At 29.1% G+C, this 230,686-nt stretch carries 210 protein-coding genes, 2 other RNA genes, 3 riboswitches and 1 other annotated feature (2 of these 216 cut by a window edge); of the genes, 105 read left to right on the plus strand and 107 right to left on the minus strand.

Annotated features, from left to right (window positions below; genetic code table 4):
- The 30 genes from T347_RS0100515 to alaS all read right to left on the minus strand — a co-directional run.
- Nucleotides 1-607 carry the 5' portion of a DNA-directed RNA polymerase subunit alpha gene (locus T347_RS0100515; RefSeq protein ID WP_031542166.1) on the minus strand. 356 nt of this gene lie to the left of the window's left edge, so 607 of the gene's 963 nt are visible here — the first part of the coding sequence; it begins with the start codon at nucleotides 605-607; its stop codon lies beyond the left edge, outside the window.
- Nucleotides 608-610: 3 nt separating this feature from the next.
- Nucleotides 611-994, minus strand: a complete 384-nt coding sequence (gene rpsK, locus T347_RS0100520) for a 30S ribosomal protein S11 (protein WP_031542168.1) — start codon at nucleotides 992-994, stop codon at nucleotides 611-613.
- A gap of 20 nt (nucleotides 995-1,014) precedes the next feature.
- Nucleotides 1,015-1,380, minus strand: coding sequence for a 30S ribosomal protein S13 (rpsM, locus tag T347_RS0100525; RefSeq protein ID WP_031542171.1), 366 nt, complete (start codon nucleotides 1,378-1,380; stop codon nucleotides 1,015-1,017).
- Nucleotides 1,381-1,451: 71 nt separating this feature from the next.
- Nucleotides 1,452-1,565, minus strand: a complete 114-nt coding sequence (gene rpmJ / locus T347_RS0100530) for a 50S ribosomal protein L36 (protein ID WP_031542174.1) — start codon at nucleotides 1,563-1,565, stop codon at nucleotides 1,452-1,454.
- Between the two features lie 67 nt (nucleotides 1,566-1,632).
- Nucleotides 1,633-1,860 carry a translation initiation factor IF-1 gene (infA, locus tag T347_RS0100535; protein WP_031542176.1) on the minus strand — a complete coding sequence of 76 codons (228 nt, stop codon included), beginning with the start codon at nucleotides 1,858-1,860 and terminating at the stop codon, nucleotides 1,633-1,635.
- A 15-nt stretch (nucleotides 1,861-1,875) separates the two neighbouring features.
- Nucleotides 1,876-2,637, minus strand: coding sequence for a type I methionyl aminopeptidase (gene map / locus T347_RS0100540; protein WP_031542178.1), 762 nt, complete (start codon nucleotides 2,635-2,637; stop codon nucleotides 1,876-1,878).
- Complete coding sequence (locus tag T347_RS0100545) at nucleotides 2,637-3,278, minus strand: adenylate kinase (RefSeq protein ID WP_031542180.1); 642 nt, start codon at nucleotides 3,276-3,278, stop codon at nucleotides 2,637-2,639. The genes map and T347_RS0100545 overlap by 1 nt, the downstream gene beginning before the upstream one ends.
- Nucleotides 3,279-3,370: 92 nt before the next feature.
- Complete coding sequence (gene secY / locus T347_RS0100550) at nucleotides 3,371-4,810, minus strand: preprotein translocase subunit SecY (RefSeq protein WP_036228364.1); 1,440 nt, start codon at nucleotides 4,808-4,810, stop codon at nucleotides 3,371-3,373.
- Nucleotides 4,811-4,812: 2 nt separating this feature from the next.
- Nucleotides 4,813-5,250 (minus strand): 50S ribosomal protein L15, encoded by a 438-nt coding sequence (gene rplO, locus T347_RS0100555; protein ID WP_031542185.1) that lies wholly within the window; start codon nucleotides 5,248-5,250, stop codon nucleotides 4,813-4,815.
- A 19-nt stretch (nucleotides 5,251-5,269) separates the two neighbouring features.
- Nucleotides 5,270-5,905: a 30S ribosomal protein S5 gene (gene rpsE / locus T347_RS0100560; protein ID WP_031542187.1), complete on the minus strand. Its 636-nt coding sequence runs from the start codon at nucleotides 5,903-5,905 to the stop codon at nucleotides 5,270-5,272.
- A 19-nt stretch (nucleotides 5,906-5,924) separates the two neighbouring features.
- Complete coding sequence (rplR, locus tag T347_RS0100565; protein ID WP_031542189.1) at nucleotides 5,925-6,272, minus strand: 50S ribosomal protein L18; 348 nt, start codon at nucleotides 6,270-6,272, stop codon at nucleotides 5,925-5,927.
- A gap of 27 nt (nucleotides 6,273-6,299) precedes the next feature.
- Nucleotides 6,300-6,842, minus strand: a complete 543-nt coding sequence (rplF, locus tag T347_RS0100570) for a 50S ribosomal protein L6 (RefSeq protein ID WP_031542191.1) — start codon at nucleotides 6,840-6,842, stop codon at nucleotides 6,300-6,302.
- 19 nt (nucleotides 6,843-6,861) lie between these two features.
- Nucleotides 6,862-7,251: a 30S ribosomal protein S8 gene (rpsH, locus tag T347_RS0100575; RefSeq protein ID WP_031542193.1), complete on the minus strand. Its 390-nt coding sequence runs from the start codon at nucleotides 7,249-7,251 to the stop codon at nucleotides 6,862-6,864.
- Between the two features lie 24 nt (nucleotides 7,252-7,275).
- On the minus strand, nucleotides 7,276-7,461 hold the full coding sequence (locus T347_RS0100580; protein ID WP_031542194.1) for a type Z 30S ribosomal protein S14: 186 nt from the start codon (nucleotides 7,459-7,461) through the stop codon (nucleotides 7,276-7,278).
- Nucleotides 7,462-7,483: 22 nt separating this feature from the next.
- Nucleotides 7,484-8,026, minus strand: coding sequence for a 50S ribosomal protein L5 (gene rplE / locus T347_RS0100585; protein ID WP_031542197.1), 543 nt, complete (start codon nucleotides 8,024-8,026; stop codon nucleotides 7,484-7,486).
- Nucleotides 8,027-8,043: 17 nt separating this feature from the next.
- Nucleotides 8,044-8,367: a 50S ribosomal protein L24 gene (gene rplX, locus T347_RS0100590; protein ID WP_031542199.1), complete on the minus strand. Its 324-nt coding sequence runs from the start codon at nucleotides 8,365-8,367 to the stop codon at nucleotides 8,044-8,046.
- A gap of 12 nt (nucleotides 8,368-8,379) precedes the next feature.
- Nucleotides 8,380-8,748 carry a 50S ribosomal protein L14 gene (gene rplN / locus T347_RS0100595; RefSeq protein WP_031542202.1) on the minus strand — a complete coding sequence of 123 codons (369 nt, stop codon included), beginning with the start codon at nucleotides 8,746-8,748 and terminating at the stop codon, nucleotides 8,380-8,382.
- A 25-nt stretch (nucleotides 8,749-8,773) separates the two neighbouring features.
- Nucleotides 8,774-9,034 (minus strand): 30S ribosomal protein S17, encoded by a 261-nt coding sequence (rpsQ, locus tag T347_RS0100600; RefSeq protein WP_031542204.1) that lies wholly within the window; start codon nucleotides 9,032-9,034, stop codon nucleotides 8,774-8,776.
- Nucleotides 9,031-9,435 (minus strand): 50S ribosomal protein L29, encoded by a 405-nt coding sequence (rpmC, locus tag T347_RS0100605; RefSeq protein ID WP_031542205.1) that lies wholly within the window; start codon nucleotides 9,433-9,435, stop codon nucleotides 9,031-9,033. The genes rpsQ and rpmC overlap by 4 nt, the downstream gene beginning before the upstream one ends.
- A 2-nt stretch (nucleotides 9,436-9,437) precedes the next feature.
- Nucleotides 9,438-9,851 carry a 50S ribosomal protein L16 gene (gene rplP / locus T347_RS0100610; protein ID WP_031542208.1) on the minus strand — a complete coding sequence of 138 codons (414 nt, stop codon included), beginning with the start codon at nucleotides 9,849-9,851 and terminating at the stop codon, nucleotides 9,438-9,440.
- A 2-nt stretch (nucleotides 9,852-9,853) separates the two neighbouring features.
- A complete protein-coding gene (gene rpsC / locus T347_RS0100615; protein ID WP_031542209.1) occupies nucleotides 9,854-10,558 on the minus strand; it encodes a 30S ribosomal protein S3 in 705 nt (234 codons plus the stop codon).
- A gap of 14 nt (nucleotides 10,559-10,572) precedes the next feature.
- Nucleotides 10,573-10,908, minus strand: coding sequence for a 50S ribosomal protein L22 (gene rplV / locus T347_RS0100620; RefSeq protein WP_031542212.1), 336 nt, complete (start codon nucleotides 10,906-10,908; stop codon nucleotides 10,573-10,575).
- 20 nt (nucleotides 10,909-10,928) lie between these two features.
- Nucleotides 10,929-11,189, minus strand: a complete 261-nt coding sequence (gene rpsS / locus T347_RS0100625) for a 30S ribosomal protein S19 (RefSeq protein ID WP_031542214.1) — start codon at nucleotides 11,187-11,189, stop codon at nucleotides 10,929-10,931.
- A gap of 19 nt (nucleotides 11,190-11,208) precedes the next feature.
- A complete protein-coding gene (gene rplB, locus T347_RS0100630; protein ID WP_031542215.1) occupies nucleotides 11,209-12,048 on the minus strand; it encodes a 50S ribosomal protein L2 in 840 nt (279 codons plus the stop codon).
- Between the two features lie 66 nt (nucleotides 12,049-12,114).
- Nucleotides 12,115-12,399 carry a 50S ribosomal protein L23 gene (rplW, locus tag T347_RS0100635; protein WP_031542217.1) on the minus strand — a complete coding sequence of 95 codons (285 nt, stop codon included), beginning with the start codon at nucleotides 12,397-12,399 and terminating at the stop codon, nucleotides 12,115-12,117.
- Nucleotides 12,399-13,025 carry a 50S ribosomal protein L4 gene (rplD, locus tag T347_RS0100640; protein ID WP_031542219.1) on the minus strand — a complete coding sequence of 209 codons (627 nt, stop codon included), beginning with the start codon at nucleotides 13,023-13,025 and terminating at the stop codon, nucleotides 12,399-12,401. Before rplD ends, rplW begins: the two co-directional genes overlap by 1 nt.
- 10 nt (nucleotides 13,026-13,035) lie before the next feature.
- Entirely contained in the window at nucleotides 13,036-13,740 is a 705-nt protein-coding gene (gene rplC, locus T347_RS0100645; RefSeq protein ID WP_031542221.1) for a 50S ribosomal protein L3, read from the minus strand.
- Nucleotides 13,741-13,813: 73 nt separating this feature from the next.
- A complete protein-coding gene (rpsJ, locus tag T347_RS0100650) occupies nucleotides 13,814-14,119 on the minus strand; it encodes a 30S ribosomal protein S10 (protein ID WP_031542223.1) in 306 nt (101 codons plus the stop codon).
- Between the two features lie 152 nt (nucleotides 14,120-14,271).
- On the minus strand, nucleotides 14,272-15,297 hold the full coding sequence (locus T347_RS0100655; protein ID WP_031542224.1) for a hypothetical protein: 1,026 nt from the start codon (nucleotides 15,295-15,297) through the stop codon (nucleotides 14,272-14,274).
- A 53-nt stretch (nucleotides 15,298-15,350) separates the two neighbouring features.
- Nucleotides 15,351-18,035 (minus strand): alanine--tRNA ligase, encoded by a 2,685-nt coding sequence (alaS, locus tag T347_RS0100660; protein WP_031542226.1) that lies wholly within the window; start codon nucleotides 18,033-18,035, stop codon nucleotides 15,351-15,353.
- A 145-nt stretch (nucleotides 18,036-18,180) separates the two neighbouring features.
- Here alaS and T347_RS0100665 point away from each other — a divergent pair, with 145 nt between their 5' ends.
- Entirely contained in the window at nucleotides 18,181-19,059 is an 879-nt protein-coding gene (locus T347_RS0100665; RefSeq protein WP_031542228.1) for a Cof-type HAD-IIB family hydrolase, read from the plus strand.
- A 24-nt stretch (nucleotides 19,060-19,083) separates the two neighbouring features.
- Here the strand turns inward: T347_RS0100665 and T347_RS0100670 are convergent, their stop codons facing one another.
- The 27 genes from T347_RS0100670 to T347_RS0100800 form a co-directional block, all read right to left on the minus strand.
- The gene (locus tag T347_RS0100670) at nucleotides 19,084-19,602 is read right to left on the minus strand and encodes a DUF4256 domain-containing protein (RefSeq protein WP_031542230.1); all 519 of its coding nucleotides are present in this window, start codon (nucleotides 19,600-19,602) and stop codon (nucleotides 19,084-19,086) included.
- A gap of 9 nt (nucleotides 19,603-19,611) precedes the next feature.
- Nucleotides 19,612-21,408 (minus strand): oligoendopeptidase F, encoded by a 1,797-nt coding sequence (gene pepF / locus T347_RS0100675; protein ID WP_031542232.1) that lies wholly within the window; start codon nucleotides 21,406-21,408, stop codon nucleotides 19,612-19,614.
- Nucleotides 21,409-21,443: 35 nt separating this feature from the next.
- Nucleotides 21,444-22,121, minus strand: a complete 678-nt coding sequence (locus T347_RS0100680) for a hypothetical protein (RefSeq protein WP_031542235.1) — start codon at nucleotides 22,119-22,121, stop codon at nucleotides 21,444-21,446.
- A 60-nt stretch (nucleotides 22,122-22,181) separates the two neighbouring features.
- Complete coding sequence (locus T347_RS0100685; RefSeq protein WP_031542237.1) at nucleotides 22,182-23,537, minus strand: M17 family metallopeptidase; 1,356 nt, start codon at nucleotides 23,535-23,537, stop codon at nucleotides 22,182-22,184.
- 45 nt (nucleotides 23,538-23,582) lie between these two features.
- Nucleotides 23,583-26,837 (minus strand): ABC transporter permease, encoded by a 3,255-nt coding sequence (locus T347_RS0100690; protein WP_031542239.1) that lies wholly within the window; start codon nucleotides 26,835-26,837, stop codon nucleotides 23,583-23,585.
- A gap of 82 nt (nucleotides 26,838-26,919) precedes the next feature.
- Nucleotides 26,920-28,107, minus strand: a complete 1,188-nt coding sequence (gene tuf / locus T347_RS0100695; RefSeq protein WP_031542241.1) for an elongation factor Tu — start codon at nucleotides 28,105-28,107, stop codon at nucleotides 26,920-26,922.
- Between the two features lie 130 nt (nucleotides 28,108-28,237).
- Complete coding sequence (fusA, locus tag T347_RS0100700; RefSeq protein WP_031542243.1) at nucleotides 28,238-30,307, minus strand: elongation factor G; 2,070 nt, start codon at nucleotides 30,305-30,307, stop codon at nucleotides 28,238-28,240.
- Nucleotides 30,308-30,339: 32 nt separating this feature from the next.
- A complete protein-coding gene (gene rpsG / locus T347_RS0100705; protein ID WP_031542246.1) occupies nucleotides 30,340-30,807 on the minus strand; it encodes a 30S ribosomal protein S7 in 468 nt (155 codons plus the stop codon).
- A gap of 99 nt (nucleotides 30,808-30,906) precedes the next feature.
- Complete coding sequence (gene rpsL / locus T347_RS0100710) at nucleotides 30,907-31,320, minus strand: 30S ribosomal protein S12 (RefSeq protein ID WP_031542248.1); 414 nt, start codon at nucleotides 31,318-31,320, stop codon at nucleotides 30,907-30,909.
- A 122-nt stretch (nucleotides 31,321-31,442) separates the two neighbouring features.
- Nucleotides 31,443-32,009, minus strand: coding sequence for a hypothetical protein (locus T347_RS0100715; protein ID WP_031542250.1), 567 nt, complete (start codon nucleotides 32,007-32,009; stop codon nucleotides 31,443-31,445).
- Nucleotides 32,010-32,017: 8 nt separating this feature from the next.
- Nucleotides 32,018-33,556, minus strand: coding sequence for a cardiolipin synthase (cls, locus tag T347_RS0100720; RefSeq protein WP_031542253.1), 1,539 nt, complete (start codon nucleotides 33,554-33,556; stop codon nucleotides 32,018-32,020).
- Nucleotides 33,557-33,559: 3 nt separating this feature from the next.
- Entirely contained in the window at nucleotides 33,560-34,231 is a 672-nt protein-coding gene (locus T347_RS0100725) for a hypothetical protein (protein ID WP_031542255.1), read from the minus strand.
- A 50-nt stretch (nucleotides 34,232-34,281) separates the two neighbouring features.
- Nucleotides 34,282-35,187, minus strand: coding sequence for a hypothetical protein (locus T347_RS0100730; RefSeq protein ID WP_031542257.1), 906 nt, complete (start codon nucleotides 35,185-35,187; stop codon nucleotides 34,282-34,284).
- A gap of 81 nt (nucleotides 35,188-35,268) precedes the next feature.
- Complete coding sequence (locus T347_RS0100735; RefSeq protein WP_031542260.1) at nucleotides 35,269-35,955, minus strand: hypothetical protein; 687 nt, start codon at nucleotides 35,953-35,955, stop codon at nucleotides 35,269-35,271.
- The gene (locus T347_RS0100740) at nucleotides 35,955-36,455 is read right to left on the minus strand and encodes an L-threonylcarbamoyladenylate synthase (protein ID WP_031542262.1); all 501 of its coding nucleotides are present in this window, start codon (nucleotides 36,453-36,455) and stop codon (nucleotides 35,955-35,957) included. The genes T347_RS0100735 and T347_RS0100740 overlap by 1 nt, the downstream gene beginning before the upstream one ends.
- Nucleotides 36,445-38,016: a hypothetical protein gene (locus T347_RS0100745; protein ID WP_031542264.1), complete on the minus strand. Its 1,572-nt coding sequence runs from the start codon at nucleotides 38,014-38,016 to the stop codon at nucleotides 36,445-36,447. Before T347_RS0100745 ends, T347_RS0100740 begins: the two co-directional genes overlap by 11 nt.
- A gap of 10 nt (nucleotides 38,017-38,026) precedes the next feature.
- Nucleotides 38,027-38,872 (minus strand): peptide chain release factor N(5)-glutamine methyltransferase, encoded by an 846-nt coding sequence (prmC, locus tag T347_RS0100750; protein WP_051635999.1) that lies wholly within the window; start codon nucleotides 38,870-38,872, stop codon nucleotides 38,027-38,029.
- Nucleotides 38,865-39,959, minus strand: a complete 1,095-nt coding sequence (gene prfA, locus T347_RS0100755; protein WP_031542267.1) for a peptide chain release factor 1 — start codon at nucleotides 39,957-39,959, stop codon at nucleotides 38,865-38,867. The genes prmC and prfA overlap by 8 nt, the downstream gene beginning before the upstream one ends.
- 12 nt (nucleotides 39,960-39,971) lie before the next feature.
- Complete coding sequence (locus T347_RS0100760) at nucleotides 39,972-40,589, minus strand: thymidine kinase (protein ID WP_031542269.1); 618 nt, start codon at nucleotides 40,587-40,589, stop codon at nucleotides 39,972-39,974.
- Between the two features lie 2 nt (nucleotides 40,590-40,591).
- Nucleotides 40,592-41,551, minus strand: coding sequence for a DHH family phosphoesterase (locus T347_RS0100765; RefSeq protein WP_031542270.1), 960 nt, complete (start codon nucleotides 41,549-41,551; stop codon nucleotides 40,592-40,594).
- A gap of 18 nt (nucleotides 41,552-41,569) precedes the next feature.
- A complete protein-coding gene (locus T347_RS0100770; protein WP_031542272.1) occupies nucleotides 41,570-43,447 on the minus strand; it encodes a hypothetical protein in 1,878 nt (625 codons plus the stop codon).
- Nucleotides 43,448-43,532: 85 nt separating this feature from the next.
- Complete coding sequence (gene rpmE, locus T347_RS0100775; protein ID WP_031542274.1) at nucleotides 43,533-43,814, minus strand: 50S ribosomal protein L31; 282 nt, start codon at nucleotides 43,812-43,814, stop codon at nucleotides 43,533-43,535.
- Between the two features lie 128 nt (nucleotides 43,815-43,942).
- Nucleotides 43,943-44,848: a class II fructose-1,6-bisphosphate aldolase gene (fba, locus tag T347_RS0100780; RefSeq protein ID WP_031542276.1), complete on the minus strand. Its 906-nt coding sequence runs from the start codon at nucleotides 44,846-44,848 to the stop codon at nucleotides 43,943-43,945.
- A gap of 84 nt (nucleotides 44,849-44,932) precedes the next feature.
- Entirely contained in the window at nucleotides 44,933-46,525 is a 1,593-nt protein-coding gene (locus tag T347_RS0100785; RefSeq protein ID WP_031542278.1) for a CTP synthase, read from the minus strand.
- Nucleotides 46,526-46,705: 180 nt separating this feature from the next.
- Nucleotides 46,706-47,917: an HD domain-containing protein gene (locus T347_RS0100790; RefSeq protein WP_031542281.1), complete on the minus strand. Its 1,212-nt coding sequence runs from the start codon at nucleotides 47,915-47,917 to the stop codon at nucleotides 46,706-46,708.
- A gap of 64 nt (nucleotides 47,918-47,981) precedes the next feature.
- On the minus strand, nucleotides 47,982-49,436 hold the full coding sequence (gltX, locus tag T347_RS0100795) for a glutamate--tRNA ligase (RefSeq protein WP_031542283.1): 1,455 nt from the start codon (nucleotides 49,434-49,436) through the stop codon (nucleotides 47,982-47,984).
- Nucleotides 49,437-49,512: 76 nt separating this feature from the next.
- Nucleotides 49,513-51,276, minus strand: coding sequence for a YfcC family protein (locus tag T347_RS0100800; RefSeq protein WP_051636000.1), 1,764 nt, complete (start codon nucleotides 51,274-51,276; stop codon nucleotides 49,513-49,515).
- Nucleotides 51,277-51,436: 160 nt separating this feature from the next.
- Between T347_RS0100800 and topA the strand changes: the two genes are divergently transcribed.
- Nucleotides 51,437-53,404, plus strand: coding sequence for a type I DNA topoisomerase (topA, locus tag T347_RS0100805; protein ID WP_031542288.1), 1,968 nt, complete (start codon nucleotides 51,437-51,439; stop codon nucleotides 53,402-53,404).
- 13 nt (nucleotides 53,405-53,417) lie between these two features.
- Here topA and T347_RS0100810 read toward each other — a convergent pair whose 3' ends face one another.
- The 9 genes from T347_RS0100810 to mnmG form a co-directional block, all read right to left on the minus strand.
- On the minus strand, nucleotides 53,418-54,104 hold the full coding sequence (locus tag T347_RS0100810; RefSeq protein WP_031542290.1) for a YgjP family zinc-dependent metalloprotease: 687 nt from the start codon (nucleotides 54,102-54,104) through the stop codon (nucleotides 53,418-53,420).
- Between the two features lie 38 nt (nucleotides 54,105-54,142).
- Entirely contained in the window at nucleotides 54,143-55,237 is a 1,095-nt protein-coding gene (gene ychF / locus T347_RS0100815; protein ID WP_031542292.1) for a redox-regulated ATPase YchF, read from the minus strand.
- Between the two features lies 1 nt (nucleotide 55,238).
- Nucleotides 55,239-55,430 (minus strand): DUF951 family protein, encoded by a 192-nt coding sequence (locus T347_RS0100820; protein WP_031542294.1) that lies wholly within the window; start codon nucleotides 55,428-55,430, stop codon nucleotides 55,239-55,241.
- Nucleotide 55,431: 1 nt separating this feature from the next.
- Nucleotides 55,432-56,130, minus strand: coding sequence for a 16S rRNA (guanine(527)-N(7))-methyltransferase RsmG (gene rsmG / locus T347_RS0100825; RefSeq protein ID WP_031542296.1), 699 nt, complete (start codon nucleotides 56,128-56,130; stop codon nucleotides 55,432-55,434).
- Nucleotides 56,131-56,138: 8 nt separating this feature from the next.
- Complete coding sequence (gene pgsA, locus T347_RS0100830; RefSeq protein WP_031542298.1) at nucleotides 56,139-56,762, minus strand: CDP-diacylglycerol--glycerol-3-phosphate 3-phosphatidyltransferase; 624 nt, start codon at nucleotides 56,760-56,762, stop codon at nucleotides 56,139-56,141.
- Between the two features lie 57 nt (nucleotides 56,763-56,819).
- The gene (locus T347_RS0100835; protein WP_051636001.1) at nucleotides 56,820-58,412 is read right to left on the minus strand and encodes an APC family permease; all 1,593 of its coding nucleotides are present in this window, start codon (nucleotides 58,410-58,412) and stop codon (nucleotides 56,820-56,822) included.
- A 76-nt stretch (nucleotides 58,413-58,488) separates the two neighbouring features.
- On the minus strand, nucleotides 58,489-61,170 hold the full coding sequence (locus T347_RS0100840) for an HAD-IC family P-type ATPase (RefSeq protein WP_031542302.1): 2,682 nt from the start codon (nucleotides 61,168-61,170) through the stop codon (nucleotides 58,489-58,491).
- Nucleotides 61,171-61,246: 76 nt separating this feature from the next.
- Nucleotides 61,247-62,290, minus strand: a complete 1,044-nt coding sequence (locus tag T347_RS03780) for an HU family DNA-binding protein (RefSeq protein ID WP_051636002.1) — start codon at nucleotides 62,288-62,290, stop codon at nucleotides 61,247-61,249.
- Nucleotides 62,291-62,476: 186 nt separating this feature from the next.
- Nucleotides 62,477-64,354: a tRNA uridine-5-carboxymethylaminomethyl(34) synthesis enzyme MnmG gene (mnmG, locus tag T347_RS0100850; RefSeq protein ID WP_031542305.1), complete on the minus strand. Its 1,878-nt coding sequence runs from the start codon at nucleotides 64,352-64,354 to the stop codon at nucleotides 62,477-62,479.
- A gap of 124 nt (nucleotides 64,355-64,478) precedes the next feature.
- Here mnmG and T347_RS0100855 point away from each other — a divergent pair, with 124 nt between their 5' ends.
- Nucleotides 64,479-64,976, plus strand: a complete 498-nt coding sequence (locus T347_RS0100855) for an isochorismatase family protein (RefSeq protein WP_031542308.1) — start codon at nucleotides 64,479-64,481, stop codon at nucleotides 64,974-64,976.
- Between the two features lie 7 nt (nucleotides 64,977-64,983).
- Here T347_RS0100855 and T347_RS03785 read toward each other — a convergent pair whose 3' ends face one another.
- The 5 genes from T347_RS03785 to T347_RS0100880 form a co-directional block, all read right to left on the minus strand.
- Nucleotides 64,984-65,832 carry a GIY-YIG nuclease family protein gene (locus T347_RS03785; protein WP_031542309.1) on the minus strand — a complete coding sequence of 283 codons (849 nt, stop codon included), beginning with the start codon at nucleotides 65,830-65,832 and terminating at the stop codon, nucleotides 64,984-64,986.
- Between the two features lie 13 nt (nucleotides 65,833-65,845).
- Nucleotides 65,846-67,372: a methionine--tRNA ligase gene (metG, locus tag T347_RS0100865; protein ID WP_031542310.1), complete on the minus strand. Its 1,527-nt coding sequence runs from the start codon at nucleotides 67,370-67,372 to the stop codon at nucleotides 65,846-65,848.
- 62 nt (nucleotides 67,373-67,434) lie between these two features.
- Complete coding sequence (gene pth, locus T347_RS0100870; RefSeq protein WP_031542311.1) at nucleotides 67,435-68,010, minus strand: aminoacyl-tRNA hydrolase; 576 nt, start codon at nucleotides 68,008-68,010, stop codon at nucleotides 67,435-67,437.
- A 1-nt stretch (nucleotide 68,011) separates the two neighbouring features.
- Nucleotides 68,012-69,046 carry a ribose-phosphate diphosphokinase gene (locus tag T347_RS0100875; protein ID WP_036228371.1) on the minus strand — a complete coding sequence of 345 codons (1,035 nt, stop codon included), beginning with the start codon at nucleotides 69,044-69,046 and terminating at the stop codon, nucleotides 68,012-68,014.
- 77 nt (nucleotides 69,047-69,123) lie between these two features.
- Nucleotides 69,124-71,034 carry an MATE family efflux transporter gene (locus T347_RS0100880; protein ID WP_031542313.1) on the minus strand — a complete coding sequence of 637 codons (1,911 nt, stop codon included), beginning with the start codon at nucleotides 71,032-71,034 and terminating at the stop codon, nucleotides 69,124-69,126.
- Nucleotides 71,035-71,152: 118 nt separating this feature from the next.
- Here T347_RS0100880 and T347_RS0100885 point away from each other — a divergent pair, with 118 nt between their 5' ends.
- Nucleotides 71,153-72,688, plus strand: coding sequence for an ABC-F family ATP-binding cassette domain-containing protein (locus T347_RS0100885; RefSeq protein ID WP_031542315.1), 1,536 nt, complete (start codon nucleotides 71,153-71,155; stop codon nucleotides 72,686-72,688).
- A 34-nt stretch (nucleotides 72,689-72,722) separates the two neighbouring features.
- On the opposite strand, the gene T347_RS0100890 is transcribed toward T347_RS0100885, so the two are convergent.
- Nucleotides 72,723-73,325 carry an FMN-dependent NADH-azoreductase gene (locus T347_RS0100890; RefSeq protein WP_031542316.1) on the minus strand — a complete coding sequence of 201 codons (603 nt, stop codon included), beginning with the start codon at nucleotides 73,323-73,325 and terminating at the stop codon, nucleotides 72,723-72,725.
- Nucleotides 73,326-73,460: 135 nt separating this feature from the next.
- On the opposite strand from T347_RS0100890, the gene T347_RS0100895 reads away from it, so the two are divergent.
- Complete coding sequence (locus tag T347_RS0100895; RefSeq protein WP_031542317.1) at nucleotides 73,461-73,763, plus strand: winged helix-turn-helix transcriptional regulator; 303 nt, start codon at nucleotides 73,461-73,463, stop codon at nucleotides 73,761-73,763.
- A gap of 42 nt (nucleotides 73,764-73,805) precedes the next feature.
- Here the strand turns inward: T347_RS0100895 and T347_RS0100900 are convergent, their stop codons facing one another.
- The 12 genes from T347_RS0100900 to T347_RS0100955 form a co-directional block, all read right to left on the minus strand.
- On the minus strand, nucleotides 73,806-74,234 hold the full coding sequence (locus T347_RS0100900; protein WP_031542322.1) for a hypothetical protein: 429 nt from the start codon (nucleotides 74,232-74,234) through the stop codon (nucleotides 73,806-73,808).
- A gap of 5 nt (nucleotides 74,235-74,239) precedes the next feature.
- Nucleotides 74,240-74,548 carry a PadR family transcriptional regulator gene (locus T347_RS0100905; protein ID WP_031542323.1) on the minus strand — a complete coding sequence of 103 codons (309 nt, stop codon included), beginning with the start codon at nucleotides 74,546-74,548 and terminating at the stop codon, nucleotides 74,240-74,242.
- Between the two features lie 22 nt (nucleotides 74,549-74,570).
- Entirely contained in the window at nucleotides 74,571-75,686 is a 1,116-nt protein-coding gene (locus T347_RS0100910) for a DUF1700 domain-containing protein (protein WP_031542325.1), read from the minus strand.
- Nucleotides 75,687-75,804: 118 nt separating this feature from the next.
- Nucleotides 75,805-76,722 carry a ribonucleoside hydrolase RihC gene (gene rihC, locus T347_RS0100915; protein ID WP_031542327.1) on the minus strand — a complete coding sequence of 306 codons (918 nt, stop codon included), beginning with the start codon at nucleotides 76,720-76,722 and terminating at the stop codon, nucleotides 75,805-75,807.
- Nucleotides 76,723-76,972: 250 nt separating this feature from the next.
- On the minus strand, nucleotides 76,973-78,373 hold the full coding sequence (locus tag T347_RS0100920) for a glycoside hydrolase family 1 protein (RefSeq protein ID WP_031542330.1): 1,401 nt from the start codon (nucleotides 78,371-78,373) through the stop codon (nucleotides 76,973-76,975).
- Between the two features lie 9 nt (nucleotides 78,374-78,382).
- Complete coding sequence (locus T347_RS0100925) at nucleotides 78,383-80,578, minus strand: PTS transporter subunit EIIC (RefSeq protein WP_031542333.1); 2,196 nt, start codon at nucleotides 80,576-80,578, stop codon at nucleotides 78,383-78,385.
- 83 nt (nucleotides 80,579-80,661) lie between these two features.
- A complete protein-coding gene (locus T347_RS0100930; protein ID WP_031542336.1) occupies nucleotides 80,662-81,435 on the minus strand; it encodes a MurR/RpiR family transcriptional regulator in 774 nt (257 codons plus the stop codon).
- Nucleotides 81,436-81,615: 180 nt separating this feature from the next.
- Nucleotides 81,616-82,908 carry an adenylosuccinate lyase gene (purB, locus tag T347_RS0100935; protein ID WP_031542338.1) on the minus strand — a complete coding sequence of 431 codons (1,293 nt, stop codon included), beginning with the start codon at nucleotides 82,906-82,908 and terminating at the stop codon, nucleotides 81,616-81,618.
- On the minus strand, nucleotides 82,908-84,203 hold the full coding sequence (locus T347_RS0100940; protein ID WP_031542345.1) for an adenylosuccinate synthase: 1,296 nt from the start codon (nucleotides 84,201-84,203) through the stop codon (nucleotides 82,908-82,910). Before T347_RS0100940 ends, purB begins: the two co-directional genes overlap by 1 nt.
- A 53-nt stretch (nucleotides 84,204-84,256) precedes the next feature.
- A riboswitch (purine riboswitch) is annotated at nucleotides 84,257-84,351 on the minus strand.
- A 92-nt stretch (nucleotides 84,352-84,443) separates the two neighbouring features.
- A complete protein-coding gene (gene rbsK, locus T347_RS0100945; RefSeq protein ID WP_031542351.1) occupies nucleotides 84,444-85,364 on the minus strand; it encodes a ribokinase in 921 nt (306 codons plus the stop codon).
- Nucleotides 85,365-85,435: 71 nt separating this feature from the next.
- Nucleotides 85,436-86,227: a TatD family hydrolase gene (locus tag T347_RS0100950; protein WP_031542353.1), complete on the minus strand. Its 792-nt coding sequence runs from the start codon at nucleotides 86,225-86,227 to the stop codon at nucleotides 85,436-85,438.
- A 60-nt stretch (nucleotides 86,228-86,287) separates the two neighbouring features.
- Nucleotides 86,288-87,094: a TatD family hydrolase gene (locus T347_RS0100955; RefSeq protein WP_031542355.1), complete on the minus strand. Its 807-nt coding sequence runs from the start codon at nucleotides 87,092-87,094 to the stop codon at nucleotides 86,288-86,290.
- A 66-nt stretch (nucleotides 87,095-87,160) separates the two neighbouring features.
- On the opposite strand from T347_RS0100955, the gene T347_RS0100960 reads away from it, so the two are divergent.
- The gene (locus tag T347_RS0100960) at nucleotides 87,161-87,760 is read left to right on the plus strand and encodes an FMN-dependent NADH-azoreductase (protein WP_031542357.1); all 600 of its coding nucleotides are present in this window, start codon (nucleotides 87,161-87,163) and stop codon (nucleotides 87,758-87,760) included.
- Nucleotides 87,761-87,789: 29 nt separating this feature from the next.
- On the opposite strand, the gene T347_RS0100965 is transcribed toward T347_RS0100960, so the two are convergent.
- The 12 genes from T347_RS0100965 to rnmV form a co-directional block, all read right to left on the minus strand.
- Complete coding sequence (locus T347_RS0100965) at nucleotides 87,790-88,023, minus strand: hypothetical protein (protein WP_031542358.1); 234 nt, start codon at nucleotides 88,021-88,023, stop codon at nucleotides 87,790-87,792.
- A gap of 52 nt (nucleotides 88,024-88,075) precedes the next feature.
- On the minus strand, nucleotides 88,076-89,431 hold the full coding sequence (gene mnmE / locus T347_RS0100970) for a tRNA uridine-5-carboxymethylaminomethyl(34) synthesis GTPase MnmE (protein ID WP_031542360.1): 1,356 nt from the start codon (nucleotides 89,429-89,431) through the stop codon (nucleotides 88,076-88,078).
- A 34-nt stretch (nucleotides 89,432-89,465) separates the two neighbouring features.
- Nucleotides 89,466-90,731 (minus strand): serine--tRNA ligase, encoded by a 1,266-nt coding sequence (gene serS / locus T347_RS0100975; RefSeq protein WP_031542362.1) that lies wholly within the window; start codon nucleotides 90,729-90,731, stop codon nucleotides 89,466-89,468.
- A gap of 94 nt (nucleotides 90,732-90,825) precedes the next feature.
- Nucleotides 90,826-92,658, minus strand: a complete 1,833-nt coding sequence (locus tag T347_RS0100980; protein WP_051636003.1) for an ABC transporter ATP-binding protein — start codon at nucleotides 92,656-92,658, stop codon at nucleotides 90,826-90,828.
- A gap of 148 nt (nucleotides 92,659-92,806) precedes the next feature.
- Nucleotides 92,807-94,861, minus strand: coding sequence for an ABC transporter ATP-binding protein (locus tag T347_RS0100985; RefSeq protein ID WP_084323922.1), 2,055 nt, complete (start codon nucleotides 94,859-94,861; stop codon nucleotides 92,807-92,809).
- Nucleotides 94,862-94,960: 99 nt separating this feature from the next.
- Nucleotides 94,961-95,896 carry a hypothetical protein gene (locus T347_RS0100990; RefSeq protein WP_031542368.1) on the minus strand — a complete coding sequence of 312 codons (936 nt, stop codon included), beginning with the start codon at nucleotides 95,894-95,896 and terminating at the stop codon, nucleotides 94,961-94,963.
- A gap of 69 nt (nucleotides 95,897-95,965) precedes the next feature.
- Nucleotides 95,966-98,443 (minus strand): DNA gyrase subunit A, encoded by a 2,478-nt coding sequence (gene gyrA / locus T347_RS0100995; protein WP_031542370.1) that lies wholly within the window; start codon nucleotides 98,441-98,443, stop codon nucleotides 95,966-95,968.
- A 37-nt stretch (nucleotides 98,444-98,480) separates the two neighbouring features.
- Nucleotides 98,481-99,056 (minus strand): nucleoside 2-deoxyribosyltransferase, encoded by a 576-nt coding sequence (locus T347_RS0101000; protein ID WP_031542372.1) that lies wholly within the window; start codon nucleotides 99,054-99,056, stop codon nucleotides 98,481-98,483.
- A gap of 23 nt (nucleotides 99,057-99,079) precedes the next feature.
- Complete coding sequence (gene gyrB / locus T347_RS0101005; RefSeq protein ID WP_031542374.1) at nucleotides 99,080-100,999, minus strand: DNA topoisomerase (ATP-hydrolyzing) subunit B; 1,920 nt, start codon at nucleotides 100,997-100,999, stop codon at nucleotides 99,080-99,082.
- A 171-nt stretch (nucleotides 101,000-101,170) separates the two neighbouring features.
- Nucleotides 101,171-102,601: an MATE family efflux transporter gene (locus tag T347_RS0101010; RefSeq protein WP_031542376.1), complete on the minus strand. Its 1,431-nt coding sequence runs from the start codon at nucleotides 102,599-102,601 to the stop codon at nucleotides 101,171-101,173.
- Nucleotides 102,602-102,660: 59 nt separating this feature from the next.
- The gene (gene rsmA / locus T347_RS0101015) at nucleotides 102,661-103,473 is read right to left on the minus strand and encodes a 16S rRNA (adenine(1518)-N(6)/adenine(1519)-N(6))-dimethyltransferase RsmA (RefSeq protein ID WP_031542378.1); all 813 of its coding nucleotides are present in this window, start codon (nucleotides 103,471-103,473) and stop codon (nucleotides 102,661-102,663) included.
- Entirely contained in the window at nucleotides 103,473-104,015 is a 543-nt protein-coding gene (rnmV, locus tag T347_RS0101020) for a ribonuclease M5 (protein WP_031542381.1), read from the minus strand. Before rnmV ends, rsmA begins: the two co-directional genes overlap by 1 nt.
- 77 nt (nucleotides 104,016-104,092) lie before the next feature.
- On the opposite strand from rnmV, the gene T347_RS0101025 reads away from it, so the two are divergent.
- The 3 genes from T347_RS0101025 to nagB all read left to right on the plus strand — a co-directional run bounded on the left by T347_RS0101025 (nucleotide 104,093) and on the right by nagB (nucleotide 106,121).
- Nucleotides 104,093-105,055 carry a rod shape-determining protein gene (locus T347_RS0101025; protein ID WP_031542383.1) on the plus strand — a complete coding sequence of 321 codons (963 nt, stop codon included), beginning with the start codon at nucleotides 104,093-104,095 and terminating at the stop codon, nucleotides 105,053-105,055.
- 1 nt (nucleotide 105,056) lies between these two features.
- A complete protein-coding gene (locus T347_RS0101030; RefSeq protein WP_169734474.1) occupies nucleotides 105,057-105,326 on the plus strand; it encodes a hypothetical protein in 270 nt (89 codons plus the stop codon).
- A 72-nt stretch (nucleotides 105,327-105,398) separates the two neighbouring features.
- Nucleotides 105,399-106,121 carry a glucosamine-6-phosphate deaminase gene (gene nagB / locus T347_RS0101035; RefSeq protein ID WP_031542388.1) on the plus strand — a complete coding sequence of 241 codons (723 nt, stop codon included), beginning with the start codon at nucleotides 105,399-105,401 and terminating at the stop codon, nucleotides 106,119-106,121.
- Nucleotides 106,122-106,145: 24 nt separating this feature from the next.
- On the opposite strand, the gene pnuC is transcribed toward nagB, so the two are convergent.
- The 4 genes from pnuC to dnaA all read right to left on the minus strand — a co-directional run bounded on the left by pnuC (nucleotide 106,146) and on the right by dnaA (nucleotide 110,907).
- Nucleotides 106,146-107,039 carry a nicotinamide riboside transporter PnuC gene (gene pnuC / locus T347_RS0101040; RefSeq protein WP_031542390.1) on the minus strand — a complete coding sequence of 298 codons (894 nt, stop codon included), beginning with the start codon at nucleotides 107,037-107,039 and terminating at the stop codon, nucleotides 106,146-106,148.
- A 38-nt stretch (nucleotides 107,040-107,077) separates the two neighbouring features.
- Complete coding sequence (gene nagA, locus T347_RS0101045) at nucleotides 107,078-108,220, minus strand: N-acetylglucosamine-6-phosphate deacetylase (protein WP_031542392.1); 1,143 nt, start codon at nucleotides 108,218-108,220, stop codon at nucleotides 107,078-107,080.
- Nucleotides 108,221-108,238: 18 nt separating this feature from the next.
- Entirely contained in the window at nucleotides 108,239-109,366 is a 1,128-nt protein-coding gene (dnaN, locus tag T347_RS0101050; protein WP_031542394.1) for a DNA polymerase III subunit beta, read from the minus strand.
- 218 nt (nucleotides 109,367-109,584) lie between these two features.
- Nucleotides 109,585-110,907, minus strand: a complete 1,323-nt coding sequence (dnaA, locus tag T347_RS0101055; protein ID WP_031542396.1) for a chromosomal replication initiator protein DnaA — start codon at nucleotides 110,905-110,907, stop codon at nucleotides 109,585-109,587.
- A gap of 324 nt (nucleotides 110,908-111,231) precedes the next feature.
- Here dnaA and rpmH point away from each other — a divergent pair, with 324 nt between their 5' ends.
- The 20 genes from rpmH to T347_RS0101150 all read left to right on the plus strand — a co-directional run bounded on the left by rpmH (nucleotide 111,232) and on the right by T347_RS0101150 (nucleotide 133,756).
- Complete coding sequence (gene rpmH / locus T347_RS0101060; RefSeq protein ID WP_031542399.1) at nucleotides 111,232-111,366, plus strand: 50S ribosomal protein L34; 135 nt, start codon at nucleotides 111,232-111,234, stop codon at nucleotides 111,364-111,366.
- An 18-nt stretch (nucleotides 111,367-111,384) separates the two neighbouring features.
- Entirely contained in the window at nucleotides 111,385-111,714 is a 330-nt protein-coding gene (gene rnpA / locus T347_RS0101065; RefSeq protein ID WP_031542401.1) for a ribonuclease P protein component, read from the plus strand.
- 19 nt (nucleotides 111,715-111,733) lie between these two features.
- Entirely contained in the window at nucleotides 111,734-112,921 is a 1,188-nt protein-coding gene (gene yidC / locus T347_RS0101070) for a membrane protein insertase YidC (RefSeq protein WP_036228379.1), read from the plus strand.
- A 58-nt stretch (nucleotides 112,922-112,979) separates the two neighbouring features.
- Nucleotides 112,980-113,777, plus strand: a complete 798-nt coding sequence (locus T347_RS0101075; protein WP_031542405.1) for a Cof-type HAD-IIB family hydrolase — start codon at nucleotides 112,980-112,982, stop codon at nucleotides 113,775-113,777.
- The gene (locus T347_RS0101080; protein WP_031542407.1) at nucleotides 113,777-114,565 is read left to right on the plus strand and encodes an HAD-IIB family hydrolase; all 789 of its coding nucleotides are present in this window, start codon (nucleotides 113,777-113,779) and stop codon (nucleotides 114,563-114,565) included. The genes T347_RS0101075 and T347_RS0101080 overlap by 1 nt, the downstream gene beginning before the upstream one ends.
- A gap of 5 nt (nucleotides 114,566-114,570) precedes the next feature.
- Nucleotides 114,571-114,654, plus strand: an RNA gene (ffs, locus tag T347_RS03840) — signal recognition particle sRNA small type.
- Between the two features lie 12 nt (nucleotides 114,655-114,666).
- Entirely contained in the window at nucleotides 114,667-115,107 is a 441-nt protein-coding gene (locus T347_RS0101085; RefSeq protein WP_031542408.1) for a nucleoside deaminase, read from the plus strand.
- A gap of 68 nt (nucleotides 115,108-115,175) precedes the next feature.
- Nucleotides 115,176-117,197 (plus strand): DNA polymerase III subunit gamma/tau, encoded by a 2,022-nt coding sequence (gene dnaX, locus T347_RS0101090; RefSeq protein WP_031542409.1) that lies wholly within the window; start codon nucleotides 115,176-115,178, stop codon nucleotides 117,195-117,197.
- A 1-nt stretch (nucleotide 117,198) separates the two neighbouring features.
- Nucleotides 117,199-117,789, plus strand: a complete 591-nt coding sequence (gene recR, locus T347_RS0101095) for a recombination mediator RecR (protein WP_031542410.1) — start codon at nucleotides 117,199-117,201, stop codon at nucleotides 117,787-117,789.
- A 1-nt stretch (nucleotide 117,790) separates the two neighbouring features.
- Nucleotides 117,791-118,432, plus strand: a complete 642-nt coding sequence (gene tmk, locus T347_RS0101100) for a dTMP kinase (RefSeq protein WP_031542411.1) — start codon at nucleotides 117,791-117,793, stop codon at nucleotides 118,430-118,432.
- Nucleotides 118,407-119,150, plus strand: a complete 744-nt coding sequence (locus tag T347_RS0101105) for a DNA polymerase III subunit delta' (protein WP_031542412.1) — start codon at nucleotides 118,407-118,409, stop codon at nucleotides 119,148-119,150. The genes tmk and T347_RS0101105 overlap by 26 nt, the downstream gene beginning before the upstream one ends.
- The gene (locus T347_RS0101110; protein ID WP_031542415.1) at nucleotides 119,150-119,872 is read left to right on the plus strand and encodes a tRNA1(Val) (adenine(37)-N6)-methyltransferase; all 723 of its coding nucleotides are present in this window, start codon (nucleotides 119,150-119,152) and stop codon (nucleotides 119,870-119,872) included. The genes T347_RS0101105 and T347_RS0101110 overlap by 1 nt, the downstream gene beginning before the upstream one ends.
- Nucleotides 119,873-119,880: 8 nt before the next feature.
- Entirely contained in the window at nucleotides 119,881-121,080 is a 1,200-nt protein-coding gene (gene tilS / locus T347_RS0101115) for a tRNA lysidine(34) synthetase TilS (protein ID WP_031542417.1), read from the plus strand.
- A 65-nt stretch (nucleotides 121,081-121,145) separates the two neighbouring features.
- On the plus strand, nucleotides 121,146-123,053 hold the full coding sequence (ftsH, locus tag T347_RS0101120; protein ID WP_031542418.1) for an ATP-dependent zinc metalloprotease FtsH: 1,908 nt from the start codon (nucleotides 121,146-121,148) through the stop codon (nucleotides 123,051-123,053).
- A 63-nt stretch (nucleotides 123,054-123,116) separates the two neighbouring features.
- A complete protein-coding gene (locus T347_RS0101125) occupies nucleotides 123,117-123,962 on the plus strand; it encodes an Hsp33 family molecular chaperone HslO (RefSeq protein ID WP_211246835.1) in 846 nt (281 codons plus the stop codon).
- 333 nt (nucleotides 123,963-124,295) lie between these two features.
- The gene (locus tag T347_RS0101130; protein WP_051636018.1) at nucleotides 124,296-125,237 is read left to right on the plus strand and encodes an ABC transporter ATP-binding protein; all 942 of its coding nucleotides are present in this window, start codon (nucleotides 124,296-124,298) and stop codon (nucleotides 125,235-125,237) included.
- 90 nt (nucleotides 125,238-125,327) lie between these two features.
- The gene (locus T347_RS0101135; protein ID WP_031542426.1) at nucleotides 125,328-125,642 is read left to right on the plus strand and encodes a DUF1904 family protein; all 315 of its coding nucleotides are present in this window, start codon (nucleotides 125,328-125,330) and stop codon (nucleotides 125,640-125,642) included.
- Complete coding sequence (gene dusB / locus T347_RS0101140) at nucleotides 125,642-126,631, plus strand: tRNA dihydrouridine synthase DusB (protein WP_031542427.1); 990 nt, start codon at nucleotides 125,642-125,644, stop codon at nucleotides 126,629-126,631. The genes T347_RS0101135 and dusB overlap by 1 nt, the downstream gene beginning before the upstream one ends.
- A 40-nt stretch (nucleotides 126,632-126,671) precedes the next feature.
- Nucleotides 126,672-128,177 carry a lysine--tRNA ligase gene (gene lysS / locus T347_RS0101145; protein ID WP_031542430.1) on the plus strand — a complete coding sequence of 502 codons (1,506 nt, stop codon included), beginning with the start codon at nucleotides 126,672-126,674 and terminating at the stop codon, nucleotides 128,175-128,177.
- Between the two features lie 179 nt (nucleotides 128,178-128,356).
- Nucleotides 128,357-133,756, plus strand: coding sequence for an ABC transporter permease (locus tag T347_RS0101150; RefSeq protein ID WP_031542433.1), 5,400 nt, complete (start codon nucleotides 128,357-128,359; stop codon nucleotides 133,754-133,756).
- Between the two features lie 45 nt (nucleotides 133,757-133,801).
- On the opposite strand, the gene T347_RS0101155 is transcribed toward T347_RS0101150, so the two are convergent.
- Entirely contained in the window at nucleotides 133,802-136,225 is a 2,424-nt protein-coding gene (locus tag T347_RS0101155; protein WP_156952762.1) for an MOLPALP family lipoprotein, read from the minus strand.
- 98 nt (nucleotides 136,226-136,323) lie between these two features.
- Here T347_RS0101155 and T347_RS0101160 point away from each other — a divergent pair, with 98 nt between their 5' ends.
- The 22 genes from T347_RS0101160 to T347_RS0101265 all read left to right on the plus strand — a co-directional run bounded on the left by T347_RS0101160 (nucleotide 136,324) and on the right by T347_RS0101265 (nucleotide 164,287).
- Nucleotides 136,324-141,741: an ABC transporter permease gene (locus tag T347_RS0101160; RefSeq protein WP_031542436.1), complete on the plus strand. Its 5,418-nt coding sequence runs from the start codon at nucleotides 136,324-136,326 to the stop codon at nucleotides 141,739-141,741.
- A gap of 138 nt (nucleotides 141,742-141,879) precedes the next feature.
- Nucleotides 141,880-142,326: a 30S ribosomal protein S6 gene (gene rpsF, locus T347_RS0101165; RefSeq protein WP_084323924.1), complete on the plus strand. Its 447-nt coding sequence runs from the start codon at nucleotides 141,880-141,882 to the stop codon at nucleotides 142,324-142,326.
- Nucleotides 142,327-142,357: 31 nt separating this feature from the next.
- Nucleotides 142,358-142,822 (plus strand): single-stranded DNA-binding protein, encoded by a 465-nt coding sequence (locus T347_RS0101170; protein WP_031542441.1) that lies wholly within the window; start codon nucleotides 142,358-142,360, stop codon nucleotides 142,820-142,822.
- Nucleotides 142,823-142,840: 18 nt separating this feature from the next.
- On the plus strand, nucleotides 142,841-143,068 hold the full coding sequence (gene rpsR / locus T347_RS0101175; protein WP_031542443.1) for a 30S ribosomal protein S18: 228 nt from the start codon (nucleotides 142,841-142,843) through the stop codon (nucleotides 143,066-143,068).
- Between the two features lie 74 nt (nucleotides 143,069-143,142).
- Nucleotides 143,143-143,586, plus strand: a complete 444-nt coding sequence (rplI, locus tag T347_RS0101180; protein WP_031542445.1) for a 50S ribosomal protein L9 — start codon at nucleotides 143,143-143,145, stop codon at nucleotides 143,584-143,586.
- A 1-nt stretch (nucleotide 143,587) separates the two neighbouring features.
- Nucleotides 143,588-144,925: a replicative DNA helicase gene (dnaB, locus tag T347_RS0101185; RefSeq protein ID WP_031542446.1), complete on the plus strand. Its 1,338-nt coding sequence runs from the start codon at nucleotides 143,588-143,590 to the stop codon at nucleotides 144,923-144,925.
- Between the two features lie 67 nt (nucleotides 144,926-144,992).
- Nucleotides 144,993-146,414, plus strand: coding sequence for a lipoprotein (locus T347_RS0101190; RefSeq protein WP_031542448.1), 1,422 nt, complete (start codon nucleotides 144,993-144,995; stop codon nucleotides 146,412-146,414).
- Nucleotides 146,415-146,535: 121 nt separating this feature from the next.
- Nucleotides 146,536-147,438, plus strand: coding sequence for an ECF transporter S component (locus T347_RS0101195; protein WP_031542449.1), 903 nt, complete (start codon nucleotides 146,536-146,538; stop codon nucleotides 147,436-147,438).
- Between the two features lie 9 nt (nucleotides 147,439-147,447).
- Nucleotides 147,448-148,755, plus strand: a complete 1,308-nt coding sequence (gene cysS, locus T347_RS0101200; RefSeq protein WP_031542450.1) for a cysteine--tRNA ligase — start codon at nucleotides 147,448-147,450, stop codon at nucleotides 148,753-148,755.
- A gap of 1 nt (nucleotide 148,756) precedes the next feature.
- Nucleotides 148,757-149,497, plus strand: coding sequence for a 23S rRNA (guanosine(2251)-2'-O)-methyltransferase RlmB (rlmB, locus tag T347_RS0101205; protein WP_031542452.1), 741 nt, complete (start codon nucleotides 148,757-148,759; stop codon nucleotides 149,495-149,497).
- 61 nt (nucleotides 149,498-149,558) lie between these two features.
- The gene (gene rpmG, locus T347_RS0101210) at nucleotides 149,559-149,717 is read left to right on the plus strand and encodes a 50S ribosomal protein L33 (protein WP_031542453.1); all 159 of its coding nucleotides are present in this window, start codon (nucleotides 149,559-149,561) and stop codon (nucleotides 149,715-149,717) included.
- Nucleotides 149,717-150,076, plus strand: a complete 360-nt coding sequence (gene secE, locus T347_RS0101215; RefSeq protein ID WP_051636004.1) for a preprotein translocase subunit SecE — start codon at nucleotides 149,717-149,719, stop codon at nucleotides 150,074-150,076. The genes rpmG and secE overlap by 1 nt, the downstream gene beginning before the upstream one ends.
- A gap of 10 nt (nucleotides 150,077-150,086) precedes the next feature.
- Nucleotides 150,087-150,746 (plus strand): transcription termination/antitermination protein NusG, encoded by a 660-nt coding sequence (gene nusG, locus T347_RS0101220; RefSeq protein ID WP_031542455.1) that lies wholly within the window; start codon nucleotides 150,087-150,089, stop codon nucleotides 150,744-150,746.
- Between the two features lie 147 nt (nucleotides 150,747-150,893).
- On the plus strand, nucleotides 150,894-151,322 hold the full coding sequence (gene rplK, locus T347_RS0101225) for a 50S ribosomal protein L11 (protein ID WP_031542456.1): 429 nt from the start codon (nucleotides 150,894-150,896) through the stop codon (nucleotides 151,320-151,322).
- Complete coding sequence (gene rplA, locus T347_RS0101230; protein ID WP_031542457.1) at nucleotides 151,322-152,005, plus strand: 50S ribosomal protein L1; 684 nt, start codon at nucleotides 151,322-151,324, stop codon at nucleotides 152,003-152,005. Before rplK ends, rplA begins: the two co-directional genes overlap by 1 nt.
- A 72-nt stretch (nucleotides 152,006-152,077) precedes the next feature.
- Nucleotides 152,078-152,209: a sequence feature (ribosomal protein L10 leader region), on the plus strand.
- 23 nt (nucleotides 152,210-152,232) lie between these two features.
- Nucleotides 152,233-152,733 carry a 50S ribosomal protein L10 gene (rplJ, locus tag T347_RS0101235; RefSeq protein WP_031542458.1) on the plus strand — a complete coding sequence of 167 codons (501 nt, stop codon included), beginning with the start codon at nucleotides 152,233-152,235 and terminating at the stop codon, nucleotides 152,731-152,733.
- Nucleotides 152,734-152,807: 74 nt separating this feature from the next.
- Nucleotides 152,808-153,176, plus strand: a complete 369-nt coding sequence (gene rplL / locus T347_RS0101240; protein WP_031542459.1) for a 50S ribosomal protein L7/L12 — start codon at nucleotides 152,808-152,810, stop codon at nucleotides 153,174-153,176.
- 233 nt (nucleotides 153,177-153,409) lie between these two features.
- Nucleotides 153,410-154,567, plus strand: coding sequence for a hypothetical protein (locus tag T347_RS0101245; RefSeq protein ID WP_031542460.1), 1,158 nt, complete (start codon nucleotides 153,410-153,412; stop codon nucleotides 154,565-154,567).
- Between the two features lie 13 nt (nucleotides 154,568-154,580).
- Nucleotides 154,581-158,498, plus strand: a complete 3,918-nt coding sequence (gene rpoB / locus T347_RS0101250; RefSeq protein ID WP_031542461.1) for a DNA-directed RNA polymerase subunit beta — start codon at nucleotides 154,581-154,583, stop codon at nucleotides 158,496-158,498.
- Nucleotides 158,499-158,516: 18 nt separating this feature from the next.
- Nucleotides 158,517-162,401: a DNA-directed RNA polymerase subunit beta' gene (rpoC, locus tag T347_RS0101255; RefSeq protein ID WP_036228380.1), complete on the plus strand. Its 3,885-nt coding sequence runs from the start codon at nucleotides 158,517-158,519 to the stop codon at nucleotides 162,399-162,401.
- 195 nt (nucleotides 162,402-162,596) lie between these two features.
- Nucleotides 162,597-163,352 carry an aquaporin gene (locus tag T347_RS0101260; RefSeq protein WP_031542463.1) on the plus strand — a complete coding sequence of 252 codons (756 nt, stop codon included), beginning with the start codon at nucleotides 162,597-162,599 and terminating at the stop codon, nucleotides 163,350-163,352.
- 68 nt (nucleotides 163,353-163,420) lie between these two features.
- Nucleotides 163,421-164,287: an HAD hydrolase family protein gene (locus tag T347_RS0101265; protein WP_031542464.1), complete on the plus strand. Its 867-nt coding sequence runs from the start codon at nucleotides 163,421-163,423 to the stop codon at nucleotides 164,285-164,287.
- A gap of 48 nt (nucleotides 164,288-164,335) precedes the next feature.
- Here T347_RS0101265 and T347_RS0101270 read toward each other — a convergent pair whose 3' ends face one another.
- On the minus strand, nucleotides 164,336-164,623 hold the full coding sequence (locus T347_RS0101270; RefSeq protein WP_031542465.1) for a rhodanese-like domain-containing protein: 288 nt from the start codon (nucleotides 164,621-164,623) through the stop codon (nucleotides 164,336-164,338).
- A 109-nt stretch (nucleotides 164,624-164,732) separates the two neighbouring features.
- Here T347_RS0101270 and rpiB point away from each other — a divergent pair, with 109 nt between their 5' ends.
- The 25 genes from rpiB (at nucleotide 164,733) to T347_RS0101400 (ending at nucleotide 189,761) form a co-directional block, all read left to right on the plus strand.
- The gene (gene rpiB / locus T347_RS0101275) at nucleotides 164,733-165,170 is read left to right on the plus strand and encodes a ribose 5-phosphate isomerase B (protein WP_031542467.1); all 438 of its coding nucleotides are present in this window, start codon (nucleotides 164,733-164,735) and stop codon (nucleotides 165,168-165,170) included.
- On the plus strand, nucleotides 165,163-166,392 hold the full coding sequence (locus T347_RS0101280; protein ID WP_031542469.1) for a serine hydroxymethyltransferase: 1,230 nt from the start codon (nucleotides 165,163-165,165) through the stop codon (nucleotides 166,390-166,392). Before rpiB ends, T347_RS0101280 begins: the two co-directional genes overlap by 8 nt.
- A 74-nt stretch (nucleotides 166,393-166,466) precedes the next feature.
- The gene (locus tag T347_RS0101285; RefSeq protein ID WP_031542471.1) at nucleotides 166,467-167,264 is read left to right on the plus strand and encodes a MurR/RpiR family transcriptional regulator; all 798 of its coding nucleotides are present in this window, start codon (nucleotides 166,467-166,469) and stop codon (nucleotides 167,262-167,264) included.
- A gap of 104 nt (nucleotides 167,265-167,368) precedes the next feature.
- The gene (locus tag T347_RS0101290) at nucleotides 167,369-168,526 is read left to right on the plus strand and encodes an SIS domain-containing protein (protein ID WP_031542474.1); all 1,158 of its coding nucleotides are present in this window, start codon (nucleotides 167,369-167,371) and stop codon (nucleotides 168,524-168,526) included.
- A 16-nt stretch (nucleotides 168,527-168,542) separates the two neighbouring features.
- Nucleotides 168,543-168,797, plus strand: a complete 255-nt coding sequence (locus tag T347_RS0101295) for a hypothetical protein (protein WP_031542477.1) — start codon at nucleotides 168,543-168,545, stop codon at nucleotides 168,795-168,797.
- An 18-nt stretch (nucleotides 168,798-168,815) separates the two neighbouring features.
- The gene (locus T347_RS03790; RefSeq protein ID WP_051636005.1) at nucleotides 168,816-170,918 is read left to right on the plus strand and encodes a PTS transporter subunit EIIC; all 2,103 of its coding nucleotides are present in this window, start codon (nucleotides 168,816-168,818) and stop codon (nucleotides 170,916-170,918) included.
- Between the two features lie 94 nt (nucleotides 170,919-171,012).
- On the plus strand, nucleotides 171,013-171,852 hold the full coding sequence (locus T347_RS0101310) for a class II fructose-bisphosphate aldolase (RefSeq protein ID WP_031542479.1): 840 nt from the start codon (nucleotides 171,013-171,015) through the stop codon (nucleotides 171,850-171,852).
- Nucleotides 171,853-172,010: 158 nt separating this feature from the next.
- Nucleotides 172,011-173,369, plus strand: a complete 1,359-nt coding sequence (locus T347_RS0101315; protein ID WP_031542483.1) for an FAD-dependent oxidoreductase — start codon at nucleotides 172,011-172,013, stop codon at nucleotides 173,367-173,369.
- On the plus strand, nucleotides 173,369-174,370 hold the full coding sequence (gene lplA / locus T347_RS0101320) for a lipoate--protein ligase (RefSeq protein ID WP_031542485.1): 1,002 nt from the start codon (nucleotides 173,369-173,371) through the stop codon (nucleotides 174,368-174,370). The genes T347_RS0101315 and lplA overlap by 1 nt, the downstream gene beginning before the upstream one ends.
- Before the next feature lie 8 nt (nucleotides 174,371-174,378).
- Nucleotides 174,379-175,488 carry a pyruvate dehydrogenase (acetyl-transferring) E1 component subunit alpha gene (gene pdhA, locus T347_RS0101325; RefSeq protein WP_031542487.1) on the plus strand — a complete coding sequence of 370 codons (1,110 nt, stop codon included), beginning with the start codon at nucleotides 174,379-174,381 and terminating at the stop codon, nucleotides 175,486-175,488.
- Complete coding sequence (locus T347_RS0101330; protein ID WP_031542489.1) at nucleotides 175,488-176,477, plus strand: alpha-ketoacid dehydrogenase subunit beta; 990 nt, start codon at nucleotides 175,488-175,490, stop codon at nucleotides 176,475-176,477. Before pdhA ends, T347_RS0101330 begins: the two co-directional genes overlap by 1 nt.
- Before the next feature lie 15 nt (nucleotides 176,478-176,492).
- Complete coding sequence (locus tag T347_RS0101335; protein ID WP_031542492.1) at nucleotides 176,493-177,770, plus strand: dihydrolipoamide acetyltransferase family protein; 1,278 nt, start codon at nucleotides 176,493-176,495, stop codon at nucleotides 177,768-177,770.
- A 15-nt stretch (nucleotides 177,771-177,785) separates the two neighbouring features.
- The gene (gene lpdA, locus T347_RS0101340) at nucleotides 177,786-179,594 is read left to right on the plus strand and encodes a dihydrolipoyl dehydrogenase (RefSeq protein WP_031542494.1); all 1,809 of its coding nucleotides are present in this window, start codon (nucleotides 177,786-177,788) and stop codon (nucleotides 179,592-179,594) included.
- Nucleotides 179,595-179,606: 12 nt separating this feature from the next.
- Entirely contained in the window at nucleotides 179,607-180,578 is a 972-nt protein-coding gene (gene pta / locus T347_RS0101345; RefSeq protein WP_031542497.1) for a phosphate acetyltransferase, read from the plus strand.
- Entirely contained in the window at nucleotides 180,578-181,771 is a 1,194-nt protein-coding gene (locus tag T347_RS0101350) for an acetate kinase (RefSeq protein WP_031542499.1), read from the plus strand. Before pta ends, T347_RS0101350 begins: the two co-directional genes overlap by 1 nt.
- Nucleotides 181,772-181,862: 91 nt before the next feature.
- Nucleotides 181,863-182,486 (plus strand): uracil phosphoribosyltransferase, encoded by a 624-nt coding sequence (gene upp / locus T347_RS0101355; protein WP_031542501.1) that lies wholly within the window; start codon nucleotides 181,863-181,865, stop codon nucleotides 182,484-182,486.
- A 306-nt stretch (nucleotides 182,487-182,792) separates the two neighbouring features.
- Entirely contained in the window at nucleotides 182,793-183,215 is a 423-nt protein-coding gene (locus T347_RS0101360; protein WP_031542503.1) for an MG406 family protein, read from the plus strand.
- Nucleotides 183,215-184,105 carry a F0F1 ATP synthase subunit A gene (locus T347_RS03710; RefSeq protein WP_245594779.1) on the plus strand — a complete coding sequence of 297 codons (891 nt, stop codon included), beginning with the start codon at nucleotides 183,215-183,217 and terminating at the stop codon, nucleotides 184,103-184,105. Before T347_RS0101360 ends, T347_RS03710 begins: the two co-directional genes overlap by 1 nt.
- Before the next feature lie 21 nt (nucleotides 184,106-184,126).
- Nucleotides 184,127-184,468, plus strand: coding sequence for an ATP synthase F0 subunit C (gene atpE, locus T347_RS0101370; RefSeq protein ID WP_031542506.1), 342 nt, complete (start codon nucleotides 184,127-184,129; stop codon nucleotides 184,466-184,468).
- A 38-nt stretch (nucleotides 184,469-184,506) separates the two neighbouring features.
- Nucleotides 184,507-185,052 (plus strand): F0F1 ATP synthase subunit B, encoded by a 546-nt coding sequence (gene atpF, locus T347_RS0101375; RefSeq protein ID WP_245594780.1) that lies wholly within the window; start codon nucleotides 184,507-184,509, stop codon nucleotides 185,050-185,052.
- A gap of 1 nt (nucleotide 185,053) precedes the next feature.
- Nucleotides 185,054-185,605: a F0F1 ATP synthase subunit delta gene (locus tag T347_RS0101380; protein ID WP_031542510.1), complete on the plus strand. Its 552-nt coding sequence runs from the start codon at nucleotides 185,054-185,056 to the stop codon at nucleotides 185,603-185,605.
- Nucleotides 185,606-185,620: 15 nt separating this feature from the next.
- Nucleotides 185,621-187,198, plus strand: coding sequence for a F0F1 ATP synthase subunit alpha (gene atpA, locus T347_RS0101385; RefSeq protein ID WP_031542512.1), 1,578 nt, complete (start codon nucleotides 185,621-185,623; stop codon nucleotides 187,196-187,198).
- The gene (atpG, locus tag T347_RS0101390) at nucleotides 187,198-188,043 is read left to right on the plus strand and encodes an ATP synthase F1 subunit gamma (protein WP_031542514.1); all 846 of its coding nucleotides are present in this window, start codon (nucleotides 187,198-187,200) and stop codon (nucleotides 188,041-188,043) included. Before atpA ends, atpG begins: the two co-directional genes overlap by 1 nt.
- A 14-nt stretch (nucleotides 188,044-188,057) precedes the next feature.
- On the plus strand, nucleotides 188,058-189,473 hold the full coding sequence (gene atpD, locus T347_RS0101395) for a F0F1 ATP synthase subunit beta (protein ID WP_031542516.1): 1,416 nt from the start codon (nucleotides 188,058-188,060) through the stop codon (nucleotides 189,471-189,473).
- A 15-nt stretch (nucleotides 189,474-189,488) separates the two neighbouring features.
- Complete coding sequence (locus T347_RS0101400; protein WP_031542519.1) at nucleotides 189,489-189,761, plus strand: F0F1 ATP synthase subunit delta/epsilon; 273 nt, start codon at nucleotides 189,489-189,491, stop codon at nucleotides 189,759-189,761.
- Nucleotides 189,762-189,783: 22 nt separating this feature from the next.
- Here T347_RS0101400 and T347_RS0101405 read toward each other — a convergent pair whose 3' ends face one another.
- The gene (locus T347_RS0101405; protein WP_031542522.1) at nucleotides 189,784-190,104 is read right to left on the minus strand and encodes a hypothetical protein; all 321 of its coding nucleotides are present in this window, start codon (nucleotides 190,102-190,104) and stop codon (nucleotides 189,784-189,786) included.
- A 133-nt stretch (nucleotides 190,105-190,237) separates the two neighbouring features.
- Between T347_RS0101405 and T347_RS0101410 the strand changes: the two genes are divergently transcribed.
- From T347_RS0101410 to T347_RS03795, 4 genes are all read left to right on the plus strand, one after another.
- Nucleotides 190,238-191,569 (plus strand): FAD-dependent oxidoreductase, encoded by a 1,332-nt coding sequence (locus tag T347_RS0101410; RefSeq protein WP_031542523.1) that lies wholly within the window; start codon nucleotides 190,238-190,240, stop codon nucleotides 191,567-191,569.
- Between the two features lie 8 nt (nucleotides 191,570-191,577).
- On the plus strand, nucleotides 191,578-193,347 hold the full coding sequence (locus T347_RS0101415) for a dicarboxylate/amino acid:cation symporter (protein ID WP_031542525.1): 1,770 nt from the start codon (nucleotides 191,578-191,580) through the stop codon (nucleotides 193,345-193,347).
- Between the two features lies 1 nt (nucleotide 193,348).
- Nucleotides 193,349-193,687 carry a hypothetical protein gene (locus T347_RS0101420; RefSeq protein ID WP_031542527.1) on the plus strand — a complete coding sequence of 113 codons (339 nt, stop codon included), beginning with the start codon at nucleotides 193,349-193,351 and terminating at the stop codon, nucleotides 193,685-193,687.
- Between the two features lie 80 nt (nucleotides 193,688-193,767).
- Entirely contained in the window at nucleotides 193,768-194,571 is an 804-nt protein-coding gene (locus T347_RS03795) for an SPE_1075/MLC_0560 family membrane protein (protein WP_031542529.1), read from the plus strand.
- Here T347_RS03795 and T347_RS0101430 read toward each other — a convergent pair.
- Nucleotides 194,558-195,541 (minus strand): 5'-3' exonuclease, encoded by a 984-nt coding sequence (locus T347_RS0101430; protein ID WP_031542532.1) that lies wholly within the window; start codon nucleotides 195,539-195,541, stop codon nucleotides 194,558-194,560. The two genes, T347_RS03795 and T347_RS0101430, sit on opposite strands and share 14 nt — an antisense overlap.
- Nucleotides 195,542-195,593: 52 nt before the next feature.
- The gene (locus T347_RS0101435) at nucleotides 195,594-196,184 is read right to left on the minus strand and encodes an IMPACT family protein (RefSeq protein WP_031542534.1); all 591 of its coding nucleotides are present in this window, start codon (nucleotides 196,182-196,184) and stop codon (nucleotides 195,594-195,596) included.
- Between the two features lie 74 nt (nucleotides 196,185-196,258).
- Between T347_RS0101435 and secA the strand changes: the two genes are divergently transcribed.
- From secA to T347_RS0101460, 5 genes are all read left to right on the plus strand, one after another.
- Entirely contained in the window at nucleotides 196,259-199,048 is a 2,790-nt protein-coding gene (gene secA / locus T347_RS0101440) for a preprotein translocase subunit SecA (protein ID WP_051636006.1), read from the plus strand.
- An 80-nt stretch (nucleotides 199,049-199,128) separates the two neighbouring features.
- Nucleotides 199,129-201,129: an excinuclease ABC subunit UvrB gene (uvrB, locus tag T347_RS0101445; RefSeq protein ID WP_031542538.1), complete on the plus strand. Its 2,001-nt coding sequence runs from the start codon at nucleotides 199,129-199,131 to the stop codon at nucleotides 201,127-201,129.
- A 4-nt stretch (nucleotides 201,130-201,133) separates the two neighbouring features.
- Complete coding sequence (gene uvrA / locus T347_RS0101450) at nucleotides 201,134-203,968, plus strand: excinuclease ABC subunit UvrA (RefSeq protein ID WP_031542540.1); 2,835 nt, start codon at nucleotides 201,134-201,136, stop codon at nucleotides 203,966-203,968.
- Nucleotides 203,968-205,062 (plus strand): bifunctional folylpolyglutamate synthase/dihydrofolate synthase, encoded by a 1,095-nt coding sequence (locus tag T347_RS0101455; RefSeq protein ID WP_031542542.1) that lies wholly within the window; start codon nucleotides 203,968-203,970, stop codon nucleotides 205,060-205,062. Before uvrA ends, T347_RS0101455 begins: the two co-directional genes overlap by 1 nt.
- A gap of 9 nt (nucleotides 205,063-205,071) precedes the next feature.
- The gene (locus T347_RS0101460) at nucleotides 205,072-205,833 is read left to right on the plus strand and encodes a folate family ECF transporter S component (protein WP_051636007.1); all 762 of its coding nucleotides are present in this window, start codon (nucleotides 205,072-205,074) and stop codon (nucleotides 205,831-205,833) included.
- 105 nt (nucleotides 205,834-205,938) lie between these two features.
- Here the strand turns inward: T347_RS0101460 and T347_RS0101465 are convergent, their stop codons facing one another.
- The gene (locus T347_RS0101465; protein WP_031542546.1) at nucleotides 205,939-206,175 is read right to left on the minus strand and encodes a S1 RNA-binding domain-containing protein; all 237 of its coding nucleotides are present in this window, start codon (nucleotides 206,173-206,175) and stop codon (nucleotides 205,939-205,941) included.
- A 98-nt stretch (nucleotides 206,176-206,273) separates the two neighbouring features.
- Between T347_RS0101465 and hprK the strand changes: the two genes are divergently transcribed.
- From hprK to T347_RS0101525, 12 genes are all read left to right on the plus strand, one after another.
- Nucleotides 206,274-207,209 carry an HPr(Ser) kinase/phosphatase gene (hprK, locus tag T347_RS0101470; RefSeq protein ID WP_031542548.1) on the plus strand — a complete coding sequence of 312 codons (936 nt, stop codon included), beginning with the start codon at nucleotides 206,274-206,276 and terminating at the stop codon, nucleotides 207,207-207,209.
- On the plus strand, nucleotides 207,209-208,813 hold the full coding sequence (locus T347_RS0101475; protein WP_211246836.1) for a prolipoprotein diacylglyceryl transferase: 1,605 nt from the start codon (nucleotides 207,209-207,211) through the stop codon (nucleotides 208,811-208,813). The genes hprK and T347_RS0101475 overlap by 1 nt, the downstream gene beginning before the upstream one ends.
- Nucleotides 208,797-209,735, plus strand: a complete 939-nt coding sequence (gene trxB, locus T347_RS0101480) for a thioredoxin-disulfide reductase (protein WP_031542552.1) — start codon at nucleotides 208,797-208,799, stop codon at nucleotides 209,733-209,735. Before T347_RS0101475 ends, trxB begins: the two co-directional genes overlap by 17 nt.
- A 16-nt stretch (nucleotides 209,736-209,751) precedes the next feature.
- Entirely contained in the window at nucleotides 209,752-211,275 is a 1,524-nt protein-coding gene (locus tag T347_RS0101485) for a prolipoprotein diacylglyceryl transferase family protein (RefSeq protein WP_051636008.1), read from the plus strand.
- Between the two features lie 15 nt (nucleotides 211,276-211,290).
- On the plus strand, nucleotides 211,291-212,220 hold the full coding sequence (whiA, locus tag T347_RS0101490; RefSeq protein ID WP_031542557.1) for a DNA-binding protein WhiA: 930 nt from the start codon (nucleotides 211,291-211,293) through the stop codon (nucleotides 212,218-212,220).
- A complete protein-coding gene (locus tag T347_RS0101495) occupies nucleotides 212,220-212,435 on the plus strand; it encodes a helix-turn-helix domain-containing protein (RefSeq protein ID WP_031542559.1) in 216 nt (71 codons plus the stop codon). Before whiA ends, T347_RS0101495 begins: the two co-directional genes overlap by 1 nt.
- 61 nt (nucleotides 212,436-212,496) lie before the next feature.
- The gene (gene secG / locus T347_RS0101500) at nucleotides 212,497-212,775 is read left to right on the plus strand and encodes a preprotein translocase subunit SecG (RefSeq protein WP_031542562.1); all 279 of its coding nucleotides are present in this window, start codon (nucleotides 212,497-212,499) and stop codon (nucleotides 212,773-212,775) included.
- A 42-nt stretch (nucleotides 212,776-212,817) separates the two neighbouring features.
- On the plus strand, nucleotides 212,818-214,935 hold the full coding sequence (rnr, locus tag T347_RS0101505) for a ribonuclease R (protein WP_031542564.1): 2,118 nt from the start codon (nucleotides 212,818-212,820) through the stop codon (nucleotides 214,933-214,935).
- 15 nt (nucleotides 214,936-214,950) lie between these two features.
- Nucleotides 214,951-215,403: an SsrA-binding protein SmpB gene (gene smpB, locus T347_RS0101510; protein ID WP_031542565.1), complete on the plus strand. Its 453-nt coding sequence runs from the start codon at nucleotides 214,951-214,953 to the stop codon at nucleotides 215,401-215,403.
- A gap of 5 nt (nucleotides 215,404-215,408) precedes the next feature.
- The gene (locus tag T347_RS0101515) at nucleotides 215,409-215,954 is read left to right on the plus strand and encodes a hypothetical protein (RefSeq protein ID WP_031542567.1); all 546 of its coding nucleotides are present in this window, start codon (nucleotides 215,409-215,411) and stop codon (nucleotides 215,952-215,954) included.
- A 61-nt stretch (nucleotides 215,955-216,015) separates the two neighbouring features.
- A complete protein-coding gene (locus T347_RS0101520; RefSeq protein ID WP_169734475.1) occupies nucleotides 216,016-216,288 on the plus strand; it encodes a hypothetical protein in 273 nt (90 codons plus the stop codon).
- 41 nt (nucleotides 216,289-216,329) lie between these two features.
- A complete protein-coding gene (locus T347_RS0101525; protein WP_211246838.1) occupies nucleotides 216,330-218,774 on the plus strand; it encodes a PTS transporter subunit EIIC in 2,445 nt (814 codons plus the stop codon).
- 89 nt (nucleotides 218,775-218,863) lie between these two features.
- Here the strand turns inward: T347_RS0101525 and ssrA are convergent.
- Nucleotides 218,864-219,289: a transfer-messenger RNA gene (ssrA, locus tag T347_RS03845) on the minus strand.
- A 79-nt stretch (nucleotides 219,290-219,368) separates the two neighbouring features.
- On the opposite strand from ssrA, the gene T347_RS0101530 reads away from it, so the two are divergent.
- From T347_RS0101530 to T347_RS0101570, 8 genes are all read left to right on the plus strand, one after another.
- A complete protein-coding gene (locus T347_RS0101530) occupies nucleotides 219,369-219,935 on the plus strand; it encodes a hypothetical protein (protein WP_051636009.1) in 567 nt (188 codons plus the stop codon).
- 56 nt (nucleotides 219,936-219,991) lie between these two features.
- Nucleotides 219,992-221,404, plus strand: a complete 1,413-nt coding sequence (gene mgtE / locus T347_RS0101535; RefSeq protein ID WP_031542575.1) for a magnesium transporter — start codon at nucleotides 219,992-219,994, stop codon at nucleotides 221,402-221,404.
- A 9-nt stretch (nucleotides 221,405-221,413) separates the two neighbouring features.
- A complete protein-coding gene (gene trmB, locus T347_RS0101540; RefSeq protein ID WP_031542577.1) occupies nucleotides 221,414-222,082 on the plus strand; it encodes a tRNA (guanosine(46)-N7)-methyltransferase TrmB in 669 nt (222 codons plus the stop codon).
- Nucleotides 222,083-222,193: 111 nt separating this feature from the next.
- Nucleotides 222,194-222,255: riboswitch (nucleoside riboswitch) on the plus strand.
- Between the two features lie 103 nt (nucleotides 222,256-222,358).
- Nucleotides 222,359-223,915, plus strand: a complete 1,557-nt coding sequence (locus T347_RS0101550; protein WP_031542579.1) for a hypothetical protein — start codon at nucleotides 222,359-222,361, stop codon at nucleotides 223,913-223,915.
- Entirely contained in the window at nucleotides 223,915-225,453 is a 1,539-nt protein-coding gene (locus T347_RS0101555) for an ABC transporter ATP-binding protein (protein WP_031542581.1), read from the plus strand. Before T347_RS0101550 ends, T347_RS0101555 begins: the two co-directional genes overlap by 1 nt.
- A gap of 1 nt (nucleotide 225,454) precedes the next feature.
- The gene (locus T347_RS0101560; RefSeq protein WP_031542584.1) at nucleotides 225,455-228,028 is read left to right on the plus strand and encodes an ABC transporter permease subunit; all 2,574 of its coding nucleotides are present in this window, start codon (nucleotides 225,455-225,457) and stop codon (nucleotides 228,026-228,028) included.
- Nucleotides 228,028-228,954, plus strand: coding sequence for an ABC transporter permease (locus tag T347_RS0101565; RefSeq protein ID WP_031542589.1), 927 nt, complete (start codon nucleotides 228,028-228,030; stop codon nucleotides 228,952-228,954). Before T347_RS0101560 ends, T347_RS0101565 begins: the two co-directional genes overlap by 1 nt.
- A 112-nt stretch (nucleotides 228,955-229,066) precedes the next feature.
- Nucleotides 229,067-229,161: riboswitch (purine riboswitch) on the plus strand.
- 92 nt (nucleotides 229,162-229,253) lie between these two features.
- Nucleotides 229,254-230,686, plus strand: the 5' portion of a protein-coding gene (locus tag T347_RS0101570; RefSeq protein WP_031542591.1) for a hypothetical protein. 82 nt of this gene lie beyond the right edge of the window; only the first 1,433 of its 1,515 coding nucleotides appear in the window; the start codon lies at nucleotides 229,254-229,256; its stop codon lies beyond the right edge, outside the window.

Raw genomic sequence — 230,686 nt, forward strand, 5'->3', positions numbered from 1 at the left:
GTTTTTCTAAATCAATAGTTTTACCATTATTAATTGGTAAAACATTATAAGAAGCTTTAACTATCGGTGAATAATTTGAGTCAATTGTAATTGCTCCAACTTCAAGATTCTTTTCATTTTTGTTATCTTTAAATGATTTGTATCCTCTTGAGTTTTTAGCAAATAAAACTAAATCTAATACTCCACCTTCACTAATTGTAAGAATGTGTAATTCAGGATTTAGAACTTCTACTCCAGCAGGTAAAATTAAATCACCGGCTGTAATTGTTCCTACTGTTGTTGAATTAATTTTTAACTCAACAACTTCTTCATCTTTGTAAATATTAGCATCAACTTTTAATACTAATTGTTTGATATTTAAAATAATACGTGAAACGTTTTCAACAATACCATTGATTGATGTAAATTCGTGTGCTGCACCTGCAATTTTAATTGCAAAAACTGCCGCTCCAGGAGTTGCTGCTAAAAGTGTTCTTCTAATTGCATTTCCTAAAGTAATTCCGAACCCTCTTTCAAGTGGTTGAATTTCGAACATGCTGTATGTTCCGTTTGTATTGTTATCACCTTTATTTAATAAAGTGAATTCTGGTCTCATAAATTGTTTCATATACTAACCTCTTGGGCGTTTTCTTGGACGCACTCCGTTATGTGGTATTGGTGTTGTATCTTTAATAGATGTAATTTCCAATCCTGCCATTTGTAATGCTCTAACAGCAGCATCACGTCCTGGACCTGGACCCTTAACATCTACAGAAACAGTTTTAACCCCATTATCAATAGCACCTTTTACTGCTGCTTCTGAAATTAATTGAGCAGCATAAGGTGTTGATTTTTTAGAACCTTTAAATCCTAATGCACCAGCACTTGATCATGATAGTACATTTCCTTTTTCATCACTAATTGTAACAATTGTATTGTTAAAAGTAGCATGAATGTGGGCGATACCCTTAGGAATATTTTTTTTGATTCTTTTTTTGCTTGTTGGTTTTGCCATAATCTATATTCTCCTTTTAACTATTTTTTCTTGTTTGCTACAGTTTTTCTTGGACCTTTAATTGTTCTTGCATTTGTTTTTGAAGATTGTCCTCTTACTGGAAGACCTTTACGGTGTCTTAAACCTCTGTAACTTCCAATTTCCATTAAACGTTTAATGTTTAATGATACTTCTCTACGTAATTCACCTTCAGTTTTTACTGAAGCTAATTCTGTAGAGATAGCTTTAATTTGTTCTTCTGTTAAATCTTTAACACGAACATCTTCACTAATATTTAATTTAGCTAAGATTGTTTTAGATGTTGTTAAACCTACACCATATATGTAAGTTAAAGAAATAACAACTCTTTTATTGTTTGGTATTTCTACTCCGCTAATACGAGCCATATTACGTATCCCTTCTATTAAAATATTGAATATTTTAATCTATAAATTTATATGATTTTTAATTAAACTAATTAACCTTGTCTTTGTTTATGCTTTGGTTGAGCACAAATAATCATTACGCGGCCTTTACGTCTAATAACGCGACAGTTGTCACAAATCTTTTTGACTGATGATCTAACTTTCATCATGAACCTCCGTATTTCTTTTGCTTTTTAAGCAATATGTAGGTTTATCCTACTTTAATTACTTAAACTATTTTTTATTAATAGTTCTATAAGTAATTCTTCCACGTGTCATATCGTATGGTGATATCACAACTGTTACCTTATCTCCAGGTAAGATGCGAATGTAATGCATTCGGATTTTACCTGACACGTGTGCATCGATAACTATGTCGTTTTCTAGTCGAACTTTAAATTGCGCATTTGGCAATACTTCTTCAACTATACCTTCAAATTCCATTTCTGCTTCTTTAGCCATATTTTCTTTCCTCCCTTAACCTTTATAACGAGTTAAAACTTCGCTGCCAGTCTCAGTAACCAAGATAGTATGTTCAAAGTGAGCAGCCATACTGTTGTCAGCTGAAAGAACTGTTCATTTGTCTTTATCAAGTTTGGTTTTGTGAGTTCCGATTTGAACCATTGGTTCAATCGCAATCACCATTCCTGCTTGTAGACGCATTCCAGTATCAGGTTTTCCATAATTTGGAATATATGGTTCTTCATGCATTTCTGCACCAATACCATGACCTGTATAATCTCTGGGCACACCAAATCCATGAGATTCAGCATGTTGTTGAATTGCAGCACCAATAGTACCAATTCTAACCCCCGGCTTCACTAAATTAATAGCAATTTCTAGAGACTCTTCAACGACTTCTAATAGTATATCATATTTTTTATCTTTTGTGTTACCACAAATCTTAGTAAATGCTGAATCTGCATGTCATCCTTCGTATGAACATCCTGTGTCGATTGAGACAATATCACCATCTTGAATAATTCTATTTTGAGGAATTCCATGAACTAATTGATCATTAATTGAAATACAAATATGTTTTGGAAATGGTGGATTTCCATAATCTTTAAAATTTGATTTACAATTTTTAGATTCAATGAATTCAATAAAGGCTTTATCAAGATCTAGACAATTAACACCAACTTGTGCCATTTCCTTTAACATATGAATTGCTTCAGATAAAACTCTTCCAGCAACGCGCATTTTTTCAATTTGTTCTGGAGTTTTTATTGTAACCATTATTTATTTAATCCTTTTTTAATTACTGCAAAAATTGAATCAACATCCATGTCCGTTGCTTTAATATGGATAAACCCTGGTCTTGAAGAATAAAAATCAATTAATGGTTTTGTATCAGCTTCATATGTTTCTAATCTAACCAAAACTTTAGCTGGTTCATCATCTGGACGTCTTTCTAATTTAGTTCCATCAAAATCACAGATTCCATCAACTTTTGGTTTTCTATTTGTTAAATGGAAAGAAGCTTTACATTTAGGACAAATCATTCTTCCAGCAATTCGATCTAAAAGAATTTCTTTATCAACGTCAATAAATAAAATGTAATCAATTTTAGAGTTTAAATTAGTTAGCATTTCTTCTAAAGCTATTGCCTGATTTAAAGTTCTTGGGTATCCATCAAAAATTAATTGATCACTTTGAGTTTTTAAACCTTCATTAACAATACCGTTTGTTAAATCATCGGGAACTAAATTTCCTTCATTCATGTATGAAGCTGCTAATACTCCCAATTTTGTTTGATTAGAAATTTCTTTTCTAAATAAATCTCCAGTTGAAAATTGGATAAAATCTAATTCTTTTACTAATTTTTCAGCTTGAGTACCTTTTCCTGAGCCTGGTGCTCCCAATAACATAATGTTCATAATAATATTTCCTCTCATAAAATATATATACTTATATTTTAACATTTTTTAATTTTGATTAAAGTCAATAAAAAAAGAACCCCAAGGTTCTTTTATCAAATATGTGATGGCTTTTTGTTATTTTTTTCTTCAGTGAATTTTTCTTTTTTAACATCAATAAATTTTTGTTGAATAACTCGACCTTTTAATTGTTGAACTGTTTGAATAGCTACAGAAATACAGATAATTAAACCTGTTCCACCAATCGCTAAGTTTGATGGTAAATCTGTTAATTTGGAAATCACATATGGTAATACTGCGATTCCTGCTAAAAATACCGAACCTAAAATCGAAAGTCGATTAATTGTTCCTACTAAGAATTTAGTTGTGTCTTTTCCAGGTTTAATTCCTGGTACGAAAGTTCCAGATTTTTGGAAGTTTTCTGAGATTTTTTCAGGGTTGATTTGAACTTGAGCATATAAGAATGTAAATAGTATAATTACTACCCCATAGATTCCAATTCCTCATCACGTATCAAATGATAGGAACGTGTCTGTGAATCAGACAAATCCTGAACCTGGATTTGTAACGGCAACAATTTGAGAAATTGTTACTGGAGTCGAAATAATTGCTGAAGCAAAGATTACTGGAATAACCCCGGCATTATTGATTTTCAGCGGTAGATATGGGGTGTGATCTTTTGAATCGACCAGACCTGATCCAGTTTGCTGAATTGGAATTTTACGTTCTGCTTCGTTCATAACAACAACACAGAAAATAACAAAGAAGAATACTAAAATATAGATACCAAATTTCAGTAATCCGTCAAATAAAATATTTGCTTCTTCTCCATTTGAAATTCATCATTGACCTGTTGCTTTGAAGTTTGCTGGCATTGTTGTAATAATACCAATAAAGATAATAATTGAAACACCATTTCCAATTCCTCTAGTTGTAATTTGGTCAGCAATTCATAACATTAAGAATGAACCAGCTAACATAATCAACGGAACTAAGATGTAGTAAAATGCAGGACCAGATAAAGCATCTGAATCTCCTCATTTTGGTTCAATTAAACCTTGTGATTGCAATGTAAAGATTGTTGCCTCTCCTTGCATTACTGCAAATGGTATTAATAAAACTTTTGTTAACTTATCAAGTTTTTTTCTTCCACGTTCACCAGATTTTGATCATCTAGATAATACAGGAATAACATCTGTTGACAATAATTGAACAATAATTGAGGCTGTAATATACGGAGATACTCCTAAAGCTAATATAGAAAACTTACCGATGCTACCTCCCCCTAATGTTGAAAGTAGTTGGAAGAATTGAATATCACCAACTTCACTTGTAAAATCTTCACTTATTATAACCCCAGGTACTGTTAAATAAGTACCTAGTCTGATAACCACTAACACACATAAAGTAAAAACGATTCGAAGAATTAAGTCCTTATTTTTAATAAAGAAATTTACCCTTTCAAAATCGTTTTTAGTATTGGGTTTTTTAGTGATAACAGACTTACTTTTTTTAGTAAGTTGTTTTTTCATCACTATAATTCCTCTGCTGTTCCCCCAACCTTTTCAATAGCTGCTTTAGCTGATTGAGAGATTTTATTAACTTTAACGTTAACTTTTTTTGTTAATGTTCCATTTGCTAAAACTTTAACTAGTTGTTTTTCTGATTTAATTACTTTTGCTTCGATTAAAGTTTTGTGATCAACTGTTGCTAATCCCATTTTTTCTAAATCGTTTAAGTTAATTAAAACAAATTCTTTTTGGTTTCTAGAAGTAAAACCAATTTTTGGTAATCTTCTGTATAAAGGAGTTTGACCCCCTTCAAAACCTGGACGTACTCCTCCACCTGAACGTGAGTTTTGTCCTTTGTGACCTCTAGTAGAAGTTTTACCTTTTCCAGAAGCCATTCCTCTACCTACACGTGTAGCATCTTTTTTACTACCTTCAGTATATTGTAATTCATGTAATTTCATTAAATGTATGACTCCTTTCTTAAGCTACTTTAGCTTCTTCTACTTTTTTTGGTGCAACTTTTTTAGCTGGTTTTGAAAATCTTAATTGTTGAATTTTCGCAGCTGATGACATATTTTCAAATCCGTCAAACATCGCTCTAATCATATTGATTGGGTTGTTGCTTCCTAAAGATTTAACATAAATATCACCAATACCTGCTAATTTAGTTACAACACGAGCAGGTCCTCCAGCAATAACTCCTGTTCCTTCTTTAGCAGGCTTAATTAAAACCTTACCTGCACCGAATGAACCGATAATTTCGTGGGGAACTGTTGTTCCTCTCATTGGAACTGAAATTAAGTTTTTACGAGCTTCTTTAACAGCTTTCTTAATTGCTTCAGGAACTTCGTTTGCTTTTCCTGTTCCCATTCCAACTTGTCCAGCACCATTTCCCACAACAACTACTGCTGCGAAACGGAAGTGACGTCCACCTTTTGTTACTTTTGTAACACGACGAATAGCAATAACAGTTTCTTCGAAATCATCTTTAACTCTTTCGAATTTTTTTCCGTTATTTCTTGGTTTAGCATTTTTTCTGTCAAATTGTTTTTTTTCTGTTGGTTGAGCAGCTGTTTCTACTGTAGCTTCAACTGTTGTTTTGTTTTCTGTAGTCATATTTTTTCCGCCCCTCCTCTTAGAATTTCAATCCTGCTTCTCTTGCTTTGTCAGCGAAAGCTTTTACTTTACCATGGTATAAGTATCCACCACGATCGAAGACAACTTCTGAGATATTTTTTGATAATGCTAATTTTGCAATTTCTTCAGCTACTTTTTCAGCAGCTTCAATATTACCTTTGTTTCCTGATAATTTTAATGTTGATGCTGAAACTAATGTAGTTCCAGTTGTATCATCAATAATTTGAGCATAAAAGTTTGTATTAGATTTGAACACGTTTAATCTTGGTCTAGAAGTAGTTCCAGAAATTTTATTTCTTACTCTATAGTGTCTTCTCTTACGTGATTCTGCTTTAGTAAATTTCATAATTATTTCCTATATAAAGCGGTTGGCTTATTTACCAGCTGCTTTCCCTTCTTTTCTAATAATGTGTTCATCTTTATAACGTACACCTTTACCTTTGTATGGTTCTGGTTTTCTGTATGCTCTAATGTTTGCTGCAACTTCTCCAACCAATTGTTTATCAATACCTGTGATAATCAATTCTGTTGGTTTTGGTGCTTCTACTGTAATTCCTTCAGGAATTTCGTAGTTTACTGGGTGTGAGAAACCTAATGAAAGGTTAATAACGCTTCCATTGATTGCGGCTTTGTACCCAACCCCGATGATTGATAATTCTTTTTTGAAACCTTCACTTACACCTGTTAACATTCCTTGTAATAAAGAGTTTGTTGTTCCGTGTAATTGTTTTGTATGTTTAACTTCGTTTGCTCTTACTGTAGTTAAATTTCCTTCTTCTTGAGAAATTTTAATTACATCTGCGAATTTCTTTGTTAAAGTTCCTTTTGGTCCTTTAACTGTTACTGTGTTATCTGCTGCGATTGTGATCTCAACACCTGCAGGGATTGCTAAAATTCTGTTTCCTATACGTGACATATTTTCTTCCTCCCCTATCCTATCAGATGAATGCTAACACTTCTCCACCCGCTTGGGCTTTACGTGCTTGCTTATCTGTCATGATTCCTTTTGATGTTGATACGATTGCGATTCCTAATCCATTTAATACTTGTGGGATTTCATTTGCCGGTGCATAAACTCTTAAACCTGGTTTTGAGATTTTTTTAAGTCCTTGAATTACTCTTGTTTTACCTTGATATTTTAATTCGATAGTGATAGTTTTTTTAACATCTCCATCAATTGAGAATTCTGAAATGAATCCTTCTTCTTTTAAGATACGTGCTATCTCGATTTTCATTTTGCTTGACGGCATTGATACTGTTTTTAAATATCTTTGGTTAGCATTACGAATACGAGTAAGCATATCTGCGATTACGTCTGTTGTCATATTTTCTATTTCCTTTTCTATAAATTATCAAGATGCTTTTCTAATTCCAGGGATTTGACCTTCGTATGCAAATTTTCTAAAGCATAAACGACAAATTCCAAATTTTTTAAGCACGGCATGTGGTCTTCCACAGTGATTACAACGTGTGTAATTTCTAACACCAAATTTTTGGTGTTTAGCTTGTTTTACTTTTAATGATTTTTTAGCCATTGTATTTTCCTATCCCCCTGTATTATTTTTGGAAAGGCATTCCCATTTTATTTAATAATGCGAATGCTTCATCGTTTGTTTTTGCAGTAGTAACAATTGTGATATCCATACCACGAAGTTTTTGAACTTTATCATAATCGATTTCAGGGAAAATGATTTGTTCTTTGATTCCTAATGTGTAGTTACCAAATCCATCAAATGATGTTGTTGATACTCCACGGAAGTCACGCACACGTGGTAAAGCTACGTTTGTTAAACGGTCTAAGAAATCATACATTCTTTTCCCTCTTAAAGTAACTTTAGCCCCAATTGGCATTCCTTCTCTTAATTTAAATACAGCTAAAGATTTTTTAGCTTTTGTAATTAAAGGCTTTTGTCCAGCGATTAATTCCATTTCAGCAACAGCCATATCTAATTTCTTAGTGTCTGTTGTTGCGTCTCCAACTCCCATATTAATTACAATTTTTGTAATTTTTGGAACTTGCATTACTGATTTATATTGTTGCTCTTTAAATAAAGCAGGAACAACTTCAGTAGTATATTTATTTTCTAATCTTGATTTCATATTCTCATCGTTCCCTTCTATTTACCTTTAATAGCTGTGTTAGATTTTTTAGCAATTCTAACTTTTTTACCATCAGTAATTGTGTATGCAATTCTTGTTGTTGATTCTTTTTCTTTTGGATCTTGAATCGCAACGTTTGATGCATCGATTTTTGCTGGAATTTCTTTAATTCCACCTTCTGTTTCAGTTTGTGAAGGTTTAACGTGTTTTAAAACATTAACTCCTTGAACTGAAACAGTTTTTTTATCTTTTGATATTCAAATAATTGGTCCTATGTTTCCTTTGTGAGAACCAGCGATAACTTTAACCACGTCACCTTTTAAGATTTTTGATTTTTTCATTCTAGTTCCCTCCTATAGTACTTCTGGAGCAAGAGATGCAATTTTTGCAAATCCAGCTTCTTTAATTTCACGTGCAATTGGACCAAAAATTCTTGTTCCACGTGGGTTTTTGTCATCTTTAATGATAACTACTGCGTTTTCTGAAAATTTGATGTAAGTTCCATCTTCTCTTCTTTGTTCGCGTTTTGTTCTAACAATAACAGCTTTAACGATTTGACCTTTTTTAACAGTTCCACCTGGAGCTGCTGCAATAACTGAGGCAACAACGATGTCACCAATACCTGTGAATTTTCTTACTGAACCACCTAAGTTACGGATTACACGAATTTCCTTAGCTCCTGAATTATCTGCTACTTTTAATTTCGAAAGTGTTTGAATCATATATTTATTCCTCTTCGCCTTCTAATTAAAGAACTGATTCTTCTAAAACTTTAACTAATCTAAAGTTTTTTGTTTTAGCTAATGGACGTGTTTCCATAATTTCAACTTTGTCACCCATTTTGGCAACTCCGTTTTCATCGTGTGCTTTATATTTTTTAGAATATTTAACACGTTTTTTATAAACAGGGTGGTTTTTGTATGTTTCAACTAACACAGTAATAGTTTTATCCATTTTGTCAGATACAACTTTACCAGTTAGAATTTTACGACTATTTCTTTCCATTATTCAGCGTCTCCTTCTTGTTCAGTTACAGCGTTTGCCATAGCAGCGGCAATTGCATCTTCATCAACTGAAGTTCCAAATTGTTCTGCTTGCATTTTTTCGATCATTTTACGTTGTTTAGCTCTTACTTCTTTACCAGCTGATTCAGCTTCAGCAACTGCTTTACTGTAATCACCTTTGATTGTTTGGTTAGTGTTTTCACCTGCAAGGCGTTTTTCACTTAATACTAATTCAATTCTTGCAATTTGTTTTTTAATTTCTTTAATTTTATGAGTTTGTTCTAAGCTTCCTACAGATGCTTGGAATTTTAAAGCGAATAATTCGGCTCTTTTTGATTCACCAGTTTTAATTAATTCTTCAACTGAAAGAGTTTTTAATTCTGCGATTGGATTTGTTTTAGCCATAATTATTGATCACCTTTCATAACAAATTTACATTTAATTGGTAGTTTATGCATTGCTAGTCTTAATGCTTCACGAGCAGTTTTTTCACTAACACCTGCGATTTCGAACATTACTGTTCCTTCTTTAACAACAGCTACTCATTTTTCAGGGTTACCTTTTCCAGATCCCATTCTAACTTCAGCTGGTTTTTTTGTCATTGACATGTGAGGGAAAATTCTAATTCAAGTTTGCCCTTCACGTTTCATATAACGAGTCATCGCAATACGAGCAGCTTCGATTTGGTGGTTGTCAATTCAAGCACCTTCCATAGCCATTAATCCAAATTGACCAAAGTCAATTTGTTTTGCTCCTTTTGCTTTTCCTTCATAAGAAACTCTATGAGGTTTACGATATTTAGTTCTTTTTGGCATTAACATAATTATCTACGACCTCCTTTTTGAAATTTTGGTTTAGGTTTTTCTAACATTGATGTATCAACGGCATTTTTTCCTAAAACTTCTCCATGGTTAATTCAAACTTTAACTCCGATTTGACCATATGTAGTTGGTGCTTCATATAGTGCGAAGTCAATGTTTGCTCTAAGTGTTGATAAAGGTACAGCACCTTCTAAGTAACCTTCAGTACGAGCCATTTCAACTCCCCCTAAACGTCCACTTACAGATGTTTTAATTCCTTTAACACCAGCACGTAATGCATTTCTAATAGCTACTTTTTGAACTGTTCTGAATGAAGCACGGTTTGTGATTTGTTCTCCAATTCATCTAGCTACTAATGTTGCATCAGCATCTGGATTTTTAACTTCAATTACTTGAACTTGAACATCTAATTTTCTATCTTTAGCAGCTTTTTGAACTGTTAATTTAATGTTTTCGATGTTTTTTCCTTCTTGTCCTAAAACAATAGCAGGACGAGCAGTTTTAATGATTAAAGTAATATCTTTTGTTGTTCTTTTGATGATTACTTTAGATACAGCTGCATCGTTTAATAATTTTAATACTGCTTCACGGATTTTAATATCTTGATCTAATCAAGTTACATATTGACCTTTTTCAGCGTATCATTTGTTTTCTCAATCTCTAACGATTCCTAAACGTAAAACTTTTGGTGATACTTTTTGTCCCATATTTCTGCTCCTTCCTATCTAGCGTCACTTACAATAATTGTAATGTGACTTGTTCTTTTTAAAATTTCATATGCTCTACCATGTGCACGTGGACGGAAACGTTTTAAAGTTGGTCCTTCGTTTACATAAACAGTTTTTACATATAATTTATCAGCGTCCATACCGTTGTTATTAACTGCGTTAGCGATTGCTGAGTTTAATAACTTCATTACTGGTTCTGATGCGTTTTTATCTTGGTTTAATAAGATTGCAATAGCTTTCGCTACTGGTTTGTTTCTAATTGTATCTACAACTAATCTAGCTTTTCTAGGTGAGATACGAATTAAATTTAAATGTGCTTTTGCGTCCATGTTATTTTCCTATCTCTTTCCTATTTTTTCTTGTCATCTCCGTGACCACCGAATTTACGTGTTGGAGAAAATTCACCTAATTTGTGTCCAACCATATCTTCTGTCACGAATACAGGAATAAATTCTTTCCCGTTATATACACCGAATGTTCTACCAATAAATTCTGGGAAAATAGTCGATCTTCTTGATCAAGTTTTAATTACTTCGTTTGGTCCCATTGTTTCAACTTTTTTGAATAAGTGTTCATCAACAAATGGTCCTTTTTTTAATGATCTTGCCATATCTTTCTATTCTCCTTTTCTATTTAGTACGTCTTCTTACGATTAATTTTTGTGAAGATTTTTTCTTATTACGTGTTTGTACACCCAATGCATTTTTACCTCATGGAGTTACAGGGTTCTTACGTCCAATTGGAGTACGTCCTTCTCCCCCTCCGTGAGGGTGGTCATTAGGGTTCATAACTGATCCACGAACTGTTGGACGGATACCTTTTCAACGATTACGTCCAGCTTTTCCTCAGTTAACTAAGTTATATTCTTCATTTCCAACTTCACCGATAGTTGCGTAACATTCTGCTAATACTTTTCTTACTTCTCCTGAAGCTAAACGTAAAGTAACATATTTACCACTTTCGTCTTTACCTAGTATTTGAACTTTTGAACCAGCTGATCTGGCCATTTGTCCACCTTTTCCAGGTTTTAATTCAACGTTGTGAACTAAAGTCCCTTCAGGAATGTTTTTTAATGGTGCAGCATTACCGATTTTAATATCAGCGTTTTCTGATGCAACAATTTGCATTCCAACTTTCATTCCTTTAGCAAATAAGATGTATCTTTTTTCTCCATCTACGTAATTTACTAAACAAATGAATGCATTTCTATTTGGATCATATTCAATAGTTGAAATTGTTCCAACGATGTCTCTTTTATTTCTTTTGAAATCAATAATACGGTATTTACGTTTGTGTCCGCCACCTTTATGACGTGTTGTAATAACCCCGCGGTTATTTCTTCCGGCTTTTTTATTTAATGCAACAGTTAATGATTTTTCAGGTGTACCTGTTGTTAAGATAGCTGAATAGTCAATTGTTGTCATATTTCTACGACCGTTAGTCGTAGGTTTATATTTTTTAATTGCCATAATATCCCTTTCTATAGCTTATGTTTGTTTGTGCTTATAATAGTGTTTCCTTTGGGAAAGGTTTTTCTATAAGTCACTTAAGATGTCTAATGTTTCACCATCTTTTAATGTAATAATCGCTTTTTTGTAAGCGTTTGTTTTTCCAACAAATCTACCCATTCTTTTTTCTTTTCCTGAGTAGTTCATTGTTCTAACTGATTCAACTTTAACTTCGAATAATTCTTCAAAAGTTTTTTTGATTTGAACTTTATTAGCTTTTTTATCAACCAAGAATGTATACACACCGTTAGCGTGACCCATAAATGATTTCTCAGTTAACACAGGTTTTTTAAGTACTTCTGTTAAATGCATTATGCGTATACTCCTTCTACTGCTAAAGCAGCTTCTTCTGTCATAACTAATTTTGTTGCGTTTAATAAGTCAAACATGTTTAAGTGGTTAGCTGGTATTGTTTTAACTTTAGCAACGTTGTTTGAAGATTTAATTAATAATTCTTCTTTATTTAATGTAACAATTAATGTTTTTTGACCATCAATTTTTAGGTTTTTCAAAATTTCTACCATTTCTTTTGTAGATGGTTTTGAAAAGTCAAATTTGTCAACGATAATTAGGTTAGTTTCTTGAGCTTTAATTGATAAAGCTGATTTGAAAGCTAATGCTCTAACTTTTTTATTTACAGATTTTTTGTAGTTAACGTCTGGAGATGGTCCAAATGCAACTCCCCCACCTCTTCATTGAGGTGCTCTAATTGATCCTTGACGAGCACGTCCAGTACCTTTTTGTTTTCAAGGTTTACGTCCCCCTCCTGATACTTCAGCACGAGTTTTAACTTTTTTTGTTCCTTGTCTTAATGCAGCTTGTTGAGATACAACAGTGTCGTAAATAGCTTGTTGGTGAGGTTCAATTCCTCAAACAGAATCGATTAATGTAATTTCTTTAACATTTTGACCTGATTGGTTTAATACTTGTAATTTCATGTTCCCTCTCCTATGCTTCTTCAGCTACAACTTCAGTTTCAACAACTGAAGCTTCTGTAGCTACTCTTGATAATAATGCTGCTGCTGTTAAAGATTTTTTTCCTTTAACATTTTGTTTAATTTGAACAAATTGGTTTTTTGGTCCTGGGATTGATCCTTTAATTAACATAATGTTGTTTGTTGCATCAATTGCAACAACTTCTAAGTTTTGGATTGTCACTTTTTCGTGTCCCATGTGTCCAGCCATTTTTTTAGATTTGAAAATACGGTTGATAATTGCTCCCATTGATCCAATACCACGGTGGTATCCTGATCCATGCGCCATTGGCCCACGTGAGTAATTATGTCTTTTGATTGCTCCCGCAAATCCTTTTCCTTTTGATATTCCTGTAACGTCAACGTATTCACCAGATGTGAAGATGTCTTCGGCTTTAATTTCTGTACCGAATGCAAAACCTTCCATGTTTCTGATTTCTTTTACGTAGCGCTTAGGTGCTGAACCAGCTTTTTTAAAGTGTCCTGTTTCAGGTTTATTTACTAAATTAACTCTTTTATCTTGAACTCCTAATTGAGTTGCAACGTATCCGTCTGATTCTAAAGATTTAACTTGTAAAACTGTATTTGGTAAAACTTCAACCACTGTTACGGGAATTAATTTTCCTGATTCAGTGAAAACTTGAGTCATTTCTACCTTACGTCCTAAGATTCCTTTCATCTTACTTTCCTCCTAATTTGATAATCATGTATATCTTGTTATTTTGTGTTTTTTGTATTTCTGAAAATTTAGATTATAGTTTGATTTCTAAATCAACATCTGCCCCTAAGTCTAAACGTTTTAAAACGTCTAATGTTGTTGCTGATGGGTTTAAGATTTCTAATAATCTTTTGTGTGTTCTCATCTCGAATTGTTCACGTGAGTCTTTGTACTTATGAACAGCTCTCAAGATTGTGATAATTTGTTTATCTGTTGGTAAAGGAATTGGGCCTTTTACTTTAGCTCCAGTTCCTTCAGCAGCAGTGATAATTTTTAAAATTGATTGATCAAGAATTTCATGATCGTAACTTTTAAGTTTGATTCTTAATTTATCTGCCATGCTAACCTCCTAAATTTGATAGTTTTTTAGACAACCCTTATCTGTGTGTTGTCTTTATGTACACAAAATATACATGCAATAGTAATTATACCTACTTTTTGCCCTAATTTAAAGTAATTTTATTCAAAAAAATAAAATATAAAAAAATGGCTCTAATCCATTAGTTGGCCATATCTTATTTTTATATTTTTGAACATTTCTATATCAGTTTCAGTTTTTGCAAAACTCATTAAATAATTGGATAGTTCCGAATTTTCTAAAATTATTTTTAAATAGTTTAATTTTAAATTTTTGAACATTTCAAGCATCAAATTAAAAGAATCTATAAAATCATCTTTTGAAAAAATAGTTTCAATTTCTTCAATTATATATTTTGTGTTTTCAGTTAAATTATATAAATGTCAGTTTAATTCACTTTTGGGTGAATTAAACTTTATTTCTTCAATAATTGCTTCAGTAATTTGAGTGGCTAATTTTTTATACTCAAAAAATAATTCTGCTTTAATTTCGTGTTTTCAGTTAAATACATTATCGATATAAAATATTCCTTTTTTTAAATCAATTAACTTAACTTTCTTTATGATTGGATATTTTGATTTTAAATTAGATAATTTTACATAGTATACTCTTTGATTTTTATCAGTGATTTCAATTTTAAAATCATTAGATATTACAAATAAATCTTTATATTTAATATTTCTAGAATCGATCTTTTTGCTGCTTAAGAATCGATCAATCTTTTGTAAGTTTTTCTTTTCACTTAAAACTGAAATATTATATTCATCAATTTCATTAAAACCAATATTATGATCATCTTCGAATTTAAGATTTCTATTTTTGAATTTAAAAATATTGTGCATAAAGCTTTCGTGAAATAAACTTTGGTTAATTATCTTTTGGAAAAAGAAATTTTTAGTGATTAAAGAAATATCTTTTTTGATGAAGTCTAAGAAAATATCAAAGTTAATCATATAGTAACCTGTTTTGATAATTTCTAAATTTGTTTCAATCGTAAAATATTTTAAGGCACGATTTCAGTTTGCTCCAATTTCAGAAATTTCTAATATAGATTGAGGTATTGATGCATATATTTGATCACCAATTAAATACTTATGTTTGTTTTTTTCAACGATTGTTTTAATTTCAATTAAAACCGATTGATTGTTTAAATAGTACATCATGTCTCCTTCCATAAAAAATAACTTGTCTAGCAAGTTATTTTAATTTTACATTATTTAGAGTATTTACCTTGTGCTAAATTTGCGTTTCCGCCACCTTTAGCATTTAATGGTAAGTTTTTAAAAATATCAATTGCTTTGTGTTCGTTTTGAATAGATTCACTAACTGCAACAACTAAGAATGACTCATCTTCACCCTCTGAAGCTAAAATTACAATTAAATTTTCGAATTTATTTCTTAAATCATCAGCAAGATTTTTCAAATCTTTAATATTTAAACCTGTTGTTGTCAATTTAATTTCATTAATGCCATCTTTATTTAAAGTTGGCTTTAAATCTTTAAATTTAGCTAATTTAGCAGCTGTGATTAAATCACTTGCTTTTTTATCAAATTCTTTATAAGCAAGTTTTAAGTCTTCAACCAAATTTTTTATAATTTCTAAATTTTGTTTTGAAATTTCAAGTTCTTTAATATTTTGGTAAATAGTATCAATGTTTTGATCAACCATAATTGATTTAGCATCATTATATTTAGTCATCACTTTATCAGCTTCTTCAATAAATTTATTAAATTGTTCTCTTAAATATTCTCCAACTGTTTCATTTGAAGTTAAACATTTAACTCTATATAAACCAGAACCTTTTGACTCAACTCCTGTAATAATAAAGTCTTCAATATCTTTAGTATTATCGACGTGAGTTCCACCACATAATTCTGATGAAAAATCACCAAATTTAACAACTCTTACAATATCATCATATTTTTCTGTAAAGAAAGCTAAAGCATGATATTTGTTAACTGCATCATCCATTGAACAGAAATAAACTTCTCGATCGTGTGCTTCATTAATACGCTTGATTACTTCATCTTGAGTTTTTTGTAATTCCTCTTCAGTTAATTGTCTGTTAAATGTAAAGTCCATTCTTAAACCGTTTTCATCATTATATGAACCAGCTTGCATAACACTATCGCCAAGAACATCTCTTAGTGCATAGTGAACCATATGAGTTCCGGAGTGGTTCTTCATTGTTAATGTTCTTTTATCTTCATCAACTTTTGCTTCAACCACGTCACCATTATTTACAGTTCCAGTTAGTTTAACTCTATGAATGTGTTGTTTATTTGGTCCTTGTTGAACATCTAAAACATTTGCTTTAAAGTTTTGACCAATAATAATTCCTGTATCAGCTGCTTGACCACCTTTTTCGGCATAGAATGGTGTTTTATCTAAAATGATAAATCCTTCTGTATCTGTTAAAGATGCCAATTCCTTATCATCAGTGAAAAGGAAAACTACTTTTGCATTTTCTCTACTTGTTTCTTCTCAACCAGTAAATTCTGATTCAACATGTAATTTAGTAAATAGTTCATTTTGTTTGTCTCAAGCTTTTAAATCTTTTCTAGCGTTACGAGTAGCTTCTTTTGTTTCTTCTAGTAATGCTTCAAATCCAGCAAGATCAACATTAACTCCACGTTCTGCTGAAATTTCTAATGTTTGTTCGATTGGAAAACCAAATGATTCAAATAAAAGTAAGGCATTTTTAGCAGAAACTTCTTTTTCATCATTAATTATTTTTTCTAAAAGATCATAACCCTTAGAAAGAGTTTTTAAGAATTTTTCTTCTTCGTTTTTGATTGTATCTACAATAATTGTTTTTTTATCAGAAAGATATGGGTAAAATTCTCTCATCGCTTTAATTACTTCATCAACTAATTTATATAAGAATGAAGTTGTGATACCTATTTCTCTACCATAAATAGAAGATCTTCTGATTAAACGGCGAATAATATATCCGCGATCTTTATTACCAGGAAATACTCCATCAGCAATAGCAAAAGAAGTTGCTCTTACGTGATCGGCAATAACTTTAAAAGCCGTATTAATTCTTGTTTGCTCTTTTGTTGGATTTGAATAATTTTCGATTGAGTATTTAAATTTAGGATTACAGATTGTTTCAACTTTTTTAATTGTTGGGAAAAATATATCTGTTTCAAAATTAGTTGGTGTATCTTGGAATATTGAGGCAATACGTTCTAAACCAGCACCAGTATCTATGTTTTTTCTAGGTAACTCAGTGTAGTTATTGTGACCATCATTATTAAATTGAGAAAAAACAACGTTTCATACTTCAATATATCGGTCATTTTCGATATCATCAGCAATTAATCTAGGACCAATATTTTCGGGATCTCATTTTTCTCCACGATCATAAAACATTTCTGTATTTGGACCACAAGGACCTTGACCAACATCTCAGAAATTAGTATCTCTTCCTAATGAAAAAATATGATCTTTAGCAATTCCGATTTCTTCAGTTCAGATTTTGTAAGCTTCATCATCTTCATTAGAAACTGTTATATATAATTTTTCAGCAGGAATATCAAATCATTTTGAAGAAGTTAATAACTCTCAAGCAAAATGAATTGCTTCAGTTTTAAAGTATTCACCAATTGAAAAATTACCCAACATTTCAAACATAGTTTGGTGACGAGCAGTTACTCCAACATTTTCAATGTCATTTGTTCTAATTGCTTTTTGTGAGTTTGTTAATCTAGGTGCTGGTGGTGTTTTTCTACCATCAAAGTATGGTTTTAATGTTGCAACTCCTGAATTAATTCACAATAAAGATGCATCATCAACAGGTATTAAAGAAACTGGGGCTAAAAAGTGGTGGTGTTTTTCTTTAAAGAAATCTAGTCACATTTGTCTAATTTCATTAGTTGATAATTTTTTCATATTTCCTCTTTCTATTTTATTTTTACGCTTTAATAATTATAAACTTTTTAAATCGAGTTTTAAATACAGTTTTCAAGTTTAAAGATATTAATCTTTGTTTGCAAAATTATTGTTTGTTATGAGAAAATTACTACGAGGTATATATATGAAATTAAGAAATTTAGATAAACAAAGATTGATACTTGTAGACCTAGATGGTACTACTTTGAGAGATAAAGATGATGAAATTCACGAACATACAAAAAAATCTTTAATCAAGGCAAAAAACGATGGTCATAAGATTTGTATTGTTACAGGTAGACCATGGAGAGCAATTCAACATATTTATGAAGAATTGGAACTAGATACAATTGTTACGAACTTTGATGGAGCACATATTCATGATCCAAAAAAACAAGAGTTTAAACGTATTGTTTTTTCAATCAACAACGAAATTATTCAAGCAATAATTTCAGAACCCGAAATTGAAGAATCAGTTGAAAATATCTTAATTGAATACTACGATAAAACTCTTATTTGAAATTCGGATGATAAAGATTTGTTTAACTTTTTCCATTTAAATGATATTGGTGATAAAGAAAAATTTATTGAAGGTGATCCTAAAGTTATGTGAACAGGACCTTCAACAAATATTGTTTTGAAATTAAAAAACAACAAGAGAAAAAATATGGTCTTAAGAAAATTGGCTAAATATCAAAATGCAGTAAAAATCCAAAGCGATATTTTATATGGAGTTAAATCAACAAGTGAAAAACCAGTTATTACTCTAACTAATAAAAACGCCACTAAGGGTGAGGCTGCAAATATATTGGCTCAATATTACAATAAAGATATTAGAGATGTTATAGCTTTTGGTGATCAATTAAATGATTTTGAAATGTTACAAAAAGTAGGACATGGTATTGCAATGAAAAATGGAAGTGATTCTTTAAAATTTGTGGCAAAAGGTATTACATATAAAACCAATGATGAAGGTGGTTTAGGTTTATACTTAGATATAATGCTTGATGGAAGAGAATTATAAAAGCACTCTAAAATGAGTGCTTTTTTAAATTTCAAAATATGTTCTAAATGACCTTGTAGAATAATAAGAATCTGATCCGTTAGCACCAATAAATGTTCTACCAAATCTTTTTTCACCCGTTAAAGCCCCACCTAAATTTAATATTTGATCAGGTGTTTTTAATCAAGAACTGGTTTTAGTATCAATATTTTCAATAGATTGCATTTGAGTATATAATTGTTCATCAATGATATCTAAATTATTTTTTTGACAAAGTTCTAAAGCAGAAGATTCAGGAGGAAATTTTTTTCTTCCCATTCTTGATTTTTGATCATAACAGACACTTCTTCTGTTCGGAGATTCTTTTGCAAAATCAACAAAAAATATTTTATTATTGAAACAAAAAATATCTGGTTCTCCACCCGTTTCTTCCATTCAAGAAAGTTTTTTAATATGTTCACTAGTTATTTTGACTTCTATTGTTTCTCAATTTACTTCTTTATGTCTATTTAAATTATTTTCAAATCTTGTTTTTAAAATTTCTTTCATATTTTCCTTAATCATTACAATAAATTATTTGATTAAATCTTTCAATTGTTGAACTAATCGATCAATTCCATCAATAAGTGGCATATATGTTTCTTCTTTAGTGAAATCAATTCCAGCATCCACCATAATTTTCATTGGTTCTTTATGACCACCAGCTTTTAAAAAGTTTAGTGTAGTATCGATGTTTCCGTTTTTAATGTCATTATACAATTTAAAACTAGCTGTTACATCAATAGCATACTTGTATACATAAAACGGAGAGTGGAAGAAGTGAGAAATTCTTGGTCAACCAAAACTTCCCTTTTCTTTTTCTTCAGTTTTAACTTTATCAAAAATTTCATAACCATATTGTTTTTGAATTTCTGTAAATAAGTCATTTAAACTTTGAGCGGTTAACGGTGTTCCCGCTTCAACTAATTTGCTTGCTTGATATTCAAAATCAGCAAATTGAATTTGTCTATAGAAAGTACCAATTAAATCTCCAATTCTTTGTTGTAGTAAATAAATTTTCTCTTCTTTTGTTTCTGATTTATTAAACATATAATCAAATAAAATATGTTCATTGATAGTTGATGCTACCTCAGCTAAAATGATTGGATAATCATTTAAAGGATACGGTTGATTTTGATCAGCAAATAAAGTATGAACAGAATGACCAGATTCATGAGCAAGAGTAGCTACAGAACTAAACTTATCATCTCAGTTCATTAAAATGATAGGATCAACACCACTTCCTCCAGTAGAATAAGCGCCATCTCTTTTATTTGTATCTTCATAAAAATCAATTTTATTGTCACTTCACGCTATATCTAAATTGTTTAAATATTCTTTTCCTAAAATTGATAATGCATCTTTTATTAACTCTTTTGCTTCTTCAACTGTAAATTCTTTATTGTATTCTTGAACTAATTTTAATGATGAATCAGTTGGATAAAATTTATCGAGTGCAAACTTTTCTTTAATAAGTAAATTGAAATCTTGGAAAGGTTTTATATATTTTTTTCCAACTTCTAATAATTTTAAATAAATATCTGGTGATACAGAATCACTTGATAAACTAGATTGCAAATGAGATTCATAATCTCTTAATTTAACTGATTCATATCTTGATTGAAGAATTCCTTCGTATATTCTTGCAAATGAATGCTTTTTATCTTTAAAATTTTTAACAAATAATTTTGAAGCTTCAACTCTAAATTCCTGATCTTTAATCGGATCTGAATCTTCCATTATTTTTGAATATAAAGTTCCTGTAAGTATTTGAGTTTCTCCATTATAAATAATTTGTTCTTCTTGTCTATCAGCATATGCAAGAGAATCATACATATCATTAATAGCTCCACGACTTCTTGAAACTTTTGTCAATAATTCTTCCTGGTCGTCACTTAAAATATGTTTTTCTTGTTCGAAAAACTTTTTAAATCCATATTCATGATTTTTAAATTCCGGTTTTTCATTTAATCATTTTTGAATTTTATCAAAACCAATTTCTTTAATTTCTGGCGAAACAAAAGAAATCTTTTCTGATACTTTTTGATACTCATTTGATAATGTTCCTTCAAGAATTTGATAAGATTCATCAGTTTGATCAGTATCGCCCATTCTTAAATAAGTAACTAATTTAGCAGCCATTTTATCTATCTTTGTATCTAATTCTAAATATTTATAAAACGAATCTTGATCACTTAGTTTACCCTTAAAATTAGCAAGTTCTGATGCTGTTTCAATTAATAACTTCATATCTTTTTTTCATTCATCATGATTTTTATATAAATCAGAAAAATCTCATTTATATTTTGATTCTGCTTCACTTCTCTTCATATATTTCTCCTTTAAAATAAAAACACCCTTGGTGCTTATTTATTCTTTTTTAATTCTTTTAATTCTTTTTCTTGTTTAACAATTAACTCGTCCATTTTTCGAACGGTTTGATCAAAGAATAAAATTAAATTAGATTGTAAAGTACTCAAATTTAATGTTTTTTGAATTCTTTCATCAGCTGATATTGATGGATTGCTTAATTCGTTTGTTTTACCATAATATTCATTCATTCCAGCAGTCAATGTATTTAATAGTTGCGCAATTGACATTGATTTAATATCCATTTTTGTAAAAATGTCTTCTGAACTTCTCAATTTTTCTTCTGTTGAATAGTCTTCAGTATCAAATTCAATTGATTCAGATTTAATGAAAATATTATACATTTCAATTATTTTTTTAATATTATCATCTCTTAATGGTTTTTCTGAAAAATTATTTGTTGAAATAACTGCATCACTTACTGAATCAATTTCAACAAAACCTATCTTTTCACCCATCATTTTAAAAATAGCATCATGAGTTAATTCTTTATTTTGAAGATCTGCCATTATTTGAGCAGCTCCCTCTAAAGATATTCCAAAAGTTAATAACCTATTTGGTTTTTGAATATCCGGTCTTAAGTTTAATAAAATAAACTCTCCTTCAATTGTATTTTTTCCTTCAATATCAATTAAGTTTGTTGCTTTATAAAAATGTCATGTCTTTAATTTCATATTTTTTCCATCCTTGTATATATCTTATCAAATAAAAAAGCACCACAAAGTGCTTTAAAATTATTTATTTAATAATTCAAATAATGTTTTAACCATTATTCCTGTTCCACGTCCATTTACACTGTCCATTCCAGCGATATCTAAATGAACGTATGGTTTTTCTTCAGCGAATGCATTTAAGAATGCAGCAGCTGTTGAAGATCCGGCCTTACGTCCTGGTTCTGAGTTTGTCATATCAGCTAATTTAGATGCGTTTTGCATTGCTTCTAAATGTTCTGGTCAAACTGGCATTCTTCATAATTTTTCACCTGTGAATTCAGAAGCTTTTTCAACTTCTGATCATAGTTTATCATTTGTTGTAAATGCTCCAGCTGCTCAGTCACCTAAAGCAACAACGATTGCTCCTGTTAAAGTTGAAGTTTCAATAATTCGATCAACTTTTTTCTCACGTAATGCATATGTCATACCATCAGCTAATACTAAACGACCTTCAGCATCTGTATTGTTAATTTCAACTGTTAATCCGTTCATAGATGTAATTACTGATTCTGGTAAAGTTGCATCTCTTCCAATACGGTTATCTGTAAACATTGATACTGAAACAACGTTTGCTTTTGCACCACTTTTAGCTAATGCCATAACTGTTGCTGCCATAATAGCACCACCACTCATGTCGTATTTCATACCCTCCATGAATTGTGATGGTTTTAAGTTGTATCCTCCAGAATCGAAAGTAATTCCTTTTCCAACTAAACCTGTTTTTGGTAACATTTCGTCACTTGTATATTCAATAATAACAGCTTGTGGTTCATAAGGTGATCCAGCATTAACTGATAAGAATAATCCCATCCCTAATTTTTCACATTCTTTTTTACCAAGAACTGTAACTTTTAATCCTTTAATACCTTTAGCATCTTTTACTAATTTATCAGCGATATACTCACTTGTTGCGATGTTTGGTGGAGTATCTTGTAAATCAGCTGCATAAACTACAGCTTCGTTTTTAATCATTGCAGTTTCAAATAATTGTTTAAAGTCTTCTTCAGAAACTAAATTATAAATTGTTTCATTAGCTGTTGCATTTTGTTTGTATGAAACTTTTGTATGTGTATCGAAGAAAATTGTTTCGAAAATAGCGTTAAAAATTTGTTCTTTTGTAAATTCTTTACCAACAATTTTAAAGAAAGAATCTAAATCAATATTTACATCTAATTTGTTTGTTGCAACAAATTTTGAAATTGCTTTTTTAATTTCGTTTCTTTTATTAACTTTATCTTTTTTAATTACCATATAGATTGTTTTATCATCTACAAGTAATGTTGTAGTTCCATTATCTGTATTAACAAATTTTGGAGCTTTTTCACCAGTTATTGCAACTAGTGTTAATATTTGTTTTTTACCTTTTAAAGTTATCATAAATAATTCCTCTTTTTCTATTTATTAAATGTATTATACCACCATTTATAAAACTGAGAATGCTTCTCTTGGTTTTTGTCGTTTTGAATATAGTCTTACAGAAGTTAGCACTGCGGTAATGAATATTCCTAACGTTATTAAAATCATATTTAGGTATGATCAACTTCATGAGAATGTAAGTGATACCCCTATAATACTTGATGTCATAGGAGAAGCAACTTTATAAATTAATAATTGAGATATTAAAATAGCAAATGCCATAGCTAAAATTGCTGATAAAACATATCCGGTTGATAGTTTTTTATTAACCTTATTATTTGAGTAACCTAGTGCTTTAAATAATAAAATATTTCTCTTATTTTCTAGAAGAATTAACATAATTAATATTAATGAAATCGATAGAGTTATTAAACAAGTGATAACTGTTATTCTTTGCATTAATACAATGTAAAATTCAGAACCATTAACGAGTCCTTTGGTGATTTCTGAAAAAATGAAAACACCATTTGCTATGTTATTTATTAAATATTCATTTTCATTCTTATCAATATAATCTAATAGTTGACTACCTGCTTGATCTTTATTATTACTTTCATTTTTAACTATTGGTAAGGTAAAGTTTTTTAAATCATCAGGTATTTTTGTGTATGAATAATTTGAATTATTATATATTTTACCAGATTCATCAGATTGTAGTTTTGTATAAGCTTCTAAATACGTTTCATTATTTTCATATAACAATTTAAAGAATGCTTCTTTTGCGAAAGACAATTCTTTTGTGAAGTTATTTTTTTGATCAATTGAATTTATATAAAACGGAATCAACATTTGTTCTCCATCATTTTTGTATCCATTTAAATTAATTCAATTTAATGTTCCTGATTTAAATCCTAAATCTTTCATTAATTTATGAGATGCATTTGCTTTAATAGCTTTTACATATTCATATTCATTTTTATTTTTGTTAAATGATCTAACCATTTCAAATTCTTCATCAATAGATTTGGGTTTTTCTTCCCCAACCATTTTTTCATAAAAATCATCACTTTGTTTTATTGAAACTGCTTTGAAATTTAAACTTTCATTTTGAATGGTTTTTCCTCAACCACCTAAAAAACTGTTATCAGTAGTTAATTTTGATCCGAAAAGAATATTAACTTTAAGTTCTTCTTCGGTTATATTTTCAATATCACTAAATGAATTTTTAATATTTTGAAAAACACCGAATAACATTTCAACAAATTGTTCTTTTAATTCAACTTCGTTTTCTTCAAATACTTCTTCTGCAATTGCTTTAATCGTTTCTAGCATAACCAAATTATTTTGATTCAATATTATTTCGGTTAATGAACTATCAATATAATAATCTCTGATATCTATTTCAGGATTTTTTAATTTTTCAATCAAATCATTTTCATCATAAATTCCGGTCAACTCATCCATAGAGTTAATATTTTTAAATCTATCAAATTGTTGGTCCTCATCATAAGAATAAATTTGTAAATTGGTTTCTAATTTTAAAGATTCAAAAGGCTTATTATGTTGTTCAAAAACTCTAGTCGCATAATTTAAAGAACTCGAAAATTGAAGTGAAAATAATGTTAAAGAAAATGCTAATAATAAAACTATAAATGTTGTGATGTTTTTATAAATATTATCAATAGTAAAGGAAATATTTAATCTTGTATTAACACTCAAAAATGATATTCTTAGCATTATTTTTTGGAAAAATTTAGCAGGAGCTTTGCTTGCACCAATTCTTGATAGTGTTAAAGATTTTCCTTTAATAATTATCAAATTCATAATCACAAATATAATGAAAAGCGAAGCCACAATTAATATCATAATTCCTGCAGACTTTAAATCAAAAAATCATTGTGGAAATAATATACTGTAATCTGTTTTTACAACACTGAAAAATATTCCAGACACATACATTGATATTGGTATTGCAACTAGCATACCAACTATCATAGGAATAAGTAGTGAACATGTTGTTAAAATACTCAATACGACATTACCTTGACCAATATTTTTCAAGAAATATAATGTATTTTTTTGAAGTTTGATAAATTGAGCTGTCATGAAATAAAATACAAATAATAATAATACTAAAAGACCTATAGAAATAACAATGAAAACTGTGGTTATTATACTTGCTGTTCTATTGTGTAGAACCTCCAATAAATTAGATGATCAATTGTCTAAGCTTAAATATTTAACACCGCTATCATTTTTACTGACAAAATAATTACTTAAAATTTTTTCATTAAGAGATCGTTGTCCTTTTTCGATATCTGAATCATAACCAGTATCTATATAAAAATTTTCAATCGCAAAAGAATCATTTAAAGCTTTTTCACCATCATAGTTTGGTGAGTTTAATTCTTCAAAATTACTTATACCAAGTATTTTTTTAATACCAATTGAAATATGTGGTTGAGTTTTTTTTCCATAAATAGTTTGTCTATTATAGTATGTTCCTCCAAGATACAATTCTTCTTCTTTACCATTAATTAAAAATTTATATTTAGAACCAACTTTATAATTATTTTCTTTTGCAAAGGTTGGACTGACAAAAACATAGTTTTGACTGTCAAAATCTTCTTTATGATTTTGTTCTAGTCACTTAAAATCCATCAATTCTACATAGACATTCTTGCGCAAATCATTAGCTTTAAAAATCTCAGGAAGTAGATCTCATTCTTCATTTGAATACATAAATTTTTCTGCAAATGCTAAACTAGAACCAACACTTATTTCATCAAATTTAAAATTCGCAACATTAGTAATTAAAAATATGTTTTCTTGCTTATATTCTTTGATTGAATCTTGTAAAGTGAAATAAGAAAAATAATTTTTTGTATATGGATACATTTTTTCATTTGCTTCTTTAGCTAGCTCTTGTAATTCTTTAGAACTATCAGCGAAACTTTCACTATAAACATTACCATAATTTTGACCAGTGATAGTAATAAATTCATTTCAAACTTCATCAGAATATTCTTTATTTGAAAGTGTTTTAATTTTATTTAAAAATTCATCAGAAACATTTCAATCAAATTCTTTTTCTAATTCTTGATCATCAACATTGTTATTAAATTTTATTGCGTTTGAAAATGCATTAACTGTTCTACCATTAAAAGCAGCATCAACTTTTAAATTATATGTTGTTAAGAAACTTAATAGACCAACCATCATACCAAGAGATAAAGCTAAAAATACTGTAAAAACTGCATACAGCGATTTTTTATTTGAAAATTCTTTATAAGATTGTTTGATTATAAATTTTAAATTCATTTTTTCCTTAATATATATATTTTAGCAAATTTGAAAATAAAAAAGACCCCTAGGTCTTCTTTAATGTTTCTATTAATTATAATTATGCTTCAATAGCAATAACTGTTCCGGCACCAATAGTTCTTCCACCTTCACGGATTGAGAATTTTGTTCCTTCTTCAATAGCAACTGGTTTAATTAATTTGATTGAAATTTCAACGTTATCTCCAGGCATAACCATGTCGATTCCCGCTGTTAATGTAACTTCTCCAGTAACGTCAGTTGTACGGAAGTAGAATTGAGGACGGTAGTTGTTGAAGAATGGTTTATGACGACCACCTTCTTCTTGAGTTAACGCATAAACTGATGCTCTTAATTGAGTATGAGGTTTAATTGTTCCTGGTTTAGCAATAACTTGACCACGTTCAATTGAGTTACGGTCAACACCACGTAATAATGCTCCAACATTATCCCCTGCTTCAGCAAAGTCTAATAATTTTCTGAACATTTCTAATCCAGTAACAACTGTTTTAGTAGCAGCTTCATGTAAACCAACGATTTCAACTTCTTCGTTAACTTTAACGATTCCACGTTCAATACGTCCAGTAGCAACTGTTCCACGTCCTGTAATTGTGAATACGTCTTCAACAGGCATTAATAAAGTTTTATCAACGTCTCTTGTTGGGTTTGGAATGTATGAATCTACTGCTTCCATTAATTCTTCGATAGCTGCCACTCATTTAGCATCACCATCTAAAGCACCTTTAGCTGATCCACGGATAACTGGTGCTCCGTCTCCATCAAAGTCGTAAGCTGATAATAAGTCACGAACTTCCATTTCAACTAAGTCGATCATTTCTTCGTCTTCAACGATATCACATTTGTTTAAGAATACTACCATTTTTGGTACTCCAACTTGACGTGATAATAAGATGTGTTCTCTTGTTTGAGGCATTGGTCCATCTGTTGCAGCTACTACTAAGATAGCTCCATCCATTTGAGCAGCCCCTGTAATCATGTTTTTAACATAATCGGCGTGTCCAGGACAATCTACGTGTGCGTAGTGTCTGTTTGCTGTTTTATATTCAACGTGTGAAGTATTAATTGTAATTCCACGTTCTCTTTCTTCTGGTGCATTATCAATGTTTGCGTAATCTTTGAATTCTGCTCCACCTTTTGTAGCTAATACTTTAGTAATAGCTGCTGTTAAAGTAGTTTTCCCATGGTCAACGTGTCCAATTGTTCCAATGTTAACGTGGGGTAAACTACGGTCAAAAGCTTCTTTTGCCATATTTATAGTCTCCTTATTTATTTAATAATAGCGGTATTAGATTTACTTTCTAGTACCATTACCGCCCCCGTAGGGGCGCATGTATTTATAATATTTTAATATATTTATAAATGAATTGGTAATAATTTAATTATTTACCAGCTTTTTTAATAATTTGCTCAGCAACTGATCTAGGTGCTTCAGCATAGTGACTGAAAATCATTGTGTAATTTCCACGTCCTTGAGTAAATGAACGTAATTCTGTAGCATATCCAAACATTTCTGTTAACGGAACTTTAGATTTAACTGTTTGAGCATTTCCTCTTTGTTCTGAACCTTCGATTAATCCACGTTTAGATGAAATGTTTCCCATTACATCTCCGTAGTATTCATCAGGAATTGTTACTTCAACATTCATGATTGGTTCTAATAATACTGGGTTCATTTTTTTACATGCTTCTTTTAAAGCCATTGAAGCAGCAATTTTATATGCCATTTCATTTGAATCGACATCATGCATTGTACCATCGATGATTGTTGCTTTAACATCAATCATTGGGAATCCGGCAACAATACCATTTTGTAATGCGTTTTCTAAACCAACACGTGCAGCGTTGATGTATTCTTTAGAAACACGCCCACCTGTAATTTTATCAACTCACTCAAATCCTTTATCAGGGTTTGGTTCGAATTCGATAACAACGTGACCATATGATCCACGTCCTCCAGATTGTTTAATGTATTTACCTTCTGCTTTAGCAGCTTGTTTAACTGTTTCACGGTAAGAAACTTGAGGTGCTCCAACGTTTGTTTCAACGTTAAATTCACGTTTCATACGGTCAACAATAATATCTAAGTGTAATTCACCCATACCAGCGATAATAGTTTGACCTGTTTCTTCGTCTGTATATGTTCTAAATGTTGGATCTTCTTCAGATAATTTATTTAAAGCAATTCCCATTTTTTCTTGATCAGCTTTAGTTTTTGGTTCTAATGCTAATTGAATAACTGGTTCTGGGAATACCATTGATTCTAAGATAATTTCAGCTTTTTCATCTGATAAAGTATCTCCAGTTGTTGTATTTTTAAGACCTACAGCTGCAGCAATATCTCCAGCATATACTTCTTCAATTTCAGTACGGTTGTTTGCGTGCATTTGTAAAATACGACCAACACGTTCTTTTTGTCCTTTTGTTGAGTTTAATACGTAGCTACCTTTAGATAAGATACCTGAATAAACTCTAAAGAACGTTAATTTACCAACAAATGGGTCAGTCATAACTTTGAAAGCTAAAGCTGAGAATGGTTGGTTATCATCAGAAATTCTTGTTGCTTCTTCACCGTTTGGTAAAATACCTTTAATTGCAGGTACATCAATTGGTGATGGTAAGAAATCAATAATAGCATCTAATAATAATTTAACACCTTTGTTTTTGAAAGCTGATCCAGCTAAAACTGGGAAGAATTCAGCTCCAATTACCCCTTTACGAATTGCTGATTTTAATTCAGGGATTGTGATTTCTTCACCATCTAAGAATTTCATCATTAATTCTTCATCATATTCAACTGCTGCTTCAATTAATTCTTGTCTTAATTGTTTAGCTTGGTCTAATAAATCTGCAGGGATTTCAATTTCTTTAACGTCTTCGTTTTCTTTTCCATCGTATTCATACGCTTTCATTTCAACTAAGTCGATAATTCCTTTGAAGTTTTCTTCAGCTCCAATTGGTAATTGAATTGGTGCAGCTTTTGCTCCCAATCTATCTCCAATTGATTTAACTGAATAAATAAAATCTGCTCCTGTTTTATCCATTTTGTTAACGAATACAATACGAGGAACTCTATAAGTAGTTGCTTGTCTTCAAACAGTTTCTGTTTGAGGTTCAACCCCAGATTGTCCATCAAGAACAGCTACTGCTCCATCAAGAACACGTAATGAACGTTCTACTTCAACAGTAAAGTCCACGTGTCCAGGAGTATCAATAATGTTATAACGGTGGTCTTTTCAAGTAGCTGTTGTAGCAGCTGAAGTGATTGTAATACCACGTTCTTGTTCTTGAGCCATTCAGTCCATTTGTGATCCACCATCATGAGTTTCCCCAATTTTGTGGATTTTACCTGTATGGTATAAGATACGTTCAGTAGTAGTAGTTTTTCCCGCATCAATGTGGGCCATAATACCGAAGTTACGAGTATCTTTTAAACTAAATTGTCTTGCCATAGTTTTCTCCTATATTTAATATTTTGTTGAGATTATCAACGGTAGTGTGCAAATGCTTTGTTAGCTTCTGCCATTTTGTGAGTATCTTCACGTTTTTTAACTGATCCACCCATGTTGTTTGATGCATCAATGATTTCGTTAGCTAATTTAACTGTCATAACTTTTTCGTTACGTAGTCTTGAGTAGTTGATTAATCAACGTAATGCTAAAGTAACTTTTCTTTCTTCTGATACTTCAACAGGAACTTGATAGTTTGCTCCCCCAATACGACGAACTTTTAATTCTAAATGAGGTTCAATGTTTGCGATTGCTTTGTTGAATACTTCAATTGGATTTTCACCAGTTTTTTCTTTAATGATTTCAAAAGCATCATAAATGATTCCTTGTGCTGTTCCTCTTTTACCATCTAACATAATTTTGTTAATAGCACGAGTAACTAATTTTGAGTTGTACACTGGATCTGGTAAAACGTCTCTCTTTTCAGCTCTATTTTTACGCATATTTGTGTTCTCCTTTCATTCTTTATTTATGGTTATCTAATTTGTGGTTCGTTTTTTTCCACGACATAGTATATTTTGTTTTCTTAATTAAATTAAGATTTATTTTTTAGGTCTTTTTGCTCCGTATAATGAACGTGATTGTTTACGTTTATCAACAGCTTGAGTATCTAATGTTCCACGAATAATGTGGTAACGTACCCCAGGTAAGTCTTTAACTCTTCCCCCACGGATTAAAACAACACTGTGTTCTTGTAAGTTGTGTCCTTCTCCTGGGATGTAAGCGTTAACTTCCATTCCGTTTGTTAATCTAACACGAGCGTATTTACGTAACGCAGAGTTGGGTTTTTTAGGTGTCATTGTAGCAACACGAGTACATACCCCTCTTTTTTGTGGAGCTGAAACTTTAGTAACTTTTTTCTTTAGAGAGTTAACTCCTCTGTTTAAAGCAGGTGCTTTAGTTTTTCAAGTTTTAGCTTTACGGTTAGTTTTTACTAATTGATTGATTGTAGGCATAATGAATTCCTCCTTTCACATTGCCGTGTGTATCGAACTCACACAATATATATTATATATAAAAAAATGTATTTTAAAATAGGTTTTTGAAAAATAAAACAAGCATATCGCTTGTTTTGATTTTATGAATTTGATAGTTCGTAAAGAATCTTTGTTTTATAGAAATATTCACTCAAAATAATTGCATATTCTTGTTCAATTTTAGTATTTAAATCTTTAAATTTATTAACTTTATCTAATTCAATATTCAACTTAAGCAATTTATTAGTTAATTCTGATTTTAAGTCATCAGTATTTAATTCAAAAATATCGGTAATGACCTTATTTAAATTTTCAAAACAAGATAATTTTAAATAATCATTTCTAAAATTAATATAAATCTCAGCATTTAATTGCACCAATGTTTCACAAACATTAAATTGATTATTTAAATTAACTAAATTTATTAAGAATGTAATCCTATTTAAATCTATTAAAATTTCAGCATAAATTGGCAGATCCAATAATCTATTTTTTTCGCCTTCTTCATATATTTTAGATAGTGTATTTTTAAGCTCAATAAGTTCTGATAAATTTGTAATTGAGAAAACTTTTTGATTAAATTCTTTTCACGAATATAAGTAAGAAAATATTTTAAGATTTTTTAATTTGTGACATATAAGATTTGCATTTATATAAATAATATCCATAAAATCTCCTATAATAACGGAATCATTAAATTGCTACATGCAATTGCTGATTTATAAAATAAATTTAATTCATCATTAGGTCTTAAATGGTATTTAAAACTTTTATCTCCGTCATGAATTATTTTTAACGCTAATTCTTTTGTTAAAGTTTTTGATTTAACCAACAACATTGTTTGTTGATCTGAAAATAATGATCTAAAGTCTAAGTTTGTTGAACCAACAAACGAAATATCATCATCAAAGAGAAAAGCCTTAGTATGATTGAAAGTATTATAAATCGAATATATTTCTACTCCTGCATCATATAATTCTCTTGTTCATCTTTTTGATACCTCTAGTACGAGGGTTTTATCTGTTTTACCTGGAAGTAATATCTTAACATCAATTCCAGAAATCGCTGCTGATTTTAAAGCGTTTATGATTTCCATTGGTGGAACAAAATAAGGGGTTACGATTCAAATTCTTTTTTTAGCGTTTGTGATTAAGTTCATCAAAGCATCTAAGTGAATGCTTGTTTGATGATTTGGTCCTGTAGTCATAACTTGAACAAAATCGTCATTAACACTTACTGTTTTATTTTTCTGACATACAGACGGTTCGAGATCTGTTATTTTCTGTTTATTTTTCATACAGAAATATCAATCACTTGCAAATGTTTTTTCAATTCCTCTAACAGCATCGCCTGTTAACTTAATTTGCATATCGTTTCAAAATCCAAATTTTTTTGAAATATTAATATATTCATCGCCGATGTTTATTCCACCAATATAACCAACTCTCCCATCAATTGAAACGTCTTTTCTATGGTCACGATAATTTGCAGTTCAATTTATAAATGGTAAATGTATCTTAGAAAAAGGAATGACTTTCATACCACTTTCTTTCATTCTTTTAATTGTTTTGTTAGAAAAAATAGTATAGCAACCTAAAAAGTCATAAATTACATAAACATTGACTCCTCTTTTTGAAGCGATTTCTAATTCATTTATTAGATTTTGAAGCAGTTCACCATCTCTAATAATATAAAAATTCATTAAAATGTATTTTTCTGATTTTCTGATTTCTTTAATCAAATCAGTGAAAAAATTTGCTCCGTTATCTAAAATTTGCGTTTGTGTGTTTTTAAAAATAACATCATTTTGCAAAGCATTTGCATTTAAGAAAGCTTTCGCAAAATGTGGTGAACTCATTTCTAAATTTTCGGTTATGTCTTTTGATGTTAATTCGGTTTTTTTGTTTGTAAAATCTTCAATATTTTTATATTTATAATGAGCAGTTTTTTTGTACTTGTATGCTTGTCCAAAAAATCAGTATGATACTATTCCAAATATAGGTACTAAACAAATAAAGGCAAATCATCTTGTTCTAGTTTCAAATCTTCTATTCTTTCTACATAAAATGAAAGTAGCAAAAACAGCTGAAGAACCATGTATAGCAAATAAAATAGTCATAAAATAAGGCGAAATAACTATCGTTAATACCAATATAGTTACGATTACACCAAATAAAAAAATCAGCGATAGTAAAACTCTAATTTGTTTTCTCATATATTATCCTTTCTTAATTTTTTTGATTCCCTTAGCTAACTTTTTATTATTTTTTATTATTATTAAGTTAAAGTATTCTGGTGTTATGGTTGATAAATGGTTAATAAGCTCTTCATATATTTTAATTTTAAGAATAAATAAATCTGAATTTGTAACATCAACATAAAAATTTATGTAGTGAGTCAAATTTATGTACATTGACAATAAGTAACCAAATTTATAGTAAAGAGGTTTTTTATCAATATTTAATTTTGAAAAAATATTACCGACACACATATACACTTCATTAAAATTTAAAATTTTTAATTCAGATTCTGAAAATTTTAAATTTAATTTATTAATATTTTCATTTTCTATATTTAAATTTATAATTTCTGAACCTAAACTCTTATTATAATTAGAAATTAAATTGAAAAAATCATCATGATTTTCTCCTTTAAATTTTGAATATAGAAAATGGGTTGTTGTTCTTAAAATATTTTTTTCATCAGAAAAATTTTCTTTATCTTGACCAGAAATTTGTAATAAATAGATAAAGTTTCTAATTGTTAAATCTTGTTTTTCAAGTTTTGTTAATTTAGGAAAATCCTTTCCGTCAATTTGATTATATTTTAAGAAGTTCTTGTACTCTTTTTTCTTATATCGAATTTTTTTGATCTTTTGTTGTTTGTTCATATTTTCCTCTTACAATAATTATACTTTTAAAATAAAAAATAGGTGAAAACCTATTTTTGTCTAGCAATAATTGGGAATGAAATTTTTATATCAGTTAATTTAGTTGTAATTTCATTGATCAATAAATAATTTTTTTGTGTGATCGATGGAGTAACATAATTTTCCATTTTTTTAATATATAAAGAAGGCAGATTTGGTATAAAACCAAATTCAATATATTTCATTTCTTTTGGAACAATTGTTTTTAATAAAGTCATCAAATCAACATCCTTTTTAGTGAACATAGCAACCAATCTAAAAACATTACCCGAAATAGTAAAAACAACCGTTGTTGAAAGACTTGGAATATAATATACATTTCTTCTATAGTGTCTTAAAACATTGTATAGTTTAATTTCTGAATCACCGTTTGATGATAGTAATCTTGCATGTCTTGTAGAATATTTAATTTCTGTTTTCAAAAATTCAATATCTTTAAAATTATCAAAATCTAATTTTTTAACTGCTGATCCAACTTGAGAATCTTCACCATTTCAAGGTATAAAATAAATAAATTCTTCAAATTCTTTAAATCCGTTTTCCAATAAAACTGATCTGTCTTCTAAAGAGTGAGTAAATATAATATCTGCAATATTAGAATATTTATCAATAACTTTTTTAAATAATATTTCTTTAAGACTTTCATTTGGCACACCATCTCTATATAAGATTTCTCCAAATTGATAGGCTTTAACTTGTTTTTCTTTTATATATAAGTTTGTTTTTATAATTCCCATTGTAATGACGATTTCATTATCATCATTAACTAAAGACGCAGGAATATAATTATCAATTCATTGGTTTTTTACCATTCATTCTTCGAAGCAACCTTTTGCTTGTCTTTTAACTAGTGACATCAATTCACTGTTATAGTGTTTGTTATCATGATAGTCGCTAATTAACTCGTAATTATCCATAGGACCTCCAATATTTTGTTTATTTCACTAAAATTATATTCTAAAAGTTTATAAAATCAAAATACCAATTAAAAAACACCATTAGGTGTTTTTTAATTTAAAAATTTCATAATTAGATAATTTATCCGCTTCTAAAATAACTCTCTCATTTCTCGGGTTTAAAATGTACATTTCCGATATTTTAAACTTGTTATTTGACTCAAATAATTCCTTTTGCATAAATAATTCTGCTGAGTATTTTTGATTGTAACTAGTTTTAGATGTTTTAAACGATAGTAAAAATCATTCTTTTCCATTAGACATAATAGCATCAATTGTGCCAATATAAACATTTTCAAAATCGTTATTTATAAAAGTTTTATTTGGATAAATATATTTTATATCCTTTTTGTATAAAAATTTATTGATATCATGCATTACTGATTTAGCTATCTCTATAATAAATTTGTCTTTTTCATCCATAGGATCAAACTTTAAATCTAAGCCATTTCATTTTTCCAAATAATTAAAGATAATTTTTTTGATTCTTAAATTTCTATTTATTAAGCTTTTAACAACATCTTGATTAACTTTTTCAATGAAAGGAAAAACATCATTAACAATTTCTGGAATAGATTTTATTTTTATATTGTCATTCTCAAGTTTGTTTTTAACTAAATTTTGTATATGCAAATCAAGTGAAGTAATCGGCTTTATTAAAGAATATTCATATTTTTGATGATTATAAATTACAGAATTAGAAATATCATTAATTTTAGCAACCGACATTATCTAACTCACTCTCCAGTTATGCTATTGTAGATTCTTGAGGATTGTCCATTTAAAATATCATCATAATATACTTTTATATCCGGATGGAAATTGCTTAATTCTTTAAATGTTCTCAGGGGTTTTGATCCAGTAATATTTACACTTGTTGAAAATATAGGACCAACCTGATTAATTATTTCTTTGATATCAATTCTATTAACCATTCTAATAGCTATGGTTTCATTTTTTAACGGGAAAATGACTGTGGTTGGTTGATCACTCATCAAAATTTTTTTGATGTCTTCTGATAAAGATATTTTATTCTCTAGTTGATCTAGTGAAGATATTAAAACAATTAATGGTTTATCCAGATCAGCATTTTTATATGCATTAATTTTTGTCATCAAGTCTTTTTTTAGGATAGAAGAAAGTCCATATATAGTATCTGTTGGCAAAATTACGATTTTATTAATTTTAAGCTCTTCAACAGCTGATTTTATTTGTAAGCTAGTCAGCATTCTTTCTGTTCTCTCTTCTCTTCTTAAGAATATTTCTTTTTAAAATTATTTTTTTAATTTCATCATTCAATTTTTTCTTAGCAACGTTAGTTTTTAAAATGCCTCTACCTAAAATTAAAAAGGCTGTTATAACTAACGAAAAACTAATAATTGATTCAGAAATAATACCTGCTTTATTTAATCATTCAAATCCTTTACCTTGGTCGATTCCTAATAATGGAAAAAGTGGATCAATTATTATTTGATTTTCAGAAACGATACCTCTTTCAGTTAATAATTTGAAATCCTCTGGTATTTTAGAAGAAATATATTCAAGATATTTTTGTCCATTTGAACTTACATCATCAAAAGAATCATTTCAAGTTTGAGAAAGATTTTCTAATTGTATTTTAGAATAAGTACACACAGCCACCAATAATATAATCTCAACGAATAAAACAATATATTGAATTAAGAATACATTAGACGATACGTTTTCTCCCCTCACTATAACTGAAATAAATGAAAATGTTGATGCAAATGTAAGTCCCATAATAATTGTTGGCAATGATGTTATTAAGAAAGGATCTGGAGTAACGTTTTGGAATGAGTCTAATATTTTAAGACTTTCTTCATTATTAAAAACTTCATAATCTTTTAATAAGTTTGGTAGCTTATATGTTCAATCAATAAGGGCACTTGATGCTGAATTACCATCAGAAATTATGATTACATAAATCAAGTGTGGTGTAATACATAATAGCGTTGTTATAACAGTTCAAGTTGCTAAATTTTTTTCACTAAAATTAAATGTTTTTACTAAAAGTCTTTTAAAAGGTGATTCTGAAACACTTTTTTCATTTGAAATAATTTTTATATATTTTTCGATTCCTTCTGATTGTTTTTTTCCAAAGATAGAATTTTGTAGAGAAACTGAAACAGCAAAAATCATTGTAATTTGTATAAACATTGTTCATCAAACTAAATTCATATCTTGTCATTTATATGCATCTTTACCAGATTTATAACTTTCAGAAAAATAACGAGATATTTCTTGAAAAACAGGTATTTTAGAGGCTCTATCTATAAGTAAATTTGTCTCATCAATTTGTGTGATTGATTCATATAAATAAAAGCTTTCAAATTTAGAATATTGAAATTGAGATAGAGTTGCAAGTAAGAACGCAATTAAAGCCATAAGCACCAAAAGTCAAATATATGACATCTTAAGCGTCTTATTAACACCATTTCCACTAACTATAGGTTTAAACATTATAAACATAATTGTTGTAATAACCATAAAGGCGAATCCAGATCAAAGTGGTCCTTCTATTTCAAATTTACTTGGTAAAACCATATATTCTTTTATTTCATTAAACTTTTCATAATAAAAATCTAAATTAGAATTATTTTCTATGATGTAAACGTATACATAAAAAGGTATTAATGCTGTTAAAAAAATAAATAAACCTAGAATAGCCATTTTATACATATTTAAATTTTTTCTTTTGATTTTAGGATCACTATCATTAAAACCAAAATTTAATTTAAAGTCGAAATTAAAATCTATTTTTTTATCCATATTAACCTCCTTATTTTTCTTTTTTTAAAATTACATATCTTCAGTTTCCGAAATGATCTTTTTTATGTTCTTGTAGATAATTTGATTTTGAAAAAATGCTCTCTATTTCTTCTTTTTGCTTTCAACCATATTCTAAAATGATCATCCAATCTTTTTCAAAGTTCATTATTGTATCAATACTATTTAAAATTCTTTTGTAAAATTCTAAACCGCCATCTTCTGCAAATAAAGCTAAATGTGGTTCATATTTATAAACAGATTCATCAACATCGCAATCATTAATTTGAATATATGGAGGATTTGAAACTAAAACATCTAATTTAATTTTTTCTTTTATAAATGGTTCTACAAAATCACCAAGTTTAATCTCAACATTTTCAACATAATTGTGATTAATATTTTTTTCAGCAACTTTCAATGCTGGCTCAGAAATATCAGAAATATAAATTTTGCTTTTAGGAAAAATTTTAGCAAGTGATATTCCAATTGCTCCACTACCAGTGCAGATATCACCAATGATTAAACTTTCATTTGAATCATATGATGATTTTATTTCGTCAATCAATAATTCGGTGTCATTTCTTGGAATCAGTACATCTGAATTTACGATAAATTCATTTCCGCAAAAATATGTTTTACCAATCAAATATGCTAAAGGCATTTTTTCATTTAAAAGGGTTAAATACTTTTCAAACTTATTATAATCGAAATTAAAAATTTCGTCATTTAATGTTATTGGGATTTGATCATATTTATCATTTAATAGAAACGCCATAAATTGATAAATATCAGATTGCGATAATCTGATATTTACTCTTTGTTTTATTTCTTTAAAAAGATCAGATTTTTTAATCATTATTTTCTTCTAATTGAGCAGCAACTTTTTGTCTTTGTTCTTCATTAATCAAAGCAGTCACCAACTCATCAATTTTACCTTCCATAACATAATCAAGTTTATTTAAAGTTAAACCAACTCTGTGATCAGTTACACGGTTTTGAGGGTAATTATATGTTCTGATTTTTTCAGATCTAGCACCTGTTCCAACTGCTAACTTTCTATTAGAATCAGCTTCAGCTTGTTGTTTTTGTACTTCTGCTTCATAAACTTTAGCTCTAAGCATTGTCATAGCAATATCTTTATTATCGAATTGAGAACGACCATCTTGTGATGCTGCAACAACTCCAGTTGGTATATGGGTAATACGAACAGCTGAGTCTGTAGTATTAATGTGTTGACCACCCGCTCCCGATGCTCGATAAGTATCAATTCTTAAGTCAGCTGCTTTTATTTCAATTTCAACTTCTGTCATTTCTGGTAAAACCGCAACAGTTGCAGTTGATGTTTGAATTCTACCTTTTGTATCAGTTTTAGGTACTCTTTGAACACGATGCGCTCCTGATTCAAATTTTAGTTTTGAATAAACATTGTCACCTTTCACCATAAATGATATTTGTGAGAAACCTCCAGCTTCTGAAAAAGAAGATTCCATAACCGAAAATTTTCAACCTTGTTCTTCACAATATAATTTATACATTCTGAAAAGATCACCAGCAAAAATATTTGCTTCATCACCACCAGCAGCACCACGAATTTCAATAATAACGTTTTTATCGTCATTTGGATCTTTTGGTAAAAGTAAATTTTCAATCACTTTAGAAAGTATTTCAGCTTGTTTAGAATTTTCATCTAATTCCATTTTTGCTAATTCTAGCATTTCATTTTCTTTTTCATTAGCCAATATTTCTTTTGCATCAGCTATAGCTTGTGTACATTGAGCATATTCTTTATATTTTTCTACAACTTCTTCTAAATTGGCACGCTCTTTGTTTAAACTAGTGAATTTTTTTATATCTTTTAAAATATCTTCACTTTGTAAATCATTATTGATTTGGTCTAATCTTTTAGACATCGTCTCCAAAGCTTCTATTGTTTTAGGATTCATATTTCCAACTTTCTATTTTTTAGGAAGTTTGTAGCAATTTCTACATCTTGCTTCATAACTATCTGTTTCACCAACCAACACAATTGGTGAGTCTCAATTAGCGGGTTCTCCATTGATTATTCTTTGTGTTCTATTTGCAAAATTACCACATTTATGACAAATTGCAGTTAGTTTATCAACAAATTCAGCCAACACTAATAATTTATCTACGTTTTGGAAGGGTTCACTTCTAAAATCTTTATCTAATCCAGTAACAATTACTATTACACCATTATTTGCTAACAACTCAATAAACGGAACAATTTTTTTGTCCATAAATTGAACTTCATCAATTCCGATTATATCAATCGGTGAAATCGCATTTTCTTTTTTATATATTTCAATCAATTGTTCAACAGAACTTACTGGATATGATTTTAAAACGGCACCAGAATGTGAAGCGATTAAATCTTCAGAATATCTATTATCAATAGATGGTTTAAAGGCAACCACTCTTTTTTTTGCATAATCATTTCTTCTTAATCTTCTGATAAACTCTTCAGTTTTACCAGCAAACATACAACCTGTAATCAATTCAATGCGACCTAATTTATTAACTGAATTTGAATTAACTTCTTGTTCTCTAATCATATTTATTTACCTTCCTTACCGTTTTTAACTAACTTGTCTAAATCTTTTGTTAAACTAGAAATTTCATCAAAAGAATTTAATGATGCACCAGATGCTACTCGGTGACCACCGCCATTATATTTTGTAGCAACACTATTAACATCATAATCACGACTTCTTAAAGAAACTTTTATTTGACCATTTTCCATTTCGATAACAGTAAATCAAATTACAATTTCATGCATACCTGACATGGTTGCTAATGCGCCTTTAACTTCATTGTAGTCTAAATCTCAACCAGCATAATCCTCTTTTTTAATAACAATTGAAGCAACTCCATGTTTTGATAAAGTCATTTTACTGAAAGCAAAGTTTGATCATTTTCTATTTTTTAAATCATTTACAAAAATGTAATCATGTGCTTTTTTTAGATCTGCACCTTGTTCTAATAATCTAGCAGCTACTCTAAAAGTTACTGGATTTGTTTTTGGAAATAAAAATCTACCTGAATCAGTTAATAAACCTAAGTATAAATTGTGGGCACCCGCTGCTGGAATTTCTAATTTCATCATTTCTGCTCATAATGTAACAACTTCTGTACATGCAATTGCAGATTCCATAACAATCTGGTTATTTGCATACTTATCAACATCAATATGATGATCAATTTTAAAAGTATCTCCAGCTAAATCATATTTATCGAAATCAAGTCTAGCTTTATTTCCTGTATCAACCGTAATAACCAATGCCGATTTAATAAAATCGTTTGTTAATTTTTTCTTTGGTAAAAAATCTTTATCATCATTTAATCTATCACCTACTACAAAAATATTTTTATTTTCAAAATTTTCTTTAATAATGTGAGCAAGACCCATCGCACTTCCTTGCGCATCTCAATCAGGCAATTGATGTTTCACGATAATAATGTTTTCATGACCTTTAATTTTTTTTACTAATGTTTTTGCGTCTTTTTTATTAATCATTGGATTCTCTTTTCTTTTCTATATTATTTTACTAATTGTTTTAGTATTTACATAGATAAAAATTCTTTTATTTTCTGTTAAATTTCTATCTAATGAGTAAAAGTAAATTTCTTCACCTTTTTCAGTAATGATTCTTCTCATTCTTTTATCAGCATAAGCGTTAGAATTTTTAATAAAACCAATAATTGGTAATTCATCTTTCTTAACATTGTCTGATGTTGTTTCTATTTCAAAAGGATTTAATAAAAATTTACCTTCTGTTTTTTGAGGTTCAATATTTGCATTTCAAAACCTGTTATTAACCTCCAAACGGTCATTAACTATCTTAAAATTTATTGTATTTGAGGTTAAATTAAATAAACTTTGGATATTTATATGTGGTTGTTCAATTAAGGTTTTTGGTGCAATTGATCTTAAAACATTTTTAGCATCAATTGCATAAACTTCTTTGTTAATTTTACTAATAGTTTTAAAGTTATCATGTAACATCATGAAAGAAATATTTGGGTATACTGTATTTATTTTTTTGATCGCATTATTTAAGTGCTCTAAATCTTTTGAAGTTAAAAGATTCAACATATTCCAAAAAACAATGTTTGTTTTATTCATATTAATAGCTTTTAAAATTTTGATATAAATCATATTTAATGACGAAATCTTAAATCCATTTTTTAAAAATCAATCGAATTTCATATCTAATTGTTCTAAGTTTTTTCCAGTTCATTCAATAGCTTGAGTAAAAGTAGAATGAATATCTTTTTTATACTGTTTTTTGATTTTATCATATTCTTCTATGTCGCTATAATTAACATTACCTGTTAATAATTTTTTATGATATTCGTGAATTAAAAAAGATATTTTACTTGCAACTTCTTCACCACGTTCATTAATTATTTTAAATAATTCTTTTTGCTCTTTAGTAAAGTCGTTTCTTTTATCTCTTGTAAATCTTTGTGCATTTAAATACTCTTTTTCAATATTAGATTGTAATTCCTTAGTGATATCATATTTAGAATAAAAAGTCTTAAATTCTTTTTTCAGTTGTTTATCAACTTGTTTAAATTTTCACTTCGCTTTTAAAATTTTAAATCTCAATTCATTTATATAAAAAGAAATAAATTTTAATCTTTTTTCTACCATGTACTTAGTTTGAATATATGAAAATTTCTTAGAGAATTTTCTTAAATATTTGTTACTTGATTTTGCAGCATTATATTCACACGTACAAGTATTTCTTAAATCGTTAAATAACGATACATTATCTCAAAGTAATTGATTAAAAATTAAAGCAGTTTCATTAATTTTAATTTCCTCATAAAGTCTTGATTTTTCTCTTGTTAAAACTTGAATTTGAGGTGACAAGTCTTTAAAAATTTGAGGTATTTTTCGATCCCAATAAGTATTTAATTCAAGTTTAAGTTGTTTCAAAATTTTCTTTTCAGGATTTGTTGTTTCATCAATAAAATTATTTATTGATGAATCTATTTTTACTCTCAATTTTTGATCAGTTAAATCATTTTTTGAATCAAGTATTGAAAGATAATCATATTTTTTGTCGATCGTTCTCAATCTAGCTTTTCGCAAAAATTTAGCATCAAATAAAAGTGAAGCCACTAAAATTATTTTCGATGGTATTAAACGTTCAAAAAAAGTGTCTGTTCCAATAAATTCAACACTTCTTTTAGCATATCTTTTGTTGACAACATCTAAATTATTTATTTGATATCTACCAGAATCAAATTTTTCTTTACCCTTTAAGACTTTCTTAAAAAATTTCATCTTTTCTTTAGAGTCAATAACAACATTTGCTGTTTTTCCATCAATAGTTTCTATATTTATTCCTAAGATAGGAGAATCTTCACTTTTAAATACTATTTTATCAATTTTGTAAGTCATAATTCCTCCTACTTATAATATATTTTATCATTCATATCTTTAAACAAAATAAAAAGGCATACGCCTTTTAATTATTAGTTTAAAACTATTTTTGTTTTTTAGCGTTTTCAGCTTTTTGCGCTGCTGAATCTGATTCAGCTGATGCTTTAATAGCATCTTTTCTTGCAAATTTTGTTTTAAATTGTTCAACACGTCCAGCATTGTTTAAGAATTGTTGGTTTCCTGTGTAGAATGAGTGACAGTTTGAACAAACGTCAATACGCACTTCTTCTCCCTTAGCAGTTCCACAAATAAATTCGTTTTCACAAGTTGTACATACAAATTTAGCTTCTTCGAAGTAATTTGGTTGAATATCTTTTTTTGGCATAGTCCCATTTTCCTTTACTATGTTCTCATATAGATACCTATATCAGTACTAAAAAAATTATACATTATTTTTAAAAAAATTGTACATGCAAATAAAAAAGGCATAAGCCTTTGTATTATTATTTATAACTATTTTTTGATTTCGTTAGCTTTTCCTTTTGATCCAAATCATGTAACTAAGTTTTCGATTTCAGCTTCAATAGCGTCTGTTCCTGGTTTTAATAATTTACGAGGGTCAAATCCTTTTTTAACCATGTCTTGATCAGCACCTTTTTCAATGTATGCTCTTGTAGCTTTTTGGAATGCTAATTGTAATTCTGTATTAACGTTAATTTTTGAGATACCTAATGAGATAGCTTTTTTAACTTGCTCTTGAGGAACACCTGAACCACCATGCATAACCATTGGGAAGTTAATTTCTTTTTCAATTAAATCTAATTGTTCAAATGCTAATCCTTCTCAACCAGCTGGGTAAGGACCATGAATGTTTCCAATTCCTGCTGCTAAAAAGTCAACTTTTAAATCAACGATTTTACGAGCTTCTGCTGGATCTCCTAATTCACCTTTACCGATAACACCATCTTCTTCTCCACCAATAGTTCCGATTTCAGCTTCAACTGAAACTTCATATTGAGCTGCGAATTCAACAACTTCTTTAGTCATTTTGAAGTTATCTTCAAATGAATAATGTGACCCATCAAACATAACTGATGAGTAACCAGCTAAAATACATTCTTTTGCTGATTCAACTGTTTGACCGTGGTCTAAGTGTAATGCAACAGGTACTGTAATGTCCATTTGTTCCATTAATGCATTAACCATAGCAACAACTGTTTTAGCTCCACCCATGTATTTCATTGCACCTTCTGAAGTTGCGATAATAACTGGAGTGTTAGTTTTTTGAGCTGCTCCCAAGATTGCTTTTGTTCATTCTAAGTTATTTGTGTTAAAATGCCCAATTGCGTATTTACCTGCATAAGCAGCATGTACCATATTGTGAGCATTAACTAATCTATCACTGTAAATTTTTGCCATATAAATATGTCTCTCTTTCTTTATTCTTATTAATTATAGTAATGTTTGAAGATTTAATCAATCAATATTTAGATATTGAGATAATTACCCTTTAATTATCGCTTCAACGAATCCTTTAAACAACGGATTTGGTTTATTTGGTCTTGAAGTAAATTCGGGGTGATATTGAGAAGCTACAAAGAATTTATTTGAAGGAATTTCAATAACCTCAACTAAGTTTTTTTCTTCATAAATACCTGAAAATACAAATCCTTTTTCTTCAAATAATTCTTTAAATTTATTATTAAATTCGTAACGATGTCTATGTCTTTCTAATGCAATTTCTGAATTATATAAAGCTTGTACTTTTGTTCCTTTGATCAATTTGGCAGGCATTTTTCCAAGACGTAAAGTTCCACCTAAATTATGTTGATCAATTCCTGAAATATAATCAAAAATCGGTGATGAAGTTAAATCATCAAACTCTGTAGAATTGGCATCTTTCATTCCCAGAATATCTCTTGCAAATGAAATTGTAGCAATTTGCATTCCTAAACAAATTCCTAAGTAAGGTACGTCATTTTCACGAGCAAATCTTGATGCTAACATCATCCCTTCAACTCCACGATTACCAAATCCACCAGGTACTAAAATTCCTTTTGAATTTTTCAAAATTTCTTTATAGTTTTCTTCAGTAATTTCATCAGCTTGAATTCAATTTATTTTTAAATTTTTATTGAACTCTCAACCAGCAATTTTCAATGATTCAATTACAGATAAGTAAGCATCACTTAACTCGATATATTTACCAACGAATGAAACTTCAAATTCTTCAGTTGATGATTCAATTTTTTTAGTGAAATTTTCTCATCCAGAAATATCTGTTGCATTTGTTTTTAAATTTAAATGATCAATGGCAATTTTGTGTAAATTTTGTTTCATCATCGCTTCAGGAATTTTATAAATTGAATCCATATCAATAGCTTCAATAACATTTTCAACTGGAACGTTACAGAAAAGAGATATTTTATCTCTTAATTCTAATGGGGCTGATTTATCTGATCGAGCAACAATCACATCTGGTTGAATTCCTAAACTTAGTAATTCTTTTACAGACATTTGAATTGGTTTTGTCTTATATTCTTTTGAAGCTGATAAAAATGGTAATAAAGCCACATGAATGAACATTACATTATCTTTACCTTGCTCCATTCTCACTTGACGTAAGGCTTCAAAGAAAGGTTGTGATTCAATATCACCAACTGTGCCACCAATTTCTGAAATAATAATATCAGCTTTACTATTTTCTGCGGCTCCATAAATTTTTGATTTAATTGCATCTGTAATATGAGGCACAACTTGAACTGTTTTTCCACCTCAATCACCACGACGTTCAGCATTTAAAACATCCATGTAGATTTTTCCTGATGAAGTTGATGAAAATCTAGAAAGATTTTCATCGATAAATCTTTCATAATGACCCAAATCTAAATCGGTTTCGGCACCGTCATCGGTTACAAAAACCTCACCATGTTGATAAGGACTCATTGTTCCTGGATCAACATTTAAGTATGGATCAAATTTTTGCATGAAAACGCTTAAACCACTATTTTTAAGTAATGTTCCTAATGAACTAGCTGTAATTCCTTTACCAAGTCCAGAAACAACCCCTCCTGTTACAAATATATATTTTGACATAAATCCTCCTTTTTTATAAATAAAAATAGTTGTTAAAACACTGTTTTTACAACTATTTTTGGGTCTTAAAAATTAACACATCTTTTGTTTTAACATTAGATGTAATTACAATATCTAAATCGATTTCAATCACGGATGTGATTTTTGTAATATTTGTTAATCTATTCATAATATTTAATTCTATACTATTTCTTTAGGAAATAAATATTTTTTAATAATTTTGCTGCCATTAATATCATCAATTGAATTCTTAAGTAATGTAAGTTCTGAAAGCGGTTTTATGCTACCATCTTTATCTTCGATATAGATTGTTTCGTCTTTTCCAGACTTGGCACTATCTTTATAGATGTTTAATTTTTTAGGAGTTGAATCAATAAAATAATATTTAAGAACAAATCCTGCATTTGTAATTTTTGACTTCAATTTAGATGCTGTGATTTCATCAGCTTCTCTTAAAACAAATAAGTCTCTATTCAAAATTCTTCTTGATAAATCACTTAAGATTGAATCGCTATCTAATGTGCAAATTTTAAAAATATCATACATAGTATAATCATCAAACTTTAGATAATCACTTACTGAAAGCTTTTCACCATTTAATATTGGACCGAATAATTTTAAAACTCTAATGTCAAAAAAATCATGATTCAAATTATATAAATCTTTGACTCTTTCAAATCAAGTAAAAAACATAGCATCAAAAGTGATTGAAAGTTTATGGTTATAAACTTGACGATACATGTGATATCTACCTAGCAAATATGATTCAATTGCAAAAATTGATTTTTTGTTAAAAACAATTTTGTCATCAACAATTTTTGAATTTCTAACAATTCAGTTAATGTCTAAATTTGCATAACTTACCCCACAGCTGTAAGAGTCTCTCATTAAATAGTCTAGTCGATCAGCATCTAGTTGGGAACTAACTAATAAATTAATTACTTTATTTGGATGTTTACCATTTATAACACTAACAATTTCTTTTGGATCAATTTCATGTTTTTCTAATATTTTAAAAATGTTTCCCTCTTTATTTAAAATAATTTCTGCTGTATATTGTTCGTGATTTACACCAGTAACTTTTTCAAAAGTATGTGAAAAAGCACCATGTCCCAAGTCATGCATCAATCCTGCTAATTTAACTATCAACTTATCATGATCAGATATTTCTTTCATTCCTTGAGATTCTAAAAATAATGAAACAACATGATAAACTCCCACTGAATGTGAAAATCTATTGTGTGTTGCACTTGGATAGGCAAATTGAGCACCACCAAGTTGCAAAATTCTTCTTAATCTTTGAATTTCAGGAGTGTCGATGATTTCTCATACTACTTCATCATTTACTCTTATGTCACCATGAACACTATCTCTAATTACTTTTTCAAACATTTTAGTCCTCCATATTATATTTTAAGTATATATTATTTGTTTAACAAAAAGAAAAAGAGTATTTCTACCCCTTTACTGTTTGAATGTTTTTTAACACTTGGTTTTTACCTAATAATCAAATCACATCAGCTAATGACGGTCCATGTTCTGATTTAGAAGCATATATTCTGATTGGCATAAATAAATTTTTACCTTTTACATCTGCTTCAATACCAGAAGTTTTGATAACTTCTTTAATTTGATCAACATTTCAATCTGACAAACCATTAATTTTAGATTCAAAAATATTAATCAAATCGATATGACCTTCAAGTTCTTTTAATTGTTGTTGTGATTCTTCAGTTAAAGTAATATCATTGAAAAATAAATCAAGATGATCATTGATTTGGTTACCAAATTCAATTTCTTTTTTAAACAACATCAACATTGTGTTTAATCAGTTAGTTTCTTTATTAGAAATATCATATTTAGTTTGATCAATAAATTGTTTAATAAACACAAGATAATCTTCATCACTCATTTTTTTCATATATTGAGAATTTATTCACTTCATTTTAACCATATCAAAAGTTGATGGTGATTTTGAAAAACGATTTTCATCAAACATATCAATTAGTTCTTCTTTTGATAAAATTTCTTTTTCGCCTTTTGGTGATCATCCTAATAAAGCAATGTAATTAAACATAGCTTCTGGTAAATAACCTTGTTTTCTATATTGTTCGATAAAGAACAAAGAGTTACCACTTCTTTTTGATAATTTTTTACCTGTATCATCAACGATTAAAGTTAGGTGACAAAATATTGGATATTCTCATCCTAAAGCATCAAAAATCATCATTTGTCTTGGAGTGTTAGAAATATGTTCTTCACCACGAACAACGTGAGTGATTTCCATATCATAATCGTCAATTACAACTGCGAAATTATATGTAGCAATTCCATTTGTTTTTAAAATTACAAAATCACCCAAATCTTTTGCATCAAAAACAACTTCACCACGAACAATATCGTTAATTGTTCATGATTCATTTTCAGGAACTCTAAATCTGATTAAGAATTCTTTTCCTTCAGAAATTAATTGGTCAACTTCTTGATCAGATAAATTTGAACATTTTCCATTATATTTAGTAGCAACAATACCTTTTGCAGTTTGTTCTTCGTAATCTTTTTCTAAATCTTCAGAAGTACAAAAACATTTATAAGCTTTTTTTTCATTAACTAGTTTGTTTGCATATTTAGCATATACATCAAATTTTTGAGATTGCATATATTTACCATATTTTTCATTACCTGGATTGTAAATAGATTCGTCTGGGATAATTCCAATTCAATTTAAATTATCAAATTGTGATTCAATAGCTCCTTCAACATTTCTCGCCATGTCAGTATCTTCAATTCTAACAATAAAATCACCGTTATAATGTTTTGCAAACATATAACTCATTAATGCTGTTCTTGTATTACCAATATGTAAAAATCCTGTTGGTGATGGTGCATATCGTAATCTGTATTTGTTCATAAAATCTCCTATTTGTTTTAAATATTATAATACTTTCTTTTCAAATAAAAAAATGGAATAATCCATTTTTCATTTATTAAGCAACGAAACTTGGTGCGCCCAGTTCTTTTGCTAATGCAACGTTTAACATTAATGACCCAATTATCATTAGGAAAACTACTATTAAAGGTTTTCACATTGTTTTTAAGTAAGTTAAGTAATCTATTTTCGCAACTTGTAATCCTCCGACCAACGGAGTTGACATTGGACTGAATAAGTTTACAAAACCATTTGCTAACACGAATGCTAAGATAGCACCAGTTGCTAATCCAGGAATTGCTACTAAAACTGTTTCTCCAGCAGCATTTACTGATTCAGTAGAAACGATTGGCACAATTAATGGGAAAACTAGTGTTGCAAATCCCGATGTTGATGGAATTAAGAATGAAATTCCAACAAAGAAGAAGAATAAGATTAAGATTTTTACATAATCATTATCAAATGATGATATAGAATTTTCTAATCCTGCAGTAATTAAGTATTTTAAGTTAGAAGCATCTAATCCCGCTGCAACTCCTGCTGCAACAGAAATAACTAACACAACTCCTACGAAGTCAGCTGCTCCATTCATGAATTCTTTCATGAATCCTTTTTCACCCATACCATTAATAACTCCTAATACAATCGCAGCAATTAAGAAGAATGAGGCTACTTCTGGTAAATAACCTTCATTAATTCCAAATCCAGGAATAATTCCTGAAATGAATCATAAGTGTTCATCTGCTCAAGCTGCAGCGTTTTGGAATTGTTCTTCCATACCCAATAATGAACCTCAGTTAATCAAGTAAACAACCATCAATATAAATGATAGGAAGAAAACAATTAATGTTAATTTTCTTTTTCATGTCATTTGAATTGTTTCGTTTGTTTGAGATAAGAAAAATGCATTATCTTTTTCTCTTGTTTGAAAAACAACAGATAATTGTGGGTTTCTTTTTACTTTTCTAGCATACATCATAGTAAACGCAATACCCGCTGCTGTAAATAATGTTCATACAAGTACTCTCATGATTAAACCATCACCGATTGATAATCCTGTAATACCATTTTCTAATAAGTTTTGAATAGCAATTGATACTGAGAATGGACATAAAGTAGCTGCCATAGCTCCAAGTCCAACTCCTCCAAAAATAACTAATAGAGAAGTGAATGTATCAAATCCAGCCATTAATAATAACGGGATACAAACTGCGTAAAATGCGATTGACTCTTCAGCCATACCTTCAACTGATCCCATGAATGAGAAAAATGTAAATAATGGAATAATCGCGTAAATTTCTTTACCTTTTAATTTCATTGTAATACGTTGTGCCATACCTTCAAGTGCTTTTGTAGATATAACAACAGTAATGAAAGCACCAATCATTAATATGAAAATAATGATTTGTACTTGATTCATGAATCCTTTTATTGGAAGCATAAATATATCTGCTAAACCTAGTGCTTCAACACTACCAATAGTTGTTGGGCCACCATCTGTGCCAGGTATTTCAACTTCGATACCAAGGTTCCCTAGTATCATAGTAATAAATACTACTATTGCAACAATCACCATCAAAATAGTAATTGATGATCACATTTTCTTTTTACGTTTTTTACGAGCTTTGTTTGTAAGTTTGTTTTCTTCAACAGCTCCCGTTTCAGCAATCCTTTGTCGGACTTCAGCTGCGGCCATATTTAGTTTTTCAATGTTCTTGGCCTTCATTGGATTTTCTAATGCATCCGATTTTTCTTCTTCAGCAATTTTATAATAAATGTCTTGCAACATTTCGGTCAGTCTTTCAACTTTGCTATTGTCCATAAGGATTCCTTTCAATTTTTGTATAATATTTCAATTATACCTATTATTTATAATAATAGTTTTTAAACACTGGTTTTTTTAATATTTTTTTATTTATTTTGGTTGAAAAAAATTAAAAATAGTTGTTATTATATAGAATGTAGAAAAGTAGGAGGACTATATGAAAATTTTAGTTTTACTTGAGTCACCATCAAAAGTTGAAAAAATAAAACATTTTCTAGAAGAAGGATTTCCAGAAAACGAATTTGAAGTAATGGCGAGTGGTGGTCACATTAATAAATTACCTGATCGAGGTACATGAGGATTAGGTATCGATATTGAAACAATGACACCAGAATTTGTAATCGAACGTGGTAAATCAAAAAATATCACTGCAATTAAAGCAGCTGGTAAAAAAGCTGATTTAATTGTTCTTGCTTCTGATCCAGACCGTGAAGGGGAAGCTATTGCATGACATTTATCTAATTTATTTGACGGAATGAACAAAGAAATTAAAAGAGCTTCATTCAATGAAATTACAAAAGATGCTGTTATTGAATCTTTTAAAGATTTAAGAGAAATTGATATGCATTTAGTTAAAGCTCAGTTATCAAGACAAATGTTAGATAAAATTATTGGATATTTAGTTTCAAGCTCACTACAAAAATCTACTGGTTTAATGAGTGCTGGGCGTGTACAAACTCCAGCTTTACACATTATCACTGAAAGAGATCGATTAATTAAAGCTTTCAAAGAAACAATTTATAGAAAAATATTTGTTGTTGATGAAAACAGAAATATCAATTTATCTCTAAATAAAGATTCAAATAAAAAATTAGTTAATACTGAAAAAACTTATTATATATCAACAGAAAAAGCTGAAGAAATTATTAATACACTTTCTACAGAATATAAATGTAGTGAGTATATTGCTAAAGAATTTGAAACAAGAAGTTTTAAACCATATTCGACAGCGGGATTATTACAAGATGGATTTAGTAAATTAAGATTAAGTTCTAGTCAAATTACCATGGCTGCTCAAAAATTATATGAAGCTGGACTTGTTACTTATATTCGTACAGATTCAACTCGTTATTCAAATTCATTTATAGTTGAAGCAAAAGAATATATTAATACTAACTTTGAAGGTAACTTATACAAAGACCCTTTAGTTGGTAAGAAGGATTCCTCAGCTCAAGAAGCGCATGAGAGTATTCGCCCAACAGATATCTCTATGACACCAGAAAAAGCTAAGTCAAAAATTAATGATGAATTATTTGAAAAAGTATACAACTTAATATGATGAAATACAGTTAAGTCATTAATGCGTGGTCCAAGTGGTTTAAATCACAGATGAACATTCATGAATGAAGGTTATGAATTCAAACAATCATGACAAGAAATTACTGATTATGGATATCAAAATATTATTAGATCATCTAGTGATGAAAATATCGAATTAGATGAAGACGAAAATGAAGTATTACAAAAAGCAGTAAATCCAAAACCAAGTCTTCCAACCGAAGTTGATGCAGTTGTTTCAATTGAAAAAAGTAAAATAAAAAATGATGAAGCAAAAACAATGCCACCAAATATGTTTAACCAAGCTAGTCTTATTAAAGAGCTTAAAAACTTAGGTATTGGTAGACCATCAACATATAACCCTATTCTTTCTAAATTGAAGGAACGTGAATATGCAATATATCACAAAGGTAAACCAATTGAAATGACAGATAAAGGTTATACAGCAAATGATTTCTTATACGAAAGTTTTGATGATTTCTTTAACTTAGGCTACACAGCCAATATGGAAGATACTCTGGATAAAATTGCGGCTGGAGATTTTGACTATCAAACATGATTAAAAGACATTTTCACTAAATTGGATGTTAGGGTTCGTGAAGAAAAAGAAAAAGCTAAAACAAATGGAGATCCATGTCCAAGATGTGGGGAAGGAACTCTTGTATTTATCAAATCTAAATTCAATCGTGGCCGTGGTTGTTCGAATTTCACTACAACAAAATGTGGTTATAGAGAATATGAGCAATCAGATGGAACATGATTAGAATATGTTCCACCAACTAAAGAACAAAAGGCTGAATGAGCAGCTGCTAAAAAAGAAAAAGATAAAGAAAAAACTAAGAAATAATTCTTAGTTTTTTTTATAGTCCGGCCGAATTTAATTCCTTTTGTAGTTCTCTATAATTTGGTAAATATTTTTCTACAGTTCATCAAAAATCTTTTGAGTGGTTTGCAAATTTTAAATGTGCAAGTTCATGAACTATTACATAATCTATAATTTCAATTCTAAAGTGCAATAGTTTTGTGTTAAATATGATTTTTTCTTGACTTGGATAACATACACCTCATTTTAAATTCATCTCCTTAACTGTAAGATTTTTAAAATTAACACCCATTATTGATGCTCATTGATTTGATCTATAAATGAATCAATTCTTATATTCTTTTGCTAAAAAGTTATACATTTTATCCAATTGTATATTTAGATCTTTATAGTTTTTCATGTGAATACCATCTATATCTTTTTTAGAATGAATATTTTCATCGTGAATAAAAATATTGACATCGTTGTCAAAAATTTTAACTCATGGGTTCATACCGAATAAATCATATTTTTGTCTTACTTCATAATTATTTTGAACAGAGGTAATTTTAGAGATGTTTTTATAAATTAATTGTTCAATTTCTCAATCATTTACATTGATTGGTGCAGAAACTAATATTTTTCCTTCTCTAACTCTTAATATGATATTTTTTTGATTACCATATTTAACATAGTAATTTATCATTTCGCCTTTTAGACTCAATTGTTTTTTAATATCCGCCATAAATACCTCCTTCCAAAAAAATAAACCTTAGGTTTATTTTAATTATTAAATTTAAAGAAGCAAACGTCCCCATCTTGCATAATGTATCCTTTTCCTTCAAGTCTCATTCTACCGTTTTCTTTAACAGCTTTTTCTGATTTAAATTCTTCTAAATCGCTAATGTGATATATATCAGCTTTGATAAATCCTTTTTCAAAATCTGTATGAATAATACCAGCACATTGTGGTGCTGTTGCTCCTTTAGGGAATTGTCAAGATCTAGCCTCTTGTGGTCCAGCTGTGAAGTAAGTTTGTAAACCAAGTGTTTGGTATGCTGCTTGAATTAAAGAATCTAGCCCTGATTGTTCGGCACCTAAATCACTTAAAAATTCATTTCTTTCTTCTTCAGAAGCTTCGGATAAGTCCTCTTCAATTTTTGCACAAATCTTAACAACAAGTGAATTGGAATTTTTAGCAAATTCTTTAACTAATTTTACATATTCATTGTCTTCTATTAACTCATCATCATTAACATTACATACATAAATGAATGGTTTAGCAGTTAATAATTGAAAGCCGCTTAAAATTTTAGTTTCATCATCGCTTAAATCAAGAGTGTTTAATAAATTTCCATCATACAAACATTTTTCCAATTTAACTAAAACATCATGTTCTGCTTTAAAGTTTTTGTCTCCACCCCTAACTTTTGGTAGAATTCTTTCAATTCTTTTTTTAATTGTAGCTTCATCAGATAACATTAATTCTAAGTTAATTATTTCAATATCTCTAATAGGATCAACAGAACCCTCAACGTGAGTGATATCTTTATTTTCAAAACATCTTACAACTTCACAAATTGCATCAGTTTCTCTAATGTTTGCTAAAAAAGCATTCCCCAATCCTTCACCTTTACTTGCACCTGCAATTAGACCTGCAATATCAACAAATTCTATTGTTGTCGCTATTTTTTTCTTTGATTGAAAAACTTCTGCTAATAGATCAATTCTAGAGTCTGGAACTTCAACCACACCAACATTTGGTTCGATTGTTGCAAATGGATAATTTGCTGCTTCTACTTTAGAATTTGTTATCGCGTTAAATAATGTCGACTTACCAACGTTTGGTAAACCAACTATTCCTACTTTTAATGCCATATTATATCTCCTTAATTTCTTTTATTTGTTTATTCATCACTTCTCTTGATAACTCTATAAATAGATCGTTTTTGATAGAAGATTGAAACTTAAATTTTGCACCTTTTCTAATTAATGTTCATCAAATAGTTTTGCTTGGGTGACTTTTTTTAAGTGATATTTGATCACCTATTTTTAAATTTTCATATTTCATACTATTTACTTTCTTTTTTTATTTGAGAGTATTTTCTTGGATACATATCACTTGTAGATTTCGTTTTAAGATAGAACAAATTAACTCTAACTCCAAAACCAGTATCTGCTAAAACTTGCTTGTTTTCTAAACTTAATGCTAGTCTTTTGTCTTTACCTTTTAAATCAAGAATTTCTTCCTCAGCTCTTGGCCCTTTTAATGCAATGAAATGTCCACCAACTTTAATTAGTTGAACTCCAATTTCTAATAAAATATCTAAGTAAGCAACAGCTCTTGATATTACAATATCAAATTTTTCTTTTTGAATTACTGATATTTCTTCAGCTCTTTGATTAGAAACTTCAATATCTTTTAAATTTAATTTTTGAATTAACAAATTTAAAAAATTAACTTTTTTACCATTAGATTCAATCAGGGTTATTTTTGTATTTGGAAAAAATATTTTCAAAACAACACCAGGAAAACCGGGACCAGTTCCGATGTCTGCAATTTTTTGATCTTTAATTTTAAAATTATTTGTAAAAAGTAAAGAATCTAAAAAATGTTTTTCGAATACTTCATCCATTTCTGATATTCTTGTTAGATTATATTTACTGTTTTCTTCAATTAAAATTTCATAATATCTATTTAGTTTACTTTTAATATCGTCTGTTAGTTCGATGTTTTCTAATTCATCAAAAATTGTTCAATTTGTAAACATCTTTCCCCCTAAAATAAACTTGGTCTTGCTTTGATAAAGTAAACTGCACCACTATAAATACTAAAGAAAGTTGCAATATACATTGGAATCATTAATAATTGATTTTCTCAACCATATTCTTTTCAACCATCAACGAATTTGAAATTTACAAAGAATAAAATTGATAAACCAATCATTTGGAATGTCGTTTTTAATTTACCACCCATTCCAGCAGCAAGGGTAACACCTTTTTTTGAAAGAATCATTCTGATGAAATCTACCAAAATATCTCTTAAAATTAAAACTAAAGTCATTCACACCGGCAACATTCCAGTAGTTGCAAATAAAATTAATACAGAATTAACTAAAAGCTTATCTGCAATTGGATCAAAGAATTTTCCAAAGTCAGTTACTTGATTATTTTTTCTTGCTAAATAACCATCAAGAAAGTCTGTAAATGATGCTAAAACAAATACCAAACCAGCTACTAGTCATAATATTGGTAATTTGAATTGTCCTTCTCCTAAAACTCATTTAAAAGTAGGCATTTCTGCATAATGACTAACCAATATCAGTACTATTACAACAGGAACTAATGCAAGTCTAACAAGAGTTAAAATATTCGGTAAATTCATTTTTTGTTTTTGTTTCATAGCAACCTCATTCTGTATTAATTTTATCACAAAATAAAAAAGCCTACTAATGTAGACTTAATCTATTTGCCCTTCAAATCCATCGGTAAATGGATCCTTTTTAAATTTATATTCTTGAATGAAGTGAGCAATTGTTGTTGCTGCAATTCCTAACACAAATAACAATAAGAATATTGGTCCATCTGATTTAATTCAAGATACCGTAGGGTCTCCACCCATTTCATACATCACGTTCATTGGAACTAAAAATCCGAAGATACCTAATCCAACAAATGCAGCGATGAATATTGAACAAATAATTGCAATCGGTACGAAACCTTTGATTTTATCAACTTTAACTTTACCAGTTTTTCTGTTTCTTAATCCAGCAATCATTAATAATGTGAACATCATGAATGATAAACATGGGGCTGTTGAAGACATTATTCCAATAAACTTAGTCATGTTTCCTGCAACAGAGCCTATGTAACCTGAAAGATCTTCTGAACTTGCAGGAATTTCTGTTGCAACCCCTTTTCAACTATCATTAGTTGCTAATAATCCAACCGTTAAGAATAGAACAAATACAACAACTGAAAATATCATTTGAGTGTATCCCGCTCTTGCATAATTCATATTACGGTTTTTTGAGTAAATTAATTTTGCTTTAGCATCTGAATCATAACCCACAACACCAATTCTTGAGAAAATATTAATTCCTAGAACACAGATAATCATTAAAATGATGTTTGATAATATCGTTGCAACTTTTGCTGCTGTTGAAGATGCATCTTCTGGCATTACACCACCATTAAATAATTTAGCTAACATATTTTGGATTGATCCATCTTCTGAACCCATGAATAATGAAATAGCCATTAATATATATAGAACTGCTACGAAAATCATACCAATCAATAGCGCTTTAGGAACTACTTCTTTATGTTTGGCTGTTTTTTGGTAGTTTGCTATATAAATAAATCCATCAAATGAGAAAAGTATTCCACCAAATCCTCTTAAGAACAATCCTCCATCAAAGTCTGAAGTTGATCATGGGTGATCACCTTCTCCAGTAGCGCCGCCTACATTACCATTACCGAAAACTCCATCTTCAATATTCATTGCACCAATTACAAATCCTGCAACAAGTGCTATTAATAAAGGTATGAATTTAAATACAGTACCGAAAACTTGGATTCTGTTTGATCAATTCATCGCATACATGTTAACGAATAAACCAATAACTATAATTGATATACCAACACATGTATAAATAATAAACATTTCAGTAACTGACAACGGAACGTTCATAGCTTGAAATAAATAAGTTATAAATCCTGCTGTAAAAACCGCTTGACATGATGGTATATAAACAATTAGGTAAATTAATGAGAAAAACGATGCTGTTTTCCTACCAATAAACAACTTAGTTCAATTGGCAACGGTTCCGTTCCCAAAATGTTTAGTTGCTGATGAAATCTCCATAAACACATACACCATCGCTACAGCTACCATACCAACAATTGCTCATAATATAATAGCAATAATAGGGTTAGCTGTCGATGTTAATAATTCGTTGTTTTTCATGTATATACCTGAACCAACAACTGTTCCAACAACCATTACAAATAGCGTTAGAAATTCAAAGAACTTTGCTTTGCTTTTTATCATAAATACTCCTTCTCAAATTGATAACTTAAATAAATGATACTATAAAAAGCAAATACAATACAATTTATTTTTTTTATTACAATCAGGAATGAAATAGTTTTTGATAAGAGGTTTTAAATATTTCTGAAACAACTCACGAAATTGGTATTAAAAACAATAATCACAACCATCAAAATGCATATTTTTGATTGATCATTGCATTAAATCCTAAATTATTTTGTGGCATTACAAGACCATCAATAAAAACAAATAATAATGCTATTGAAATAAATCCCAACATACTTAAAAATAGCATTTTTGAGGGTCTTGATTCAATAAACGATAACTTGTGTGTTCTATAAACAAAAATTATCATTACGTGTGTTATCAATGATTCAACAAAAAATCCAGTTTGAAACATTTGTAAATTTTGATTATATTCTTGTGATCCAATAATTCCTGTGATTTGTGATCCATTACTTAATAGACCAAAGACAAAACCCATAACAACGAAGTTTAAAATTGTAATAATAGTTTCTGCTAAACCTGTAAACAAACCAAAGGGAATGATTGACTTAGCATTTCAAGTTTTAGGTTTTAAAATGGTATCTTCATCAACTGTGTCAAATACAAAGATTAAATTAGCAAAATCAAAAATTAAATTTTGTATTAAAAGTTGAATTGGAGACATCGCAGAAAATTCAAATCACAAAGCACTTATGAATAATGAAAGCATCAAACCAAAGTTTGCTGCAACAGTAATCTTGATGTATTTGATTGCATTTGAAAATATTTTTCTACCTTTAACAAAAGAGTTTTCTAAAACTCTTAAGTCTTTTTCCAAAAGAATAACATCTGCAGCCGACTTAGCTAATGGTGTTGCATTATTAACTGATATTCCTACATCAGCTTTTTTAAGTGCTGCTGCATCATTAACTCCATCACCCAAATAAGCAACCACATGATTTTCTTTAAAAGAGTTAATTAGTCTGGCTTTGTCTATTGGTGATAGTCTTGTGAATAATTTAGAAAATTCGATTACTTCTTCTAATTTTTGGTCATTTAGTTTTTCAATTTTTGAACCTTCTAAAACTTCTGAAGCAGAAATATTTAAATCTCGGGCAACTTTTTTAGATACTTGAGTGGCATCACCTGTTAGTATCTTTAAATCGATATTATATTTTTTGATAAATTCAACAGCTTCAATAACACCTGGTTTTAATACTTCAGCAAATGCTGCCATTCCTTCATATATCATTTCTGATTGAGTAATTTCATTAGTAGTTTTAGACGCAATTAAAATTGTTCTAAAACCATTATTCATCATTTCATTGTTTTGCTTGTTTATTTCCTTGATATGAACTGGTGTTATATCAACAATTTTGTTGTTGATTCTGACTTTAGATATCATGGTCATCATTTCAGAAATGGAACCTTTTGTTATTTGTAGTGTTTCTTGGTTATCTCTTACTAAAACTGTTGTGATTCTTGTAAGATGATCAAATGGTACTGATTCTATAAGTTCTAAATTATCAAAAGATATATTAATATTTTTCAAAATTGCTTGATCCATTTTGTTTATTAAGTTTTCTTGATAGAAAGAATTGATTTGAATTAATTTTTTAAGCAATTTCGATTCCACACCATCAAAATTTTGCAAATAGTCTAAAGATATATCATCTAATGTTAAAGTTCCTGTTTTATCAGTTGCTAGAATGTTTACACTTCCCATATTTTGGACCACAGACAAGTTTTTAATAACAACTTTCTCTTTTGCTAATTGCTTGCTTCCTAATTTTAAATTTGAAGAAATAATTGCCGGAAGTGCTTCGGGTGTTAAAGCAACAGCAATTGATAGAGCAAAAACAAGTGGTTGAATTCAATCTGATCAACCATTTTTTCCAAAAGCAGCAATAAATATTACCGGTACCATTACTAAAATTGAAAAAACTAATATTTTTGTAATTTTAGCAAGACCTACCTCGTAATCAGATTCAGTTTCTTGATCAGACATTTCTATTATTGAATTTGCATAATTATCTGAACCTAAGTTAATAATAATTGCCAGACACGTCCCTGTCAAAATAGTTGTTTGAGAAAAAATTATATTTTCTAATTCAATTAATCTTTCTTTAGTATTATTAATTTTTTTAAAAATTTCGTTGCTTTCTCCCGTGAGAGAAGATTCATCTACAGAAAAATCCTTCGTTCAAATCACTCTCGCATCTGCAGGAACTATATCCCCTTGGTGTAGAACAATGATATCTCCATAAGTTAAACTTGATTGCTCAATTTGAATTAAATCATCTTTAATTGTTAAGAAATTTAATTTATCAATGTTAGTAACTTTTTTGTTCAAAACAAAAAAGTTATTTTCTATCATTTTATTTAATTCAATATTCATTTTATGAGCTTTAACCTCTTGTAAAAAATCCACAGTACCAGCTATAAAAATCATGAAGATAACAATCAGGGCAGAAATTAAATTTATAATATCTAAATCGATAAAGAAGTAAATTAGCATTTCTGATAATCCTATAGCTAAAAGTAACAAGTTAAATGGTTCAGTGATTACTCCAAAAAGTTTTTTGAAATATGGAAACTTTTTAACTTGAACTTCATTTTTGCCAAATTTTTCTTGAATTTTCTTTCTACTATCATAATCAATTCCAATTTGAGAATCAAAACTCTCTAGTAAATCATCTTTATTCATATTCGAAATTTTAATAACTTTAGACTCATTAGAATATTTCATTTCAGTGTTTTTTTTATTCTTCATGTGGTCTCCTATAAAATAATTTTAGCACTTGGTTTGTTTGGTTTTAAAATAAAAAAAGAACTTGCGTTCTTTTAAATTAATTCATTGCTTCTTTTAAAGCTTTTGCTGGTTTGAATTTGGCTGTTGTGTGTTCAGGAACTTCAAGTACTTCACCAGTTAATGGATTTAAACCTGTTCTTGCTTCTTTAATTTTTGGTGCAAGTTTACCAAAACCTGGAATAACTACTTCATTGCCTTGCACTAATTCTTTTTCAATAATTTCAAATGTTTTATTTACTAAATTATGTAAAGCTTTTTTAGTCATTTCTGGATTTTCATCATACATCATAGCTAAAATTTCAGATTTTGAAGTTTGAGGATATTTCTTTTTAGCTTTTTTAATAGAATTTACAGAATCATTATTTTCAGTAGTTGGAATAATGATTGGTTTGATTGTTTCTGATTTAACAACCGGTTTTGAAACTTCCTTTTCAACCTCTGGAGAAGTTGTTGTTGTTTTTGTCGATTGTTTAGCAACCGGTGTTTCTTCTTCATCGATCAAAGTAATTTCTTCTGTAATTTCTTCAATGATCACTGGTTGACCACTTTGCAATCTTGCAATAATTTCATCTAAAGTTGGGTTTTTAACATCTTTATGTTCAACTGGTTGTTCAACATTTTCGATAACTGGTGTTTCTTCATTTTCACATTCACAAGCACCATGACAACCACAACCACAATCGTAGTTGATGTAAGCGTCTTCTTCATTTTCTTCAGAAATAACAATTTTTTCACCTCTTGAGTAAACTGAAATAATTGATAATACTGCTCAAATAAAGAATGAAGCAGGAACAACAGCCAATAAGTAGATATTTGCTGCGTAGTCTAATTTAAATGCTATTTCTGGAATAGTGGTTGAGGCTGAAATTGCTTCATTCACTTTATCAATTGATAAAGTAATAATACCCATTGGTCCCATCATAAAATCTGATGTTAAACCACCTTCGTTGTAAACAGCTTGATTGATCACTTTTAATAATAGTGTAATAACAACCGATGTTAAAAACACTGTTAAGAAAAATATTAAAGCATATTTTAATACTTTTTTACTATTTGAATTTTCTAATACTTTGATTTCCATAAAATCCTCCACATATTCAATATATTTAAATGATAGCATTTACAATAAATCATTTGTAAATAAAAATCTATAAAAAAGTAAAAGAATCATTAAAAATTGCATTTTGAGGTATTTTTGATATGAAAAAGTAGTCAAAAGTAAATTTGTTACATTTAAAAAAGAAAATCTGCATATGCAGATTTAATTTTACTGATTAGCGTATTCGTTTTTTAAATAGAATAGCAACATTTGAATATCAGCCGGATTAACACCCGTTATTCTTGATGCTTGACCAATATTTAGCGGCTTAACTTTGATCAGTTTTTGACGAGCTTCGCTAGCTAAATTAGCAACTTTATTATAATCAATATCAAATGGTATTTTTTTCTTTTCAAGTTTAGTTAATTTAGCAACTAATTCCCTCTCTTTTTTAACATAACCCTCGAAACGTATTTCAATTGCAATTGATTGTAATTGGTTAATTCTTAAGTTTTGTAACCCTGGAACAAAAGGTATTAATTCATTAATATCCACTGTTGGAATTTTAATAATTTCATAACCACTATAACCATGAGTTAATGTTGCTTGACCTTTTTGATCAAGAATTTGTGCTAATTCTGATTTTGGTGTGAAGCGAACTTCTTTTAATTCACTAATTGCATTTCCAATTTGATCATTATATTCTTGATATTCTAGTCACTCAGCTTCTGATATTAAACCGATTTTGTAACCATATTCTTTTAAACGTATTTCGGCATTATCGTTTCTTAACAACAATCTGTGTTCTGCTCTTGATGTTAAAAGTCTATATGGTTCTCAAACACCCTTGTTAATTAAGTCATCAACAAGAACTCCAAGATAAGCTTCATCTCTTCTTAAAATTAATGGTTCTTTATTATCAATTTTTCTAACTGCATTGATCCCTGCTAATAAACCTTGACCAGCAGCTTCTTCATAACCACTAGTTCCATTAATTTGACCAGCAGTAAACAAGTTTGCGACTGAATCTAATTCTAAATTTGGCATTAACTGCATTGGATCTATACAATCGTATTCAATTGCATAAGCTCAATTTTTCACTCGCATATTTTCAAATCCAGGAAGTGATTTTAGCATTAGTTCTTGCACTTCGATTGGCATAGATGTTGAGAAACCTTGAATATATCAAGCATCATCACTAAGTGATTCTGGTTCGATAAAAATTTGATGAGTTTCTTTATGTGGAAATCTTACAATTTTATCTTCAAAACTTGGACAATATCTTGGTCCAATAGATTCTACATTACCTGAATACATCGCTGATTTATGCAAGTTTTCTTCAATGATTTTTTTTGTTTCTTCTGTTGTATGTATTAAGTAACATAATTCTTGTTTTTCAATTGGTGTGTACTCTTTAGTTGAAAAACTAAATGCTAATGGAGCATCAGTCCCGGGTTCTTTGATTGCTTTTGATAGATCAACAGAATCAATATAAACTCTCGCTGGCGTTCCTGTTTTAAACCTTAACAATGATATTCCTAATTCTTTTAATGATTCAGAAATACCATTAGTTGTTTTTTCATCATTTGGACCAGATTCATATCTTTCAACACCCTTTAGTATTTCAGACTTTAAATAAGTTCCGGTTGTTAGAACTACTGCTTTTGCATGAATTTCTGTTCCATCAGCTAATAATACACCATAAGCTACTCTATTTTTTATTAATAAACTAGTTACAGTGTTTGCAATCAAATCTAAGTTTTTTTGATTTTTAACAGCTCTTTGCATGTATTTTGAATATTCAATTTTATCTGATTGAACTCTAAGTGCTCAAACACCGGGTCCACGAGATGAATTTAATAATTTTGTTTGTAATGCAGTTGCGTCAGCAGCTTTTGCCATTTCTCCACCAAGAGCATCAATTTCACGAACAACAATTCCTTTAGCAGGTCCTCCAACACTTGGATTACATGGCATAGCAGCAATTTTATCTTCATATAAATTAATTAACGCGGTTTTTTTACCAAGTCTTGCAGAAGCTAACGCAGCTTCTACTCCAGCATGTCCTCCACCAACAACTACAACTTCATAGTTTTGTATTTTCATAAATATAATTCCTCTGTAATTTATATCTTTGACATATAAACAATAATGTATATAGTTATTAATCCTTTGACAATTATAACTAGACTTATTATAAAATAATAATAATAATTTTAAAAGGAGTTTTATGAAACACGCATTATTAATAGTTGATTATCAATATGACTTTGTAAGTCCAAGGGGGAATCTATATGTTCCTGGAGCAGAAAAATTAAGTGACTACATCGGTGAACTAATTTCTAAGTTTAAATCTAATAATAAATTAGTTATAGCAACAAAAGATTGACATCCTGCTAATCATTATTCATTTAAACAATGGGGTAATCATTGTGAGCAAAACAAAATTGGTTCTACATTGTTTTTTGATGAAAAATTAGCCGATCACATTGTATTAAAAGGAATTGATCCAATGATTGAAAGTTATAGTGGTTTTTATGATGAAAAAGGTGGTTCAAATGGGCTACACGAAAAACTTCAGTCACTTGACATCAATGAATTAACAATCGTTGGTGTTGCAACAGATATTTGTGTTGCCAACACTGTTTCACATGCAGTAAAATTAGGATATAAAGTTCATTTAGATCTAAATGGTTGTGCTGGATTTGAGCAAATCATAACATTATAAAAGACCGTTAGGTCTTTTTAATTTTATTTAAGAAAAGTTCAAAAAATGATATTAAAGACTCTTTATCTTTTCCCGAATAATAATATTTTGTAAAAAATAGTGAAAAATCTAATAAATTTATAAAATTACTTATTCCATACCCATTAAATATTCATTCTGCAATATTTTCTGAAATAAATTCTTTAATCTTTAAAAGATCGTTAGACATTTGCTTTATCAAATCTAAAATTTGATTATCTTGTAATTTTATTTTATCAATACTAAGAATATTTGATTTTTGTTTAATCATGCTTTGAAGCTTGTGAAAATCTACTATGAATTCAAATTGATTTAAGCCAAATCTTATAGAATTTATACTTTTAATATATTTTTGTTCAATTTTTAATAACTTAGATTCTTCAATTGATTCACAAAATTCTATTACTCTAAATTTAACATTATCAACTGAAAGATTGTTTTTTATAAGTATTTTTCCAATTTTTGAATATAAATGTTTACCATCCCATCTTCCTGAAAGAAGAGTTTTTTCAATTCCGTGCTCGTCTGCATCACTTATAAATTTCCTGATTTCAGTTCTATGAGAAGTTCATCTAGAAGACATACCTTTTTTATTTCTTGATTTACCAATATAAACAGGGATTATTTTATTATTATAAAAATCATAATTAATTACTTCATCTATATAAATCATATATATTCCTGATTTATTTTTTCTTTCTTTTATAGGTTCAAATTCTTCACTAGTCAAATAGTGAATATATTTAATATATGATTCTCAATAATCAGTTTCATTATCAAAGTTTATAGAGCTGTTTATTTCTTTAACTCTTTGAATATTTTTGGCTGTTTCGTTCATTTTTAAAACTCCTTTATTTTATTCTTTGGAAAATAACGGCTTTTTCACCTAATTTATTAAACTTAATATTTTCAAATGTTTTTATATTATCAAAATTTAGTGAGTCCGTTTTTAAACCACATTGTTCCAACATAATTTCTGAGTTTTTAACCAAAATCGGACTTAATAGGAATGAAATTATTGAAATCATACGTTGCAATGTAATCATTACAACTTTTAATTCTTCTAATTTTCCCTCTTTTTCTAAGTTTCAAGGAGCTTTATCTTCAATATATTTATTCGTCGTTTGACCAAGATCTAAAACAACACGAATAGCTTCAGAAATTTTATATTGATCCATTAGTAATTCAAATTTTTCAATTGATTTATTTGCTTCGTCCAGCATAATTTTGTCAACCAAATTTAAATCATCACCTAAATGACCATCGAAATATTTAGTGATCATATTATTTGTTCTTGAAATTAAGTTACCAATGTTATTAGCTAAATGCGCATTGAATGATTCAGTAAATAAATCCATTGTGAAATTACCATCTTTATCTGTTGGCAAGTCGTTTGCAATATAAAAACGTAGTGCATCAGCACCGAATTCATCAATTAAAGCAATTGGATCAATTACATTACCTAAAGATTTAGACATTTTAGTATCTTTAGATAAAATTCATCCATGACCAAGTAAATGGTTTGGTTGTCTTAAACCTAAACCTTCTAACATTATTGGTCAATAAATAGCGTGAAAACGAATAATTTCTTTACCAGCTAATTGTAGAATTTCAGTTTCAGGATCTTGTCAGAATTTTTTAAATAAAGAATCGTCGTTTTGATCATATCCTAATGCAGTAATATAGTTTGATAGGGCATCGATTCATACATAAACCACGTGTGAAGGATCTTGATCAATTGGTATACCTCATTTAAAAGTAGTTCTTGTAACTGACAAATCCTTAATTCCTGGTTCGACAAAGTTTTTCAACATTTCATTTCTTCTGTATTCTGGTAGTAGGAAATCACTTGTTAAAACTTTGGTTGCAAAATCTTGAAATGCACTAGTTTTTAAAAAGTAAGTATCCTCTTTTACTAACTGTGGCTTTCCACCAGATATTTTACAATTTCCATCTTCTGTTATTTGATCGGCATTTAAAAATTCTTCACAAGAAACACAATAAAGACCCTCGTAATCGCCTTTAAAAATTAAACCTTTTTCTAATAGGGTTGTGAATATTTTTTTTACAGTTTGTTCATGGTAATCATCAGTCGTTCTGATAAATTTAGAATATTTAATATCTAGTTTTTCTCAAAGAGTTTTGAAATTAGCAATTTTATCTTCTAAATAAACCATTGGTTCTTGATTTGCTTCTTTAGCTTTTTCTTCTATTTTTTGACCATGTTCATCACTACCTGTTAAAAAGAATGTTTCATATCCTTTTGTTTGTTTATATCTATTTAAAATATCAGCTAATGTTGTTGTATAGGCATGTCCTATGTGTAAATTACCACTTGGATAATAAATTGGGGTTGTTACATAAAATTTTTTTGGCATATATGATACCTCTTTCTATAATTAAATTTATTTTATCATTTTAGCAAAATAAAAAACAAACTTTAGTTTGTTTTGGGGGCATTATATTTGCTCATTATTTTATTAAAGGGTTCTTCATTGGTTCAATCATTTAAAAATTCAATATTCTCAACAATTGATTTTTTCATTTCAAATAATTCATCTTCTTTTATTTTTGATAAAACTCAATCAACAATTTGTCAACCTTGCTCTGGTTGACCAATACCTATTCTATAGCGTTTAAAATCTTCACCATTTAAATATTGTATGACTGATTTTATACCATTGTGACCAGCAGCAGAACCTTGAAATTTTAATTGATTTTTTCCTATTGGAAAATCTTTTTCATCATGCAAAATAATCACATCTTCTTTGGAAATTTTATAGTAATCCATAATAGCTCTAACAGCTATTCCTGATTTATTCATAAAAGTTTGAGGTTTAACAAACAATACTTTTTCACCATTAATTACTGAAAAATAAATTATGGAATTATGTTCTGATTTTTCATTATTAAATCCATATTTTTCTAAAAGAATATCAACAGCAATTCAACCAGCGTTATGTCTAGTTATTGCATATTCTTTTCCCGGATTTCCTAAACCAACTATTAATTTCATATTAGCAAGATTTAACAAATTTTAGAGTTTTGTTAATAATGGCTTCTTTTTTATTTTGATAAACTTCAGTTAATGATTCGTGATTTAATGATGCTTTTATCATGTCGGCTATTAATTCAACAACTGTAATAATTCTTAATCCTTCAAATCTTTTTTCCATAGGAATATCAATTGTGTCAGTAACAACAACCTCTTTTACTCAACCTTCTTTAATTGCTTCTTCAAATCTTGATTTAGCAGGACCATTGAATAATCCGTGTCCAGCAAAGATATAAACATCTTTAGCCCCTTCAGCTTTTAGAGCTTTTGCTGCATTTATAATTGTTCCACCTGTATCAATCATGTCATCTACAACAAAACAAGTTTTATCTTTGATATCACCTAAAATGAATTCAACTTCAGCTTTATTTGGTTCAGGACGACGTTTTGCAATTGTAGCAATACCGTTTGTCATAACTCCTGTATATCCATCAACTTTATGAACTCTATTTAATCCTCCATGATCTGGTGAAACTAAAATACAATTTTTGTGATCTAATTTATTTGAAATAATTGTATTTACAATTTCTTCAGCCATTGTTTGTGAAGTTTGGAAATTATCCATAGGAATATCAAAGAATCCCATTGTTTGTTGAGAGTGAATATCAACTGTAATAACTCTATCTGCTCCAGCTCTTTCAATAATATTGGCAACTAATTTAGCTGTAATTGGTTGTCTACCTTTAGCTTTTCTGTCTTGGCGTGCATATCCAAAGTAAGGAATTACCACATTAATTTTATCTGCGCTTCCTCTTTTAAAAGCATCAATAGCAATTAATAACTCCATTAAATTATCATTCACTGGCGAGCAAGTTGATTGAATTACATAAATTTCTTTTCCACGAACTGATGCTAGCGATTCAACCAACATTTCACCATCAGCAAATTTAATTGTGTTAACTTCTTTCTGTTCAACTCCTAAGTAATCGCAAATATCATTTGTTAATTTTTGACTTGCGCTTAGACCAAAAATTAAAATATCATCTTTTTTAACCATCATTTTCCCCTATATGCTTTAATCATATCAAAACAAAGATATTTTAAAAACCTATAAATTAAATAAAAAAGGCATATTTATGCCTTTTTTAGATTGTTTTTCGTTTCTAATTCTATTAAATACTTTTCATGGGCAATTTTTACTGATTCAGGTTCTTCTTTTATTGTTATTCTATTTTTAGCTTTTGATCTCTTATAGAAAAGAATAATTAGCGGAAGAATAATTAGCGCAGAAATTAAATCATTTAATCCAACAAATAGGAAGTAGAAGAATGGGTTTCCTGTTGCAATTGAAACTGCAAAACCGATTCCAACAAGTGGTAAAAACACCAATATAGTTCTTAATGATGATATGAAAATAGCTATTTTAGTTTTTTTAGTACCTTGGAAAATTGGTAATGATATATATGTAAATGCTACTAAAATATATCACATAAAGAAGAATATTAAGTATCAATATAGTGTTGATCCGTATGATATATCATTTGGATCAAATGAAAACATTACTAGCATTCCTGGTCCAGCTGAAGCAATTAATATTACAACACCAACCATTCAAATTGTCATTAATAGGAAAGCTCTTTTAGAAATTTCAATAATACGCACTTTATTACCAGCACCATAGTTGAAGGCGATGATATTTCTTGCTCCTTGATTTAAACCAATACATGCTGATGTAAATAGTGCTGATCAAGGTGTTAATGATGACATAAAGTTTTGGAGTAAGGACACACCATCTTTATCAGTGAATCCTTGTGGTAGTGGTAATTCTGTTAACACTGCCGTTGAAACGAATATGTTTATAAATATCGCAAAATACATAATAAAGTTTGGTAATCCAGCTTTTACTGAATAAATTCCATTTTTAAAATTTAATTTATATAAATTTTCTAATTTAAATTTTGAATATGATCTTTTTCCATAAAACATAAGGATCAAACAATATAATAGTTGATACAAGAATGAAATTACACTTCCTAACATCGCTCCAGCTAGTTCCATTCCACCGAATTTCATCGCCATAATAGATACAGCAACTTTAACAAATATAGATGTAATTGACATAGTTAAGACGTGGTACATTTTACCTTCACTTCTTAAAACGTTCATTGTTACATTCGCCATAAACATAATTGGTAATCCAAAAATTAAAGGTTCAACATCTTTTCAAGCTAATTCTTCAATTACTAAATTTACTTTGTCACCCATTTGAGAAGAAATTAATACTTGACCTCATGGTCTATACGAAATTGAAAATAACAAGAATGCTACGAATAAAGAAACCATTAAAGAAAACATGATACCGTTTCCAGAAATTTCTTTTAGTTTTTCACGGTTACCTTTTCCAAATTCAACAGCGAAATGCATTCCAGCACCAATTCCCATTACTTGTGAAAAAGCAAATACTAAGTTATATGACTGAGTAGTATACTGAGTTGCTAAATTGATGTAAGTTTTCATCGCTTTTTCAGAAATCGTGATTTGATTATTGTCAAATAAGTTTTGTACAGCCGTTTTAGTTGCTTCTAAACTTGTGTTTCCCTTCGCTCAATCTAATAAGATTTGTTTAAGGGCTGGGTTTGTACTTTGATCAAATAGTCTTGCGAATCAATCTGCTTCACCATTGTAAGCAACACCATTGATAGCATCATTATGAATTCCTTCTAAAACAAGCGAATGAGTTCCATCTCCTGAACCAAATATTAATGAATAAATATGTTGTCAATTTGTAACGGCATGTTCTGTTGCGAATATTAATGATAAGTTCTTATCCAAAATATTAAACAACCCTTGAACAACCATCATAATTACTGTTGGTAAGCAGAAAAACAAAATTGCTTTTCAAGGAGTAGAATAACGTAACATCGCCTCTCTATGTGTCATGGGAGAAATTTTACTATAATCTATTTTTTCTTGAACGTCTTTTGATTCAATTTTTTGGTCTTTTTCATCAAACATTCAATCTAAAAATTTATTATCTTTTTTCATGTTTTCTCCCTTCTAAAAATTAACTTTAAATTTAGTATACTCCACTTATTTTAAAAATGAATTTATTTATATATAATATAATTTAGTGAAATTATTTCAAATGAATAAGGAGGTTATTATGAGTATTGTTCTATTGGAAAATATTACTCACCAAAACGGTGGTAAAAAATTATATGTCGATTCTTCAATGAGAATAAATAATGGAGAACATGTAGCCTTGGTTGGTCCAAATGGTGCTGGTAAAACAACTTTATTAAATATTATCGCAGGAAAAATTGTTCCTGATCATGGAAATGTTGAATGACATCCAAAATCAAAAATGGGATATTTAGATCAACACCAAGAAGTTGATATGACAATTTTAGCAGGAGATTATTTAAAAGATGCTTTTGCACATTTATATGATATTGAAGCTCAAATTCATCAAATTTATGCTGATATGGCAATCGAATATAAAGAAGAAGATTTAATAAAAGCTTTAGCTATGCAAGACGAGTTAAATGTTAAAGGTTTTGATCAAGTTGAAAAAATAATCGGTAACTTAGTTTCTGGTTTAGGAATTAATGTAGAAAACTTAAGCAAGCAACTAGGTCAGTTATCTGGTGGTCAACGTGGAAAAGTTTTATTAGCAAAACTTTTATTAAAAAATGATGATTTCATTTTACTTGATGAACCAACAAACTTTTTAGATGTTGAACAAGTTGAATGATTAGCAGGATTTTTAAATACATATGAAAATGCATTTTTACTTGTTTCTCACGATGAGGAATTCATAAACAAAACAGTTGGTATTATTTATGCAATTGAAAATTTAGAAATTAATCGTTATGTTGGTAACTTTGAAAAATATTTAGAATTATCTGAATTAAGAGCCAATCAATATGATCGTGATCGAGAATCACAACAACAACAAATTGGTAAACTAAAAGAATATATTGCTAAAAATGGGGCTCGTGCCTCAACAGCACGTAGTGCTGAATCGCGTAAAAAACAATTAGAAAAAATTGATGTTATGGATGAGCGAAAAGTTCAAGCGAAACCAAAAATGAACTTTAAATACCGTCGACCAGCTTCAGCAGTTATTGTTAAAGCTGAAAATTTGGAAATTGGTTATGATTTTGCATTAACCGATCCATTAACTTTCGAATTACGCGAAGGAGAAAAATGTATTGTTAGAGGTTACAACGGAATTGGTAAAACAACATTCTTATCAACTGTTAGCGGTGATTTAAAACCGATTAGTGGAAAAATAATGGTGGGTAATGGAGTTGAAACTTCATTCTTCCACCAAATCGAAGATTATGGAGATATGACGCCAATTGCTTATTTAATGTCAAATCACCCAAAAATGTTGGAAGGTGAAGTCAGAGCAACAATTGGTAGATTTGGTGTTAAATCAGAATTGATGATGAACCCCATGAAATTACTTTCAGGAGGAGAACAAACTAAAGTTCGTTTAGCTTCTTTAAGTTTAGAGCCTGCGAGTTTATTAATTTTCGATGAACCAACAAACCACATCGATATCTTAGCAAAAGAAGCTTTATTAGAAGCAATTCAAGCTTTTGAAGGGACTGTTTTATTAACAACTCACGACATCAACTTTGAAACAAACTGAGCTGATAAAGTATTAAATTTTGAAGACTTAGTTGAATAAAAAATCACCATTTTAAAATGGTGATTTTTTAGTTTTAAAATGCTTTTGCAGCTTTTAAGATTTTGTCTTCAAATTGAGAAACAATTTCTTTTGGTGTTTTACCTTGATTTTCAGGCATATCAGTACCGTCAACTAAAACTGAAGGAACAACGTTTGCTCCAACAAATTTTCAACTATTTTCTAAGTATTTTGCCATATCCGCTCATGGATAAACACTAAATAGTGAACCTTGAGTTAATAGATTAATCACTTTTAAATTTGATAATAATCCCTTAGCTTCTCCTTTTTGTGAGAATTTATATGTGAATGCTACATTTGGTAACATAATGTGGTCTAAATAGTTTGATAACATTGTTGTTATTTTATTATTGTGCATTGGTGATACTACAATAACTTTATCAACTGATTTTAATTGGTCAATATAAGCAATTGTGTTTTCAGGTGCTCAAAATTCACCTGTCCCATTGTGTCTATTTAATGTAATATTAGCCATTGCTACATCATTTAAATCTAATGTAGTGATTTCATCTTTTGGATTGTTTTTTGTATATTCAGTCATGAATACATTTAATAATTCTTCTGAACGAGAATTTTCTAAAGAACTCATTGTTCCTTTTATAATTAGTACTTTACTCATAGTAATGTCTTCCTTTTCTTATTTATGTAGATTTGATTTCGGATTTCCTCTACTCTATTATCTTATTTATGAAATACATAATATTCAAGAAGGCACTTTTAAGTTGTATAATTACATTAAAGAAACCGAGGTCACATGTCTAAAGAATTACCGATTTGTCCCGCTGAAAAAGCATTATCAATAATTTCATCAAAGTGAAGTTTATATATTATTAAAGAATTAGTTGATAAAAATATGCGTTTTAATGAATTGATCAAAACACTTGGGGTTTCGCAAAAAGTACTAACTGAAAATTTGAAAAAATTAGAAGAAAATAATGTGATCGATCGAAAAGTATTTCCCGTGATTCCACCAAAAGTTGAATATTCTTTAACAGAATTTGGTAAAACATTAATACCCGTTCTTGATACGCTACACGAATGAGGAGAAACTCTATAATACAAAAGCGCCTAATTTGTGATTAGGCGCTTTTGTATTATTTTATGATTGGTGTGAATTGTTTTCGAATTTCTTTTCTGAGATATTTTTTTCTTTAAAAAACTCACGACTTTTAGAATCTAAGTGAATTCTAATCACTTTTTTTATAAATAAATAAGTTGATGCAATGAACAATGCAATTCCACCTCCAATAATAGAACTTCCTACTATACTATCATTTAAAAATTCTCAATTAGTGAATGAATCTGGATATTGATTGTGAATGTATACAAAGCCTAATGTTATCAGACCTATTGATAAAAAGATAATAATTAATCATACAATACCTTTTCAATATTCTTTTCGATATCCGTTATAACAAGTTTGGTGCATATATTTTTTTCCCTTTAAAATTGATCCGTGGTGTTTATAGCCATGACGAAAAACATGAAAGCTTTTAATTTCAAGTTTACAAATTGTACATTTATTCATATTAATTACTTAAGTAAGTCATTAATGTTCTTCTGGAAATCTTCCCAGATTTTAATATTTCTAATTAATTCTTCTTTACCTTCATTAGTAATCTTGTAATATTTACGAGAAGGATAGTTTCCGTCTGATTCTGACATATAGAAATCACAAAACTTTTTATTAATCATTTTTTTTAAAATTGCATATGAAGTAGATTCATTAATTTCAATTATTTGATTAATAATTTTATTCAATTCATAAGCATAACAATCTTTATCATTTAGGTGCTTAAGAATGATTAATTCTAATATACCTTTTTTTAATTGTGTATCCATTCAAAACACCTTTCTGTATTTTTTAATCTTCTAAAGTTATAGTAACGTCTATAGGACCAAAAGATAAAGCATATGCAGTTCAACTAAAGTAGTCGAAACCAAATACTAATGTATCACTACCATTATTTTGATTTTTAATAGTTTCTAAAGTTATACCTTCAAATATTCCATCTTTAAAATAATGGTGGAATTCTACAGTCATTTTTTTGACAGGTTTAACTTCATTTTCTTTTTCAAATTTTCTATAATCAATTACTTTTGATCCTGAACCAACATAACCAAAGGGAGTATTATCAAATCTGAAATTAGAATATCTAACATCTCCTGTCATTTGTCTTAAATTAACATCGCCAAGTTCTTCACCTTCAAATGTTTTCGCAATATGATTGTCAAATTCTCTATTAATAAGATTTTGAACAATCGAATCTTTTGGTGCGATTGTAACTAATGTTCCACCAGTTGCTGATGCAATTGATAGACCAGCTAAACAAATCAAAATTCATTTTCCGACTTTATTTTTTTTCGGTCTTTCATTAGGCAATCTGCCTAAGAAACGTTTATCACTTCCAAAAGTCATAAACATTCCATTAATACTTGCTCCACCAATAGCTACTGATCCTTTGAATAGGAATCAACAAATTATTGCAACCAACGGAATTAATCCCAAGAAGGCGAATGCTAATGGTAACGCATCAGAAATCTCAAAGTTTATGAAAGATAATACTATGGCTGGAATTAATACAATACATAGCCCAATCACAATTAAGAAAAACATAGCGGCTAGCAACATTGGTAATACGACACCAATTGGTACTAAGAATATATTTATAAATCCTGCTCAAAAGCTTCGATTTATTCCTAAACCATCTCTAACAATGGTTGTTTTCCCTTTTTTATTTTCTTTTACTATTTTAGTTTTTCTATCAATACCGAATTCTTCATAGATATTTTTACTAATTAGTTCGTGTGATTCTAAGCGAGCTAATATTGATTCAATATCTTGTCCTTCCGCTAATTCAATATCAATTCTTTCTGAATAAGCATCGATAATATCTTTTTTATCATTTGTAGATAATAACTTAAGTGATCTTGATAGACCAGCTAATCATTGTTTCTTTCTTTTTTTAATTTTTCTCATGGTTTTTGTTCCCCTTCAACTACTATACTATATCAACTACTTTACAATAACAAGTAGTTTTTGCAAAAAAAATAATTTTTTTCACAAAATAAAAAACAACACCCTAAAGGGTGTTGAATTAACCACATTTTTTAATAGATTCTACAAATCATTTATGGAATAGGTCATGTTTAACTTCTTTAAGCACTAAAACATTTGGTTCTTTACCTAAAAATCCCCTAAAGTCACAATATGTAGCTCCTGCTGAAATTGATGATTGAGTATCAACTTCAACATAAGTTTTTTCTCCAATAAACATATCCGGGTTTGTAATATATCCAATTGCACAACCATCATACATGTTTGAACTAGTTTTACCTTTTACACTTCCGTATCCAGCAAACATTTTTACTAACATGTCTCCGATTTTACCTGATTCGATTTCTTCTTTCATTTCAGGAGTAACTTTAGCTTGCATTCCGACTTCCATCGGTGCCATAACTATGTCTAAACCTGATTCAAAAACGATTTTTGCAGCTTCAGGATCAATATTAATATTGAATTCTGAGTATACTCCCATGTTTCCACGGCCAATAGCACCACCCATTAAAACGATTTTTTCAATTTTTGGTAATACTTCTGGATACATTCTAATTAGTAATCCAATATTTGTTAATGGACCAATTGGCATGATAGTAATTTTTTCTTTACTATTCATAAGTTCATTTTTCATAGCAACAACTGCGTGTTCTTCCATAACTTTAGTCATGTCTGGTTCTGGGAAAGTGTAACCATCCATTCCACTAGCTCCATGTACGTTTGCTGCATCTCTTAAAGGTCTGATTAAAGGCAATTGAGCTCCAGCAGCCACAGGTACATTTTTACCTGTAATTTCTAATAATTTAATTACATTAGCTGTAGTTTTATCAATTCCTACATTTCCAGCAACAGTTGTAATAAGTCTTACATCAACGTTTTCATTAAATAGTGCAATACAAATTGCTGCTGCATCATCAATTCCTGGGTCAGTATCAATAATAATTGGTGTTTTGTTCATAAATAAACTCCTTTGTTTAAATAATTATACTATTTAATCTATATATAAAAAAGAAAAAATCCCGTAGGATTTTAATTAAATATTCTTTTAAAAATTTCGTTAAATAAAGCATTGGTTTATCTGATAATATAAAAATTAATTTTATTTTTATAGTCAAATAAAAATTCTCTTTGTATTTTTAATGAAAGATTTATTTCCATCATTTTATATACTTAGAGAATTATACTAGTAAAATCAATTTTATATTAAATTATATTAAGTCTTCCCCATTAGAAGAAATTACTTTTTTGTATCAGAAAAAGCTATCTTTTCTTAAACGTTTATAATCACCTTCTCCATCATCGTTTATATTTACATAAATAAATCCATAACGTTTTTTAATGCCTTCGTGTGTTGATACCAAATCAATCGCACTTCATGGATGATAACCAATAATATCGATTCCCTCATTTATAGCAATTTTAAGTTGTTCAATATGAGCTCTCAGATAGTTTATTCTATATTGGTCATGGATTTTACCATCTTCTTCAACAACATCATATGCTCCAAGTCCGTTTTCAGTAATCATTAAAGGTAGTTTATATCTATCTCACATTGCTCTCATAGTATGTAAGAAACCTTTGGGATCAATTGATCAGCCAAACTCAGTTTTTGGTAAATTTTTGTTATCTTTAATGTCAAATAAGCCAGGCACATCATAAGATGTTTGTTGATCAGAATCACTAAATTTAATTGGGCCTGTTTTAGATGATGCTTTTACATTACCTGTATTGTAATAATTGAATGCTATGAAATCAGATTTTCCGTTTTCAAGAATTTCTAAATCGCCTGGTAAAAGTTCTGGTTCATAACCATTTTTTAACATTCAATTTCATGCAATTTCATTATATTTTCCATGACAAGCAGCATCTAGGTATAATCAATTTCTTCAAGCATTTGCTTTATAACTTGCATCAAAATCATCGGGGTCACAGCTATCAGCATAAACATAACTAATGTTAGGCGCAGGACCAATTTTACCACCTAATTTCATATCGTGATATTTTTTAGTAACCAAAGCTTGAGCAATTAACATATTATGATTTATTTGATATAACTTTTTAAATAAATTATCTTGTTTGGGATTAATGACACCTATTACATGACCTACTTGAATAATCATATTTTGTTCATTGATTGTTTGTCAATATTTTACTCTGTCACCAAACAATTCAAATAATTTTGTTGAATAATTTACAAATGCATCAACCATTAAATTTCTATTTAGCCAACCACCTTGGCTTTCTAATTCTAATGGGGGATCAAAATGATAGACTGTCACAATTGGTTCGATTTTATATTTTAATAATTCATCAATTAAATTATTATAAAATTCAACACCTTTTTGATTAATTTCTCCAATTCCTTTTGGAAATATTCTACTTCAAGAAATTGAAAATCTATAAGACTTAAATCCCATTTCAGCCATTAAAGCAACATCTTCTTTATAATGAAAATAATGATTTGAAGTGTTTTTAAAATCTATAACCCCTTCTTTAGACTTTGTTAAATCTTGGACACTTTTACCTTTTCCATCAATATCAGTTGCTCCTTCACATTGGTAGGCACTTGTTGAGGCTCCTCATAAAAATTCTTTGTTTATTTTTTTCATATTTATTTCCTATTTTCTATTTTTTAAACTTGTTTTTTTGGCATTCTCTAAATCAAAACTAATTTCAACAGAATATAATCCATTTCAAATAATATTATCTAAAATTTCTTTTTGTTCATTAGTTATGGGCTGTTTATCAATTTTTTCATTAGCTTTTTGGTACAAATCTATTCGTTTATTTTCAAAATTTTCTAATATAAATTTATTTTCATTTTCTAAATCTTTTTTCTTTTTATCCAAAGAATTTCTCTCGTCATATAAAGAAAATTTTTCATATAAATTATTAAGATCATTAAACTTATTAAATAATTCACTGTCTTCTTTTTTTGTTAATTTTCTTTTTAAACTAACTAATTTTTTATACATTTCGTTTCTTTTTGTATTTTCTTTTTCTTCCAACATAAGTTCTTTATTTTGGATTTTTGACATATCACCATAATATTTATAAACATTTTTATAATCTTTTTTCATACTTCCAATCTCTGATAATTCAGAATTAAAAATATTTATAATAAATTCTTTTTCCAAATGTGCTCATTTAGTTAGTAACTTGATTGATTTTTTAAACTCTCTTGCTTCATTTTTTCTTTCTTTATATGCTAGGAAAGTTATTCCAAATCCAACAGAAAATGTTACAAATCAAACCATAAATAATAATCCAACTTCAGTTGCAGAACTATAGGTAATGGCGTGTTGGAAATTTGGATCAATAGATTGAGCATAATCATTAAATCTTAATGCACTTAAAATACCAAATGTGCCCATTATATCCATATCAATATCTAGTATACCGATTAGAAAACCTCCAACAAGCGCTCCTAAACAACCATAAATAAAAGGTTTTGTTCTCGGAAGATTTATTCCATAAATAATAGGTTCAGTTATTCCGAATACCCCCGCAGGAATTGTTGCAAATGCCATTTTTTTAAGAGACATATTTTTAGTTGTTATTGCAACAGCTAACACAGCACCAAGTTGTCCTCAATAAGCTGAAACGTTCGCAGTACCTAATAATTGAGGTGTTCCTGAACTAATGTTAGTGTCAATCATAACTCCCAATGGGGTGTGTGTTCCAATTATTACCAATGGTTGTCACAGAGCTGTGAATATAGCTGTTCCAAAACCATATGGAATTGTTCCTATTCATGTCATTGCTTTAAATATTCCAAATTCTAATAAGCTCGAGATCGGAGCTAATATAAACCACAACAATAACATGGTTGATAAAATAACTAGCAGTCCTCTGAAAGTAATATCAAGAGCTGCTGGCATTCATTTTTTAATTCATTTATCTATAAATACTACTAATAAACCTCCAACAATGTAAGGTATTATAGAACCTTGATATCCCATAATAACAATAGGGAAATCTCCAATAGCAAACAAGAAGAAACCATTTTTTTCTGATTGTGAATCAGAAATTCATTCTCCAAAATTAACGTTAGAAATATTTTCGGGTATTGTATATTTATCTTTTAATACTAATGGGAAAAATCCTTGCGATAACAAAAATAATCCAACAGCAATAGCAAATCATGGATTAGCGTCAAAATATCTCGCTGTGTTATATATGAAAAAAATCCCAATAGCAGGCATTATAGTATTTGCCAGTATAAAGAAAAGAGAATCTCACACACCAAATAAATATAATGTTTGCATACTAATTGATATAACTTCTTTTTCGCCAAAATTATTTATAATTTCAATTGAATTGTTTAGTGGCCCTCCTTCTAAAGTTAATAGCGCGTAAATAGCTACCAGCATACCTCCAGCAATTATTAGACCAATGGCTGGTTGAATAATTCCAACAACCCCGGCCATAAATCTTTTACCAATGCTGGGTTTTTTATTTATAATTTCACTTTTGTTTTTGATAGTATCTGTTTTATCTATTTTTTCGTAAATAATAAATTCGTCTAAAACTTTTGGGACTTCTCCACCAATAATAATTTGTAACTCTGGTCCATTTCAATTAATACCTTTAACCAAAGGTATTTGTTTTATTTTTTCAATATTTACAATATTTTTATTTTTAATATTTGTTCTAAATCTAGTCATACAATTATAAGGCTTTGAGTAATTATCCTTACCTAAATACTCATAAATTGCTTCCGCAGTAGAACGATACTTGCTTTTAAAATCTTTAATATCTAAATCATATATTTTTTCTGAATGATTTGATTTTGTTTTTTTAAATAAATTCATTTTGTATTCCTTTCACATGGTCATTTTATTACTTAGGCAACAAAAAAAGCCTTTCGGCTTGTGTTCTTTAATTACTTTAATATTTATAAAGTAATTAATTCTTTATTTAACTTATTAATAATTTCCAAAAACAATATATCAAATAATAGATTTCTATATATTGTATCTGAATATTTAACATCTAAATTTAAGTTTATATTATTACCTTCTATAACTTTAATTTGTTTACCCTCGGTTATTAAAGTAAATATTTTACTGTGATCCACATTTTCTAAGCATTCATTATAAAATCTTTTCTCTAGTGGACTCAAAACTCCTGTAAAAGTAAAAAAATACTTATTAAATTTAAAAAGAGAATCTACATATCGAGAACTTCTACCAAGAGATTGAGAATTAAAAAATACAACATTTGTAAATCCTTTAATATTAATACTATTAATAAAAAATTGCATTGAATAATTTGACTGACCAGATGAAATAAAAGCTATTTTTTCATTATTTAAAATAGAGTTTATTAATTCATTTAATATTTTTATATTATTATTTATAAATTCATGTAGAGTTATAAGATCACTCAAGGTTTCATTTAAATTATTTAAGTTCATTTTATTTAAATAAATTATATTTTCATATTCAATTTTAAGTCTTATTATTAATTCGCGATAGCCAGAAAAATTGATCGATTTGCAAAATTGAGTGATAAGTGGTTGGGAAACGAAACATTCATTAGCTAGTTCACTTTGAGATAAAAACTCTCCTTCATTATAATGCTCTAATATTTTTTTAGAAATAATATAAAAAGTTTCTTTCTCATCATTTTCTAAAAACTTACATAGTATTTTTACAATAGAAACCATATTATTTTCCTCCATTTGCTTTAATTATATCTTTCTGAAAATAAAAAACTAATTTCAATAGAATAATGAAACATTAAATATAAAAGTGTCTATAAATTTATAAAAAATAAATATAAAAAAGCCAATTTTGATGACCTTTTTATATTTAAATTAATAACAATTTTCAAATACGATAGAAATTTAATTAAATATTCTTTTAAAAATTTTATCTGTTTGGCGATTAAAGAACTTAATATCAAACAATGATTCAAGTTCTTTTTTATCGATAAGCTTTGTGATTTTAGAATTAAGTATTACTTCTTTGAAATCTAAACCTTTTGATAAACATTCTAAAGTTTTAGCTTGAACCAAATCATAAACTTCTTCACGTGTAACTTCTTTATTATTCATAACAATATAAGTCATAACTCTTTGTGAAAAGAATATATTTTTTGATTCTAATATATGTTTTTCAATTTGATCATAGTTAATAACAAGATCTTTAACCGTTGCATTCATTCGATTTAAAATATAATTAATTACATTAAACATATCCGGAAACATAATTCTCTCATTTGATGAATGAGAAATGTCTCTTTCATGTCATAAATTGTTATTTTCTAATGCAATTGCTACTTGAGACTTAATATAACGTGATAAACCAGCAATATTTTCAGAAGAAATTGGATTTTTCTTATGTGGCATTGATGAAGAACCTTTTTGACCTTCACCAAAACCTTCGACTCATTCATTTACATCACTTCTTTGGAATAAACGAATTTCAGTAGACATTTTTTCTAGAGTTGTAGCAATATTTGCAATCACTTCTACTAAAAATAGGTGACGATCACGTTGTGTAACTTGAGTTGAAATCGTATCAATTCCAAGGTCCATTTTTTTAGCAACATATTCTTCAATTTCTAATTCTAAATTTGCATAGTTACCCATTGAACCAGAAATTTTAGCAACTTCTATTTGTTTTCTAGCCATCTCTAATCTTTCAATATGTCTAGAAAATTCTTCGTATCATAGAGCGAATTTTAATCCAAGTGAAGTTGGTTCACCATACATTCCGTGTGTTCTTCCCATAATTAAAGTATCTTTATTTAATAAAGCTATTTTTTTAAGGATTTTTTGCATGTTTTTAAGGTTTTCCAACAAAACTTGATTAGATTCCTTAATCATGTAGTTTTGAGCTGTATCAACAATATCAGTTGAAGTAATTCCTAAGTGAATTCACTTACTTTCTTTACCAATTTGTTCTGAAAGCATTCTTGTAAAAGCAACAACATCGTGTTTTGTTTCTTCTTCAAGTTTTAACATTCTTGGTAAATTCACTTTTAATTTTTGTAATTCTGCAATTGCGTGAAAATCAATGATACCTAAATCAGATCAAGCTTCGCAAACAAGTTGTTCAACCTTTAATCAAATTGCATATTTATTTTTATCTGATCAAATTTTTTCAATTTGTTTGTCGCTATATCTATTTATCATTATTCAAATTCACCCTTCAGCATAATTGTTTGTTTACGGTCTGGACCAACTGAGAATCCTAAAAATTCTGCACCAACTATTTCTTTAATTCTGTTCATATAATTTTGAGCATTAATTGGTAGCTCTGCAAATGAAGTTACTTTTGTAATGTCTTGTTCTCAACCTGGTAAAGTTTCATAAACAGGTTTACATCTTTTAAGATCGTTATCATTAGCTGGCATTGTTTTAATACATTTTCCATCTAATTCATAAGCTGTACAAATTTTAATTTCTTTTTCTGTATCTAATACGTCTAAAAGTGTTAGGAATAATTCATCAATACCGCCAACTCTAATTGCATATTTCATAGCAACAGCATCAAAATATCCAATTCTTCTTGGTTTACCTGAGTTTGATCCATATTCTCTACCACGTTCACGAATTCTGTGAGCAGTTTCATCAATAATTTCTGTAGGCATTCCACCAAAACCAACTCTTGTTTGGTAAGCTTTAGCAATACCAACAACTTTTTGGATATGTTTAGCATGAATTCCAGCCCCTGTTGAAGCATTATTAGCTGAACATGTTGATGAAGTTACATAAGGATAAGTTCCGTGATCAATATCTAATAAAACTCCTTGAGCACCTTCGAATAAAACAAATTGATTTTCTTCAATTGCCTCAGCAACCATTTCACCAGAATCGACAATGTTGTTTTTGATTACATTATAGTTATCCATCAATTTAGCATAAACTTCTTCAAACACATAAGGTGTACCATTATATAATTGAGTGATGATTTGGTTGTGGTAATCAACGTTTTCTTTTAAAATATCTTTAAATTCTGGTTGTTCAATATCACAAATTCTAATTCCGTATCTTGACGCTTTATCAGCATATGTTGGACCAATTCCACGTTTTGTAGTTCCAATAATTCTTTCTTTACGTGATTCCTCTTGTAAAGCATCGATTTGACAATGTCAGTCAAAAATTATGTGTGCTCTATCAGAAACAAATAAATTCGAAGTGTCTACTCCAGCTTCATTGATTTTTTTCATTTCAGCCACCAAATTAGTTAAGTTAACAACAGTTCCGTTTCCAATAACATTTTTAACGTGTCGGTTGAAAATTCCTGATGGAACAATAGTTACTTTGTGTCTTGCTCCACCAAACTCGATCATGTGACCAGCGTTATCTCCACCAGCAAATCTAACTACCATTTCAGCTTTTTGTGCAAAGTAGTCAGTAATTTTCCCTTTACCTTCGTCCCCTCATTGTGATCCTACGACCACAAGTGATTTAAAGTTGTTTTTCATGTTTCTCCTTCTGAGCTTAGCCATAAAAAAATAGCTAAGCATGACGAAAACTCATAGCATAGCTATTAACTCATAATAGTACATAGGTGCACTGTAGAGACTCCTGCCCATTATGCAGGATTATATAAGTTTTCTTTTTTTATTTAATTACATAAGTATTATACTTTAGATTTCATCTTTTATATACATAAAAAATTAATTAGACTGCATTCATATAAAACAAAAATAAGACGAAAGGTCTTATTTTTGTTTTATAAATTTTTCAACTTCACTTAAGGTTGGTATTGATGGTTGGGCACCTTTTTTTGTTACAGCAAGAGCTGAAGCTGCGGTTGCAAATTCTATAGATTCCTTAACACTTTTATTACAAGATATTGAATAAATTAAAGCACCAATAAATGTGTCTCCAGCAGCAGTAGGATCAACAGCATCAACTTTTAAAGAATTAAATTTAGTTGGTGTTCCATCTTTTGAAATATATAAAGAACCGTTTTCACCAAGTGTAACAATAACTTCTTTTTTTGATATATATTGCAATTTTAAAGCATATTCTAAAATTGTTTCATAATTATTTGAGTGTTTCTCACCAAGAATAATAGCTAATTCAGTTTCATTAGGAATTATGAAATCACACAATTGAATTTGTTCATTAGTTAATTTAATAGCTGGCCCAGGATTTAAAACAGTCATTTTATTTTGGTTTTTGGCTTCTTTAAAAAATTCAAAAACAAAATCTAATGGTGTTTCTAATTGAGAAAGTATAATATCTGATTCACGAATCTCTTTTAAATATTTTTGAACATCAGCTATTTTAAAATCACCATTAGCCCCAGAATCTATAACAATAACATTGTCTGCATTTTGATCAACAAAAATTGAAGCTGCACCAGTTGGTTTGCTACTTTTTTCAATTAATTTTGTATCAACATTATTTAAATTTAAATTTTCAATTGCTGAAATCCCTTGAACATCGTCTCCAACCTTAGCTATCATAATAGGTTGGTTGCCCATTCTACCAATAGCAACCGCTTGATTAGCTCCCTTTCCACCAAAAAAAGTAGAAAAACTTTTTGATGTAATTGTTTGTCCTTTTAAAGGTAAATTTTCAACTTCAAAAACAAAATCTGTATTTATAGATCCAAATGTTAATATTTTTTTCATATTTAATCCTCTTTATATTTATTATACTTACTTTGTACTTTTATTAAGAAAAAAATAAACCAACAAGTGGCTTATTTTTTAACAAAGAATACATCCAGAGCATTTTGTCTTGTTGCATCAATGACAGATTCAACGCCTGTGTTTTTTAATTCAGCAATCTTTTTAATAGTGATTGGTAAATATTTAGGATGATTAATCTTATTTTCAAATGGTTTAGGTGTTCCGTATGGAGCTGATGATTCAACCATCATTTTGTTTAAAGAAATATCTTCAATTACTCTTTGAGCTTCATCATCTCAAGTAACTCTTCCATCCATTGAAATGTAACAACCAATTTTGATAAATTTTTTAGCAAGTTCAAGGTTACCTTCATAACCATGAATTACTTTAACTAATTTAGGATATTTTTGCAGAATTGAATAAACATCATTGTAAGCTTCTTCAGATCCTAAAACATCTTTAATATGTATTAAAATTGGTAAATGTAGTTTTTCTGCAATTTTAATTTGACGTTTAAAAGATTCAATTTGTTGCTCTTTATATTTATTTGTTCTTGAGTAATCTAACCCAATTTCACCAATTCCAACCACTTTATTACTATAAGCCATATCTTCTAATTGAATATATGCTTCTTCAGCAAAATAATGAGCTTCATTGGGATGAATTCCAATTATTGCAAATACATTTTTATTTTTTTCTGCTTGAATTAATGCTGTTTTTGATGATTTAATATCAAAACCAACGTTATTAATCATTTCAACACCCGCAAATTTTGCCTCATTAACTATTTCACTAGAAGTTATATCAACTCCTGCGTATTTTGCGTCATTTAAGTGTGCATGTATGTCATATATTCCTGCCATGAAATACCTCTTATTCTATTCATATTTATTATAAAACTTGTTTTATAATAAATGGAAATTTTAGTCCTTTATTTTTAAAGCTTTGATCGCATTTTCAGTAGTTGCTAAAATAATTTCTTCTTTAGAAATATTTTTTAATTCTGCAATTTTTTCAGCAGTTTGATTAATCATTTCTGGAAGATTAACTTTACCTCTATGTGGATGTGGCGCTAATCAAGGTGCATCAGTTTCTAATAATAAATTATCAAGCGGTATTCAACTCGCAGCTTCTTGTAAGTCTATTGCATTTTTAAATGTTACAGCTCCACCAATATTGATATATGCTCCTAATTCTACAAACTTTTTAGCATACTCTAAATTAGCTGAAAAACAATGAATAATTATTGTTTTAGGTTTTGTATCTTTTAATATTTCAATTGCATCATCATATGCTTCATATACATCTTTAGCATCTCTAATATGTAATTGAACTGCAATGTCATTTTCTTCAGCAATTGATATGTGTTCTCTTAAGAATTCTTTTTGAAGATTGATAAATTTTTTTGAGTAAAAATAATCTAATCCAGTTTCACCAATTGCTAAAACTTTAGGATGAGGAGCCATTTTTCTTAATTCAAGTAATTCTTCTTTTGAAGAATTTTGCACATCATTTGGATGTATAGCAATCGCTGCATAAATATCATCATATTTTTCAGCAAGTTCAATAGCAATTTTTGAAGATTTAAGATGATAAGAAGCACAAAGTCATCCACCAACACCATTATTTCTGCCGTTTTCAATTATTTCACTTATATCCATGGTTGCATACATATCTTCTTGATCATTTAAGTGAATATGAGCATCAAAAATTTTATTTTTATCTATCATAGAAACTCCATTCATTGCTAATTAATATATTAGTATTATAATATTAAACAAGGAGAAAACAAAACAATGAGTAAAGTATTAATAATTAACGGGAGCGTGTCTCCAATCGCAAGTTCATTTTCAGCAGAATTATCAAAAAAATTCTTAGAAGAATATACTGTTTTAAATCCAAATGATGAAATCATTCATTTAGATTTAAATGAAACTGAAATGGCTAAAATAGTTTTAACACGTGATAACTTTTCAAATTTCTTTAATGAGAAAGATGCCTTAAATTACATCAAACAATTAAAAGAGGTTGATAAAGTTATTATGGTAGCACCAATGTACAATTTCAATGTAAGTTCCTTAATAAAAAATTACTTGGATCACATCTTAGTAGCTAACGAAACATTTAGTTATAAGTATTCTAAAAAAGGTGATGCAATTGGTTTATTGACAAACTTAAAAGTTCAAATTTTAACAACTCAAGGAGCACCATATGGTTGATATATGTGAGGAAATCACACAGAGTACTTAAGAGGTACTTGAGAATTTGCAGGAGCAACAGTTGTAGAACCAATTTTATTGGCAGGAACAAAAACTGCACCATTTAATCAAATGACACCAGTTGATGTTGTTGCAACAATATCTGATCAAATTAAGAAAGCTGCTAAAGCATTTTAAACAAACAAAAATGAGCAAAGCTCATTTTTTTATCTTCAAATTTTTAAAATAACATTAGCGGGTTCACCACAACCGCAAACACCTAAGTTTTCACCGCGCTCAATAACTTCTGCATTCGCATTTAAGTATCCCGAAAATTTATTTTTAATTGTTTTTTCAACTTCTGGTCCTGCAAAAGCTGCTAACTCAACAATTTCACCTTTATCTAAAAGTTTAAATGCTAATTCCATATTACCATCAGTAATTCTAGTGATTTCTTTCATATGATTTCTCTATTCTAGTATATTTCTATACAACTATATTATAGTTGTATTTTTATTTTCCTAAGCAATATTTTTTAAAGATATTATCAATAATTTCTTCATCATATTGTTCGCCAATTAACTCGTTTAAGAAATCTCAAGCAGCATATAAATCAACATTAACAATATCAATTGGCATTGATGATTTAATTGCATTTAATGATTGGTCAATCTTTTCCTTAACTTGTTCAATTAAAGCTATTTGACTTAAGTTAATTAATACTAATTCGTCTGATTTTAAAATTTCTTCATTCGAATACATTTCCTGAATTTTTTCAATTAATTGATCGATATCATTATTAATAGCACTTGTAAAAACAACATTTTTATATTCATTAATTAATTTATTTTTATCTTCTTTTAATAGATCGGATTTATTAAAAATAGTAATATATGTTTTTCCATTTAATTCATTAAGTATTTCTAAGTTATCATGATCATCAACTCTATCTGAGTTAACAACAAACAAAACTAAATCAGCTTGTTTTATTAAATCTTTTGATTTTTTAATACCTAAGTTTTCAACAATATCTTTAGTTTCTCTAATTCCTGCTGTATCAATTAAATTTAATGTGACGGTTTCAAGCGAAATTTGTCCCTCAACGATATCTCTTGTAGTTCCCGGAATATCTGTAACAATAGCTTTGTCTTCGTCCAATAAAGCATTTAAAATCGATGATTTGCCGACATTTGTTTGACCAATAATTGCAGTTTTTATCCCTGTGACAGATTTGTTTGCTAATTTAGATCTCACTATCAACTTAGTTACTTGATCATTTAACTTTTCTAAAAGTTTAGTTAAATCTTCAATAGAAGAACCTTCAACATCATCATAGTCTGGATAGTCTATTGAAACTTGAATTCTAGATATTACATCCATCAAGTTTTCTTTCAAACTAAAAATTGCTTTGTTGTTTGTTCCACTCATATTATCAATACCTATTTTTAAGGCCAAATCATTTGTGGCATGAATTAAATCATTAATACCTTCTGCTTGAATCAAATCAATTTTTCCATTTAAAAATGCGCGTTGAGAAAATTCTCCTTTTTGAGCCATTCTTGCTCCAGCGCTTATAATTAGTTTGATAATGCGATTTGTGTTTAAAATACCACCATGACAAGCAATTTCGATAGTGTTTTCACCAGTGAAAGACGATGGGTTTACAAACGCATTAATAACAACTTCATCAACCAATTTATCTTTATCAAATATTTGTCTAAAATAAATTCCTTTTGTTTGTGGAACTTCTTTTTTTAACAACTTATTAATAATTGAAAATGCGTCATCACCACTGATTCTAATCAAAGCAATTGCTTGAGTTGTTATTGTAGTTGATGGTGCTACGATTGTATCTACTATTTTCGCCATTTTTTCCTTTCTAAATAAAAATAAGACCAGAGTCTTATTTTATAAACTCTTGATTATTAAAGTATGGTTGTAAAACTTTTGGTAAGTTTAATTTTTCACCATCTCAGTAATTTTCTAAAATTGCAGCCACTAATCTGTCGATAGCTACTCCAGAACCATTTAAAGTATGAACTAATTTAGTTTTACCATCAGCATCTTTAAAACGTGTCATCATATTTTTTGCTTGGAAATCTCCACAATTAGAAACTGATGAAATTTCACGATATTTATTTTGTTCTGGGAATCAAACTTCTAAATCATAAGTTTTTAATGATGCAAAACCAACATCACCAGAACATAATTCAACAACTCTATATGGTAATTCAAACATTTGTAAAATATCTTCAGCATCTTTAGTCATTAATTCTAACTCTTCCATAGAATTTTCTGGATGTGATATTTTAACCATTTCGACTTTATTAAATTGATGTAATCTAATTAAGCCTTTTGTATCACGACCAGCACTTCCTGCTTCTTGTCTAAAACATTGTGTAAATGAAGTGTACTTAATTGGTAAAGAATCTAAAGATAAAATTTCATTTGCATGTAAATTAGTCAATGGAACTTCTGAAGTTGGTATTAAATATTGATCTCCAACTTTGTAAGCGTCTTCTGCAAATTTAGGAAGTTGTCCAGTACCGTACATAGCTTCAGCATTAATAATAACAGGCACCATCACCTCTTTGTATCCATGATTAGTGTGTCTTGATAAAAGTATGTCGGCAATAGCTCTAATCATTTTTGATCCAAGTCCTGTATAAACAACAAATCTTGATCCACTTAATTTTGGTCCTGCTTCGAAATCAACAAGATTTAATTTAGTGGCTATATCTCAGTGTGCTGTTTCGTGTTTTATTAATTTGTCATCGCCAAATCTTCTTACTTCAACATTATCATTATCATCTTTTCCAATAGGAATATTTTTATTTGGCACATTTGGGATTTCTTGTAAAGCTTGAGTTAATTCTGAGTTTACATCTTTAAGTTCAAGATCAAATTTTTCAATATCAGAATTCATATCAGAAACTTGTAATTTTAATTTATTAGCTCCATCAACATCTTTAACTTTCATTTTTTCACCAACTTCTTTTGAAAGTTGGTTTTTATCAGCTTTTATTTGTTCAACTAAGGCCAATAATTCTTTACGTCTTTGATTCTTAGATACTACAAACAAAAGGTCCTTTGTATAATCTTGACCTCTTTTATTTAATTGTTGAGTTACGTACTCTAAATTTTGTTCAATATAATTTGCATCTAGCATATTTTTACCTCTTTTAGTTATAAATAATTATATAACTTTATGATTGATATTAGAACACATTAATTATAATGCAAAGAAAAAATCACCTAAGTGATTAATCCATTAAACCAGCTTCATAAAGTTTTTTGAAGTGACCTGGTGCTGATTTTAATTCATCGAATGTTCCTATTTGAACAATTCCTGAACCATTCGCTCCTAAAACAATTATTTTATCAGCATTTTTAATTGTTGAAAGTCTATGAGCAATAGAAACAGAGGTTCTGCCCTTCATTAAATCTTCCAATTTAACTTGAATTTCTTTTTCAACAATATTGTCAAGTGCTGATGTTGCTTCATCAAGAATTAATAATTTAGGGTTTTTCAAGAACATTCTAGCGATTACTAAACGTTGTTTTTGACCACCAGATAACATGAAACCACGTTCACCAAGAATTGTAGTATATCCTTCTGGTCAAGCTTGAACTAATTTATGTAATTCTGCTTTTTTACATGCTTCAATTACTTCTTCATCGGTTGCATCAAATCTTCCATAACGAACATTTTCAAAAACATCACCATAAAGAATTTGTGGTTCTTGTTCTACATAACCCACATGTTCTAAATAACTTGATAAATTTAAGTCTTTAAGATTGTGATTTTTATTTACAATAATACTTCCTTCAGTTGGATCATAGAATCTCAACAAAAGTTTAGCAATTGTAGATTTTCCTGAACCAGTTTCACCAACAAAGGCATATGATTTACCTTCTTCAAAAGTGAAATCAAATTTTGGTAATACTGTTTTCTCTGGTTTTTCAGGATATCGGAACATAACACCTTTGAATTCAATTGAACCATTAATGCCTTCAATTTTATCACCATCTCAATAGTGTGGATCCATAATAGATTTAACTTTTAAAGTATCATGAATTCTTTCGGCAGAAACTGATGCCATTGCCAATCCAAATAACGCATTCATAAAACTAAACAGTGGTCCAATCATCATTCCTTGAGCTACTAAAAATGATGCAAAAGTTTCATTGAAGAATCTAGCAACTTCTTCGGAGTTCGTATTTGGTCCACCATTTATTATTGCAGCAGCAATAATAGTTGAAAATTGTAGTAGAGCAACTCCACCAAATAAAATTGTCATCATTAAAGCATGCATTTGACCAACTTTACGAGATCTTATATAGTATTCTTCATGAACACTTTTAAATCTTTTTGTTTCGTAATTTTCTGTTCCAGTAGATTTAATCAATCTAACTGTTGCGATTCTATCTGTTACATCACCATTAATATCGGTAATAACTTCACGAACTTTATGATATCTTTTTGTAGTGATTTTAAACATAACTACCATAATTGCTATAATAACTATGAATATTAATGTGACAATACCACCTAAAAGTAAATTTAAAACTAACATCATTATGATAGATGCTAATATTTGAAACACCGCTAGAATAATTAACATTGGTATAGTTATAGCTTGATCACCAACAATTTGTGTATCAGAAACTACTTTAGTTAATATCTCACCAATTTTTTTATCTGAATAATATGAAATATCCTGTCTAACAAGGGATTCTAGAGATTTATTACGTAAATTTATTTCTATTTTTTTACCCATTAAATATCCAATATAATTGAACATAAAAGATGCCACGGTTTGAATTACAACTGCAGCAATACCGATGTAAACATCTTCTTGTCAAGTTAATCCTCATCACATTGATGAAACATTACCACCTTCTATTATGTCATTTTGAATTGATAAAGTTATTTGTTGAGTAACTAACGGAAGCATTATTCCACAAATTACTATGAAAAACATACAAAACCCTAATAGTAAGGTGAACTTTCATTCCTTTGCATAATATTTAACTATCATTTTAAAAAATACTGAATTATCAACATTTTTATGAACTACTTTTCTTTCTTTCATTATTTCTCCTTTCGATGAATAAATTAGTTATTAATCTGGATGAAAAATCTAAACTTCATTATATAAATTATAATTGATTTAAACTTTAAAAATATCCAAATTGAAAAACTTAATATATTCTATTTACACAAAGAAAAAGGCGTGTGCCTTAATCCATTAAACCAGCTTCATATAAACGTTTGAAGTGTCCTGGTTTTGTTTTTAATTCATTGAAACTTCCGGTTTGAACAATTCCACCACCGTTACCTCCAAGAACAATAATTTGATCAACATTTTTAATTGTTGATAATCTATGAGCGATTGAGATAGTTGTTCTACCTTCCATCAATTCATCTAATTTAGCTTGAATTTCACCTTCAACAATATTGTCAAGTGCTGATGTAGCTTCATCAAGAATTAATAATTGAGGATCTTTTAAGAACATTCTAGCAATGATTAGTCTTTGTTTTTGACCACCAGATAACATAAATCCACGTTCTCCAAGAATTGTGTCATAACCATCTGGTCAAGTCATGATCAAGTCATGTAATTCTGCTTTTTTACATGCTTCAATAACTTTTCTTTTTGAAGATTCAAATCTTCCATAACTAACATTATCGTATACATTTCCATAAAGAATTTGTGGTTCTTGTTCTACATAACCAACGTTATATAGATAACTTGATAAATTAATATCTCTTAAATCTTCATTACCATTAATGATAATTCTACCTTCAGTTGGATCATAGAATCTTAGTAACAATCTAGCGATTGTTGATTTTCCTGAACCAGTTTCACCAACAAAGGCGTATGATTTACCCTCTTCAAAAGTGAAATCAAAAGTTGGTAAAATTGTTTTATTTGGTTTTTCAGGGTAAGCAAACCTTACTCCTTCAAATCTAATATCACCTTTAATAGTTTTGATTTTTTTATCACCAAAATAGTGAGGATCGATAATTGATTCTTCTGTAACTACTTTTTCTACTCTGACAGCAGCAACTGATGCTTGAGCGATTCCCATAGTTAACATAATCATTTGGAATAATGAACCAGTCATTGTTCCTTGCGCCATTTGGAATGATGCGAAAGTTGTTGAGAAGAATGATGATGATTCTTCACCACCATTATATAAAACCATTGACATAGCAACAGTAATCATTTGCATTAAAGAAATACCACCAAATAGAACTACAACCATTATTGATTGAACTTTAGCCATTTTTTTAACTTCTTTATAATAATCCTTGTGAACTTCTCTAAATCGTTCTGTTTCGTAATTTTCTGTTCCTGTAGATTTGATTAATCTAACATTGTTTACTCTATCAATTACATTACCATTGATATCTGTGATAACTTCACGCATTTTTGTAATACGTTTTTTAGTAAATCCAAATGCAATAGCCATAATTAATAAGATTGTCACAAATGTTGCCATAATAACAGATGCTATAATCGCTTCGAAAACAAACATCATTGTTAATGAAGCAGAAATTGTTAAGAACGCACTAATAACAGTTGAAGGAACTGTTGCAGCTTGATCTCCAACAATTTGAGTATCAGAAACAACTTTTGTAATAATTTCACCAATTTTTTTATCAGAATAATATGAAATATCTTGTCTAATTAACGCTTCTAATGATTTATTACGTAAATCAATTTCAATACGTTTACCCATAACAACACCTACATATTGTGTACAAAACATAATTCCCATATTACCAAAAATAACGGCAACAGCAATTATTAGTGATTCTCATCAAGCTAATCACCAAAATCCATCAACCATATTTTCTAAACTTATTATTTGCCCTTGAAACATTTGAGCAAGTTCTGGGTGGTTGATAATATTTTGTTCTAACACCGCAATCATAGCATTTAATGATTCTTTGGATAAATCCCCATTAAGCATATTTCCGATCATGATTGATTTTGTCATTTGTTGAGTCAATAACGGAAGCATGATTGAAATCACTGCACTTAAAGCTGTTAAACCAACCAATAGTAAACCTAAATGTCATTCTTTTCTATAATATCTAGCGATAGTTACGAAGAAAGCACCCTTGTTTTTATTCAGTTCAATTTGTTGATCAATTAAATCTTTGTATTTTTCATCAAATTGTTCTTGAGTAATAGATTGCTTTTCAAGAGATGATTCAAGTTTAGTTGATTCACGTTGTAAATGTAAATCGCGAAGCTTAACTTGTTTTTCTTTTTTTAACTTCATATAAATTTCCTCTCATTCTTATTTATTATATACTTATTTCAAAATTTATGATTAGTTAAATAATTTATAAAATAACAATAAATAAACCAAATTTAAAATCTAAATATTTTTGTATTTTGGTTTTTTAGCTGCGATAGTTTTTAAAACACTCAATAAAATTAACATGGTCGGTGCAACAACCAAAATTAATATATTGGCAGTGAAATCATAAATATATTCATGCGCTTCACCAAATTTTGAAATATCAAATGATAAACTTGGAGTAGTAGATACCCCTCAGAAATAACTAATATCTAAGTCTTTACCAACTAAACTTGTAAAGTAAGGATTTAATATTTTTATTAAAATTCCAAAAATGATTGAAGCAATTAAAATTCCGAAAACAATTTTTGTTAATACAGAACATCTAATATTTTTTATTTCAGATTTTTTAGCAATTTTTTTCAATATAAATAGTTCATATTCTTCTTCTGATCTATATTCAGGTTTTTTAAAATGAATAAAAATTAAAATAAGTAGAACTACCAATGCAATTGGTGCAATTATTAAAAGAATAATATTTGCACTGAAATCAAATCCAAACGACATGTGATCAGATAAATGATTTCCGTAAAAACCAAGTTTTTCACCAAGTGGTCCTAAGAAGAAATTGAAATTTAAACCATCAATAAAAATAATTGAACCATCATCCAAAATTTTTCCATTATTAAAAACAGGGTTTAGTATTTTTATTAACATTCCTGAAATAATAGAAAATAATAATATTGCAAATATTAAATTTATTGTGAAATTTAATTTAATATTTTCTCCAAATTTAGGAGTAAGTGCCTCGTCAATTTTAGCTTGTCATTTTAGTTCTCTTTTGATTTCTTTTTCAGTCATCACTTTTGATGTATTTTTTTCTTTGTTCTCATCATTTTTTAAATTAAGATTAGAGTTATCATCTTTAAATTCACCAACAGGTGTAATTTTAATCGTTTTGATGACAACTTTTTTGACACTTTTTTCAGCGTCATTCATGTTTGTATTTTCCAAAATAATACCTCTTCTATATGATTAATATTATTATAAAGTACAAAAAGATCATTTAAGATCTATTTGCATTTATTCTTCTTCAAATTCTTGGTTTTCTTCACCATTTTTACGGTATTCTAATGTAACGGTTTGAATTTGGTTATCACCACTTAAACGAATTCCACGAACACCAGCTGCAGATCTACTTAATAAAGGAATATCTGAAACTCTTGTTTTAATTAAGTTTCCATCACTAGAAATAATCATAATTAAATCAGTTTCACGCGCTGCAATGATTGAATTAAAATCTCCCGTTTTTTCATTTAGGTTCATCACTTTAATTCCTTTACCATTACGACCAGAAATTCTATATTCAGAAATTGCTGTTTTCTTGAAGTTACCTTTTGATGAAATTGTTGTAATATTTTCAATTCCAAATGAAGTAACTGCTCCAACAACAACATCGTCACCTTCAACTTTAATTCCTTTAACACCTGAAGCTGTTCTTGAAAGCGGACGAACAATATCTTCACTAATTCTGATTACTTTACCAGTTTTGTTTGCAATAAAGATTGTGTCTTCACCAGTTGTAGGCATGACAGATACTAATTGATCACCATCTTTTAGTCCGATAGCGATTTTACCATTTTGATTAATACTATCGAACATTGTAATGTCAGTACGTTTAATCATTCCCTTTTGAGTAATAAAAGTTAAATATTTAAATTTTTCTTTTGTATTTCTTAAAGGTAAGATAGCTGTAATTTTATCTTCATTAGTTAAACCGTTTAAAAAGTTTACAATTGGTAATCCACGAGCTGTACGAGAATATTGTCTAATGTTGTAGGCCTTTGTTCTAAAGACTTTACCTGAGTTAGTAAAGAATAGAACATGATCACGCATTTTACCCATAGTTGAAATAACAATTGGGTCTTCATTAGCGGCATTGACACTTATTCCTCTTCCACCACGTTTTTGAATTCTAAACTCTTCAGAATCAACTCTTCTGATGTATCCTTCTTCTGATAATAAAATCATTGTTTTTACATCAGGAATTAATTCTTCATCTTCAATATTCATTACTGAATCTGAAATTGTTTCAGTTCTACGATCATCACCAAATTTTTCAGCGATATCTGTTAATTGATCTTTTAAAACAGTGTTTTGTTCTTCTGTATTTTCAATCAATTTATTTAAATAAGAAACTCTCTCCTTGATTTGATCCATTTCATTATGTAGTTTATCTCTATCTAATCTACTTAGACGTTTTAATTGTAAATCTAAGATAGCTTTAGCTTGTTCTTCGTTGAAATCTCATCTAGACATTAACTGTTCTTTTGATTCTTGATCACCAGCTGATTTTTTAATTAACTCAATGATCTCGTCAATAATATCGTGAGCTTTATTTAAACCACTCAAAATATTTAAACGTTTTTCAAGTTTATTTTTTTCATAAATTGAACGTTTAATAATTACATTGATTTGGAAATCAACATAGTGTTTAATAATTGTCTTTAAATCTAACAATGCTGGGATTGAGTTATGTAATGATAACAAGTTGATTGAGTAGCTTGATTGTAAACTTGTGTATTTATAAAGTTTTGATAATACAACATCTGGATTTGAATCACGTTTTAAATCAATAACAACTCTGATACCTTCATAGTTTGATTCATCTCTAATATCAGAAATTCCATCAATTGATTTATCCTTAACTAATTCAGCAATTCTTTCAATAATTTTTGCTTTATTAGTTTGATAAGGAATTTCAGTTACGATTAAACGAGCTGACTTATCAGTTTCTTCAATATCAATTTTTGAACGAATGATCACTCCACCTTTTCCGGTTTTGTACCCTTCACGCATTCTTTGACCATTAGTCATTAAAGCTCCAGTTGGAAAATCTGGTCCTAAAATATGGTTATCTAATAACTCATCAATAGTAATTTCATTATTATCGATATATGCTTTAATTCCACTAACAACTTCTCTTAGGTTGTGAGGAGGAATTGATGTTGCCATACCAACAGCGATTCCCATTCCACCGTTTGCAAGTAAGTTAGGGAAATATCCTGTTAAATAAGCAGGTTCTCTTTCTGAAGCATCATAGTTATCTACAAAAGGAACTGTATCCATGTCAATATCTTTGATAATTCAATTAGAAACTTTAGACAGTCTTGCTTCTGTATAACGCATAGCAGCAGCCCCATCACCATCGATTGAACCAAAGTTACCATGTCCATCCACTAAAGGATAACGATAAGAAAAATCTTGAGCCATTCTAACCATAGATTCATAAACAGCAGTGTCACCATGTGGGTGGTACTTACCGATTACTTCCCCTACAATACGAGCAGATTTTTTATGTGGTTTATCAGCTGTAATACCCAGATCATTCATTGCATAAATAATTCTACGGTGTACTGGTTTTAGACCATCTTTAAGGTCTGGTAAAGCACGAGAAACGATAACACTCATTGCGTATTCTAAGAAGTCTTTACGAACTTCAGTAGAAATATCAATGGTTTTAATGTTTCCGTGATTATGTTGATTATTTTCATTACTCATACATTCACCTACATTCTATTTGAGTAAGGATCAAAAACTATTTTTTGAATCCGTGGTATACGCTTTCTGATGCATATGTGTGTTTAATATCAAAACGTTCTCTGTAATTAGCAGTATCTCCAGTTTCAATTGCTTTAATAGCTTCTCTAGCTGATTTGTGTGAATCACAAACGATCATTTGAGGAACATCACCTTGATCAAGTTGTTCAAAGTAGAAAGCTCCAGTGATCATTTCATTTAATCCAAGTCCTGGAATTTCACCTTTTAAAATTCCTTGTTTAAATCTAAAGTCTGAAATAATTGCGAATAAGTATTTATTTTTATTGTGGATTGCTTGTTCAACACATAAACCAAATTCCATGTGTGTTCCTGAATCTCATCCATCAATTTCAAAAATTACATAATCAGCTTCTGTTAATTCTTTGTAATCAACTTGGAATATTTTTGCGTTAGTTGGTCTTTCAGTTTGGTTAGTATCGAAGTCAACAGGATTACCAACAATTAAATCTGGTAATAAAGCTCTTAAGGCAGCTCCTTCTTCTTTTCTAGTGTTTCACTGTGCTTCAGTAAACATACTTCCAGCATTATAAATTACTTTTTTATCTTTTCTCATTTTGTGTTTCCTCTTTCTTTTTTTTAAAAATCGATGTTTTCAACGAATTCTGCGTTTTCTTGAATATAATTTCTTCTTAATTCTGGATCTTCACCCATTAAGTCAGAAAATACTTCATTAGCAACGGCTGCATCTTCTAAAGTTATTTGCAACATTGTTCTAGTTTCTGGATCCATTGTTGTTTCTCACAATTGCATTGGGTCCATTTCTCCTAATCCTTTGTAACGTTGGATTGTATAACGTGAATTGGCAAAATCTCCTGCTTTTAACTCTTCTAACTCTTGATCAGAGTAAGCATAAGCAATTTTTTTACCTGCTTCAATTTTAAATAATGGTGGTTGAGCAATATAAATGTTTCCATTTTTAATTAACTCTTTCATATATCTATAGAAGAATGTTAATAATAAGGTTCTAATGTGGGCACCATCAACGTCGGCATCGGTCATAATTACGATTTTTCCATAACGAGTTTTTGTTAAATCCAAATCTTCTTTAATCCCTGTACCAATAGCAGTAACAATTGATTTAATTTCATTGTTTGTAAATGCTCTTGCTTCAGTTACTCTTTCGACATTAAGTACTTTACCACGTAAAGGTAATATCGCTTGGAACTTACGGTTACGACCAGTTTTTGCAGATCCACCAGCAGAATCACCTTCGACTAAGTATAATTCTGCAATTTGAGAATCTTTTGATTCACAATCTGCTAATTTACCTGGTAAAGAAAATGTGTCAAGAGCAGATTTTCTTCTTGTATCTTCTCTAGCTCTTTGTGCTGCAATTCTAGCTTTTTGAGCATTAGCATTTTTATCTAAAATTGCTTTAGCATCATCGGGTGATTTTAATAAGAATTCCTCGAAAGCTGCTCCAACTATAGCATCAACTGCTTTTTTAGCATCTGGATTAGCTAATTTAGTTTTAGTTTGTCCTTCATATTGAGGATCAGTATGTCTGATTGAAACAATACATACCATTCCTTCTTTAATGTCATCTCATGAGTATTTTGAAGGAGCTTTATTTGCTTTAGCAACTTTTTCAGCATATCTATTAATTACTCTTGTAAGTGATTGACGTAGCCCATCTTCATGAGCACCCCCTTCGTGTGTATTAATGTTGTTTGCAAAAGTTACTAAGTTTTCTTGATATTCAGAGTTGTATTGTAAAGCTACTTCAACTTCAATTTCATTCCCATCATCACCAGCATGAGCACCATCAACATAAAACACATTTGGATTAATTTTTGTTTTAGTTTCATTTTTTTCTTTAACGTAATCTAAAATTCCGTTTGGGAAATGATATTCAACTTCGCGATCAATTCTTTCGTCTCTTAAGTGAATTTGAATTCCTTTATTTAAATATGAAAGTTGTTTGGCTTTATTTCTAATTTTTTCTCAATCAAATGTGATTGTTTCTTTGAAAATTTCAGGATCGGGTTTAAATCTCACGATTGTACCAGTTTTATCTGTATCACCCATGATTTTAAGTTCAGTTTGTTCTGTGCCACCATTACTAAATAGCATGTGGTGAATTTTACCTTCACGCATTGATTGAACATCAACGTATAAAGAAAGCGCATTTACAACTGAAGCTCCAACCCCGTGAAGTCCACCAGAGATTTTGTAACTTGATGAATCGAATTTACCACCGGCATGTAGTTGAGTAAATACTAATTCAATCGCTCTTTTTCCTGAATCCTCTTGAATACCTACAGGAATTCCACGACCATTATCTTCAACAATAACTTCGCCTTCGTTTGTAATTGTGATTTTAATTAGGTTTGCCATTCCTGCCATCGCTTCATCGATAGAGTTATCTACAATCTCTCAAACTAAGTGATGTAAACCTTCTTTCGATGTAGAACCAATATACATTCCAGGACGTTTTCTAACCGCTTCTAAACCCTTTAAGACGGTAATCGAACCAGCATTATAATCATTTGACATATATATCCACCTTTTTAACCTTTATATATAAATTATACCAAATTACTAATTTAAAAGGTTTATTTAGGCGATAAAGAAATAAATACTAAAAGATACCAAAAAAGTGCGTTTTCCTTATAAAACGCACTTTTTTTAGCAAATATGAAGTTTTATTATTTTTTTAAAGATTTATTAAACTAATTTAACATGTTTAAATCATTTTTTCTTAAACCATCTAATTGAGTAAATAATAGATCTTGAAATTGGGTCAACCCCTGACAAGATATAGATTAAAATTATCCCCATCTGCGGTTCTCCAGTGAAAGTTTTTGTGATCAATCAAGGAAGAGCTACCATACCAATTACCATTGTAAATATTGAAACTATTAATGGTGTTCACAAATCACCAACAGATCAAAGAGCTCTAAGTAAAGTCATGTTAACTGTGTCGAATAAATATTTAATAAATAACACACCAAACATTACGATTCCATAATTGACAATCATTTCTGTTGGAATATTAAATCCTAATAATAGTGGGTAAATTAATGCGAAAGTTAATATCGAAAGCACTAGTTGACCATAAATAGATATTCTTCAAGCATTTAAACCAGTTCTAAAAGCTTCTTCTTTATTTTGTTCTCCAATTTTTTTAGCTACCATGATTGAAGTAACTGTTCCAATCGCTTGTAAGAATGCGTTTGAGTATTGATTAATAGAATCTATGGTTCTATGTAAATTTATGAATGAATTTTTGATTTCTTCAGTTTCTCATGGTAGTCCAGCAATTGCTCCATTCATAGCAAACATACATCCTCTTGCCAAAGCAATTTCTAATGTTATAGGAAGACCAATCATTATTGTTTCTTTAGCGAATTTTAAATTAATTGATGCCTTATTTTCTTTATCATAATAATATTTGTAATACATGAACATCATGTAAAACATTTGAAATAAAGCCGCCAATGGAATTGCTAAAGATGTTAGCAATGGATTAGCGTTAAAAACATACAATATTAAAGCTATGAATGTAACATCGATTATGTTTGAAATAATTGCACCAATTGCCACGTGTTTTTGTTTTTTGATAATCTGTAAGCTGGCAATATATACTTGTGCAACAGCCATGATCATTAATTGAACAAATTGAATTCTAAAATATTTACTTACAAAATCGAGTTCTGATGGAAATTGATGAAACGTTGCTCCAATTATCGGATCTTCAGTTGCACCAACAAACTCTAATAACATCGGAGCGATTGCTTCAACAATCGCAAATATAACCAAACAAATACCGATGTTAACCAAAATACCCGTTTTGATAACTGTGGGAATTTCTTTTTGTCTACCTTGACCAATTAGATTTCCTCCAACAACAAGTGTTCCAGATGCAATTAAAGAAGGAATAAATTGAAGTGTTGTGAATAAAATTGTAACTTTGTTCATGGCTGCAAAATAACCATCACCATCATATCAAGAGAACATCAAAACATTCACTTGTGCAATAATAGCTGCGAAAAATAATTGAAAAAAGATATGACTAACCATACCCATTATTTCTCTTCCATTTTCAGGATAGAAAATTTTATAAAATTTTGTTTTCATTAAATTTTTTTCGTTCATATACTTTAAATTATAGTCATAAAATATCTAATAAATAAAAATAAAGTAAGAATAATTCCTTACTTTATTTTAGAAAATTCATTGTATAAATTTATGAATTCATTCATCCCAATTACTTCTGGTCTTTTAGACTTATCTAAACCGATTTTGTCTAAAATTTCACTAGCGATTTCTTTATTCGCAGTAATTGTAGATAAATTATTTAGTATTGTTTTTCTTTTGTTATTAAATAATTTTCTTACAAAACTTACAAATTTTTTAGAATCATCAACAAGAACAATATTGTTATTTTTAAATGTTAAAGAAATGATTGCTGAATCTACTTTAGGTATTGGTCTAAACATTCCTTTACTTACTGTGAATTCATATTTTTTATCCGCATAAAATTCTGCTGCAACAGAAAGGTTATTATAGTTGTTTTCACCTTTGTTTGCGCATAATCTAACAGCGACTTCTTTTTGCATCATAAAAACAGCTTTATCCAAAAGATCATTAATTTCAAAAGTTCTAAATAAAATTTCTGATGTGATGTAATATGGCATATTTGAAATGATTGATACTTTTTGATTATCATTGCTTTTTTCTTTTTGAATTAACTCTTTAAAATTAACTTCCAAAACGTCTGAAAGTACAAAAATAAAATTTTCAGAACTTATTTTAGACCTTAAAATGCTTTCCATATCTTCATCAATTTCAATAGCAACTACCTTATCAAATTTATTAACGAGTTTTTGAGTTAGTGCTCCAGTTCCTGGTCCGATCTCGATAATTAACTGATTAGAATCATCTCCCAAAATATTAATAATTTTATTAATTAGATTTTCATCACTAATAAAATTTTGACCAAACTTTTTCTTTGCTTGTATTTCCATTATTTACTCTCCAATATTTTTAATAATTGATCTAATGTTACATTAGATCAATTTAATCATTTAAAAAAAGTTTTTGAACTAATCTTTTCATTCCAATTATAATGTTTTGCTATGATATCTCTATTTTTTTTAATGAATAAATCATTATTTAAGTACTCTGATCAGGTGATTGATTCAGAATCCTTATCAAGTGTAATAAGATTTTTTAAAGCTAATTTTATTGATTCGTCATCAGCTTCTGCAATACCTATTTTTTTTGAATTCTGATTAATATTATCTTTTTTGATAAAAGCGTTTAACACTTCACCATCAAGATAGTTGATAATTTTTTCTCTAATTTTTTTACCGGGTCCGTCTGGATCTGTAAAAATTATGACTCCAACTTTATCATTCATTTCTTTGATGAATGATAAAGTTGTTTCGTTAATACCTAAACCATTTGTTTCAATTGTCTTTATATCATTTCCAAATATTTTTTTTAATTTATCAGTGTCTGTCTTACCTTCAACGATGATAATTTGCTTAATTTTATTAACTTCCACCAAAATCGCCCCCGTAAAAGTCTTATAAACTCTTATTTTATTATATAATAATTAGTGATTAAAATAAGGAGGTAATTATGGACACAAAAAGAGTTGGTGTTATATTCGATAGTGAGTGAACTAGAATTGTAACTTCTAATAAAGGAAAAATTTATGATGATTTGACTTTAGTTTGTTGAAATGAATTAACAAGCGAAGTTGTTGTTTTAGGAAAAGACGCTAAAAAAATGATTGATCGTGTTGATAAACCATTAAGAGTAATTGCTCCTTTAGCTTATGATAGTATTAATAACCTTGAAGTTTTTAAAGCGATGGTTACTGCTGTATTGAATAAACACAAATATGAATTAAATGAAGCAGAATTGATAATTACAGCTCCAGGTATAGAAAATGAAAATTTACAAAATATTTTTTATGAATTGTTATCAGTTTATACAACTCAAAGTATTACATTTGTACCAAAAATAATTTTGACAGCAGTTGGTGCTAACACAAATATTAATGACGAGTATGGAACAATTATTTTAGATATTAATTATTATAATTCAACAGTTGCTATTATCGCTGATGGTGAAGTTGTTGCTACTAAACAATCAAAATATGGAGAAAAATGACTAGATGAGGAAATCGTTAGACATTTAAAAGAAGTTCACGGTTTGGTTCCAACTTTAGAAACAATCGAAAACATCAAGTGAACACTTGGTACAGTTATTAAATCGAGACATGATTTAGAATTAAACATCACTGGTAGAGATTTGATTACAAATGAAAGAATGAAAATTATCGTAACCGATGCTGACTTCAAAAAAATATTTATTACATTATTTAACACTTACAGAACATTAATAACTTCTGTATTAGAAGAATGTCCGATTTATTTAAGAACAAGCGTTGTTAAAAATGGTTTAAAAATTACTGGTGAATTAGCTGGTATTATTGGAGTTAAAGATTTCTTTGAAGATTTCTTTGATTTCCCAGCTAAAACAGCTAAAAACAGAGGATATGCAGCAGCAGATGGTGCTATCAAATGAAAAATATAATATGGAAATAATATCTTATAATGAAAAAATGAGTCTGATCAGTCAAGCAATTTATCAAGCATTAGAAACAGAGATAATTGCGTTAGAAATTGATTGAGAAGAATTTCAAATTAAACCCGTTGAACAAACTGAAGTGTTTGGTTATGATTACGAAATTGTGGTTGGCTATAATGATCAAATTGAATATTATTTTATTTTTAATGATGATTATGATTTAGTTTTTAAATCAAAAAACGTAGAAGAAATAGATGAGTATTTTAATAATTTATAAAAAGAGATAAATTTCTCTTTTTATTTTGTCATTTTTTTAGAGTATTATTATTAGGTATATAGGAGAAATATTATGAAAATTATTAAAGTTAAAAATACTGCAGAAGCTGGTTTAGAAGCTTCAAAAATAATTAGTGAAACAGTTAATAAAAATAGTCATGCTGTTTTAGGATTAGCAACAGGTTCATCACCAATCACAACTTATGAAAATTTAATTAAACTAAACAAAAGTGGTAAAGTTGATTTTTCAAACGTTACTTCATTTAATTTAGATGAATACAAAGGTTTAGAACCAACACATAATCAATCATACAGATACTTTATGAATGAAAAATTATTTGATCACATTAATATTAACAAAGAAAATACTTTTGTTCCTTCTGGAATAAATACAGAAAACCCAGGAAAATATGATGAAGATATTAAAAATGCGGGTGGTATTGATTTACAATTATTAGGTTTAGGAATCAACGGACATGTTGGATTTAACGAACCAGGAACAAGTTTTGATTCAATGACAAGCGTTGTTAAATTAACAGATTCAACAATTGAAGCTAACTCAAGAATGTTTGAAAAAAAATCAGATGTTCCTACTGAAGCTGTTTCGATGGGATTAAAATCAATTATGTTAGCTAAGGAAATTGTTTTAATTGCAACAGGATTAAATAAAGCTGAAGCTGTTAAAGCATTAATTGAGGGTGAAATTACAACTGAATGACCATGTTCAATTTTACAAAAACACGATCATGTAACTGTTATTATTGATGAAGAAGCAGCTTCTTTATTAACAAAATAATTAAAAAATAGAATACTTGGTATTCTATTTTTTTTGTGTATAAGTAAAGAATCTGTTTGTTTGATATTTAAGTTTATTCATAACATTCAATTCATTCAATTCTTCCTTAGTTAAAACCGCGATTTTATATTTTGGTAGTGTTTTGTAATATTTGAATCAACGTAATCAACCATAAATTGCATTAATTTGTGAAGCAATGTAACCGACTAAGGAAACGGCTGCAGTTGCTGGAGTCATTCAACCACCATAAGCACTAGAATCTTTAGATATAGTTGCTATCATTACTGAATATAATGCTATTTGTGCAAAATTTGCCAATATTCAAAAGTATCATTGTTCAACATATCTACCAAGCATAATTACTGATGCAAAGATCATTACAGCCAGAACTAAGGCATCTATTCAGTGTTGTTCTAAAGAAATACTATTTGTTCCACCCGTTCTTCATTCTTGAGTTAAGAACCCATATGTTAAATAGAAAGAAATGAACAAAGCAATCACTACACCAATTCCTTGTGCAGACATTCTTTTTGGAAGTGCTTGACCTTTATTATCTCGGTTTTTAAATCATAAGAAAAATCCTAAAAAGTTTGATGGGATACCAATTCCAACTTGGAAAATGAAATTTGACATATTATTTCAAGTTGCAAAACTTAAATATGCAAACATAGCCCCACCAATTGGACCAAGAATGAATGTAGATATTCTTTGTTTTGCTCCCAACATAACACCAACAAAAGATAAAGCTGGAGCTAAAACAGATAAAACAACATTAATATCGATTGTTTGACCCTCTTTAACTCCAATTGTGAATCCTAAACTTATTTGAAGAGTTAAAGCAACTAAAAGTAGAATTATTTGAAATGGTGTTCACCCTGTTAAAAATTCATCTTTTAAAAATTTTCCTATTCTTTTCATATTTTTCTTTCTATATTTTTAATTACAAAAAATATAGTTTATTTTTTGTAAACTATATTTCCTTCAACTATTGTCATTTCTACATTTAAATCAGAATCTAAGATTACTAAATCAGCAAATTTGTTTTCTGAAATACTTCCTGTGATATTATCTATTTTCATTTGTTTAGCAATGTTTGTTGCTGACATTTTTGATAAACTGATTAAATCTAAATCACATGTTTCTTTATAAACTCTAACATTGTGATCATAAGTTGCACCAGCACCAGCTAATGATCCATTAGATGTTAATTTAACTGTAATTCCAACTTTTTCAACTTCTAATTCACCAATTTTATATTTTCCATCCGGTAAACCTTTAGCATTCATAGCATCTGTAATAATACAAATATTATCAACTCCAACTGTTTTTAAAATTAGTTTTAAAGTGTCTGATTGAATATGAATTCCATCTGAAATTACTTCACACATAACGTCTTTTTTGTTCATAGCAGCAGTTGCTAAACCCGGACGTCTTTGATCAACACCACTCATTCCATTAAATAAATGGGTTACGTGTTTTGCACCAAGTTTATAGTCTTTTTCAAACTCTCAAGATTCCATATCAGTATGACCAATACTTGGTAAAATGCCATTTTCTAATAAGTAAGTTGTAAATGAACCATCTTGTAATTCGCCTGCATACGTAATAATTTTTATATTACCACCACACAAATCATTTCATCTTTTTGTATATTCAATATTTGGTGCCATTAATAATTCAGGATCATGAGCTCCTTTTTTTTCAGGAGAAATAAATGGTCCTTCCATGTGAGCGCCCATACAAATAGAACCGGTTTTATCAGTTCTTGACATGTAGTCACCAAATTCTTTAAAGTATCTATCGTTGTCTGCAACACTATTAGAAATAGGTCCTTGATAATATCTTGTGATACCTTCTTGTGATACGTTTTTAGCAAATGTATCAAATCTGTTTAAATCACCAACTTCAAAGTCAACACCATATCCGCCATGAACGTGACAATCAATGAAACCAGGCATAACAATTTTACCTTTTAAGTCAGTTCCTTCTTGATCAGTTGTACCTTCACCGATAGTTTTGATTTTTTTATCCTCGATAATTAAATAACCATTTTCAATAATTTTATTTTCTAAAACAATTTTAGCGTTTTTTAATAACATATTTTCTCCTTTTAATTACTAATTACCTAAGAAAGTAGGTAATATAACCTGTTTTAAAGTTTCATCATTAGCTCTTTGAACAACTAATGGTTTGATTGAATCATTAAATTTAAGTTCGATTTGTTCTGAATCAAAAGTTTTGATTGCATCAGTTAAGAATTTGGCATTAAAGCTTATTTGTAAATCTAAATCATCTGTTGTTTTGAAATTTTCAAATTCTTCTTCGTAATTACCAATTTCTGAAATCGTAGATTTAATAAAAATCTTGCCATTTTCAATTCTTAAGTTAATAATTGGTGGTAATCCATCATCATTCGGTAAATCAGCTCTGTTTAAGGCTTTTAAGAAGCTTTTTGAATCAACTATTAAAGTTTGTGCGAATTCCTTAGGAAATGCCTGTGAAACGTTTGGAAATTGACCATCAATTAAATTTGATTGGAATAAAACTGAATCGATTGAAAAAGTAACATAACCATCACTTAAGATAATTTTTAATTTTCGAGCATTATCTAATAATTTAGGTAACTCAACGATTGTTTTAAAAGGAATAGTAATATTTACTAATTCATCAAAACTCTCTTCTAATTTAATTATTCTTTGACTGATTCTAAATGTATCTGTTCCTGAAATAATTACTTCATTATTTTGCACTTTTAAGTTTAAACCAGTTAAAGATAATTTTTTATTATATTCATCAACTGTAACAATAGTTTGATTGATTGTTTTTTTGAATTCTCTAGGATCGATTTCAAGCACAATTCCTTTTTCTCTAAAACCAAGCATTGGGTAATCATCTGCATCTAAAATATTGATATTAAATTCTGCATGATCAGTTGTGATTTTTAATTCTGAATCTTCAATAACTGAAAAATTTACAAATTCTTCTTCTGATCTTCTTAATGTTTCTAATACATACTTAGGTTTAATTAAAACTTTACCAGGAATATTGATATCCAAATCTGAATTAACATTATTTAAAATTGATTTAAAAGCTAAAGTTCCATTTGTAGAAATAACTACCATTCTATCAACTGATGCTTCTAAAAAGATTCCAGAAAATGCTGGATTAATATTTCTAGTATCAATTATTTTGTTTGCTTTATTTAATTCTTCTAAGAGTTTTATTCTGTTAATTGAAAATTTCATTTTAACACCTCACTATGTTTTTATTATCTCATATCTGAACGTAAAACAAATATTGAAAAAAGTTTTTTGTTTATTTATATTCCTATTACTTATTTATCTAAATATTATTATGCTGTTGATATGTTGATAACTCTAAAAATCCCTTTATTTATCGGCTTGATAAATAAAGTTACTAACATGAATTAAAAGTTATTAACATTAAAAAAACAAGACACTAACTATTTAGTTAGAATCTTGTTTTTCAATACTTCAATTGTGTTTGAGAATTCGTTATCTGAAGCAATTAATTTTGTAATTTTATCAACTGCATTTATAACAGTTGTATGATCTTTACCACCAAACTCTGTTCCAATTTGGTTTAAACTATGTCCTAGGATGTCTTTTGTTAAATACATTGCAACATGTCGTGCATTTACAATGTTACCAGTTCTGGCTTTTCCATTTATAGAAGTAATTGTCACACCATATTTTTCAGAAACTACTTCTTTGATTTTTTTGATGTTTAAAACCCCTAAGTTTGAAGTAGGTACATCTTTAAATAATTGAGATATTAAGTCTAAAGTAATTAATTTTACAGTAGAATTTTGTAATCATCAGAAATTTATTTTAGCAATTGATCCTTTGATTTTACGAACATCATCAGCGTAATAACTTGCTAAGAATTTGATTGCTTCATCATCAACCTTAACTTTAATACCTTGAATTTTAATCTCGTTTTCTATAATCGCAATCGCAGTATCGATATCTAATATATTAATTGAAGTTGTTAGTCCTAAATTAAATCTTGTTATGATTCTATTATCAAAACCATTTAATGCATCAGGTGATTTATCTGATGAAAAAACTAATTGCTTATCGTTTTCAATAAAACTGTTAAATATAGTAAAGAAAATCTCATTAGTTTTTTCTTTTTTAGCTAAAAACTGAACATCATCAATAATTAACATATCATTTTCAAGAATAGACTCTTTAAAAGCCTCAATTTCTTTATGACCTTGATGGATTATATCTTGAACTTGTTTAATGAACATTTCACTTGATAAATAAACAACTTTCAACTTATTTTCACTATCAATTTTTGATTTAATAGCTTTTAATAAATGTGTTTTACCAAGTCCTGAATCACCATATATAAATAAAGGGTTAAAACTGCTTTGACCAGGGTTTTTAGATACCATTTCTGCTGCGAAAAACGCTTGACTATTACTTTCGCCAACCACGAAATTGCTAAAAGTAAATTTATCATTAACTGGTTTATTTTTCTGATCGTTATTTTTCTGTGTTTTATTAAAAGTATCTCTTGTTTGTAAAGATAAAATTACACTTTTTCCAAGAGTTGATTTAAGTTCTTCAGATATTAATGGAAGAATTGCTTCAACCATGCTTAATCCGAATTTAGAAGAAACGATTAATAAATATTCATTATTTTCGTTTTCAAAAAGCTTTGAAGGAGCAAGATAGTCATTATAAATGGCTTGGTCTACTAAAGGATTATTTGCTAAATTATCTTTAATTTTTAACCATAATTCTGTTTTTTCCATCTTTTGATCTCCTTGACTTTTCAATTATAAAATATATGTAAAAAGATATGTGTAAAAATGTTAATAATATTTTTTTATTAAATTTTTTAGACCAAAAAATATCGCTATTTTCCATATTTTTTCAAAGTAAAATTGTGTTTTCCACATTTCCACATTATCTATGTTGTATTGTGGAAAACTTTGTTGATAAAAACACTAATCTACAATAAAAAAATAGCAACTATCTTTTTTCTTATAAATATAACCATAAATAGTGGAAATATATGACTTGTTAATATATAATCACATTTGAAATTGTCTAAAAAAAGGAGGATTGAATATATTATGAAAAGAACTTGACAACCATCAAAAATTAAAACTGCTCGTACTCATGGTTTTAGAGCTAGAATGTCTACTAAAAACGGAAGAAGAGTTATTAAAGCTCGTAGAGCTAAAGGTAGAGCTAAATTATCAGCTTAATTCTTAGTGATTTAACTAATGAAAAATAAAAGAATTATTAAAGATAATTTTAAATTTCAAAGTATAATTTCGAAGCAAAAAGTTTTAAAAAACCCAAGTTTCATAATTTATTTTGAAAAGTCTGAAATTGGCTTTCTTCAATATGGAATATCTGTTGGTAAAAAACTAGGTAATGCTGTATTTAGAAATAAAATTAAAAGACAGGTAAGAATGATGATGAATGAAGTCATCAAAACTGAAGGCGATAAAAGCTATAAAATAATCGTTATGGCTAGAAAAGCAATGACAAACAAGGATTTTGAAACTAATCAAAATGCTCTTAAAAATGTAGTTTCTAACTTAAAATAAAAAGAAAGGAGAATCTCCAATGTACAAATCAGGTAATAGTGTAATGAGTTACTTAAACCCAGATAAAAGTATTTCTAATCCAAGAAATGCAAAAAAAATATTTAAACAGATTTGAAAATGAACGAAAATTTTGATGTTTTTATTCATTATCATTTCAATGTTATGAGGTTGTGTGCAAATGTATCAAAGTGATTACATGGTTAACCAAGTAATTGATGCAACAGGTAATAAAGTTTATTCACCAGGGGTTTCTTTCGAAATTGTAATTAAATCTCTTGGTGATGTCGGTGAGAAGAACCACATGATCACATCTGAAAATGGAATTTTCTCAGAATATGCATATTTCTCAATTACTAATTGAGGAGAAGCTTGAACTAAAACTTCATCACCATTCTATGGATTCTTCGTATATCCGATGGCATTTGTCCTATCTGGATTTATTAAACTTTTCTCAGGTACTTTAAACCCTGAATTAACAACACATGCTCAATACATTTACGGAATTGCAACATTCTTTGGAATATTCTTCACCGTTATAATAGTTAGAACAATAACCTTAGGATTCAGCTGGAAGTCTCAGAAAAATCAATCTAAAATGCAGCAGATGCAGTTGAAACAATCTGATATTCAAGCTAAATATAAAGATAAAAAAGATCCTGCTTCAAAACAAAAACAACAGCAAGAAATAATGGCACTACATAAGAAAGAGGGAATTTCCCCTATGTCTTCATTTGCGGGTTCATTCGCGTCAATGCCATTCCTGTTCGCGATTTATTCAGTTATTAGATCAACAAGTGCTTTAAAAATTGCCAGCGTTGGAGAAATCTCATTAATTGAACAACCTTGACAACAAATTACATCTGGTAATTATGTATACTTAGCTTTATTAGCTGCGTATTTACCATTACAAATCTTGTCAATGTTATTGCCAACAATATTACAATATATTAAACAAAAATCAGTTACTTTAACTGAAGCTCAAAGAAAAGCGCGTAAAAAACAATTGATTATGCAATTAGTAATGATGGTAGTATTTATCTTCGTTGTTACAACCGTTGCTTCTGGGGTATGTATTTACTGAATTGTTTCATCAACATACCAAATTTGTCAAACACTTGGTTTCCACTTCTACAACCAAAAACACATTAAAACTGGTAACAGAGAACGTGAACGTAGATTACGTCAACAAGAAAAATTTATTAGATAATGGAAATAGCACTTTGCTATTTTTTTTATTCATTTAAAATAAAAGAAAGAGGTATTATATGGGAAAATGATTTATTACAGATTTTGATGGAACTTTAAAAAATGATCGCAATGACATTAGTAAAATTGATTCACGAGATTTAAACTTTATCAAAGAATTAAAAAAGAATGGTCATAAAATAGTGCTTGCAACTGGTAGACCATATGTAAGAATTGCTGCTTTTGCAAAAGAAAAATATGATTTAGAATTTGATTATTACATTACAAATGCAGGTGGTTTGGTTGTTGATAAAAATGGAAATACTATTTTTAAAAATCCTTTGCTAAAAGATGAACAAGATATGATTATGAATTACTTGGAATCAATCAGAAATAAAATAACAACAATACTTTATGCCACAGAAAACGAAGAAAATGTTTTATATCATGATGCATGAACAGAAAAAATGAAAGATTTTATTTTGATGGAACCAATCAACGAACCAATCAATTATGTTTCAAATAAAGAATTGCTTTGTTATAAATTATCTTGCTCAAGTGATACTAAAGATGAAATTATAAATTTCTTAAAAGAAAATAATTTAAATATGAATATCACATATAACATAGTTGAAAATGAATCTTTTATGGAAATTCACCACAATAACGTTAATAAAGGATCTGCAATTAGAGGATTACAAAGTAAATTGTCTATTTCTGATAGTGATATTTATGTTGCGGGTGATGACTATAATGATATATCTATGTTTGAAGAATTTTATGAAAATTCATATATTACAGAACAAGAATATAATGAAAAAATTAGACCAAAAGCTAAATATTTAATTCAACAAATATTTGAAATAGAGGTTAAGTAATGAAGTGATTTATTACAGATTTTGATGGTACGCTGCGAAACTCTAGAAACAATGATTTAAAATTAAATCCACACGATGAAGTTTTTATTAAAAAAATTGTTAAAAGTGATAATAAATTGGTTATTGCTACAGCAAGACCACACATGCAAATAAAGGCATTTTTAAAGAAAAACTACAATATCGAACCTGATTATTTAATTTGTAACAATGGAACTATAATTGTAAATAAAAAAGGTGATCTTCTTCATAAAAATTCAGTATCAAAAGAAGGTATTGTAGAGATGTGTCAAAAATTAAAAGAAACAGACGGCATTCATGGAATTGTTTATAATACCCCAGATAAAGAAGGTGTGCTATTTCATACTAATTGAACAACCGATTTAACGAATGCCTTTTTTGGTATGACCCCAGATAACGGAAAGATTGAAGACATTATTGATTTAGAAATTTTATCAATAAGAATAATGTCAGATATTAGTAATAAGTATATTTTTGAAGAGTTTAATGAAGCTGATAATGATTTGAATTTTATTTTTTCAACATCAGACAATTTTTTAAATGCAGATCTAACTAGCAAAGACGCTCATAAAGGATCTGCAATTAGAGTATTACAACAAATTGCAAAATTTGATGATCAAGATGTTCTAGTTGCTGGAGATGATTATAATGATTTAACTATGTTTGCTGAATTTTATGAAAATTCATATATCGTAAAACAAGAACACAACAAAAATATCAGAGATAAAGCAAATAATGTGATTACTCAAATTCATGAAATAGTGATATAATAAATTTGCCGTGATAAAGATAACGTCTGAATTGGTCAGGACCGGAAGGTAGCAGCTATAAGGATCTGTGTTTTGTATCGCGGTTTTTTTGTGGAGATTTTATGGAAAATATTTTGATTAAATTAATTAAAGAATCTGAAGAAGCATTATCACATGGTGATATACCTGTTTCGGCTGCTTTATTGGATGAAAATGATAATATAATTTCAATTTCTCACAACACAAAATTTAAAAATAGCGATCTTTCTCAACATGCAGAAATAAATGTTATGAATACTATTTTTAAAGATAATAACGACAACCTTTCTGATTACAAAATAATAACAACACTTGAACCATGTGGAATGTGTTATTGAGCAATAAAACACGCAAAGATTAATAAAATATATTATTTATTAGATAATGAAAAATTTGGTTTTAAAAATCACTTAAGCGTAAATGATGTAAGTGTTGATTGTGTAAAAATATCAAATGAAAAATTAGAAAAAAAATATAAAAAAATTTTAGAAAACACATTTAAAGAATTAAGAAACACAAATTAAATGTGTTTCTTTTTAATGATAAATTAAGAGTATTAAAATGTTAAAATTAAATAGATAAGAGGTAATTTATGAGCAACAATCAAAAATCTTTATATAGAACTTATAGACCATCAACATTCAATGATGTTGCAGGTCATACGAACGTAGTAGAAATTCTTAAAAAACAGTTAATGGAAAATAAAATTTCTCATGCTCTTCTTTTTACTGGTCAAAGAGGAACAGGTAAAACATCTATTGCAAGAATTTTTGCAAAAAGCGTTAATTGTGAAAATCTTTTAGATGGAATCACATGTGAAGAATGTAACAGTTGTATAAATTCTAATTCAAACCAATCACCAGACATCACAGAAATTGATGCTGCGTCAAATAATGGTGTTGATGAAATTAGAAATATCAAAAATAATGTATCAACATTACCAATTTTAGGGAAATACAAAATTTATATTATTGATGAGGTGCACATGCTTACTAAAGCTGCATTTAATGCCTTATTAAAAACACTTGAAGAGCCTCCCGTTCATGCTCTTTTCATTTTAGCAACTACAGAATATTCAAAATTACCAGCAACAATCATTAGTAGATGTCAAACATTTAATTTTAAAAAAATAGATAAAGATTCACTTAAAAAAAGAATTGACTTTATAACACAAAAAGAAGGTTATTCAATTAATGAACAAGTGCTAAATGAAATATACTTTTTATCTGAAGGATCATTACGTGATGCACTTAATATATTAGAACAATTAATGTTGGTTTCAGAAAAAGAAATCACAATTGAAGCTTTAAAAAATATTTTTTATATTGCAACTAAAGAAGAAAAAATTCAAGTAATTAAAAACGTTTTAAATGGTGAATCAGATGAAGTTATTTCATATTTTGAAAAAGCAGATTCTCAAGGAATGGATTTTGATGTATTTTCGTTAAGTTTGATCGAAATAATTAAAGAAATAATAGAATTCTCACTTACAAAAAATGGGGAGCATTTAAAAAACATTTCCAAAACTGAAGCAGGCTTATTTGATGGTGTAAAAATTGATGATTTATTCTTATTAGCTGATAATTTAAGTGAAGCGTATGCAAAAACTAAAGGTACTTCAATAAACTTCAATTATTTATTAATAAATTTATTGAAATCAATTGGAAACTATAAATTAGAATTAAAAGATTTTACTTCGATTAAAAATAATGTCGATATCATTGAACCAGTCATAGGATCAGTTTCTGAATCACAAACAATTGTTGAACCAATTGATCAAAATGTAATTAATGAAGAACCTATATTATCAGAAGTAATCGAAGAAGAAAACCCCGAAGATATAGAAAATGTTGAAGTTGATCAAACAATAGTTCAATTAGAACAAGAAACCATTGAACCAGAAGTTAAATTATTTGAAAAGGAACAAACTTCTGTTTTTGCAATTGATGATTCATTCCAAGTTCCTTTAGATTCAATTTCTGAAGAAGAATTTGAAACTGATGAAACGACAATTGAAGAAACAACAGTTGAACCAGAATTTAAAATGACTGAATCAGAATTGATTGAGATTTTAACACAAGAAAGTGTTAAAGCTAGAAGTTTAGAATCTTATTCAGTTTCAATCAATGAAATTATGAATGTTCTTGTAGCGCCAGAAAAAACAAAAAGAGAATTGATAGAAAAAGCTATTAATGATATTTTTAAAACTGATGCTGGTTACTTAATTGATCCTTTGTCAGCAAAAGAAATGTTTCCTTTATTTAATGTAAAAGTTCCTGCTGTTTCTAAAAACATGATTCTGATAGTTACAAATTCAATTGGATCTGCAAAACTAATTAATAGTAAATTAACATTGAAGGTATTTAAAGAAGAATTATTTAAGCAACTTGGTGGAGAATACATAGTTTATGCATTTGATAATAATAAATGGGATGACACTAAAAAAGAATATATGACTTTAAAAGCAAATAATAGTTTACCAACTCAAATTGTAGTTGATACTCAAAATTATTATAAAAAAGTTTTAGATGCTAAGTTGGTATCATCAGAGAACAGCAAATTTTTAAACAAGGTTGCTGATATGTTTGACTTTGATATAAATATAGGAGATTAAAATGAATAACTTTTTACTAGATGAAATCATAGATGAATTAAAACTTTATGAAGGACTAACTAAAAAAACTTCAGAAAGATTAATTAATCAGATGATTAATCATCCTGATAAAATGACAAATTTAATAAAAAAATTGAATCAAGTTCAATCTAAAATTTCTATATGCGATCTTTGTGGTTATTATCAACAAGAAGAAAAATGCTTAATTTGTGATGACAACACAAGAAATAAAAAAATAATTTGTGTTGTGGCAACTACTTTGGATGCTAAAAATATAGAAGACAAAAACTCATACAAAGGTTTATATGCAGTTCTCGGAAATGAAATAAACTTGAATAAAAAAGTCACACCAGCTGATTTAAAAATCGATGTTGTTTTTAATAGAATTGATGAAGACACAGAAATAATATTAGCTTTAAATGCAACATTTGAAGGTGAATTAACATCTAATTATATTGCTGAGTTATGTAGAAAAAAAGGAATAAAAGTTAGCAGACTAGCTAAAGGAATTCCTCTTGGTGGAATGATTGATTATATGGATGAAACTACATTAAATGATTCATTTAAAAATAGAAAGAAATACGAGGTTTAAAATGTTTATTACTTTAGAGGGAATGGATGGTAGTGGTAAAACCACTGCAATTAAAACACTAAAAAGTTTTTTGGAAAAACAAGGATATGAAGTTTTAATGACTCGTGAACCTGGTGGTCATAAAATATCTGAAGAAATTAGAAATCTTGTTTTAAGTGATAATGCAGAAGGTATTCATCCTTGAACAGAAGCTTTACTTTATATTGCTTCAAGAAAAGAACACATCGATAAGGTCATCTTACCAGCTTTAAAAGAAAATAAAATAGTTATATGTGATCGTTACATGGACTCTACAAGTGCATATCAAGGACATGCTCGTGGAATTGGAATTGATGTAGTTGATTCAGTTCAACATTCGGTTTTAGATGGCTGTGTTCCAGATTTAACTGTATATTTTGATATATCACTTGAAGAATCAAATAAAAGATTAACTAGTCGTGATGATGAAAAAAACAGACTTGATAGAGAAGGTTCAACATTTAAGGAAAAAGTTGAACAAGGTTATAAAATTTTAATAAATAAATATCCAGAAAGATTTAAAGTTGTTGATGCATCCCAAAGCATAAAAAATGTGCAAGAACAAACCAACAAAATTATTTTAGAGGCCATTAAGAATTATGAAAAAAGAAAAAGTAATAGATAATTTAATCGATTTATTTGATCAACAAAAAATGTTCTCAGGAATAATCCTTAATTCTCGTGATCAAAAAGTACTTGAAAATACTGCGTTAGAAATTACACGCAGAATTTTTTGTATAAATAAGTCTGCTAAAAATGATGATTGTACCAACTGTAGAAGAAATTCTAAAAAAACAATATTAGATATTTTATATATTGGTGATGGAAATTCTGGAATTGATAAAAAAAACATAAACAGTTTAATTGATCAGTTTAGTAATACTGCAATTGAAGAAAATGGTAATAAGATTTATATTTTAGCTAATGCAGAAAATATGAAAGAGTCAGCAGCTAATGCACTTCTAAAGTTCTTAGAAGAACCACCACATAAAACCTATGCAATTTTATTAACAAACGATAGAAGTGAAATTATGTCAACAATAAAATCAAGATGTAAATTATTTTACATCGATGAAGAATTTGAAGAAACTGAAATAAATAAATTAGAAAAAATACTTGCCACAAAAAACGAATATACATATATGCTTGCTGCAAACATTTTTAAAAAATATGATAGAGCTGAATTTATAGCAATTCTTGAAGAAACTTATAGAAGAACAATTACTAAACAATATCCTAAAATTAGTGAACCAACATTGAAATTAATTGAAGAACTTAAATTTTCTAATACAGCCAATCTTTCTATAGATAATTATTTCATTAGAATTTCAGAGGCATTATAATGAGAGTTTTAAACGAAATCTTAGGGTATAAAGATATTAAAATATACCAAGATAGCGAAATGTTCAATTTTACATTAGATAGTATATTACTAGCTAGATTTGCAAATTTAAGTAATAAGAGAAAACTGATCGCTGACTTTGGAACAAACAACGCAGTTGTACCCATTGTGATGAGCAGATATACAAAAGGTAAAATTATTGGTGTTGAAATACAAGAAAAAGCCGTTGAACTTGCCAAAGAAAACGTTGCACTAAACAATTTAAGTGATCAAATTGAAATTGAACATTCTGACATTAAAGAATTTTCAAAAATTAATCACGACAAATTCGATTTAATCGTATGTAATCCACCATTTTTTAAAACCGATGGAAATCCAAAATATAAAGAAATAAGTCAAGAGGTTGTTAATGCTAGACACGAAACACTAATCACGTTAGAAGAAATTGTTTCAAGTGCTGCACTTGCTTTAAAAAATGGTGGTGTATTAACGATGGTTCATAGAGCTGATCGTATTGGAGAAATAATTCATCAATTTACAATAAATAAAATAGTTCCGAAAAGAATGCAATTTGTTCATTCAAAAATAAATCAAGAAGCAAAAACTGTTCTGATTGATGGAGTTTTAAATGGAAATGAAGGTATGCAAATTTTAGAACCATTAATTGCACACAATTCTGATGAAACTTACACAAATGAATTATTAAATTACTTTAAAGATTAGAGGTATATATGTTTAAGATTAATCAAAACGAAAAATATATCGTAGCTGTTTCTGGTGGTCCCGACAGTATTTTTCTTTTGAGTAATTTGTTAAAACAAAATATTAAAAATATTGTGGTTTGTCATGTTAATTATAATTTTAGATCAAATTCAGATTTTGATCAGAAAATTGTAGAAAAAATTTGTAACATGAATAAAATTGAATATTATATAAAAACAATAGATAAAAATATTTATAAAAATTTTGAATCTAAAAATTTTGAAAAATGAGCAAGAGAAATTAGATACAATTTTTTTAAAGAAATTTCAGATCAAACTGGAATTAAAAATGTTTTGGTTGGTCATAATTTGAACGATCACATTGAAACATACATCATGCAAAAACAACGTCAAAATAACGTTAATTATTATGGTATTCAAAAGATCTCTAAAAATGATGACGAACTTATAATTATTAGACCAATGTTAAATATAAAAAAAAGTGAAATTATTAAATACTTAAATGATAATAATATTAAGTATGCAATTGATGAAACCAATTCTGATTTAAAATACACAAGAAATCAAATCAGAAATAAATTACGCGAAACTGATTTTGAAAAATATTTAGCACAAATCAACGAAGATAATTTATTAAATGATCAAATTAAAAATGAAGTAAATTTTTATGTAACTAATAACATGTCTGCTGATCATCTTAAAATTGGAAATGATCTAAATAAAAAACCAAAAGAATTTATTAAAAGAGTAATTATTAAATTTGCTAATGAACTTAAATTACAAAAATTATTAATTGATAAAAAGTCTAGTTTAATTGGTGAAATTTCTCAAAGAATTATCAAGAGCGATAAAACTTTTTGAGAAATTAATTTAGGAGAAACATCAATTGTTAAAGATTTTGATGTGATTTATTTTATAAAAAATAATGATATGATTTCAAAAACTTTTGAAATAAATTCTGATCAAGAATTATATAAAGTTGAAGAGTTTATAAATTGATTACAGTTACTTAATGCCATCAAAAAAGATGGATCAAACTACCCTTATATAATCTCTAATGATTTCAAAAATTATAAACAAACAACCAGAATTGGCAATAAAAAAACAAACAGATATTTAATTGAAAATAAAGTTATGTACAAATCAAGATTTTACAATGGTGTTGTATGACAGAAAAAAGCTTGCGTGCTTTTAAATAAAATAAGATAACCACTAATTGTAAAGAGTTAAAATGTGGTATTATTAATTATATTTATAAATAGAGGAGACAGTAGATGAAAAAGAAAAAATCAACTCTTTGATTCTGATTAATTTTATTGCTTGTTATAGCAATTCTTGCAATTGTTATAACAACTACAATGAATGGTACTAATGAAGTAATTTCGTTCCAAGAATTTTTAGAATTATTAAAAGAAGGACGTATTCAAGAGAGTAATGTAATTGTTAAATATTCAGCCTTTAATACGGCTATTATCGAAGGATATTTTGATAATGGTAATGGATTACAGCAATTCATAGTACATACCTCACAAAACTTAGTTAATGATTCAGGTATTTTAGATCAACTAAATATCGTTGCTTACCAAGGTTCTGCAACAGCATCAATCATTGCCTCATTAATGCCTATGGTATTAATGATTGCATTATGAGTTGGAATTTTCTGATTCATGTCTAAACAAGGTGGTGGAATTGGTGGAGGTCAAAATCCATTTAGTATGGGTAAAAACAGAGCTCGCCAAACTAAATCAGATGTTAAATTTGCTAATGTTGCTGGTATTGAAGAAGAAAAAACAGAGTTAGTTGAGTTAGTTGACTACTTAAAAAATCCTCAGAAATATGCTGCTGCTGGTGCTAGAGCACCAAAAGGTGTATTAATGGAAGGTCCACCAGGAACTGGTAAAACTTTACTTGCTAAAGCTGTTGCTGGTGAAGCTGGAGTTTCATTCTTCTCAATTGCTGGATCAGAATTTGAAGAAATGTTCGTTGGAGTTGGTGCTAGTCGTGTTCGTGAAATGTTCACTGATGCCAAAAAAGCTGCTCCTGCAATTATTTTCATCGATGAAATTGATGCAGTTGGTCGTAAACGTAATAATGGAATGGGTCAAAGTGGTAATGAACAAACATTAAACCAATTATTAGTTGAAATGGATGGTTTCGGAACAAACTCTGGAATCATTGTTATGGCAGCTACTAACCGTGCTGACGTATTAGATCCAGCTTTATTAAGACCTGGTCGTTTTGATAGAGTTATCCAAGTTTCTTTACCAGATATCAAAGAACGTAAAGCTATTTTAGAATTACATGCTAAAGGTAAAAAAATTGATGAATCTGTTAGCTGACATAGAGTTGCTGAAAGAACTCCTGGTTTCTCAGGTGCTCAATTAGAAAACGTTTTAAATGAAGCAGCTATCTTAATGGTTCGTGAAGGTAGAGATATCATTACAATTAAAGAAATTGATGAAGCTATTGATCGTGTAGTTGGTGGACCAGCTAAAAAATCAAGAGCTATGACATTACAAGATAAAGATGTTGTTTCTTACCACGAATCAGGACATGCTTTAATTGGTCTTAAATTAGAAAGTGCTTCTAAAGTACAAAAAGTTACAATTATCCCAAGGGGTAATGCTGGTGGTTATACAATTATGACTCCTAAAGATGAAACTATATTCTCATCAAAACAAGACTTATTAGCAACAATTGCTGGATACATGGGTGGACGTGCAGCTGAAGAAATTATGTTTGGTAAAGACAAAGTAACTACTGGTGCTCACGATGACTTGGATAAAGCAACAAATATTGCTAGAAGAATGGTTGTTCAATTTGGTATGTCTGAATTAGGTATGACTAAATATCTAACAATGGCAGAAGAATCATATGGTAAAATCGAAGGAACCTATTCAGATGCTACTGCTGAAAAAATTGATTTAGAGATTGAAAAAATCTTAAATGAATCTTATGAAATAGCATTAAAAATCATTAAAGAAAACATGAATACTTTAGAATTACTTGCAGTATCTTTAAAAACTTTAGAAACAATTACAGCTGAGCAAATTGATTACATTAATAAAGAAAACAAATTGCCAGAAGAAGTTTTAAGAGAAAAAGAAAAATACGAAGAAGAACAAAGTAAAATTGATGCTGGTGAAATCATTGATTTATCTTTAGATGATTCTGAAGATTAGAATTTAATAACAAAATGACGAAGCGTAATAGTTTCGTTATTTTTATAGGAGAAAAACATGGATATGAGAATTAGAGGGATTAGTAGTTCCCACAATGCAAAAATTTCAATCGTTGATATTACCGAATCAATGATTGAAATTACTAAACTACAAAACACAAATCCATTAGTAACTGTTGCTCTATCAAGATTTACTGCTGCAAATTGTTTAGTAGCTATGGAATTGAAAAACAGCGAAAGAATGACAACTAACCTAATTTCTGAAGACGGTTTAGTTAAAAAAATGATTGCAGAATTTCAGGATGATAATTTAAGAGCTTTTGCACAAAATAGAGATTTTGATTGTACAAATATTACATCTAATCCAATTAAAGCGACTGTTGGTGAGTGCGGAAACTTAATTGTTAAACAAGATCTACATATGAGAGATCCTTATATATCACACGTTGATTTAATAAATGGATCAATAGATAAGACGTTCATGAACTACTTTAAAAGTTCTAATCAAGTTAAATCTTTTATTAAAACCACAGCGATTTTAGATGATGAATTAAATATTAAAAAAGTTGTTGGTATACTTGTACAGTTACTACCAACTCACACAAATAAAGATATTGATTATCTTGAAGAAAAAATGGGAAATAGCAATCACGTTGCAGAAGTATTAACTAAATCAACAAACTATGCATCTTTAATTGTTGAAATTATTGAGGATGCGATCATTTTAGAACAACGTGAACTTAAATTTGCTTGCACATGTTCAGAAGAAAAAGTGATTGATTCAATTAAATTACTTGGTGAAATTGAATTACAATCAATCATTGATTCCGAAGAAACAATTAATGTTGTTTGCGAATTTTGCAACCGCGAATTTAGCCTAACATCAGAAAAAATTAAAGAACTTATTTAATAATCAAACTTTTTTTAAAAATGATAAAATAAAATAGACATTGTTAATAGAAATATAGGAGATACTATGGCAGAAAATAAAAACAACACTGGAACAGCAAAAATTCAAATTAAAAAAACAGTCAAAGTTACAGCTTTAAATGGTGCAGAAATTAAACCTAAAAAAGATGAAAAAATTGTTGATGAAAAAATTGAAATTGTAGCACCAGAAGCAGAAGTAATATCTAATGTTGATAAGTCAGCTAAAAAAGAAGTTTCAACTAATGAAGTTTCTAAAAAAACAGTTCAAACAACCGAATCTAAAAAAGTTTCTGAATCTAAAAAAGAATCAAAAATTAAAGAATCTACAAAACCTAAAAAAGAATCTAGAAACAAGGAAGATTTCGATGTTTATGATGAAAACCGTGAATACATCGTTGTTGAAGATACTGAAAAATACGAAGAAGGAATTAAAGGCGTAAAACAAAAAATGAAACGCCAAAAGCAACTTACTTCAAAATACTCAAAAGACATTTTAGAAGGTAAAATTATTACTACTGAAAACTATAAACCAGAAGTTTCAAAACATGTAATTGAATTAAAAAATGTTAAAAAATCATATGTTAATGGTGATTTAGAAACAGCTGTTTTAAAAGGTATTGATATTAAATTAGAGCAAGGTGATTTCATTGTTATTCTTGGACCATCTGGATCAGGTAAAACAACATTCTTGAACATCATTTCAGGATTAGACAAATCAACTATAGGAGATGTATTTGTTTTAGGTTCAAATCTTTCATTATTAAAAGATTCACACTTAACAAAATTCCGTAGAAGAAACGTTGGATTTATTTTCCAACAATATAACCTATTAACAAACTTAACTGCTAAAGAAAATGCTGAAGTTGGAGAAAACCTTTCTTCAGATAAAGACTCTGGAATGACAATTGATGAAATCTTTGAAACAATCGGTATGGAAGAACAAAAAAATAAATATCCACACCAAATGTCAGGGGGACAACAACAACGTGTTTCTATTGCACGTGCGTTAGCTAAAAACCCAAACATTTTATTCGCCGATGAACCAACTGGTGCTCTTGATGAAGAAATGGGAAGAAAAGTATTAGAAATCTTAGTTAAAGTTAATAGAGAATACAAAACAACAGTTGTTGTTGTTACTCACAACCCAAACATCGCTACAATCGCTAATACAGTTATTCATATTAAAAACGGATTAATTGATCAATTACAACACAATGCAAATCCAGCTGATCCTTCAACAATTGACTGATCATAATGATTTAAAACGACTTAGGTCGTTTTTTATTTAGACATTATGATAAATAACCAATTTAATATAAAATATTAAAAGTTATAGGAGGTTTTTATGCCGATATTTAAATTTAATGGAGTTAATCAAGAAAGAATTAATCTATATGCTGAAAAAATAAATGAAATTTCAAAACTAATTGTTGCTGACCCTAAAAACATTATGTTTATTTGCGAAAACACAATCGTTCTTCCAAACAATGGAAAAGACACACCAATTTTTATTACAATTGAATGAATGGCAAGACCCGATAAAGAACAGTTAATTGTCGATCATTTAAAAGACTTCTTTAAAGATGATTCAAACGCTGTTGGGGTATTTATTACTGAGATGAACGGTAAATGATATATGAAAGGTAATAAAATAGGATAATGTTTAAAATAGGAAACGTAGAAATTAAAGGACAAGTTATTCAAGGGCCAATGGCGGGAATATCTAACGAACCATTTAGATTAATATCAAAACAACATGGGGCAGCTTTGGTGGTTGCAGAAATGGTTTCAATTGAAGGAATGGTTCACGATAATGATCGTACTTTTAGTATGTTAAGAGTAAGCGATGAAGAGCATCCTACGAGTATGCAAATATTTGGAAATGATGTTGAAAACTTCATTACTGCTACTAAATGAATTGATAAAAATGTTAATTGCGACATCATCGATTTAAACATTGGTTGTCCAGCACCTAAAGTAGCTATTAAATCAGCATCAGGTTCAAGTTTATTAAAAACACCAGATTTAATCTTTGATATTGTAAAAGCGGTTGTGGCAAACACAAATAAGCCTGTTACAGCCAAAATTAGACTAGGTTGAGATAAAGATAGTGTTAATGCTGTTGAAGTGGCAAGATTAATCGAAAAAGCGGGTGCTAGCGCTATTGCTGTTCATGGAAGAACAAGATCTGAATTTTATACAGGACATGCTGATTGAGAAAAGATCAAAGAAGTCGTTGAAGCTGTTAACATTCCAGTAATTGGTAATGGAGATGTTGTTGATGGACCTTCAGCAAAAGCGATGTTAGATTTAACAGGATGTGCTGCGGTGATGATTTCAAGAGCATGTCAAGGCAACCCGTGAATTTTTGAACAAGTGAACCATTATTTAGCAACAGGAACTGAATTAGCTAAACCATCATTTAAAGAATGAAGAGAAACTGTTTTAAAACATTTACATATGTTAGTTGATTTAAGAAGTGAAGAATGAGGAACTAAGGAATTCAGAAAACACTTAACTTGGTATTTAGATGTATTACCTAAAAGTAATGATATGAAAAGATTAAAAGATGAATCTAATCAAGTAGAAACAATTTTTGATGTAGAACAAGTTATTATAAAAGCTAAAGCGTTATGTGACCAAGCATAAAAAGTGCTAAAATAAAAAATATAAATAAGGAGAAATTAATATGGTATTAGAAGAACGTAAATTTACCGAACAAGAAACAGTTCGTCGTGAAAAATATAAAAAACTTGTAGAACAAGGAAAAGACCCATTTAAGATCTCTAAGTTTGTGAGAACTCACACACTTACTCAATTAAATAATAAATTTGAACAATTTTCAAAAGAAGAATTAGAGGAAATGCAACAAGAAGTTGTTTCGACTGCCGGAAGAATTAAATTGTTTAGAGAAGCTGGTAAAAAAGCAGCATTCTTAAACATTGATGATCAAGATGGATCAATTCAACTTTATGTAAGAATGGATGAAATTGGTGAAGAAAACTTCGAAGACTTTAGAGATTTAGACTTAGGAGACATCATCGGTGTAACTGGTGTGATGATGAAAACAAATCATGGAGAATTATCTTTAAGAGTAAAAGAATATAAATTACTTTCAAAAGCTTTAAGACCTTTACCTGATAAACATGCTGGAATTCAAGATATTGAAGAAAAATACCGTAGAAGATATGTTGATTTAATTATGAATCCCGAAGTTAAAAAAACATTCCAACAAAGAAGTAAAATCATTAGAACTTTACAAGCAATGTTAGATGCTAAAGGATACATGGAAGTTGAAACACCAATCCTACAATCAATTAGAGGTGGAGCTGCTGCTAAACCTTTTGAAACACACTATAATGCACTAGATACTGAAGTTACTTTAAGAATCGCTACAGAATTACACTTAAAACGTTTAATTGTTGGTGGATTTGAAGGGGTTTATGAAATTGGTCGTTTATTCAGAAATGAAGGAATGAGCACAAGACACAATCCTGAATTTACAACTATTGAATTATATGTTGCTTATGAAGACGTAAACTTCTTAATGGAAATAACTGAAGAAATTTTCAGAACATGTAATGCTGCAATCGGAAATCCAGGAACAATTAGTTATGGTGGTCACGATATTCATTTAGATCAACCATTTATAAAACTACACATGGTTGATGCTATTAAAGACATTACAGGAATTGATTTCTGACAACCAATGAGTGTTGAACAAGCTTTAATTTATGCTAAAGAAAAAGGTGTTCATGTAGAAAAACACCAAATGACAGTTGGACATATTATTAATTTATTCTTTGAAGAATTTGTTGAATCAACAATTATTCAACCAACATTTATTTTCGGTCATCCAAAAGAAATTTCACCTTTATCAAAAGCTAATGCTGAAGATCCGAGATTTACTGATCGTTTTGAATTATTTATTGTTGGTAGAGAGTATGCTAATGCATTTTCAGAATTAAACGATCCAATTGATCAATATGAAAGATTCAAAGCTCAAATTGAAGAAGCTGCTAATGGAAATGATGAAGCTAATGATATGGATATTGACTTTGTTGAAGCTTTAGAACATGGATTACCACCAACTGCTGGTATTGGAATCGGAATTGATCGCTTTGTTATGTTATTAACAGGATCAGAATCAATTAAAGATGTTTTATTATTCCCACAAATGAAACCAAGAGATTAATTAAAAATCTAATAATTTTAAAAATCATCCAATAAATTATGGATGATTTTTTTTGTCTAAATATTAGTCAAATATAGCTTTTTTTAATAAAAAACACCTTTCACTTGACGGGGGGGGGGGGGGGTATATTAATAGTATCTTAATAAATAGTTTTCTTAAAATAGGTAGGGGAGTTTTGCATGAAATTAAATTGATTAATGTTTAAACAAGGTTTTAAAAGTATGTTTAAACAAAAAATACAATTTTTTGTAGTTATATTACTTACCTTTTTAGCCATCTTCTTTTTCACAACAACTAATGCGTTAACTATGAGATTGAATCAAGCATATGATAGAGTTGTTGCGAATTATGAAAAATTTGATTACACATACACAAGAAAAACCGATGAAGGACAACTAAGTTCTTCTAATATGGCTTTTATTCCAATCTTAGACTTTGTTCCAGATCAAAATAATTACATATATGATGCTAAAACTGGCAAACAAGGTTTTAGTTCTTTTAACTTATTGTTAACTAATCATTATGGTACTGAATATGACACATTTATAACAAAAACTTTTGAAAGTCAGGATTTTAAAGATCTTATAGTTGGTGATTTTGATGGTACTTGAAATGATACTTCTCAAATTTTTAAATCATATTCGAGTTATTTTGTTTCAACAACAACATCTGAAAGTAGATATAATGGTAATTCTGCAATATTTGATTATTCAAAAGGAATAAATAATTTTGCAGAAGAAGCTCGTTATGGAACAGAAAACGCAAAAGTTTTTGCTGGTAGATTAACCTTGCTTCTTTTTAATAATTTAAGAATTGAGTTATCAAATCCTTCTGATAACTTTAAAAAATCTCTTTTTTATAAAAACTGAATTAAAAATAAATATCAATTAATTGAAAGTGCTTCTGACGGAAAATATGGTGTTATTGGGACAATTGATGATATATCTGATTATTCAAAAGGAAATTATAATGAAATTGAAACATATACTTTAAATGCATTAGAATCAGTTTCATATTTTGTTATCGAAGAAATGAAAAACTTTTTTGTATCAGGTTTTAATCAAAATATGAAAGAAGTCACAGATCCATTAAAGAATAAATCAAAGATGACTGATAAAGAAAAAATTGAAATATTTTTAGAACAATATAACACAGCTGCTCAAAAAAACCACACAACCAAATTATATGAGGTTTCTTACAACGGTAAAGGAAATCAAAGAGGTGTCACAGCTAATGTGATAAAAGATAACAATAAATTATTTTATGAATATTTAACAGGATTGCCTTTTGATGACGGAAAACCAACCAATAGTAATTTTATTGTCAAATCATCTGAAAATTCTGAAAAATATTTATTTAACGGATCAACTTCTGAAATTAAAGATTATAAAAAGACTAACAACCCAATCGCTGATGGATTACGTGGAGTTGCAAATCCAATTCTTAGAGAAGAATCTTGAAACCAAGAAATTCCCTTGGCAGGTCTAAAAAGCAACAATAGAACAAATGCACTAGAAAAACTGGGAGTAGGTCAAAAATATGAGTCAGAATTTAATGGTAAAAAATATAATTATGAAGAACGAGATTATTTAAGTAAAAGTATATATTCGATGGATATGATGCACCAAGAAATGGCAGCTGATCAAGCAGGTCTTGAAATTTTAGCTCGTGAAGAAGCTTTTATGTATGATAAAAACTCAAAAACTAATTTTCGCTTTGTAATCATTGATGATAAAGAAAAATTTAATTATGAAATCATGGCAGGATTACCAGCCATGGCATCAAATGAAGTTGTTATTTCGCAACAATTCGCTTTCAAAAATGGATACTCAGTTGGGGATAGAATAAAAATTGGAAATTTATATTTTCTTATTTCCGGATTTGGTGCTGACGCATTAACATATTATCCAATGGTTGATCCTGAAATTGCAGTATCAGATATTAAAAACTCAGTTATTGTTTATTCTCCAAAATCAGTTTTAAAAAATATTATGGATGCTGGTAATGAAAAAGATATTACATTCTCAACCATGTTTTTCCTAAATGATAAAGATAGTTCAGCTTCTGAAGAAGAAACAAATTTTAAATCTTTAAAATTTGAAGCACTTTTACAAAACGATAAAAGTAAATTACAAAAATTATATATGTTAGGAAATTATGAGGATAGTTCAGAATTTAAAGATTTCAAAGGAATTAACAAAATTAAAGATTTTGAAGAAACAAACTTTAATCTAAATTGAACACTTCAACCAACTATTATAAATGTTGTTACAATAATCTCCTTAGTTACTTCAATTTTTATTTTAATAATGGCATTTACAACGATTGTTTTTGCGATTAAAAAATCAATTGATAATAATTCAAACCAAATTGCTTATCTGAAATCAATGGGTACAAATTCTTATAAAATTTCATTATCTTATTTAGGGTATGCAATAATTATAGGACTTATCGTCATTCCAATCGCTTGAGTTGGAGGAGGCTTATTTCAGGAAGTTTTATCTAAAATATTTTCAACATATTTCTCTTCAACACTTTATGAGTTTGTTTTTGAACCGAAAGTTATAATTTTATTACTAGTATTGATTGGTGGTGGAGTACTACTATTTTCATATTTGATTGCATTGTATTTAACAAGTCGAAGTATAGTAAAAATTAAAAATCCAACAAGTAGATTTTCTAATTTTAAAAAAATAAAATTACAGGCAAAATTTATAGCAAGACTATCGTTCTCATTTAAGTTCCCTGTAAAATTAGCAACTAGAGGTTGGAAGCAGATTTTTATGATAACTGGTGTAACGTTTATTTCAACGGTTGTCATAAGTATTTCCGCAGCCCTTCCATCAGTTTTAGATGTTTATATCAAAAATGCTACTAAGTATTTTAATTACCAAAATACATATACAATGAATCAACCGATTGTAAACTTACCAACTTCTAGACCTTCATTAAATTCTTGAGAAGGATTACCAACAACAGAAAACATTTATATTGATCCAATAAAATATATTGAAGGGTTTGATGAAAATGGAGATCTAATAAGTTCTTTTAAAGAAGCTACTGATATCTATTTTAATAACATTAAATACTACAATGATTCAGTTGCAGACAATAGTATTTATCCACTAATTATGGGTGATGCAAATAACCCACAGTGGTTTGAAGAATTTATACTTTCAAATGATGTTCCTAACGGAGAGCTACCACCAGAGTTAATATTCGAATATTTAATGCCTTTATTAGGACACATAATTAACTTTAATGGTTCTGCTCTTGCTCCTGGTTCATTTGAAAGAATTAATAATTACTTTTGAAATGCAAATATTGATCCAACAACCGGATTGCAATATGACATAGAAAATGAATGAGATAGAAAATCTGAACAAGTAAAAAATGCTGGTGCTTTATTTAATGAAGTGCTACCATTACTGATTGATTTTATTAAAGACACACCATTTGGTGAAGGTATTGAAATTCCTGAATCAACATCATGAAAAGAATCATTAATTTTATTAGCAATGTCGTTATTACCAAATACAGGACAGCAATTTTTAAAAGATTCTCCAAATAAAGCTTCTCAATTTGTAATTGGTTTAAATGTAGAAAATTATACCCCCGGAAAAGAAACGTTAGCTACAGATTTAATTGCTAATGTAGGTACTGATAATCAAGAAATGTCAATCATCGGAACAAAAGCTGGTCAAACAATTTATAAACTAGATGAAATTTCTAATGAAAATCTTAATGGAACTTTCATCAAAGATGGTGACACAATTTCTAATTTAGAAAAACTTTTTGAATCTAATGGAGATTACCAAGGACCTGTAATTAAAACTTCAAATGGATTTGTAATTTATGATCCAAATAAACCCGATACGTTAAATATTCCAGCAATTACGAATTTAAAGTCCGAAGCTGAATATGATTTAAAGAATGGTAATTTTATAAATTCCATTGCTAATGCTAGTTTAAAAATAGCAAATGAAAAATTTATCCCAACGAATGCTTGAATTTATGACAATAGAGAAATTACACAAAATAAAAACCCAGAAGTTAGAGAAATGTTTGGTAAACAATCAAGAAAAATCAAAACATCCATTAATGGAGATTGAATCAAAGCATCAGATATTGATCCAAATAAAATAACTCACTCAAAAGAATTTGAATTTCAAGAAGATGAAATTGCAAGCTTAGATTCTCCATTTTCAAATGAAGCTTCTTGATTCATTAGTACCGATTTAATTAATAATGATATATCAGCAGAAAGTGTTTATTATGAATTAAGACCATATTATCACTACAACAATTTAAAATTATTTATACCGACTGAATTAGAAGAAGCCGCAAACTTACTAGTTGGTAATGGTAACCCAAACATTCATAATGATAAAAATTTGGATTGAACAAAAAATGCTCGTACATGAGCTGGTACAAATGTAGATTATGCTAATGTTCCTGAAATAGTTCAAGATGCTTGAGGTGAAGAATATAAAGATCAAACATTCACATGGATTGCTCCATTTAATTTAAACTTTAGTTCAAAACAATTTGGTACTATTGATAGTCTTTCAGATGTTGGTCAAGCAACTTTCTGAGCAGACCAAGCAATTCGTTCAACTGGTACAGGTATTACAATTGAAGTAAATGAGCAATTACCAGAATTTTTAAATCATGTTAATATAAAATCTTTACAATCCGTAAATACTTATAATGGTGATTTTACTTTAGTTGATCAAGACATTTTAAACTTATTAACTGGTAGATCTATTTCTAAATATGTTCCTGTTGATTATGATTTTTATGGAGAACAGTTAAGAACATTACAAGGTACAAATCTACCAAGCGATTTAAAAATTCCAGTCTTTGATATGAAGACGCCAAAAGAACTTGTAGATGAATTAAATAATTCTAAAACTTTCTATATGGAAGATGAATTAATTAAGCAAGGATATGAAAATCCGTTTGATTATGCAATGCAAAATAGAGATTTCACTCAAAAATATTCAGCTTATACTGAACCATATGGAATCACGGGTGGATTTAAAGGGGTTCTTAAAGATACTCCAGGTATCTTTGCTGTTCAAGGAAAAGGTGCTGGAGCTGAATCTATGAGTCGTTTATCAACTCTATATAATAGAGTTGAACTATCTGGAACAGAGTTAGGATTTATTATTACAATATCTGAATCTATAATGGCAATTAGTATATTCTTAATTATTGGTGTTATTTTAATAGCAATTATAATTATTTCAATTATGGTAGATGTTTATGTAATGATTTATCAAAGATTTATTGTTACAATGCGCGCTATAGGATATGGAAAAAAACAAATTATCTTAAATACTTTAGGAATATCTTCTGTAATTGGATTTATTTCTATATTTGGAGGATATGCCTTAGGTATTTCATTAATATCGGGATTATTAACTTTACTTCAAGGATATGGAGTTTATATACCGATGCTAATTTATTGATGAATTCCACTAGTTGTAATAAGTGGAGTATTATTAATGTTCATAGTATCATTTATACTATCGTCTATTAAACCTTTTAGAATTAAACTAACAACACTAATGTAAGAAATTACAAATTAAAAATCTACCCTGTTTATAATGGGTAGATTTTTAATTTGTTCTAGTAAAGTCTTCGATAATATATTTTAATTCTCCAGCTTTTGTTGAATTATATAAAGCTGCATCTAATCTTAAAGAAACTTCATAACTATGTGGATTACTATTTTCATCAAAGTATTTAATTTGATACTTAATTGATGAAGGTTCATCTGAATTTGCTAAATTGTCAAAAGCTAATAACTTAGTTTCTCAATTTCTATAATTTAAATATTCAATTGATTCTTCATCACTAGATTTTGGTCAAGCAGCAACAATAGTATCAATCACAGTTTTAATGATTTTGAATAATCCTTTAATTAAATCTCCAGATTGTCCATCATATAAAGTTGATAATGCTTCACCGATTCCACCAGGTACTCATTTACCTTTCTCAATTCCTAAAAGATAAAATCCAGCTGCAGCACCTTTGAATGATTTATTTCCATTAGTATCTTTTAACGTATATCCCGAGTAGGTACTATCAGTTAATTTAAGACCCAAAGCAATTTTAGTTATACCTTTTTCCTCTCCTGTTCCTGTATAACCCATGAAGTTTCTTAGATCTACCTTAGTATCTAATGAATTGGTAATTGTAATTGTGTTTTCATCGACTGTTTCACCGATTACACTTAAAATATTTCCAACTTTTAAAGCCGTTTCAGGTAAATCACCAATAAATGTTAATAAAACATTTGCAATATCAGCAATTGAAACAATACCACCTATTTTCATATTCAATAAATCTGAAAGGTTTTTAACATCTTCAGGAAGTTCTAATCCAGGAATTAATCCTTCGATTAACGAAAAGAATTCTTCACCTTCATAAATTGCTGAAATAGGTTTATTCATTAGTGGTGGTATTTTTGACAATAAATTGTTAACCATTTCTTTATCCATGCCGGCAAATTCAATCAAAGCTTCCGCTAATGTATATTTTCCAACAAAAATAACATCCAAAATTTTAGCATCAAAAAAGTCACTCATAAATTGTTTTAAATTATTATTTGATAATATTGAAGAAAGAGTATTAGTTAAAAATGATGATAGATTCATTTTATTTTTATTATTCAATAGTATATCGATTAAAAAACCCAAAAGCGGATCATCTGAAATGCTATTTAATAAACTACCTATCATTGAAAATATCACTTCTCTCAAATAAGGGACTACACCATTTTGATAATTGTTGGAGTTTTTTACTCAAGATCCTCCATTTACACCACTTATTTTTATCTTAAGGTTACCAACCTCAGAATAATCTGGATTTGTATTATTATCAACTTGGAATAAAATTTTAAACACTTTTAAGTAATTAGAATCTCCTGTTGAGTTTCCTGTCAAGATTGATTTTAGAATTCTAATTATTCCTTGAATATCAACATTAATCATATCTGCAGTTAAATCTTTAGCAGTATGTTTTTCAATATACTCAAAGTTAGTTAATTCAGAATCAAAAAGATGATCTTCATCGAATGTTCCAGCATCTCTAAAACCTTGTGATTCAAAGTTATCAAATGAAGAAATATATTGACTTAAGTTAATAACAAAATCAACCAACATTTTAATAGTTTCAGGTGAATTATCTCATTTGAATGTCTTAGAGTTTTCATCTTTATTAAATAATGAAGAAGCAACTTCTTTTCAAACTGCTTGAGTTTGATCAGACATTTGAGTATTGTTGTCAACATCATCTGTAAAATCCACAGCAGGAACTTTTTCAATATCAATACTAAACGATTTAGCTAATCACATGTTTAAAGAAGAAAAAGCAAAGTTTTTTAAATCTTGAACTGTTTTAACACCCAACTCTTGAAGTTCTTCAAAAGTTGATGGAGCATAATTAGAAATCATATCTCCAGTAGCTGCTAGTTCAATCATCTGATTATTTAAATCTTCATCAAACATACCTGCAAGACTTTCACCACCTAAACCAAAAGCTTGTTCTAAAAGTCCTGGAGTAATGTTAGTACCTAATAGTTGATAAATTTGATCGAATAATGTTTTGATCAAATTGATAGTTTCACCAGTTGTTTCAATTTGAGTTTTTTCTTTTTTAACATCTCATTCTTCTGTATTTTCGTAAATATTAGTTTTTCTTCATTCTGAAGATTTAGAATCTAGGAAAGAATTAAATAATTTTGTCATTGATGTTAAATCTGTTTGATCGCTTGTTAAATCTTTCATAGTCATTTTAGCAATTTGACTATCAATTCTTTCAGCATCAAAAACATTTGTTAATTCACCTTGTGAATTCTCTTTTTTATGAACGTCAGCTAAAATAGTCCCTTTAAAATAATGAGACGTTGAATTTATTATTTGAGCAATTTTATTCTCAATACTTGACTGTACAGTATCTAGATATGTACAACTTACAACAGTCACTCCTGTTGAAGAAAGTAGCCCTACCGCACCCAATATAGTTATTAGTTTTTTCATATTTTAATTATAAAACATTTTTTATTATTTTGTGGTTAATTGATTTTAAGATAAAAAAAGAGATAAAATAAAAAAGCAAATGTATAAAGGGGGTTACTATGAAATTAAATTGATTAATGTTTAAGCAAGGGATTAAAAGTATGTTTAAACAAAAAATTCAATTTTTTGTAGTAATAGTACTTACTTTTTTGGCTGTATTCTTTTTAACAACAACAAATGCTTTAACAATGAGACTAAATCAAGCATATGATAGAGTTGTTGCCAACTATGATAAATTCGATTACACATATACAAGAAAAGCAAGCGAAGGTGAGCTAAATTCTTCTAAAATGGGTTTTTTACCAATTTTAGACTTTATTCCAGATCAAAATAACTACATTTATGATGACCAAACTAATGAACAAAAATTTAGTTCTTTTAACTTATTACTTACTAATTCGGGTTATGGCGAAGAAAATAACACATTTATAACTAAAACTTTTGAAAGTCAAGAATTTGAAAATCTTGTTTTGACAGGAAGTAATGCTATTTTTGATACATATGCTAGTTATTTCATTTCAACAACAGCAGATGAACAAAGATATTACGGAAATTCTTCAGTTTTTGATTATTCAAAAGGTATAAATACATTTTCAGAAGGTTCAAAAGACGGAACTGATAACGCTCGAGAATTTGCTGGTAACTTGACTAATATGCTTTATCAAAATTTTAGAACCGAACTAGCTAGTGAAACTCACTTAGAAAGTTTTTCTAAATCATTATTTTACAAAAATTGAGTTAAGGAAAAATATAAAGTAATTGATAGCCCATCTAATGGTGCTATTGGTGTTGTTGGAACAATTCCAGCAGGGTGAGATTATTCAGGTGGCACATATAACGAAATTGAAGTTTATATTTTAAATGCACTAGAATCTGTTGCATATTTTGTTGTTGAAGAAATGAAAAATTTATTCACTTCTGGATTTAGTCAAAATATGAAAGAAGTTGTTCTTCCTTGGGATGAAGAAGGACCCGCCGGCGACAAAGAAAAAATTGCCTTATTTTTAGATCGATACAATCAAATAGCTGATGAAAACATGACAATCAAATTATGAAAAGTTGATTATACTGATCAGCAAGGTATTTGATTAAATGAACAGGTTGATATCGGAAATTATAATAAAGAACTTTTTTATGAATATCTAACTGGTAAAACAACCTCTCAATATCAAGAACCAATTAATTCTAATTTTGTGATTTCAGAAGAAAATAAATCATATCTATATAATGGTAAAGTTTCTGACATTGTAGACAACAAACCAACAACGAGTATAATTACTGACGGTTTGCGTGGAATGGCTAACCCAATGTCAGTATCATCATCTTGAGATCAAGAACAACCATTAGACGGATTAAGATCTTCAGATAAAACTCTTCCATTAGAAAAACTGGCGGTTGGTCAAAAATATGAGTCAGAATTTAATGCCAAAAAATATAACTATACAGATAGAAATTATTTAAATAAAAATATATATTCGATGGATATGATGCATCAAGAATTTGCAGCAGAACAAGCAGGGTTAGATATCATTACTCGTGAAGAAGCTTTTATGTATGACAAAAACACAAAAACTAATGTACGTTTTGTGATTGTGGATGATGAAGATGCATTTAATTATGAAGTTATGGCAGGATTACCAGCTATGGCATCAAATGAAGTTGTTATTTCACAGCAATTTGCTTTTAAAAATGGATATTCTGTTGGAGATAGAATAAAAATTGGTAATTTATACTTTATTATTTCGGGATTTGGTGCAGATGCACTAACATATTATCCAATGGTTGATCCAGAAGTTCCAGCATCAGATATTAAAAATTCTGTAATTGTTTATTCTCCTAAATCAGTTTTACAAAACATTATTGCCGCAGGTAGTGAAAAAGATGTAATTTTTTCAACAATGTTTTTCTTAAATGATAAAGATGAAGATGCATCTAAAAACGAAACACGTGCAAAAGTTTCAAAATATGAAGTACTTTTACAAAATGATAAAAAATCTTTGCAAAAATTAAATATGCTTGCAAATTCCGAAGATGTTTCTGCTTTTGAAAACTTTGAAGGAATTAATAAAATTAAAGATTTTGAAGAAACAAACTTTAATTTAAACTGAACTTTACAACCAACAATTATTAATATCGTCACAATAATTTCATTAGTATCATCAATTTTTATTTTAATCATGGCATTTACAACGATTGTATTTGCAATTAAAAAATCAATTGATAATAACTCAAGTCAAATAGCTTATCTGAAATCAATGGGAACAAATTCATATAAAATTTCACTATCTTATTTAGGATATTCAATAATTATTGGACTTGTTGTAGTTCCAATCGCTTGAGTTGGCGGAGGATTGTTTCAAGAAGTTTTATCTAAGATTTTCTCAATGTATTTCTCATCAACTTTATATGAATTTGTGTTTGAACCAAAAATGATTTCTATCTTAATTATCTTATTTGGTGGTGGAGCACTATTATTTTCATACTTAATTGCTCTTTATCTAACAAGTAGAAATCTTTTAAAAATAAAAGGTGAAGTAAGAAAATCATCTAGATTTTCTAAAGTAAAATTACAATCAAAATTTGCATCTAACTTACCATTCTCGTTTAAGTTCCCAGTAAAACTAGCAACAAGAGGTTGAAAACAAATATTTATGATTACAGGAGTTACATTTATTTCAACGATTGTAATAAGTATTTCAGCTGCAGTCCCATCCGTATTAGATATTTACATTAAAAATGCTACTAAGTATTTTAACTATCAAAATGCTTATACAATGAATCAACCGATTGTAAATTTACCAACATCTAAACCATCATTAAATCCTTGAGAAGGATTACCTACAACAGAAAGTTTATATGTTGATCCAATACAATATACAGAAGGCACAGATCCAAATGGAAATCCAATAAGTTCGTTTAAAGAAGCTACAGATATTTATTTTGATAATGTTAAGTATTACAACGACTCAGTTGGTGATAACAACATTTATCCTTTAATTATGGGGGACGCAAATAATCCTCAATGATTCGAGCAATATGCTTTATCAGGTGATCTATCAACTTCTACAAAAGAAGATGGGGAATTACCACCAGAATTATTATTCCGATATGTGGTTCCTTTATTAGGTCATATTCCTAACTTAAATGGGGTAACAATTACTCCAGGAACATTCGAAAGAATTAATAACTATTTCTGAAACGCAAACATTGATCCAATGACTGGAAAAGAATATACTCCTCAAAATGAATGAGATGTAAAATCAAAACAAGTAAAAAATGCTGGTGCTCTATTTAACCAAATTTTACCTCTATTGATTGATATGATTAAAGACACTGATTTAGGACAAGAAATTGAAATTTCTGAATCATCTTCATGAAAAGAAGCTTTAATTCTATTGGCTATGTCATTCTTACCAAATACAGGTCAACAATTCTTGAAAGATTCTCCAAATAGAGCTTCTCAATTTGTAATTGGTTTAAATGTTGAAAACTATACTCCAGGTCAAGAAACATTAGCAACAGAATTGGTTGCCAATGTTGGTAATGAAGAAAAACTAATGCCAATCACAGGTACAAAAGCTGGTCAAACAATTTATAAAATTGATGAAATTTCACAAGAAAATATTAATTCAACATTTATTAAAGATGGTGAAACAATTACTCAATTAGAAACGTTATTTGAATCTAATGGAACAAAAAAACCCCAAACTCCAATTAAAATGTCGAATGGATTTGTAATTTATGATCCAAGCAAACCAGATACATTAAACATACCTGCGATTACTAACTTAATGTCAGAGACTCAATATAATTTAGATGATGGTATTTCAATTAATTCAATTGCAAATGCAAGTTTAAAAATTGGTAATGAGAAATTTATACCAACAAATGCTTGAATTTATGACAACAGAGAGTTAACTCAAAATGACAACCCAGAAGTTAGCGAATTATTTGGTGAAAATGCTAATAATAAGAAAACTTCAATGAATGGTGATTGAATTAAGGCATCAGACATTGATCCAAATAAAATATCACATTCAAAAGAATTAGAATTTTCAGATAATGAAAGTGCAAGCAAAAACGCAGCATTTTCTAATAGTGCTTCTTGATTTATTAGTACTGCATTAGAAGGTAATGAAATGTCAGCTGAAAGTATTCATTATGAATTAAGACCATATTACCACTACAATAACTTGAAATTATTTGTTCCAAATGAATTAGTAGAATCTGCTAACTTATTAAGTGGTAATGGTAATCCTAAAGGCATCATCAATGATAAAGAATTGGCATGAACAAAAAATGCTAGAGCATGAGCTGGAACCGATATTACTTATGACAAATTACCTGAATCAGTTCAAGCTGCTTGAGGAGAAGAGTATAATGGCGATACATTCACATGAATTGCACCTTTCAATTTAAACTTCTCAACAAAATCTGACCAACAATTTGGTTCGTTAACTCAAATTACAGACATTTCAAAATCTACTTTCTGAGCAGATCAAGCAATTCGTCCAACAGGAACTGGTGTTACAATCGAAGTAAATGATCAATTACCAAGTTTCTTAAAAAACGTTAATGTTAAATCTCTTGAATCTGTAGATACTTATAATGGTGATTTCACTTTAGTTGATCAAGATATTTTAAATTTATTAACTGGTAGATCTATTTCTAAATATATTCCTGTTGATTATGATTTCTATGGTGATTATAAGAGAACATTACAAGGAACTAATTTACCAAAAGGTTTAGAAATACCTGTATTTGATATGAAAACACCAACACAACTTGTTGATGAATTAAATAATTCTAAAACTTTCTATATGGAAGAAAAACTAATCGAACAAGGATATGAAAACCCATTTGATTATGCAATTCAGAATAGAGACTTTACTCAAAAATACTCAGCATACACTGAACCATTTGGAGTTACAGGTGGATTTAAAGGAGTTCTTAAAGATACTCCAGGTATCTTTGCTATTCAAGGACAAGGTGGAGAAGACGATGTAATGAGTCGTTTGTCAATTCTTTACAACACCGTTGATTTAGCGGGAAACGAATTAGGATTGATTATCACAATGTCAGAATCAATTATGGCAATTAGTATTTTCTTAATTATTGGAATTATTTTAATTGCGGTATTAATTATTTCAATCATGGTCGATGTATATGTAATGATTTACCAAAAATTCATTGTTACAATGCGAGCTCTTGGTTATGGAAAACGTCGAATCATTATTAATGCTTTAGGTATATCTTCAGGATTTGGATTTGTTGCAATATTTGGTGGATATTTCTTAGGTATTCTATCAATATCAGGAATACTAACCTTGTTACAATTATTCGGAATTTATATCCCAATGTTAATTTACTGATGAGTTCCATTCGTTGTTGTAGGTGGAGTACTATTAATATTTGTACTTTCATGTCTGCTATCAATGATAAAACCATTCAAAATCAAATTGACATCATTAATGTAAAAAAGCACTTACTTAGTGCTTTTTTATTTTGATATAAGAAAAAATATTTAAAATAATATATAATATATATTGCGAGTTAATTACACGGATTAGCTCCTTGGCTTAACGGCCCACAAGACCATAAGGAGGAAATTAATTATGATTAGAAAATATGAAATTATGTTCATTATCGATCAAGACGTACAAAACGTTAAAGAAACTTCTGATAAATTAGTTAATATTTTAGCAGAAGGTGGAAAAGTATTAGAAATTGCCGATTGAGGTTTAATGGATTTTGCTTATGAAATCAACCACAAGAAAAAAGGACACTACTCAGTTGTTATTGTTGAAACAACATCTGAAGCTGTTGCTGAAATGGAACGTATTGCAGGAATTGATAAAGCAGTTGTTAGAACTTTAGTTTTAAATACAGAAAACGTACAAGACTACATTCAATCAACAGTATTATCAAAAACAGACATGACAAAATTCGAAGAAGAACGTCGTGAAAGAAGAAACTTTAAAAAACCATTTAACAAAAACTTTAACAATAATGCTGAACACGCTCCAAAAGCTGCATCAGCTAAAACTAGTTCAGTTAAGTAGTTTTATTAATTAAGAAAAGGAGATTATCTTTATGAATCAAGTTGTTATTATCGGAAGAATCACTAAAGATCCAGAATTACGTACAGCAACAAACGGGAAACCATTTGTTGGGTTTACAGTAGCTGTATCAGAATATAGTGGTGGAAATGAATTTACAAACTTTATCCCATGTATGGCTTTTGATAAAAATGCTGAAAACATGGCTAAGTTCCTAAAAAAAGGAGCACAAGTTGCTGTGAGTGGAAGAATATCAGTTAGATCAAGAGAAGTTGATGGACGTCGTCAAGACGCAGTTAATGTTAACGCAGACCGTGTACAATTTTTAGATAGCAAAACTACATCATCAAACTCAAGTTCTAATTCTGAATATGTTAAAAATGATTCAAACATTGACTTAGATCAAATGAATTCATTTGCCGGAAATAACCAACCAATTAAAGATACTTCAAGTGTTGAAGACATCATTGAAAATGATGATTCAATTTTATGAGATTAATAGAGGAGGATATATTTTATGCAAAAAAAATTCGTTAAAAAAAGAAAAAAAATTAGTTACATTAAAAAAGCTAATATTTCTTACATCGATTATAAAGATATTGAATTATTAAAAAAATTCATTTCAGGTAACGGTCAAATTTTACCAAGAAGAGTTACTGGGACAAACCCAAGTGAACAAAGAAAATTGGCATTAGCTATTAAAAAAGCACGTCAAATGGCATTATTACCATTCGTTATTGAATAAGAAAAATTGCTTCGGCAATTTTTTTATTTTTTGAAGTTTTAAGTTAAAATATAAATATAGAAAAAGGTGATTTTATGAAAGTTATATTTTTAAAAGATGTTAAAGGTCAAGGAAAAAAAGATGAAGTAAAAGAAGTGTCTGATGGATACGCTAAAAACTTTTTATTTCCAAGAGGATTAGTTAAATTAGCAACAGAAAATAGTATAAAAACTTTAAATACCAAATTACAAACAGCTAAAGAAGAAGAAAATCTTGCAAAAGCTGAAACATTACAATTAAAATCAAAATTAGAAGAAATTACTTTGCATTTTAAATTACAAGTAATTGATGAAAAAGCATTTGGTTCAATTTCAAATCAAGATATTGTTGATCAAATGAAAAATGTTTATAAAATTGAATTAGATAAACGTAAATTTGTGAATTTTAAAAACTTAAATACATTAGGAATTCACTATTTAAAAATAAAATTAGACTTTAGTATTGAAGCAAAAATAAAAGTAGAAGTTAAGGAAGCTTAAGATGGACAATCAGACAAATAATACAATTCTGGAAAATGCTGAGAGAACGGTCTTAGCAATCGCTTCGCATTCCCCAAATGCATTGCCCGAAATTTTAATGCGCTTAACAGCTGATGATTTTTATTTTGGTAATCATAAATTGGTTTATCAAGCAATCATTGATTTAAGTGCAACTTCTAAAGAAATTTCGACAACAACAATTGCTGATGAGTTAGAAAAAACAAGCAAATTATCGCAAGCTGGTGGAATTCAATTTTTAGCTTCAATTGGTGATTATTTCTTCACTGATGAAGGTGTTGAAGATTATATTGATATAGTTTTTAAAGCTTCAGCTGGTAGAAAACTAGATGCGACTTTATCTAATATTGCTGAATTAAGAAAATCAAAGGGTGATATTAATTCAATCTTAGATAAAGCACAAAGAGATTTATTAGAAATTGATTTGTCATCAAAACAAAGTGACATAATCACAATCTCTAATTCAGCTAAAAAAGTAGTAAATAAAATTAGAGAATTAGAACAAAGACCAAATACTCTAACAGGTGTAACTACTGGTTTTGCTAAATTAGATAAAATTACATCAGGTTTACAACCATCTGATTTCATTATCTTAGCAGCACGACCATCTATGGGTAAAACTGCATTCGCCTTAAATTTAGCATTTAATGCAGCCACTCAAGGTGAACATGATGCTGTGGCAATATTCTCTGTAGAAATGCCATCAGAACAACTAACACAACGTATTTTATCAACGATGACTTCAGTTGATTCAACAAAATTAAGAACCGGTAAAGGTTTAGATAAAAAAGACTGAAGTGATATTAATAAAGCAAACGACAGGTTAGAAAGTACTAAGATTTTTATTGATGATACACCAGGTATTACAATTCAACAAATTCAATCTAAGTTACATAAATTAAAACGTGATCATGGTGTTACTTTATGTGTAATCGATTACTTACAATTAATAACAACACCAGGAGCTAGTGGAAGTGATCGCCAAAACGAAATTTCTAATATCTCTCGTCAGTTAAAAAGAATTGCTCGTGATACAGGAATTCCAATTGTCTGTTTATCACAACTATCAAGAAGTGTTGAAAAACGTGAAGATAAAAGACCGATGATGTCTGATCTACGTGATTCAGGTGCGATTGAACAAGATGCTGATATTATCATGTTTTTATACAGAAAAGATTACTATGAAAATAAAAGCCAAGAAGAACGTGAAGCAGACCCAATTGATGCAACTGAATTGATTATTGCAAAACACAGAAATGGTTCAACAGGAACTGTTGAATTAACATTTAATAAAGCATTTGGTAAATTTGTAGATATGTAGAAAAATAGGTTCAAAACCTATTTTTTATTATATAATTAAAAATATGATTGCTTAATCAGGGGGAACAATGAAAAAATTACTTTCAATTTTAACAGCAGTAACAGTTGGTGGAACCACAGCCACTACTGTTGTGGCTTGTGGTGTTAAAACTCATAGTATTAAAACTACTGCTGATTTTACAGTGACTGACGGGCCATTTTTTAACTATGAAGTAGATGAAAATGGAGAAAATGGTAAGTACGTTGCTAATAACGACAAAAATACTAATTATACTGCATCAGATAAGGTTGATGAAAGATCAAGAACTAATATGGAAATGTTAGATTCAACACCAGTTGGTGGAAAATTTTCAGAAATGATGAGATATGCTTTCAACCTATTAAACTTTGGTAAATCAACATCTGTAAATGGTATTGAAAGTCATAGACGAACTTATTCATTATATCCAGATGAAGAAAATAGTATGTTTACGGTTGATGGATATTACCAAATTGCTGGTGATGAAACAATGACTCAAGAAGAATATTATACTCATGATAAATTCCGAGGAATCAATTCTATTCCTGCATTAATTCAATATAATGAATATTTAATGAGTAATCCAAACTTTACCCCAATAACAGAAGTAGATCAAACTGCATTGAATGCTTTAAATTCTGAAGGTGAAGCTGGCGCAGGTAAAGAATTTGTTAAAGTTTATAAAGGTGAAAAGGATTCTTCATTTATTGAACAATCATTTAATCTTGCAGGAAAACCTAAAGTAACTAATGGTCATATTGCAAAAATGGTTGACTCTCAAACAGGCGAAGAAGTAGCGGATGCGGATTTAGTTTTCAAAGAATTTGGTAAAGTTGCTAAAATCAACGCTGAAAAAAACATCGAGGGTGAAAAAATTGGTGGGTTATCATTGGATCCGTTTAAAACATTAACAATTGGTGAAACAGATGTCAACAGTATTCTTAATACAGGAAGTGTTTCATTCAATCCCGTACTTGATGATGATGCATGAAAAACAGAAAATGAAACTTATCATATTTTCAAAAATTCAGATACTCCTACTGGAAAAATTGCAGATATAAATAAATTTGACATTAGAGAAGATAAATCGGAAGGTGATGAAAAAGTTAAACGTGAAATTTCAGCAAGAAAAGTTTTCTTAGATCCTGTTGGCGCTTTTGATGTAATATATAAATTTAAAGCAGATATGGATGATTCTTCATCAAGCGAATTTGATATCAAAGTTGAAATAGATGGATTAAATGCCATTTATCAACCTAAAATTATGGAAATTGTTACTGGTAAAACAACAGATGAAGAGCCTAAAGATATAAAACATCAAATAGTTGGTTGACAATTAGTTGGTTACCAATTTAATAATGATGAAATCGCAGCGTTCGATGCTAATGGTGATTCTAAAAAAGATGACTACTCAAAAGCGATGTTTAAAGACTTAAAATTAAACTTAAAAAGTATTACAAAAAGTAAATAATACAATATATAATAGTAAATGAGGACAAAGTCCTTTTTTATTTGGAAAATTTATTATATTAACTACATTTTAAAGAGTATTTTAATTATAATTATATAAATAGTATAAATTAGGGAGAAATATGGAAAAAATAAGTACTTGGTTGCTAGAAGAGAGTAATTTAGCATTGGCAACAGCATTTTTTACATTATTCTGTATTTTTGCATATGGAATTTTTGAAATTTCTAATTACAGTTATAAAAGGAAAAAAAATATTCCCTACAACGGTCTTAAATTCACAACTAGAAACATAACTTATATAGCTATGATGATCGCGGTGTCTGTTGCAGTAACTGTTGTTATATCTGTAACACTACCAATTACGGTATTCCCGCCAATTAGAGTTGCCTTTGAAGGTATTATGATAAAAATAACTGGTATGATTTTTGGTCCAGTAGTTGGAATAATAGTTGGTTTAATTACTGAAATATTAGCAATGATATTTGTTCCTTCATTTATTCATATTGCTTATTTATTAGTGGCTGTTGGTTTTGGATTTTGATCAGGACTTGCTTCATTTACTTTTAAACTTAAAGGTAAAAAGCAAATGTATACATATTCAATGATTGTTGGATTTATTTTAATATTTACTGCATTTATGTACTTTATTTTAGTTGCTAGAGATTCGTCTGATCCGATTTCGTTTTTCGGGTTTGAAATTTCATCAGCATTCTTCCCTATATTCTTCATTATTATGATGAGTGTAACTTTGGGGGTTATTTCATTACTTACTTTAGTTTTATACTTTACTAAAAACGGTAAATGACTAAATATTGTTTTACCAATTCTTTTAATTTGTACAGTTACTGAAGTTTTATCAACAATATTACTTGCTGCATGAGGAGACAACTCATTCATGCAAAGTGGATATATGTCTATGGTTGTTGTTAGATTAGCTCAAACACCAATTAAAATTTTATTCAATACAGCTGTTTTAACAACTGTTTATTCAGTTATGAAACCTTTGATCAAAGGTGCAAAATAAGGAGTTATCATGAAAACAAATACTTCATTTTCAAAACCATTACAAGATTTACAACGTAGAGAAATGAATATTTACATGTGCGGTCCAACTGTTTATAACTTTATTCATATTGGTAATGCTAGACCAGCTGTTTTAGCAGATATGTTTGTAAGATTTTTAAAATCTAAAAAAACACAAATTAATTACTTACAAAATATTACAGATATTGATGACAAAATTATTAATAAAGCAATTGAAGAAAACATTTCTGAAAAAGAAATTGCAGAAAAATTTACAAAAGCGTATTTAGAAGATCTAGATAGTCTTAATGTTATGAGACCCAATAAAATAACTCCTATCAGTGAAAAGATGCCAGAAATGATTTCTTTTATTGAACAATTAATAAATAATGGATCAGCTTATGAAGTTGATGGAGATGTTTATTTTGATGTTTTAAAATTTGAAAATCAATATGGTAAACTCGCAAATAAAAAACTTGACGAATTAATTGTTGGAGAAAGAATCGCAGTCGATGTTAAAAAGAAAAGCCCTTATGATTTTTCAATATGAAAAAAAACAAATGTAGGAATAACATGAGACTCTCCATTTGGTAAAGGAAGACCTGGATGACACACCGAATGTGCTGTACTTATTGATGATTACTTTAATAGTCAAACAATTGATATACATTTTGGTGGTATTGATTTAAAATTCCCACATCATGAAAATGAAAGAATTCAATTTATTGCAAAAAACCAAGCAGAAATTGCGAATGTTTGAATGCACAATGGACATGTAACGATCGAAGACGAAAAAATGTCTAAATCATTAGGTAATACAATTTTGGTGCGAGACTTTGTTTCAGAAAATGGTCCTGACTTGTTACGTTGAGTATTTATGACAACACACTTTAGACAACCATTAAATATTAACCAAGATATTATTGAACAAGGTAAAAAGTTTTTTGTAAAATTGATAAACATTAAGAAAAAAATCACAATGGCATTAATTAGTGGTTTGGTTAATCAAACTAACGAAATCGATGAAACTAGTTATAATACTTTTAGTGAATATATGAGAAATGATCTTAATACATCGATGGTTTTAACTTTGATCGATGAAATGATGAAAGATATCAATAAAGATAATAATATTTTAAAATATAACACCCTTCAAATAATTTGTAATGAAATATTAGGATTTATCTTCGACTTTAAGATTACATTTACAAAAGATGATCAAAATTTATACCAAAAATGAAAACAATTTTTAGTAGAAAAAGATTTTGATGCAGCTGATCAAATCAGAGAGCAATTAATTGAAAGGAACTTAATTTAATATGGAAAATTTAAATTTAATATATGGTAAACACGCCATTGAAGAGTTTCTTTTAAAACACCCTAAAATGGTGAAAAAGATTTGAGTTAAAGATAAAAAATATTTAGAAAAATTCACAAATTTAAATGAGTTTAGAATTGAAGTTCAAATTACATCAGAAGAAAAATTTCAAAAAATGTTTTCAGAATATGTTAATCATCAAGGGATGGTAGCAGAAGTTAAAGAATATAACTATATTCCATTTAAAACAGCTTTAGCAAACATGAATAAAAAAGATAAAAACGTTGTATTAATGTTAGATCAAATTCATGATCCATATAATTTTGGAGCAATATTGCGATCATCTAGTCTAATGGGAGTTACAAATGTAATCATTCTTGAACAAAGACAAGTTCAAATAACACCAACGGTTGTTAAAACTTCAGCAGGTACTGTTTATGACTTAGATGTAACTAAAGTAACAAATTTAAATTCCGTGATTAAACAATTGCAGGAAAATAATTTTTGAGTTTATTCAACCAACTTAAATAAAGACTCAGTTGATATTAGAAAAGTGGATTTTGCTAATAATTCAGTGATAATAATTGGAAATGAACAAAAAGGTGTTTCAGAATTAGTCACAAAAAATAGTGATATGAATATCTTTGTTCCATCAACAAAAAGCATCGACTCTTACAATGCATCAGTAGCTGCTTCGTTAGTTTTATATGAAGTTGCAAATAAATTAAAAATATTTGGTTAGTGGCAAGATTGTTATTAATTAACTATTCTATATAATATAAATGAAACGGAGGGTAATCAATATGGGAGCAAATAGTAGAAAAGCGATTTTAGTTTGTGAAATTTGTTTAAGTAGAAATTATTCTCAAACAAAGAGTACTTTAACTCAAAAAGAAAGATTAGTAGTTAAAAAGTTTTGTTCTTCTTGTAATCAACATACAACACATAAGGAAACAAGATAATGTCTGAAAAAGTTTCTAAATCAGAATTAAAAGCAAAAGCTAAGTTTGAAAAACTTGAACAAAAAAGATTACAAAAAGAACAAAAAATAGCGTCTGGTAAAAAACAAAAAATATCAAGTGACGCTACTGCTAAAATCAAAGAAATTAAAAAACCAAAAGAAAAACGTAATTGAAAATTGGAATTTAAAGAATTTCCAATCAAGATGGTTAAAGAAGTTGGAAAAATTAAGTGATCAGGAAGTGATAACTTAACTAGAAAATATATAACAGTACTTATTTTTATGTTGTTATTCGCTGTGGTATTTATCTTCGTTGATTGAGGATTACAAGAATTATTAACATTAATCAAAGTAGTATAGAGGAGAAAAAATGTCAAAAATTAACATTGCACAATTAGAAGCAGAAATAATGAATGCTGAAGGACAATGATTCGTTGTTAACTGTCAAACAGGACACGAAGATAAAGTTCAACAAGATTTAATTATGAAAGTTGAAAATGAAAAATTAGCAGATGAAGTATTCGATGTTAAAATTTCAAAAAGAACAGTTGAAACACCAACTGGTAATTTAAAAGAAAAGAATAAGTTCCCGGGTTATATTTTCATTAATATGATCATGTCTGAAAGAGCTTGATTTATTATTCGTAATACACCAGGTGTAACAGGATTTATTGGTTCTTCAGGAAGAGGAGCAAAACCATTTCCATTATCAACAGAAGAAGTTTTGAATATGTTGATTCCCGCTGAAGATTTAGTTGATAAAAAAGAAGTTACTGTTGAAGAAACTATGACAACTGAAGAATCAAATAAAGTAAAAGGAATTGCTGTTGCTAAAAAAGAATTAAAAACAGCTCCTTTTGAACAAGGAGATGTTGTTTTGGTAATCAACGGTTTACATTCAAACGAAGAAGGAAAAGTTGTTGAAATGGATTACAGTAACGGAGTTGCTACAATTTCATTAGAGTTTTTCGGAAGATTTGTTAATACAGAAATTCCTTTTGAAGACTTACAACCAGTTAAAGAATATTAATAGAGTGCATTGCACTTTTTTTATTTTTTCTTTATAATTATAGAAGGCCGATTTTTATTGTGGGAGAACTGCTTAAATAAACTAGCATTCATTCGGACCACAGCGAGTAAAAACCAGTCAACTAAGAAAAATTAGGAGGACACACCCGTGGCTAAAAAAATCACACGTATTGCTAAGTTAGAATTTATGGCTATGCAAGCTAAACCAGGAGCTGAGTTAGCTTCATTAGGTATTAACATGCCTGAATTCACAAAGCAATTTAACGATGCTACTAAAGATCGTGCAGGAGACGTAGTTCCTGTTGTTATTACTGCTTATGATGATAAATCATTTGATTATGTATTAAAAACTACACCCGCAGCTGTTTTATTATTAAGAGCAGCTGGAATTCAAAAAGGATCTCAAAATCCTGGGAAAAAAGTTGTTGCTACAATTTCAGCAGACAAAGTTAGAGAAATCGCTGAATATAAATTAGTAGACTTAAATGCTAATTCAGTTGAAGCTGCTATGAAAATTATTGCTGGTACAGCGAGAAACATGGGAATCAACATTGAAGGTATGGAGGAAACTGTATAATGGCTAAAGTTACAAAAAGATTATCAACAGCTTATGCTAAAGTTGAAAAACATACAGTTTATTCTATTCAAGATGCTTTGAAATTAGCAAAAGAAACTTCAACAACAAAATTCGATTCAACAGTTGAAGTTGCATTTAATTTAAATATTGATCCAAGAAAAGCTGATCAACAAATTCGTGGAGCTATCGTGTTACCAGAAGGTACAGGAAAAACTCAAAAAGTTTTAGTATTAACAAATACTAAAGTTAAAGAAGCACAAGATGCTGGGGCAGATTTTGTTGGTGGAGAAGAATTAATCGAAAAAATTTCTAAAGAAAACTGATTCGAATTCGACGTTATCGTTGCTACACCAGAAATGATGGCTAAATTAGGAGCAATCGGGAAAGTTTTAGGACCAAAAGGTTTAATGCCAAACCCTAAAACTGGAACAGTTACTATGGATGTTGCTAAAGCAATTGATGAAATTAAAAAAGGTAAAATTGAATACCGTGCTGATAAAGAAGGAAATGTTCACACAATCATCGGAAAAGCATCATTCACTTTAGAAGCTTTAGAAGCAAACTTCAAAGCTATCGTTTCAGCAATTAGAGCAGCTAAACCTCAAACAGTTAAAGGTGATTACTTTATTAATGTAACTATCTCAACTACAATGGGTCCTGGAATTAAAACTGAAATTAACTAATTAAAACAATTAAAACCGCAAGGTTTTTTTATTTTTTCAGAAGTATTTAAAACTGATTAAAAAAATGTTATTATATTATTGCTATTAGTACCGAAGAAAGTAACCGGGATTTATCCCTTAATCTGTTACCGAGGAAAAATGTTTTTACTTTAAAAAAACTTTTTTGTTTTCCTCGGATTTATACCGAGGTTTTTTATTGGTTTTATTAGAACAAAGGAGGAATGTAAATGTCAAATACAAGACCTGCACACGCAAAAAAAGCTGAAGTTGTTGCTGAGATCGTAGCAAAAATTAACGCCGCTCAAGGTGTTGCTGTTGCTGAATACAAAAACTTAACAGTTGCTCAAATGACAACTTTCAGACGTGAAGCTTTAAAACAAGGAATTGAAGTTAAAGTTTATAAAGATTCTTTATTTAGAAGAGCAGCTGATGAAGCTGGAAAATCTGAATTAAATGAATTCTTAACACAACAAAATGTATTTATCTTCTCAAACGAAGACGGAGTAGCTGCTTCTAAATTAGTAGCTAAATTCGCTAAAACAAACGAAGATATGAAATTAAAAGCTGGTATCTACGAAGGAAAAGTTATGGATACTGCTGCAATCAACGAAATTGCATCTTTACCTTCAAAAGATGAATTATACTCAATGTTTGCATCAAGCCTTATTTACCCATTACGTCAAGTTATGGCTGTAATTAACGCAGTTGCTGATACTAAATCAGAATAACAATTATTTAAAACATTATAAAAATATAGTGTACTAAATGGCAAAATATTAAATAAATAAAGGAGACCATTATCATGGCTATTACAAAACAAGATATTATTAATGCATTAGAAGAAATGAAATTAGCTGAATTAAACGAATTAGTTAAAGCAATCGAAGAACACTTTGACGTTGTTGCTTCAGCAGGATTCGCAGCAGCAGCACCAGTTGCAGCAGCAGCTGGAGAACCTACAGAAGTAGCAGTAGTTATTACTGCAGTAGGTGGAGAAAAAGTTAAAGTTATTAAAGTTGTTAAAGATTTAACAGGTTTAGGATTAATGGATGCTAAAAAAATGGTTGATGGAGCAACACCAATCACAGTTAAAGAAAACGTTAAAGTAGAAGACGCTGAAGCAATGAAAGCTCAATTAGTTGAAGCTGGTGCATCAGTAGATTTAAAATAATCTAGAGTTTTATAAAACCAAAATAGGCTATGCCTATTTTTTTTATTGTTTAACAAAGAAAAGGTCAGTTTATTAAATGACAAAATTTCTAAAAATGTAGATTTTATAAGGTCTATATGTTGTTTTCCACAAGATAATAGTTTAAAATTATATAAATTGAGTCTAGTTTAGTTGTTAAGAGCTTCTACTATTCTCTTAATTTTGTCTAAAGGACAAAAAGTTAGGGGAGCATAGTGACGAGTTTAAATTATTTTTTAGATAAAAAATCATTGAATAAGTTATTAAAAGATCTTGAAAGCAAAATATGAGAAGCAAACATTCCTATTTCAATCAACAATAAGTTGAGGTTTAACCTAATAAAACAAATTGAAGCTGATTCATACATAACCGATTATATGAATGCGTATAAGGTGAATAACCAATATGCCCCGCTTCAGATTATTAATAACCTAGATATTACAAGTCTTTTATTAATAGATGGTGATTTAACAAATAAAACGCCTGAATACGTTTATAACGCTATTGTTGAAATACGTAGAGGACGTAAAGCTATGAATACAGATGAAAAGATTATATGAAACGTTGTTGAAGCATATAATCTTATTCAAAAAGAACAATTCGAAATCAATGAAGATAATTTCGAATTGTTTGTCCATATTATTTTTAGAAATATTGGTTTAGATTTAGATAATAAAAATTCTTATTATCGACAAGATAATGATAAAACATTAATCAAAAGTGTTTTTCCATTTGATTTAATTGATGAAGAACTTTTGGGTTTAATTGATTATATTAAAAGTCTTAAGAAAACTAAACTTGGAGGATTTACTCAGTCATACTTGATTTTTATTCAAGTATTATTGATCAGTCCTTATCGAAAATATAATTTTATTGTGGCAACTTTATTGTCACAATGATATTTATATCAATCAAATTTAAATTATAAAATGATGCATCCAATTTATAAAATTACAAATAACTGAAAAGAATTTATTGGTTTATTAGATGAAGTTAGTTCAAAAGATTTTACAATAGATAGTATTTTAGAATTTATAAGAAGAGCGTTAAAAGAAGAAGTAAATATTTCTTATCGAAATTTATTAATTGAAAAGTGATTGAAAAATAACAAATGTAAAAACTTATTTAAAAACGATTTTCAAAAAATTATATTAGCATTGGTTGTCAACTACCCTAAGGTTGAAATCAGCTTGCAACAAATTAGACATGAATTTTCTTTTGCAGGAGAATTCTGCATTAGCAAAAAAGAGATGGAAGAACATCTTCAAACATTAGTTGATAACAAGATATTGATCACAAAACCAGGACAAACAGTCAAGTATCAGTTACTTGAAAAAGAGTTAATTAAAATAAAGCTATTATTAGCACAATAAGAAAGGCAAAAACATGACTTATAAAATTAAAAAAATAAACCGTGGTGTTGAAAGAAGAGATTATACAAAAGTTTCTGGAGATTTAGCATTACCTAACTTGATCGCAATTCAAACAGAAACATTTGATTGATTTAAAGAAACAGGAATTCAAGAAGTATTTGATGAATTTTTCCCATTAAGTCAAAATGATGGAAAAAACATTTTTACAATCAATAAATGAATTATTGGTAATTTAAACATGTCAATTAATGAAGCAAAAGAGAGATCAAAAATATTTGATGCTCCAATTTTGGCTGAAGCTTCATTATTTGTTAACTTAGAAGACGAAGAAATCTTTTTACCAGAAGGTAAATTTGACGAGAAAAAAGTTGTTATCGAATGAATTACTGATAAATATGGTGCAACAGGGATTAAATTAGAATCTCAAAATGAAAAAACATATTCATTTACATACCAACATAAAACAACTAAAAAAGAAAAATTCAACGAAGAAAAAAACAAAGAATTATATGGACACTTTTTTGGTAATGAATTAAAAATGAATGAAGATGACATGATCATCATTACTATTAAAGAAACTAAAGAAGATAAAATTATTGCCGATGTAAACATCATCAAAAAAGGAATCATTTTCTTAGGTGATTTCCCAATGATGACAGATTCAGGAACATTCATTATTAATGGATCACAAAAAATTGTTGTTTCTCAATTAGTTAGATCACCTGGAACTTACTTTAATAAAACTCTTAACCGTAAAAATGGTGAGATGATTTATTCTGCTGATATTATTCCTGCTCGTGGTACATGATTGGAATTTGAAACTGAAACTAAGAAAAATTCAGAGACTAATGACGCATCACTTATGGTGAGAATTGATAAATCAAGAAAAACCACTGCTACTTCTTTACTAACAACTTTAGGAATTAAAAAAGAAGAAATTTTAGATATTTTTGGAAATGATTTAATTTTAACAAACTCATACTCTCAAGATAATTTAACAGATAACTGAGAATTTGATTTTGAAAACCAAGTTCGTGAAATTTATAAAAAAATTAAACAAGACGAAATTGCTACAACTGAAGGTGCTACAAAATACATTTACGGTTTATTATTCGATAAACGTAAATACGATTTAACAAAAGCTGGAAGATTTAAATTAAATCAAAAACTAGCAATCAAAAACAGAATTTTAGGAAAAACAATTGCTGAAGATATTGTTGATGCTAAAGGTAATGTTTTAGTTGCAAAAGATACTTTAGTTGTTAAATCAAACATTAAAGAAATCGCCACAGCTTTAGAAGGTAAAGTTATGGTTAAGACAATTAATTTCTCTGCAGGAATTAATGGTGCTAACCAAGTTCAAACTTTAAAATTATATAAAGATAATGATTTAAAATCAGAAACTGTTACTTTAGTTGGAAATATATCAACAACAACTGACGAATTTGTAACCGTGCCAGATATTTTAGCAACAATTTCATATGGAATTGAATTAGATAACGGAATTGGTGAAATCGATGATATCGATCACTTAGGTAACCGTCGTGTTAGAACAACTGGTGAATTATTACAAAATCAATTCAGAATTGGTTTAGCTCGTATTGAGAAAAATATTAAAGATAAATTAACTACAAATGACTTATTTAAATTAAAGGCATCAACTGTAATTAATAACAAACCATTAACTTCTGTAATTGGTGAGTTCTTTAACTTATCTCAACTATCACAATTCATGGATCAAATTAACCCATTATCAGAATTAACAAACAAACGTAGATTAACAGCATTAGGTCCTGGTGGACTTTCAAGAGAACGTGCTGGATTAGAAGTTCGTGACGTTCACCCTTCACATTATGGAAGAATTTGTCCGATTGAAACTCCAGAAGGACCAAACATCGGTCTTATTAACAACTTATCAACTTATGCAGCCGTTAACGAATACGGTTTCATTACAACTCCATACAGAAAAGTTGAAAATGGTTTAATCTTAAATGATGAAATCGTTCACTTAACAGCTGATGAAGAAAAAGACTTTATTATTGCTCAAGCAAACGTTGAAAAAGATGGAGATACAATTTTAATTCCTCATGGGGAAATGGGAATTGTTTCTCGTTATAAAGGTGATGATTACATCGCTGCAATTAACGAAATTGATTACATCGACGTTTCACCAAAACAAATCGTATCAGTAGCTACATCAGCTATTCCTTTCTTAGAACACGATGATGCTAACCGTGCCTTGATGGGAGCAAACATGCAACGTCAAGCTGTACCTTTAATTAATCCTGAATCTCCAATTGTTGGAACAGGTATTGAATTTGAAGCTGCGCGTGACTCAGGATCTGCTGTAGTTGCTTTAGAAGATGGTGTTGTTAAATACGTTGACTCAACAAGAATTACTGTTGAATCAAAAAACGGATCAAAAACATATACATTATCTAATTGAGAAAGATCAAACAATGGATCAGCTATTGTTCAATCATCAATTGTTAAAGTTGGTGACAAAGTAAAAGCTGGAGAAATTATTGCTGATGGTCCTTCAATGGATAAAGGTGAATTAGCTATCGGTCAAAACGTTGTTGTTGCCTTTTCAACATACAACGGTTACAACTTCGAGGACGCGATTATCATGTCTGAAAGAGTTGTGATGGAAGATAGATTTACATCAGTTCACATTGATGAATATACAATCGAAATCAGAAATACAAAACAAGGTGCTGAAGAAGTAACAAGTGAAATTCCAAACGTTTCAGAACAAGCTAAAAAATTCTTAGACGAAGATGGTATTGTTAGAATCGGAACTGAAGTTAAAGTTGGAGATATTTTAGTTGGTAAAGTTACACCAAAAGGTCAAGCTCAACAATTATCACCAGAAGATAAATTATTACAAGCAATTTTTGGTGACAAATCTAAACATGTTAAAGATAGTTCATTAAAAGTACCAAATGGTGGTGAAGGAATTGTTCAAGCAGTTAAACGTTTCAAAGTTGAAGATGGTTATGATGATTTAGGAGCTGATGTAATCGAAAAAGTTATTGTTTACATCGTTCAAAAACGTAAAATCCAAGAAGGTGATAAAATGTCTGGACGACACGGAAATAAAGGTATTATTTCTCGTATCTTACCAATTGAAGACATGCCTCACTTAGAAGACGGAACACCAGTTGACATTATGTTAAACCCACAAGGGGTTCCATCACGTATGAATATTGGTCAAATTTTAGAAATTCACTTAGGTATGGCTGCTCAAAAACTTGGTTTAAAAATTAATACACCAGTATTTGAAGGTTTAAATGAAGAAGAATTAAAAGATATCATGGCAGAAGCTGGAATGACAAACTTTGGTAAAGTTAACTTAATCGATGGTCAAACTGGAGAAATGATTGACAAACCAATTTCAGTTGGTGTAATGTACATGTTGAAACTATCACACATGGTTGATGATAAATTACATGCACGTAACGTAGGACCATACTCATTAATTACTCAACAACCATTAGGAGGTAAAGCTCAAAATGGTGGACAACGTTTCGGAGAAATGGAAGTTTGAGCATTAGAAGCTTATGGAGCTGCACATACATTGAGAGAAATCTTAACAATTAAATCAGATGATATTAAAGGTCGTTCAAAAACTTATGAAGCTATTGTTAGATCAAAACGTTTACCTGAACCAGGAATTCCTGAATCATTCAACGTTCTAACAAAAGAAATTATGGGATTAGGATTCGATATGTACATGATTGATGATGAAGGAAACAAAATCGCAATTAATGCATACGATGACATTGAATCAGATGATTTAGAATTAGATAGTGATTACCAATCAAATGATACATTTTCTATCGGTGAAAAAATGGAAATTGAATTTGAGGAAATGGTAATCGTATCTGATGAAGAAATTAATCAAGATTTTGAAAACGAAGTAGAATAGTAGGAGAGGGAAATAAAGATGGCATTTAACAAAAACAAAAAAGCTATTAAGATTGAACTATCAAGTGCTGATAGAATTAAATCTTGATCAAAAGCATATAGTTCAAATCCTCAATTAGTAAGTAAAATTGTTGAACATAATGAAAAAGTTAGAGCTAATCTTGCTTCAATTAGAGCAAGACAAGCTATAGCTGATGATTTTTTACCAGAAGATTTACAATTAAAACAATTACCAGGAGAAGTTTCAAAACCTGAAACAATTAACTATAAAACTCTTAAACCAGAAAAAGATGGTCTATTTGATGAAAGAATTTTCGGACCAACTAAAAACTTCGAGTGTGCTTGTGGTAAATACAAAAAAGCTAACCCAATGAACAAAGGTAAAATTTGTGATAAATGTGGTGTGGAATTAACTGAATCAATCGTAAGACGTGAAAGAATGGGATTTATTGAATTAGAAGTTCCAGTAACTCACATCTGAATGTTGAAAGTATCTCCTTCAAGAATTTCTTCAATTTTAGATTTAAAAACTAAAGAATTAGAAGAAGTTGTATACTTCGTTTCACACATTGTATTAGAAACTGGAGACACTAACTTTAATGTAAAAGACATTTTAGATTTAGGTGGATCAAAATCAATTAAAACTCGTGAAAACATTAAAAAAGAAATTGATAACGTTGTTTCATTAATTAAAGAACAATTCGATGAAGAACATAGAGATTACAAAAAAGCAAATAGATTATTAGCTGAATTATTAAATACTAATATTCCATTTTCAATTGATGAAGCATGTGCTTTAATCTCTAAATATACTGGTGCTAAATTTGGTATTGGTGCTGAAGCTATTGAATACTTATTGAAAAAAATAGATTTAGAAGCAGAAATCAAAGCATTAAGAGCTGATTTAGAAACTAAAAAAGAATCAAGTGATCAATCTAAATCTTTAAAACGTTTAGAAGTTTTAGATTCATTATTTAGATCAAATCAAAAACCAGAATGAATGATTTTAAGAACTATTCCGGTTATCCCACCAGATATCAGACCAATCATTCAATTAGATGGTGGTAGATTTACTACTTCTGAAATCAATGATTTATACAGAAGAATTATTATTAGAAATGAACGTCTTAAAAAAGTTAAAGAAATGGGTGCACCATCAATCATTATCAATAACGAAAAACGTATGTTACAAGAAGCTGTTGATGCTTTATTAGATAATGAACGTAAACCAAGACCAGTTCAAAACAAAGACAAACGTGCTTTAAAATCATTAACATCAATCTTAAAAGGAAAACAAGGACGTTTCCGTCAAAACCTTTTAGGTAAACGTGTTGATTACTCAGGGCGTTCAGTTATTGCTATTGGACCAGATTTAAAAATGTATGAAGCTGGATTACCAAAAGAAATGGCAATCGTATTATTCAAACCATTCTTAATTAAGTGATTACAAGAACATGATATGGCTGAAAACGTTAAAGTTGCAGAAAAAATGATTCAACAAAACGATCCAGCAGTATGACATGCTTTAGAAGAAGTTATTGTTGAAAGACCAGTTTTATTAAACCGTGCTCCAACACTTCACCGTTTAGGAATTCAAGCATTTGAACCAAAATTAGTTAAAGGGAAAGCAATTCGTTTACACCCATTAGTAACTACAGCTTTCAATGCCGATTTCGATGGGGACCAAATGGCTGTTCACGTTCCAATTACAAAAGAAGCAATCGCTGAAGCGCGTGCTCTAATGTTGGGGTCAAATGCAATTTTAGGACCAAAAGATGGAAAAGCTATTGTTACTCCTGGTCAGGATATCATTTTAGGTAATTACTATGTAACTACAGAAGAAAAAGATGTTGAAGGTCAAGGAATGATGTTTGCAAATCCTCAAGAAGCAATTACAGCATACGATAACAAAGTTATTAACTTAAATGCACTAGTTGGTCTTGCAGTATCATCATTATCAAGTAAGAAATTTACTGATGAACAAAAAGAAAAATATTTAATCACAACAGTTGGTAAGATATTATTCAACCAAATATTTAATGAAGAATTCCCATGAATTAATGGCCCTGCAATTAATACTGCAAAAGATGCAATCGTAAATGATTTATATGATTTTAATGTTGATATCAATGAAGCAATTTCTAAATCAACTTTAAAACAACCAATCAAGAAAAAAGAATTATCATTAATTATTGAAAAATACTTTAATGAATATGGTTCAAGAGCTACAGCTGAAATGTTAGATAACATGAAAGACTTAGGGTTCTTATTCTCAACTAAATCAGGAGTAACAATTTCTGCTGGTGACGTTATTGCTTATGAAGCAAAAGAAGAAAAATTTGAAGCAGCTGATCAAAAAGTAGCTCAAATTATTCAATTCTACAAAGAAGGTATGTTAACAGCTTCTGAGAAAAAACGTCGTGTAATCGAAGTTTGATCAAAAGTTAAAGATGAAGTTCAAAAAGAACTTGAGACAGTATTGCGTAAAGACCCTAAAAACCCAGTATTCGTGATGGCGGATTCTGGAGCTCGTGGTAACGTATCTAACTTCACTCAACTTGTAGGTATGCGTGGACTTATGAACGATACAAAAGGGGATATTAAAGAAATTCCGATTAAATCATCATTCCGTGAAGGTTTAACAGTTTCTGAATACTTCGTTTCTACCCATGGTGCTCGTAAAGGTATGGCTGATATTGCCTTAAAAACTGCCGATTCAGGTTACTTAACACGTCGTTTAGTTGATGTATCACAAGAAATTGTTGTTAATAATGATGATTGTTTAACTCAAGAAGGTTACCCAGTTAAAGCAATTATTGATACAAAACACGATAATACAATCGTCCCATTAAAAGATCGTTTAAATGGTCGTTTCACTTTCGAAGATATCAATGATGCTCAAGGAAACTTAATTGTTGCTAAAAATACATTAATTACAAATGAAATTGCAAATGCTATCGTTGCTGCTGGAATTGAAATTGTAAATATTCGTTCAGTTTTAACATGTGAACAACCAAAAGGTGTTTGTCAAATGTGTTACGGACGTAACTTAGCAACAGGTGCATTAGTTGAAAAAGGTGAACCTGTTGGGGTTGTGGCTGCTCAATCAATTGGGGAACCCGGAACTCAACTTACAATGCGTAACTTCCATACCGGAGGGGTTGCTGGTAATGCCGATATTACTCAAGGGTTACCACGTATTAAAGAATTATTAGACGTAACAACACCAAAAGGTGCAGTTGCTATTATTTCTCAAGAAGATGGAATTATCAGTGATATTCAAGATAACGAAGGTGTTTACACAATCGTTGTTGGAGATAGACTTTACAAAACTGAATTTAATGCTGTTTTAAGAGTTGAAAAAGGTCAATCAGTTGCTAAAGGACAAAAATTAACTGAAGGTGCAGTTGACTTAAATGAATTATTAAAATTTGGTGGAAGAGTTGCAGTTCAAAATTACATTCTTAAAGAAGTACAAAAAGTTTATCGTTTACAAGGTATTGAAATTTCAGATAAATATATTGAAATCATTATTAAACAAATGTTAAACAAAATTAGAATTACAGATGGTAAAAAAACTGATTTATTACCCGGAGAAATTATTACTATCCAAGCTTACCACAGAATGACAGAAGGAATGGCTAATGAAGCTAAACCTACATTCGAAGAACTAATCTTTGGTATTAAAAAAGCTCCTCTAGAATCAGAATCATGATTATCATCAGCTTCATTCCAAGATACAGCTAGAGTATTAACAAAAGCTATTATTAGAGGTAAAGAAGATAAACTTGAAGGATTAAAAGAAAATATCATGTTAGGAAACTTAATTCCTGCAGGTACAGGATTAACAGGAACTGAAAAAGTTGAAGAAACTGCTGATCTATACAACAAAAATAGATATTAATAATCTTATAAAATAACCTACGGGTTATTTTTTTTATAAAAAAAAGCACCTTTAATAAGGTGTGTGATCAAATAAATTTTACCATGAAAAATCTTCTCAAATTGATAACAATTTAAATTAAAAAAAACATAAAAATTCATTTAAAAAAAATTAATTATTAAAGTATAATTTTAAAAATAAAAAGAGGGAGAGAAAATGGAAAATTGATATATTCACTTTTTATCAGAATTTGTAGGTAGTTTCTTACTTGTTTTGATCGGGAGTTCAATGATGCTAAATTTGTTCTTAAAAGGAACTTTAGCATATAAAGAAAAACCAAGCAGTCTTCACATTGCTTTTGGTTGAGCATCGGCTGTTGTTGTTGCAGTTGTTGTTGGTCTAATGATTGGTGGCAGATCACATATAAATTTTGCAATTACGATTGTTTATATTATAAGCGGTTGAGAAAATGAAGTTGGACCATACTGAATGATACCTGTATATTTTGCTGCACAAGCAGCAGGTTTCACATTAGGATATGCAATTGTTACATTATTGTATTTTTCAAAAATGAAAGAAAATGCCAAAGAAGGACTTGGAAAAATGTTAATTGTTGGTTATGCTAGTGGAACAACTAGCAAATCAAAAGTAATAGCTGGGTTAAATGAATTTATAAGTATGTTTATATTCTTAATAGCATTCGTATTTATGATTGGAAACTATAATAATATATTAGCTCCAGGAGTATCGTTTATATTCTTATTTATCATAGTCCTAGCAATAAGTTTTGCGTTTTCATCAATGACTACATCAGGAATTAATCCTATAAAAGATTTGGTTGGAAGAACATTCCACCATGCTTTAAAAATAGAGGGAAAAGGAAGTTCTAATTGATCATTTGCTTGAATTCCAGTTACTTTTACAATGCTTGCAGGTGTGGTTGTAGGGATAGGATTAAAATTTTTAGGATAACTTAGGTTGTCTTTTTTTATTTTTAATGCAAAATAAAAAATGAGTAATATTACTTGTTAAGGAGAAAAATGTACAAGATAAATAATGATGAAATCAAACTTTTAATTTCAGATGTTGATGGAACTTTATTTGAAGAAGCGCGTTATGGAGCGATTCCAAGTAGAGATAAAAAAGTTTTAGGAGATTTTATTTCTAAAGGTAACTATTTTATGTTAAATACTGGTAATTTACCATTTATGATGGAAAATCTTTTTATTAATTTTGTTGGGAAAATTAATAATCAAACAAAATATATAATTGGGTCAAATGGAAATATTATCAAAAATTATTTAACTGGTGATGTGACTACTAATATGAATTTTGATAATCAAACCTTAAAAACAATAGTTGATGTTTGCAAGAAAAATAATTGACAATATGACATTACTGGTGAAAATGGAGAAGTTTGATACTTTTCTGAAACTTCATTTTTAGAAATGTATGTTGAAGTTACAAAAGCTGATCGAAAGCATTTTTTTCTACTAGATGAAGAAATGCTTTCTAATATAAATAATTCACCAAAAGTTACACTACAAAATACTAAAGGGACTTCTAATGAAGAAGTTGAAAGACAATTTAAAGAATCAGGAATTAATGTTGAGATTGTTTGATGAAATGATCATGGTTTAGATTTAATGCCAGGAAGAATTGATAAATTTTTAGGTATTAAAAAAATAGTAGAAATCATTAATAAAGAAGAAGGAAAAAATTTAACTTTAAATAATGTTGTTTATTTTGGTGATCAACACAATGATAAAGAAGTGTTTAAAAATCTTAAATATGCAATTGCGATGGATAATGCAATTGATGAAATTAAAGAACTTGCATATGAAATCACAGATTCTGTAAACGATGGTGGTGTTTGAAGATACATGGAAAAAATTAAAGTTAATTAAAATAAAAAAATAAATCTACTACTTTAAAAGTGTGGATTTATTTTTGTTCTAATTAAAGTTTTGAATTCCATCATTCAAAACGAAGACGTTATCATATCCTGCTTTCCTCATTTTTGAAGCAACTAAAGAACTACGATTACCATAATTGCAAATCGTTATTAATTTTGTGTTTTTATCAGGAAACAAATTTGAAAACTGAGTTAATAATTTATCATAAGTAATATTAATAGCACCATCATATGTTTTAAAAGCAGAGAGTTCATATGGACTTCTGACGTCAACCACTATTCATCCTTGATTTACCAAATTTTTAAATTCTTGATTATTGATTCTCATAAAGCACCTCTTCAAATTTATTCTATTACATTATTTTTTATAAAAACAATTTTTGTATTTATTAAGTAAACATTTAAATGTAAAATCATTAAAGATTAAGGCGGTTAAAATGGAAAAAATATATATATCAAGTGACCACACTGGTGTGGAAATGAAATTAGCTATTGCTGATCATTTAAAAACAAAGGGATACGAAGTTATTATAATGGGAAATAGTGATGCAACTGCTTGTAGTTATGCAAATAATGGTATTGAACTTGCTGAAGCTGTTGTTTCAAATAAAGGATCATTAGGAATTGCAATTTGTGGAACTGGAGTTGGAATTAGTATTGCAGCTAACAAAGTAAAAGGTGCTAGAGCTGGATTGGTTTATGAAACACAAACAGCTGAATTAATTAGACAACATAATAATGCTAATATATTAGCGACTGGTGCTAGATTAATAGCTGTTGATAAAGCAATCAAATTAGTTGATATCTTTTTATCAACACCATTTGAAGGTGGAAGACACCAAGAAAGAGTTGAGGTTATAGATAACTATGAATAAAAATATTGCTAAAATGTTAAATAAAGAGTTGAATAGACAACAAACTCATATTGAATTAATTGCTTCTGAAAACTATGTTTCAGAAGCAGTGCTATCATGTAATGGTTCAATTTTTACAAATAAATATGCTGAAGGATATCCTGGTAAAAGATATTATGGAGGTTGTGAATTTATTGATGAAGTCGAATCAATGGGAATTGAATTAGCAAAGAAAATTTTTAATGCTGATCATGCAAATTTACAACCACATTCTGGTTCACAAGCCAACGAAGCTGCATATAGAACACTTTTAGAAAAAGGAGATAAAATTGTAGCAATGAGTCTTGATGCGGGTGGTCACTTAACTCATGGTTTCCATATTAACTTTTCGGGAAATGATTACGATTTTAAACACTATGGTGTTAATAAAGAAACAGAACAATTAGATTTTGATGAAATTGAAGCAGTTGTTAAATCTCATAAACCAAAATTGATTGTTGCTGGTGCTAGTGCTTATTCAAGAGCAATTGATTTTAAAAAATTCAGAGAAATTGCTGATAAATATAATGCTATGTTAATGGTTGATATGGCACATATTGCAGGATTAGTTGCTGCTGGTGTTCACCAAAATCCAGTTGAGTATGCTGATATTGTAACTACAACAACACATAAAACTTTACGTGGTGCACGTGGTGGAATGATTTTATGTAAAGCACAATATGCTAAAAAATTAGACTCTATAGTTTTCCCTGGAATTCAAGGTGGACCACTAGAAAATCAAATCGCTGGTAAAGTTCAAGCATTATTTGAAGCTGACACAAAAGCATTTAAAAAATATGGTAAACAAGTTGTTGCTAATGCGAAGGCTTTTGCTAGTGCTTTAGAAAAAGAAGGTTTAAGAATTATTGCTGGAGGAACTGACAATCATTTATTGACTTTTGAAGTTAAAAAAACTTTAGGTTTAACAGGTAAAAAAGCAGAAAACATTCTTGAATCAATTGGAATTGTTACAAACAAAAATATGATTCCATTCGATGAAGAAAAACCATTCTATACATCTGGTGTTAGAGTTGGAACACCAGCAATGACAACACGTGGTTTTAAAGAAAAAGAATTTGAACAAGTAGCATCAATCATTGTTAGAGCTTTAAAAGACTCAAGCGAAAAAAATCTTAAAGCACTTTCAAAAGAAGTTGAAAAAATTTGTTTAAAATTTCCGATTTACGAAAAAATTAGTTATTAATAAAATTCGGTTTAAGCCGAATTTTTTGTTTTATCATTTATAATGAACTTGAATAGATTAAAAGAGGTGTATCGATGATTAATGAAGATTTTATTTTAAGAATGAAAGATCTTAGTTCTAAAACTTATGATACGATTGAAAGTTCAATATATAAAGGAATTATTGATAATACAAAAGAAATAATTAACGGAATGACTTTAGAAGAATTTGCAAAAGCTTGTTTTACTTCAAAACCAACGATTTTAAAATTTTGTAAAAATATTGGATTATCAGGCTATTCAGAGCTTAGATATAAAATAAGATCATCAGACTCTAGTAAAGATGCAATTTTTACTGAATTAAACATATCTAAGGATTATAATAATGAATCTTTTAAATCTAAATATATTGAAATAGTTAAAAAATATGCAGACTATTCATCTGATTGATTTGATAATAATCAAGAAGAAGTGGATAAAATAATTAATCAAATAAACGAAGGCGGAATAATTTATATTTATGCTAGTAATCTTGCATACAGTTCTTCAAGAAATTTTTTTCAGAAGATGATTTGAGGAAGTAAATTTGTTGTTTTAGAAAACGACATTACGCTATTTGAAAGTTTCATAAATCAAAGTAAAGAAAACGATATATTTATAATGATTTCACTATCTGGTAAAAATCCGCAAACAAAACAATTGATAAATGCGATAAATGGGAAAAGAAAAGTATTTGGTATATTAGGTCCTCACAATATTTCACAAGATAAATTGTGAACACAAATTTTAGTTCCGCAATGAGAAAATAAACTTTGAGATAATTATTCGGTTAGAGGACAATTATTAATTAACTTATTTGATATATTGCACTTTGAAATCTTTAATAAAATTTAAAACAACTTTACCATAGTAAAGTTGTTTTACTATGTTATATTGTATTAGGTAAAACAAAATTGTAATTTACAATGTAGTTAGAATTATATTAGGAGGTATAAAATATGATTTTAAATTTTAACGAAAATGAATTAAAAGAGAATAATTCATTCAACACACTAAATGAAATTTGTCATCAACCTATGGTTTGAAGTAAAGTTTCTGATTTAGTAAAACAAAATTTTACAAATATTAAATCATTTGTAAAAGATAATCTTAAGAAAGATACAAAGATTATATTTACAGGGGCAGGTACCTCTGAATTTGTTGGTAACTCTATTTACAATTACTTCGTTTCCAATGGATTAAATGCTCTTTCGATTTCAACTACAGATATTACATCTAATCCATTAGATTATTTTAATGTTGATGAAGATATAATTTTGGTATCATTTGCAAGATCTGGTAATTCACCAGAATCAATCAAAACATATGAATTAGTTAACTCACTAAACATTAAAACAAAGAACGTTGTTATTACATGTAATAAAGATGGTGATTTAGCTAAAAAATGTCGACCAGATAGTGATTTACTTTTTTTACTACCAGAAGAATCTAATGATAAATCTTTTGCTATGACATCAAGTTATACAGGGATGATTCTTGCTGCACTATTAATTTTAGATATTGATAATTTTGAAAAAAATTACGAAAGTGTAAATTCTAATGCAAAAAATGTAGAGAAAAAAATAAATGAATTTTATTTAAAAATTAAAGAAATAGCAGAAATAGAAACAGAGAGATTAATCTTTTTAGGAGCATCAAACTTAAATGGTATAGCACAAGAATCACATTTAAAAGTTTTGGAATTAACAGCTGGTAAAATGGCCACATTTTTCAATTCGCCATTAGGATTTAGACATGGACCCAAATCTATATTAAATGATAAAAGTATAGTTGTCTTGTTAATGAGTAATAATGAATATTCAAGACTATACGATAAAGATTTGTTGAGAGAATTAAGTAGTCAAAAACAAATTAAAAAATTAATTACAATTGATTTTAAATTTGATAAAGAAGTGATCGAAAATTCAGATGTATCATTTAATTTTGATATTGAAAACAAAAATCAAATATTTAACGGAGTGAATTATATATTATTTGCACAACTTTATGCATTTTATAAATCTCTGAACTTTGGATTACAACCAGATAATCCATGACCATCAGGATTAGTTAATAGAGTTGTTCAGGGAGTAATACTTCACGAATACAAAAAATAAACCAAGGAGACATAAAATGGGAGCAACAGAAATATTATGCATAGTAGGAATTGTTCTTTCACTTTCTTGCATCATTGGTGGAACCATATTTTTTATTAAAAAACGTACGCATAATAAAAGAAGCGAACAAGGTTCTTTTAAAGCTACATATAGAAAAGGGACCGAAAAAACTTTTACACAAGTTTTAAGAGGTTTTCCGAACTGATTTATGTCATTAGTTATATTTGCTGGAGGAGTTATTCTATTAGCTTGTATAGCAATATTAATTTAAAAGAGAAAGGTTTTAAATATGTTAGGATTTAACAAATTAAAACGCTCGGGTTCTACTGTTACTAATAGTAGAAACGAGAGCGTAGGTAATTTGAATACTAAAAACGGTTTTAAAGCTTCAATGAGTAAAATGGGGGTTGGGTTACAAAATTTAGGTAAATCATTAATTTACCCAATTGCAGTTTTACCATTTGCTGCATTATTAAATCGTTTTGGTGCCTTAGCAATGGAATTAAATCCAATTGAAGATGGTGTTAAAAACGCTGGTTATTGAATTGGTTTCATTCTTAACACACCAGGTAAAATAGTATTTGATCAAATTGCCTTATTATTCGCAATCGGAACCGCTTTTGGTCTAAGTAAGGATCAAAGGGGTGAGGTTGCATTAGTATCGGCTGTATTGTACTTTATTCTGATGGCCTTCTTAGCACAAGGCGGACTTGCAGAATTACTATACAGTAAAGTACAAAACTTAGAAATTTATGAAAAAGTAGGAGATACTTGAGTATTAAATCAAGATTCTGGTTTATCAGGACTATTCTATGTTCCTGTGTATGAATCTGTAGATATTGGTAATGGATCTCCAGAAGCTGTTGTAACTGGAGGACAATATATCTTAAACATTGGTGTTTTAGGAGGTATTGTTTCTGGGGTTACTTCAGCTAAAATGTACAATAAATTCTCAGGAGTTAAATTGCATGCATCTCTTTCATTCTTTGGTGGAAGAAGATTTGTGCCTATGATTATTTTATTAATCTCAGTACCAATCGCATTCGCATTCGCAATTATTTGACCATGAATTCAATTTGGTTTAGTATCATTTGGAGGATTATTAGCAGAAGATTCTTGAGCTATTCCAGGTACATTTATTTATGCATTCTTAAATAGATTAGCACAACCATTTGGTGTTCACCACATCATTAACACATTCTTATGATTCCAAATGCCAATTGAAGGTAATGTAATTACTTCAATTGAAGGAAAAGTTGTACTGGATGAAAATTTCCTTAGTGCAAGTATGTGACTTGATGAAGCAATTGGAAACATTCAAAATGGATTTTCAAATGCTGGAGTTGATGCATTAAATAGAATTACAGAAAACTGAAGCACAAGTGTTCAATTTGTATATGGTGAACATGAACAAAATGCAGAACTATTTAACAAATACTTCTCATGAAAAGAAGGAATGGTTGCTGATTCACAAGGAACAATAATTCCTGGTAAAGATGGTCTATATACAGTAATGGGAGATATTAATGCTTTCCAAAAAGGATTAATATCTGGAACATTCCAAACAGGATTCTTCCCTCTATACTGAGGTGGATTAACTGGTGCTGCACTTGCTATGACAATGGCTGCACCTAAAAATAAACGTAAAGAAGTTGGAACTTTCTTCTTAGGAGTTGGTTTAGTAGCTGCTCTTACAGGAATTGATGAACCATTATTCTTCTCATTTACATTCGTAGCACCTATTTTATGAATGTATAACGCATTATTCACAGCTATATTTGCAATGGCTGGTGTTGCAATGCATATTCACGTTGGATTTGGTTTCTCAGGAGGTATGATTGACTACATCATTTCATTCATGCAAGCTTGAGGATCATGACAATGAGAATCAGTTGTTAATGGAGGAATTTACTCAATTACATCTAACCCATTATGATTATTAGCTATTGCTGCGGTAATGTTCCCAGTTTACTACTTCTCATTCTACTTCACAATCAAAAAAATGAATTTAAAAACTCCTGGTCGTGAAGAAGAATCATCTGAAGAAATAACTGTTGAATTGAAAGCTGTTGATCTCAAATCCGATGACAAATATGAAGTCATCGCACAAAATATAGCAAATATTGTTGGATTAGACAATGTTACATCTATTGGACACTGTTCAACTCGTTTACGTCTAAATGTACATGATAATAAGACAGGAACAACAGAAACATTCAGAAAGGCGGGAGCTGCTGGAGTTGTTAAAGTTGGAACTGAAGGATTACAAATCATTATTGGTACAGATGTAGAACACGTAGCTAACGCATTCCAAAAATTATATGATGAACATATAGTATTGACAAAAAACTCTGTTAAAAAAACAAAAGAATTAGCAGAAAACAAAAAATAATATAATTATTATGAAAATTATACTTCCTTGCATAGGGAGTATAATTTATTTATGGACATATTTCGTATATGAAATAATAGAAAGTTGGGTAAAAATGAAAAGCGATTTTAAAAAGGAACTTTTAAAAGCAAAAAAAGAGGGTTATGCAATTCCTGCCTTTAATTTTGATAATTTAGAAATGGCAAAAGGAATTATTGCTGCAGCAGATGAAACAAACCACCCAGTTATATTAATGGTTACAGAATCAGCTGCTAAGTATATGGGCTTAGATTTTGTTTATGAAATCGGAAGAATAGCTGTTAAAACTTCTAAAGCACCTATTTTACTTTTTTGAGATCATGGATTCGATATTGAACTAATTAAAAGAGCATGTGATAATGGGTTTGACGCGGTTATGTTAGATTCTTCAATGAAGCCATTTGATATCAATGTAAAAGAAACTATTGAAGTTGTTGAATATGCACACGCACGCGGTGTTTATGTTGAATCAGAAATTGGCCATGTTGGTGGAAAAGAAGATGATAGAGAATCTAAAGACAAAGGCTTTACAAATCCTCAAGAAGCAATTGAATTTAATAAATTAACAAAAGTGGATGCATTAGCAATTGCGGCAGGAACAAGTCACGGTCTTTTTAAATCTAAACCAGAACTACAGTATGATCTAATTGAGGAAATCGTTAATTCTATTGATACACCGGTTGTTTTACACGGATCAAGTGGAGTTCCCCACGAAGCACTACAAAAAGCTATCTCATTAGGTATTGTAAAAGTTAATATTGGAACAGATTTAAAAATTGCAAATGCAAAAGCAGTTTGTGAATGATTTGATCAAAATGAAAATGGATATGATGCAAGAAAATTTGGTCAAGCAGCAATTGATGCAGTAAAAAATGCTGCAATTGAAAAAATTAATGTATTTAAAAACATTAACTAAAACCTTAAAGACACAATGGTGTCTTTTTGTTTGTTCAAATTGTAATCAAGTCTATTATAATGACTAGAAATAATATAAAATAATAGTGGAATAATTTCTACGAAAAATTATATTTAATGGAATTATTTTTAAAATTATTTTAAAACAAGGAGAACGATATGAAAACTATTGTTATAGGAACTAATCATGCTGGTACAACAGCAACAAGAACGTTAAAACGTTTAAATCCTGAAATGGAAGTTACAACTTACGATAAAGGAGAAAACATCTCATTCTTAGGATGTGGAATCGCTTTATGAGTTAAAGGTGAAGTAAAAGACCCTCAAGGATTATTTTACGCATCACCAAAAGTTTTAGCTGAAGAAGGAATTACAGTTAAAATGGGACATGAATGAATCGGCTTAGATGCTGCTAATAAAACAGTTAAAATCAAAAATTTAGCAACAGGAGAAATCTTTGATGATAAATATGATAACTTAATTTTAGCTACAGGATCATGACCAATTATCCCACCAATTCCAGGGATTGATTTAAATGGTGTACAAATTTGTAAAAATTATACACACGCAAAAATTATTCAAGAAAAAAACTTAGACAAATCAATTAAAAAAGTTACTGTTGTTGGAGCAGGATACATTGGTGTTGAATTGGTTGAAGCTTTTGCTGAATTTGGTAAAGAGGTTACATTAATCGATGTTGCTGATAGAATTATGCCAGCATATTACGATGAAGAATTCACTTCATTAATGGAAAAACGTATGGTTGACAATGGAATTACTATGGCTTTAGGACAAATGGTTAAAGAGTTCAAAGGTAAAGATGGAAAAGTTACTCACGTTGTTACTGATAAAGGTGAAATTGCAACTGACTTTGTAATTTTCTCAGTAGGTATTAAACCACAAACTGAATTATTAAAAGGACAAGTTGAATTAAACGAACGTGGAGCAATTAAAGCAAATGATTACATGCAAACATCAGATAAAAATATTTATGCTGTTGGTGATTGTGTTGAATTATATAACATCGCAACAAATACACATGGCCCAATTGCTTTGGCAACAACTGCTGTTAGAACAGGAATTATTGCTGCAGCAAACATTGCAAACGGAAACTCATTAAAATCACCAGGATTTACAGGAGCTAACGGAATTCAAATATTTGATTTCAAAATGGCATCAGTTGGAGTATCTGTTGAAGGTGCTAAACGTATGGGTATGGAAGTTGAAGAAAAATTCTTCACAGATAATGATCGTCCAGAATTCATGTCAACAACTAAACAAGTTTGATTCAAAGTAATTTGAGACAAAAAAACACGTAGAATTGTTGGAGCTCAAATAGCATCAGAAAATAACCATACAGAAGTTATGTACATGATGGCATTAGGAATTCAAAAAGGATTAACAATTGATGAATTGCCTCTCGTTGATATTTTCTTCTTACCACACTTCAATAAACCATATAACTTTGTAACACTAGCTGGTTTAGAAGTTTTAGGACTAAACTACTTTAAAAAATAATGTTAAGTTTATTAATTTCCAACATAACAGATCCTCGTTATAATTTAGCAACAGAAGAATATTTGACTTATACTAAAAAGATAAAGAATCCAATTTTCTTTTTATGACAAAACAATAACACAATTGTTGTTGGTAGAAATCAAAACACATTTGCTGAAATAAACTTGGAGCAAGCTCAAAAAGACGAAGTAAACATCGTGCGAAGAAACACTGGAGGAGGAACGGTTTATCAAGATTTAGGAAATATTTGTTTCTCATCTATTTTCTTCAAAGATGATAAATCTTCATCTCAAGATAATTTTAAAAAAAGCCTTGAACCAATCATTCAATTTTTAAAATCAAAGAATATTAATGCACAATTTTCGGGAAGAAATGACATAGAGGTTGATGGAAAAAAAATCTCTGGAAATGCCCAACTTAAAACTAGTGAAAGAATTTTAGAACACGGAACACTATTATATGATGTAGATTTATCTAAACTTAAAAATTATTTGAATGTGGATAGAACTAAAATGGAAACTAAAAAAATATCCTCAGTGGTATCAAGAGTTACAAACATTGTTGATTTATTAAATGAAAAAAGCGATGTCAATTCTTTTAAAAATGATTTAAAAGAATTTTATAAAAATAGTGAAGAAGTTGAAGAAATTACTCTAAATAATAACGATTTAGAAAAAATTGAAGAATTGGTTGTTAAAAAATATAGTAATTGAGAGTGAACATTTGGTAAAAATGGAACTTTCAATAAAATGAATAAAATTTATATTCCAGGATTTGGATTAATTGAAATAGATATCCAAACTGAAGATGGAATTATTAAAGATATTAAGTTTTATGGTGATTTTATGGGTTATCATGGAACTGAAAAATTAGAAGCTGATTTGATCGGCAAAAACTACAGTATCCCCGTTATCAGAGAAATACTTGAATCATCTAACTTGATTGAAGTGTTTGGAGATAACGTAGATATTAATCAAATTCAAGAATTAATTTTCACATAGGAGGAAAAATGAAATATATCGGTAAATTCGATCCATTAAAAGACGAATGCGTTCGTGTAATGGATGAAAATGGAAAAATCATCAATCCAAAATTAATGCCTAAAATTTCTAATGAAAAAGTATTAGAAGCTTATAAATTAATGAATCTTTCAAGAAGACAAGATGATTTCCAAAACAAAGCACAAAGACAAGGAAGACTATTATCTTTCTTAACATCAACAGGTCAAGAAGCTACAGAAGTTGCATATGCAATGCAACTTGTTAAAGGGCTTGATTGATTTGCTCCAGCATATAGAAACAATGCTGCTTGAATTACTTTAGGAATGCCAATTCATAAAATAATGCAATATTGAGTTGGAAACGAAAATGGTGCAAAATCTCCAGATGGAATTAACTTATTACCAATTAACATCGTTATTGGATCACAATTTTCACAAGCAGCAGGAATTGCTTTTGCTGAAAAATATAAAGGTGGTAAAGGAATAGCGATGACAACTACTGGTGATGGTGGTATGTCAGAAGGTGAAACTTATGAAGCTATGAACTTTGCAAAAATTCATGAAGTTCCTTGTGTTTTCATCGCAGAAAACAACAAGTGAGCAATTTCAACACCTGTTATTGAACAAACTAAATCTTTAAATATTGCTGTTAAAGCGATTGCGTCAGGAATCCCTTCAATTAAAGTTGACGGAAACGACTTTTTTGCTTCATACGCAGTATTTGAAGAAGCGGCAAACTTTGCACGTGGTGGAAATGGTCCGGTTTTTGTTGAAGCAGACACATATAGACTTGGAGCACACTCTTCATCAGATAATCCTGATATTTACCGTGATCCAAAAGAATTTGAAGAAGCTAAAAAACGTGATCCACTACCAAGATTAAAAGCTTGATTAATGGATAACAAACTATGAACTGATGCTGACCAAGAAGCACTAGATGCAGAACAAGATAAACACATTAGAGCTGAGTTTGATTACATGGAAGCAAACAAAGATTATGATTTAAAAGATATTTTCCAATATACATATGCAGAAATGACACCACAATTAGAAGAACAATATGAAGAAGCTAAGGCTTTCTTTGAACAATACCCAGACTCAAAAGGAGGACACCACTAATGGCAGTTATTAATAATATTACAGCGGTAACAAACGCTTTAGAGGTAGCAATGGAACGTAACGATAAAGTTGTCGTTTATGGAGAAGATGCTGGTTTCGAAGGAGGAGTTTTCAGAGCTACTCAAGGTTTACAAAAAAAATTCGGAATCGAAAGATGTTTTAATGCCCCAATTTCAGAAGCAATTTTTGTTGGTGCTGCAATTGGAATGGCAATTAACGGAATGAACCCAGTTGTTGAATTACAATTTGAAGGTTTAGGAAGAGCATCATTACAAAATATCACAACACACTTGGGACGTTACAGAAACCGTACACGTGGTAAATATACTTTACCAATGGTTATTCGTACACCAATGGGTGGAGGAATTAGTGCGTTAGAACACCACTCAGAAGCTTTAGAAGCATTATATGCACATACAGCAGGTCTTAAAGTGGTTGTTCCATCAACACCTTATGATACAAAAGGTTTATTATTAGCAGCAATTGAATCACCAGATCCAGTTATTGTTATGGAACCTACAAAACTATATCGTGCTTTCAAACAAGAAGTACCAGATGGTTACTACACTGTACCAATTGGTGAAGGTTATAAAATTACAGAAGGAAACGATGTAACTATTGTAACTTATGGTGCACAAACTGTAGATTGTCAAAAAGCATTAGAAATTATCAAAGCTTCTAATCCAGAAATTTCTGCAGAATTAATTGATTTACGTACAATTTCGCCATGAGATAGAAAAATGGTATTTGAATCTGTTAAAAAAACAGGAAGATTAATTGTTGTTCATGAAGCTGTTAAATCATTCTCAGTTTCATCAGAAATTATTGCAGCAGTAAATGAAAACTGTTTCGAATATTTAAAAGCTCCTTTAGCGAGAGTTACAGGTTACGATGTAAATATTCCATTTGTACGTGGTGAAGGATATCACCAAGTAAATCCACAAAAAATTGCTGAACAAATTAAAAAAACAGTAGGATTTAAATTTTAAAGAAAGGGAGAATATATGTTTAAAGTAAAATTCGCAGACATCGGTGAAGGATTAACTGAAGGAAAAGTAACTGAAGTTTTAGTTAAAGTCGGTGATTCAGTTAAAATGGGAGATTCATTATTCCATGTTGAAACTGATAAAGTAAATTCAGAAATTCCTGCACCAGTTGATGGTAAAGTTGCTGAAATATTGGTAAAAGCTGATGAAGAAATAAAAGTAGGGCAAGTTGTTTTTATTATTGATGACGGATCAAAATCTACTGAAGATGTTGTTTCTAAAGAAAAACCAGTTGAAGTAGTTAAAGAAGAAAATGCTTCAGTTGTTGGATCGACTCCAGTTTCAAATGATGTAATTGTTAGAAATATTCCATCAGTTAATGAAGAAAAATCTTCAGGAGTAATCAAAGCATCTCCTTTAGCAAGAAAAGTGGCAGCTGAGTTAGGTATTGATTTATCTAAAGTAACTGCTTCAGGACCTAATGGAAGAATTTTAGTAGCTGATATAAAAGGTGGTTCAACTACTGCATCAACTACTGAAAAAACTAACACAGTTTCTCCATCGCCAGTATTTACAGATGGTCATAATTTCGAAGAACCATTTACATTTGAATCTAAACCTATGAATGGTATTAGAAAAGCAACTATGAAAGCAATGACATACTCATCAAATTTCAATGCTGCATTTACTGGTATGAGAAACATGGACATTACAGAAACATTTGATTTCCGTGGTCAATTAAAAGATGTAGCAGCATCACGTGGAATTAAATTAACATATTTAGCTTTCATCGTTAAAGCAACAGCTACAGCTTTAAAAGAGATGCCAAATATGAATGTTAGAATTGATTTAGAAAACAACGCAATTCAATATGTTAAAAATATTAACATCGGAGTAGCTGTTGATACACCAGATGGTTTAATGGTTCCTGTAATTAAAGGTGTTGATAAAATGTCTGTATTCCAAATTGCAAATAAAATTACTGAATTAGCTGATAAAGCACGTAACAAAAAACTTTCAATGAAAGAAATGAGTGAAGGAACAGTAACTATTTCAAACTTCGGAAGTGTTGCTTTAGATTATGCAACACCAATCATAAACTCACCAGAGTCATTAATTATTGGTGTTGGTAACATGACTAAAACACCAACATATATTGGTGAAAATGTAGTTCCAAGATATATTATGCCGTTTTCAGCAACAGCTGATCACAGAATTATTGACGGAGCAGATGTAGGAAGATTGTTAGATAAAATTTCTAAACAACTTTCAAACCCAATTATGTTATTGGTATAGAAAAAGGGAGAATATATGTTTAAAGTAAAATTCACAGATATCGGTGAAGGTTTAACTGAAGGAAAAGTAACTGAGGTTTTAGTAAAAATTGGTGATTCAGTTAAAATGGGAGATTCATTATTCCATGTTGAAACTGATAAAGTAAATTCAGAAATACCATCACCAGTTGATGGTAAGGTTGCTGAAATATTAGTAAAGGCTGACCAAGATATTAAAGTTGGTCAAACTGTTTTCATCATTGATGATGGATCAGGAAAAGCACTTGAACCAGAAGTTGCTGAAGAAGAAAATGCTTCGGTTGTTGGGTCAACTCCAGTTTCTAATGATGTTATTCCATCACGTGGTCCTGTTCAATCACAAGTTCAAACAGCAACTCCAATCGCAGCAACTCAAACTCCAAAATCTGAACACAAAGTTAAAGAAAAATTTGATGTTATTGTTGTTGGTGGTGGTATCGGAGGATACGTATCAGCGATTAAAATGGCTCAGTTAGGAATGAAAACTGCCATTATTGAAAAAGGTGCATACGGAGGTGTTTGTTTAAACATCGGATGTATCCCAACAAAAGCACTATTAAAAACAGCAAAAGTTTTTGATGAAATTACAAACAAAGGTAAAGCTTTTGGTATTAAAACAGATGGTGCTGTTACAATCGATTGAGGAATGGCACAAGACAGAAAAGATCAAGTTGTTAAAAAATTAACAACAGGTGTTAAATATTTATTAGATAAAAATAAAGTTGTGCGTATTGAGGGAGAAGCTATTGCTTTAGATCAATACACAATTCAAGTTGGTAGTGAAAAATATGGATGTGATAACTTAGTTATTGCAACAGGTTCAACTCCAAATTCATTACCATTACCCGGATTTCCAGAAGCTGCAAAATCAGGAGTTTTAATTAATTCTACTTCTGCATTAAGTTTACCAAAAATACCTAAATCACTTGTTGTAATCGGTGGAGGTGTTATTGGTGTTGAATTTGCTTGTTTATACAGCAACTTAGGTACTAAAGTAACTATCTTACAAGGTATGCCAACAATTTTAGAAATGTTAGATTCTGATGTTATTAAAGAAATGACAAAAGAATTAACAGGAAAATACGGTATTAATATTCAAACAAGTGTAAAAATTAAAGAAATAAAAGGTAAAGAAATTTTCTTTGAAGATGAATCAGGAAAAATTCAATCAATTAAAACTGACTACGTTTTAGAATCAGTTGGTCGTAAAACAGTTACTGATGGATTTACAAATATTGGTTTAGAAATTACTGAAAGAAATGCAATTGTTGTAAATGAATATTGTGAAACAAACTTAAAAGGAGTTTATGCAATTGGAGATGTAACTGGAAAAGCTATGTTGGCTCACGTAGCATCACACCAAGGTATTGTTGTTGGTAACCGTATTGCTAAAGTTTTCGGTAAAGAAAAAGCACATGAAATGAAAATGGATTATGATAGAATTCCGAGTTGTATTTATACACATCCCGAAATTGCTATGATTGGTAAAACTGAAGACACACTTAAAAAAGAAGGTGTTGACTATAAACAATTTAAATTCCCATTTGCAGCAATCGGTAAAGCTTTAGCTGATGATGATTCTACAGGATTTGTAAAATTGATTATTGAACCAAAATACAAAACTATTTTAGGTGCTCACATTATTGGTAATCGTGCAACTGAAATGATTTCAGAAATCACAACATTAATTGAATGTGAAGGAACAATCACAGAATTGGCAAGAGCTATTCACCCTCACCCAACAATGAGTGAAGCAATTGGTGAAGCTGCAGAAGCATTAGAAACTGGATTACCAATAAATTTATAGAAAGAAGACTAAATGTACTCAATCGAAAAAATAAAAGAATTATTAATTAATGATTCAAACAAAAAAAGAATTATTTTACCAGAAGGAAATGAATTAAAAATTCAAACAACAGCAAACTTTTTGATTGACGAAAAGATTGCTCAACCAGTTTTAATTTTTAATACTAAATCCGAAGTCCCTTCAACTCTTAATAGTGAAGTTGAATTAGTTATCATTGATGAATTTAATAAAAAAGAATTAGTTGATGAATTTATGAAAATACGTGGTGATAAGGCCACGCTTGAAATGGCTGATAAATTAATGTCACAATCAAATTATATTGCTACAATGCTATTACAAATGGGAAAAGTAGATTCGATGTTATGTGGTTTAACATATACAACTGCTGATACATTAAGACCAGCTTTACAAGTGATTAAAACAGCTCCAGGTTATTCTTTAGCTAGTTCAGTTTTCATTATGAAAAAGGGTGAACAGGCACACTTATTTACAGATTGTGGTTTCAATATTAAACCAAATTCTGATCAGTTAGCAGAAATTACAAAAATGACAGTCAATTTCGCTAAAGATATGAAAACAGAAAACCCTGAAGCGGTATTGTTGAGTTATTCAACAAACGGTAGTGGATCAGGTGAAGATGTAGTTAAAGTTAGAGAAGCGGTTGAAAAATTAAAAGCTATGAATGTTGATTTCATTTTTGAAGGTGAAATGCAATTTGATGCAGCCTATGATAAAGAAACTCGTGATAAAAAATTTAAAGGATGTAAATTAACAAAACAATTACCAGATGTATTTGTTTTCCCAGATATCAATGCTGGAAATATTGGTTATAAAATTGCTCAAAGAATGGGTGGTTGAGAAGCCATTGGTCCTTTCGTTCTTGGTTTAAAAAAACCAGTTAACGATTTATCAAGAGGAGCAACTCTAGAAGATGTAAAAAACACAGCTATTATTACTGTGTTTCAGTCATTAGGAGGTAAATAATGATTTTAGTAATTAATGCAGGAAGTAGCTCAATTAAATTTAAATTATTTTCAGTATCTGATATAAAAAATCCATTACCTATTTTAGAAGGATTATCTGAAAGAATTGGTGTAGATGGATTTATGAAAATCAAATTCAATAATGAAAAATTTGAGTATTCAAATGCTTTGCCAAATCATGAAGTTGCTATTGCATTAGTTTTAGAAAAATTTCAAGAACTAGGAGCAATTAAAAATAAAGATGAAATTCATGCAATTGGTTTCAGGGTTGTTCATGGTGGTAAATTAGCTAAGTCTGTTGTTATAAATGACGAAGTATATCAAATTATTAAAAGTAATATTGAATTAGCACCTTTACATAATCCAGCTGCAATTACAGTAATTGATGCAGTTAAAAAAATAATGTCATCAACTAAAATGGTTGCTTGTTTTGATACAGCATTCCATCAAACTATGAATAAAGAAGAATTTTTATACCCAGTTCCAAATAACTGATATGAAGATTTCGGTGTTCGTAAATATGGTTTCCATGGAATTAGTTATAATTACATAGTTGAAAATTATTCAAAACTAAGTGGAAAATCAAAAAATGATTTAAATTTAATTGTTTGTCACTTAGGTAACGGAGCTTCAATTTCTGCTATTAAAAACGGTAAGACAATTGACACAACAATGGGGTTCACTCCATTAGCTGGATTGATGATGGGAACAAGATCTGGTGATATTGATCCTTCAATTATTCAATTCATTTGTAAAAAAACAGGAAAAACTGTTGATGAAGTAACAAATATTTTAAACAAAGAATCTGGCTTACTAGGAATGTCAGGATTATCTGCTGATATGCGTGACGTTCTTGATGCAAACGAAAAAAATGATGAAAAGGCAAAATTAGCATTAACTAAATATAATCAAATTGTTGCTGATTGAATTGTAAAATTTGCAAATAAATTAGAAGGAAAAGTAGATGCTATTATATTCACTGCTGGAATAGGTGAAAACTCAGTTCGTACTCGTAAATTTGTGATGAACAATTTACATATTTTAGGGACTGAAATTGATGAAGAAGCAAATCATAACTTTTCATATGAAGATCATTTATTGGTATCTTCAAAAACTTCAGCTATTCCTGTATATGCTATGAGAACAGATGAAGAAAAAATGATTTGTTTAGATACACTAAATCTTACAAAATAAGGGATCATTCCCTTTTTTTATTGGATTAAAGGTTGCAATTCACACTTATTTAAACTATCATTATTTTTAAAAGAAAAAGGAGAAACAAAACATGTCATTTACACAAATCAAACATCCGCTTATTATTGATAAGCTAACAAGAATGCGAAGAATCGAAACTTCTTCAAAAGATTTTAGAGAAAATCTAAATGAAATTGCTCAACTAATGGTTTATGAAATTTTCAGAGATGTTCCATTAGAAGCAGTTGAAATAGAAACACCTGTTCAAAAAACGGTTGGTTATACAATTAACCAACCAATTGTATTAGTTCCTATTTTAAGAGCAGGAATCGGAATGCTTGATGGAATTCAAACTATGATACCAACTGCAAGAATTGCACATATTGGTTTATATCGTGATGAAGAAACTTTAGAAATTCATCAATATTTTGCTAAAACAACAAAAGATATCGCTGAAAGTTACACAATTATTGTTGATCCAATGTTGGCAACTGGTGGTAGTGCTATAAAAGCTATCGATATTGCTAAAGGTTGAGGCGCAAAAAATATCAAATTTGTTTGTCTAGTATCAGTTCCAGAAGGGGTTGCTAAATTACAAAAAGCACACCCTGATGTTGAAATTTATTCAGCAAGTATGGACGAAAAACTTAACGAAAGAGGCTACATAGTTCCTGGTCTTGGTGATGCAGGAGACCGCATTTTCGGTACTAAGTAAAATACTTTACAAAATAAAATATTGATATAAAATATATATTGTCAATGATTTAATCCGGGTGACCCAATATCACCATTCCAAGTTTTGTTTTGTATATCTATTAAATTGGATTAAATCATTGTTATTTCTATTTTAAGGCGATAGAAATAAAGAACTTAAAGGGCAAAAATAATAGCCCTTTTTTATTTTCTTTAATTAAATTTATTAACTTGTATAAAATGTCAAAATAGTTAAAAAGTGTGTTCTTTTACAAATATAGGAGTAAAATATTTTAAGAACCATATATGAAAAGAGGTTTGTTTATTAATGAAAAACTTGATGAGAAATAAGCGATTATTTATTTTTGTAATTACGATTTCAGCAATAAGTTTAATATCGTTATTTGTTTTGGGAGTCTTGGTTGGTTTCAAAACAATTAATGCAAATTGAATCTATGGTTGAGGTATTGGTATTATTACAATGTTAATGGGAACAGCCATTTCTATTACATCTGTATATAAATTATTCAAAAATGAAAATCATTATTTATATTATCTTTTTTTCCTAATACGCTTTGGATTGTATATAGGTTCTTTCCTAATGGTATTTTTTATTTTCAATAAAGAAGATGGAGTTTGAATTGGTTTACTTATTGGATTAATTCCAGTATTGTTACTTCCAACTTTAAACAGTATCTTAATTAAAGAAAATCTTAAAAACATCATTTCGTTAGAAGAGGAGGAAAGGTAATGATGATTAATGGAGAAGCTGAAGCAAGTATAGGCGATAAGATTTCTGAAAATTTTATGGCATTAAGTCCACAATTATTTGGAATACTTTTAACAGCTGTTATTATATGCTCGCTTTCGATTATTTACAACGTTAAAATTCGCGGTCATAAAGATGGTGAAAAAATGAATGGTTACCTTGTTTTGGTTGAAATGTTTGTTACTTCAATCGAAAACTTGGTCGTTGAAATTATGGGTAAAAAATATCGTAAATTAACACCATATGCTATGTATATTATTTTATATATTATAGTAGGTTCTTTAATTCAAATGATCGGTATTGAATCACCCACTTCATCATTCACAGTAACTTTAGCGATGGGATTTGTAACATTCGTTTTAATTTATTATTTTGGTTTTAAATATCAAAAATTAGCTTATCTTAAAAGATATGTAAATCCAATCGAAATATTTACTCAATTTACACCGCTATTTTCAATAGCTTTCCGTTTATTCGGTAACTTACTTGGTGGATCAATTATTTTAGGTTTATTATATGGTTTATTTATCGGTTTCCAATCATCTTGAGCGGGAGTTGATTCTATTGTTGGAAACGCAACCGGGGATCAAACTCATTGATTAAATTGAGACTTTTGAAATGGTGCTGAAAATCCCGAAGCCTTCACGATGCAATATAAATATTGGTGATCAGGTTTAAATATTTTCACAACAATAATAACCCCATTATTACATATGTTTTTCGATATGTTTGATGGTGTATTACAATCAGTTGTATTCACAATGCTTACTCTATCATATTGATCAGAGGCTATGGGAGAGGAAGAAGATGAAGAACACACTTCTTATCAATCACAAAAGAATACAATTAAAATAGAAACAAGAAAAGCCTAGGCTTATTCAAAGGAGAAAAATATGTTATTTACAGAAATTATGACAAACATTTATGCAAACTTATTTAGTACATTTGCTGTAGTTATGCCAAATATTATGGCTGCTGGAACAGAAGGTTCAATGTCTACAGGTGACGGATTAGCTGAAGGATTAAAATTCCTTGGAGCTGGTTTTGCTTCAGTTGGATTACTTGGAGCAGGAATTGGACAAGGTATTGTTGGACAAGGTGCATGTATGGCAATCGGAAGAAACCCAGAAGTTGCATCAAAAATTACTTCAACAATGATTATTGCTGCTGGTATTGCTGAATCAGGTGCTATCTACGCTTTAGTTATTGCTATTCTTTTAGTATTTGTTGCTTAATTAAAACAAACTAATTAAAAATAGAAGGAGGTATCAAGATGTCATTAACACTTATGTCATTGTTAACAGAGACACCGGGTGCTGGAGCAGCAGAAATTTTTGGTAAATTATTTCCTAATTTACCAAACTTCATTGCTCATGTGTTAGCAACAATCGTTGTCGTGATCATTTTGTCAAAATTGGTTTACAAACCGTTTAAACAATCGATCGACAATAGACGTGCAAAAATTGATGAATTATTAAATGATGCCGTTGAAAAACAAGCGTCAGCAAATAAAGATAAAAAACAAGCAGAAATTTTATTAAATGATGCTAAATCAGAATCTTTAATTATTATTAAAAATGCTCGTACAGACGCTAATGTTCAAAAATCTCAAATTATTGAAACGGCAACAAGCGAAGCATCAAATTTACAAAATCATGCTAAAAACTCTATCGAAAGAGAAAAAGCAAAAGCTCAAGATGAAATCAGAAAAACAATTATAGATGTAGCCTTTTCAGCTGCGGGTAAAGTTTTAGAATCTGAAGTAGACAACAGTAAAAATAAAAAGCTTGTTGAAGACTTCATTGATAACTTAGATTAATATGATTTTAAATAAATCAGTAATTGATAACTGAGCAAGAGCTTTAGCAAATATCGCTGTTAAAACAAAAAAGGTTGAACCTTTTTTAGAACAATCACACGCTTTAGTAGAAGCGCTAAAAGATAAAGATGATTTTGTAAAAATATTAACAATCAAAAGTTCTCATGATGAAGCAAAAAGAGTTGCTATCATTGATGAAACTTTTAAAGATTTTGGTTTTGATATACACATTTTGAATGCCATGAAATTGATGGTAGAAACTCAAACATTTGTAAATGCAAGACCAATATTCAAACAACTACGTAAAAATCTATTAATTTTAAATGAAACAACTTATGGAGTTATTTGATCATCGATTGAAATCGATACAAAACAAGTTGAATTAATTCAGGAAAAAATTTCAAAAAAATTAAATAAAAAAATTATTCTTGTAAACAAAATAGATGAAAAAGTAATTGGTGGAGTAAAAGTAATTGTTGAAAACCACGTTTTTGATGGATCAATCAAAGGTAAGTTAGAACAAATGAAATACGAAACATTAAAAAACAAATAGGAGGTTAGTATTAATATGGTTTTAAATATTAAAGAAATCTCTGAAGTAATTGAAAAACAAATCAAAAACTACGGAAAAGAAATTGTTGAATCTGAAAAAGGAACAATTATTAAAGTAGGAGATGGTGTTGCTTTAATTTACGGATTAGATAATGCTATGATGGGTGAATTACTAGTTTTTCCTAATGATGTTTACGGTATGGTTTTAAATCTTGAAGAAGGTGCTGTTGGATCAGTAATTCTTGGAGATACTACTCTTATTAAAGAGGGAGATATCGTTTATAGATCAGGAAGAGTTGTTGAAACACCTGTTGGTGATGCGATGATTGGCCGTGTTGTTAATGGGTTAGGACAACCTATTGATGACAATGGACCATTAAACACTGAAAAATCTAGACCTGTTGAAAGAATCGCTACTGGAGTTATGGCACGTAAAAGTGTTGATCAACCATTAGAAACAGGTATTTTGGGAATTGATGCTGCTATTCCAATTGGAAAAGGGCAACGTGAATTAATTATTGGTGATAGACAAACTGGTAAAACAGCCGTTGCTATTGATGCAATAATTAATCAAAAAGGTAAAAACGTAAAATGTATTTATGTTTCTATTGGACAAAAAGATTCGACAATTGCTCAAATTGTTGAAAAACTTAAAAAACATGGTGCAATGGAGTATACAGTTATTGTTAATGCTGGTGCTTCAGATTCTGCTCCATTGCAATACTTAGCACCCTATACTGGTGTTACTATTGGTGAAGAATGAATGGAAAACGGTGAAGATGTTTTAATCGTTTATGATGATTTAACAAAGCATGCCGTTGCTTATCGTGAAATGTCACTGTTATTACGTAGACCACCCGGGCGTGAAGCTTATCCTGGAGATGTATTCTACCTACACTCACGTTTACTAGAACGTGCAGCTAGAGTTAATGAAAATTATGGTGGTGGTTCAATTACTGCCTTACCAATTATTGAAACTCAAGCAGGAGATATTTCAGCATATATTCCAACAAACGTAATTTCAATTACTGATGGACAAATATTCTTATCAAATGATTTATTTATGGCTGGAATCAGACCAGCGATTAACATTGGTCCTTCGGTTTCAAGAGTTGGTTCTTCAGCTCAAATTAAATCAATCAAACAAGTTGGAGGAACATTAAAATTAGAATTAGCGCAATACTATGAATTAGCTGCTTTCTCAAAATTTGGTTCAGATTTAGATGAATCAACAAAAGCAACACTTGATCATGGGGAAAGAATTATTCAAATGTTAATTCAAAGACAATATACACCAATTAAACAAGTTGATGAATCAATAATTTTATTAGCAATTAAATCACACGTAATCAAATGATTACCAGTTAACATGATGCAATTGTTAAAGTCTGAAATTATTACTCACTTTAGTACTGAAAAAGAAGCGAAAGCTTTACATAAAGAGTTAGAGAAAAAACAAGAATTTACTGATGAATTAACAGCTAAAATTCAAAAAGAAATTAATAAAGTTGTTTTAAAACTTGTTAAATCAATTAAAGATTACAAATCAGAATTATACGGCACAAAAGAAGAATTTAAAAAACTAGGTAACTAATGGCTAACTTAAGTGGATTAAAAGCAGAAATCGAATCAGTTGAAAACATTGGTAAGATTACAAATGCAATGCAATTAGTAGCAAGTGCTAAATTACGCCGTGTCGGTAAAAAAATAGTTGAAACGCAAGAATATGTATCTGAAGTTTATGAAGTTTTTAATAATATTATTAACCAAACTGAAAATTCAATATTTTTAAAAGAATCTGATAAAGAATTGAAAAAAACTTTATGAGTTGTTATTAATTCAAATCTTGGTTTATGTGGTGGTTACAACTCTAACATAAACAAACTGGTTATGAAAGAAATCAAAAGCAGTGATGAAGTTTATGCAATTGGTACAAAAGCTGTTTCATTTTTTAAAACAAGAAAAATAAAAATTAAACAAGAAAATACATCAGTTGATGTAGACTTCTCAAATCAAGAAGCTCGTGAAATTGGTAATGACATAATGTCATACTATACAAGTGGAGAATTTGATGAAATTAAATTAGTTTATACAAAATTCGTTAATAACGTTACATTTGAGCCAACATTATTAAGATTGTTTCCAATAATTAAAGATAAAGAAGCAAATGTATCACGTAAGGAAGTTATGTTTGAACCGAGTGCTGATGTGGTTCTTGAAAAAACAGTTGATTTATATTTAAATACTATTTTATTAGGAACAATTATTGAATCTCAAGTTTCAGAACAAGCTTCAAGAAGAGTGGCTATGGAAAATGCTACAAATAATGGTGAAGAATTAATTGAAAAATTATCAGTTAAATATAACCGTGAACGTCAAGGTGCTATTACACAACAAATTTCAGAAATTGTGTCTGGTGCAAACGCTCAACTTAAATAATAAGAGGAGGAAATATGGCAAAAGAAAATATGATACCATCAGGTAAAGTTATTCAAGTACTAGGACCAGTTATTGACGTTAAATTTAGCGAAGATAATATGCCAAGAATTTATGATGCATTAATTGTTGATAATAATGGTGTTGAATTGGTTTTAGAAGTTGAACAACACGTTGGTGATGAAATAGTTAGAACAATTGCTATGGGACCAACTGATGGTCTTACTCGTGGTTTACCAGTTATCAATACAGCCGCCCCTATTTTAGCACCAGTTGGTGAAGAAGTACTAGGACGTATGTTTAATGTAACTGGTCATGCTATTGATGAGAAACCTGAATTTACAGGTAAAAGAATGCCAATTCACCGTGATGCACCCGCATACGATGAATTAGTTACAACGGCTGAAATTCTTGAAACAGGAATTAAAGTTGTTGACTTAATGATTCCCTTTTCTAAGGGTGGAAAAATTGGGTTATTCGGTGGAGCCGGAGTTGGTAAAACAGTTTTAATCCAAGAACTAATTAACAATATCGCAAATGCGCACAGTGGGGTGTCTGTATTTGCCGGTGTTGGAGAAAGAACTCGTGAAGGAAACGATCTTTATCATGAGTTTATTGAAGCTGGAGTTTTAGATAAAACTTCACTTGTTTTCGGACAAATGAATGAACCACCAGGTGCACGTATGCGTGTTGCTTTAACTGGTCTTACAATTGCCGAACACTTTAGAGATGAAAAAAACATGGATGTGCTTTTATTCATTGACAACATTTTCAGATTTACTCAAGCAGGATCTGAAGTGTCTGCTCTACTGGGACGTATGCCGTCAGCTGTAGGGTACCAACCAACATTGTCAACTGAAATGGGAACACTACAAGAAAGAATTACTTCAACTAAAAAAGGTTCAATTACTTCTGTTCAAGCTGTTTATGTGCCTGCTGATGACTTAACTGATCCTGCACCAGCAACAACATTTACACACTTGGATGCTAAAATTGTTTTAGATCGTTCAATCGCATCTTTAGGAATTTATCCAGCCGTTAACCCATTAGATTCATCATCACGTATGTTGGATCCTGAAATTGTTGGAGAAGAACACTACCAAGTTGCTCTTGGAGTTCAAGGAACATTACAAAAATATCAAGAATTACAATCAATCATTGCTATTTTAGGAATGGATGAATTGAGTGAAGAAGATAAAACGGTTGTTTCTCGTGCTCGTAAAATGAGAAACTTCTTATCTCAATCTTTCTTTGTTGGTGAAAAATTTACAGGACGTCCTGGAAAATACATTAAATTAGAAGATACTGTTAAATCATTTAGATCAATTCTTGATGGTGAAGTAGATAACATTCCAGAATTATATTTCTTATATGCTGGAACAATTGAAGATGTAATTGAAAACTTTAATAACGATACTAAAAAGAAAAAATAATAAGGAGAAATAATTATGGGAATTAAACTTAAAATTGTTACTCCTGACGGAATTTATTTAGATAGTACAGAAGTTGATATTATCAATATTCAATCAATTGATGGTGACATGGGAATTTTAGAAAATATGATTCCGATGGTTACTACTTTAAAAATAGGAACACTTACTTATAAAATTAAAGGTGAACCAAAATATGTTCATGTGCACAGAGGTCTATTAACTGTTGATGGTAAAAACTGTAAAGTAATTACTGAAAGAGCAAGACCAGAAGATATGACAAAAAAATAAGACCTATAAAGTCTTATTTTTTTTAATCGTAATTCCCTTTACTATTTTTAGGAATTAGTAACGGATCTAGGTTTTTGCGTTTTTCTGCTATAAATTCATTTTTACAATTTTCGATCTCTGTTGCGTATTCTGCATCATTTAAATAAAATCAAATCCTTGTAATTGTTTTTGCAAATAGTTGCTGTTCTTCTATTTTTGTGCTTTTTACTATTTTAGAAAAATTGATTTTATTTTTAACAAATTCAACAAATTCTAAGCCAATATTTTCATTTCAAAAATCCTCGTGATTTAAGCTATTAAAGTCGATATTATAATTTTCAAATTTGATTATTTCACAGTTCATATAGGCTCCTTATCGTTTCTTATAATCATTATAACTCTGATTGTTGTATTTCAATTTAACTTATCAAAATGATTAATATTGTTTTATAATTAAGTTAACAATATTTTATTGTTAAAAGAAAGCGGGTACTTTGGTGAAAGTAGTTGTGGTTGGTGGTTCTGCCACTGGAATGGGAGTTGTCGCTAAATTAAAAAGACAACAACCCAATGCTGAAATAATTGTATTTCAAGAAATGGAGTATGTATCATTAGGTTCATGTGGAATCCCTTACTTTATTGGAAATAATTTTTCAGATGCAGAAAATATGATTGCAAGAACGGTTGAAAAATTTCGAGAAACAGGTGTAAAAGTTTTTAATAATACAAAAGTTTACAATGTTGATTTTGAAACAAAAACTGTTTATGGTAAAAATGGAAATCAAAAAATTAGTGAAACTTATGATAAATTAGTTATCGCTAGTGGATCACGTCCATTTATTCCTAATAATTTTGATATGAATATTAAAAATGTCTTTTCAGTAAAGTCTAAAGAAGATGCAATTAATATTAAAGAAGCTACTAAAAATGCAAAAAACGTTGTTATTATAGGTGGTGGATTAATTGGTTTAGAAGTTGCTGAAAACATTAAAGAATTGAGTAAAAACGTAACTATAATCGAAAGAGGATCAAGAGTTATTGAAAATTTATTTGATGAAGAATTTTCAATTGAAGTTGAAAAAGAATTAGAAAGAAAAGAAGTTAAGCTTTTCAAAGAGACGGAAGTTAAGAACTTAATTTCTGAAAATGGTGCAATTAAAAAAGTTGAATTAAGTAATGGTCAAATTTTTGATTGCGATTTACTTATTATTTCAATTGGTGTTTTACCAAATACAGATTTTATTGATTCATCAAAAATTAAAAAAAATAATCGTGGAGCTATAATCGTTGACTCACGATGTCAAAGTTCATTAGAAAATGTTTATGCTGGTGGAGATTGTGTTGAAACTAGAGGTTTCATATTTGGCAATCAAACATCAGCACCATTAGCAACAACAGCTAATAAACATGTCAAAGTAATTGTTGATCAATTATGTGGAATTGATACTGAGTTTGCTGGAACTTTAAATACAGCAATGGTTAAAATTTTTGATCTTGAATTAGCAAGATCGGGAGAAAATAAAAATACAATAAATCAATTTACAAATGCAAGAGAAATTTTAATCAAAGATAAAGATCATACAAACTATGTGTCTAATCAAAAAGACTTATGATTAAAAATTTTAGTTGATAATAAAACTGATGAAATTATTAATGTTCAAATAATGGGACAAAATAAATCAATAATGAGAATATATGGATTAATTTCATTGATGTGGTCTAGACAAAAAGTGGATGCTATTTTAGAACAAATAGACTACCCTTATGCTCCACCATTTTCAAGAAGTGTTGATATTATTCATATAGCATTAAGTAAATTGGTTAAATAGGAGAAAATATGAATACAACAATTTTTAGTAGTATTCAAGATACCTTATTAAAAGGATTCGTAGGAATCAGTACATGACAGTCACTTGTAGCGATTTTATTATTTTTCGTTATTATGGGTGGTTTTTGATATGGTCTAAGACAAATCAAAATTAAGTTTATGTATCGAGTACTTATTGGATTGGCGATTGGACTAGTTTTTGGAGTTGTTATCCAAGCTATCATTCAATTTCCAGAAGGTTCTTGATTTACTAAGGGAGAGAACTCTCCTTGGGTTGAAATTAATGGCAAATGATTTGACTTAAGTGGATACTATATGCTTGGAACAGAGGGTAATGGTTCAGTACTACGTTTAATTACAGCCGCAGACATTCCGAACTTAAATAGTTTAAGTCAAGTTCTTGATGCTAATGGAAATCAAGCGTTTACTCAAGAAAATGCAATTGTTAACTTTGAAGCTAAAGAGGCAATTCTTTGAGTAAGTGAATTTAATAACTGAGCAACACTTTTAAAACAAGTGTTTATAAATGGTATTTTATTATTAACAATACCAGTGGTGTTTGTTGCAATATTTAGAGTAACTTCTAAACCAGGACAAAAAGGTTTAGGAAGAATAAGTGGTAAAGCGGTTGCTTTATTATTAATCAATGTAACAATTGCGTTTGCAATCACATTTTGAATTGGTTATTTTTTAAATATTGGAAAAGGAATGGAATTTGACAACCAAGTAACAGGTACTTGAGGTCAAGAAGATACAAAAACATTGCCAAATATTATATGAGGATACGTGCCTTCAAACTTTATTGGAACTTTAACAGGAACAGCAATTATTCCTGTGATGGTATTGGGTGCATTGTTTGGTCATTCAGTTAAAATGGTTTCGAGAAAAAAACCAGAAGCAATGTTAAAATTAAGAACTGGTATGGATCATGGTTGAGATATTATTATGTCTATGTTAATGACATTTATGAAAATAATGCCATTTGCAGTTATGTCAATGATCACAACTTCTATCACATCTAGACCAATTGGTGCTTTAGCTTCAATCGGATTAACTTTAGGTGTTGGTTACTTGGCATTGATAATCATGTTAGTTATCATGACTATTCAAATGCTTGTTACAGGTATTAATGTTAAAACATGATGAAAATTTGCGATTAGACCACTTTTACAAGGGTTTTCAACTCAATCATCAAATGCAACTTTACCAGTTACTATGGATACTTTAAAACGCGATATGCGCATTAAAGATGAAGTGGTTAATACTGTTGGTCCATTATCTACAACAATGGGTCTTGTCGCTTGTGCTGGTGTTCAAGCTGGTTTAATAACATCACTTCTTTATACAGGTAGTGCAGCTGCTGCTGAAACTCCATTATGAGCGTTCTTTATCATTGGATTAGTAACAACGGTTGTTGCTTCATTAGGTATTGCTGGTGTTCCTGGAACAGCTACTGTTGTTACTTCAGCCGTTTTAAACGGAATTGGTTTTGGTGGATACTTCGCACCAGTTTATGCAATTATTGGAGCTTTAGATGGTCTGTTTGATATGGGTAGAACTGGAACTAATGTTACAGGTGGTGTTTATGCAGCTACTATGGTAGCTAACTGAGAAGGTCTCTTTGAAGAAGACACACCGTTACTTACTAAAAAACAGTTTCAAAGATCTGTACTTAGAAATCAAAAAATAAACTCTCGAAGTGATAAAAGAGAAGAAAAAATGATGCTTAGAAAACAAAAACAAAAAGAAAAAGCCACTTCAAAATTGGCTAAGGAATAAAATGACTCTAAATGAATTATATAAAATAGCCAAAGACAAATACGATATGATGAATGAAGTTTTTTATACAACAATGGATAGCAATCTTGCTTATACTGTTAAATCAGGTCCAATGTTCACTTACGAAGCTATTTTTAAAATTATCGAAGATTTAAAATCATCTAATTTTGAAGGTGATTTAGTTAAAGAAATTACCTCAAGAGCTAAAGAAACAATCTCAATCGAAAGTGAAAAAATCAAAAAAGATGGAGCCCCTCAAAGAGTTATTGAACAATTGTGAGGAATGAGAAATCAAGGCATTTCAATGTTTTTAGAATCATTAAACGAAAAAATGGACTAGTTCCATTTTTTATTTAAAATTTTATAAATAATTTGCCCTATAAAAATCTAGTTGATATAATGAATTGAATTGGAGGTAATATGAAATTTAATAAAAATATACTATTTAAAATTTTGCTCTTTTTATTAGGAACATATTTATTCACTTTAGGATTAAGTTTATATTTACCGACCGCATTTGGCGTAATGCATTTAGACTTCACTATTTATAGCTTATTGATGTGATTTAAAGGCGTTGAAATTGATGGAACACTTACACCTGAAATTTCAAATGGTATATACCATTGACTAATATTAGGTATCTTATTTTTTATATTAGCAATAATATCAACTGGATTTTTGATTTGATCGTATGCTAAACAAGGAAAAGAAGTTTTAAGAAAAAAAGAGGTTAAAAAAATAATTTTTTGATCATTTATTTCTGATTTTGCAATTGTATTAATGGAACCTGCATTTCTATTATTGCATGAACACACAATTGTGACACATGAAGTAGCTAGTGCTATTAAAGAAATGCCTGAACAATTTAGAATATTAATTCTACTTGGTGGATTTCTGTTAAATGCTTTAGGCGATGCAATTTGAATATCTTCAAAAATTTGTTTAGGACCGTATAATTCAATTTGTTCAAATTTTCAAAAAGCAACTAACTGAAATTACACACCATCAAGAATTATGTTAGATTGTTTAATATTATTACCAGGAATTTTATTTGTGATAATTCAACCAGGGGTATGACAAATAAAGGGAGATTTCTTTTTAAATTATTTAAATATTGGAACAATTATGTTTGTTTTTGCTTTTGGTCCAATAGTTCATTTGTTTGAAAAATACATAAATAAATTATTATTTACCTTTAATAAAAAAACGACTAGTCTTCACTAGTCATTTTTTTTGTGCACATTTTATCAAGTGCTTTATCTGCGGATTTACAATCTTTAAATCTGCTTTCACCAGCTTGAATTGCTTCTATTTTTTTAACAACATTACCTGTGAATGCTCACATTTTTTGTTTCTTTAAAAATTTTAGATAACCATATCAATTAACTCTTAATTTTCTAAAATCCACTCGACCTAATTTTAAGTCACTTTGAATTGTTGTTATTTTTTTATTAAGTAAAATTTGTTCTCTAGCACAAATGATTTTTTTTGCTAAAGCTGGTTGTAATTCATCAATATGATCAAAAATATTTTCAACATGTTCATATTTGTTTAATAATTCGATTGCTTGTTTATAATGTAAACATTTTATACCTTTAATATTATCTGAAGAATCTCCCATCAAAGCCTTAATATCAGCCACTTGACTTGGTCCACAACCAAATTTTTCAAAAACTTCTTCGTCTTTAATGAAAACTGGTTTTTCTTTTTTACTTACATTTACAATAATCTTTGTGTTTTCACTAACTAATTGGAAAGTATCTTTATCATTTGAAAGAATATGTACATTGTAATCAAGTTTATTTGCAATTCTTGCAATTGTACCCATTACATCGTCTCCTTCGTATCTGGCATGTTCATATCAAGGAATATTGGCAGCGGTTAGAAATTCTCTAATGATTTGCATTTGTGGAATTAACTCCTCAGGAGTTTCTTTACGTTTTGCCTTGTATTCTGGATATAATTCACGTCTTCAACAACCTTTGTCAACATCGAAAGTAACTATAATTGTATGATAAATATTCATATCAATAAATTCATTAATTTTTGCGACAAATGTATAGATGGCATTAATCATAACGCCATCTCTATTTTCAGCTACAGTTTTTCTTTTTAAAGAACCGTAGTATCCTTTGTGTAATAAATGATAACCGTCAATAATTAGTATTGTCTGTTTTTCATTTTTAGTAGTCATGTTTTTTCATTCCTTACAATATATATATTATCACAGTTGCAAAAATAATATTCTATATTGTTGTGTATGTTTCGACTATCGATGTAATTTCAAATTTTACATTTGCTTGTTTAAGAATTGAAAGATCATCAATTTGTAAAGTATATTCTGGTCCGTCTGTATAGTTTTTATCAATAATAAATAAGTTATTTATTCTGATATAAGTATCAATACTCTTAGAGTTTTCAATTGCAAATGAAATAGTTACATTGATTACTTTATGCATTTCAAATAGCTCTAATCCATTTAAAAGTTCACTAGCACTTGATGTGTATGCTCTAGTTAATGGACCAGCACCAAGTTTAATACCACCAAAATATCTAATTACTAAAACAACAATGTTAGTTAATCCCATTTTTTCTATTACGTTAAAAATTGGTTTTCCAGCAGTTCCATTAGGTTCTCCATCATCATTAAAACCACCAATAACATTATCGACACCTATTTTGTATGCAAAGCAATTGTGATTAGCATCGTTTTCAGAGTACTCTAAAAGAAATTCTTCAAGTTCTTTTTTAGAGGAAATTGTCTTAGCAATTGCGATGAATTCAGATTTGTTAATTACAAAAGAATTTTTATAAATTTTATTCCCAATTGTTTTCATTAAATTTCCTCCTATGTTTTAATAATAACTCATTCAATAGTATAATAAAAATAATGTAGATAAGGAGTTTAACAATGGCATCAGATAAAAAAATAATTAAGCATTTTGGTAAAGTTGCTGATAAAATTTTGGCTTTAGAACCAGAAATGATCAACTTAAAAGACGAAGATTTTAAAATTAAAACACAAGAGTTTAAAGATAGATTACAAAACGGTGAAACATTAGATGATTTATTAGTTGAAGTTTTTGCAGTCGTTAGAGAAGCTGCTAAAAGAACTTTAGGAATGAATGCATACCGTGTTCAGTTAATCGGTGGAATGATTTTACATTCTGGTGATATTTCTGAAATGAAAACTGGTGAGGGTAAAACACTTACTGGTCTTTTTCCTGCGTACTTAAACTCTTTAACTGGTCTTGGTGTTCATATTGTTACGGTAAACGAATACCTATCAAGACGTGATAGTGAAATTAATGGTAAAGTTTACGAATTATTGGGTGTTAGTGTTGGTTTAAACTCTTCTCAAATTGGAAAAATTTCAAAACGTGAAGCTTATGCAAGAGATATTACATATACAACTAACTCTGAGTTGGGTTTTGATTATCTAAAAGATAACATGGTTATGAAAGCTTCAGCAAAAGTTCAAAGAGGACTTAACTATGCTATTATCGATGAAGCGGACTCTATTTTAATTGATGAAGCAAGGACTCCTTTAATTATTTCAGGTGGTTCAGCTTCAAGAATTAATTTATATAAAGCTGCTGATGATTTTGCTTCAAAAGTAGATGAAAAAGTAGATTTAGATATTGATTTAGAATCAAAGCAAGTTTATTTAAATGAATCAGGAATGGAAAAAGCAAAAGAATTTTTTTCAGTTAAAAATCTATTTGCGATTGAAAATACAGAAATTTTCCACTTGATTATGAATGCTTTAAAAGCACACTTTACTTTTAAAGAAGGAATTGAGTATACAGTTAGAAATAATGAAATTCTTTTGATTGATCAGTTCACTGGTCGTATCATGGAAGGTAGATCATATTCTGATGGTTTACAACAAGCTTTACAAGCGAAAGAAAAAGTACAAATCGAAGAAGAAACTGCAACCTTAGCAACAATTACTTATCAAAACTTTTACAGACTTTATGCAAAAATTTCAGGAATGACAGGAACAGCTAAAACTGAAGAAGAAGAATTTATTAAAATTTATAATACAAGAGTTGTCTGTACACCAACAAACCGTCCAATTATTAGACGTGATGAAGAAGATTATACTTTTGGTTCAAAAAACGCTGCATTAAAACGTTTAATTAAAGATATTAAAGAAATTCACGAACTTGGTAATCCAATATTGATTGGTACAACATCAGTTGAATCTTCTGAACAAATATCAAGATACTTACAAAAAGCTGATTTGAAATTTGAAATGATCAATGCTAAAAATCACGATAGGGAAGCTGAAATTGTTTCTGTTGCTGGTTTAAGAGGAGCAATTACTTTAGCAACAAACATGGCTGGTCGTGGAACAGATATTAAGTTATCTGATGAGGTTAAAGAACTAGGTGGTTTAGTTGTTTTTGGAGTCGAAAGAAACGAAGCGAGAAGAATTGATAATCAATTACGTGGTCGTTCTGGTAGACAAGGTGATCCAGGAATGTCAAGATACTATATTTCTATGGAAGATGATATGATGATGAGATTTGCAAATCCTCGTACAAGACAAAACTTTGCTAAATTAGGTGATGATCACATTAAATCTAAAATGTTTACAAGAGCAGTTACTAATGCTCAGAAAAAACTTGAAGGTATGAACTTTGATCAACGTAAAAATGTTTTAGATTACGACAATATTTTAGCTCAACAACGTGAAGCTATCTATTCACAAAGAGATGATATTTTATATGCAGAAAGTTTAAAAGTGGTAATCAAAAAATTCCAAGTTACAGTTGCATTTGAATTAATATCTTTGAATTCTATTTTAATTCATGGTGAAAAAACAATCGATGCTAAAGGTTTATTAAAAGCAATTGACGGTAAATTAGTTGCACACAATAAATTTAAAGAAAAAGACTTTTTCAATAAAGATAAAATGCAACTAGCTGAAGAAATAGCAGAAGCAATGATGGAATTCTATATGATTAGAGTTTCTGATATTCCTGAAGATGTTGTTTTAAATATGGAAAAAGAAAGAATTTTAAAAGCGTTTGATAAACACTGAACAAAACATATAGATCTTTCTTCAAAACTTAAATCAGGAATTTATTTACAGCAGTATGCGCAAAATAATCCATTGGCTGAATATGTTGAACAAGCAACAAAATTATTTAACAAAATGAAAATTAGCATTTCAGAAGATGTTGTAAATGAATTAGCAAATGTTGTTTTAAAAAATGTGGAAGCTGAACCACAAGTTAGACAAGTAGAAATTACAGATGCTGATATTGATAAAATATTAGAAGAAACCGGTTTAACAAAATCAAACATTAATAATAAAGATATTAATGATAGATTTGATCAACTTGAAAAAGAGAATTCAGAAAATGAAGATTATCTTAAAAAATTAAAAGTAAAAAGAGATATTATGCTTGGATTAGTTATTGAATTAGAAAAGCGATTTGGACAAATCAATAAAGAGGTTAAGCAAGTTGAAATTACTAAAGAAGATATGAAAAGTATTTTAAACGCTTTTAATATTGATGGAATCGAAAATGTAAACCCAGAATCAATCGAATCTGGATTTAACTCAGCTTCTAATAAAATTGGTGATGATAAAGCTGCACAAGCACAATTAGAGATTGCTAAACAAGTATTAAAACAATTATCAGAACAAATTAAAAATGCAAAAAATAAGCCAAAGAATGATGAATAAAATCATAAATGGCATAATTAAATAGTATAGAGAAAAACTAGACCATTTGTCTAGTTTTTTGAGCATAACATGGGGGAAATATGAAAAAGTATATAAATGATAATCAATTCAAATTAGTTTCAAAATATGAACCTGCTGGTGATCAACCAAAAGCGATTATTGAACTTAATGAAAACTTAAATTTAGGAGTTAAACATCAAGTATTGCTTGGTGCAACTGGAACAGGTAAAACATTTACAATAGCTAATGTTATTGCTAAACAAAATCGCCAAACTTTAGTACTTGCACATAATAAAACTTTAGCTATGCAAATATACTATGAATTAAAAGAGTTCTTTCCCGAAAACAGGGTGGAGTATTTTGTTTCCAATTTCGACTTCTTTCAACCAGAAGCTTATGTACCATCAAAAGACCTTTATATTGATAAAGATGCTCGTCAAAATATGGAATTGGATATGATGAGATTGAGCGCAATGAATGCATTAATGACCAGAAAAGACACAATTGTTGTAGCTTCGGTTGCTGCTATTTATGCTTCTCAAAATCCTGCTGATTATTCAGATTCATTTTTTGAATTAAACAGAGGACAAAAACTATCTAAAAAAGAATTACTTTTATTCTTTGTAAAAACAGGTTATGAGAGAAATGACATAGAAAACAAGCCAGGGACATTTAGTGTTAAAGGTGATGTAATTAAAGTTGTTCCTGGTTGAAGTTCTAAATATTTATATAGAATTTCATTATTCGGTGATGAAATTGAAATGATTGATATTTTAGATTCTATAACTGGTGGTTTAGTTGAACACACTAGAACAATTACTATTTATCCAGCACAAGCGTATGTAACTCCAGAGGAAAAATTACAAGAAGCTTGTTTGAATATTAGAAAAGAATTAACTGAAAGAATTGATTACTTTCAAAAACAAGGTTTATTACTCGAAGCTCAACGTTTAGAACAAAGAACAAAGTATGATTTAGAATCTTTAGAAGAATTTGGTTTCTGTAGTGGTATTGAAAATTATTCTGCTCAATTAGACTTTAGAGAAAAGGGTCAAAGACCCTATACTTTATTAGATTATTTTGAAAAAGATTTTTTAACAATTATTGATGAATCACATATGATGATTCCTCAAACTCGTGGAATGTATAATACCGACAGATCGAGAAAAACTACATTAGTTGAATATGGATTTAGACTACCATCAGCATTAGATAATAGACCATTAAATTTTGAAGAATTTGAATCAAGTTTAGATCAAGTTATATATACTTCAGCAACTCCGGGTGAATATGAAATGGAATTAACTGATCACAAGTTTACTCAACAAATTATTAGACCAACAGGACTGCTTGATCCAATTATTGAGATTAGACCAACTGAAGGTCAAATTGATGAAATTATTAAAGAAATTAAAATTAGAAGAGAAAAAAGCGAACGCGTTTTTGTAACAACGCTAACAATCAGAATGAGTGAAGACTTAACTTCATATTTACAAGAACGAGGAGTCAAAGTTGCTTATCTACATTCTGAGTTAAAAACATTAGAACGTAGTGAAATATTGAATGATTTACGACGTGGAGTTTATGACTGTATTGTTGGAGTTAACCTTTTAAGAGAAGGATTAGATTTACCAGAAGTAAGTTTAGTATGTATTTTAGATGCAGACAAACAAGGATTCTTAAGAAACACAAGATCATTAATTCAAACTACTGGTCGTGCAGCTAGAAATGCAAATGGTTTAGTAATTTTCTTTGCAGATACAATTAGCAGTGCGATGAAAGAAGCAATGGAAGAAACTTCAAGAAGACGTGAAATCCAAGAAGCCTTTAATAAGGAGCATGGAATAACTCCTAAAACAATTTTAAAAGACATCAATCAAAGTGTGCTTACAGATAAAGCTCGTAAAAATATTGATGAATTAGCAAAAATAAAATCTAAAAAAGTTAAAAAAGAAGCAATACAAATTGTTCTTGATAAGTTACGTGCTGAAATGACTCAAGCTGCAAAAGATTTAGATTTTGAAACAGCTGCAACCATTAGAGATACTATTATCGAACTAGAACAACAAAAGAACGGATAGAAATATGACAAAAGACAAAATAATTATTAAAGGTGCAAGAGAAAACAATTTAAAAAATATTGATTTAGAGATTCCAAAAAATAAACTTGTTGTTTTTACAGGTTTATCTGGTTCTGGTAAATCATCGCTAGCATTTTCAACTATTTATGCTGAAGGAAGAAGAAGATATATCGAATCACTTTCTGCTTATGCAAGACAATTTTTAGGAGGTAATGAAAAACCTGATGTAGATTCAATTGAAGGTTTAAGTCCAGCTATTTCAATTGATCAAAAGACAACTTCACACAACCCCAGATCGACAGTCGGAACAGTTACAGAAATATACGATTATCTTAGATTGTTATATTCAAGAGTTGGTACACCATATTGTATTAATGGACACGGAGTTATTCAAGCGGCAAGCATTAAAGAAATACTAAATAATATTAAAGTTAGCACAGAAGAAGGTGAACAAGTTTATATTTTATCTCCAATTGTTAGAGATAAAAAAGGTTCACATAGAGATACATTTGACAAATTAAAAAACGAAGGCTTCATTCGTGCTAAAGTAGATGGTGAAATCAAAATGTTAGATGAAGTTATTGATTTAGAAAAAAACCAAAGACACAACATTGATATTATTGTCGATCGTTTAGTATACAGAGATGAAGAAGAATTAAATTCTCGTATTTTTTCAGCTATCGAAATTGCTTTAAAATACTCTGAAGGTATGATTAAAGTTTTTTATCCAGAATCTAAAAAAGAAGAAAAATTATTTTCAACAACATATTCATGTAAACAATGTGGATTTAATATTCCGGAAATGGAACCAAGATTATTTTCATTTAATGCCCCGTTAGGAGCATGTGAGGGATGTGGTGGTCTTGGTGTTAGTTTAGAAGCAGACATTGACTTAATCATCCCTGATGAAAGTTTAACAATCAACCAAGGTGGAATTGCCTATTTTAAAAATTTAGTGGGTAGTGATAATTTAGAATGACAAAAATTCAGAACTTTATGTGATTACTATTATGTTGATTTAAATTTACCAATCAAATTTTTAACAAATAAACAAAAGGACATCATATTATTTGGATCAGATGAAGAAATTGAAGTTAAATTAATTAGTTCAAATGGTAGAAAGCATGAATCATTTGAATATATCGGTGGTGTTGCATCAGAAATTCAAAGAAAATATTTTGAAACAAAATCAGAAGAAATTAGAAAATGATATGCAAAATTTATGAGTTCAAAAACATGTAATTCATGTAAAGGAGCTAGATTAAATGAAACAGCATTATCAATTAAAATTAATGATCTTTCAATTTACCAGTTTACAGAAATGTCAATTGAAGAAGAATTAAACTTTATATTAAGTGTTGAATTAACTGAGACACAAACTAAAATTGCTGAATTAGTTTTAAAAGAGATAATTTCTCGAATTAGTTTCTTAAATGAAGTTGGTTTAGGATATTTAAATTTATCAAGAACAGCTACAACACTTTCTGGTGGAGAAGCACAACGTATTAGATTAGCAAAACAAATTGGTTCTCAACTTACAGGAATACTTTATGTTCTTGATGAACCATCAATTGGATTACACCAAAGAGATAATGATAAATTAATAGGAACTTTGAAACACTTAAGAGATTTAGGAAATACTTTAATTGTGGTTGAACATGATGAAGACACAATGAAAGAATCTGATTGAATAGTTGATATTGGTCCTGGTGCTGGTGAACATGGTGGAGAAGTAATTTTTAATGGAACATATGAAGATATTCTAAAATCTGAAACAATTACTGGGAAATATTTATCTGGAAAAATGAAAGTTGAAGTTCCCAAAAACCGTCGTGGCGGTAATGGTAAAAAATTGGAAATTATTGGAGCTTCAGAAAATAACTTAAAAAACATAAATGTAACTGTGCCTTTAAACAAATTCGTAACCATTACAGGAGTTTCAGGATCAGGTAAATCAACATTGCTTGAAGATATTATTTATAAGGGAATTCAAAATAAACTTTCAAAAGAAAGAGTCGAAACCGGAAAAGTGAAAGAAATTAAAGGAATTCAAAATGTTGATAAAGTAATTTATATTTCACAAGAACCAATTGGTAAAACTCCAAGATCAAATCCTGCAACATATACTTCTGTATTTGATGATATTCGTGATTTATTTACAAACTTACCCGAAGCAAAAATTAGAGGGTATAAAAAAGGAAGATTTTCATTTAATGTTCCTGGTGGTAGATGTGAAAACTGTACAGGTGATGGAATTATCACAATATCAATGCAATTCATGCCAAGTGTTGAAGTTGTTTGTGAGATATGTGAAGGTAAACGTTACAATGATGAAACATTGCAAGTTAAATTTAAAAACAAAAATATTTCTGACGTTTTAAATATGACTGTTGAAGAAGCATCAATGTTCTTTGAAAATATTCCAGCAATCAAACAAAAACTTGATACTATTTTAGAAGTTGGTTTAGGATATATTCGATTAGGACAAAGTGCAACAACACTTTCTGGTGGAGAATCTCAACGTATTAAACTTTCAACTTATTTACTTAAAAAAGCTACAGGAAAAACAATATTTTTACTAGATGAGCCAACGACTGGTCTACATGTTGATGACGTAAATAGATTAATAAAAGTTTTAGATAGACTAATTGATCTAGGTAATACAGTAATTGCGATTGAACATAATTTAGATTTCATTAAAGTATCTGATTATATTATTGATCTTGGTCCAGAAGGTGGTACTGGTGGTGGAAATATTGTTGCAACAGGAACTCCAGAGCAAATTTTATCTATACCAGGATCATATACAGCATATTACTTAAAGGAATATTTAAAATAATGATATCAGTTAATGAATATTTATTTGATATGAGTCAATCTTTTAAAGAAAAATATAATCTTAAAGATGTTTTATCTAAAATCGGAAATTTACAAAACAAAATTCCTGTTATAAATGTGGTTGGTACTAACGGTAAAGGATCAACTTCGCACTATTTAAGTTTAGGTCTTAAGTCTAAATATAATAAAGTTGGACTCTTTATTTCTCCAGCATTTCAATATCATAACGAACGTATTCAAATTAATAACGTTCCTATCGGTGATCAAGATTTATTAAGAATTGTTAAACATATCGAAGATAATTTTGCACAATTTAATCTTACTTTTTTCGAAATGTGAGTTTTAATTGCTGTAATTTATTTTAATGAAAATAAAATTGATATCGCAGTTATTGAAGCAGGTATTGGTGGAATTAAAGATATGACTAATTTATTTAATAATCAATTGTTAACACTTGTGACTTCTGTTTCACTAGACCATGTTGAGTTATTAGGGCCTAATATTGAAGATATTATTTACCAAAAAGTAAATATTGCAAAACCAAATACACAAGTGATTATTAGTGCTGACAATTTTAAATACAAAAGTATTTTTAAAGAAAAAATAATCAACAGGGTTAACATGTTGTTTTTAGAAAATGAACAAAATGACGATTACCAAATCAATAATAAACAATTAGTTAAAAGTGCATTAGAATTCCTTAAAATTGATATTGATGAATCGTTATTCAACCTTGATCCACCACTTGGTCGATACTCTAAAATTAAAAATGTGATTATCGATGGAGCACATAATGTTGATGCTATAAAAAAACTGATTACAAAGGTTAAAAAAGAAGAACAAAAAGTGAAAATTTTATATGCTTCTATCGTGAGCAAAGATTATAATGAAATATTAAAACTATTGGATGAAAATTTTTCTGAAGTATATATTACAAATTTTGAAAATTATAAAAGTTGAAATATTGATAATATAAAACATGAAAATAAAATATATAATTGAAAAGAGTTTTTAGATCAAAATAAGGATAATAAAATATTGGTTTGCGGAAGTTTATATTTTATTCCTGAAGTTTATAAATATTTAAAAAAATAAGGAGGCAACATGGCATTGTTAATAATTAATATTATATCTTGATTAGCGGTTGCTGGGTTATTTGGTCTTTCGTGACTATCAGAAGGTTTTCGTAAAAATAAAATTAGTACAAAAACCATCACAATAATGGCGATGTTATCTGCACTAAGTGTAATCTTAACAAATGTTATTGGTTACACTTTTATTGGTGGTCAGAAAATTATGATTGGTAATGTATTTATCTTTATTTCTGGAATGGTTTTTGGACCAGTTCCAGGAGTGTTGACAGGAGTTGTAAGTGATTTATTAGGTTTAATCAACCTTGGTGGTGGTTATAATGCTGGGTTCATGTTTATTAAATGTATGTTCGGTTTCTTAGGGGCATGCGTTTTTATGTTCAGAAAAAATAATTTTTGAATGATTAAAATGATCATAATTTATATTTTAGGAATTACAGTTCATATCTTTTTATTATCACCATTGTTAAACGCTGTTTATGGACCAGATAGTAATTATTGAACGAGTTTAGGAATAAAGTTTACTTTATTAATAACTAAGCCTCCATTATGAGCAATTGAGTGTTCACTTTACCCATTTATTGCTTATACATCTTTTAGAGTGATTTGACATTTAATGAAAAACAATCTTAATGATCAAAATGTTCCGTGATTTGCAAGAAAAGGAGACCACCAAAGTCTTTATAAACCGTTATCTTCAATGACTGATGAATTAAAAAACGTTAATCAAAAAAGAAATGTTAAACAGTGAAATAGATTTGTGAAGAAATTGTAAACAAAAAGAGCACCTAGGTGCTCTTTTTAACAATTAATATTTATTCTATCTTAATAATACTTTTACAAATAATGAGAATTTAAAATGAATATAATTGTTGTTTAATTATTTAGCTCTTTTTATTGATAATTTAACTTGTTTTTTAGCTTCATTAACTTCCATTACTAAAGCATTAACTTCTTGACCAGAAGTAACGAAATCTTTAGCATCTCTTACGAACTCATCAGCGATTTCGCTAATGTGGATTAGTCCTTTGTAAGTTTCACCGTTAAGTTCAACTGTACAAAATGCTCCAAAATCAACAATATCAGTAATAACTGCTTTTACGATTGTGTTTTCCATTTTAAATTCCTCCTATTTATAAGTATATAGATAATTAAGTTCTAAAACTCTTATTTATGACAAAATATAGTAAAATTATTTTGTAAGCGAGGTATTTTATGAAAAAAATGACAATAAAAACTTTAGTTAATGCATTTGACTTTGAAGTTCTTGCAGGTGAAAGTAAAATTGATAATCCAATAGTTGTTTATGGAATTAACAGAGCCGGATTAGAATTAACAGGATTTTACAATGAAGCAACAGAAACAAATCACAACCGACGTGCTATTTTATTATCTACAAAGGAAAACGCTTACATGTCACAATTTTCAGTTGAAAAAAAACGTGAAAAATATATAGCTTTAATGAATGCAGGTTCTCCTGTAATTATGATTACACAAAATTATACTGATCAAACTTTAGTTGATGTTGCCAAGGAATTAAACTTCCCTTTACTTTATAAAGAAGCAGCATCAACTTCTAATTTAAACCATGATATTTTAAATGTTTTTAATGAATATTTTGCACCAACTGAAGAAGTGCATGGATCATTGGTTAATATTTTGGGTACTGGAGTTTTAATCATGGGTCAATCAGGAATTGGTAAGTCTGAAATCACACTTGAATTAATTAAGTTAAACCACTTATTTGTTGGTGATGATAGAATTATCATCACAAACGAAAATGGTTTATTGATGGGAAAATCACACCCTATTTTGAAAAATTTAGTTGAAGTTAGAGGAATTGGTATTATCGATGTTTCTAAAACAAATGGTTACCAAGTTATTTTAGATGAAACACCAGTTGATATGGTGATTGAATTATTTAAATTTGAAAATGCAAAAGAAGATAAATCAGAAAGAATCGGGAACAAATCAACTCTTAAAAATATTTTAGGAATTAAAGTACCTTATTTACAAATTCCTGTTTCATCAGGACGTAATATTTCAAACATTATTGAAACAGCGGTTGCTCAACAAAAAATTGCAGCGGCTGGTTATTCAATTGATGTTATTGAATTAATTAATAAGAGAATTGAAGAAGGAGCAGAGTAGTGTCTTTATTTAGTAGCGATAATACATTATTCGATTGAATGCAAGAAAACGGCTCATTTGGATCAGACAGATTAATTGGAGGAGTAATACCTGCTTATCCAATTTTTATGTTTTTAGGAATACTAGCCGTTATTGTTGCGTCAATTGTCAAAATGAAAATGCGAGGAATTCCCTTAAGAGAATTTGAACTTGCAATTTTAATCGTGGTTCCAATTGGAATTTTGGGTGGTACTATATTTGGTAAAATATTTTTACCTTTATATTCACAACCAGATATGTGATATAAAATTTTCTTCTTTTGAGACCCAGGGATGTCGTTATTTGGAGCATTATTTTTAGGAACAATTGGTGGTTTCGGATTCTTCTATAAGCGAAGTAAAACAACAATGATTTCTGTTTGAGTTTATGCTGATTGTATTGTTCCGAATATTCTTTTAGGTCAAGCAATTGGTCGTTGAGGAAATTTTTATAATCACGAAATTTTAGGAACTGAAGTCAGTTGAGAACAACTGGCTTGATTACCTGATTACATAAGAGAAAAATTATTTTATTTCCCAGATTTAATCGGATTTGTAAATTCTGAGGGTGTTTCAATAGTTCAACAACAAATAAACTGAGCTGACCCCGAAAATTGAGCGTGAGTACAAAATGACTTTTGAAACAGTGATGGAGTAACTTTAGGAGAATATCTAAAAACAACTCCGATCGTTTACAGACAACCTTTATTCTTATATGAATCAATGGCAAATATAGCATTGTGAATCATTATAAACTTCGGTGTCTTGAACATCGGAAGATTATTTAGTAAACCTAAACCATGAGATTTAGAGCCAACAGCTTTCCCTGGTTGATACAATAAACATGCTAAACATTTACCACAATCAAAAGTTAAAGAATTTAATATTCAATTACCCGTTAAATATAAAAAAGTGGTTGTTAAAAACGAAAGTGGTAATGATATCGAAGTTAAATTGAGTTTATATAGAGCCTGAAATAAGGCTTACTATTGATATGAACCCGATCAACAAGAAAACAAAGAAGCGTTTGAAATAATTAATAATAATATTGCCAACATGAAAGAATACAATTTAAGAAGTAAAACTCTTAAAGATCAAAATACTAGAAAAATTGCTTTATTAAAACGTGAATATAAACATAAAATGAAATTATTATCAAACAAAAATCCTAAGAAACAAATTGTAAAAACAAACTTTAAAGTTGATCTTGCTTTCACAAAAAAAGATTACAAAAATAAACAAAAAGAACTAATGTTGAAATATACTCCATTTAAAAATACATTCGATAAAATAATGAATGTTAACGCAAGTTCGGGGATATTAGAAAAATTACATAATCCTAATAATTATTTAGTTATCAGAAGTGGTGTTGCCACAGGAAGTTATGTGTTTGGTTATTTAATAATAAGAATTGTTTTAGAAACTTTTAGAAAACCAACCGAATACTTCATTCCTAACGCAACGGTTGCAAACTTTTTAGTCTTAGCGATTATATTATTATCAGGAATTGCAATAATTGTGATTTCACAATTTGTAGCTCCTAAGAAATGAAGAGAGGCAGGATGATTATATGAAAAATCATACTAATAATATTTTAGATGTATTGATTGTTGGTGCTGGTCCTGCAGGATTGACATCTGCTGTTTATACATCAAGAGCAGGTTTAAAAACATTGGTATTAGAAAAAAGTGCACCGGGTGGAAAAATGACAAAAACAGATGTTATTGAAAACTATCCCGGATTTGAAAAAATAACAGGACCAGATTTATCAATGAAAATGTTTATGCAAGCAACTAATTTAGGTACTGAATTTGATTACAATGAAGTAACTCACATTTTAAAAAATGATCAAAATATTTTCGAAATCTGTTTAGCTAATGAAACAAAACTTTATGCAAAATCTGTAATTATCGCAACTGGAACATTAGAAAATAAATTAGGTATTCCTGGTGAAGACAAACTTTATGGTAAAGGTGTAAGTTATTGTGCTGTTTGCGATGGAGCATTACATAGAAATAAACCAGTAGCTGTTGTTGGTGGTGGATATTCAGCTGTTCAAGAAGCGACATTCTTAACTCAATTTGCATCTGAAGTTTATGTAATTGTTAGAAAAGATAAATTTAGAGCAGATGAGTGATCTGTCAATAATTTAAAATCTAAACCAGGAGTTAAATTTTTAATGGAATCTGTTGTAGAAGAAATCAACGGTGAGGAAAAGGTTGAGTCAATAAATGTTAAAGATTCAAAAACTGGAACAGTTAAAAAAATTGAAGTTTCAGCAATTTTCCCATACATTGGAGCAACTCCTTTAAATAAATATGTTGAACATTTAAGTTTAACTAATGAAAAAGGATTTATCGAACCCAATTCAAAAATGGAAACAAAAGTTCCAGGATTATATGTTGCAGGTGATTTAAGAGAAGTTCCTTTACGTCAAATTGCAATTGCTGCTGGTGATGGAGCACTAGCTGGTCAAATGGTTGTTGAATATTTACAAAATTTAAGATAGAAACTAGGAGGTAAAAATGAAATTAAGAAAAGATTTTAATTGAAAAATAATTACATTGATTATCGTAATGTCTATAGTTTCTGTATTACCTTTATTTGTTTTGGTTGGGCTTGATTCATTAAATGTTGATTGAGAGCAAAGCAATAATTGAAATATGGTCCAATATGGGAATGTAAAATCCGATTATGGTTCATTTCACTTGTATGCATTCACAATGACAATGGGGATGTTTGTTGCAGTAGCGTTTAGTATTTGAAAATTTTGAAGAAAAGGAATTCCGCTTCAAGAATTAGCTTGAGGAGTTATTGTTATTATTCCTGTTGGCTTATTCTTTGCCTCATTTTTTGGAAAACTAAATGCTAATGGTCCTGGTCAAAATGCAGGAGGTGCTAATTTCTTTGAACTATTCTTCTTTTGAAAAGCTGGTATGGCAATTCATGGTGGAGTTTATGGTGGAACAATCGCAGGATTAATAGTATTTTATTTCTTAGGTAAAAAACCAAAAGTTTCTTTAGGGATGTATGCTGATGCAATTATTCCAAACGTTTTATTAGGACAAGCAATTGGTAGATTTGGTAACTTCTTTAATCATGAAGTTATGGGAGCTCCAGTTAAAGTTATGGGGAACCTTGAAAGCTATCAATCAGAAAATGGGAATGCAATTTGAAATCGGGAAATGCAAGATCTAACTAACCAAGCTGGTGGATCAGGAATTAATTGATTACCAGATTGAATATTACATAATACTAAGGCTATTTACAGTGGTTCTGATGTTGTAATCGGCGGAATCAAAATAACTGATGGTGATTTAGTACAAATGTCTCCAATTTTCTTTTATGAAGCTTTAGGATTATTTTTAGGATGATTAATAATTACTTTTGTAATTCCTAATATTGGAAGATGATTTGGTAAAAAACCTTGAAAAGTTGAACCAGAAAAATATTCTATTGATTGAAAATACACAACAAAGCAATTCTTTATGCCTTGAATAAAAGATGAAACAAAAATGTCATGAAGAGAAGCCTTCGATGCTGCTTATGTTAAAAATGTTGATGAAAGTGCAAGAAATAAATATGCTAAAAAAATTGAAAAAATAAATTCTTCAAATGATAATTTCTTCATTAGAAGATTTAAAATAGGAAGTGCTCAAAAAACAGCTAATAATCCAAATAAATATTGAGAAACTAAATCTGGTACTCAAGCATTTGCTTATTTCTTTGTTTGAAACTTTGTTCGTTTTATTTTAGAACTAGAAAGACCAGATGACCATCTATTTATCATGTATGATAAACCCTTATCGCTAGTCTTAATTGGAGTTACTGCTTTAGTTGGTTTAATTGGTATGTTATTATGTAACTCTGTATTTCCTTATTTTGTTAGAAAAGATGGAATCATGTATGAAAAAGATTATTTATCAATTTCAGATATAGTAACAGATAAACCAATCTCAAAAAAAGTCACTCTTTCTAAAACAAAGATTGATAAAGCAATTCAAAAAGAACAAAAAGCAAAAGCAAAACTTGAAAAATACGAAAAATAGAAGAGAGGTGAAATTATGTCATTTGCATTAAGTGTAAAAGAAGAAGTAATTTCACACTCTTTTAATTTAGAACAAAAAAAATCTCTATTAAGTGGTTTTATCAAACACAACGGAGAATTGATTTATTCATCAAAAAGTGAAAAATTGAAAATATCAACAATCAGCAATAAAATTGCTAGAAATTTATTTGGTTTTTGTAAAGAATTATTTGATGGTGAAATGGAAGTTTCAATTATTACTTCTGAACTATTAAAAAAGACAAAAACATTTCAAATAACTTTAGTTGGTGACATTAAAAAATTTCTAACTGATTTAAAAATTTATGATGAGAATTTTAATAAGATAATTAGAGTTGATGATAATGTAATTAAAGAACAAGATTTGATTAGATCTTATATTGCAGGAATGTTTATGGCAGTCGGTTCTGTAAATGCACCAACAACAACTAATTATCATTTAGAACTACAGTTTAAAGATAAAGAATCTGCTGAATATTTTATTTATATTATGGAAATCTATCGATTCAATTTCAAAATTCTTGAAAGAAAAAATAATAAATTTATTTGCTATGTTAAAAAAACATCTTTTATTTCAGATTTTTTAGCGTTTATTGATGCTTCTCAATCAGTTATGGCATTCGAAAATGAAAGAATTTCACGTGATGTCTATAATTCAATTAACAGAATCAATAACATTGATATTTCTAATCAAAATAAAACTTTGAAAACAGGATTAGAACAAGTAGAACAAATTAACTTTTTAAAAGAAAACAAATTATTTTTTACATTATCAAATAAAGCAAAAGCGTTATCCAATTTAAGATTAGAAAATCCAGATTCAAGTTATGTTGAATTACAAGAAATGATGGAAGATCTAGGTTATCAAATTACAAAATCTGGTGTTAGTAATTTATTTAAAACTATTAAAAAAGCGAGTGGTAAATAATGGAAAATAATGAAATAATATTGCTATTTGCGATGAATATGAAAAGAATTCGTTTAGAGAAGAAAATGTCTCAAGAAGATTTGAGTTTTGCAGCGGACTTACATCGTAACTACATTAGTGATGTTGAATGTGGTCGAAGAAATGTCTCTTTGCAAGCAATTGCTAAAATAGCGGCAGGTTTAGAAATTGAAGTTTCAGAACTATTTAATAAATAAAAATAAAAATAGGCTTAGTCTATTTTTATTTTGCTAAAATATATACATGGAGGATTTTAAAATGTTATTAGCTAATGCATCAACTGGTAGTATTGTGGTTTTCACATTTGAAATCCTAATGATGGTCGTATCAATAATGATGATTGTAATTGGTTTATTCCAAAACAAAAAATCACAAACAGGTCTTAGTGCCTTAAACGGGGGTAATGAAGAATTATTCTCAAACTCAAAAGAGCGTGGAATGGATAAAGTATTATCAATTTGAATGTTATCATTGGGAATAGCGTTCTTTGTAATAACTTTAGTAGTATGTATAGTCACAAACACTGTCCTTGCTTAATTAAAAAATTAAGTAAGGTTTTTATTTTTAAAAGGAGATAGTATGGAAAATAAAATTATAAATTTGTTGCAACAAGCAGGTGGAATGTTATCAACTGATCAAATTGCAAACAAAATTAAAGAAAACACATTTGATGAAATCATGAATATGTTTAAAAACATGGAATCAGATAAAATCGTTGTCATGTCTACAAGTAGTAATGTTTATTTATTAAGTGATGAAAAATACCACCATGGTATTTTAAAACTTAATCAAAAAGGATTTGGTTTTGTAAGTGATTTAAAAAATATTGGTTCTGAAGATTATTTCGTACCTCCAGTTTCGCTTAATGGAGCATTTACTTCTGATGAAGTTGTATACATAGTTGCTAAAGAAAAAGATGGAAGAACAAGAGCAGAAATTATCGATTTAATTAAACGTGAAAAAACTTCATTGATTGGCGAGATTACTAGATCAAAAGATGGCAAATATTTAGATCTAATTCCTATGGATAAAGCTTTTGCAAATTTCAGAGTTATTATGGTCAATAAAAACGATTTAGATTTAAAAGATGCTCAATTAGTAAAAGCTAAAATTCTTGAATTAAAAGACAGAAAACTATTTGTTAGAGTTAAAAAAATTATTGGTGATGCTAATAAAGCAGCTGACAGAATTATGTCTATTGCTGAAGAATTTGATATTAGAACTGAATTTATGAAAAGAACAATCGCAAATGCTAATGAAGTTAATATACCTTTATCTCAACAACCAGAAGTGATCAAAAAACGTGCAGCTAAATCATTAGTAGACAAATTAATAGTAACTATTGATGGTTCTGATTCAAAAGATTTAGATGATGCAATTTATGTTGAAAAATTAAATAATGGTCATTTTAAGTTAATTGTAGCGATTGCTGATGTTTCATATTATGTACAACCTAAATCAGCTTTAGATAATGAAGCTTTAATTAGAGGAAACTCAACTTATTTAGCAAATAAAGTAATTCCAATGTTACCTCAAGTACTATCAAATGATTTATGTTCATTAAACCCAAATACTGAAAAACTTGCTATGGCTTGTGAAATGGAATTTGATAATCAAGGACGTATGCTTTCTAAAGAAGTTTATGAAACAATAATTATCTCAAAAGCTAGATTAACTTATAGTGAAGTTAATGAATATTTCGCAAATCATACTTGAACAAAACAACCAGAGGTTGCTGCAATGATGGATGAAGCTTTTGAGTTATATAAACTAATTGATGATGTTAAAACAAAGCGTGGAACAATCAATTTCGGAGTTAGAGAACCAAAAGTAATCATGGATGCCGAATCTAATGTAATAGATATTAAAGCTAGAGAAACTGGTGAATCAGAAAAACTAATTGAACAATTTATGGTTAGTGCAAACGAAGCTGTAGCTGAAATTGTTTATGAAAAAGATTTACCATTTATTTATCGAAATCATGGAAATCCTGATGAGCAAGATTTAATCACATGATATACATCTCTTAAGTCATTTGGTATTGATCCAAAACTTACAAATAAAGAAATGCTTGATCCTAAAAACATTAACCACACATTAAAACAAATTAGCGACCAAATTAAGGACCCAATTGAAGTTGAACTATTAAATCTTTCTCTATTACGTTATATGGATAAAGCTAAATATGGTTTAGAAAACATTGGTCACTTTGGTCTATCAAGTCCTTGTTATACTCACTTTACCTCACCAATTAGACGTTATTCAGATTTGATGGTGCATAGATACTTAAAACAATATATTTTGAATAATGATACAAGAGAATCAGCACTAGAAAAAAATGCTGAATTTATTGAAACAGCATCAAATATCATTAATGATACAGAAGTAACATCAGTTGATTGTGAAAGAGAAGTTGTTAAAGCATGTATGGTTGAATTTATGTCGAATAAAGTTGGTAATATATATGAAGGAACTATTGCAATTGCATTAAAATTTGGAATCTTTGTACAACTTGATAATATGGTTGAAGGTTTAGTGCATATTTCAAATCTTGAAGATGGAATTGTTTATGATGAAGAAAAACAAATTTTAATTAAGAAAGATAATACTTTCTACCGTATGGGTCAAAAGGTTAAAATTAAATTAATAGATGCTGATATTAAAAAACGTAAAATTGATTTTATCTTAGTAAAATAATAAAAGGAGGTCAGTATGAGCGAACATCTAATAGCTAAAAATAAACGAGCACATTTTGATTATGAAATTCTTGAAACTTTTGAAGCGGGTCTTGTTCTAACTGGTCCTGAAATTAAATCAATAAGAGCTAAAGAAGTATCAATCAATGAAGCGTTTGTTTTAATAAGAAAACAAGAAGCTTTTATCATTAATATGAATGTTAAAAAATATGAATTTTCTACAAATATTGCAGGAGTTGATCCAACAAGAACCAGAAAGCTTTTATTAAACAAACGCGAAATTAAAAATATTACCAAAAGAGTTAAATTGGAACGATTAACTATTGTTCCAATAAAACTTTATTTAAAAGATAACTATGCAAAATTAGAAATCGGAATCGGTCGTGGTAAAAAAAGTTATGACAAACGTGAATCAATTAAAGAAAGAGATATTGAACGTAAAACTAATGCTACGTTTAAAAGAGGTTAAAGATTATGATTGCATTTTTAAATGAATTTGTATCATCTTCAACTCAAGAAGGTACTAAACAAGATTTGCCTTGATGAGTTTGATTATTAATAGCGGTTTTATCTTTAATTGCACTTGGTCTTGGTTTTTGAGGTTTATTAGGAGCGGGAACTTCTAGAAAAAATGACTATCAAAAAAATAAAGAAACCAAAAATATTAAATTAAATACTTTAATAAAAAAAGAATCTATTTCTATAAAAGATTTAGAAAAACACTCAGAGCAAATCGAAGGTATTTATGCAATTTTTATTGGTAATAGTTTAAATATAAAAGAGTACTTTTTACCAATTTATTTTGGGTACTCAAATGATGTAATCAAAACTTTTAAAGATTTTTCAAACAAATTAATCGAACAAAGTGATGATGAAATTGTTAAAAAAATTAAAGATTATATTATTGATCAAGAATTAACTATTGATCAAATTAAATTTATAATTGTAGAAAAAAATAATAAAGAAAATTTAGATCAATATATTTCTGAATATAATAGTCAAAAAAGAGGTTTTAATTAACCTTTTTTATTTTTTAAATCACTATTAACTTAAAAAAAATTTATTAAGTAATATAATAAATATGTTAGGGGCGATTAATTTGATTTTTACAACAACAGAAAGTACAGACTTTACAGTTGGACTTATTATCATGATCATAGGTATCATTTTATCTGTAACTTTATTTGGTCTTCATATATGAAGAAAAAATAAAATTAGAGGTATGCAAAACTTTACTAGACAAAATAAAGAATCACAAGGTGTATGAGAATTTACAAAGAAGAACTTCTTATTTTTTACAGCCTGTTTTTCACTTGTCTTTGTAATTGTTGGAATAACTATGATGATCAACTAACGAAAAATAAAATAATATAAAACAATTGAAGGGGGACTCTTATGGCTCACAAAACCGCAAGAGTTGATAATGTTGAAAAACATGGCTTTTTTGGTAACGTTAAAAAAGTTGCTGGAAACATCATGCCAACATTATCAAAACTAAGTAAAGCTTTCTTATTACCGATCGCTTTATTACCAATTGCCGGAGTATTCTTAGGGGTAGGGGCTGCTATTGCTGCAAACACAGAAATCAGTTCTATCGGATGATACATCGGTACTGTTATGAATAAAATGGGGGATGTTTGTTTCGGGAACTTACCTATCTTATTCACTTTATCAGTTGCTATGGCATATACAAAAGACAACGGAATCGCAGCATTAACTGCTTTAGTTGGATTCTTAGTAATGAATGCTATGCAAGCTGCGTTATTAAAACAAAATACAGATCAAACATGATCACTTTTATGACATGGATCATTTCCAAATGGATTAATTACTAAAAACTTGGGAATAGATTCATTAAATACAGGGGTATTTGCAGGTATTTTCGTAGGAGCAATTTCTGCTAAGATTTATAATAAATTCCACGCAACACAATTGCCTGCTGCATTTAGTTTCTTCTCAGGAACTAAATTAGTACCAATTATTACTTTCTTTGCAGTTATTCCTTTATCATTCTTATTCATGTTCTTCTGACCATGAATTGGACAAGGTCTAGAATGATTTGGAACTACTTCAGGTAAAATTCCAGTAAAAGGAATTGACTCATTAGTATTTGAAATGATCGAAAGATCATTAGTACCATTCGGATTACACCACGTATTCTATGCACCGCTATGATGAACTTCAGCCGGTGGAGCAATATCTGATCAAATTAATGATGCAATCAAAACATTTACAGATGGTGGAACAGTAAATGGATTAACAAGTGATCAATTTATGGAAAAAGTTATGGCTTTTGCTGGATCATCATGAGATCTAGGACCAATTAGTGCTATTGAATACTTGACTCAAATGAAAACAGGAGCAAGTTGATATTCAGGTCTTGAACTTGATGCTTTTAATGGATTCTTGAGTTCACAAGGTGATCAAAATATGATGAACCGTTTAATTGCGGTTATTGATAACTCAAAAGGAATTAACTTTGAAACTTTTGAAGCACTAGGATTAAACTTAGGTCGTTTCCAATCTGGTAAATTCGGATTTATGTTATTAGGATTACCAATGGCTGCTGTTGCTATGTTATTAAACGTACCAAAAGCAAACCGTAAAAATGTAATGGGAATTTACTTATCAGCTGCGTTCACATGTTTCTTAACAGGAATTACTGAACCAATTGAATATACTTTCTTATTCTTAGCACCATGATTATTCTATGGTGTACATATGCCATTAGCTGCTGTTTCATTTATGCTATCAGGATTTATGCAAACACACGTTTCAATGACAATCTCAGGAGGATTCATCGATTACATCGTATTCGGAATTATTCCTTTCTTTGGACAAAATGCTATGGACCCATTATCAGTATTTGGAGTATTGGGAGTATCAGCAGGAATGGGTGGACTATACTTTGTTGCATTCTACTTTGCAGTAAAATATGGAAAAGTTATGGTTCCTGGACGTGCTGAAAGTGAAGGCGATGTTCAATTATTTACAAAAGCCGATTTCAAAGCATCACAAGGTAAAAATGTAGATGGTTCAGCTCTTTCTATGGGAGTAAACCAATATACAACTTCAAATGATGCTAAAGAAATTGCACGTTATGAAAAAGCTGCTAAAATTATTGAATTTTTAGGTGGAGAAGCAAACATTACTGACGTTGATTCATGTGCTTCACGTTTAAGATTAACAGTAATTGATAGTTCATTAGCTAATGTTGATGGAATCAAATCATTAGGTGGTTCTACAGGAGCGTTAGTTAAAGGAAATAACATTCAAGTTGTTTATGGTGGAGAACAAGAAGCTATTAAACCAAGAATGAAAAATATTTTAGAAATGCAAAGAAGTGCAGGTTTTAAAGCAGAACAAAAAACTGCTGTTGAAACAAAAGTTGAAGCAAAACCAGTTGTGACTGAAAAACCACAAACTAAACCGGTTGTTGAAAAAACAATTGTAGCTGAAACAAAAGTTGAAGCAAAAAAACCCGCAACTGAAAAAGCACCAGTTGCTAAAAAAACTACAGCACCAGTTGCTAAAAAATCAACTACTACCGAAACTAAAGTTGAAGCAAAAAAACCTGTAGCTAAAAAACCAGCAACTACTAAAAAACCGGTTGCTAAAAAAGCACCAGTTAAAAAAGTTTTAACTGAAACTGATAAAAGAGCAATGGTTGACGGTTCTTTACATATGACAGAATCTCGTCAAGAATTGCAAAAAGAAGCAACAGAATTAAGAATTGCTGCTAAAAAATCAAAAATAGATTTTAAAAAAGAATCATTAAGAACTATGACTAAAAAAGAAGTTTTAGATCATATTAATGACCTTAAAAAAATTGTTAAATAATTTGATTTAAATTAAAATAACCTTCGGGTTATTTTTTTGTAAAAATAAAATAAAAAAACTTGGAATAATCCAAGTTGTTGTTTTCTTAATGGTGGAGATGGCGGGAATTGAACCCGCGTCCAAAATATCTCATAAAATAACGTCTACAGTTTAGTTATGTCTTCTAACTCAATATAAAAACTAAGATTAACAAAAGGTTTCTATATCGTTTATGATTTAAGTTCATAAGTATTTATCATAATCATACTTACTATTAAGCTTGGGTAATACAGATCAAGTGTAAAACCTAAAATACATTGATCCGTTGAATGCTATTAACTTTAAAAGTTAATTAAGCAAACGCGAAGTTTGCTCCAGCTGATGCATTGTTGATCATGAATGCTGGCATTTCAATTGTTTCGAAGTTTTCTTCGTTTTTAGTTTTGTTTGCATTTTATCAAACCTAGAAGTATTAAAGTCTACCAGACTACTGCGGTTATAATATGACGATATCCTGTCGAATCCACAACATCCCCATATTTTTATTATAAACCCTAAATTTGGATTATGTTTTAATATTTTATTGATAAACTATTAAAGAGAAAAGAGGTATATATGAAAAACTTATATAATGCAGGAAGTATGTTTAATGAAGCACAAATTGCTCAAAGAAAACTAGAAGGTATTAACTTGAGAAGAGAACTACCAAACATTACAATTAATAATCCAATTGATTTTGATACAAATGTTGGAAATAATCCTTCACCTTTACAAATTTGAGATATGGATTATGAAAAGGTATCGAAATCTGAATTTGTAATTTTTGAATTAGATAGTTTTGATGATGGAACAACAATGGAATTTGCAATCTCTGTTGAACAAGCAAAAACTTCACAACCAAATAAATTTTTAGTAGCAGTTATATCTGATTTCAGATACCACCAATTACATGATGTTAGACATATGCCTGAATTTGCAATAAATCATTTTGTGTATGGAGCTTTATTTGATACACAATTAGTTAAAGAAAAAAGAATTTACGCTGCTAAATCACATAATGATGCTATTGAAATGATTAAAAATAGAGAATTATTTTTAGAAACTAATGATGAAAAATATATCAAAGCTAATGATACAATGAATATTACTAATATTTATGACAATGGAAAAAGATTTAAATAGGTATTTACCTATTTTTTTTATTTTTGATAAAATATTATTATTCATAAAGGAGTCAAATGACTGAAACCAAAAATTTAGAAAATTTAATAGTTGAAGCTGCTAATAACAATGATATTAGAGCATTAAGGGAAATATCAAAACAAGTTCAATATGTTGATTTTGCAGAATCAATTGAACAGATCGAAGAAAAGTTAGTATTAAAAATTTTTAGAATGCTTGATGAAGAAAGAGCAACAGAAATTTTTGTCTATTTAAGTGATAGACACCAAGAATTTATTATGGATTCTTTCTCAAGCAATGAAATCAAAGAAATTGTTGAAGAACTATATTCAGATGATATTGTTGATTTGATTGACAACATGCCAGCTCAAATTGTTAAAAAAGTTTTAAAAGCAACTACAAAAGAACAAAGACGAGAAATAAATTCTATTCTTAAATATGAAGAAGACACGGCTGGTGGAATCATGTCAGTAAATTTAATTGAATTTAAATCTACAGACACAGTTGAAATTGCTAAAAAAGTAATCAAAAGACGTCATGAAGAATTTGATGAAGTTGATGATATGTTTATCGTGGATGCTGATGGTAAATTATTAGGATCAATTGAAATTAAAGATTTATTATTAAATGAAGATTCAAAAACAATGGAAGAAATTATGACCACAAAATTGGTTTCAGTAACTTTTGATACTGATCAAGAAATTGTTGGTGAAACATTCAAAAGATATGATTTAAATACAATGCCTGTTGTTGATAAACAAAATAAGCTAGTTGGAATTATTACAGTAGATGATGTGATCGATGTATTAGTTGAAGAAACAACTGAAGATATTCAAAAATTTGCTGGTATTAATGATGCTGATGCTGATTATTTCGAAACTAGTGTTTGAAAAATGTTTAAAGCTAGAAGTTTTTGATTAATGGCTATGTTAATTTTAGGAACAATTACTCAAATTTTATTAATAGTATTTTTCGATGCATATAATATGCCAACAAACACAAATTCAACTGATGGACCAGAATTGCTAATGTTACTATTACCAATGGTTTTAATTGTTGCTGGAGTTGCTGGTACAAGTGGTAACCAGTCAGCAATGATGATGGTTAGATCACTAACTTTAAGACAAGTACATAAAAAAGAGGTTGGAGAAATTCTTTTAAAAGAATTCTTGGTATCAATTTTGATCACAATTCCATTAATTTTAATAAATGTACTTAGATTAGTATTTGTATATTTAGTTCAGTATGATGGAGATATCTCAGGAAGTGAACTATGAATTTCTATCGGAACAAGTTCAATTGGATTATTCTTAAGTATATTAATTGCAAACATATTAGGTACATTACTACCATTAGGGGCAAAATTAGCTAAATTAGACCCAACGGTGGCCTCATCACCATTAGTTACAACAGTTGTTGATATTATAGCTGTAGCGACATTTTTAGGTATTGGTTTATTATTTATTTAGGAGCTTGGAATGAGATTAAGAAATAAACAATGAACAGATAATTTTTTAGTTGAAAATAAACGATTTTTAATTGAATGAAAAGAAGGTGACAAAATTACCTCTTTAAATTCATTTAATAATGATAATAAAATTCATTTAGAAATTGGTTGTGGAAAAGGTAATTTTATAACTAATCACGCCCTGCTAAATGAAAATTATAATTACATCGGTATGGAAAAAGAAAAAACAGTTGTTGGAGTGGCGCTAAAAAAATCTTTAGCAATGTTTTCTGATCAAAATAAGGAAATGTCAAACCTTAAATATTTAAATAATTTTGCAGAAGATTTAAGTGATATGTTTGCTGAGTCTTCAATTGATAAAATATTCTTAAATTTTTCAGATCCATGACCAAAAGCTAAACATTTTAAAAAAAGATTAACATATATAAAATTTTTAGATATTTATTCTAAAATTTTAAAAATTGATGGCGAAATTCATATCAAAACAGACAACGATGGACTTTATGCGTTCACACTAGAACAATTAGCCGAAACTGATAAATGAACTATTTTAGATAATACTGATGATTTGTATAAAAATGAAAAAATGCTTGAAGACAACATTCCTACCGAATATGAAATTAAGTTTCATAATTTAGGAAAGAATATTAACAAAATAATTATTAAAAACAACAAATAATGTTGTTTTTTTTGAAATTTTTTAAAGAAAAAATAAATATAAAAAAAAATTAAAACTTTTCCACTTTTCCACTTTTATTTACTATACAATGAAGATAACTTAATATTGAAAACTTATATAGGGTAGCAAAATGGGCTACTGATTCCACCCCTGCCAAACATGGGACTATAGGTATATCTTTTAAAAAAGGTGAGTTTTTTTTCATGCGAAACTCACCTTTTTTAAAAGAAAAATAGGAACTTTTTAAGTTTTCATGAAAGTGAGAAAGGTTAAAAAATGAAGAAACTATTAACAATATTAACATCGTTTGCCGCAATGGCTACTGTTGGGTCTAGTGTTGTATCATGTATGGCTCCTGCTCTTGCAAGAGGACCTGAGGGTCAGAAAGTTTTGTTTATTACTGATGGTGGAAACATCGAAGATAAGTCTTTTAATGAAGGCGCTTATAATGCTATTAAAAAATATACTCGTGAAATAGATTTCCAAAATCAAGAACTTTTAGGTTTAACAACAGAGTTTAATGAAATTAAAGTGCCTGAACCATTTAAAAGTATTCAAGAATGAAAAGATGCTGTTGATGCTATGGATGTTACTGCAACAGCTCAATGAAATGAAATGTTGGATCAACGTTTAAATAATACTGCCATTGGTTCATATGATAGTTCAACTAACTATGTAGAATCAAAAGACGCTTCTTCAGCTGGATTAAAAGCTTCTTATAAAATGGGTGAATTCCTAAAACCTGATGCGATTGTTTTAGCAGGATTTGTACATTTAAGTGAAATTGAATCATTTGCAAAATCTATTCCAGATACATCTATAATATTAGCTGATGGTACTGTTGACTATTCAAATGGTAAAAACAAAAATATAATATCAATAAAATTTAATTCAGAATTAGCTGGATTTGCTGCAGCGATTGACGCAGCAATTTGGTCAATACAAAACCTAGATAAAGTAGATATCAATGATGATGAAGTTATTAGAGTAGGAACATTTGCTGGAATTTCATCTAAATATTCAGTTGATAATTATATGTGAGGATTGATAGCTGGATTTAACTTAATGAATAAATACTTGGATGATAGTAAAGAACCTATAACTAACTACAGATTCGAAAGTGCAAATGCAGGTAAGGGTAAAAGTGCTGATTTCGAAGATATTAATGTATTAGCGGCGAATGATCAAAAATGATTTTCAAATTCATTTGGATTAGGAGATGCAACAAAATCAGGATTGGTTGATTCACTTTTAAATACAGGAAAAGCAGATATTGTTTTCCCAGTAGCTGGACCACAAATTCTTGATGTACTTTCATCACAAATTTCACAACCTTATTTAATTGGTGTAGATACTAACCAAGTTTATTCTTATAACTCTTATAAAGACAGATTCTTATCATCAGCTATTAAAAACTTAGAATTCGCTATTTCAGATGAATTAAAAGAAGCTAAATCACTTAAAACTATTGAAGGATATGATGGTGAAGTTAACAAAGGCACAATAGGAAATGTTTCAGTTCAAGATGCTGATGGAAATATCACAGAAGGTCTTGATTATGCCGATGGTAATATTGTCGCTTCAAAAGGAACTTGATCAATAAATGCAACGGGTGGAGATAATTTAATCCAACAATCTGCTATAGACTACGATGGTAAAGAAGCATGATTAAAAGACCTTGTGATTAATGAATTTGCACAAGCTGGAGAAACACCAGATAAGTATATGCAAGGATCAGTAATTAAAGACTTTGCAGAGGAAGTTTTAGCAAACAATGAAGAATGAGAAGCTTTTAAAACAAAAATTGATAATTTAATAAAAGGAGATGCTTAATGAACAATAAACATGCTATACAAATGTTAAATATTACAAAAATTTTTAACGAAACAGTTATTGCAAATAAAAATCTTACTTTCGAGGTTGAAGCTGGAGAAATTCATGCTTTGGTTGGAGAAAACGGGGCTGGTAAATCCACTTTAATGAGTATCTTATTTGGTTTGTATCAACCAACTTCAGGAGAAATTTTAGTAAATGGTAAAAAAACTTTAATTTCAAATCCAATTAAAGCAAATAAATTAGGAATTGGAATGGTACACCAACACTTTAAATTGGTTGATGTCAATACTGTTTGAGAGAATATCGCTCTGGGTGATGAAGATACTTTGTTATTTGGATTTTTAGACAAAAATAAAATCAAAACTAAAATAACAGAAATTATGAATGAATATAAATTGTATGTTGATTTAGATGCAAAAATTCAAAACATTTCTATCGGTATGCAACAAAGAGTTGAAATTTTAAAAATTTTGTACAGAAATGCAAATATTTTAGTTTTTGATGAACCAACTGCGGTTTTGACACCTCAACAAATCGATGGATTACTTGAAGTTATTGTTAACCTTAAAAAAGCTGGAAAAACAATTATTTTCATTTCTCATAAAATGGATGAAATTAAAAAAATTGCAGATCGTGCAACCGTGATTAGACATGGTGAAAAAATAGTTACTTTAGATATGAAAGAAACTACACCTCAACAAGTTGCTGAAGCGATGGTTGGTAGAAAATTGGTTGAAGTTAAAAATAAATATACAAAACCAAAATCAAACGAGCCAATTTTGAAAATAATAAACTTGAGTGTTAAAAAAGAAACTAATAATAAAATTAATGCTTTAGAAAATTTTAATTTAGAAGTTAAACCTGGTGAAATTGTAGCTATTGCGGGAGTAGAAGGTAATGGTCAAAAAGAATTGATTGAAGCTATTACTGGTTTAAGAAAACCATCAACTGGTGGAATTGTTTTCAATAAACTAAACATTAATAATTTTTCAATCAAGAAAAGATATGCAGAAGGAATGAGTCACATTCCTGAAGATAGACATAAATATGGAATGATTCTTGATTTTTCAGTTAGTGAAAATATTGTTTTACAACAAATTGATCAAAAACCATTTTCAAAAAATGGATTTATTAGTTCGTCAGAAATTCAAAAATATTCTCAAAAAATTATTAATGAATTTGATGTAAGAGGAACAAGAAATGGTGCAGCTACTGCACGTGGTTTATCTGGTGGTAACCAACAAAAAGCTGTAGTCGGTAGAGAGTTAAGAAAAGAACACAATTTATTAGTTGTTGTTCAACCGACTAGAGGATTAGATATTGGTGCTATTGAATACATTCACCAACAAATTTTAGATGAAAAAATAAAAGATGTCGGGGTACTTTTGGTATCTTATGAATTGAACGAAGTTATGGCATTAGCTGACAGAATAGTTGTTATCAATGACGGAAAAGTAATTGGTGAATTACCTGGAAAAAATGCTAAAAAAGAACAGATTGGTCTGATGATGGCTGGTCAAAAGGTGGAGGTATAAAATGAGATTTAAACAGTATCTTTGAAGTTTTAAAAAGCGCACAAATGAATTTTATACATCAACAGAGTATAAAACTAAAAAGAAGTTTTCAAAAGCTTCATTATTAGCGATAGTTTGTGGTTTTATTGTTGCTGGAATTATTATTGCAGCTCAAAATGTTAATCCTTTCTCATATTTTGGTAACTTAGTAAAAGTTGCCTTTGATCCATTATTTATTAACCAAACTCTTAACTGATTTGCAGTTTATATAGTTGCGGGTTTAGGAATTGCGATCGGGTTTAAATCGGGTGTGTTTAATATTGGTATGGCTGGTCAAATGCTATTAGCAACATCATTGTCATCGATAGTAATGGCTGGAACTATTAAAGATAATCCAGAACTGATTCCTTTAATGGTGTTTGTAACATTTATTATATGTATAGTTTCCTCATCACTGCTTGCGGGATTTGCTGGACTATTAAAATCTAAATTTAATATTCATGAAGTTGTTACAACAATTATGCTAAATTGAATTGTATGATATGTGTTTAAGTTTTTCTTTAATACATTTACTGAATTTGGTGGAGTAAATCAAGGAACTTCGTTCTCGATGCCAAATGATGTATTTTCAATTGGTGGTTCATCAATACTAATTCCATTATTAATAGCATTTGGTTGTTTATTATTAATTGGTATATTATTTGCAAAAACAACTTTTGGTTTCAAATTAAAAGCTGTTGGTTCTTCTCAAACAGCTTCTAAATATGCTGGAATCAATGTTAAAAGTAAAATAATTCAAGCAATGATGCTTTCAGGAGCATTTGCTGGTATTGCTGCATTTATCAGTATGTATACAGTTTCACCGAATACATCGTTCGATATAGACGTGTTACCAGCACTTGGTTATGACGCAATTGCTGTATCGTTGGTTGCTTTTAATAATCCGATTGGAATTGCAATCATTTCATTATTGTGAGGAACATTGCAATCAGCTGGTCCTGCAACATCTTCACTTTTCAGAATGCCTATTGAAACAGCTGCTTTAGTATTTGGTGTTATAGTTTACTTTGCTGCAATATCTGCAATATTTATGAACTTTGCACCAATTTGATGAGCTAAAAATAAATATAGAATATTATCAAAGAAAAATCGAAAAGTACAATATGATGAATTTAGAAAAGAAATTAACAATTATAAATCGTTATTATTAAATCCAAAGAAAGATAAAAATTTTAATAATTTATTTTTAAAATATCAAGAAAATATTATCTTAGCAAAAAATGCTAATGATAATGAAAAAATAAAAGAACTTAAAAAAGAATTTAAATTTGAGAAAAAAGAATTTAAAAATTATTGTAAAGCTGAAATCGGTAAAATTAAATTAGAATTAAAAAACTTTATATCAATTATGAATGATGAACAATTACACTCTGGTTTATCATTAATCAATTTAAATAAAAAAGAATTAATTAAGTCTATCTCTGAAAAAAACTTATCTGAAATATCTGATATTAAAATGAAAAATTTAGAAACTAAAGATAATTTATTGAATGCTTCATTTGAATATAATAATTATGAAAATAGATATATTGAAAAAATTAAAACTAAGAAAAATAACAAGATAGCTGCCGCAGATTCAATTTATGAAGGTGCTGTTGGTGATTTATTACTTAAATATGATTATATAAATGGTAAAAATTATGCAATCGCAAATATGGAAAAAGAAATTCATATTTTAAAAGAGAAAATTATTTCTGCTAAATCAAACTCAAGATTACAACAAAGAATTATTAAATCTTCTGGTAAATCTGAACAAGAAATTAAAAATCTTTTAATCGAAAATGATAAAAATACAAATCTTAAAATTAAAAAACTAAAAGCTGAAATCTCTAAAGTAAAAAGTTCTTCAAAAGTTGAGATTAACAATTTAAAATCTAAACACTTAAATGCTGTTGCTGAAAATAATAAAAATCCTGAAACTTTAATTAAACTAAAAGCTGATCACTTAAAAGCAATTGAAAATGCTAATTCAGAGTTTGAAATTGATAAAATCGCAGTTCAACAAGCTGTTGCGAAACATTTATCAAACTTTGATCCAAAAACTTCAAACAATGAAATAGTTATGGTTCAAGAAATTATTAAAATAGCTAAACAAAAAGTTAAAAATTTACAGAAGCCAACTTTGAATTCAAACTTTAGTGAAAACAAAAACTTATTACAAAAATATTACAAAGAAATTGATCACATATTCTTAGAAGCAATCAATAACATTGTAGAAATTTTAGGCGAAAATATATTCACTAAGTATGATTCAAATAAATTTGTAAATAAAAAAGTTGCTGCATACATTGAAATTTTAAATTTACAAATGCTTTGAAAAATTGATGGAATTATATCTCTTGATATTAATCAAATTAAAAACACATCATCTAAAACAGAATTAATTAAGAATGAATTTAAAGCAGAAATAAAAAACGTTGAAGTAAGTTGTAAAAAAAATACAAATAACGAAGATGATTTCGAAAAAGAATTCAAAATTAATGCTGATAAATTAATAAATAAATTGAATAAAAAACACTTAATGGAGGTACAATAATGGCATTTTTCTTTGAATATGGTTTAGCCTTATGTGCGATATTATTATTTGCCTCTTTAGCTGGTTTAATGTCTGAAAAAGCCGGAGTTGTTAACATTGGTATCGAAGGTATGATGACATTTGGAGCATTATTTGTTGCAATAATTGGAGCGACATTAAATGATGGATCATCTGATTCTGCTAAAAGTAATTACAATCAAATTTGAGTTGTATTATTAGCTGGATTAGCAACTGGTGCATTTGCAATGCTTCATGCATTTCCATCAATAATTTTAAAATCAAATCAAGTTGTTTCTGGAACTGCAATTAACATCTTAGCTTTAGGTTTAGGAACATTCTTTGCTACATCTAAAATCTTTGGTGATCAGGCAACATCAATATCTTCAGCATTTACACAAATAAACGTTGTAACTTCAGTTCCGTTTTGATTGATAATAGCTTTAGTTGTTGCTTTAGTTGTATTCTTATTCTTCAAATTTACTAAATCTGGAACAAGATATGCAATGGTTGGAGAAAATCCAAATGCTGTTGATGCAGCAGGTATAAGTGTTGTTAAATATAGATATATCGCAGTATTTATTTCAGGAGTTCTTGCTGGAATCGCGGGTGGAGTTATGTTAACAACAATTGTTCTTGGAGGAAATTTCGGTGGAAGTACTTTAGGATATGGATTCCTAGCAATGGGAATTATGATCTTTGGACAATGAAAAATTCAATATGTTGGTCTGGGAGTTATCTTGTTTGCATTAATGTTTACATTTGGTGCACAAATTTGAAAACTTGTAGATGTTGAATGATTAAGAACTTCATCAATTATCTTTAATGCAATACCATTTGCCTTAACGATTGTTGTTATGGTCATATTTGCTAAAAAATCAAAAGCGCCAGCTGCCGTTGGTGTTCCATTTGATAAATCCAAACGTTAGAACGCAAAAAGTCACTTTAAAAGTGATTTTTTTATTTTGTATCTTTTGAGTAAATATTTATCGAATATTTTAAAATTTTCCACTTTTCCACTTTTATTTAATATAAAATAAAAGTAACTTAATATTGAAAACTTATATATGGTAGCGAAATGGGCTACTGCTTCTACCCCTAACTAACCTGGGACTATAGGTACATTTTAAAAAATGGGTTTTTGTTCAACAAAGACTCATTTTTTTATAAATATAGAATAGTTGGTTATAGAGTTTTACAAGTTTTCATACAAGTAGGAAAGGTAAAAATGAAAAAACTATTAACAGTATTAACATCTTTTGCAGCTATGACCACTATTGGATCTAGTGTTGTTTCATGTATTGCTCCTGCATATGCAAGAGGACCCGAAGGACAAAGAGTTGTATTTATTACTGACGGAGGGAATATTGCTGATAAGTCTTTTAACGAAAGTGCTCTTAAAGCTATTCAAAAATATTCTAGAGAAATAGACTTTTATAACCAAGAACTTTTTGATACAAAAGAAGAATTTGAAAATATTGAACCACCAGAACGTTTTGAAACTTTTGAAGATTGAAAAAAAGCAGTTGATGCTTCAGATATTCAAGCAACTGCTGAATGAAATGAAATGTTGGATAATCGTTTTGATAATGATGCTAAGGGATCATATGATAGTTCAACAAATTATGTTGAAGCAAAAGATTCATCAGCAGCATCATTGAAGTCAGCATATAAAATGGCTCAATTCTTAAAACCTGATGCTGTAGTTATTGCAGGATTTGTTCATTTAGGTGAAATTGAAGCTTTTGCAAATTCTATTCCAGACACTTCTATAATATTGGCCGATTCAATGGTTGATTATTCTGGAGGTAAAAATAAAAACATAATCTCAATTAATTTCAACTCAGAATTAGCGGGATTTGCTGCAGCTATTGATGCTGGAATTTGAGCACTACAAAATCCTACTAAAGCTGATATTAATGGTGATGGAATTATTAGAGTTGGAACTTTTGGTGGTATTTCTGCTAAATATTCAACAGATAACTATATGTGAGGATTGCTTGCTGGATTTAATGTAATGAATAGTTTTTTAAAACCAGATAGTACAATAAAATTTGAAAGTGCTAATGAAAAAACAGACTTTGAAAATATTTCAGTTAAATCAGCTAGCGATTCTTTATGATACTCAAACTCATTTGGACTAGGTGATGCTACAAAAACTGGTTTAGTTGATGAACTTTTAAATAAGGGAAAAGCAGACATTGTTTTCCCGGTAGCTGGAATTCAAATTTTAGATGTACTATCTTCAAATATATCTCAACCATACATGATTGGTGTTGATACTAACCAAGTTTATTCATATAACACTTACAAAGATAGATTTTTATCGTCAGCTATTAAAAACTTAGAGTTTTCAATTTCAGATGAATTACGAGAAGCAAAATCATTAAAAACAATTGATGGTTATGATGGACAAGTAAATGAAGATAGAATTGGTCAAGTATCTGTTCAAGATACTGAAGAACTTCTTGATTATGCTGATGGTCATGTTGTTTCAACAAAAGCGAATTGATCTATTAATGCAACCGGTGGAGATAATATTATTCAACAAACTGCAATTAATTACGATGAAGATGAAATGTGATTAAGAAATGTTTTGATTGAAGAATTTGCCAAAACAGGTGAAACTCCAGATAAATACATGCAAGGAACAGTAATTAA

The organism is Mesoplasma photuris ATCC 49581 (assembly GCF_000702725.1).
Lineage (GTDB): Bacteria > Bacillota_I > Bacilli_A > Mycoplasmatales > Mycoplasmataceae > Tullyiplasma > Tullyiplasma photuris.